The following is a 192,970-nucleotide window of genomic DNA, read 5'->3' as shown; positions in this document are numbered from 1 at the left end:
AATCACCTCATGATTTTTACCCGAGTTCACGTTATATAGCAGTGTTTATTATTTACATTCATCATTTACTTACTTTCCAATTTTACTTTTACTAAGGATGCTTGAAATTACTAGAAACACTAAAACAGCTACATATGATCATCAAGGAAGAAATCCTGTATTCTGCAGGATCCACCATAAAACAATACAAACCGGCTGAAATTATTTTCAGTGAAGGAGATCCGCCCAATTATTATTATCAGATAACCACGGGAGAGGTCAAGCTTAATAATCACAACGACGAAGGAAAGGAGATTATACAGACCCTACTTGAAGATGGGCAGAGCATCGGGGAATCCTTTCTTTTTATGGATAAACTTTATCCCATCAATGCCATTGCATTGACTCACTGTAAAGTTCTCAAACTTCCGAAAAATAACTTCTTCGAATTGCTTAAGGAATATCCGGAAATTTGTTTTGATATGAACAGACTGCTTTCCCAGAGACTTTACTTTAAAATCATCATGGCGCAGAACCTATGTTCACAAAGTCCTACGGCAAAGCTAAGGGTCCTGATGGATTACCTTAAAAGCTCTCAGGAAGAACAGGCACCCTATTCTTTTATGATTCCCCTTACACGTCAGCAGATGGCGAGCTTTACAGGATTGTGTGTAGAAACAGCTATTCGGACCATCAAAACAATGGAACGCAACAAGATTGTTAAAATAAAAGACCGCAAGATTCTATATTAATTTTTTTTTCGGACGGAGGCTCATGGTCTTTTTTTTGATGCAAATCTGAAAAAAAGATATGAAAACAATAAGCTGTATGAATATCGATCCTGATCTCCTGTATTCTTACGGAGGTGAAGATAAATATTATAAAAAAGGAGATATTATCTATAAGGAAGGAGACCATGCGCTTTATTATTATCAGATCGTAAAAGGGAAAATAAAGCAGAACAACTACAATGAGGAAGGAAAAGAATTCATCCAGAATATACTTGGAGACCAGCAGAGTTTTGGGGATCCGATGCTGTTCCTTGAAAAATTTTACGTGATGAATGCGGTTGCACTTACCGCAGTGGATCTGATCAGGGTTCCCAAAAAGAAGTTTATCGAACTTCTGAAAAAAAATCCGAAGCTTTCCCTGGAAATGAATGCCTGCCTTTCGCAGAGACTTTATTTTAAAGCCATTATGCTACAGAATCTGTCTTCTCCAAATCCTCTTTTAAGACTGCATGGGCTGCTTAACTATCTTAAAAGTTACCATGATGGAGATTGTGACCACTGTTTTCATGTGGAACTTACCAGACAGCAGATTGCAAATCTTACCGGTTTACGGGTAGAAACCGTAATCAGAACCCTTAAAAAAATGGAAAAGGAAGGGATTATTAAAATGGAAAACCGTAAAATTTTATATTAATTCCGGATAATTTCAGATTAACATGACTATAGTCATAAAAAAGTGAATTATTCTATTGTAAATTTGAGTAAATAATTCATCCATATTTCTTTAAGTTCCCGATTTCGGGGAACCGATATTTTAATCTCTAACCGAAAACCAAAACTCATTGCTGTCTAATACTAGTTACGGCCGGCAATACTTATCACTTAATATTAGCATAAAAAAAACAGTTATGAATACCAGAAATTCAGGAAATCGCAGCAGAAGAACAAATTCCGATTCTTCAAGCAATCTTGAGGAAATCTATCAGCTAGGCACGGGTATAATGATGCCCAGAATGATGAAGATTATGATGATGACTTCTCGGAATATGAAGATTATTTTGAGGACGAAGATTACGATGATGGGGATTATGACTACATGAATACGACGACGACTATGATGATGGAGAAGATGACGATTATGACGACGAAGACGATAACCGAGGCCGTGGCAGAGGAAGCAGCAGCAGCGGAAACCAGCAAAGGGACAGCCAGGGAAGATTTACTTCGGGAGGCAACAGAGGGGGCTTCCGTGGAGGATCAGGAAGAGGATCTAACTCCGGAAGGTCAGGTTTCGGTGGAGGAAGAGGAAGGTCCTCATCCTCAGGAAACGGAAACTCAGGAAGAGGTTTTGCATCGATGAGCCGGGAGCTTTTCTACAACAGCCAGTCGGCTTACGAAAAAATTCACCTGCAGAACGCATTGATTTTTGAACTTTCCAAAGTAACGATTCCGTCGATCCGGGAAATAATGGTTGGACAGCTGAACTTCATCAATAAGGAATTGGCTCAAAAAGTAGCCGCTAAAGTAGGAGTACAGGTAACGGAACTGGAATTTCCAAACCAAAGTCTTCCTGTGGACAGCAACTACCAGGATCTTCAGAGCGAAGAAAGAGAAGCCCACACCAAACTTTCCGCTGCCCTGAGTATGGATAATGCCATCAAAAGTACCATCAAAGGCAGAAAGATCGGCTTTATTATAGCAAACGGCGTAAATGCATTACATGTTCAGGACCTTAAAACCAAACTGGAAGGTGAAGATGCCGTTGTGGAAATCATCGGCCCGAGTATGGCCCAGGTTACGACCAACGACGGATCAATGGTTACCCCGAAGCATTCCCTGACCAGCATTGCCAGCGTTGCTTTTGATGCCCTCTACATCGCTGCAGGGGAAGATTCCGTAAAAGAGCTTCTGATGGCAGATAATAAGCCCCATGTACTGAATTTCATCAATGAAGCTTATAAGCACTGTAAAGCTATCTGTTTCGGGGAAGGATCGGAACCATTGTATATGAACAGCAATATAAGCTTGAAAAAGCATATAGACCCTGCGATTGTATCATGGGAAGATGAAACACCGGACAATAAATTTATCGATGCCATCGCACAGCACAGAGTCTGGTATCTTGAACTGGAAAGAAATACACAGGACTGATTAAACAACACATCTTACACCACTATAAATATTACATTATGAAAGCTGCAGTTATTCATTCACCCGGAGTTATCACGTGCGATACCGTAGATGATCCTATCATTAAAGATTCACATGACATTATCCTTAAAGTAACGTCCACGGCGATTTGCGGAAGCGACCTTCACCTTTTTTCAGGCGGGATCCCCCAGGCAAGGCCAATGGTTTTGGGCCATGAATTCATGGGTATCGTGGAGGAAGTAGGACAGCGGATTACCAATTTAAAAGTAGGGGACAGGGTTGTGGTACCCTTCCCGGTTTCCTGCGGAAGCTGCTTCTTTTGCCAGCATGACCTTCCTACTGCCTGCGAGCACAGCAATCCCGATCACTATGGTCCCGAAGGCGGAATATTAACCGAGAAAGGCGGTGCCTTATTCGGTTACAGTGATCTTTATGGCGGCTATGACGGCGGACAGGCCCAATATGTAAGGGTTCCCTATGCTCATGTAGGTCCGAGAAAAGTTCCCGATCACCTTACGGATGAACAGGTTTTATTCCTTACCGACATTTTCCCGACGGGTTATACCGAGTGTTATGGGGCGAGCTGAAAGGCGGGGAAACAGTTGCCATCTTCGGAGCGGGTCCGGTAGGATCCATGGCTGCTAAAAGTGCCATCCTTAAAAATGCTAAAAAAGTTATCGTTGTCGATACCCAGCAGTACAGGCTGGACCAGATCAAAAGGCTCACCGGTTGCGATACCATCTTATGGGAAGATGCGGACAGCGTGGTGGAACAGATCAGGGATATGACGGACGGACGCGGAGCAGATGTCTGCATCGAAGCCGTAGGTTTTGAACCTGACAGAAATTTGATCGACCGTGCCAAAGCAGTTCTGAATTTCGAAAAAGGCTCTGTTAAAGTCCTTGAAGCATGTATGAGTGCCGTAAGAAGGGGCGGGATTGTTCCGATTTTAGGAGTTTATCCGGTAAATTACGATAATTTCAAACTTGGACAGATTTTTGATAAAGGTATAACGATAAAAGCCGGACAGTGCAACGTCCATACCATTATCGATGAACTGATGGATTACGTACGGAACGGCAGAGTTACTTTAGACGATATTATCACCCATCATCTCTCATTGGAAGATGTTTCTAAAGGTTACGAAATTTTCGATAAAAAGATTGACGACTGCGTAAAAGTGGTCCTTGATCCTTGGAAATCTTCTACGCTCTAGAGATTAAATACACACAAACACATAAATATTAAGATTATGGAATTTCAAAAAAACCTCCTGGAATACATCAGCCAGTCGCTGATGACCACAGATGAAACGATTTCAGTGGTAGAAAGTGTTACATCAGGCTGCTTACAGTTAGCCTTTTCACAAATGCCCAATGCCTCCCTGTTTTACAAAGGAGGAATGACAACCTATACCCTGGCAGAAAAAGTAAGACTGCTGAATGTAGACCGTGAAGAAGCCGAAGAGTGCGACTGCGTTTCCGAAAATATTGCTGAAACCATGGCTTTGAATGCGGCCAGGCTTTTCGAATCCGACTGGTCTATTGCTACAACCGGTTATTGTACACCGATCAGAAATTCATCCTATAAGATCTTTGCCTATTTTTCTTTTTCTTACAAAGGGGAAATTGTACTGACAAAAAAACTGGAACTCCATCCTAAAACCCAGGCCCTCAATGCTCAGCTGTATTATACCGAATTCATTTTAGGATGTTTTAAAAGTGAGATCAATCAGCTTTTAATTTTAAAATAAAAAGAAATGAACCGGAAGAATCGGTATGCTTTGATCACAGGCGCTACCAGCGGAATCGGCTATGAACTGGCAAAACTGTTTGCCAAAGACGGCTATGATCTTGTTATGGTAGCAAGGAACCACGATGACCTTCGGGCCAAAGCCAATGAATTTAAAAGCTATGGCATCAATGTGATTACCATGGCTAAAAATCTCTTTACCCAGGAGGACGCCTATTCCCTGTATTCGGAATTGAAATTACACGGGATCAGCCCCGAGATTCTGGTGAATGATGCAGGGCAGGGAGTTTACGGAAAATTTCAGGATACTGATGTCCATCGCGAAGTGGATATTATCAACCTGAATATTGTGTCCGTTATCATTTTAACCAAGCTTTTTTTAAAAGACCGCTTACCTAAATGCTCAGGAAAGATTTTAAATCTGGCCTCCATTGCCAGCAAAGCACCCGGTCCCTGGCATTCGGTGTATCACGGTACAAAGGCATTTATTCTGTCCTGGTCCGAGGCCATCCGTGAAGAACTGAAAGATTCAGGAATTACGGTAACCGCGCTTTTACCTGGACCTACCGACACGGATTTCTTTAATAAAGCCGATATGAACGATAGTAAAATTCTTGAGGACAAAGACAACCTGATGTCTCCTGAAGAAGTTGCAATAGACGGCTACAAAGCCCTGATGAACGGCGATGATAAAGTAATATCCGGCTTAAAAAATAAACTTTCCGTAGCGATGACAAATATTGCGACCGACAGCATGGCGGCGCACAGGATGGGAGAAATGCAGAAGCCGGTAAACGAAAAGTGAAATTAAATGGGGAAATTGAAATTAGAACATAAATCCGTTCTCATTACAGGAGCGGACAGCGGAATAGGGAAGGCGGTAGCAGTGCTTTTTGCAGAAGAAGGAGCGAATATAGCCATTGTTTACCATTCCAATAAAGAAGATGCGGATAAAGTAAAAGCTGAAATAAAAGGACTCGGAAGAAAGTCCATCATCATTCAGGGAGATGTCAGTGACTATGAATTTTGCAGAAAGGCTGCAGAACAGGTCGTTTCGGAACTCGGAGGCATTGATATTCTTGTGAATAATGCCGTACGGTTTCCTTCCGAAAACATAGAAGATTTGGAAGAAGAGAACATCAGGAAAACTTTTGACTCCAATATTATTGGAATGATCCTGCTGACAAAGGTAGTTTTCCCTCATCTTAAAGGAGGAAGTGCCATCATCAATACCACTTCTGCAGCAGCCTATCAGGGACATCCGGAACTATTGGATTATTCCGCAACAAAAGGTGCCATTGTTTCCTTTACCCGTTCGCTGGCCCTGCAGGCAAAACCGAAGGGCATCCGTGTGAATGCGGTAGCACCCGGACCGGTAGCCACTCCGCTTACCGAAGAAACCTTCGGGGAAGAGAAAGAAGATTTAAGCAAGCCTCCTTTCGAAAGAAATGCCTCACCTGATGAAGTGGCCCACAGTTTCCTGTTTTTGGCCTGCCGGGATTCGGCACAGATGTCAGGGCAGGTACTGCATCCGAACGGCGGACTCATCGTGAGCGGATAAACTGATTAAAATCCTGATAACAGATTAAACTAAAATTTATGAAAACCAAAATCATCATGATTCTGGGAATGATTTTCCTATGGACTTTCACGTCATGCCGATTTGATCTTCTTTCGGATGAACCGGAAGATAAAAATAAAGGAGAAAACATCCAACAGCTCACATACCTTACGTTAGAAAATGATTCTCTATCTTAAGTAAATAATCCTGAGTATTTCAACAATCACTAATCATAAAACATTAACGCTATGTACAGAGACGGAGCGAGAAAAAGTATATGGCAGGAAGAAATCAAAAGATTTTCTTCGGAAGCCGGACTTCACCAGATGTTTGATGCAGCCATTGTGGGAGGAGGCATCACCGGTATTTCCACGGCCTTACAACTGCAGCAGTCCGGTAAGAAATGTATCCTGCTGGAAGCGGCGAACATCGGTTCCGGAACCACCGGCGGAACCACTGCCCATTTAAATGATTTTTTCGATACTACTTTTACCGAAGCCATTAATGATTTCGGTAAAGATAATGCCCAATTACTCGCTGAAGTAGGGCAGGAAGCCATCGGAATAATAGAAACAAATATTAAGAATTACAACATCGACAGCAATTTTGAACGAAAGAAAGCCTATCTCTTTGCCCTGGATGAAAAACAGGAAAAGCAACTTGAAGATATTGTGGACGGCGCGTCAAAGGTTGGACACGAAATGATGTATGTGGATGAAATCCCTTTTCTGATCCCTTTTCTGATCCCTTTCAAAAAGCAGTCTCCATTCCTGATCAGGCACAGTTTCATCCCGTAAAGTACATTAAAGCTTTATGCGAAGCGTTCATCAATACAGGCGGAATCATCCTTGAAGACTGCCTTGCTGAAAAACATGACGAACAGGATGATGTAATCATTTTAAAAACGTCAAAAGGTGAAATTAAAGCGCAGCATCTGATCTATGCGACACATATTCCTCCAGGGTTAAGTATTCTGCACACCACCAATGCCCCGTACAGAAGCTATGCGATGGCTTTCAGCCTGAAAGATGAGAATTACCCGAAAGACCTGGGCTATGATCTTATTGATCCGTATCATTATTACCGCGTTCAGGAAATAAATGGTGAAACTTTGCTCATTGCAGGCGGCGAAGACCATAAGACCGGGCACGAAGAAGATACCGGCAAATGTTTTTCAAGGCTTGAAAATTATGTACGGAAATACTTTGATGTGGAAACGGCTTATTACAGCTGGTCCAGCCAATATTACGAGCCAACGGACGGTTTCCCGTATATCGGAAAGCTTCCGGGCAGCAAAGGAAAAGTATATACTGCGACAGGGTTCAGAGGAAACGGGATGATCTTCGGAACCATCTCGTCCCGGATTATATCCGATTTAATTATAAACGAAAACAGTAAATATGAAAATATTTTCAATCCTTCACGGATAAAGCCCATTGCAGGATTCACCAGTTTTGTGGAAGAAAATGCGGTCGTTGCTTTTGATTTTATCAAAGACAAATTGTTTAAGGAAAAGATTACGTCTTTACATGAAATAAATGAAGGAGAAGCCAAAGTTGTGAAATACGAAGGTGATTCCTACGCTTTATACAAGGAGGCCACCGGAAAAGTACATCTGGTGAAAAGTACATGCCCGCATGCCAAATGTGAAGTCCGCTGGAACAGTGCAGAGCTCAGCTGGGATTGCCCTTGCCACGGTTCGAGGTTTAATATCAATGGGAAAATCCTTACGGGTCCTTCCGTTATGGCTCTCCAGAGAGTAGATCCCGAGGATTCTTAATCTTAAATTTTATGAATATTATAAAGAACAAGGTACCGTTTTTTATACCGTAATTGCGTACGCATTATTTACTTGAAGCTGATGATTAATTTTGGGCTTAATTCTTACTGACTGAATACCAAGTCCTACTTTCTCACCGTCGTATCGCTGGCTATGCTATCGATTTGGCTGCGTGAAAAAGGTTCCCCGGAATCAAAGCCGAGGATATGCCGCACACTGAAACACCTTAAGTTCCCTCGTTTTAAAAACATTAAAAAAACCATACAGCCTTGTGTGGTTTCTTTGTTTTATGAGCTTATAATACAGCAAGCCGATCAGTAACCTTTGTTTATTTTGCATGACAGACAAATTAAACCCTTAAGGATTAATAAATATTATGGACTGATTAAGATAAAGGGCAATATTTTATTTAGCAGTATTCTTAAAGCGAAGCCTAACTTGATATCTCTAAACACCTAATACAATACTAATGGTTTAAGTTTCAGGTAAAAGAATAAGACCGTAAAAAAAAATTACGGCCTTACATTATTTAATAGTTGATGTATTTGTCGGATCAGTTGATTTTTAAATTTTAGCGTTTCCCTCGACGCCGTCGGAATTATCGGTAGTATTACCGGTAACGGCTGCCGCTACAAAATTCAGCATGCTTACCAGTTTTCCGGCTTTGGTATCCCAATAGTAGGAATCTTTGGGTTGTACCCTGATAATAGACACATTAGGATCATCTTTCCCGTCTTCAAACCAGGCTTTGGCCATTGGCGACCACTTGTCTTCAATGGTAGACCGGTCTTTGTAAATGGTAGCATCTCCGAAAATGGAAAGATATTCGTAATCCCCGTTGTTCATGAAGAACAATTGTACTCTTTTATCGTCTTTTATTTCAAAGTTTTTATTGCTCGTATCGCCGCTGATGAACCATAAGTTCCCTTCATCATCCGTTTCCTGCAGGCTCATCGGTCGGGAATTGATAGGAAGGGTTTCAAGCTCCGTGCAGAACATACAGATTCTTGCACTTTCCGAAAGTTCTTTAATTTTTTTGATTGCGTCTGTGTTCGTAAGATTTTCTGTTGACATAATAAATATATTTTAAGTGATTGGTTTGATTAAACCTGAATTTAATTACTGTTACCATTCAAAAATCCGACCACAATGAAGAAGTCCGACGGAAAATACTTTACAGAAATAAAAAAAATCAGATGCTGATCTCGAAGCTTTGCGGTTTATCTCCGCTGATGATGCTTTTGTAATAAAGAGAAGGAGTTTTACCGGTGATTTCTTTAAAATAACGGTTGAAAGAAGATTTGGATTTGAATCCTGCTTCATAAGCGAAGGAAAGGAAATTGATGTTTTCATCCTTTTCAATGGCCTGTTCCAGCATATTTTTAAAATACTCAATGCGGTATTCGTTGATGTAGCGGTAAAAAGGTTTTTGCTTGTAGCCATTGAGCATTTCACTGATCTGATATTTGTTGATCTCCGTCTGTAGAGCAAGTTTATCAAGATTCAGGTCACAGTCTCTGTACAGTTGTTTCTGCCGCACCAGCCGGTCCATGTTTTGCCAGAGTCCGCTGAATTTTATTTCATAATCTATATAATTTAAAGCCGGCTCTTCTTTATCTATATCATTAATTCCAAGATTTTTATCGGAGGGGTTTTCAAATGGATCATTCATGCCTGTTTTCAGGTTCTTCCTAATGATTAAAAGGCAGATGATCAACAGCAGGAAATAAACAACTATTCTCGCTGAAATATTGATGACATGATATTTTTCCGGGTAAAAGTGAAGGAATGTTTTACCGATAACTACCGTGGATTCCATAAAAAGAATGCACCACGAGATCCGTACAATAACACCATATTCATTCCTGTTAAGAAGATCTGTTTTATACCGGTGCACAATAAGAAGGCTTTTCAGGGGATAATATAAATTAATGGCAAGCATTGAATATAAACTTAGATTGTTATACAGGCTTAGCAGGGTCTGGTCCGTACGGTTCAGAACGAAAAATACGCAGGAAACCGTTAAATAAGCAATCATTAAAATAAAAAGCGGAATAAAGGCATACCATTTTTTCGCTGCTGAAAAATCCTTCTGCGTCTTGCTCAGGGCATACAGATAGATTAGCGGACCGTAGGAAGCGGCGATGAAAGTATTCATTTCGTGCCTGATCCTTTCATCCGGAATAAAATTAAAGATGACAAACTTTATGGTAAGGTGAGCGGCAATGGCCAGAAGAAGGCACATAAAAAGATAGCTTGAAGATGATTTTTTATCCCTAACCTGCAAAAGCCACAGGGCTACCAATGCCTGAAAAGCGCCGATGATAACAATATATTGCATTCTTCCTTGAGGTTTGCACAAAATAAATACATAATCTATGATCCGGCAGATTAAATGCTGTTATGTTTTCATTAAAAATTCTACCGCCAGATTAATATTACGTTCATAAATAAATAACAAATAATTTAAATGAATTAAACCATTGAAATTCAAAATATTAATGGTATCAAACCAACGAGTGATACGTTTTGAAATGTAGTTTTTCCATACGGACGAACAAAAATTCCCAACGTCTCAAATTTGCAGAAAAAAAATTTATGAATCATTCTATCGGTTTTTCAGGATCACGGATCATGCAGGTTTCGGCCTTTTTTCTGATGTCATCTCTGGGAATCCTTCACGCACAGACCATCCGGGGAACGGTGGTCGGCAAAACAAACGGCGTGCTTCCGGGTGCCAATATTTCGATTGTAGACTCCGACGTAAAAGCGGTTTCATCATTAGACGGGGATTTCAGCATTCTTTCCCCAAAATTAGGCGAAGTAAACATCCGGGTAGAATACATCGGCTATGAAACCAAAATTTTTCCCGTTACGCTGAAAGAAGGAACCAATGATCTTGGCTATATTAGCATTACTCCCGAAGAGAATAAGAAAGATCGTACCCGAGACATTGAGAAGGTAGTTATTTCAAGACCGAATGCCTTAACCCAGGCAAAAGCTTATGAAATCAAGAAAAACAATAATGCCATCATGGAGGTTATTGCTGCCGATGCCATCGGAAAGCTTCCGGACAGAAATGCTGCGGAAGCCGTACAACGGGTACAGGGTGTTGCAGTAGCGAGGTATCACGGTGAGGCCGACCAGGCGACGGTACGGGGAACTCCTTTCGCCTGGACTTCGGCATTGTTCAACGGAAACCGTCTGCCCAGCTCCAATGTCCTCGGAAACCGCTCTTTTGTACTGGACGTCGTACCTTCGGAGCTGATTCAGTATGTGCAGGTCTCAAAAGCCGTAACGCCGGATATGGACGGTGACGCTATCGGAGGAAGCATTAATTTTATCACAAGAACCGCTCCTGCAAGGAAAACCCTGAGTGTGAGCGGAGCAGGAGGATACAATACGTTTTCCCATAATGGAACCTACAATGGTTCTATTGTTTACGGCGACCGGTTTTTTAAAAACAAATTAGGGATTATCCTTTCCGGAGCCATCTGGGACAGGCAGTGGGGAGCCGATTCGTTTGACGTGACCTATAATACGGCATCGGCGAATGAAGCGGAAAGGAAATCAATCGGTACTGTAATGATGAAACGGTATATGGGAACACGGAGAACCATCGGTTTAAACGGCGGGCTGGAATATAAATTTAACGCCGACCATAAAATATATTTCCGCGGAATGTTTAATAAATTTGATGACATCCGCCCGGTGTACGAATCCTATGTGGATTATAACAACAGCCGTTACCAGTACAACTTCAGGTATTCCCATTACCAGACGGAGTTATACGGGACGGAATTAGGCGGAGAACACAGTCTGTCGCCTAAACTGAATATCGACTGGATGCTGAGCGATTACCATGCAAAATATTTTTTGGATACTCCGCCGACTAATGACATAAAAGGGCTTCCGATCGCTACTTTCAGGCAGAAAATCAGCAGCGGATTCAATAATCTTTCCGGCAATAAAAAAAGATACTGGGGATTTGATTCGCCGGACGGGGTCGGGGGAGAATATCAGGATTACAGCTTCGATGTAAAAGACCCGGCAGAAGTGATGAACCCCAATAAGCTTTTGCTTTCCCAGCTCGTTATTGCCAAACTGGATAATAACGAACGCGACCGGATTGCCAGGGCAAATGTAAAATTTGATCTTAATGAAAGCATCATTTTAAAAGCCGGTGCAAAATACCGTACAAAAGATCGGAACAGTACCTACGGCTACAATGCCGTGTATCTTCCGGGAGCCGCTTTAGGAATTCCTAATTCGCCGCCGTTACTGGCTCTGTCACAGCTCTCGACCGGTGAACCAGCGAAAGGTGTTCCTTTCTTAAACGGAATGAACGGAAATTACGATTCTTATGTAATGAATCCGCCGACAAAAGACCAGCTTTTCCAGATGTTTTCTCCTAAATTTTTACAGCAGAACGGGTTTGGGGATTTTTCCAATGCTGAAACCAACGCAACCAGTGTGTATACCGGTGAAGAAAATGTTTTTGCGACCTATGCCATGGCAGAAATCAAAGCGGCTGAACAATTGAAAATTGTAGCCGGTTTCAGAAATGAGACCACAAGACTAACGTTGACCGGATCCAAAGCCACGAAAAGCGGAACGCCTGCCGCAACGGTTATCAGCCCGTCGGTGGTGGAAAGTAATTACAATGCCTTCCTTCCTATGCTCCATCTGAAATATAACCTTTCACCGAAAGCCAATCTGCGGTTTGCCTATACCAGATCATTCATCAGGCCGAATTTCGGAGATATGTCACCGGGATCCAGCATTGACAATACGACAAGCCCAAACAGGATTACCCGTGGAAACCCTGATCTGAAGCCTACTTTTAGCCATAACCTAGACCTCATGGGCGAATATTATTTCAGCAATATCGGGATCTTATCCGGAGGCGTCTTTTACAAAAAGATTTCCGATATCGTATTTCAGGATAGTTCTATTCTTAACTTAAACGGGACGGATTATATGGTTACCCAGGCCAAAAACCTGCAGGATTCCCATGTGCTCGGTTTTGAAGCAGGCATCAACAAACGCCTTGATTTTTTACCCGGTTTCTGGAAAGGTTTCGGGGTGGAATTCAATTATACTTTTATCAGCTCCGGGGTAAAGGTGCCGAGAACAGCTAACGGGATATCGTATTTCGATAAAACAACGCTTCCGAACCAGTCCAAAAACCTGTTCAACGCCATTCTGTATTATGAAGGCAATAGACTGATGGTCCGTCTGGCAGGAAATTACAGGGGAAAATCGGTAGAAACCATCAACCAGAACCTGGGGCCACAATACTACATCTGGTCAGACAAAAACTTTACGATTGACTTCTCAGCAAGTTATGATCTCAGCAAAAAAGTAAAATTATTTATCGAGTTAAACAACATCAGCAACGAAGGCCTTCGATTATACATGGGCGACAACAGGAAACGAGTTACTTCTGCCGAATGGTACGGAAGCAGGGGACAGATGGGAATCCGTTGGCAGATGTTCTAAAAATTTATATATGAAACAAATACTATTAACAGCAGCCGTTATGGCTATGGGAACTGTAGCAAATGCGCAGATTAAAGACAGCCTGCGAAGAGTCGTTAAAATGGAAGGTGCCTACAATTTCAGAGATGCGGGAGGCTACAAAACCAGCGATGGCAAAGAAGTCATTCCCGGCAAGGTTTTCAGGAGCGATGCCATTGACAAGCTTACCGACCGTGATCTGAAAACCTTTCAGGAGAAAAAGATCGCCGCCGTTATCGACCTGAGAGGAACCGAAGAAGCCAAAAAAGCCCCGGACAGGCTTCCGCCCGGCACAGATTACCTGCTTTGTCCGGCAGGAAGCAATAATCTGCCGACTGCACAGGATATGGTAAAGATGCTTAAAGACAAAAATTTTCTGTTCGATATGTATGGAGAAGGCGGGCTGCCTTATTTCGGCGAACGGTACAGGCCCCTTTTCGTTCAGTTACTGACCTTAAAGCCCGGTGAGGCCTTGCTGTTCCACTGTACCGGAGGAAGGGACAGAACAGGCATGGCTGCAGCCCTGTTCCTGAAAGTTCTGGGCGTGCCCCAGGATGTTATCGAAAGCGATTATCTGGCGTCCAACTTTTATCTGGCAAAAAATCCGATTATGAATTCTATGTATAAAGGATTGTCCGGAATGTCGGGCTTATCTGAAAACAGCATCAGACAACAGATGGAACTGCGACCGGAACTGATCCGGAATTTCTTTAATGCCATCAATCAAAAATATGGCAGTATAGAAAACTTTTTCCAGGTAGAAATGGGCATCGGACCGCGGGAAATTGCTATCCTGAAACAGAAATATCTGAAATAAAGAATTGTATGTGAATGGCCAATTGTCAATCCGCTACGCTTGTCAATTTTTAAATAGTTCAAAAATTCACTTGCAAAGCGAAATTCACCATTGGCTATTTCCCTTTCACTTCCACATCGGCAAATCTTTCATAAAACCAGAACAGCCCGAAAAGATAAACGCAGTGCAGCAGCTGTGCTTCAATGGCGGTCCAGTTTTCAATAGAGCAGCTGCCGGCAATAAGGATGCTCATTAATGCCAACGCCGAATACAGGGTATATTTTGTCTTAAAATTAATCAGCAATAGTAGACCTATGATGGCTTCCGCTACCGGCAGAACATAGCTGAAAGGAACGATCAGGCCTTCAGGAATAACCGATTTCTCCATCGTTTTCACCATCCAGCCGCTGAATTCGGGAAGCTTTGGCAAACGGACCAATCCATGGCCCAGAAGAGAAACTGCCACCGGCAGCCTAAGAAAAAAGAAAGCCGTTTTATAATCTTTCATTTTCATTATTTTAAGTGATAATGCTATAATTTGAACCATTAAGATTAATATACAAATTTAGAAGTATTAAGAAAGCTTTGCTTTTTGCAACATCTTCATAATCTTAATGGTTCAATTCTTTTTTGTAAACCCAACCTTTTACCCTGGCTCTTGTAAATACCGAATAATTCCGATCACATCATCCTTTCCATAACCTGCATTGCTGGCTGCCTGATAAGTCTGGATCAATGTTTCGGATAAGGGAAATTCCGCACCTGCATCTTTTGCCAGGCGAATATCTTTCAGCATCAGGTCGAGAGCAAAAGCGGGATCATAATTTTCGGTGATCAGAAGGGGAGTCTTCACTTTTGTAGCACCGCTTCCGCTGGCGCTTTCGTTGATGATATCCAGCATATCTTTACGATCAATGCCCAGCTTATCCGAAAATAGAATCGTTTCCGCCAATCCCTGATACAGGCAGGAAATAAAATAGTTCACGGAAAGTTTAGCAGCTATACCTTTCCCATTTTCGCCGAGGTGCCGGATCTCTTTTCCCATTTTTTCCAGATAGGGAAGGGCCCTGCTGATATCACGCTCGTTACCGCCGGCCATAATAATCAGCGTTCCTTCCGCTGCCGGCTTGGTGCTTCCGGCGACCGGGGCATCAATAAAAGAAGCTTCTTTGATAATCACGGCACCGGCAATTTTACTGCTGGCTTCGGGAGACACCGTACTCATATCCACAAACAGCTTTCCCGAAATATCGCGGCTCAGGATGTCTTCAAAAACCTCCCGTAAAGCTTCATCATGAGTAAGCATGGTAAATAGGATGTCGCTGTTTTCTACCACATCCGCAATAGAATCACAGACAATGGAACTCTCCCGGAAATCCTGTGCTTTTTCCGGCGTCCTGTTGTATACAGACAATTCAAATCCTGCTTTTTCAAGGTTTTTGGCCATTGGATGGCCCATATTTCCAAGGCCGATAAAGCCTAATCTTTCTTTATTCATTTTTCTCAGTTTGTCGTTTATGGTAAGTAACTAATAGCAATTAACTTCTTGCTGCTGGCTTTACATTCAGAATTTTAAAATTCAAAACGTATTATTAAATTATTTTAAGTACTTTTAAAACTGGTTTACCAGATCATTGATGGTGCTTATTTCTTCAGCCGTAAGATGAATATCGGCCGCACCGGCATTCTGAACTGCCTGTTCCGCATTTCTGGCTCCCGCAAGAGCAACGGTGATTCCCGGTCTTTCGATGGTCCACCTTAAAACCAATTGTCCAAGGCTTACATGGTGCTGTTCGGCGACAGGTTTTACTTTATCCAGCATTGCATTGGTTTTTTCGATAAAGTCCGGCTGGAAGTGTTTGTGACTTGCCCGATGGTCACCCTCCTGGAATTTGTATCCCGGGGTAATTTTACCTGTCAGCAGGCCTCTTTCAAGCGGACTGTAAGCCAGAATTGATTTATTGTTTTCAATACAGTAAGGAACTGTTTCCTCTTCAATCCCGCGGTTGACCATACTGAACGGAATTTGGTTAGAGACAATTTCAAGCGTTTTCTCAGCTTCTTCCATTTGCTGGGAATTGTAATTGCAGACCCCCGCAAAACGTACTTTCCCCTGTTCAATAAGCCTCGAAACCGCTTCAAAAGTTTCATCGATCGGGGTGGTGGAATCCGGCCAGTGAATCTGGTACAGGTCTATGTAATCCGTACGCAGCCTTTTCAGGCTTTGTTCGCATTCATAAATGATACTGTCTCTTCCGGAATATTTATAAACGTCAATATCCTGTCCGTCATTATTTTTACTGTGCATGGCAAAATCTCCTTTGGCAAGATCCCAGCGCATTCCGAATTTGGTTAAGATCTGAACTTTATCGCGGGAAATTCCTTTGATAGCTTCGCCAACAATTTCTTCACTGGTTCCCTGCCCATAGATCGGAGCAGTATCGATCGAAGTTACCCCTGCGTCATAAGAAGCCCTGATGGCTTCAACCGCATCGTTTCTGTCCGTGCTTCCCCACATCCATCCTCCTGCTGCCCAGGCGCCGAAAGTAATGGCTGAAACTTCAAGATTACTTTTGCCTAATTTTCTGTATAACATATTTTATAATTTTAATAATACCTGATAAAAGAATTTTACCCTCCTCGATACCGGTGATAAAACAGTCTTTTCATATCAAAAAAGCCACCAAATTACCCTTTTGTATTAAAAATCCGTAGGATTTTATTCATTACATATTTTTTAAACAGGAAATTCAGTAAGATTCTTTACATGTAATTTTTTTTAATTGACAAACTTACCGAAATTTGTACCTATGGAAAGAATGAAGGTAATCGATATCAACAGCTGGAAGAGGAAAGAACATTTTGAATTTTTTTCCGGCATGGCCAGTCCGTATTTTGGGTTTACCTCGGAAGTAGACTGTACAAAAGCCTATGATGAGGCCCAAGAAAAGGGACATTCTTTTTTTGCCATTTATCTTCACAAATCCATGATGGCTATTAATACAGTCGATGAGCTTAAGCTCAGAATTGTTGAAGGCCAGATCATCCAGTATGACGAAGTGCATGTCGGAAGTACCATCGGAAGGCCGGACGGCACTTTCGGGTTTTCATTTTTTCATTATTCTGAAGATTTTGAAGTTTTCAATGCAGGCTTACAGGAACAAATAAGAATGGTACAAGCCTCTACAGGCCTTTGCATACGCAATGAAACTTTACCGCTCAATCATGTCAGGCATACGACAATTCCATGGAATGCTTTCAGTGCAGTACTGCATCCTACCAATTTTGATCCGACAGAATCCATTCCTAAGATTACCTTCGGGAAATTCAGTATCAGACAAGGCAGGAAATTTATGCCGGTATCCATAGAAGCACATCATGGCCTGACAGACGGTCTTCATCTGGCAAAATATTTTGAAGAATTTCAGCGGTTGCTCAATATGTAGTTGCGCTCATCATCATCGCATATTAATTGAATTCAATTTTCATTGATTGGAAACTCACTCTACGAAATACAAAAACCTTCTAAGATCATTTCTCGTACATACTTTCAGCAGAAATACTACCACTTCAATACCATGAAATAGGTACTGTATATTACATAGATAAATGATTTTGAGTGCCATATTATAAGTTATTTATATTTTTTGAAATTCATTGATTATAATCATAAAAAATACACTCCAAAATCATCTAGATTTGTAAATAAGTAAGGCGTCTTATATATTAAGTCGTATAAAAATGAAAATATTGGCGTGGTATGTATGTGGTATTACGAGTACACGGATTTTTAATCATTTTTTCTTTCTTTGTCTTTGCCTAAAAGTAAAATTACAGATCCCGTAAGAAACATTTTTAGTTTTAAGCCAAAATTAAGAAAAAATACCCACCCGTATATTTTAAAGCAATACTGAACTAAATAATACTCCGGAAAAGAAAAAACGTAGCGGAGCAAAACGAAGAGCGATTAATACTGTAGCTTATCATAAAAGTAAGCAACAGCCAAGTAGAGATGAGAAAAATATGAAAAACGAAAAGACTGAATTTAATTTAGAAGATATTAACCAAAAGATTTTTGTGCAGGAAGAAATTTTAACATTAGCAAAAGAGAACTCACCGCGTCTGCTGAATAAATTAAGACTGGTGGATCCGGATTTTTTTAATAAATTATCAACAATTCAGCCTAATCTGAAAAATTCTGAATTGATATTTTGTATTTATCTGAAGCTTAATCTGACGACCAAGGAGATTGCAACCTATACGTACGTAACTCCGAAAGCAATTCAGAACCGTAAAAACAGGCTCCGCAAAAAACTGAGCATCGCTTCAAATTTAGATATTTATAAATGGTTTAATGAACTTTAAACCATTTTTTATTTAAATTAAATTTATCCTTTTCTTAACCTGAAGAGTAAGCAAGGAATGTCTTGTTTTAAATTAAATTAAGTAAGAGATGCGCGTTAATTTATTATGGGAAAAGCTACATTAAAATTCCAGGACAGCTTTTTCAAGATCGTGATACAGTAATACTTTCCAATGATTTTCTGCAGCATCTTTGGCCCAGCGTATCCTCAGTTCCATCGCTTTCCTGCCTTCGAAATCGCTCTTGTAGGCCAGATGATATTTCAGGTAAGATTCCTGTGGCAGATCGTCTGCACCGTAGAAAACGGTTTCATTACCTTCCCGGATCAGGAATGTTTGCATGAAAGGCGTATGGCCGCCTGCGACCTCAAAGGAAATTTCATCCGTGATGTTTCCGCTGTCTTCATCCATCAAGACAATGTTCTTGAGCTGTACCAGCTTTTCCAGCGTATCAAAATAAAAAGAATGGCTTCCCCTGTTTCCCATAGCAAAGGCCAGCTCCCTTCTTTGTATATAGATTTCCGCATTAGGAAAAGTAGCATAAAAGGTGTTTTCGATACGGGTAATCACCGTCTCAATATGGTCTTTGTGCAGATGGGAGAGCAATACTTTTGTCACTTGTTCCGGATAAATATCTTCCTTTTCGAGAATTTCAGAAATTACAATCTTTCCTTCATCATTTTTCCATCCGATCCCGGCATCCAGCAGGATAATATCATTTTCAGTAATGATCAAAAACGGTGTAACGGACATTTTTATTCCTTTTAACGCATCTTTATTTTCTTCCGCTAAAAGGGTAAAATCTTTCGTCTTGCTTACCGAAAAATTCCCTTCTTTCAGTGGTATGATTTTCATAGGACAAATTTCATCATAATTTGTATAGGGTAAAAGTTTTTCCGTCAATTCTCGTCATTGCTGAAAGCGATAAAATGAAACCGGATTTTCATCTTAAATAAGTATTTTTGCAATAGGTTTTTCAAAAATCTTTAAACGAAAACGTATGCAGTTGAATTCTTCCGGCGGTATCTCGCGTACTGTCATCTGGCTGATGTCTGTTATTTCCGGGCTTGTGGTGGCCAATATTTATTATAACCAGCCTTTACTGGGCCTTATTGCCAAAGAACTGCATGTTACGGAGAGTGCTGCCGGCAGAATTTCGGTACTTTCCCAGCTGGGATATGCCGCGGGCTTACTGCTGATCGTTCCTTTGGGTGATAAGCTTTTCCGTAAGAAATTAGTCCTTACCGATCTGCTTCTTGTTTTCGCAGCTTTGCTCTGGATGGCTTTCGGTACCGAACTTTGGATGCTGTACATTGCCAGTCTGCTGATCGGAGTTACTTCGGTTATTCCGCAGCTGTTTATTCCCATTGCAGCAGAGCTTTCTTCCGATAAAGAAAAATCGTCCAACATCGGAACGGTAATGTCAGGATTGCTGATGGGTATTCTCCTGTCGAGATTCATCGGTGGCATTGTGGGCGAATTGTGGGGCTGGAGAGCGATGTTCGGTATTGCTGCAGGACTAATGGTTTTGGTATGGTTTGCAGTCTATAAAATGCTTCCTGAACTGCCGCCCAATTTTAAGGGTAATTACGGAGAACTGATGAAATCGGTTTTTCACCTGGCTAAGACGCAGCAAGTACTGCGATTGGCATCCTTTCGCGGAGCAATGGCTTTCGGGTCGATGTGTGCATTGTTTACCACCCTTGTTTTTCACATGGAAAATCCTCCTTTCAATGCAGGTTCCTCCGTGGTCGGAAGCTTCGGACTGGCAGGTGCGGTCGGGGCGCTGGCAGCAGCAAAAGTGGGGAAACTTCAGCACTATTTCAGTCTCAACAGGATTATTTTCTTTGCCCTGCTTGTGGTTTTCGGAAGCTGGCTGTTCACTTATTTTGCAGGAGAAACCTATTGGGGGCTTATTGCCGGGGTTGTTTTAGTAGATCTCGGTGTGCAGTCTGCCCACATTATGAACCAGACCAATTATTTCAGCATTAAATCCAATGCCGTCAACAGGCTGAATACCGTGTATATGGTATCCTATTTTATCGGTGGGTCCCTGGGAACATGGACAGCCTCTATCGCATGGCAGTATGCAAAGTGGGGTGGAGTATGTTTTGTAGGTGCAGTCCTGGCCTTACTGGCACTTACCGCACACCTGATGTTCAGCAGAAGAAAACCGTTTAATTCATGATATGTGTTTTAATTATAAAAATCAATCTAAATAAAAAACAATGAAAATAGAAATCTGGTCGGACGTGATGTGTCCGTTTTGCTATATTGGAAAGAATAATTTTGAAAAAGCTCTGGAACAGCTTCCTTTTAAGGATGAAGTAGAAGTGGAGTGGAAAAGTTTTCAGCTGGATCCTTCGTTGAACCCGGAAGAAACAAAATCCACCGCTGATTATTTCAGGGAGAAAAAAGGTTTTCCTGAAGCACAGGCCCGGCAAATGATCAGCCAGGTACAGCAGATGGGTATCGGTGCCGGGATTAATTTTCATTTTGAAAAAGCTTTGATCACCAATACCTTCTCCGCTCACAAGATCCTGCATCTGGCGAAAAAATACAAAAAAACAAATGAAATGGAAGAAGCCCTTTTCATTGCACATTTCATCGAGGGAAAAAATGTCGGGGATCATAAGACATTGATCGATCTGGCTGAATCTTTGGGAATCGACAGCGAAGAAACCCGACAGGTACTCGATACCTCTACGTTCGATGATGAAATAAAACAGGATATCCAGGAAGCTAGGGCTAACGGCGTTTCAGGCGTTCCTTTCTTCATCCTGAACGGCAAATATTCTGTTTCCGGAGCCCAGCCGGCTGAACTTTTCACCAGTGCACTTCAGCAAACCTACGATGAAACAGTGGCACCTTTGAAAATTCAGGCAGACAATGGGGCTTCATGTGATGCAGACGGTTGTGAAATTTAACAACAGCAACGGAAGCAAAACCGTAAGCGTTTCTAAACATATGAGATTACTCTACAGGATTCGGTGATCCGCCTTTAGCCGAAATTTATTTTAGGATTCGGCTAAAGTTAAATTTCGAACAATATGCCTGACATCGGGCTGGAGCCCAACGCTATTGATGATTATAAAAATCTTAAATAGTAAAGCATTACAGCGAAAACAATCATCCGTTAAAATCCGTAGTTAAAAGAATTAAATAAAAAATAAATGATCAGAATACAAGAAGGACAGGAATTCCCTATTGAAGATACGCTTTTCGTATTTGCTTTGGACTCCGAAGCAGGAAAAGTTTTCAATAATAAAAACAAACTCATAACGGGCATCGGTAAAGTAAACGCCGCTATGGAACTGGCGAAAGAGATTTATCGCAAACGCCCGAAGCTTATCGTCAACCTGGGCTCTGCGGGCAGCCAAAGTTTCGATAAAGGCGATGTGGTCTGCTGTACAAAATTCATCCAGCGGGATATGGATGTGAGAGGTTTGGGTTTTAGTCTGTATGAAACACCATTATCCGGAATACCGCCTGTCCTGGAATACGGGCTTAAACATAATGGCCTTCCGGAAGGCATCTGCGGTAGTGGCGACAGTTTTGAAATGAACCATTCGGAAACGGTGTATAATATTGTTGACATGGAAGCCTATCCTTTGGCCCTGATCGCTATGAAAGAAAAAATCCCTTTTCTCTGTCTGAAATATATCTCCGACGATGCCGGCAGTGAAGCGGCAGATGACTGGGCGATTCAGGTTCACCTGGCATCAGAAGCTTTTAATAAAATTTTATTTTCCTAAACTTCAAAAATGACATCAATCCATATTATAAAAGCATCTGCTGACGAACTTCAGACAATACGGGATCTTGGAAGGCAGACCTTTTACGAAACCTTTGCCCCGCACAATACCGAAGAACAGATTCAGCAATATCTGGCAGAAAGTTTTGCTGAAGATAAGCTCAACCGGGAATTGAGTAATCCGGATTCCCAATTCTTTATTGCCTGGGAAGAAGAAAATCCGGTCGGTTATTTAAAAGTAAACACAGGAAAAGCACAGACCGAACTCCAGGATGATACTTCGCTTGAAATCGAAAGAATTTATGTTAAAAGTTCATATCACGGTAAGAAGATCGGGCAGCTGCTGTATGGCAAAGCCCTGGAAACAGCAGCTGAACTGAAGAAAGAATACCTCTGGCTAGGTGTTTGGGAAGAAAACCATAGAGCCGTAAGCTTTTATAAGAAAAACGGCTTTGAAGAATTCGGCAAACATATTTTCAGATTGGGTAGTCAGGAACAAACCGACCTGATGATGAAGAAAATACTACATTAACGTGAACTCGAAGTAGATACTGAGTTTACAGGCTGGAAGAAAGGAAGCTGGAGGCTGGAAGTCTATTCGGTCACCTTATCGATAACAGTCTCTTGTCTTTTTTATTTTAATAACTGGAAACAAATTAAATATCATCGAATTCACGTTATATTAATGGGTTAATCGGCTGGATGCGGGAAGTTTCTGAAAATTCGACACTGTTTTATTTATGTACAGTCGATTATTTAAATAAAGGATTCGGATTCAGTCTGGTGAATCAGAATTTCATCCGGATTTCTTACTTATATATCACATATAATCAAAAACGGCCTCGATGGATAACTAATCCATTCGGAAAGTAAGCGTGATAAACTTCCAGCATCCAGCTTCCTTCTTCCAGCCGTTATACCTTAAATTTCATAGATTTCAGCATCCGTAAAAACATAGAATCTTCCTTTTTTAGGGAGATTTTTTGTATCCAACCCGGTAAATTCACTGAAAGCAGGAAGCAAAAGCTGATTATCGGTTACGACAAAGCAGGGCAGCTTGATTTTTTTTACGGAGGAATGGATCACAAATCCCGGATGAATATGGCCTGTCACCTGGAATTTTTCCTGCTTCTTTTCAAAATCGTGGATGAATAAAAAGTCTCCGTTCTCAAAAGATTTTGATCTGAAATTTAAGCATAGTTTGGATTCCAGACTTTTTGAGATCCGGTCATGATTGCCTTCGATAAGGTAAAACTGCAGATCCGGATATTGGTTTCTCCAGCTACAGAATTCGTCGACATCCGAATTATCTCCCGCATGCAGCAGGTCACCGACCACAATAAATTTTTCAGGCTGGAAATATTCAATCAGGATTGAAAGCCGTTCCAGGTCGTTTTTCATCAAATGGCTCGTCAGTGCAATGCCGTTTTTCCTGAAATGAGCGGCTTTCCCGATATGCAGATCGGAAAGGACCAACGCTTTTTCTTTTTTCCAGAATAAAGCTCTTTGATTGGTTAAGGTAAACTGTTCGTTTTGAAGAGTTATATTTTTTGTTACGATTTTCATTTTTTAATTTTGCAAAGGTGAAAGGTGAATGGTCAATCCGCTTTGCTTGTCAATTTTTATAGTTTGAATATTCACTTGAAGAACATTCAATGGTGAATGGTGAATGGTCAATTCGCTACGCTTGTCAATTTTTTATAGTTTAAATATTCACTTGAAGAACATTCAAAGGTGAATAGTGAATGGTCAATCTGCTTTGCTTGTCCATTTTTAAATAGCTCCAAAAATTCACCAATCACCATTGACCTTTACGATAAGTGGGTTATTGAATAGTGAATTTAAGACGTTTGTTAATTTTACAATCATAATATTCACTTGCGAAGCAAAATTGACTTGCAAGGCAAAATTCACCATTGACCCTATCATTTCACTTTCTTTGCCTGCTGGATCAGCTTTTGTATCCTCGAATCCAGGTCTTCGCTGGAAAGCGTCTGCCGCAGGCTGTCTACTTTTATCGGGAAACTTAATGGAGTAAACGTATTGGCAAATTTCAGGATAATTTTTGACTTTTCAATCCTTTTGAAAGCTTCCACCAACCGCTGTTCCTGTAACTGTGCGTTGAAAACCTCGGTGTAGGCCTGTCGTACAAGGAAATGATTCGGGTCGTAATCTTCCAGCACTTTAAAGATCAGTCCGGCCGAACTCTGAAGCGATTTGTTGGAACGCTGCTGCCCGGGGAAGTTCTGGACCACCATTCCTGAGATCACGGCAATATCCCTGAATTTACGCCGGGCCATTTCCGCGGCGTTAATACTCGAAATCACGTCATTCATCAGATTGTCCCTTGTTAAAATACGTCCTAAATTATCCTCATTCAGCGGAATTTCCTTATCGCTGAACAGCTCAAAGCCGTAATCGTTCATCGCCATGGAAAAGGAAATCGGTGCCAGCTTGGAAATCCTGTAGGCAATTAAAGCCGCCATAACTTCATGCACAAGCCTTCCTTCAAAAGGATACATGAATAAATGATAGCCTTCCCGGTTTTTAATGAGCTCCACAAGGAATTCATTTTCCTCCGGAATGTGGGAACGTTCTTCCTGATTAGCCAATAACGGATGAAGGAATTTCAACTCCTTTTCAGAAGCCTTTGGATTGAGCGCACCGGATAATTTTTCTCTCAAAAACTGTCCGAGATTGGAGCTTAACGGCAATCTTCCGCCCAGATAACTAGGGGCAAAAGCCTTTCCTTTGGCAGCACGTACGAAAACCGTCATGTCTTTGATCATCGCAACTTCAAGCACGCGTCCGGCGAGGATAAATTTATCTTCTTTTTTTAATCTTGAAATAAAATATTCCTCAACCATCCCAATGTAACCGCCGGAAATAAATTTAACCTTCAGCATGGCATCGCTGACGATAACTCCCATGTTCATCCGGTGAAGCATGGCAATTTTACGGGAGGTTACTTTGTACAGTCCGTTTTCATCAATAACAATTTTATGGAATTCCTCATAGCTTTTGAGTGCTTTTCCGCCGATGGTCAGGAAGTCCAGCATTCCTTTCCATTCCTCTTCGGTCATTTCCTGGAAAGCATACGTTTCTTTAATTTGGGGATAAAGTTCATCCGGGAAAAATCCGTCTCCGACTGCCAGCGTCATCAGGAACTGGACCAGAACATCAAAACATAAAACCTGTGGTTCCCGCGGCTCTATAACGTTGTTCTTTACCGCTTCCTTTAAGGCGGAAACTTCGATCAGTTCTAAAGAGTGGGTAGGGACACAGTAAATTTTTGATGTTTCAAAAGGAGAGTGCCCGCTTCTTCCTGCCCGTTGCAGAAACCGTGCTACCCCTTTGGCTGAACCGATCTGGATCACCGTATCTACCGGCTTAAAATCAATTCCCAGATCAAGGGATGAGGTTGAAACTACTGCTTTTAATTTTCCGCTGCTGAGGTTTTCCTCAATCCAGATTCTCAGATGTGCATCGATCGAACTGTGGTGAATGGCAATCTGTCCGGCAAAATCCGGATAGGCATTCAACAACAATTGATACCACATTTCGCTTTGGCTCCTTGTGTTGGTAAAGACAATGGTGGAATTGGAATTCAGGATAATCGGAACCACCTTATCCGCTAATTTATGCCCGAGATGTCCCGCCCACGGAAGAATCTCCACTTCATCCGGGAAAACGGAGAGGATATCGATTTTCTTTTTTTCTTTGGCCGTAATTTTTGTTTTTTTGATGTTATAAGGGATCAGTACTTCCATGGCTTCGTCAAGATTCCCGATAGTGGCGGTGATTCCCCAGATTTTTATCTTTGGAACATAAGTCCGGAGCCGTGAAATGCCCAATTCGATCATTACGCCCCGTTTTGAACCCAATAATTCATGCCATTCATCAATCACAATGGTTTGTAAATTTGTGAAAAACCGCTGGTGATTTTTCTGACCCAATAAAAGATGTAAGCTTTCCGGAGTTGCCACCAGGATTTCCGGCATATTCTTGACCTGCTGCTGGCGGACTTTCGGATCGGTATCGCCGTTCCTTACACCCACGGCCCAATCGAGGCCGATCTCGTCAATGGCTTCCTGCATGGCTTTCGCAATATCTTTGGAAAGAGAGCGTAGCGGCGTGATCCAGATCATTTTCAACCCTTTTTTGTATTTGTCGGGATGATTCAGAAAGTCGGAAATCAAGGCCAGAAAAACGGAATAGGTTTTTCCGAAACCCGTCGGCGCCACTACCATTCCGCTGTATCCGTTCCCGAATTTCCACCAGGTTTCCGTCTGAAATTTAAAAGGCGAAATGCCTTTATCGCCCATCCAGTGATGAATGATTTGGTAACCGTCGGTATTTTCGAATGCTGTCAAATTTTTAAATAATATTTATGTTTAATGTAATGCCGTAGAAGCGGTAATCAACTGTTAAAATAATTTGAAATCAAAACTTATTAGTTTTCCTGGACCATCGTTATCATTTGCTGAACATGAACTGAAAATTTACGAACATGGTTTAGCCCTCGCTGTCTAAAATATTTCAAATATGATCAAACTCTTTGCGTTTTCCAGCGTTGAAAATTTTACTGTATCAGTTTTTTAATTTCCTCCAGGTCATCGATTTCTTCCACCGTTTTGTCTTTCCTCCATCTTAATATCCTGGGGAAGCGCAGAGCAACACCACTTTTATGCCGGTTGCTGAAACCAATGCCTTCAAAGGCGATTTCAAAAACCAGTTCAGGTTTTACGGTTCGCACAGGTCCGAATTTTTCGATTGCATTTTTATTGACGAATTTACTGACTTCCATAATTTCCTTATCGGTTAGCCCGGAATAAGCTTTAGCAATGGTTACCAGCTTATCTTCATTTTTTACGGCAAAAGTATAATCGGTGTAGTAGGCACTTCGCCTTCCGCTTCCTTTCTGTGCGTAAATCATTACGGCATCGATCGTCAGCGGATTGATTTTCCATTTCCACCAGTCGCCTTTTTTCCTGCCAGAATGGTAGAGCGAATTTTTCTGCTTCAGCATTAGGCCCTCACTGTTGATTTCCCTTGAAGCCTCACGAATTAAATCAAGTTCATTCCATTCATTAAATTCGATGACTTCAGAGATTTTAATATTTTCGGGAGTTTCGTTTAACAACAGCTCTTCCAGCATCGCCCGTCTTCCGGAGATCGGTTTTTCCCTTAAATCGTTACCTTCCAGTTCCAGAAGGTCGTAGGCAAAAACTTGTATCGGGATTTCGGATAACATTTTTTTTGTTAATGTTTTACGGTTAAGCCGTTTCTGCAATTCATTAAAGTTTAAAACCTTATCATCTTTCACAGCTAAGATCTCACCGTCGATCACAAAATTACCATTCATCTTTTCTACCGTTTCCTTCACTTCCGGAAACTGTTCGGTCACGAGTTCTTCACCTCTGGACCAGATGAATACTTCACCGTTTCTTTTGATGATCTGCCCGCGGATGCCGTCCCATTTGTATTCGATCAGCCATTCGTCCGGCTGTCCCAGGTCTTCCAGGTCTTTTTCCAAAGGATAGGCCAGGCAGAACGGATAAGGTTTTGAATTATCAGGATTCACATTCTCGGCGGCAATCAACTCCTGAAAAGAAACTTCATTCGGCAGCCATTTTCCCATCAGGCTGTGCATCAGAGCACTTGATTCCTGCTCAGAGAATTTCGTTAAGGCATTGATCAGCGTTTTATCTGAAACCCCGATCCTGAAGCTTCCGCCCAACAGCTTATTGAAGATCAGCCGTTCCGTGTAGTCGAGTCCGTTCCAGGAATTCAGGACGAAATCTTTTTTTTCAGCATCGCTCTTATCTTTCAGACCAACAATATCATCCATCCATTCAGACAGCGAACGCTCTATTTTTTCGGTAGGCGGAGGAAGGATCAGCGAAATGGTTTCTCCCAGGTCGCCAACGGAAGAATAGCTTTCCTGAAATAGCCAGAAAGGCAGCTGTGTAATGCCCAGTGCCCATTCTTTCATATAATTGCTGTTGACATTCCGCTTCGGCCGTTTCCCGGTAAACAGGGCTATGAACCACACTTTGTCATCATCAGGGGCACGCTCGAGGTAGTCAATAATCGCATCGATTTTAGCATTGGTTTTATTGGTACTCTCTAACGCATTGATCAGTTCGGCAAAATTCTTCATGGCTCCTGATTTTTAACGGTTTTTTTTTCCACTTCCTCTTCGTCATCATCACCGTAAAGTGTTTCCACCACATCAGACTGGATTCCGATTTCATTTAAATATTTAGAGAACACCTCGGTCTGTCCGTGGGTAACGTGTACAATCTCTGCTTCTGTGGCTTTGATGGCCTGCAGTAATCCTTTCCAGTCGGCATGATCACTCATGGCAAAACCGGCATCGGCACTTCGCCAGCGTCTTGCACCCCGGACCTGCATCCATCCGGAACAGATCGCTATCGCTGCATTGGGGATTTTTTTTATGACATTGGAATCCATCAGAGCAGGAGGAACAATCACGATTTCGTCCTGCACATGTTTTACACTTTCCCTGAAATCCGGGATTTCGTATTCGGGAAGTTTAATACCTACCGTTTCAAAAGCTTCGTTCAGTTTACCGATCGAGTAGTGGACGTGGATTTTTCCTATTCCTTCAACCGCTTTCATGATTCTCTGAGCTTTTCCCAAGGAATAGCCGATGAATACGGACGTTTTCTGATTTTCTTTATTTCGCAATACCCAATTTTGAAGCCTCTTATTAAGATCATCTACTTCCAGCCAGTTGTAAATGGGAAGTCCGAAGGTACTTTCTGTAACAAATTCATTGCATTTTACCAGCTCAAAAGGCGTGCTTAACCCATCATCTTGAACCTTATAATCTCCGGATACGACACTTACATAGCCTTTGTATTCCAGACGGATCTGTGCAGAACCGATGATATGCCCGGCAGGGTGAAAAGAAACCTTTACGCCGTTCATATTGATGACTTCGCCATATTCTACACTCTGGCATTCGATGTCTTCGCTGATTCTTTTGTATAAAATAGGTTTGGTAAAGTGATGGCAGAGGTACTTTTTCATTCCCCAGCGCGCATGATCGGCATGTCCGTGGGTGATGACTGCCAGATCAACCGGCCGCCAGGGATCGATATAAAATTTTCCCTGCGGGCAATAAATGCCTTTGTTTGTGAATTTGATTAGCTTCAAGGGTGTGTGTGATTTGAATTTTAGTATTCAAAAATCTAACCAATAATATTATAATTTGATACAAAAGATTGTAAAACTCTATTTGAATACGATCCATATTCCGCTTTTTATATGTTAAGCCGCTGAAAATATTAAATATTATCGAATTCATATTATTTAATTCTTTATGCAGCTGATTTTTAGCTGATCCTCAGATCATCGTTTTTACCATTTCCGATAAAATCTCTACGGATTTTTCCATCTCTTCCTTATTCAGGTTGCCAAAACCCAGCCGCATCGCGGAAAGATGCTTATTCTGATACAGGAGCGTTTTGGGAATAAACAGGTTGTTCCTGGCACAGTTTTTAGCCAGCTGCATAAGATTCACCGGAACCTGCCATTCCAGCCAGAGGGCCAGGCCGCCGGAAGGCTTTTCAAACCGCATAAAATCCCCCAGACTTTCCTGAAGCAGCAGTGAAAAATAATCCCTTCTTTCCTTATAGACTTTTAATGACTTCTTTAGGTAACGGTTGATTTCCCCTTCGGCAATCAGTTCCCCAAGTACATGTTCCATCAGGATGTCTCCCTGCCGGTCGATAATTCCGAGGTATTTTCGCATTTCGGCCATCAGGTTTTCAGGAGCGACAATAAATCCGGTACGGAATCCGGGAGCCAAAGATTTCCCGAAGGAGCCGATGTAAACCACCATACCGTTCGTGTCGGCACTGGCGAGCGGAAGAATCGGGCTTTTATCGTAATGAAATTCATAATCATAATCGTCTTCCAGGATGACAAACCCGAATTCCTCCGCCAGCTGTAAAAGCTCAAGCCGCCGCTGTGCATTCAAAGTAACGGTGGTAGGATAATGGTGATGCGGGGTAAGGTAAAGCATTCTTATTTTTTTTTGCCTGCAGACCTTCCTTACTTCTTCTACATTGATGCCTTCATGATCGATCGGTACCGACTCTATTTTTACACCTGCTTTCTGAAAGATCATATTGACGGAAAAGTAGCTGAGGGCGCCTACCAGAACCGTATCTCCTTCCGACAGAAGGATTCTGGAAACAATATAAATGCTCATTTCCGTGCTTCGGGTGATCAGCAGGTTGTTTTTGGAAATCGGAAGCCCTCTCGAAAGGTTTAAATATTTTGAAAGGTGCTGCTTGAAAAATTCGCTTCCGTCCTGATTGTACTGCCCGATCTTGTGGGCTTTTCTTTTTAGGATGGAACTGTAGATCCGGGAATACTGATCGACCTGCGTCAAACGGATATCGGGAATACCGTCGTTGAAAATGTATTCACAATGCGACTGCTCAAAAGGATTATCTAAAATATTGGTGGTTTTAAAAGAAAAACCGGTCTGTTTAGGATAATTTTCAAGATGTTGTTTCTCGAAAACTTTAATTTCCAGAGTCTGATCCTGGGTTTTTCCGATCACAAAAGTTCCTTTGTTGGGAAAGCTTTCTATCCAGCCCTGTTCAAGAAGTTCGTCATATACTGAAACAGCCGTATTGCGGTGAATATTTAAAATCATGCTCAGGCTGCGGGTTCCGGGAAGCTTGGTCCCGAAAGGTAAAAAACCACGCTGAATTGCATTGATCAACTGATTCGCTATTTGTAAATATATAGAAACCTCAGAATTTCTATCAATTTTAATAAAACTCTGGTAAGGAATTTCAACCGGACTATCCATAATCTTAAAACTGGCACCATACAACCATCCGGCAATATACTACTTTTGAACCAAAACAAAAATCAGAATGGAATTACATCTTCTTCTTGAAAAAATCGTACCGGATGATGTGGCGCATGCGAAATGGCTCAATACCCTTTCATTTATGGAAAATGCGGGTGCAAGGAAAATCTCTGCCTGTGAACATTCTTCGGAAGTCAGTTTGGTCCAGCTGAAACATGCTGCTGAAGAACACCGCCATGCTTATTATCTGAAAAAGCAGATCTTAAAAATAGATCCCGAGATCTGTAAAACCTATATCTGTAATGAACTGCTTGCTTCGACGGCAACGAGGCATTACCTTCATTCACTGGATATGAAAACCTGCCGTTACCTTCAGAAGCATTTCGGATTGTCCGGAGAAAAGCTGAAATATGCGGCCTACCTTTTCGTCACCTACGCTATTGAAGTGCGGGCGGATGAATTATATCCGGTTTATCAGGAGGTTTTAACAAAATATTCTTCCAAAATTATGGTCAAATCGATTATTCTGGAAGAGGAGGGCCACCTGGAAGAAATGGTTCATCAGCTGGACGGATTTTCAGAAGACTGGAAGATTCATGCTGAGATTATTCTTGATATGGAACAGGCACTTCATCAACAATGGATCATGGCCGTTTCGCAAGAGGTTATGCAGCCTGATTATGTTTAGCCATTCATACTTTCAGAGAGCTTTAGCAAAGAGGGAAGACAACGGATCATTAAGAGTCTTAAAATCTAAACAACAGGGGACCGATTTTTATTCCAACGACTATTTGGGTTTGTCCGGAAATAAAGATTTTCAGAAACTCCTGCTGAAAAGTATTACAGAAAATCCGGAACTGTTGACAGGCAGTACGGGATCACGGCTCATCAGCGGAAACAGCAATACCGTTACAGAAGCTGAAGAATTTATTGCGAAGGAACACGGATACGAATCGGCACTTCTTTTTCCGTCCGGTTACAATGCCAATCTCGCTCTGTTTTCTGCGCTGCCGACGCGTCATGATACGATTATTGTGGACGAACAGATTCACCGTTCGGTTCATGATGGCTGTAAAATGTCGAATGCTAAAAAACTGAAATTCAGACATAATGATTATGATAACCTGGAAGAGATTTTAAGAAGACAGACCGGAACCTGCTATATTGCGACAGAAAGCCTGTATTCGATGGATGGAGATATAGCTCCGATTAAAGAAATCACTGAGATAGCCGAAAAATATAATGCCGGATTAATTGTGGATGAAGCCCATGCTTTTGGGATATTCGGATATGGTTTGGTTGATCGCTTCCAACTGCAGGATCGTGTTTTGGCAACGGTCGTTACGTATGGAAAAGCTTTGGGAACTCAAGGAGCCGCAGTGCTGACAGATAACCTGATAAAATCTTATCTTGTAAATTTTGCGTCACCCTTTATCTATACGACTTCCGCCCATGATTTTTTGTGGATGAGCATCAGTAAAGGTTATCATTTCCTCAAAAGCAACAAGGAACTGTCAGATATTCTTCAATATAATATTCAAATATTCCGTGACGAGCAGCTGCAAAGTCCTTCTGCTAAGAACAGTCCGATCCAGGCTATTGTAATTCCTGACAACAAACGATTAAAAGCATTACATGATATTCTATCAAGCAACGGTTTCCTTACCTATGCGGTTTTCAGTCCTACCGTAAAAGAACACACGGAACGCCTGCGGATCTGCCTGCATAGTTTCAATACGGAAGAGGAAATTAAAATGCTGGCAGGAATCATTAAAGAATTTATGTAGAAATTAATATCTCATCTTTAAATAATTTAAAATCAAATGAATATAGATTATCTGGAAAATCCTGAGCAAAAAACACTCTTTATCACCGGAATCGGTACGGAGATCGGGAAAACCATTTGTTCTGCGGTACTCACAAAATATTTCCGGGCAGATTACTGGAAGCCGGCTCAATCCGGAGACCTGGATTTTTCCGATTCGATGAAGATAAAAATCTGGGCAGGTGAAAATACTGTTTGCCATCCGGAAACTTATCGCTTTGCACTGGCAGCTTCTCCTCACCAGTCGGCAAGAGAAGAGGGAATTACCATTGATTTAAATACAATCCACCTTCCCGAAACTGAAAACAATCTCATCATAGAAGGAGCCGGAGGACTGATGGTTCCCTTAAATGATAAAGAATATATCATTGATCTGATCGCCAAACTGAATATTCCGGCCGTTCTGGTCGTAAGGAATTACCTGGGCTGTATCAATCATACTTTGTTATCGATGATGGCTTTACAATCGAAAAATATCAGGCTTCGGTATATCATTCTCAACGGAAGTTTCCCAGTAGATACGGAAAGTATAATCTGCAAAAATATTCCGCCCGGAACCGAAATCATAAGAATTCCCGACCTGGAAGAAGTAACCGGGGAAAACATAGAAATTATAACAAAAACATTAAAAATTTATGACCGATAAAACTGCATTACGAACCGACTGGACTAAAGAAGAAGTTGAGAAGATCTATAACCTCCCGCTTTTGGAGCTGATCTACAAAGCCGCTACCGTTCACCGTAAATGGCATAATCCGGAAGAAATCCAGATGTCCACACTGCTTTCCATTAAAACAGGAGGCTGCCCGGAAGACTGCTCTTACTGTGGACAGGCCGCGCGTTATCATACCAACATTAAAGTTCAGGCTTTATTACCAACCGAACAGGTAATCGAACATGCCAAAAAAGCCAGAGAAAGCGGATCTTCCCGTTTCTGTATGGCCGCCGCCTGGAGGGAAGTCCGAAACAACCGGGATTTCGACCGGGTGATTGATATGGTGAAAGGTGTGAATGAGCTCGGCATGGAAGTCTGCTGTACATTAGGAATGCTGACGGAAGAACAGGCGGTACGGCTTCAGGAAGCGGGTTTATATGCCTATAATCACAACCTGGATACTTCAGAGCAGTATTATGAAGAGATTATTTCTACCCGGACTTTCGATAACCGGATCAACACGATCAATAACGTCCGGAAAGCCGGGATCACCGTTTGCTCGGGAGGAATTATCGGTTTGGGAGAGACGCACAACGACCGTATCTCCATGCTTTTAACCTTATCTACCATGCCGAAACATCCGGAATCCGTTCCGATCAATGCACTGGCAAGGGTGGCGGGAACACCGCTTGAAGACAATGAAAAAACAAATACCTGGGAAATGGTACGGATGATTGCCACCGCGAGGATCATTATGCCTTCTTCCATGGTCCGCCTTAGCGCAGGAAGGATTGAAATGACGGAATTTGAGCAGGGCTGGTGCTTTATGGCCGGTGCCAATTCCATTTTTACCGGGGAAAGGGAAACTCTTTTGGTCACCCCGAATCCGGGTGTTTCGGAAGACCTTCAGCTGCTGCAGACGTTGGGGTTGAAGCCTATGGGGCGGACAAAGGTGAATTGTGAATTGTAAATGGTCAAATTTTGAGGTTTATTTCAATGGTTGTTCTGTAATGAACTTTGGTTGGCTTAGCTGTAGCTACAATGTCAATAGTGAATGGTCAATTTTAGTAGATCGTTGAACAGTTGCAATTTTGAAGCGGCCAGAGTTATTCATTTATTATTTTAATTCAAACCTAACGATTTATCGTTTGGATTTTTAATTAAAAATTACAGATTAAACGGCTCTTAGAATTCACTATTCACAGTTGACCATTCATTTATTCTCGCTAAAGTTTATATCAAAAAACATTGTTGATACCATCAACTAAATTCACAATTGACCCATCATTTACCACGATCAAATCATTAAACTGATGTTCAAACTAACCCACAAATCTAAAACTATCCAACACATGAATCTCTCTCAACGTGACCGCGCCGTCAACTGGCATCCGTATACCCAGATGAAAACCGCCGAAGATGCCATTGCTATTGTAAAAGGAAAAGGAATTTACCTTTTTGATGATGCGGGAAAACAATACATCGATGCTGTGTCTTCCTGGTGGGTGACGCTTCACGGCCATGCGCATCCTTATATTGCCCAGAAGGTTTCCGAACAGCTTCACACCCTGGAACAGGTGATTTTTGCCGGTTTCACACATGAGCCGGCGGTACGGCTTTCCGAAAATCTTCTTAAGCTTTTGCCTGAGAACCAGAAGAAGGTTTTTTATTCTGATAACGGTTCGACCGCAGTGGAAGTGGCGCTGAAAATGTGCATCCAGTTTGCTTATAATATGGGTAAACAGAAAACAAAGATATTAGCTTTTAAACATGCTTATCACGGCGATACTTTCGGGGCGATGTCTGTAAGCGGCCGGAGTGCCTGGACACAGCCTTTCTGCGAAATGCTCTTTGAAGTTATTTTTATCGATCCGCCGACTTCTGAGAATATTAATGAATTAAAATCAATCATTCAGAAACATTCGGAAGAACTGGCCTGTTTTATTTATGAGCCTTTGGTCCAGGGAGCAGCGGGAATGCTGATGCATGCGTCGGAAGATTTATCGGAGCTGATGCGATTATGCAGGGCAAATGGCATTTTAATGATCCAGGATGAGGTATTTACCGGTTTCGGCAGAACGGGAAAACTGTTTGCAGCTGATTATCTGGAAGAACAACCGGACATTATGTGCTTTTCCAAAGGGCTGACCGGAGGAACCATGCCGATGGGAATCACAACCGCTTCCAACCGGATTTTTGAAGCTTTTCTTTCGGAGGACCGTTATAAAACCCTGTTCCACGGGCATTCTTTTACGGCAAATCCTTTGGCCTGTGCGGCTGCACTGGCGAGTATGGAACTTCTGCTGAAAAAGGAAACGTTGTGTGCTATTGATCTTATTTGTAAGAAACATCAAAGTTTTTCAGAAGAGCTGATGCAGCATCCGAAGGTTGAACACGTAAGACAAACCGGAACCATTCTGGCGTGGGAAATAAAAAATAACACCCGCACTTCTTATTTTAACGAAACCGGAAAAGCCGCTTACCGGAAATTTTTGGAAAGAGGAATCATCATGCGTCCTTTGGGGAACGTTCTATACCTGGTTCCGCCCTATTGCATCACTTCCGAAGAACTCGATGTTGTTTACCGCAATATCATGGAAGTTCTTGATGAATTGGAAGTCTTACAATCATAATAATTCTATTTTTGTAGGAAAATATACGATGATGATGCAAGTTTATACGGAAAGATTATTGCTGCGGGATATGACCATCGAAGATGCCCCGGCTATTTTTGACTACCGTTCTGATGCAGAAGCCAATACATTCCAGAGCTGGATTCCGACAAGCCTTAAAGAAGTGGAAAACTTTATACTGAGGAATCATAAAGAATTCAACCAGCCGGAAAGCTGGTACCAGATCCTGATCACCGATAAAGAAACGAAGGAAGTCATCGGCGATATCGGAATTCATTTTTTCGGAAACGAAAACCTGCAGGCTGAGCTTGCAATTACCTTGAACAAAAATTTCCAGGGAAAAGGTTTCGCTGCCGAAGCACTGAAAGGAATAATCAGTTTGTTGTTTACCGATTTCGAAAAGCATCGGATTATGGCATCCGTTGACCCTGACAATCTTGATTCCATCCGGCTGATGGAACGGGTAGGGCTCCGCAAAGAGGGTCATTTTGTGAAAAGCCTGTTCTGGAAGAACCGGTGGGTAGATGACGTCATTTATGCCGTTCTCCGCGAAGAATGGATGGAAAAATAAGGAAAACCGTTTCAGCTAAGGCGGGTTTTTTTAGACTGCATACCGTAAGCTTTTCCGATAACCTCATTGGTGAGTTAAACAATTTGCCTTCTTGGCGTATTTTTTGACGTCCGCAAACTAAACAACTACTATGTTATCTGTATTTCTCCAAGAATTCAGCTGGAAAGAACTGTTGATGGGCCAGGAAGAATGGCCTTTCATTCTTGAAATCGTTCTCCGTACCGTTATCATGTTCATTACCATTATCATCGGTCTCAGGGTATTAGGGAAAAGAGGAGTGAAGCAGCTCTCCATTTTCGAACTTGTCGTAATTATCGGTTTAGGCTCTGCAGCCGGAGACCCGATGTTCTATAAAGAAGTTGGTATTGTTTCATCTATCATTGTATTTGCAGTTATTATCATCCTGTATACAGTAATTACTTATTTAATTGCAAAAAATAAAAAATTTGAGGAAATGATTGAAGGCAAATGCATCTGCCTGATCGACGACGGTGAATTTTCCATTGAGAATTTTAAGAAAGAAAATCTTGGCAGCGATGAGTTTTTTGCAGAGCTTAGATTAAATGGTGTTTCCCACTTGGGCCAGGTTGAAAAAGCGATTGAAGAAAGTTCAGGGGAAATCAGCGTGTTTTTTTATGAAGATGAAAAAGTGAAATACGGACTCCCGACAATGCCGGGTTCTCTGGATGATCCATTGAACGAAATCCACAAAATGGGATATTATTCATGCACCTTCTGCGGACATACTGAAGAGAAGCAGAAAGGAGAGGCGGGATCATGTGGAAAGTGCGGAAAAAAGAAATGGGTACCGTCCAGTAATAAACGAAGAGTTACCTAAAATAAAAAAGGCTCCTACGAATAGGAGCCTAAAAAAACACAAATGATGAAAAAAAATTATTTCGATATACAAATATAATAAAAATATTAACATCACAAGAATAGATTGATATATATTTTTAAAATATTTTATCTGTTTTCACTATCCTGCATTCAGCCTTTGGGAAGTGGTAAAAAGCCCAAGGGCCAATAATGCTACAATACCCACTGTCAGTGCCTTTGCACCATCTTTTATTTTTGCGGAATTTCCGCTTCCTGCTGATTTCTTTTTGAAAAAATCAGACCAGAATTTCTTTGTTTTCATAGTATTTTTATATCAAAATTCAAACCATAACTCCATTTTTTTCAGAATGGATTGTGGTCCTGTTCATTAACTGGCTTTCGTTATAAAAAAATAAAATAAACTCGACGGTATGATCGGTTAATTAACACAATTTATTGATTCCTTATTTTTAGGCTTAGTAGATTGAAATCCAGTAACATTTACAATCTATCAAATAAAAAATCCCTTTCTGAATTCAGAAAGGGATAACAGCTAAAATTAAGGACTGATCAGACAATAAACAATCCTGCAATTGTCTGAGCATCACTACCACTTAAAATTTCGTCGTATGCTGCAGAACCTGCTGCTGCGCCAAACGAAGTACTTGTATTGAAACCGGCCTGGTTCACATTATCTTCTCCGGCATATACGGGATTGGTTGCGGAAGGCATATTACCTCCGTTAGCCAATTCGATCCAGCCTTTATTTGCTCTCATCCTCCTTACCTGTGAAGCATGTCTCGCCTCTACGGAGTGGATTTGTAAAGCAGCCTGCAATACGGTTTTATTAGACATCACATTTCCTGCCTGCCCTTTGTATGCTCTTACTCCAGTGTCTTCAAATGCCTGGGCAAGAATCAGAAACTGGCTGTAGCTCGTAAAAGGCGTAAAGTTTCCTTTTGCCGTAAAATCGAAAGTAGGCTTGGCTCCAGGCGTTGTTCCTAAAGAAGTAAGTGTATTTTTCAGGAATGTTACGTGGGCAGACTCATGTTTTGAGATTTGTGTGAAAACCGTTCTATCCGAACTTGGGATTAATCCTGCAGTGTTCAATCCTATTCTGTAATATTCATCTTCAAGATATTCCAGGACCAAAGCCAATTGTAAAGCATCAGTCAGTGTACTTTTCAAAAAAGTGGCATTTTTCTGATTGTTTACGGTTTCCGCCTTGGCAGGTGTACTCATTAATGCTCCGAGACCAAGCGGAAGTGCAGCCACCGCTGCTTTTTTACCGAATGATGAAATATTGGTTAGGGTTTCTAATCTTGAGGTTTCTGTTGTGAAAAATTTATCGTCAGAAAGCTTATCTAGTAATTTAAGAATGTTCATAATGTAATTTTTTGAAGTGAATAATTAACCGATTCCCTGTTCTTTCCAAGTGAAAGGTGTTTTGATAAATCCTCCTGCTACCGATACGATATCTTTCGGCTCTTTTGCAAGATCCAGCCCGTTGGCATCGATCACATCATCTCCTGAAAACGCTGCCGTTCCCGGATTAATAAGGTTTCTGATTGCTGAAGCATGTCTCGCTTCAACGGAAACGATTTTTCCTGCAATAACCAGATAATCGGCATTGGTGATGTATTTTCCGGCACCGTTATAAGCAGCAACTCCGGTATCTTCCAGGGCTTTAGCCGTTGCAAGAACAGAGTTTCTGTCGTTAAAGTTAACATTAGGATACTGGAACTCAAGTGTTGGCAGTACATTGGAAGTTGCTCCGCTGATGGCTGCTTTGAAGAAATCCCTGTGAATTACTTCGTGATGGTACAGGTCGGTAAAGATCTCTTTCTCGGCACTTGAAATCCCGGAGTAGAAATTGTTAACCACTTTAGTGTAAAAATCAGCTTCCAGCTGCTCCAATGCATAAGCGTAGTTCAGTACCCCTACGTCTCCTTTTCCAAGATCGAAAACATTTACGTCTACGAATTCGAATTCCTTGTCTTCACAACCGATTAAGGTAAGGCCGGCCATAGCAAGGCCTATACCGCTCAGCTTCAAAAAATTTCTTCTGCCTGTATCCAGGGTTGCTCCCTGGTTAGACACGTGGATCGTTTTTTTCATAATATTATTTTATTTAAGCGTTTATATTATTATAAGAGAGAAATAAAAACAGCATAAAAAATTTATGCTGTTTAAAAACTAAGAAACCATTACGGCATCAACACCGTATCTATTACATGAATAACACCATTGGACTGATTTACATCAGCAATCGTAACTCTTGCGTCATTTCCTTTCATATCTCTTACATAGAGATTTTTACCTTTTGCCCAGAAAGTCAAATCTTCACCTTCCACCGTTTTCATCATAGCTTTACCGTTCCCTGCCTTTACTTCAGCCCAGATCTGCTTTGCGCTGTATCTTCCCGGAAGAACATGATATGTTAAGATTTTAGTAAGCATTTCCTTATTTTCAGGCTTTACCAGATTATCAACAGTTCCTTTTGGTAATTTTGCAAAGGCCGCATCCGTTGGAGCAAATACCGTAAAGGGTCCTGCCCCCTGTAATGTTTCAACTAATCCTGCTGCCTTTACAGCCGCTACCAGTGTTTTATGATCTTTGGAGTTTACCGCATTTTGAATAATGTTTTTAGAAGGATACATCGGAGCACCACCTACCATTACCGTTTTTTCTTTCATTTGCTGAGCTGTTACCGTTCCGCTGAATGCGAAAGAGAGGATTACCATTCCTAAAGCTGTGATTTTTGATCTTGTGTTCATTTTTTTGATTTTTAAGTTCAATGTTGTATTTGACTGTGTTCTGATGTCATTTACGAGAGCGGTTTCATTTCAGATTTAAAAAAAATAAAAAAAAACACAAGTCGAATTCAAATAATTGATTATCAGACAATTATTTTTCACATTAGCATGAGGATTTATTTTCTTTATTAATATTTTTATATTAAATGGGCATTTTGTCTGAATTTTTTTTAAATGATTTTAGAATTTTTCAAAATATTGAACAATATGGCTTTAAAATTGTTTAATATCTGTTTTATTTTATTACATTTGAAAACAAAAATATCCACTATTAAAACAAACTATTCGGAAGAGCAGCTCATCGTTTTACTAAAAGATAGAAACGAAACCGGTTTTCATCATCTGTATGATAACTATTCCGGTGCGTTGTATGGGGTTATTCTCCGAATTGTTCAGTCCAGAGAATATACTGAAGAAATTATTCAGGATGTTTTCGTTAAAATCTGGAATTCTATTAGCCAATATGATGCGACCAAAGGCAGGTTTTATACCTGGATGATCAATATTGCACGGAACACAGCGATCGATTACTTAAAATCTAAGAGTTTTCAAAACGAATTAAAAAACCAATCGCTTCCCGATTTCGTATATGATTCTGCAGAACTTTCAACAACGAATGATTCATCTGATTTTATCGGATTTAGTAAAGTGTTGGAAAATCTGGAAACTGACAAGCAGGAACTTATCAATCTCGCGTATTATCAGGGTTATACTCAGCATGAGATATCCGAAAAACTGAAGATACCCCTGGGAACGGTAAAAACCAAGATGCGGAATGCGCTGATGAAATTAAAAGATTTGCTAAAAGATTATCAATAAATTGAATACTAAAGAGTACATATCATCCGGAATTATAGAATTCTATGTTCTAGGTCTTGCTTCTCCAGAAGAGGCTGGGATTTTGGAGTGTGTCATGAAGAACAATGCTGAAGTAAGAGCCGCTTTCGAGGAAGCACAGAAAACTTTGGAAGATCTCGCTACAGCAGAGGCTGTGACGCCTCCAACGGATTTGAAATCAAAAATCTGGAATACGATACAGCAGGAACAGGCTGCTGGAGAGAAACAAACTGTATTTGCCGTGGATATTCCTGCAGCAAAGCCACAGGAGGAAATCAGGATTCAGGGAAACAGCAACTGGAAAACTTACGCCGTTGCCGCTTCTGTTCTGTTCCTGATCAGCATTGCCGGAAATATTTTCTGGATGAATGAACAGGCCCGGACGAAAAAAGTAATTGCGGGAATGCAGGCTGAAAAAAAATCCCAGGATTTTGCCATGCAGAAAATAAATCAGAAGATGGAAATGGTAACCAATCCGGATATGAAAATGGTAATGCTGAAAGGTGTGGAAAAACACGCTGACTCTAATGCGATGGTATTTTGGGATACCAAAACCAAAGCGGTCTATCTGGATGCGGAAAAACTGCCGAAAGCTCCGGAAGGTATGCAGTACCAACTTTGGGCGATTGCCGATGGAAAACCGGTAGATGCAGGAATGTATACCGAAGAAAAAGATAGTAAGATTGCTCTTGCCAACATCCCGAAAGCACAGGCCTTTGCCATTACCCTGGAAAAGCAGGGCGGAAGTCCGGTTCCAACGATGGAAAATATGTATGTGATGGGAGAAATCTAATTTGAAATTATTATACCAAATATGAATACCGGCTTTTGAGCCGGTATTTTTTATTGAATGTGTTAAGTCTCTGGATATAAGAATTTTTTGAACTGCATTTAAAAGTTTGGTTTCACTGTAAGTGATAATAGGTGAATTTACGAAAGCTCAGATCATCGGAGAAGGTACCAGATTCCGACCCCGGCACCTGCATACACAGCAATCGTAATAATATCGGCAATGGGCTGCGAAAAACGCTTTTCGGCGATCCTCTCTGCATTGATCTGGTTCTTGTGGAATTTCAGAACCCCTTTTGGATTGTGAACAGGGTGGGCGATAAGACTATCTCTTTCCCAGCGGTCAACAATGATCTTATATGATCTACCGTCAACATCGATCTTAAAATTTTTATTAGGAGCCAGTTTCTGCTGAACATTTACCGGAACCGGCGGCTGGGCGTTCATATTCTGGGATTCAGAAGCCTGATTTTTCACTTTCCCGGCTGAATTATTTTTGGACTCTTGCTTATTATCAACAGCCGGATCAGCAGGTTTCTTAACCTGATAGGTATAACAGCTTATAAGAGAACATGATAAAATGATGAGATAAAAATTCTTTCGCATTGGCCAAATTTAAGAATTAAATATAATATTCGGCATTTTCTTTTAAATATTACCTCATAAATGATTTTAAAGATGAAATATTGAAAAAGGGAGTAATATAAAATTTGATAGCATTAAGTTTTCACCATTATCTTCTTTTCTGAAATATATCGGATTTACACTAATTATTTGTTTCTGAATTTCTGTAATCTACCTTTTTAACCAATATATTAATATGGATTTAAATGCCCAGAGCTTCAGTTCGCAGTCAAAAGTTTCAATTATTTCATCAAGAAAAATCCGCCCGGAAAAATTCTGGGCGGATTTTATATGTGATATTTTCTAAAAAATTATTCCGAGTACTCTTTCAGCAGCTGCCGGTAGCTCATCAGGATCGTCGATTTGGAAATAAACCCGATAAATACATTCTTAGAATCCACTACCGGAAGATGCCAGGCTCCGGTATCATCGAAAGACTGCAGGATTTCCAACGGCTGGTTTTCGGGGTGCACCACTGCAGGCGGCGTTTTCATTATCTGGCTTATATTTGCTGAGATTTCTGCGTTTGTAAACAGATATGGGCGGATATCATCCAATGTTAAAATTCCGCGCAACACCTTATCATTGTTTATTACGGCAAATATATTTTTATTCCCGTTTTTCACGAGTTCAAACAGTTCCGTAATTGGTGCGTTTTCGTTGATGGATTGGGAATAGCGGTCGATAAAATCTTCCGTTCTTAATGAAAACAATAAATTCTTGTCGTGCTTGTTGGTGAAAATTTTACCCTGATCGGCAAGTGATTTTAGTTCTGGGGAAATAGGGGAGAACCATTTGGCAATCAGGTATGATATAATCGAGACGATCATCAGAGGAATGAAAAGGTCGTATCCGAAGCTTGATTCGGCAATCAGGAAAATAGCTGTTAACGGGGCATACATCACACCACTCATCGCTCCGGCCATCCCAACGAGCACCAGATTGGTTACGGGAACATCCGTAAAACCGATCTGCTGGCAGACAATGGCAAATAAATACCCTACCGTTCCGCCGGCAAAAAGGGAAGGTGCGAAATTTCCGCCATTCCCGCCACTGAAAATGGTAAAGGAAGTGGCAAAAGCTTTTAACAATAGAACAAGGATCAGGAAAATAATGATGGTAAAATTTTTAATCTCAAAATACCTGAAGAAACTGTTCTCAATAATATAATGTGTATTGCCATTGGTAAAAGCTTTCACCGTATCGTAACCTTCTCCGAACAAAGGAGGAAAAAGCACACAAAGTAAAGAAAGAACGGCTCCTCCAAACATGGCTTTTCGTAGCCGTGACATTTTCAGTCCCTTAATAAAATGCTCCACTTTTTTCGATATGATCACAAAATATCGAGCATAAAGTCCGGTAACAATTCCCAGGATCAGGTAATACGGAACATTTTTATAATTGAATGCTTCTCTTGTATAAAACCTGAACAGTACATCTTCCTGAAGAAGAATCCTCGACAAAAGACTTCCGCAAACGGCTGCTACAACCAAAGGAATGAAATCTGTAAAAACCACGCCCGTAAGAAGAATTTCAAAGGCAAACATGATTCCGGCAATCGGTGCATTAAAGGCAGAAGCAATCCCTGCCGTAGCCCCGGCAGCGAGCAGTAAAGTGCGTTCTTTATAGCTTAGACGGTACGTTTGCGCAAAATTGGATCCGATGGCTGCACCCGTTACGGCAATCGGGCTTTCCAGTCCGGCAGAACCTCCTAATCCAACCGTAACAGCACTCTGCACGATCTGAGAATACATTTTTACAGAGGAAACAATACTTGAGTTCTGTGCTATTTCGTAAAGAATAGCCCCGATCCCTTTCCGGTCCTGCCCTTTAAATATCGTCAGGACAATCATCGTTGTAAGGACAATTCCCAGAAAGGGAAAAACTACATAGAAAAGAATCTGGTATTCAAAATGAACCTCAGTCGTTATAAAATGATGGATATTATGGACTAATGTCTTCAGTACAACTCCTGCCAGTCCGGCAGAACAACCCACCAGAATTCCGGAAAGGACGAGAAACTGGTTCCGGCTGAGCCTATTGTTCAGCCAGTGAAGGATAATTTCGTAACTGCGTGCTTTTTCAAGGCCGTACTTCTGAAAGTCTCTTTTAAACTTCAGAAAGCTCAGAAACTTTTTTTTATTATGAATATTCACTCTCGGGAAATTTAGCCGCAACCGAATTGCTGCGGTTCCGTAAATTTATGAAATATATCAGGAAATATAAAATTGTTCCTACTGTCCAGTGTCTTTTTTCGGCCGTAAAATGAGCCTTATCGAAGGATTATTGGTAATGAAAAGCCTTAACCAGTTGAAAGCCAGACGGGCTTTGCTCCTGAAAGTAATGAGTGGGATGATATGAATAAAAAGCCAAGTAAGCCAGGCAATAAATCCTTTATAGGAAAACTTCGGAAGATCGACTACCGCATTGAATTTTGAAATAATTGCCATGCTTCCTTTGTTGTTATAAGAAAAAGGAACCAGGACTTTATCATCTTCTAGTCTCTTCAGGTTTTTCCCCAGATTCACAGCATGCTGAATGGCTACCTGCGCCAGTTGCGGATGTCCTTTTGGGAAGTTTTTATCGGTAAACTGCAAGGCTATGTCTCCCAACGCATAAATATTTTTCGTGCCCTGTACCTTATTGTAAGCGTCCACAAGAATTCTTCTTCCTTTTCCCAAACTTTCTGCCGGAATTCCAGGTACTTCGCGCCCGATAACACCGGAAGTCCAAATCAGGGTTTCGGTTTCAATACTTCTTCCGTCGGCTAAGATTACTTGTTGATCTACGTAATCTTTTACGGCTACATTTAATATGATTTTTACTCCAAGTTTCGTCAATCTTTCGTGCGCTGCTTCCTGAGCGGTCTTACTCATGGGTGAAAGCAAAGCTGGAAGGGCATCGATCAGGTAAATATTGGAAAGGCTGAGCTTAATTTCAGGATACTCTTTTTCAGCGATATAGCTGCCCATTTCGGCAATCATCCCTGCAAGCTCCACCCCCGTCGGTCCCCCGCCGGCGATGACGATATTCTGTAATTTCTGGGCTTTTTTGATGTCTTTGTTCCGGGCAGCCTCTTCCAGTGTCAGCAGCATATAATTCCGCAGGTACAATGCTTCATCGATCGTTTTCATTGACAGGGAACATTTTTTAACGTTCTCCATTCCAAAATAATTGGTTTCCGTACCCAATGCCAAAACAAGATAATCATACTGAAGAATACCGTTGTCCGTTTCAATTGAATGATGTTCATGATCCACATTCACAAGGCTTCCCATGTGGAAATTTACATTTTTATATTTTGAAATCATTTTCCGGAAAGGATAGCTGATGTTGGATGCTTCGATAAATGAGGTCGCAACCTGATAGATCAGCGGCGGAAAAAAATGGTAATTATTCTTATCGACCAATGTAATTCTGAATCGTTTGTCATTCACCAGGGATTTTATCAGGTTGATGCCGGCAAAACCTCCGCCTACAATAACGATGTGCTTTTTCATATCAAATGATTTGTGGTGGTGCTGAACAAGCTTCAAGAATAACGCCAAAGGATGATGCTGGGTGCAATTATACAAATTAATTAAGCTTCCGGATATACAAAAAAAAGAATGAGCCACCGGTTCATCCTTTTTAATTTATCTACTGAAAAATTATGGATTTCTGCTTTTTGTTTTAATTAAGATCAGGATGGCAGAAGAACAGCTAAATGCACCGAAAATATAAACCGACTGATAACTGAGCCAGCCCGCTATTAATCCTGCTACAGGGCCGGCCAATCCTAAAGACAGATCAAAAAATGCGGAGTAAGCTCCCAAAGCGGTTCCTCGCATCTGAGGAGCTATTTTCCGGATCGCTAAAACTCCCAGGGCCGGAAAAACCAGAGAAAATCCAATACCCGTAAGTGCACAGCCCACAATAGCCATCCATCCGGAAACTGAAAATCCGATACACAATTGTCCAACAATTTCAATGATAAAGGAGACCAAAGCCACTTTATATCCTCCGAATTTATCTGGATACGATGAAAAAAGAAGGCGGGTAAGAATATAAAAACCTCCGAAACAGAAGAAGCCCAGAGAGGAGTGGTTCCAGCTTTTCTCTTCGAAAAGAAGTGCAATAAAAGAAGCAATACATGCAAACCCCATGGATGAAAACGCCAACGCCAGGCCCTGATCCGAAACTTTTCCGGTTATTTTATAAAAAGGAACCCGCACGAATGACGGATCTACCGGAACGGCCGGCAATGTAACGGTAGAAATCCAACTTACGCCAGCCAGAAAAATAATCACGCTGAACGATACCATGATCCCTGCCTGCGCGTTCATCCATAAGCTTAAAGGTGCGCCCAGTGCTATGCCTGCATACATGGCAATCCCGTTCCAGGTCATTACCTTTCCTGAATGCTGAAAACCCAGGAGGCTGATTCCCCAGGTAAGAGAACCCGTGACCAGCATACTTTCGGCAATCCCATGAATAATGCGTGCAATCAAAAGCAGCCCTAATGCAAGAAAAGTAATTTTAGCAGCAGAAACTGCAAGAATATACATCATCCCGGCCGCCAGAACGATAAAAACACCGTAGCGGTTACTGGTATTGGCGCCTGAAGTATCGGTGATCTTTCCTGCATACGCTCTTGTGAGTAAAGTAGAAAGCGACTGAAGGCCGATAACGGTACCTATTATAAAATTTCCGGATTTTAAATCATTTTTAATAAATCCGGGGAGTGAACCCAGCGCAATCCCCATTGTCAAGTACATTGCAAAAACCGAAAGTACAATCGGAACAAGAACCTGTACGGTAGTTCTTTGCTTTGTGATATCTCTGTGATCTGGTGTAAAAGATTTTGTATTTTTCATTGTCAACCGTTTTTACTTATTAAAAGTTTACGGTAACAAAAGTAGTTCTGCGAAAGGAACGTAACGATAGCGAATTAACTGTTATTATTAGACAAATAATGGTTTATGTTCCTAAATTGCGAAGCAGTATTTCCTGTACTTTTTTTAAAAAATCTGCAGAAATAGGCATAATCATCATAGCCCAGCCTGTACGCAATTTGTTTAACATCAAGGTCCGTATAGTATAAAAGACGTCGGGCTTCCAGGATAATTTCCTGTTGAATCCAATAGCTCGCAGTGAATCCTGTTATTTCTTTCACCTTTTCATTGAGGTATAACGGTGTAATGTGGAGCAGAAGAGCATATGCTTTTACTTGTTTCAGTTCTTTATAATGATTTTGCACCAAGCATTTAAATTCAATGACAGTTCTGTATTTTTGCCCGTTTACCGGGTTTTTAAATTCCTGGTCCGCAATTAAATTCCTGACAAATAAACCGAGCAGACCATCTGCAAACGAATGAATGATTAAATTCCTGAAAACTTCCGTCCGATCTTTCAGCACAGCTTCAAAAACAGATACGAACTGAAATATTTCATTGTCACGGTCAACAGAAACGGACTGGTAAGAGTGAAGACCTGCATTTAATATTTCCAGATATGGCTTTGCAATCAACGCCCTTTCGATAAATACAAACCAGCCTTCGGAATTTTCAAAATTCAGATACCTGTGAACCTGTCCTTCCGCAACATAGCTGATGGAAGCTCCGGATAGAATCATTTCCGTAAAGTCCAGTTCCCACACAAAAGTTCCTTTTTTCTGAATAATAAGCATGAAATGATCGTCACGATGTATGACCTGACCTTTTTGATTATGCTTATCAATGGCAGCAATCTCAATGCCGGCAGATCCGATTTCGTCTTTATGAAGAAGTATCTCTGTTTTTGCCATATTGTATTAAATTAGGGTAAAATTAAAAATTATAGTGGTTTTAAAAATAAAGTCTGCATAATATTTGTACCCTTCACAGCACCAAATCTTAAATAACAATATAATGAAATCAGACATTTTAACGGAAAAGCATCAGCTGGGTATAGGCGGAGTAGCGATCGGTACTGCTTTTGAAGCGCTTACAGACGGACAATCTTATGAAGTTTTACAGAAGGCATGGGATCTTGGAATCCGCTATTACGATACCTCGCCGTGGTATGGCCTCACAAAAAGTGAAAGACGGTTCGGGAATTTCCTGCACGGGCAAAACCGTGATGAATTTGTACTGTCGACAAAAGTAGGGCGGCTGTTTGTAGAAGTCCCGGAAGATGAAGTTCCTCCGACAATGTGGCAGGATCCTTTACCCTTCGATTTTGAACATAATTATACCGCAGATGCCATCAAAAGATCCATCGAAGAAAGCCTGGAAAGGACAAGACTAAGCCATATCGATATTGTATATGTACATGATCTTTCCGAAGATCAGGTTGGAGACAGGTATCCGTATTTCCTGAAACAGGCCAGGGCGGGAGCTTTTAAAGTCTTATCGGAACTGCGTGATCAGGGCGTAATCAAAGCCTGGGGAATGGGAGTCAATAAAATAGAACCGATTTTAGACTGCCTTGAATCTGCTGATCCTGATATCTGTCTTTCGGCCACACAGTATTCCATTCTGGAACATGAAGAAGCTGTAGACAGGCTGTTACCCGCCGTGAAGAAAGCCGGGGTAAAGCTGGTTTCCGGAGCCGGGTATAATTCAGGATTCATTAACGGAAGGCCACGGTATAATTATAAGGACGTAATCCCTAAAGGAATGAAGGAAAAGCGGGAAAAGATCGCTGAAATTGCCAAAAGATACGGGACAACCATTACCCATGCAGCCCTTCAGTTTGTATTGGCAGCTGATGAATTTGTATCAATTATCCCCGGAGCCAGCAAGCCGGAGCAGGTGGAAGATAATGTAAAGGCCTGGAAAGAAAATATCCCTTCAGACTTCTGGAAAGAACTTAAATCCGAAGGGTTGATTTATGAAAAAGCACAGGTTCCTAACTAAACATGAAAAACATATTTTTCTAAACCTCCCGGCCGGGAGGTTTTTGTGTTTAAAGATTTAAATTTAGAGTTAAAAAAAGCTTAAATTAAACTTAAATCCTGAAAGGCCTGTCATTACTGGATTTTTGAATAATTCCGACAGTAAAAGTAAAATAAATCGTATATCCAAATAAAGCTTTTTAATTTTTTTTTAAGAAACAGTTAAATATTTTGTTATGTAATGTTATCCGTATGTTAACGGGAAGAAATATACTTCTGAATAATTTTGCCATACAATTTTGAAGTATAAAAAAAATGAAAAAAATAATTTGTGCAGTCGCATTATTATCTTTCAGCCTGGCGTTTTCGCAGGAAACCAGCTCTAAAATTTTCGGAAGGTTAAAAGGAACCACTTCGGAAATGACCATCAAAATCACCCACGTTCCGACCAACAGCAGTTTTGAAACCAAGACCAATAAAAACGGTCAGTTCAGCTTAGATAACCTGCAGCCTGGCGGGCCTTATACCATTGAAGTTACCGATGGAGCAAAAGTAGTATATTCCAGCAATAATGTACAGCTTTCACTTGGAAATAACGACCTTCCGGTGGTAGAGCTTGGCAGCAAAGAGAAAATGATTGATGAAGTAAAGCTGACTTCCAAGAGAACAACGGCCGCCAAATTCGGCGTAGGAATCAGCCAGGCACAGATTTCAGGATTGCCAAATATCAACAGAGGAATTCAGGATGTTACGAAGCTCGTTCCCCAAAGTGCCAATAACTCCTTCAACGGAACAAATTTCCGTTATAATAACGTTACCATTGACGGTTCTATTAACAATGACGCGATTGGATTCAGCCCTTCTTTAGGCGGACAGACCGGAACTTCGGGAATGCCGGGAAGCAGCACGCGTTCCAATTCCATCAGTCTGGATGCCATTCAGGACGTGCAGGTCTATATCGCTCCTTATGATGTAAAATTAGGGAATTTCCTGGGCGGAAGCATCAATGCCGTTACCCGAAGCGGAAGCAATAATGTGGAAGGATCAATGTATTTCTATGGAAGAAACGCTTCAATTACCGGTAAAAACAGGGTAGGTGACAATTCCAGGATGCCGAATTCTTTCGGAGATTATATTTATGGCGGAAGAGTAGGACTCCCTGTGATCAAAGATAAACTTTTCCTGTTCACCAATATGGAATATACGAAAAGAACGGATCCTGTTTTCTATAACGCCGGCGACCAGGGATCACTGGTAAGCGGTACCGTAGCTCAGCAGATTTCAGACTTCGTGAGAAGTAAATACGGTTTCAATGCCGGAAGTTATGACCAGTACACCAACTTCTCCGAGAGCTCCAAACTTTTCAATAAACTAGACTGGAAAATTAATGATAAACATACTCTATCCATTAAAAACAATACGGTATTCTCACATGCCTCCAACCTGGAAAGGGACGGTGCGAATTTCCGTTTCTCCAGCATGGATTTCATTCAGAAAAATACATCTTCTACCACAACCCTCGAGCTTAAAAGCCGTTTCAATGACAGATTGAATAACAATTTGGTGCTGGGTTATTCATCGATCCACGATTACAGGGATCCGACTTCCCAAAATGCCATGTTCCCGCAGGTGGAAATCGCTTACAACGGCGGAACCATTCTTCTCGGAAACGACAGGGAAGCTACGGTGTTCAATATGAGGCAGAAAACATTTGAGATTACAGATAACCTGACCTATAAAACAGGGCATCACACATTCTTATTGGGAACCCATAACGAGCTGTACAACATCAATTACGGTTTTGTAAATGCACTTAACGGAAGGATTTCATATAAGAGTTTAAATGACTTTTACAACTCAAACCCGGCCAGGATAAGAGGGACGTATTCTTTAACAGGAGCAGACCGACAGGATTTATTTGACAATCCTTACGCACAGTATAAGGTAAATCTTCTGTCAGCTTATTTTCAGGACGAAATCAACTGGGGCAGGCTGAGACTGACACCAGGCGTGAGGGTAGATTATACGGATCTTCCGAACAAGCCGGTATTAAGCCCGAAAGTAACAGGTTCTCCTGCAGATCCTTATTACGGAAGCACGTACACCTATACTCCTCTGAGCCAGCTGACCAACAATTATCTTAACAAGCCGACCATTTCCCCAAGATTGGGCTTTAATCTAGACCTGACACAGGACCGCTCATTAATTATGAGAGGAGGATCGGGGATATTCGTAGGAAGAATTCCTTTTGCATGGCTGGGATATGCTTATTATAACGACGGGGTAGGATTCGGAAGCTACGACTATAATGCACCAACTGCTGCACAGCTGGCAGCCAACGGAGATCCTCTGGTAAGCGGAAATTTTCCGAAATGGCAGAATTCCTCCAAAGTACAGGTGGATTTAATCGATAACAATTTCAAAATGCCGCGTGTATGGAGAAGCTCACTGGCTTTCGACTATACCTTATCCGGATATAAATTTACCCTGGAAGGAATTTATACTAAAGTATTGTATGATCTGAAGTTCCAGCAGGTAAACAAGACGGATAACGTAACGTATTTCAGCTATGATACGAACCACGAGATGCCGATTTACACGACCAACATCAACAGTAATTTCTCCAACGCCTATATGCTTTCCAATACGAAAGAAGGATACCGTTACAACCTGACGGCCCAGCTTTCCAAAGCATATAATTTCGGATTGAATTTCTTCGTAGCTTATACCTATGGTGATGCCAAAGACATTACGAACGGAATCAGAAACTCTATGGAAAGCAACTGGCAGATGAACCAATCGTTAACCCCGAATGATCCGAAGCTTTCGACCTCCAATTTTGCCATCAAAAACAGAATCGTAGCGAACCTGGGATATTCCGTACCGCTTTCCCAGTCGAACAGGCTTTCAGCAAATGTGTATTTCAATGCACAATCCGGAAACCCTTTCTCATGGGGATTTGTAAACAGTACGATTGCCAACAGCGGGCAGGCGGCAGGTCTGGCATATATCTTTAAAGACGCTACCGAAGCAGCCAAGTATATCGCTCCGATAAAAGATGCTTCAGGAAATATCCTGGTTACGGCAGCACAGCAGGTTGCAGATTATGAAAAATTCATCAGCGGCAACGACTACCTGAACAGCAGAAGAGGGAAGTTTACCGAGAGAAACGGCGATTTCACTCCGTGGAATATCCAGGCGGACTTCAGGATCATGGACGAAATCCGATTGAGTGAGAAATCCAAAAACAGCCTGCAGATTTCATTCAGCATCATCAACCTGACGAATTTGCTGAACAAGGACTGGGGGAAAGTCTATTTCGTACCGAATACCTTTAATTCAACAGCAAGTGTAGGCTTAACGAAAGTAGGAAACGTTGCGGCAGGGCAGCCTTCTGCAGGAGATCCGGTATACAATTTCAAAACACCGGGATTGCCCTATACGATCGATCAGTTTGCTTCAAGATTCCAGGGACAGCTTGGCATCCGATATAATTTCTAATTTTCTTTTTCAGATAAATAGACTTACTAATTCTTTCTTGGAAGCCCGGAAAATTCCGGGCTTCCTTTTATCTTCACTGCATACATACATTTCTTTCGATTGGCTGGGAATAACTTTGCATACTTCTATTGAAATTCACAGCCATCTTTATAGTGGACTTATAGTAATTCACACAAAAAAGCAAACATCTTTCCCTTTACAACTAAGTATGTAGTTATATTTATTATATTTGCTGACTTTTATAACGAAAAATAAAAAAATAATAAGATGAAAAAGTTAATCACAACGTTTTCTTTAGCCGCAGGACTTTTCCTGACTTCCAATTTTGTAAGTGCACAACAGAAAATAGGACATGTAAATTCCGACGATGTTTTCAATAACCTTCCGGAAGCCAAAACGGCGGAAGCATCTTTGGATACCTTCACCAAAACCAAACAGGGAGATATCGAAAAGATGATCACTACTTATCAGACGAAGCTTAAAGCTGCTCAGGATAAGGAAAAAACCATCAGCGAAGCCAATAAGGAAACAGTAATTAAAGAATTAACAGCTGCACAGACCGAGCTTCAGACGTTAGGAAAAGATATTGAAGCGGCAAGAACGAAAGCTGCGCAGGACATCAGCAAAAAACAGACTGAATTATTTACTCCGATCCAGCAGAAGGTAGCTTCTACAATTTCCGTAGTAGCAAAAGAAAAAGGACTGGCTTATGTATTTGACGTAGCAAGTTCGCAGGGAAGCAATATCGCTTATATGGATGGAGGTGAAGACATTACTCCGGCAGTAAAAGCAAAACTTGGAGCAACTGCTGGTAAAAAGTAATTTTCTCCCACAGATTTACAGATTTTCTTTGATATACTGGAAATTGTCAGTCTGATGAGTATATATTTTAATTAACCACAGATCTGCGCATATTTTATGAGACTGCATCATGTAATACTCAATATTTAAGAGTTTCAACATCTTGCTTGTCTATCCCGTAGGAATCTAAACGTAGTATTAGAGAATCGCCCGAAAAGATTCCTTCATAACTTTTGGTGTGAAAATTATGAGATGATTCATAATAAAAAAGCTGGAAACGGAGTCTCCAGCTTTTTTATTCAATTTCTATCTTAATCTAATCCAGGGGCCTTCTGCCTGAAATAAGGTTATACAGCACAACAATGATGGCGATTACAAGCAAGATGTGTACTAAATATCCCGTATCCATTCCAGGTACGATGCCCAACATTCCTAAAAGCCACACGACTATACAGATAACTGCAACTAACCATAATATACTTCTCATAACTAAAAATTTTAAGTGATTTGATTTATGCTATACACATACTGTGCCTTTTTTTTAAAAATTCGTTAAAACATATACCATAAAACCAAAAAATCTTAAAATTTTTCATCAGTAAAAACATTATAAAAGCCCGAACCTGAGCAGTGCTTTTTCAATTCCGTCATCATCCACATCGCCCGTCACAAAATCGGCGATTTCTTTTACTGCATCATTTGCATTTCCCATAGCAACGCCTATTTTCACAAATTTCAGCATTGAAATATCATTCCCTCCGTCGCCGAAAGCCATGGTATCGGCCGTATCGATCCCGAAATGTTTACAGAAATTTTCGATGCCCAGCTGCTTGGTAATTCCTCCCGCATTTACATCCGCAAAAAGAGGAGTCCAGCGTGAAGAAATGCTGTTGGGCATGACGGTCTGCATAAATTCTTCTTCGGCTTCCGGACGCAGAAAAATATTGGCCTGCAGCACATTCTGCAAATCAATATTTTCTTGATCGTGAACAGGAGGAACCGGAAGATTGACGTGGGCATACATCCCGACCACTTCGGGCGTAGCATCATTTATTTCCACCTTATTTTCATACATTAAAGAATAGCTTAACGGTGAACCTTCGGAATAACGGACCAGGCTTTCAATATCTGCCGGATCGATCGCATATCTTGAAATCAACTTTTTGTCCGTGGTGATACAATACGCTCCGTTGAAGGTAATAAAACCATCGAATTCCAGGTGGCTGATATGATGTAGGGAATTAACGGATCTACCGGTCGCTACAATGACTTTAATTCCTTTTTCGCGGAGCTTTTTTAAGGCATTCTGTGTTGATTCCGGAATTTTCCCGGTTTTAAAACTGATCAGGGTTCCGTCGATATCAAAAAAGACCGCTTTAATCCGGTGAGGATTATTTTCGTGTGAAATAGTCATGAATTTAATTATTTTTTTAGATGAATAAATGTACAATATTCTTGTTCCTGATTTGGCGGTCAGCGCTTAATTTCTGGTTATATTTCTGTTAAATTAAATAGATCCCGATTAAAAAGTTGAAAAAAGAAAACTGCATTATAGAAGTTTTGGTTTCACAGTATTTCGGTACCACAAAAAGCAGTTTTCCGTTGTGAAGGTACGGTTCTTGCACCATTTCCGCACATCACAAAATATTTAATTATGAAAAATCAGGAAGAAATATCCGTCTTAAATGACCTGTTGCACATTACAAACGACCGGATCGAAGGTTTCGGAAAGGTGGAAGGCAAAGTCTGGGAAAATTATCCCGATGTAAAACCCGAATATGCCAAAATGAATTCCCTTACCAAAGTTATGAAGAATGAGCTTATCGACCTTATCGCAGAAAATGGCGGTGAAGCGGAAGACACCCCTTCGGTAGCCGGCGCCCTGCACAGAACCTGGATCGACATTAAAAATTCCTTTACCCTGGGAAATAGGGAAGAGTCTACCATAGGAAACGTCATCTTCGGTGAAAAAGCAGCGATTGATGCCTACCAGAATGCCATCGACAGTGGAAAATTAAGCGAGAAAAGCTTGCCGATTGTTTCCGAACATTTGAAACACATCAAAGATTCCTATCATCAGTTCAAAGGAATCAGCGATTATAAAGACTAATACTCGTACAGTCTGTCTTTCTTTAGGAACAACTTTTCAAATAGAATTGAAAAGTTGTTTGTATTTAATCAATTCAGCTTTCCGTTCATTTCCGTTAAAATGATGGGCTTTACGTAGGTCTTTCAAATTTTATTGAAAGTTTAAAAATGGGGAAGTAGAGTAGTATAACATCCTATCAGATGATAGCATTGCAGAAAGATAGGATATAAAGCCACAAATTCAGCAGAGAATTTGTGGCTTTATATTATGTTAAATAGGATTTCTCTTAAAAATCTTCCGGGAAAATTCCGGTCGCATATTGCCAGACTTCAACGATTTCGTTTAAAGGAATGTCGTACGGTTCATAAAACGTATTGTCAGAAGCTACGGTAAGCGAAGCTTTATTCTTAGATCTCAGTCGTTTATAGGTAATCCCGTCGTTCAGCGTAATAAAAACATACGTATTTCCGGATTTCAGATCGTTAAGGCCTTCCATATATTTTCCAATAATGAACGAACCGTCCTTAAAAGGCGGCATCGAATCGCCATCAGCCGGGAAAGCTCTGAATTTTCCGTTTTTCAGGAACGGCAGCGAAATCGTTTGCAGGCTTTCAATATAATCAGGATCGCTGTAACCCCGGAGATAACCCATGGTAGCTTTCTGGGGAACTATTTCAATGCTTTCATTTCCTTGCTGATCTACAACAACCGGCAGGACGATCCGGTTATCCGGAAGTTTCAGCATATCTTTCAGGGAATGTTTTTTTAAATCCACCGAAAGCAGAAGATCGACGCTCACATTAAATATTCTTGAAATCCGGATCAGCACATCCACAGGAGGCTTGGATTTACCGTTTTCGTAAGAACTGTACCGGGAAGAGGTAATCTGTATCTGTTGAGACAATTCGCGCTGGGTTTTCCCGAGAGTGCCACGCAAGAGTCGGATATTTTCTGAAAAAACTGACATGTAAAAAAGTTAGGAAGACAAAAGTACGAATGTTTTAGGGAGACACCAACTTTAAAACCGGAAAAAGCCAGCCGCTACAAGGAATTCAGCGGATCAGTAAAAGCTCAGGGATTCGTGAATCTGATTCTGAAAATATATTCAATTTAACATAATATAAATTATAGGACTTTTATAAAAACATGGAAACAGGGGGTTAACCAGCTAAAAATTATTATTTTCCATATATTTTAACTGACTTATTTAAATGCGATTCTAAGACGTTGAAATCCAGTAAGAACCGTAGCTATCTGACTCATATTAAGTCGCTGTAAAAGTCCTGAAATTCAGACTTGTTCTTCTGCCTGAATTTTATAAATTTAAGTCATAAAATATTTTAATGCTTAATAATTGAAGCTAATCAGGATGGACTAAATGAGAATCACAAAGTTTTTTAATAAATTTGACTTCGGCTGATTCAGTTAAATTTAGAAACCATGATTTTTAAATAAGTTTTGGTGATTAAAATCAATTTAAATTGAACTCGCAATACATAATCTTAATTTTCAATTCCAAAATTTTGTGCAAGCCATTGACTTGGCGTACTTTCAAAGAATTACATAATACACTTTTTCAGATCATTAAATCATGTAAATAACAGATAATCAATGAATAACACCAATCCTAAAGCAGATTTTTTCTTTAACAAAACCGGAAAATGGCAGTCCGATTTTGAAAAACTGAGAACCATCGCACTAAGTACCGAACTTCAAGAAGACGTAAAATGGGGCTGCCCCTGCTACACGTATGAAGGTAAGAATATCTTTTTAATCCATGGCTTCAAAAACTATTGTGCCCTACTCTTTTTTAAAGGTGCTTTACTGAAGGATCCTACGAATATCCTGGTTCAGCAGACGGAAAATGTACAGTCTGCCAGACAGATCCGTTTTACTGATGTGCAGCAGATCATTGATTTGGAAAATGTTATCCGTGATTATATATTCCAGGCTGTTGAATTGGAAGAATCCGGCTCCAAAGTGGAAATGAAACCTACGAAAGCCTTTGAAATACCTGAAGAATTCCGTCGGAAACTGGATACGGATTTCAAACTGAAATCTGCTTTTGAAGCCCTCACTCCAGGCCGGCAAAGAGCTTACCTGCTGTATTTTGCTTCAGCCAAACAATCCAAAACACGAGAATCAAGGATTGAAAAATACATTCCCGAAATCCTCGCTGGAAAAGGTATGAATGATTGAAATTCAAAATTTAGGGTTTATTTAAAACAATTTTCTATCCATATAAGAATACAATTGGTATTTTAGCATGATCGAAATTGATTAAATTATAAGGATATGAAAAAATTAATTGCGTTAAGTGCTTTATCCATGTTGCTGATGAACTGCAACAAAAAACCTGAAACTCCTGTGGCTGATCCGGTTTCTACCGATACTACCACAGCGACAGAGAAAGTTACCGATACATTAGGCCCGAAATCTTTCTGCTATATGGGCATTACCGGAAAAGACACCGTTTTTGTAAGTATCGACGACAATCTCGGCACCGTTACCGGAAAAATGGCCACTAAAAACAGCGAAAAAGACAGCAATAAAGGAGAACTAAGCGGTTTTAAATCCGGAGATACCCTGAAACTGACGTATACTTTTGCAGCAGAAGGCAAAAATGACAATAAAAACGACATTTATTTTATCCAGACCAAAGACGGACTGAGCGAAGGAATCGGCGAAAGAGATGCGGAAACCGGAACCAAATATGCCAACGAAAAAAAGATAAAATATTCCGGCGGCAGAATCCTGAAAACAGCGGACTGCAATAAGGTCGCCAATGCACTGAAATAATAATCTCAACATCGTTAATAAAAATGCAACCGGAAATGGTTGCATTTGTTCTATAGTTCAGTGTTGATGATTTCGATAAACTCATTCACCGGTTCGTCTCCCGTATTCCAGGAAGTGATAAGCCGGACCACTGAAAACCGGTCATTCATCTTTTTCCAGACATAAAAATCAAATTTTTGTGCTAATTTCTCAATCAGTTCATGACTTAGTATCGGGAAAATCTGGTTGGTGTAGGTATCTGATAAAAACTGCACTCCCCTTTCCTGCATCGCATTTTTCATCTTCATAGCCTGCCGGTTCGCGTGTCCTGCCAGATCAAAATACAGATCATTTTTCATGAGCTCCATAAACTGGATGCCTAAAAGTCTACCCTTCGCCAGCAAAGCACCTTTCTGCTTGATATTGAATGCAAAATCCTGCTGCAGTTCCTTATTATTGATAACGATGGCTTCCCCGATCAATGCCCCGTTTTTGGTTCCTCCCAAATAGAAAATATCCGTTAATTCCGCTACTTTTTCCAATGTGAGGTCACTGATTTCCGACGTCAGCCCATGCCCCAGCCTGGCTCCATCCATGAATAGGTAGAGATTATTCTCTTTACAGAATGTAGAGAGATCTTCCAGCTCTTTCAGTGTATAAACCGTACCCAATTCGGTGGAATTGGAAATATAGACCAGCTTCGGCATTACCTGGTGCGGGATGTTCCGGTGGCTTTCCAATACCTGGATAATATCTTCCGGAGTTAATTTTCCATCTTCTTTTTCAATGCTCAAAATTTTGTGGCCAGTGGCTTCTATCGCTCCGGTTTCATTATTCAGAATGTGTCCTGTAGATGCTGAAACTGCACATTGATAAGGTCTTAAAACTGAAGAAATAACAATGAGATTGGCCTGCGTTCCTCCCGAGACAAAGTAAATATCGGCATCCGGATTTCTCATCTTCTCCCTGATCAGGTCTTTTGCTTTTTTTGAATATTCATCTTCGCCGTAGCCCGCCTGCTGATTGAGATTGTGTTCTAAAAGTGCCTGTAAAATATCAGGATGGCAACCTTCCGAATAATCGTTTTTGAATGAAAATTTCATAAGGTAAAATTAAAAAAAGTTCATCGGAAAAGCCTCATTTATTCCCAATATTTTGTTAGATTTGTCGTGAATATCATCTAACATTTTGAGAACAACATTAACAGAAGAAAATTATCTGAAAGCTCTGTTTCACCTGGTGGATCATGAAGGAAAGGTTACGATTAACGAGCTGAGCAAATTTTTAAATGTAAAAATGCCGAGCGTTAACAACATGATGAAGAAATTCGCCGAGAAAAACTGGGTGATCTACGAAACCTATAAGCCCCTGAGGGTAACGGATAAAGGCCGCCGCGAAGCTGCGCTGGTCGTCAGGAAGCACCGTCTTACAGAAATGTTCCTCGTTAAAAAAATGAACTTCGGCTGGGAAAACGTTCATGAGATCGCTGAACAGCTGGAGCATGTGCACTCGGCTGTTTTCTTTGATAAAATGGATGAAATCCTAAACTATCCGAAATTTGACCCGCATGGTGAACCCATTCCCGATAAAGACGGAAATATTATTGCACAGGATTTACAGAAGTTGAGCAACTGCACCGCCGGAGAAACCGTTGTTTTTGCCTCCGTTACGCTTTCTGATGATTCTTTTTTAAATTATTTAACAGAACGGAATTTACTCCTGAACAAAAAAATAGGCATCCTCAAGATCGAAAGTTTCGACAAATCTTTTACCATTGAAGTAGACGGAAAACAGGAGATCCTGAGCCGTAAAGCCACGGATAAAATACTGGTGAAGAAGTAAGGTTTGGTCGTTGACGCATTTAGAGCCGTAAGATCATTTGTGAAATCTTCGGCAGATTTTCTTTACAGATTGCTAATACTATGTTGTGATCCCTACGGGATAGACAAACAAAGTGTTTAAAATTTTAATATATTGAGCATTACATTTGTGCAGTTTAATAAAATACGTGCAATCATCTGTGAAAATCCGTGCAGATCTGTGGTTAATAAAAGTATGCACTCACTAATTAGCCGGCTTCCAGCATACTAAAACAACCATCTGTAAAATCCATATCTGTTCTCAATCAACTTACTTTAAACTGCGTTCCAGTATTTCGGATACCCTCTCTATCTCCTCTATTGTATTGAAGTAATGGGGCGACAGCCGTACGATCCCGTTAATATTTTTATTGGTGAAATCAATCAGTGCAGAATTTTTGTAGGTTACTGAAAAGTAAACATTGTTCTCTTTCAAAACTTTTTGAATATTCTCCAGATCGCCATCCGGCCCGGAAAAAGTGACGATACTACTCAGGCGGTTGCCCAAGTCCCAAACATCAAAGCCGCTCTCCTTTAAATTAGTCCGTAGTTTTTGCGATAAGTTCCGGTTATATTTTTCTACCGGCTCCATTCCGACCTCATTTGCATATCTGATGGCGTGTTTTAAACCCAGCATGGATGCATACGAAATTTCCCAGTGTTCGAACCGTTTTGCCGTCGTGAACAATTTGTAATCATCATATTCGGTCCAGTTTGCTCCTCTCATGTCCAGCAGAAGGGGTGCATATTCCTGTTCCAGGATACGGTCTGAAACATACAGAAATCCTGTCCCTCTGGGCCCGCGCAGAAACTTTCTTCCGGTAGCCGTCAAGAAATCACAGCCGATTTTCTCGACATCAACCACCATCTGCCCGACCGACTGGCAGGCATCCACCAAGTATAAAATATCATGTTTCTTACAGATCTTTCCTACCGCTTCCACATTCTGGATCAGCCCGGAATTGGTAGGAATATGGGTTACGGCAAGGAGTTTAGGGTGATATATCTTGATCAGATGCTCCAAGTCTTCCAGATCCAGTTCACGATCCGGTAAATTTCTCATTCTCATCACCTTCACTCCTAGTTTTTTATGCAGGGAAATAAAGGTGATCTGATTGGAAATATAATCGTCTGCCGTCGTAATGATGACATCCCCTTCTTTAAAAACAATACTCGACAAAGCCTTGGCATATGCTTCGGTAGCGCTTGTGGCAAAGGCGATATTACCAGCCTTGGCATTAATCAGCTTTGCGGTTTCATCATAAAATTCTTCCAAAATATCAGCATTGACATTCGCTATATGATAACCTCCACTATATTCTTCCGATTTCAAGTAGTCGATCATAGCATCGGTGACTAGATCCGGCATTAAAGACGATCCCGCATTGTTGAGAAAAACTTTTCCGTCTCCCAGGCCGCGGGTATCCTTTCTTATTTTATTAATATCCATTGTCATTGTATTGAAATATAATGTTACGGATTTTTTATTTATTCCGGAAATGACCTTGTAATTTTAAGCTAAAATATTTTTACTGGAAAGCACGGAGACGTAAGATATAACGAAAAGAATTTGACGCTGTAAACTTTTCATACCGCTAATACTAACCCATGAAATTTTATTATTTCTGGTCAGTAAGCGGTTTATAATTTTATCAAAAATGAGATCCTAGTAGCTTATCCACGCACAGTATTCAAAATGTTTTGCGCATTAGTGCTTTCCAACAAAAAATCCCGGCAGTATACTCCGGGACTTATATGGATATCGATTTTCTGAATTAATCCAAAACACTCCAGCCTCTCTTCGGATTGTTATTGTTGGAAACTTCCTGTTCGTTGACAATAATATTTTCTTTTCGTTGGCCGATATAATCAAGTTCGCTTAATTTGGCAAAGATCGTTTCCAAGCTTTTCAGCATCTGCTGGATGTAGATAAAGGGTTCGCCACAATTATGATGGTCGTAATTCGTTTCGGCAACAATAGATAATTGGTTCAACAGCGTGTGAGGGGCAATTTCACTCCATTCCAGGCTATAGTTCAGCATCTCTTCCAGTTCGGCAGGAACCAGCACCTGTGTGGCATTGTACAGGCGGAGTGCCAGTTTTGCAAAGGATTCGATTAAAAACACCGGCGGCTGATACGGTGTAATATTCCTGAACTGAAAATACATATCGCCGAAAGTATCAATCATCGTATTACACAAAAACTTAACGTTCTGCGCCAAGGCCGTATTCTGGTTTTTATGCGAAGCTTTCTGAATGATTTTGAAAGCGTACTGCTGTAAATTACCGACGGATTTTGCAAAGATATTATAATAATCCAGCAACGCAGGATGGCTTTGAATAGAGGTACACGGGGGGATAAAATTGGAATCTACCTGCGCAATATTCCCTTTCAGATCTACCTTTCCGATAATCAGATAATTCCCTCCCGAATAATTGCTGTTCAGTGAAGTTACCGGCAGCAATTCGAGGTGATGGTTAGACTGTGTATTCGGGTGGCGCGGCGGGATTTCTTCCGGATCGATATCGCCAAATGGCACTTTGTCGAAAGGATTAACGGAGATCAGGATAAAATATTCACCGTCGGCCTGTTCCTCATTCATGGATTTCGCCAATGATTTTACACTCACTCTCCTGTCGTTCAGTTCGATCCTGTAGCCTGCCATGGTTACGGCGCTGCACCGTTTAATTACCAGCTGCACATCGTTGGTGGCCGTATTGTGGACATCGAAAATCGTACGGTCTGTAAATTCGTTTGAAATCGGCAGAAGTCCGTAATTATATGTTGTGATCCCTAATGAATTGGAATCTCTTATGGTATCAATTAAAAAATTATCCTGGTCATTAAGATGTCTCTGGGAAACTTTCATCCCGTCAACCCAATTGATGGCAAAATGCTTAATAGGCTGTATCATATTCAATATTTTTTAAACGGTATGTGATTGTGGTTTTCTGAATCCTTCCTCTTCATGCTGGATCACTCTTTTACAGATGACCACATCGTTTTCAGAAATGCTGTTCTCCGTAATGTCCTGATCGAAATCGATATATTTCCTGAAACTGAAAAAAGACTTTTTGGTATAGAAGATCCAATAATAGGCTTCTTTAGTTTCATCTGTAAGGTGGATCACCGAATTCGGATTTTTATGGTTGTAATCGTCCACAACCCGGTAGAACCAATCGCCGAAAGTAATGCCGGTCGGAAGGGTTTTGGCTTTTATCCTGAAGCGGTTGGCTTCCTCGAGGTTTTTGCTTAATTCCACATTAAGAACCATCAGCCGGTCGAAATCCGCCCCTTCAAAATCCGGGAGCTTCTGCTCCGGTGAATACCTCCATGTTTTATAGATATCCACAGGAATGCTGATCAGCTGTACGTAGCAGTAATGGAATACCAGTGGAACCATGAAAATGAAGATGCTGGTCGCCGCCATGATCGGATATCCTGTTCCTCTGCTCATCCAGTTGAAGATCAGGTAAAAAAGATAGCCTCCGAAACCGATGCAGGTTAAAGTAAGGATGGATTCAAACAAAAAACTCTTTGTGGTAGACGTAAAATGCTTTTTGAAATACCGGTCTGATAAATTGACATGAACGATTCCCAAAATAAGGTAAACGATCTGCGCAATGAGATACCAGTACGGGTTAAAAAGATTTCCTGTGAAGCCGAAGATCCCCGGTACAGCCAGGCACAGACTGCACAGCAGAAAATAAATAATAATGGTTTTAATTTTTATAGCAGGTCTATTTCTTCTGATGGCTCCTAAAACAGCCATCATGATCACTGCAAACAAAGGCATCATGATATACCTTAAAAAGATTCCTTTTACTGACGAAACTTCCATCTGTCTTTTCGAATTAATATTTTTTCTTGGTGAATGTAAATATAGTTAAAATTTTCACAGGAAAGTAGAGTATCCGAGCCGGTTTGTATTTCTTTCATCATCTTCCAGGGCAAAAGAATATTTTTTCTTCTCGGTAATGAATGCTTCTTCTATTTCAACGCTTACCGGAAGGAAATAATCATACATGGTTTTCAGCACTTCCCGGAAGGGGCTTCCGTCAATATATTTCTTCATTTCCTGATAGGGAATCGGCCCGATATTCACCACCCAGTTCCGCTGTCCGTCCATATGTCTTCCGCTCGGAATATAGGTTACACCAAGCCTTGAGTTTCCCAGCAGCATGGAATTGTCTTCCTCCTCGATCCTGTCGACCACATTCGGTGTGAAGGTAACTTTTACGGGAATCTGCAGGAAAGCGGTCATGCATCTTTCAAACCAGCTTTTATCGCCCCGGATCTGGTGAAAAAAAGGCAGGATGTAGATAAAGATATAGGCATTTTTTATATCAAGCTTATTGATGAGCGGCCATAATTCGCTCACGGTATCCAGCAACGCACCGGTATCGCTGGAAATATCGAAATCAAATTCTTTCAGCAACGCACTGATTTCCGTAAAAAAGATTTCCAGCTCAAAAGGTTTGAAAAATTTCCGGGCGTCCTCCTCTACTTTTTTCTGCCGGCGGATCTCCCGTACCACCGTATCGACATTTTTACGGGATGCACCCAGTGAAGGCGGATGAAAAAGCCCTTCCGGCAGGTAATCGTAAATACCCTCCCGGTAGGTTTCTATGGTGAAAACCTCTTCATCAAAACCCAGGTAATCGCTTGTAATGCTTTTGATATCCTTTAAATAAGCACGATCATTGATCCCGATACGGTCGATAAAGATATTGCTTACCGCCCTGTGGTATTTTAAAAGGTTTACTGCCACCGCCTCCGCCCTGAAGTCGGTTTGCAGCTTATTGTAATGCATCTCTACAATATTATTCTCATACATGGTACTTCCTGTGATTTTGGCTTGTAAAAATAATATATCTCAAATTATTGAAAAAATAATTTCCAATGAATTATCTCTTAAAAATACTAAATAATTGTGATTAAAAGAAGAAAAAGAAAAAATAAGGCTGAGGGTAAGATTGAGGGTGAAGATAAAAGATCAGTAATTCGCGCAACCCTTACCTTTACCTTTACCTTTATCTTAAATTAATATTTGATTAAATTTTTCCGCTCATTTCCCTCCTGTTGATGGCAGCCTTAAAATTAACCTTATCTTTGCCTTCTGAAAATGTTATTTACAATGAAAAGTATGTATTCTAAAATTCTGGTTCTTGCACTTATGTCCTCTTCGCTGTATTCTTATGCGTGGGGACTTACAGGGCACCGGATTATTGCAGAGATTGCAGAAAACCATCTTTCCGGAAAGGCAAGAAGAGAGATCAGAAAAATGATGGGGAGGGAACGTCTTGCGTATTGGGCCAACTGGCCGGATTTCATTAAATCCGATACCACTGGTGCATGGAAACAGGCTTCGGCATGGCATTATGTAAACATCGATCCGCAGACGGATTTCAAAGTGTTTGAAGAAAAACTGAAGGCACAGGCCGGCCCGAGCTTATATACTCAGGTGAAGACCCTGTCCAGCCAGATCAAAGATCCGAAAACTTCTGAAAAAGACCGGAAAATTGCATTGATCTTCCTGATCCATATTATGGGCGATCTGGCTCAGCCTCTGCACGTGGGAAGAGCGGAAGATCTGGGCGGAAACAAGATCAACGTGACCTATTTCGGGGAAAAGACCAATCTGCATTCGGTGTGGGACGGAAAGCTGGTGGACTCCCAGAAATACAGCTATACTGAATATGCCAATCTTCTGGACATTAAAACCAATGACGAAGTAAAACAGATCCAGACCGGAACGTTGGAAGACTGGCTGTACGATTCCCATAAAATCGCCAACAAAATCTATGCACAGACGCCGAATGATTCCAAACTGGCATACGACTATCAGTATAAATTCAACGATACGATGGAAAGACAGCTGCTGTACGGCGGTCTGAGACTGGCGAAATGGCTGAACGATCTTTTTTAAGGTGAATAGTTCAATGGTGAATTGTAAATTTACTGTTCGTTAAAAGATATTAGGCGGAGCTTCGGTTCCGCTTTTTTTGTGGTGAATAGTGAAAGGTCAATTTTTCATTTGTTAAGTTATATGAGGCAGGGCTTCGGTTCCACTTTTTTCATAGAAGGCAATGATGAATGGCAACTGTCAATCTGATCTTGTTTAATATAGATAAAGTTTTGATTACCGGTTTGTTACCGGTAATCAAAGGGAATTAAATTCCCCTCCTTTGGAGGGGTGGCGAAAATTCTGAAAGAATTTTTGACGGGGTGGTTTTAGAAGGATAAATTGCCGTGCAAGTAAATGTTGAATGCTCAATTTACCCTACACTCCATCGAGAATTACCATTCACCCGCAACGCCGAATTCACAATTGACTTTAAATTTTCCTATCTTAAAAATATCCAATTAGCCGGCTAAAGTAAGTAAAAGACCACTGCCCTAGCCCGGATAGAAGCGGCTACCCCACAGCGGGGTTGGACTGCGGCGGCGCGAGGAGTAATAGCGAATAGCCGGATCAAGCTCCTGAAAAAAGAATTCCTGCCGGCCTCTTTCCGCCTTGAAACCTTCGTTCTGTATCGTAAGAGCCATAATTTACGACTAATTTTTCAAAATCGGTTTAATTCAATAAAAAATTTCTGCAACTACTGTAACCTTTTTGATATTCGTGACGTATAATATAATAGAAACTCTTTTTGAGGATAAAATAGATGAGACAATTAAAAATCACTAAGCAGGTAACCAACAGGGAAACTGCTTCATTAGACAAGTATTTGCAGGAAATTGGTAAAGTGGAACTGATCACTGCGGACGAAGAGGTAGATTTGGCGCAGAGAATCCGTGCAGGCGACAGAGCAGCGCTGGAAAAATTAATTAAGGCCAACCTCCGTTTCGTAGTATCCGTATCCAAGCAGTACCAAAATCAGGGTCTTTCTTTACCCGATTTGATCAATGAGGGGAATTTAGGACTGATGAAGGCGGCAAAAAGGTATGATGAGACTAGAGGTTTCAAATTTATCTCTTACGCGGTATGGTGGATCCGTCAGTCGATTTTACAGGCTTTGGCTGAACAGTCGAGAATTGTAAGGTTGCCATTGAACAAAATCGGTTCCATCAATAAGATCAACAAAGCGTACGCGCACCTTGAGCAGGAAAACGAAAGACCACCTTCTCCGGAAGAATTGGCCGAAGTTCTCGATATGAGCGAAGAAGATATCAAAGAATCAATGAAAAATTCCGGAAGACACCTGTCCATGGACGCACCTTTGGTAGAAGGTGAAGATTCTAATCTTTACGACGTATTGCGTTCAGGAGAATCTCCAAGCCCGGATAAAGACCTGATGCTGGAATCCCTTCAGATCGAGATTGAAAGAGCATTGAATACGCTGACGCCAAGAGAAGCGGATTTGGTGAGACTGTATTTCGGACTGAACGGGAAACATCCGATGACGCTGGAAGAAATCGGTGAAACTTTCGACCTTACAAGAGAACGTGTCCGTCAGATCAAAGAAAAAGCGATCAAGAGATTGAAGCACAACACCAGAAGTAAGATTCTGAAATCTTATTTAGGGAAGTAATTTTTAACGAAATATACATACGCGGAGCTCGATTTTCAGGCTCCGTTTTTATTTTCATGGATGATGGTAATTTATTCCGACACATCAGGCACAAAGAGATTTTTATTGGCTTTCGTATATTTTAGAACACACAAGAAAAAAATCAAAAATGTCTAAAATTTGGTGCGTATTTTATACAGGTTAAATATCTTTGATTCTTTTCCGTTACATTTTTATTTATGGAAGGTTTCTACTTTTTTATCGGAGGATTTATCCTGATTTTTATTTTTGGAAATATTTTCATTTACTTTTTAAATAAAAATAAGCACAAACGTTTTTTCAATTTTATCAGAGATAGAAAATACGATATCATCAGAGACGTGGAAACTGAGATTGAAGCGTATTCAAAATTGGGAGCAAAAATAAGTTATCGAAAAGATGATGTTATTTTTCTGGATGATGAAATCTTTATTATTTCTTCCAATAAATCGATTATCCAACTTACCAAAAGCCAGGAAAACTTCCGGGGCATTTTCTATAAATATTCTTATGACTTAAAGCAAAAAGTAAAAGAAAGGCTTGAAATAAAAAATTCCAATGGCAGCATTAAAGTATATCTTAATCTCAAAAATACCGGTTTTGATTTAGAAAATTATCTAAAGAAACATATTTGACAACGGTTTGTTTTGGTTCCTTTTTCGACAACGTAAACTTAACAGATAATTAACCCGAACGAAATCCCGTTCATCAAATAATCCGATAGCTTCGCATCCAATTCAAAACACTGTAAATTATTAATTATGATTCAGAAAAAATTTCCTGGATTGATGCTTTTATGTGCCCTGACCGGCGTCGGATGCCAGAACAATGCCCTAACTCCACCGGAAGAAGAAGCAAAGACGGCATTCGTTATCTTTTGGTCAGCTGGTATGCTAAAGATGAAGCTGCATTCAAAGGGTCGCGCATTACCCTGATCGACATCAGTCCGAGTTCGAGCACTTATCTTACCTATCGTCATATTCTTCTGGTTCAGCCTGACATTCCGGCAAGCGTAACGGACTACTCACAGTATGCTTCGTACGCTCCCCTGAACGTACACGCCGGTGGAATGGCTTATTTTAAGGGTAAACTTTATATCAGCAGCACGAATTTGGGAGTCCGTGTATTTGATCTGAATAAGATTATTGAAGTAAGCACCGGAGACACAACCAATGACAAATGCGGTAAAGATTCCAACGGGAATTTGTTCGCTTTTAATTACAGGTATATTCTGCCTCAGACGGGATATCAGAAAATCAACAATGCCAATCCATTTTCCACGATCCAGGTTAATGATGAAGGAACCCAGTTCTGGACCGGACAATATTATTCCGGCAGCGCCGATGCTCTTCCATTGTGCCTAAGGTCTTCGGATTTCCCGTCGATGCAAACGGGATCCTTCAGAATAGCGGAATCGTATCCGTAGCACCGAAAAACAGCCTTTTTACCGAAAACCATGCCCACGGAATACAGGGCGTCTTCAGAAAAGGAAACCGGATCTGGCTTTCCTGTACCGGATCCCCGAGCAATTCTTACGGATCCAATGCAAGATTGGCCCGTTATACCGACGGTGCCGATGATACGGTGCGCTTCCGGTGGCCTTACGGAGCGGAATCGCTTTACCATGAATCCCAATATAATTACCTGTGGAGCCTTACCGAATTCGAGCCCAATGCAGGCGCACAAAACGGAGGACAAGTGAACCGATGTATATTTGCAGTTGATTTTTCTAAATATGAATAGAAAATCTGGGCATGAATTAATGCATACCGGAATGTATGTTGGAAAAAGGAAGCAGGAATTTTTGGCTATTCACATTATACCTTAAGTAAAAGAGATAGTTTATCTGAACTATCTCTTCTGTTTAATACTCAACAATAAACACTTTATCATCTGAAAAATATATCAATATAATTGCATGTTCCAGCTTATATTTATATTAAGAAATACATATTATTAACGCAAAGTTTTATGAGTATTCCGGATATTTATAAGGAAGCGAAGTAAGGCGGCAAAGCCGCTGATTAAGCGAATGCATCACGCGTATGCTTAATCAGATCAGCTTGCTGATCCTTCTTTGATTCCTTTCAGTATATATAAATAATAATAAACTTTGCGTTAAAGAGCGGGAAATAAACTAAATATTGGCTGCACTTATTTCTGTCTGTCTCATAAGAGTAAAGTGAAGTTAAAGTTCATTGATTTTAAACATTTAAAATTTTAGGCTATCTTCAACGCACAATAAGAAAGATGAGCAATACTCCACAAGAAAACAGAATAGCAAGAGATAAAAATATTCTGGTTGTTTTAAATAACCGTCAGGAAATCAATCAGGAAATTCAGTATCTGATCGATAATTTCTGCGGAACTGTAGCTGATGACTTCAGTGCGGGTTTTAAGGATAAAAAAATATACATCTGCGGGGATTTAAATAACCTTACTGAAAGCACTTATTTTCTGCATGTTATTAAAGAGTTGTCAGTAAATTACGAAAACATCCATGAAGATCAATACGAAATTCTAAATCTCGGAACGGTCCCTGTAATCATCAGCAATGCTGGCGTTTATTTCCGGAAACTTTTTCAGGAAGAGAATATTTTTGATAAAGTAAAATCCGAACATCAATTTCAGGAGCTTACAGAATCTGATAAAGAAGCAAAAGCTTTAAGGAAAGGCATCTATCTGAGTAAAGTAACTAAAAAATCTGGTGAAGAAACTCTACACTTTAATCTTCTCCGGTGTTCCAGTAATCTGACAGGCCCAACCGATAATTTCAGGGAAACAGACCATAAAATTATCGCTTTGCTAAATCAATGTGCAAAAGAAACTTTCGAATATAAGACCGATCTGAATCATGCTTTGGTGCAGATCTATGAAAATAAAAAGAAAACATCAGATACTGAAAAGGAATCTAAGGCCAGGATAAAAGCCCACTCCGACAAAACGAAAGATATGCCACAAGAAGGGCTGATCGCGTTCTGTACTTTTTATGACGATTCCAATTTCAGGCATTTGAAGCCATCGGAAACGGACCGTTTTGATGTTTGCTATAAGCAGACCAGTGCACTGACAAGACTTTATTTCAGACTTAAGAAAACCGTTGAAGACGAATCGCTGGCAAAAGAATTTACCGTGACTTTATATCCGGATTCAGTATTCATTATTCCGTTATCTACCAACAGGCTGTATACGCATGAGATACGTCCTTCTATTCTGGGAGTCGACCAGATTCCGATAAGAATGGGATATGTTGTACGCTGCTCTGATCTGGAAGCGGTTTATAAAGACAATCAGACTTACATTATAGAAAACGGTGAGTATATTAAGCTGGAAAAAATGATACCTGAAATGCAGGCAGAGCTGCGAAATTCATATTATGAGGAAAATATGACGGAAAATATGGTAGAATATAATAAAACGCATTTCAGCATGAATCTGGGCGATTATAAAAAACCTTTGTTGTAATGGATGCTTATGGTTTTTATAAAATAACACTGCCGGCAAAGCAAAATTTATTTGAAAGTCTGATGAACTCCGCTGACTTTGAAGAAATAGGAAAAGGCAGACTTGGAAATCATCTTGTAAAAGAAGATCACGGAGTTATAGCTGTTGTAAGGACAACGACACGATACAGTATTCCTGCGAATTTATTTTCGGATGTTCATTGTTCGGTTATTGCAGAAATCAACAAAATTATTTCAGCCACAGATACGGCATTGCCGGAGCAGAATTTTAACAATGCTTTGATCGAAGTATACGATCTCTCCTATTCCAAAATGGGATTTCACTCCGACCAGGCGCTCGATCTGGAAGACCATTCTTTTGTTGCTCTGTTTTCGTGTTATGAAAATCCCGACGTTCTACAGGAAAATCAGATAAGAAAACTGGTCATCAAAAACAAAATGACAGGAGAGGAATCTGAAATTATACTGGATCATCATTCTGCTGTTATATTTTCAGCAGAAACCAACAAAAAGTTCCAGCATAAAATTATCCTGGATTCAAAGCAGAACTCTAAAGATTATACCGAAAACCGATGGCTTGGGATCACCTTCAGAACTTCTAAGACTTTCATAACCTTTAAAGATAAGCAACCTTATTTTTCAACCGGGGAATTATTAACCTTAGCTGACGAAGAAGAAGAAAAAGAGTTTTTCCAGCTGCGCGGTCATGAAAACCGATCTTTGGATTTTACTTATCCTACATTGTTTTACACGATAAATCCTGCTGATCTTCTGATTCCTCAAAANAAGAAGAAGAAAAAGAGTTTTTCCAGCTGCGCGGTCATGAAAACCGATCTTTGGATTTTACTTATCCTACATTGTTTTACACGATAAATCCTGCTGATCTTCTGATTCCTCAAAACAAGAATAAACCATAGATACATACCATGAAAAAAACATTACTTACCACCACTCTACTTATCCTGTTATTTTCCTGCAATGAAAACAGGCCTGAAAATAAACCTTTGATTGAAAATGCGGTTGATAATACAGATTCATCTTTGAAAGGTTCATTTGAGAGCAGCCGGTACGATGACAATATGATCGATAAAATTTATTCTGAATTAATTAAAAATGATAAAAAATTATCTGCTCTTGACGAAAAAATTCTAAAAATCCATGAAGAGGAATCGAAAGTTATTCGTGAGTACGAAAATATTTTCATTAAATCGGAGGCTTATTACCGTGATGCCAAGAATCAGAGTAACAGCATTACGGATTCACTTCTAAAACATCAGATTAAAAATCAGCTTAAATTAAGTGCTGACAAATATGATATAAAAGTAAAAAACATGAAAGCTCTGATTTCCCGGATTTCCAAAAATACGGAGACAATAAATAATGTGTACATTGTATTTAAAATCCGCAAGACCCTTCCCGAAATCGAAAAATACCAGAATGCCCATCCTCTGAAAACCGATAATCTGGAGCATTTTATCGGGAAACAGGACCAATTGCTGAACGAGCTGAAAAACATAAAATAATGAACCCCATCTCAATCATCGGTGCCGGAATCGGAGGTTTAACCCTTGCGAATATCCTGAAACGACATAACCTGGATTTTAATCTCTACGAATCCGCCCAGGAAATAAAACCGGCAGGATCAGGAATTATGATGGCCATCAACGCCATGCAGATCTTTGATACTTTGGGATTAAAAGAGCAAATTGAAAGAGCCGGCAATAAAATCCATAGTGTTTCCGTGACCGATCAGCAACTTAAAAACATTTCCACTACAAACGTCCTTGCGCTTGAACAGAAATACAATTCCTGCAACGTCGCCATCCACCGGGCAGATCTGCAAAGAATCCTGGCAGAAAACATCGGTTTTGAAAGGATTAACCTGCAACATGCTCTGACAGAGATCAAGAAAGAAGAAAATTACCGGCTCCGTTTTGAAAACGGCAATGAAATCGAAAGCCGGATCGTTTTCGGCGCCGACGGGATCCATTCAAAAATCAGGACCCAGATATTGCAGACCGGTAAAATCCGGGATACCGGACAGATCTGCTGGCGCGGACTTGTTGAATTCGATCTGCCCGAAAAATATTATCAGGAAGCCTTAGAAGCGTGGGGAAAGGGAAAACGGTTCGGCTTTGTAAAGATGACGGGCCAAAAAATATACTGGTATGCCGTTATCAATAAAGGATTGCATAAGCGCTACCAGAGCATTGCCGAAAATTTTCACGGCTTTCATCCGATGATGATTGATATGATTAACGCCACCCTGCCGGAAAATATCATCATGAATACCCTTACCGACTTGTCTCCTATCCCGAAATGGTACGCGGACAACTTATGTCTTATCGGTGATGCTGCCCATGCCACAACCCCGAATTTGGGACAAGGGGCCTGCCAGTCGGTTGAAGATGCCTACATTATTGGAAAACTGCTGGAGCGTTCGGATGATTTCAACCGGATTTTTGAAGATTTTCAGAAAATCAGAAGAAAAAAAGTCGATTATGTGGTGGATACCAGCTGGAGAATCGGGCAATTCTCCCAATGGGAAAAAGCAACGGCTCTACGGAATTTCCTCATGCGAATGGTACCGGAATATTTCAACCGGAAACTGGTAGGGCGGGTTGTGGAACTGGAGATGTGATAGGTCTGAAGAAGGAAGCTGGGTGCTGGAAGTTCCTTTGTCAAAATTATGAACAATAGTATTATTATCAAATGAAACCGTTTGTCACTCTAAAAAAGATTTTATTTAAACATATATTCAATAATCATTTCAAAATAAGTCGAATACGAACAAACTTTCATTAGCTAAAATCCCTATCACTTTATTTATCTGATTATTTGTGAAAATCAACAATAACATTTGAATATCAATTTAAAAACCCGAAATTTGCAGGTATGAGCATTCAGGAAAATTATAACCGTATTAAAAGCCAGCTTCCTTCAGATGTCCAGCTGGTAGCCGTTTCAAAGACCCACCCGGTTTCCGCTATTCAGGAAGTTTATGACCTGGGACAAAAGGTTTTCGGGGAAAATAAAGTTCAGGAAGTAACGGAGAAGTACCCACTTCTTCCGAAAGACATCCAATGGCACCTCATCGGGCATCTTCAGACGAACAAGGTTAAATACATTGCCGGATTTATCGATACCATCCAGAGTGTGGATTCTGAAAAGCTGATCCGTGAAATTGATAAGGAAGCACGGAAAAACAACCGTACGATCAATATTCTGCTTCAGGTGAAAATAGCTGAGGAAGAAAGTAAATCCGGACTCGAAATCAGCGAAGCCAGAGATCTGTTTGAACAATATCTGAATGGAGAATATCAGAACATCAATATTACCGGATTAATGGGAATGGCAACGTTCACCGAAGACCAGGATCAGATAAAAAAGGAGTTTCTAGTCCTGAAAAAGCTTTTTGATGAATTTAATCAGCTGAAGAAGCTGGAAACCCTATCCATGGGCATGAGTGACGATTTCCCGATTGCCATTGCATGCGGTGCCAATTCCATTCGTGTAGGCTCGGCTATTTTCGGGAGAAGGGATTATTCCAGATAGTATATTAGGTACGGTTTTTGCTAATAATTCAATCTAAAAAATCTAAATTTGCAACTATGCAAAAAATCCTTATTGTAGAAGACGAAAAAGCCATCTCGGGAGTACTCCAAAGTATCCTTTCTGACGAACTTACCGAATATGAATTTGTAATTGCCGAAGACGGACTTGAAGGTTATAAGCAAATCGAAAAAGAAGATTTCGCACTGATCATTTCCGACATCAAAATGCCCAAGCTTTCCGGAACCGAACTTTTGAAACAGAGTTTAGCGTTAAAACCGGAATCCACTTTTATCATGATTTCAGGACACGCAGACATTGATTCTGCAGTTTCCTGCCTAAGAGAGGGCGCTTATGATTTCATATCCAAACCGATTGACATCAACCGACTGATTACCAGTGTGAAAAATGCTTTAGCCAAAGAAACGCTGAAGAAAGAAAACAAAAATCTTCAGACAGAAAATAAAACGCTGAAGAAAAAGGTAAATAAAAAGTACCAGATGATCGGTGAATCCGCAGGTTTAAAGAAAATCCAGGAGATGATCGAGAAAGTGGCGGTGTCCGATGCAAGGGTTTTGATCACCGGACCGAACGGTGCCGGGAAAGAGCTGGTTGCCCATGCGATCCACAACCAAAGCGACCGCGCAAGAGGCCCGATGGTAGAAGTAAACTGTGCTGCCATCCCTTCAGAGCTGATCGAGTCGGAACTGTTCGGACACGTAAAAGGTTCTTTTACAGGCGCTATTAAGGACAAGCAGGGAAAATTCGAGCAGGCCAACGGCGGTACGATTTTTCTTGATGAGATCGGAGATATGAGCTTGATTGCCCAGGCAAAAGTTTTGAGAGCACTTCAGGAAAGCAAAGTTTCTCCCGTGGGAAGCGATAAGGAAATAAAGGTTGACGTAAGGGTTCTTGCGGCAACCAACAAAAATATGCAAAAGGAAATAGAAGCCGGAAGATTCAGGGAAGACCTTTATCACAGACTTTCCGTAATCGAAATTTATGTACCTTCATTGGATGAAAGAAAGGAAGACATCAGATTGCTGGTTGAGCATTTCTCCGGAATGATTGCCGATGAGCACGGTACTGCAGTGAAAAAATTTGATGATAAAGCAATTGATGCGCTGAAGGCCCTGTCATGGACCGGAAACATTAGAGAATTAAGAAACGTTGTGGAACGATTGATTATTTTAGGAGGAAATACGGTTTCGGCCGAGGACGTTGCAAGCTTTGTAAGAAAATAATGTAATTATTACTTAAAATAAATGAAGAAATTGCAGTACCGTTTGATACTGCAATTTTTTTTGAATAAGCTATATTATGAATTAAACGATTATGAAATTTTTAGATAAAAACTATACCAAAGAATGCCTTACCCTGGCACTGCCCGTTATGATGACGCAGGTCGGACAGGTTTCGGTAAATCTTTTTGACAACATTATTGTAGGGAATTTATTAGGAGCGGATGCCTTGGCTTCCGTTTCATTAGGGAACGCAGTATTTTTCTCTATGTTTGTCCTGGCACTGGGCTTCTCTTTTGCCATTCCGCCACTCGTTTCACAGGCACACTCCCAGCATGACCATAAAACCATCAATTCGGTATTCAGCCATGGGTTTGTTATTAATATGACTGTAGGAATTTTACTGATGGGGATTTTGCTGTTGGGAATGCCGCTTTTGTATAAATCGGGACAGCCGGAAAAGATCATTCCGGATACCGTGGATTTCCTAACGATCATGGCGATCAGCATTGTCCCGTTTATGGCTTTCCAGACCCTGAGGGAAGTTTCTGAAGGGCTTTCTTACACCATCGGGGTAACGAAGGCAACAATCATTGCCAATGTCATTAACATCGTATTGAATTATGTCTTTATCAAAGGACTTTTCGGACTTCCTCCTATGGGTGTACAGGGTTCTGCGCTGGCGAGCCTTATTGCCCGTATATTTATGGTGGTATTTCTTTATTTTGTTCTGCTGCATGAAAAAAAGACCCGGCAGTACATTATGGACTTTTCATTAAAAATAGAGGTTTTCAGCAAAACTATGTTTGAGAAAATGATCCGGCTGGGATTTCCGACGGCATTGCAGATGTTCTTTGAAGTAACGGCTTTTGCCGGGGCCGCTTTCATCTGCGGACTGATCTCGGCACACGATATTGCTTCTCACCAAATCGCCCTGAGCATGGCTTCTTTTACTTTTAATTTATGCATCGGCTTCAGCGTTGCTTCTACCGTTATGATCGGAAGAAAAGTAGGTGAAGGAAATTTTGTGGAATTACGGAAAGTGGGTATCAACAATCTTAAAATTTCCTTTATCTTTATGTGCATCTGTGGGGTTATTTTTATTTTGGGTAGAAATATCCTGCCAACTTTCTTTACCAAAAAAGAGGAAATTGAAGTGATCGAACTCGCTGCCAAATTAATGATCATTGCCGCTTTGTTCCAATTATCAGATGGTATCCAGGTTACGGCTCTGGGAATGCTGAGAGGATTGCAGGATGTAAAGATCCCGTCCATCTACACCTTTATCGCGTATTGGATCATTACCATTCCATTGGGTTATTTACTTTGTTTCACCCTGAAAATGGGTGCTTTTGGAATGTGGATTGCCTTAGGGCTTGGACTAACGGTTTCTGCAGTGATGCTGGTCAAACGTTTTCTGAATCTGTCTGCAAAGAGAATTAAGCAAAACTTATAATAGAAAAGCGGTCCTTTCGGATCGTTTTATTTTTATATAACTTGTTTTTTTATTGATTCTATATGTATATTTGACAATACTATAAGTGATAAAAACTAATGACAGAAGAGCAAATTAAAGAAAAATTATCCGATGCTTTCATATCAGTAATAGCTAATTATAAAGGTTATAAATTACAAAAGCCAGATGATACAGGTGGTGTTGATTTTTCAGTGACATATGATAAAATACTAAGTAGAAACGGAAAGAAAAGATATATACAGTCTGGAGAATACATAGATTTACAATTAAAAGCCACACAAGAACATCGAATAATATTCGAAGAGAATACTTTAAAATATGATTTAGAAGCTAAAACATATAATGACTTAATTTTTAGATTCAATTATGGCAATGCTCCATTAATATTGATATTAGCAATATTACCTGATAATAATACTATGTGGGCACAAATTGGAGATTTTAATTTAATTATGAATCAAAGAGTTTATTATTTTTATCCAAATATTGATATGGAAGAAACTAATAATCAAACAACAATAAGAATTGAAATTCCGATCGCTAATAAAATTGATTTAGACTTTTTTCCTAATCGTTTTCAAGAACATTATAGATGATTACAAATACGAAAATAATAAATTATATATCTAATAGAGATTGGATATTTGTAAGTGAATCAGAAAAATTCTATTACTATGCTGCTCCAGAATTTTTAGGATTTGAAGAGCAATATTTATTACCTATTCCTAAAAAATCATCTACTGTAGATTACAATAATTTCTTAATTAAAACTATAAGTATTTTATCTGAAATTTATGACATCTCTGTTGATGAAATTGAAGTGATTATTGAAGAAGATAATGCTGTTTTTTCAATAAGAATATATGATGATTTAACAAATGATGGAAAAATAGGATTTAATAGATTTGAAGAATTAATTGATGGTATAAAGGACTTGTTAATTGATGCTGCAACGTTTGCAATCACTCCGAATATACTTACAAAAAATAAGCCCGCAGAAGCATTTAGATATTTAAATTATTGTAAATTTCTACAAACCGAAGTAGGAAGCTTTATAGCAAGAATAGAGCTACCATCAGATAAAATAATAAAGGAACAAGAATTATTTCAAGATGAAATTCGTGCTTATGATATAAATTCTAAACTAATTTCTATACTATCATATGTAAAAAGATCTGTATTTGATTCAGATCAAGAATTTAATGAAACATATTTAGAAGAAAATCAACATCGAATAAATCTTAATATATTAAAAGATATAGAAAAAATATATGAAAAAACTGAAAGTAGGAATATAGAGTTCAACTTTAGCAACATTTACGAATCCGTTAAAATATCAACTGAAAATATTTACAATGAAAAACTTATTAAACTTAGTAATCTAATTCAAAATATTGATGAATCTCTAAATGAGGAAAATCATGTAACAATAACAGGAAGAATTACAAACTTAAAATCTAACGATCCTGAAAGTAATTCAAATGAGATTTCGTTTAATTCTTTATTAGATGAAAAACCGATAAAGGTTAAAGCGAAATTAAGTAGAATACAATATCAGCAAGCAGTCGATGCGCATAAGGGTAAGAAAAATATTCAAATAACTGGAATTATAAGAAAAATGAAAACTCAATATAAATTTTTAGATATTTATAATTTTACTATTCAATAATATCATTAATTCTTAATCAATTCTTTTCCCCAAAATCACCAAAGTCCTCTCCACCCCATCCAGCACGGCGACATCCGGAAAGACACCCCAGTCTTCGAAACCGAAATGGCGGAACAGCTTCAGGCTGGGTTCATTATGCAGAAAGATAAATCCCAATAATGTTTTTACGTCAAACTTCGGCGCATTATCAATACAATATTGCAGGACTTTTTTTCCGTAGCCCTTTCCGCGGGAATTTTCAGCCATGTAAATGCTCAGCTCTACGGTTCCGTTATAAGCGGGCCTTCCGTAAAACGACGAAAAGCTCACCCATCCCAATACGGCACCCTGCTGATCTTCGATCATCCACAGCGGCCTTCGGTCAGGCGTATGTTCATGAAACCACCGGACCCTGCTTTCTACGGTAATATCTTCCGTATCGGCAGTGACCATTCTTGAGGGAATGGTGGAATTGTAAATCTCTACGATCTTCGGTAAATCTTCCGGCGTTGCATTCCTGAATTTCAGTTCTTCCATTGATGTCAGCATATTTCTGCAAAGATACGAGAAGATTTTTCTGCTGCCTATAACCCTACTATTCTTCTGAATTGTTTTCCTGCAGTTCTTTCAGTGCCCGGTTCAGGCTCCTTACCGTAATACCGAGATAAGCTGCCATATCTTCTTTAGAGATTTCCATTTCCCTGGACTTCACTTCCAGAAGCTGGGACAGCGTATGTTCTGTAGTATGAAGCTGCTGATAGGAAGCCCGGCTTGAGGTATTGACGATCCTTTCGGCGAAAACATCGAGCAGTAAATTATTCAGCGCCAGATCATTTTTAATAAGCGACTGAAAGTACGGGATCGACATGGAATAAACGATAACTTCCGTAATGGCCTCGATGCTGCAAAGGCACGGCACATTTTTAATGACTTCAATTTCACCGATGATCTCGCCTTTTCCGAGAAATTCAACAATATATTCCTTATCATTTTCTTCCACGAAATAGCATTTGGTAATACCGGTTTTAATCAACATGATCTTTGTGGAAATCTCATTCTGGGTCAGTATCTTATCTCCTTTTTCAAATGATTTCAATACAATATTGCCTTTATGATCCTGCCGGGTATACAGCTGCTCCAAATAATCTAAAAATATCTGATTGGTACGTAACATATCTCGGTTGGGACAAATGTCCTTTTCTGGTTTATTATTTATACTGAATTTTACCGGGGAAAAATACAAAAACTTAAGTAAATACAATATGAATAATTCGATAACAACAATAGCATTTGACGCCGACGATACCCTTTGGATCAACGAGCCGTATTTTCAGGAAGCGGAAAACAAATTCTGTGGATTGCTGGAAGACTACCTTCCACAACACTCCGTTGCCCAGGAACTTTTTAAGACGGAAATGCAGAACCTTCCTCTGTATGGATACGGGATCAAAGGATTTATGCTTTGCATGGTAGAAACGGTCTGCCATATTTCAAATTCAACCGCTTCTATGGAACTTATCAGCAAAACCATTGAAATCGGGCATGAACTGTTGATGAAACCGGTCGAACTTCTTGACGGAGTAGCGGAAACTTTAGAAAGCCTTAAAGGCATATACCGCCTGGTGGTGGCAACAAAAGGCGATCTGCTGGATCAGGAACGGAAATTAAAAAAATCCGGACTGCAGGATTATTTTCATCATATCGAAATCATGAGCGATAAAAAGGAAAGTGACTACCGGAAGTTATTGAAACACCTTGATTGTAAACCGGAACAGTTTCTCATGCTGGGAAACTCCATCAAATCGGACATCTTACCGGTACTGGAAATCGGTGGTTCTGCCGCCCATATTCCGTATCATGTTACATGGACCCACGAACAGCATGATTTTCAGATTGAGCATGAAAACTTTCTGGAATTTAAAAATATCAACGAAATTTTAAATTATTTGTGATCTGTTTTTGAGACCTTTTAGGTTTTAGTCCTACTCTGTTTCATTTTAAATAAGCTATTCTCGCGCAATCATTGATTCTTGTATAGATTCTTGCCGGAATAACAAAAGGTTCAGTCCGTTTACCATAATAAACAAAAACCCACTCAAAAGAGCGGGTTTCATTATTTATTTCTTCAGACATTTTTCCAGGAACTGATCCTGCTCCCAAAGCAGATGCAGGATGTTTTCTTTGGCGGCATATCCGTGAGCTTCTTTAGGAAGCAAAACCATCTTTACAGGAGCACCCAGGTTTTTCAATGCCTGGAAGTACCTTTCGGTTTGCAGGGTGAAAGTTCCGGGGTTGTTATCTGCATCGCCGTGAATCAGCAGCAAAGGCGTTTTCATTTTATCAGCATTCATGAATGGCGACATGGTGTTGTAAATTTCCGGTACATCCCAGTAATTTCTCTGCTCGCTCTGGAAACCGAATGGGGTCAGCGTCCGGTTATAGGCACCGCTCCGGGCAATTCCGCAGGCAAACAGCTTGGAGTGCGTCAACAGATTAGCCGTCATAAAAGCACCGTAAGAATGTCCTCCTACTGCCACTTTTTTGCGGTCAATATAACCCAGTTGATCCACCGCATTAATGGCTGCTTCCGCATTGGCTACCAGTTGCGGGATAAAGGTGTCGTTCGGTTCGGTTTTTCCTTCACCGATAATAGGGAATGCGGCATCATCAAGCACTGCATATCCTTTTGTTGTCCAGTATACGAAAGAGCCGTACGAAGGGAAAGTAAAATCATTCGGGTTCTGGTTGTTCTGTCCGGCCGTATTTTTATCTTTATATTCGGTCGGATATGCCCAGATCAGCAAAGGCAGCTTCTCCTTCTTAGCCTTACGGTCGTAGTTAGCAGGAAGGTAAAGCGTTCCCGTTAAAGTTACACCGTCGTTTCTTTTGTAAGTAATCACTTCTTTATAAACATCTTTAATGCTTTCAAACGGATTGGCAAAATTAGTTACAGCTTCTTCCTTATTTGATTTTATATTCTTTTTAAAATAATTCGGATACTGGCTGGAAGACTGCTGAATCGTTAATACTTCTCCTTTCGAAGGATTCAGGATATCAATGATCTCTTCCTTGGCATTTTTAAGATTGGAAGTATACAACCTCTTTTTCTTAAGGGTTTTCATATCTACTTCATCAAGAAACGGATGCTGACCGTCTTTTGTAAATCCCGCGCCGATAAGATAAGACTTCCCGCCTTTCATGTCTACTACCAATCTTCCGTATTGGTTTTTAATCGTGTTGAAATTTCCGGGATCGCTGTAAATATCCTGATAATTCCGGTCTTCGATCACTCTGGATTCTCCGTTGTTAAGATCTACCAGATATGCCTTTGTATTCCGGGTATCGTACCACCCTTCCGAAACAATAGCGTAATGGTCATTCGTCCAGCTTACATTTTCATACCGCTGTCTGGTTTTGAAAAAAGATTTTGGTGCATTCGTAAACGGAGCGTCCCAGGTAAATATTTCATCCCTGTACTCTGCCGGTCTGGATTGGTCGCCACCGTCCAGTGCTTCCGTATACACTAATGTTGCGGGCATATCACTTCTCCACCCCATATCCCGTTTTCCGGTACGTACCGAAGAGAAACCTTTTGGCATGACTTCATTCAGCGGAATCTCATTTACTGTTTTTACCGCATTTCCATTCATATCGTAGACCGTCGTAGTCATCGGGAACCTGCTCAGCGGGACAATGTAAGAGAACGGTTTTTTAATCGTTGTCGCCATCAGGTAATTGCCGTCCGGCGAAAAGCTTAATCCGGAATACAAATCATGGTCTTTCACTTTTTTAAGGTTTCCGTTAAGATCGACATTATAAACTTCCGAAGCCGTCAGGATTTCAAAATTCTTTTCATCCTGGGGATTTTTCAGCAGGTCCTGATACGTCCTGTTCTGCGAAACTTTCCCATCGGCGGTTGATACAATCGGGCCAGTCGGAAGGTCTTTGCTGGCATCGATTAAAGTTCCCCTGTCCTGAGGCAGCGTTTTAATGAGCAAATGCTGGGAATCTTTGTACCAAAGGTATGGACTTCCGAGATTGGCATTTAAATTATCCGAAGTAACTTTCTTTGCCGCAGCAGTTTCCAGATCAACGATCCACAATTCTACGCCTTTATTTGTGGTGTTGGTAAAGGCTAACTTCTTTTCGTCAGGAGAAAATGAAGTGTACGTAATTTTAGGGTTTGCCGGTAAATTCTTAACCTGTACTTCCGTTTTATCATTGATCTTCCTTACTTTCAGGTTATTGGAATACGTTGCCGTACTCGAAATGTTGGTAACCGGATTGATTCTTAATCCGCCCAGTTTCATTTCCTGCTGGCTCAGATCTTCCAGTGTTTTATACGTCGGACGATAGGTGAAAACGATCCAGTCTTTTTTACTGTTCATTAAAACGCCGGGAGGCCTTTCGTAATCTGCTAATTTCAAAATCTCCGCAGACGGTTTCTGGTAGGTAATACTTTCTTGTGCATCGTAAAAATTAAGGAATGCGAGAAGGCATATGGTTAGTTTTATCTTCATAATAATTTCGATTTCCACGAATTTAATAAATTTTATTCCGATGGCAAAAGGTTGTGGGTTTTGGATTTTAATCAGCGTTAAGATTAGATATTAAACGCTATCGACGCAAAAGAAAATTTTATTTAAAATAACATAGATTCTTCGTTCGCAAAGGCACTTCATTCAGCAAATGATAACAATGTATATTTATATTTTGCTTTTAAACTATTGTAAATTAGCAAAAAGAACAGATAAAAAAGTTTTTTATGCAACAAAAAGAGCGGTAAAATTTACCACTCTTTCTTTATAATTTATATTTAAATTGAATTACCAGTCGTTGGCTCTTTTTCTTTTTTCGATCATATGATCTACCGAGACTTTTCCGACACCAAATACCATCAGCAACATATAAACAGCAAGGTAAATCAGGCTCATTTCCTGTTTGGCAAAAGGATCCGCTGCATGGAATACAAATCCGGCAATAATCATGGTAAACATAAGAAACCCTAAAGCGATTCTTGAGAAAAGTCCCAGAATCAGAAAGATGGAACATACAAATTCAGCAAAGACCGTAAGCCCCAAAGATAACTGCGGCCCCATTCCCAGAAAATCGAAGAAGTCGCTTTTTCCGTCGATCAGCATCTGCAGCTTGGGAAATCCGTGGGAAAGCATTGCAAAACCGATAAATACCCTTACCACCAATAAAGCAATATCTTTTACCACCGAATCAGAATTTGTTGAGCTAATATAGTTCATTACAAAAGGATTTAGATTAAAGATAATAAAATCTTTTAATAGAACGGCTTTTAGACTCTTTTTAGTCTACCGGTATCCGAAATTTTTCAGGTCCCTGTCGTTTTTCCTCCAGTCTTTTTTTACTTTTACGAAAAGATTCAGGTGAATTTTCTTGTTGAAGAACTTTTCAAGATCCAGCCTCGACTCGGTTCCTACCTTTTTGATCGCTTCCCCTTTATGGCCGATAATGATCCCTTTCTGGGTATCTCTTTCCACATAAATAATGGAATCGATGAAAATAATCCCTTCTTTCTCCTTGAACTGCTCTGTCACCACTTCCACCGAATACGGAATTTCTTTTTCGTAGTTCAATAGAATTTTCTCACGGATGGCTTCATTCACAAAGAACCGCTCCGGCTTGTCGGTGTATTGGTCTTTATCGTAATACGGCGGATTTTCCGGCAGTAAAGATTTGATCTTCGGAAGAATGATATCGGTATTGAAAGCGTTCAGGGCAGAAATAGGAAGGATTTCCGCCTTCGGAATTCTTTCATGCCAGGTTTCCACCAGTTTTTCAAGGCCTTCCTGGTTAGTCTGGTCGACTTTATTTAATAATAATAAAACAGGTACCGGAATCTTGTTCAGTTTATCGATCAGGAATTCTGAAGGTTCAGCTTTATCAGTAACATCTACAATGAATAAAAAAACATCTGCATCCTGCAGGGAATCCTTCACGAAGTCCATCATTTTTTCCTGCAGCCCGTACTTAGGATCCAGTACGCCTGGCGTATCAGAGAATACGATCTGTAAATCTTCCTCATTATAAATTCCAAAAATCCGGTGTCGGGTGGTCTGAGCCTTTTGGGTAACAATAGCCAGCTTCTCTCCCATCAGTTGGTTCAACAAGGTAGATTTCCCGGCATTCGGTTTTCCGACTATATTTACAAATCCTGCTTTGTGCATAAAATAATATTAAGAAGTGCAAAGTTAATAAAACTAAACCGGTCTTTCGGCTAATCATAAAGATTTAAAACAAAAAGCCTTTTCCAAAATTGGAAAAAGCTCTGCATCATCTGGAATTCTGTTTAATTAAGAACAACGGCTCTTCATAAACTGCAGGCTTCCTGCAGCAAGCGCGTCAGCATCGTGTGGCGATTGCTGCCAAAGGGAAACCATCTGCTGCATTCCGGGAACGGAAGACGAAAAGTTCTCCAGCACCAGGTTTCCTTCAAAATCAATCTCCTTTAAGGCGGCGAACAACTGATCCCAGTTTACGGTGCCCTCTCCTAGCATGCCGCGGTGGGATTCTGTCATGTGAATGTGTTTAAGTTTTTTTCCGGCCAGAATAATCGGATCATAAAAATTATTTTCCTCAATATTCATGTGGAAAGTATCCAGATGAAGGAACAGGTTTTCTTTTCCTGTTTTTGCAATCAGATCCAAAACATTCTGTGCTGTGTTGCAGACATAGGTTTCGTAACGGTTAATCGGTTCTATTCCGATATTCACGCCCTTTTCTTTAGCATAATCTGCGATACAGCTCCAGACCTGCGTGATGATTTCCGCTTCATGTTCCGTTAAAGGGTTCCCTGAAAAAACACCAATTCCTCCGTGCAGGACACCGCCTAAAAAGTCAGTTTCCAGCTCGGAAGCTTGATCAACAGCCTGCTTGATCAGACTTTCAGCCGTTTCCGGATAAAATGCAATGTGGGCCTCTTTGGGAAGGTTCAGCGAGCAAACCACATCGAGCTGATTATTTTTAAGCTGCTGCTTCACTTCTTTGGCATTGAATTCCATGGAGGGCGGCAGCAGAATCTCAATAAGATCGAATCCTGTTTTTGCAGTTTTTTCGATGGCATATTTTCCGGCTTCGGGATTCCACACCGGAGTCATCCATGAAAGCAGAGATGCTCCAAATTTTATATTCATATGTAAATATTTATGTTAATTTTTTTTAGACCCCTGTCCAAATTTTCGTTCAGGAACGCTCCTTCATTTTTTAATGAAAATAAACTTGGTTCATTCTTCACTTTTAAAATAAACTTTTTCTGCAGATTTAATTTCAATGAATAAAAGTGAGCCTGCAAAAATTTGATTTTTAACGATAAATGTATCTTAATTACTTGATGTTAAAAATAAACGCCAGATTTAAACAGGTTTTTAAAACACCCACCATTCCGCTCTTACGCCCAGATAGGTTCCTAACCTTTTTGCTCCGGACTGCTGCAAGAACGGCGAATAAAGGCTGTTCATCGCCTGATCATTGTATCTTGAAACCTCGGCGATGAACCGGATGTGCGGCCTTGCCCAAACACTCCTTTCCGCTGTCGGAACTATAGTAGGAGCCAGTACGAATTTTACCATTGATGCCGGATCCTGATTTCCGTCTCTTCTTTGGGCATAATGCAATTCAGTAAGGATGTGGAACCAGTTGTTGAAATAGTAAGTGGCTCTTACGCCTGTATTAAATTCTGATTTCCGGTTGAAAATTTCCCTTTTGTAATAGTCCATGGCTTTATCATCGCTGGATGCACCGCCTTTGCTTTTCGTAAAAACGGCATATCCGTTTAAAGACCATCGGTCGGAAAGATTCAGTAAAATATGTTCAACCGCTGTTAAAGAGTAAGCTCCGTTATAGGTTCCTTTTACCTCGTCGGGAGCGCCATAGGTTCTCCAGGTCTGGGTATTTCCGCTGTCTCCGCCATTGGCAATCCCGGCTCCATAGCGGACCGATATCTGGTTAAAAGAACCCGGCAATCTTGTTTTCAGGGTAGAACTTAGCTTAGCTCCCAATACCCAGCCGTAATCGGCCGGATACTGCTCTACGGAATTTTTTCCGGATTTATCTACGGTATGAAATTCCGCCAGCAATTTTACCTTATGGTCATTGTTTTTAAATGGGATGATCTGTTCCAGTACGAATACTTCCCGCTGCCTGTAAATAAGACTCTTGCCTCCGCTGATGACATTGGTATAAGAATACGGAGTGGAATTGCTTGCCGCCGTATCGATGGCTGCCGGAAAAAACATGGAAAACCTCGTGTTCTTATGCCTTACGCCCCAGCCGGTTGCTGAATGGTCATCAAAATAAAAGTAATCGGCAATATGCACATCGTCGAAACGGAGCCAGCGTGATCCGGCCCAAACATCCCAGTCGCTGCCCATAATGTTCCGTGCTTCCACAAATGCTTCCGGCAAAGCAACAATCATCCCCTGGTTCGATTTGGTATCAACGTTTCCCAGAAAAGTACCACCCGAATAAAAGCTTAGCCTCGCCTGCATATCAATCTTTGTTTTTCTAGCACTGTCGCCCACCACCGGAGTGAAATGAAAAGCCGGCAGAAAATCCACATAATCTCCCTGATCCATTCTTCCGCCCAGCGATCCCTGGTTGTTAAGATTCAGCTGTCTGCCCGTACGGCCGTCTGCATTCGGGGAATATCCGGCTCCGATCCGGCCCGTGGTCCCAAAGGAAAATTTCTGGTTGGTAATTATGATCTGCCCGTATACCGTTCTACTGAATGTTAACAACAATAACAGACCGATTTTTAGTAAGTTATTTTTCATCATTGAAATTTCACTTTAAGGTTTTCGGCTTGTAAAACTTTACCGCAAACAGAATGATGATTACGTAGCAGATGATCGGCAACAGGTAAGCGTGGGCAACATCCGTTTCTGCAATTTTACCCATGATCGGTGTGAAAAATGCACCTCCGAACATCGCCATTACAAGAAAAGAAGAAGCCTGCTGCACCTTTCCGCCCAGTTTTTTTAACCCTAAACTAAAAATCGTAGGATACATCACACTGAGAAATAAATTAAGCAGAATCAGGCTGATAAACGAAACCCATCCGAAACTTTGTGAAATAATCAGGCAAAGCACAATATTACAGGCCGTGAAAATAGCAAGAACCTTGTTCGGAGCGATGTATCTCATCAGGAATGTCCCGATAAATCTTCCGATCATCATCATCGCCATGCTCAGGGAAAAATAGTAAGAAGCCTGTGTTTCCTGAAGATGCATTTTTTCTACCCCGTAATTGATGAAAAATGCCCAGGTACCGCCTTGCGCCGCAATGTTGAAAAACTGTGCGATCACGGCAAATATAAAATGTCTCTGCTTCCAGAGTGGAGCTCCTGCATTTACCCGGTCATGATAATGGTCTTCTCCGGTAGCATGCTCAAGGATTTCCGTTTCTTCAGCGTGCGGATCTTTCAGGTCCGGAACTTTGATAAAAGCAAAAATAACAACCAGTACAAGCACTACAATTCCGATCCATGTATACAGCGTTTTCACAGAATCCAGGGATTGGTCGCTACCGGTTCCGCTAAAGATAAAAAAACCGCCTAATAAAGGTCCTACAATCGCTCCCAATCCATTGAAAGACTGCGCAAAGTTTACTCTCTGGTCGCTTGTTCTTTCATCGCCAAGTGAAGCTACGAAAGGGTGTGCTACGGTTTCCAGGGTGGCCATTCCTAAGGCAAGAATGAAAAGTGCTACTCTGAAAAAATCAAAGGAAGCCCTATTGGCCGCCGGAACGAAGAGGAAACATCCTCCTGCAAACAGGGTAAGGCCTAATATAACACCCATTTTATACCCGAATTTTTTCATAAAAAGCCCTGCAGGGATTCCCATCAGCGCATACGCCCCGAATATGGAAAGCTGAACCAGTCCGGATTTTGATTTTGAGATATGCAGGACGTTCTGGAAATGCTTATTCAGGACATCGCCCATCGTAAGGGCAATGGCCCAGAAAAAAAACAGGGAAGTTACAAAAGCCAGTACGACAAGGTACTTCTTCTCGGTAAATTTTGCCGATTTCATAAGTATGTTTTTAGAAATTAAATTATAAATTGAATACTGATCATGCAGTTCCGGTAAGATACAGACTGATATACCCCTGCTTCTATACGGATGCAGGAAGAATAGAAACCTGAAAATTAAAATGTATGTCTTACGCGGAAACTACGCCATTTTTAAACTGTGTGCAGGACTCTGAACCGATCGAATTCGGCGTAGTCGTAATCCGGGCATGCTCCGTGTCTGGAAGTGATGAATGCTCCTAAGGTTATAGCCTGATTCATGATTTCTTCCGGGCTTTCCCCTTTGATCCTTTTTGAAATAAATCCTGAAAGAAAAGCATCCCCGCTTCCTACGGTATCCGCAATGGTAATGGGCACCGCCGAAAATCCGTAATTATGGTTTCCGACAAAATACCGCGCTCCCTTGCTTCCTTTGGTAAGGACGATTTCCTGAATATTGAAATGTTCCTGAATAAATGCCGCGCTTTCGTCTTCGCTTCTGTATTCTTCGCCGAAATAAGCCATGATCTCACGCATTTCCGCCTTATTCATTTTAACGATATCGGCTTTGTGTAAAAGGGTTTTAATCAATTCAACATCGATAAAGGGCGGCCTGAAATTAACGTCAAAAATTTTAAGCTTTGCATATTCCAGCAATTGAAAAAGGGTTTCTTTCGTTTTTTCGTTTCTTGCAGAAAGGCTTCCGAATACAAATGCATCCGCATTGGAAACCAATTCTTTGTGTTCGGGGAGCAGTTCGATGTAATCCCAAGCGACATCGTTGATAATCTCATACGTGGCTTCATTATGCTGGTCGATCTTCGCCAGTACGGTACTGGTTGGTTTCTCATCATCGATCTGGATGTACTTCGTGGTAATGCCCCAGCTTTTGATCTGATCTTCCAGTTTATGTCCCAGCTCGTCGTTCCCGATCCGGCTCAGCATCTTTACATCGGTACCCATCTTATGGATGTTGTACGCTGCATTGAACGGTGCTCCTCCGGCTCTTGAACCTTCGGGAAAGATATCCCAAAGCACTTCCCCGAAACACACGACATACGATTCTTTATTATTTATCATAAGGTTAAACGTTTAATTAAATATTTAAATTTTTTATTCTACAGAATTTCGTTCCATATATTTTGCCTGGAGCGTTATCCTTTCCCCATTGGGAGTGTAATGATTAATCTGCTGGTCTAAAAGCTTTACGGATTCCTTCGCCATATCGATCAATGGCTGCTGTACGAAACTGATATCGGTCGGAAAAAGATGATAAGCCTCCGTTTCGTCAAATGCAATGACCGATACTTCTACCGGAACACGGATATGGTGATCATTCAGGTAACGCAGTCCGGCAATGCCCAGCTTGTTGCTGGAAAAGTAGATGGCTGTTCTTTTTTTAAGATTAAGATTCTTCTTAAGCTTTTCATTTACTTCTGCCGTAATATTCTGAATGCCGATCAGTACTTTCTTCGTCGGAATTCCGGAATTTTTAACTCTTATTTCAAAGCCTTCCTGGCGGTCAAGCAGATGCGGAAGTTCGGTATCGTAGCCTACGTAAATAATTTCATCGAATTTCTTTTCTGTAAGCTGGTCACAAACATGCGCAGATATTTCAGCATTGTTGATCATCACTCCCGGAAGACTGATGTTTTTAAGATAACGGTCAATGGTAACCAGCGGATATTCTTCGGCAATCAGTTTATTGATGGCTTCATCCGAATCGACTACCGGGGCAACAATCATCCCGTCTACCTGATGCTCGGAAAACAGCTCTGTCAGCTTCCTGAATTTTTCAGGATTTTCATCACAGCTTCCGATCAGAAGGGTATAGCCTAACTTCATGGCTTCATCTTCGATGTTACGGGCAATATTGGAATAAAAATCATTGGAAATATCTGCCACAATAAGACCGATGAGCTTACTTTTGCTCATCTTTAAGCTTTTGGCAATTTTATTGGGGGTATAATTGATGGATTTTGCGACTTCCAGAATTTTATCTTTTGTAGCATCGCTGATCCGGCTTCCTTCTTTTTTGTTCAGGACATAGGATACGGTTGCCACGGAAACACCGGCAATTCTGGCTATGTCTTTAATGGAAGCTCTTTTCATACAGTTATTTTCAGGGACAAAAATATTTCATAAAAAACATACAAAACAATAGCCCTGTTTTTTTGGCTGGTATAAAAATTATTGTATTTTCGCACATTTTTTAATTAAGACGATAATATTATACATATTGTTAATTATCAGACATTTACATAAATATGATAATAGCGTTTTAATTTATTGTTAATTTAATATGAACTGACAACACACAATTAGGAGATATTTTGGTTAAACGTTTATGCTTAAATATTTTAATATTCTTTAAAATAAATTGAATATTGATTCTGATAATACTTTACAAAATGCCTGAAAACTATATTTTTGAATTATTGACAAATAAAATATGATCATCGACGAAATTCTTGACCGCATCTACCCTCTTCCCGATTCATCAAAAATGAGCTTAAAGGAATCAATCGAGGAAGTTTCTTTACCAAAGAATTTCTGCCTCATGGAGGCCGAAAAAGTTATTCCGTACATTTATTTTATAAAAAAGGGGATTGTCCGCGCCTACGCATCTACCGAAGACAAGGATATTACCTTCTGGTTCGGAAGTGAAGGGGAACCGGTGGTTTCCATGAAAAGTTATGTAGAGAATAATCCGGGCTACGAGAATATAGAATTGCTGGAACACTGCGAACTCTATAAACTGAAAACAGGGAGTCTCAGGACATTATTCAATAAAGATATCCATATTGCCAACTGGGGCCGGAAGTTTGCCGAACGGGAACTGGTAAAAACCGAGGAACTGATTATTTCCAGACAGTTCAGAACAGCTCTGGAACGCTATAAAGATCTTATGCTTCATAAGCCCGACCTTTTAAAGCGGGTCCAGCTGGGACATATTGCTTCTTATCTCGGAATTACACAGGTGAGCCTGAGCAGGATCCGGGCGGAGATGAAGGGATGATGAGTTTTGGAATATCGGGTATAAGAGTATGAGAATATTAGAGTATAAGAGTATAGTATGAGAGTATGAGAGTATTAGAAAGTAAAAGGTTTTTACGCTGATCTATGTCTTTTTTAACAATTGTAAAATTTTAATCTTTTTTAAATTCTGAACTTTGCCGAGAAATACCAGTAAAAATGAATTGGATCATCCTGGTTATTGCAGGTTTATTTGAAGTCGCTTTTGCGTCATGCCTAGGAAAGGTAAAAGAAACCAACGGAACTGCCATGTATTTGTGGTTTGCCGGATTTCTGATTTCTCTGACGGTGAGTATGCTGCTCCTGATTAAGGCTACACAGACTCTGCCGATCGGAACAGCCTATGCCGTATGGACGGGAATCGGCGCGGTAGGAACGGCACTGATGGGAGTTTTCTTCTTCAAAGACCCGGTAACTTTTTGGAGAATATTCTTCATTATTACACTGATCGGTTCGGTGATCGGGCTGAAAGCCGTTTCTCCACACTGAATAAAAACGGATACCTACCGTAATTACTTATTAATTTAATCTTGTTACATGCTTTACAGCAAAGCCATTTTCACCTGTTGGAAATGGCTTTTTGTATATTTAAAATCATATATTTGTGAAAAAATTAAAAACCCGTGAAAAAGTTATTATTCTTTTTATTTTCCGGCAGCATCGTGTCGGCTCAGAGTCCGGAACTGTTCAGCAACAGTTGGTACATTTCCAAAATGGTAATTAACGGTCAGACAACGGCCACTCCGCCAATGCAGGTGAACATAGGAACTTCTGTATTTAACAACTCAGGAACGGCATACGATTTCCAGTCCAGGTATTACAACTCAGCCGGTTCCATCATTACTTTTTCTCCTACATCAAACAGTTTTACGCGCCAGGGGGGCGGATGTACCCTTGCCATTTATAACGGTACCAATGCAGTAGCGGCTCAGGCCTATGATCAGCAGAATTGTGATTTTTATTTCAATTCCGGTACGGGCGCTGTTTTCAATTATCAAATCGTAACTTCCGGCACCCTGAAAACACTTATCATTACCCGTTCCTCTACCGGGGATCAGATTTTTTACAACAATTCAGGCTTTCTAGGAACCCGGGAAAACATTCTTAAAAAACCGCTTTCCATTTATCCGAACCCGGTAAAAGATATGTTGAATCTTGAAGGAGTACCTAAAAATTCTGCTGTGAAAATTTACGATCTTTCCGGAAGAAAAGTACTGGAAGCTTACAGTGAAGATACCAAGCTGAAAATAGACATCAGCCGTTTGAGCAAGGGAACCTATATGATCCATTCTGAAAATATCCCGGCACAAAAATTCATTAAAGAATAAACACTCCCAAATTTTATTAACGCATATTCTAAGATATTAAAATAAAAAGATGCCTTCCATCTGAAAGCATCTTTTTATTTTTTATAAATCAGCGGGAGGATCTCATTTTTCCTGAGTCCGTATTTCTTAATTTCTTCTTCGGAAAAGGTCTGCGAATAGAAGTTGACATCCGTTTCAAATCCCGCTTTTTTCAGACGGTCAAAATAGTCCATCCCATACCAGCGTACATGGTCGTACTGACCGAAATGTTTCTGACGTTCTTTAGGGTCTTTAATCGTAAAATCTTCATACGTTTCTTCCAGTGCATTTTTCATCGGAACCTGTACGATTCCCCAGCCTCCCGGTCTCAGGACCCTGTACAGCTCCCCCATGGCTTTGGCATCGTCTTCAATATGTTCCAGCACATGGTTACAGAATACAATATCAAAACTTTCATCAGCGAAAGGCAGGTTCAGAATATCCGCTTTTACATCGACAATCGGGGAATACAGATCGGCAGAGATATAATCCAGGTTCCTCATTCTTTTGAATTTTCTCAAAAATTCCTGTTCCGGGGCAATGTGTAAAACCTTATAATTCTTAATAAAAAACTCGGTTTCATTCTGGAGATACAGCCACATCTGACGGTGTCTTTCGAGGCTTAATGTTCCCGGAGATAGTGCATTTTCCCTTTGTGTCCCGTATCCGTAAGGAAGAAACTTCCGGTATGATTTCCCGTCGATCGGATCGATAAATTTATCACCTTTAAAAAACTGGTAAATCATAGGCCTCGCCCAGATGCTCATTTTGATCAGCAGCGGACGGGGAATTTTATTCAGTAAAAGTTTAGTGACTTTTTTCATTAAAAATCCAGTTGGAAAGCTTTTTCTTCGTCGCTTACGATGCCCAAGGCATCATAAATATACTGAAACGTTGAAAGCAGGACCGGTTTCCCGTTGATTACCGCCACATCATGCTCGAAGTGTGCTGAAGGCTGGTTATCAAGCGTAGTTACCGTCCAACCATCATTGTGGAACTTCACTTTTTCAGTTCCTAGGTTGATCATGGGCTCAATGGCGATTGTAAGACCGTCCTTGATGACCTTTCCACTTCCCTGTCTTCCGTAGTTCGGAACCTGTGGGTCTTCGTGCATCTGTCTGCCCACACCGTGGCCTACCAGTTCTTTTACAACCCCATATCCTTCTTTTTCGCAATGCGACTGAATAGCATATGAAATATCACCGATTCTTTTTCCTCTTACACACTGCTCAATTCCTTTATACAAGGATTCTTTGGCAACTTTCAGCAGTTTTTTGGTTTCAGGTTTTATTTCGCCGATCTCGAACGTATAGGCATGGTCTCCTACAAAACCGTTTAAAACAGCTCCACAATCAACAGAAAGTACATCCCCTTCTCTGATTTCTTCTTTATTCGGAAAACCGTGTACTACCTGTTCGTTAGGAGAGATGCAAAGCGAATACGGAAAACCTCCGTATCCCAAAAATGCAGGTTCGGCACCGTGATCTTTGATGAAATCGTGTGCCAGTTTATCCAAATACAAAGTGGTAATCCCCGGCTTTATTTCTTTCGCCAGCATTCCCAATGTCCTGGAAACCAGCTGAGCACTCTGCTTCATCAGACGCAATTCGTCTATTGTCTTTAACTGAATCATAAATAATGTAACAATTTATAAATCTAGCAGTGTAATAATAATGAATTAAAAAATGGATCATTCTTACACTGATACATTATCAGACTATCTTTTACCAGAATAATCCTTTTTTCTTTTCTTTTTTTAGTTTGGAATAGGCAAGAACTTCTTTTCCCTCTACCCTAAACTCTATTCTTTCCTGAATGATGTTATAGATTTCACCCCATCCCGGAAAACCTCCTAAATTCCGGTCATCAATGAACCAGTCTGCATCCAGCTTTCTCGATTGCGTTGCAGCATCAAAGACCTCACCTTCAAAGCTTGAATTAACAGCATAAAATTCGATCCCGTTCTTTCTGCAGAATTCTACTGCTTCATCCAGGGTTTTCCCATGCCTGTATGTCCATAAAATTAATCTGTACCCTTCGGCCTGAAGTCTTTTCAGTGTTTCAAAAGCAAAAATCTTCGGTTTGCCGATGGAAGGATATGCATCGTCAACGATGGTTCCGTCGAAGTCTACAGCAATTTTCTTGTTATTCATCATATCGAATATTTTGAGAGGCAAAGATACAAAAATAAAAGAGTGCTAAAATACTCAGCACTCTTAACTTTATTATTTAATTATATTTTAAACCTAGCTTTTCACCCAGTTGAACTGGAACTGCAGATCAGGAGTTGAAATCCTGTCGGTAATTTTCTGAAGTCTTGCCGGAAGTTTCATCAGGTATTCCTGTGCCTTTTCCGCTTTTTCGTTCAGGCCTTTCACATGCTCGATCTTCCATTCGTCAAGGAGTTCTTTCATGATATTGATGTAATCCTGCCCTGTATACACCATGCAACGCTGTGCCGCATCCGAGAAATGTCCCCAAAGCTCGCCTGCCTTTTGCCCTGATTGTCTCATCATGTGTGCAGGCATCACGATTTTCTTACGCATCATATCTTCAAAGGCAAGGATCATTTCGGAAGGATCGATCTCAAGAATTTTTGTTACAAAATGCTTATATGCTTTAGCGTGTCTTGCTTCGTCGGCAGCAATTACCCCACACATTTTGGCCAGCTTTCCGTTTCCGCACTGTTTGGCCAACGTACCTACCCTTCTGTGGGAGATGTTGGTAGCCGTTTCCTGAAAACTCGTATATATAAAGTTACGGTAAGGATCCATGCTTGTTCCTAAATCGAAACCATCATTGATCAGATACTGAGTGGTAATTTCCACTTCACGCATATTTACTCTTCCGCAAAGGTAAAGGTATTTGCTTAAAAGATCCCCGTGTCGGTTTTCTTCAGCTGTCCAAGCTCTTATCCAGTTGGCCCAGCCGATTTCTTTCTTTTCCTGATCTATCCCGTCTACGCCCATAAGCCATGATTCGTAAGAAGGCAAGGCTTCCTCCGTAATACAGTCACCTATAAGCGTTACGAAAAGGTCATAAGGCATTTCCCTCGCGAAAGTCTGAATTTCTTCTAAATCGTATTTGAAGCTCTCGCTGGAAGGATCCGGAAGATAATCGGAAGGCTGCCAGATTTTTTCAATTGGCGTTAAAAATTTATCCAGAAAAGAACCGACTTCCTTTTCCAAAATTCCCATTACTTCTTTTCTTACAAGCTGCTGATACATTTTTAGAATTTAGATTAAACCGCAAAGTTAAAGCTTTCTTTATTATTTAGGACATAATATTATGTTAATTCTTCTGATATTCGTCATAAAAAAATGCCGCTATTGGTTTAATAACGGCAGGTGTGGTATAATATTATTACATTTTAGCTTACTAAGATATCCCCGGTCATTATTTCAGGAATTTCCACCCCCATTACTTTAAGAATGGTAGGGGCCACATCCCCTAATTTTCCGGGCTTCAGGTTCCAGGTCTGGTCTTTGTCCATTACGATGAAAGGTACCAGATTGGTGGAATGCTGAGTATTCGGTGACCCGTCCGGGTTAATCATCACATCGGAATTTCCGTGGTCGGCAAGGATGAAAACGGCATATCCATGCTCATAAGCGGTTGTTGCTACTTTTTCAATACACTGATCTACCGTTTCCGCTGCTTTTACGGCTGCTTCAAAAACCCCTGTGTGACCAACCATATCGGTATTGGCGAAATTCAGACATACAAAATCAGCCGTTTCATTTTCCAGTTCCGGAACAATGGCATTTGTAATATCATAGGCAGACATTTCCGGCTTCAGGTCATATGTTGGAACGTCTTTCGGGCTTGGACATAGCAGTCTTTTTTCTCCGTTAAAAGGTTCTTCTCTTCCTCCTGAAAAGAAAAAAGTAACGTGAGGATATTTTTCCGTCTCAGCAATTCTGATCTGTGTTTTATGGTTCTTCTCAAGAACTTCACCCATGGTTTGATGCAAAACTTCTTCGTCAAAAACCACATGAACATTCTCAAAAGTTTTATCGTAATTCGTCAGAGTAACATAATACAAAGGCAATTTCCTCATGAAATATTCAGGATGATCGTGCTGGGTAAGCACTTCGGTGATTTCCCGGCCTCGGTCTGTACGGAAATTGAAGCAGATTACCACATCATGATCCGTGATTTTCGCTACCGGCACCACATTTCCCATAGCCGTGGAATCGATCATGATAATCGGCTTCATGAATTCGTCTGTAATGTTCTCATCATACGATTTCTGGATTTCCAACAATGCATTTGTGGTCTGTGCTCCAACGCCTTCCACCATGGCATCGTACGCAATTTTTACACGCTCCCATCTTTTGTCACGGTCCATGGCGTAATACCTTCCTACTACAGATGCGAGTTTACCCACCGTTTTTTCCATGTGTTCCTGAAGATCCTGGATAAATCCTTTTCCGGAGCGCGGATCGCAGTCGCGGCCATCCGTAAAGGCATGAACAAATACATTTTCGTGCAACCCATATTCATGAGCAGCAGTTAAAAGCCCCTTTAAATGGTTGATATGCGAATGTACCCCTCCATCGGAAACCAAGCCGATAAAATGCACGTTTTTATTTTCTTTTTTTGCATAAGCAAAAGCATCCTGAATACCTTTCTGCTGACCCAGCGACCCGTTTTCAACAGCCATATTCAGCTTCACCAGGTTTTGGTATACCACTCTTCCTGCTCCAAGGTTCATGTGTCCCACTTCGGAGTTGCCCATCTGTCCGGCGGGCAGTCCTACTGCCAGTCCGCTGGCTTCTAAGGTAGTGTGTGGAAAATTTTTAAGGCAGCTATCTATAAAAGGGGTGTTTGCTTTATCAATGGCTGAAACATTAGGATTTGTTCCCAGTCCCCATCCGTCAAGGATTGCTAATATTGCTTTTTTTGACATTTTGTATAAACTTTTGTATTACAAATTTATTTATTTTGAAATAAAACGAAGAAACTACGGACTTAAAATTTGTTTAAAATTACCGTATTTGAGGGATTTCATGAATTTTATCCTAAACCCGTAATATCATCCTGCTGTTTTGCTGAAGAATGATACCTTATACCGCAACCTGGTTTCTGGCATCAGTAATGCTGATGGTCTGAACAGCAGTTGATCTTGCTTTTTAATAGTAATGACGACTTTTTACTTTATTTGGCAAATGATAAAGAGGTTGTCCCAACTTCTGAAACAACCTCTTTTATACTATTTTACCAAAGGATTTTTATCCTCCGTAATTTTTTAAGTAATCTTCCTGAGAAGCTTTGATTACTATTTTCGCATGCTCTGCACCGTATACTTCCTGGATTCTGCATTTTGCAGGCTCATCCGGTAAGTTTTTATACGTCAGGAAATAGTGCATTAATCGTTTCACTTCTGCTTCAGGCAATTCTGAAATATCTCTGAAATGTCCAAAGGCATGATCCCCGATCATTACGGCAACAATTTTATCGTCCGCTTCCCCTCCGTCGATCATTTTAAACCCTCCGATCGGAATAGCCTCCATCAATAAGCCTCCTGCGTGGATATTGTGAGAACTTAGGACACAGATGTCAAGCGGGTCATGATCTCCCATGGTTACATCGGTTGCTCCTCTTTCAATGGCAAGATTCATTACCTCAGTATCGCAATACGTTCTTGGCACAAAGCCATATAATGCCGGGATGATATTGGAAAATTTCTGAGGGCGGTCTACCTTCAAAAATCCGGTTTCTTTATCTACTTCGTATTTAATAGTGTCTGAAGGAACGATCTCCACGAAAACATTTACAACATTCGGCGCATCTTCTCCTGCAGAAATTCCGTGCCATGGATGTGCTTTAAAATTTGGAATCATTATTTAAATTTTTATTTTTTTAGTTAAGCTATTATTATAATTTCTTTTCTTAAATCTTCTATGGTCATGGAAATATAATCTTCATTCTCCATATAATTCATCAGGAAAATGGTTTTGAATTCATCAAGATTGATGTTTCCGTTGCTTTCTTCGTATGTTTTATGAAGCAGGGCGATGATGGCATTTTTGGAATCGACTATATTTTTCCATAAGCTTTTCGTGATATACAGCTGTTGGGAAGCATTATAATCGAATTCTTCATTGATGGCTTTTTCGGTAAGGAAGATAAATTCGTGGGCAGCGAGGCCTTTATCGAATCGCTGGATCAGGTTGGAAGGCTTCAGTCTTTCCATGAAGAGCGTCATCCGTTCATACGACTGTGTTTTGTTTTCTGAATTTGATTTTACAGAAAGAAGCCTGATTTCCTGCTCTTTAAGTTTAATGTAGGTGAATACAAATTGCCTAAGCAAAACCAAAAAAGGAATTGCAATGATCAATGTAAAAGCATACGGTAAATATCCTGAAAAACTAGCCATAATTTGAGGAAGCAAAATTACTAATTATTTGCATATTTTCTTATTATTTTCAAAATTTAATTAGCCGAAGTTTTTTTCTCATGTAAATTATGAAAACCAAGAAATACATCGGTAAACCCATTGTCTTTAGAATTCAAAAAGTGCGGGTCGCTGCGTTACTTCATGATAGCAAATGCTGTTCTCATCAAAATAATGATATACCAGGCTTTTCCTGGTTCTCGATTTATCCGGATGTGGCTCTCCGCCATGAAGAATGTTGGCATGCCAGATCAGCAGATCACCTTTTCTTGCCCGGAAGATTTCTTTTTTTAATCCCAATTCCTTTACCTTTTCTTCCAGAAATTCTTCGTAGGCTTTGTAGCTTTTCTTACCGATTTTGAGCGCATCACCTTCATTATCGTAATCGGAATTCAGAAAATAGGGTAATTTATGGCTTTCCGGAATATAGTGCAGGGCCCCGTTATTTTCATCAATGTCTTCCAGTGCGATCCATACCCCAAGAAGTCCGCCCAAAGGATAAGTCGTCATGTGAATACTGTCGGAATGGGTTTTCTGCTGGCTGCCATTGATGAAATTGATGCTTTGAAAGAGTTTTGCCTGGCCGTCCATGAGTATGGAAAGAAACTCCAGCAGGTCTTTATTGTTTCCGGTATTTTTAATGATTTCCGAATGGTGAATGGCGAACATCAGCTTGCCGCCGTAACGAAATTTAATCGTTCCTTCCGCCATCAGCTTATCGATCTCATCATTGATTTGATCGGCTGTCTCACTGCTTAGGTAATTTTTTAAAATCAGATATCCCTGGTCATCAAAGCGTTCCACACTGCCCTGATTTTCTGCAGAAAGGCTCTTATAAAAATTTGTTTTTTTAAGCCGCTGATAATCCAATTTCCTTTCATTTGAAGGAAGCTGGGCAAAATCTTTACTGGAAATACTGGAAAAATAACTTTTACGAATTCCGTATTTTTTATACAAAGGGATATTATGCTTAAGCTTCCTTTTGTTGAAAAAGTTGTACACAATATACGGAAGCTTATAATTTCTGATCTGTTTAAACATGGATTGTTACAAAAAAACAGGATAAATTTACGAATAATATATAGAATGAATCTGAATAATCAGTATGATCAGATAAATCTTTTCAGAAATTTATTTTCGATGAAGTTGTAATCTCGAAGATCCGCTCCGAAACTTTTAAAAAAGACTTCAATACCGCGGATATTACTGCCCATAAAATTAAACGACTGGTACCCGACATATTGCTGGAGAATCCTATCGATGAGAAAAGAAGATCCGTTTTCATGTTTGAAGTTTTCATTATTCACAAGTCCCAGAAGGGAAAGCTGCTTTTGATCTGCGATCAGTAATGCCAGGTTGATCAATATATTTCCCGAAAAAGCACCGCAGAGTTTCAGGCTATTGTTCTCTGCAAGGAAAATGAGATAATTTTTCAGCTGCTGCCACTCTGCTTCTTTTGCCAGCCCTTTGAAATTGTTTTTAATAAATTCCAACGAATCAGCATTTAAATCAATTTCATTGTACAAAAGATGCTGCGCCATTTTTACGGTGGATTTCCGGCCCTTAAAATATTTTTTCCGTCTAAGGATGGCATAGTCGGAAACGGGGATGATGTAGTTTTTACGTTTTTCCAGATCGTCATCAAACCGGTTCCTGTCATTGAAAGAATATAGAAAAACCTTGTATTTCTTTTTCAGGAAATTCAAAAATGCTCCGTTTATTCCTGGATCATCCGTTTTAGAAAAAATCCCCAGCTGCTGACAAAAAAGCGGCATATGGACAAAATCAATTCCCATTTTTCTCTTGATATGGATTGGCATTACCGCCTGATAATCATCTTTTACCAGAATATGCCAGTTTCCGGAAAGCTGGTCCAGCACTTCTTTTCGGGCATACCCGTTTTTCTGTTCTGAATTTTCCAGACAATGGGTATATTTATCGAAATCGATCTCATTATATTTCAATCTTCTAATCATAATAATCCGTCGTCTGAGAAACTAAAATATGAGTCTTGGGTAATTATAAGGTGGTCCAGCAGCTGAATATTCAGTACTTTTCCGGCTTCCTTGATCTTTTGGGTAATATCGATGTCTTCTTTACTTGGTTTTAAGTTTCCCGAAGGATGATTATGGGCTACGATAATTCCTGTCGAAAAGTGATCTAAAGCAGTTTTAAATAAAATCCTCACATCTACAATCGATTGGGTAATTCCGCCTTCGGTTAGCTTGGTAATGTGAATGATCTTATTCCTTTGATTGAGAAAAACGGCCCAAAATTCTTCTGTCCTAAGATCCGACATTTGATTTTTGAAAATCAGGTACGCATCATTGCTGTTAGAAATAATTTTTAGATCCGAAATTTCCTGCCTAGCCCTTCTTCTTCCAATTTCCAATGCTGTTGCTATAGAAATTGCCTTTACTTTCCCGATTCCTTTAAATTTCATGATATCCCGAATCGAAAGCAGACTCAGTTGATGCCAGTTATTGCCGGCCGAAGCCAGTATACTCTGGCTCAGCTCTACCGCAGTTTCGTCTTTATTGCCACTTCCTATTATAATGGCCAGCAGTTCCGCGTCCGAAAGTGAATTGATCCCTTTCAGTAAAAATTTTTCCCTGGGTCTGTCATCTTCAGCTAAAAATTTTATGGACATACAATTAAATTTTTGGATAAAGTTTTAATAAAATGCGTATAAAAGGATGGTTTTTTCGGAGCGGTCTATATATTTTGCAGTTTCATCAAATGCCTTCTTTGAAAGCATCGGACATCCGAAACTCAGGCATGACGGATGAACAGATTCCTTATCCGGGATACAGTAATACGAATGAAGAACAATCGCTCTTGATCTGGCATTGCTGTTGGTTTCATCCAGCCCTTCCAGACGATAAGCCTTTCCGAATTTTCCGGAATAACTTTCTTTTATTTCATATTTTCCTAATGACGACTGATGTGAACCGTCGATGTTGCTGAACTTTAACAAGGGTGAATTTTTAGTGACCGAACCATCACCGTGAGCGACAATCGCTTTCTGTAGTATTTTATTGTTTTTCAGGTCGTATAGAAAATATCTGTATTTTCCGGAATGGATCCTGAAATTGATAAACACCGCCAGATCCTGATTGTAATTTTTACCTTTAATGAAATTTTTAATTTCAGAAATTCTTGATTTTGGTACATCAATGCCGGAATCCAAACCCTGAGATTCAAATTTGGAGCATGAAATAAAGAATAAAAGAAAAAAAAGAAAGGGTTTCATCATTTGTGCTGTCTTTACTCGATAATCAATCCGTCTTTCATTACCAGTTTACGGTCAGTAATTTCAGCGAGATTGGGGTTATGCGTTACGATTACAAACGTCTGGTTGTATTTGTCCCTGAGGTCGAAAAACAGCCGGTGGAGATCGTCTGCATTCCTGGAATCCAGGTTCCCTGTCGGCTCGTCAGCAAAAATAATTTTAGGTGAATTAATTAAAGCCCTGGCCACTGCTACCCTCTGCGCCTCTCCTCCCGAAAGCTGGTTGGGTTTATGATGGAGCCTCTGGGCGATTTTAAGGTCTTCAAATAATGAGTAAGCTTTTTCAACCGCTTCCTTTTCATTCGCTCCTGCGATCTTAGTCGGAAGCAAAACGTTTTCCAGCGCGGTAAATTCCGGAAGCAGTTGATGAAACTGAAATACGAAACCGATGTTCTGGTTTCTGAATTTAGAAAGCTGCTTATCATTCATATTAATAAAGGATTCTCCCGCAATGGAAATTTCCGTATCGAATTTTCCGGAGGTAGTAGGCTGGTCCAGAGTTCCAAGAATCTGGAGAAGCGTGGATTTTCCCGCTCCGGATTCCCCGACAATGGATACAACTTCCCCTGTTTTGATCTGGATATCTACCCCTTTCAGTACTTCTAAATTCCCATAGAATTTATGGACATTTCTCGCTTTAATCATGATTCAAAAATAGTGAATTGATTTAAATCTGAAAAGCAATCCACCGGTATTTTCAAGGATTATATTTCAGCAGTGCACGAATGTTTCCCGATCCTGTTTGCCAGCCAGCTTACATAGAACAGCTGGAAACTATGGTAAATCATCACCGGCAGCAGAAACAGCACTTTCTGATCTTCAGGAATTCCAAGGACCATCACAAAGAGGCTTCCGTGAACCAATGATTTTTTCGATCCGCAAAATGTTGTCGTAATGACATCTTCTCTTTTGAAGTGTAATTTTTTAGAGATCAGTTTTAAAATTTCGTACACTGAAAAAAACAGTCCGATAACGCTGGCGGCAATAATGAAAAAAACCGTTGGCGGAACCGATGCAAAAACATTCTGTACAAAAGCTTCCGAGAAACTTTCATATACGATCAGCAGGATAATAAGCTTGTCGAATTCTGCAATGACTTTGCTGTATCTGGCTACCAAATTTTTTAAAACAGGATTTAAAAGCAATCCTAAAATAATCGGCAACAGTACTTTCAGCAATAGCTGCTGAATAATCTCGGAATTGTCAACATTTCCCTGATCCGGCTGAATAAAAAAGCTCATAAGCAAAGGCGTCATAACGATACCGATGATTCCTGAGATCGAGGCATTGAAAATTGCGGAGGTCACATTTCCTTTTGCAATGGAAACCATAACCACCGACGAAGATACTGTGGAAGGAAGGCTGGCCAGAAAAAACAGGGAAAGCCAGGTAATGAAATAGGCCGAATCTTTTACAAATACGTAAAAAGGGATAACCAGTAAAGGAAAAATGACAAACGTTCCCAGCTGTACCAGCAGATGAAGCTTCCAGTTGGAAATATCTTTTACGATTTCTTTAATATTCAGCTTTAATCCGTACAGCAGGAAGATTGCCGCAATTCCCCAGTCGATAAAAGCGGAAAGGTTAAAGTATTGATTGTATTCGTCACGAAAAGGGGTTGCCCGGCCGGCAATTACCATCGTAATCAGCAGAAGCAAAAAGATATTCTGCTTATCCATTTTCAATTTTATCATCTTCATTATTTAAAGGTAAGGAGGAATTGCCGGTCAAGCATTATGATCTGATGAAAATCAGGTTTATTAGTAAAAACAAAGAAGCTGTCATAAAAAGTTAGGCAGTCTGTTTTATTAAACTTCTTTTCAGGTTTCTTTTCATACAGCATAACGCGTGAATCATCATTTAATTTGCTCCGGAGAAGCGACATCTGTGTAGACCTATATCAGCATTTTGTAATACCAGAACTCCAGGAGGAATTCTATCTTACCATAGTACACCTATAGCGTGCTTGCGATATCCTTTTATTTCTTCTACACAGATATTGCTCCTCCGGCAGCATAAAAATTACCTGTTTGTTTTTGTCACAAAAAAAGACTGCCCAAACTTTTTGGACAGCCTATTTTTATTGGTTTAAACATTAATTAGAAATTACAGTAACAAAGTTAACGGGCTTTCCAAATATGTTTTTAAAGTCTGTAAGAACTGAGCTCCCGTAGCACCGTCTACCACTCTGTGGTCACAGGCTAAGGAAAGCTTCATAATGTTTCCAACCACGATCTGTCCGTTTTTCACCACCGGCTTTTCAATGATGGCACCTACGGAAAGGATCGCAGCATTTGGCTGGTTGATGATGCTGGTAAAGGTTTCGATACCGAACATTCCCAGGTTGGAAATAGAGAATGTAGAGCCTTCCATTTCGTTTGCTTTAAGACCTTTGTTTTTCGCTCTTCCGGCCATATCTTTCACCGCAGCTGAAATCTGCGTGTAGTTCATCTGGTCGGTATTTTTAAGCACAGGAACGACCAGTCCGTCAGGAATAGCAACGGCTACCCCAATATTGATATTCCCTCTGTGGATGATCTTGTCACCGGCCCAGCTTGAATTCACCTGCGGGTGCTTTCTCAATGCTACTGCCGTTGCCTTGATGATCATATCGTTGAAAGAAATTTTGGTATCTGGTAAAGAGTTGATTTCTTTTCTGGCTTCAATCGCTTTATCCATATTGATCTCTACCATCAGATAGTAGTGAGGTGCAGAGAACTTACTTTCTGAAAGACGTTTGGCAATCACATTTCTTACCTGTGAATTCTGAGTCTCCGTATCTTCTCCCTGAACGAAGCTTAAGGCAACCTGTGCTGCAGCAGGACTTGCCGCCGGAGCTGAAGCTGCCGGTTTTGCAGAAGGCTGATAATTTTCAATATCTTTTTTTACGATTCTGCCGTTTTCGCCTGAACCCTGGATGCTGTTGATATCTACACCTTTATCCTGAGCCATTTTCTTGGCCAGTGGAGAGATTGCAACCCTGTCCGAAGAGGAAGCTTCAGTAGCCGGAGCCGCTTTTTTGTCTTCTTTTTTAGATTCGGTCTTTTGTTCTGCCGGTTTTTCGGATGATGATGCAGCTGCTTTCGGAGCACCTACCGCGGAAACATCGGTGCCTTCAGGTCCGATAATCGCCAATACGGAATCAACCGGAGCAGCACCGCCTTCTTCAACGCCCTGCTTTAATAATACCCCATTGAATTCGGATTCAAAATCCTGAACGGCTTTATCGGTTTCGATTTCTGCAAGCAGATCACCTTCTTTTACGGTATCACCTACATTTTTGTGCCATTTCGCTACTTTCCCTTCCGTCATCGTGTCGGAAAGACGTGGCATGGTAATCACCTCCACTCCCGCAGGAACTTCAGCATCTGTTTGCTCTATGCTCGTTACGTTGTTTTCAGTTTTATGGTCTTCGTCTGTTTTCTTTTCTTCAGAGCTGGTAGATTGAGGAGCATCACCGCCGGTTAATCCGGAAATATCTTCGCCTTCGTTCCCGATAATGGCCAATACAGAATCCACTGCAGCAGCACTGCCCTCTTCAACCCCTACATAAAGAAGGGTCCCTTCTACTTCAGATTCAAAATCCTGAACGGCTTTATCGGTTTCAATTTCCGCTAAAATATCACCTTCCTTTACTTTATCTCCTACTTTTTTATGCCATTTAGCCACTTTTCCCTCCGTCATTGTATCGGAAAGACGTGGCATTGTAATTACTTCTGCCATAATTTATTTTAATTTGAAAATTTGGTAATTTGTTAATTTGAAAATTAAAAAAGGATGTATAGATCTCATTTTCAAATTTTCAGATTCCCAAATTGACTCATTATTTTTTTAGTTTTCTAATTTGTCTAAAAACGGATAGTCTTCCTGAGCGTACACATACTCATAGATCTTCTCCGGATCCGGATATGGGGAGTTTTCCATGAACTCGATGCACTCTTCCACAAAATCCCTTGATTTGTTATCCATTGCTTCCAGTTCCTCTTCAGTGGCCCAGCTGTTCGCAAGAATTCTCTGCTTGATCAGCTCGATCGGGTCATCATTTTTATGGATGGCCACTTCTTCCTTAGATCTGTACGGCTCAGCATCGGACATGGAATGTCCTCTGTAACGGTATGTTCTGGCTTCAATGAAAGTAGGTCCGTCCCCTCTTCTTGCTCTTTCGATCGCTTCGTAAGCAGCTTCAGCCACTTTTTCAGGATCCATGGCATCTACAGCAAGACAAGGCATTTCATATCCCAATCCCAGTTTATAGATGTCTTCGTGGTTGGCTGTTCTTTTTACGGAAGTTCCCATTGCGTACTGGTTATTTTCCACTACGAAAACTACAGGAAGTTTCCAGTTCATTGCCATGTTAAACGTTTCATGTAATGAACCCTGTCTTGCAGCACCATCTCCGAAGAAGCAGATATTTACTGCTTTCCTGTCGAAATATTTATCGGCAAAGGCAATCCCGGCTCCCAAAGGAATCTGTCCTCCTACGATACCGTGACCTCCGTAAAATCTGTGCTCCTTACTGAAAATGTGCATAGATCCACCCATACCTCCTGACGTCCCTGTAGCTTTGCCACAAAGTTCGGCCATGATTCTTTTCGGATCTACTCCCATCGCCATAGGATGGATGTGGCATCTGTAAGCGGTGATCATACTGTCTTTGGTTAAATCCATGGCATGCGTAAAACCGGCAGGAATAGCCTCCTGACCGTTATACAAGTGTAAAAAACCTCTGATTTTTTGTTTTAGATAAAGAGAACGGCATTTGTCTTCAAACCTTCTCCACATTGTCATATCTTCATACCACTTCAGGTATACCTCTTTAGAAAATTCTTTCATGTGTTAGCCTTTGCTTAATTATAATGAAATAGTCGAGCAAAATTATAAAAAAAACTTTGTTTTTATTGTATACCTACCCATTGTTTTTTTAGTTATAATATTATATTTACATTGTCAAACTTAAATATGGAAGAAAAACAGTCTTCGTTACTATATAAAACGTCAAAAATAATATCCGATTTTTTCAATCCTTTACTGTCTTTATTTATATTTTTCATCTACCTGAGTTTTATGAAATATTCCCTGAGAAACTCAATTATGTACTTCTTACCCATACTTTTGATTATCATTGCTCCGGTAATGGCCTGGCTGGTATGGAACGTAAAAACAGGCAGATACACAAATATGGATGTCTCCAACAGGGTACAGCGAAAAAGCCTTTATATCTTCATCGCCACCTGTGTTGTTTTTTATATTGCCTTCAATTATGTTAAGAACGGATATGTGGATCTGGTGATGCTTTTTATACTGATCCTGCTTTTTGCTCTGCAGATCAGTAATTTTTATATTAAAAGTTCGATGCACACGGCTTTCAATATATTCGTAGCCGCTTTGTTTTTCGCCTTGAACCATACGATGGGAATTGTATGGCTGGCCATTGCCATCCTGGTAGGCGTAACCCGGATTATCCTGAAAAGACATAACCCAAAGGAGGTATTGATGGGTGCCGGAATTGCTTTTACGGTATCTTTTCTCTACCTTTATTGCAATATTCAGTTTCAACATTAAGCATTCAATATGAAAATCAACCACCTTACTTCTGCGGAAGAAAACTTAATGAGGCTGTTCTGGAAGATGGAATCCTTTTACCTGAAGGACGTTATGGAACAGCATCCCGAGCCTAAACCGCACCAGAATACCGTTTCTACCTACCTGAAAATATTAGTTGAAAAAGGATATCTTGCCACCGAAAAAGAAGGAAGAATCTTCAAATACAACGTCGTTTTGCCTATGGAAGAATACCGGAAATTTCTTCTGAATGAGCTGGTGCATCATTTTTTCCATGATTCAGGAAAGGAAATTGTAAGTTTCCTGCTGCATGAACAATTCATATCCAAGGAAGACCTTCAGGAATTTAACCCGGTTGTCGAAATCAGGCCTTTGAAAGTCATTGAAGAGTTTGAATACGCAGATGAGATCCTGAATCCTAAAAAGGACAAAAAGAAAACAAAGGATAAAGACAACAAAAAGAAGAAAAAAAAGAAGGAGAAATAGAATAGCTTAATGTGAAGTCAAAAACAGACAGGAGGAATACAGCTGGATACCGGAAGTTTTCACCATTAAGATCTATTGGTCTCTACTTGTTATATTAAACTAAAAAATAAATGCCTGTCCGTAAAAGACAGGCATTATTCTTTGGTTGGAATCTCCGGAATCAATGATCCGGGAAGCCATTAAAAAAGCGGCTCTGAAGAGCCGCTCATATTTTTTACCAACGTTTTCCACCGCCGTTTCCGCCACGGTCACCGCCGCCGTAGCCACCGCTACCGCCGCTTCTGTTTCCGCCGCCGTAGCCACCGCCACCTCTGTTGTTACCTCCGTAACCACCACCACCGGTTCTTCCACCAGCGTTGTTACCGAAAGTTCTTCTTGGCTTTTCTTCTCTTGGCTTAGCTTCTGAAACATTAAGGGTTTTTCCGTTGAATTCCTTTTCATTAAGTGCTTCAATAGCTTGTTGTCCTTCAGCGTCCTCCATTTCGACAAATCCGAAACCTCTTGAACGTCCGGTTTCTTTATCTGTAATGATTTTTACAGAAGAAACCTCTCCAAATTCTGAAAATAGATCCTGCAACTCATAATCTTTAGTTGCGTAGTTGATGTTTGAAACAAAAATGTTCATCTTGATTAAAAAAATTAAATAAGTTAAAAATGATTTGGTTTATAAAAGAAAAACAACATAAAGAATGAACAAATATTGATTCCAGATATAATACAGGTGCAAGATACGATTATTAATTTCATAACAAAGCTTTTTTTGAAATTATTTTAATAAAATTTTCAATTAAAATATTATTTTGTTAAAAAGTATTAATTCATCGTCAAATATTTATGAATAATTATTAAAAATAGTGGTATCTTTAAATTTCAAATAAAAAAGTAAGCTTCAACCATTGCAGTTTTCATTGATATAAAAAGAAAATCCTGATATCTTGCACTTCCAGATGCCGTATATTCTATAGAATGATTAATTTTAAATTACGGATTAATTTATTAAGCCTGAAAAATCTTCTATGATTAAGGATAAAATCATGTTCTTCAAATCAGTACCTGATTTTTGATTAAGCAGATTTTTAACGCTAAATTTGCACCATAAATTTTAATTATGAACTATCATACCAGAAAATGGGTAAAACCGGAAGACCTTAACCCCAATCAATCCCTTTTCGGAGGCAGGCTGCTGCAATGGATCGATGAAGAGGCAGCTTTGTACGCCGTTATCCAACTTGAAAATAAAAAAGTCGTTACCAAATTCATTTCGGAGATCAATTTTGTAAGTTCTGCGAAACAGGGTGATATTATTGAGATCGGTATTGAAGTTTCCGCGTTCGGTTCCACTTCCCTCACCCTGTGTTGCGAGGTACGGAACAAAATGACCCATCAGACCATCATTACCGTAGACAGGATCGTAATGGTAAATCTGGACGAAGAAGGAAATCCTGCTCCTCATGGTAAGACAAAGGTTGAATTTGTAAAAGACCGGTTGAGCAATCAGAACCCATTATGAAAATATTCATCAAAAATATGGTTTGCGGCAGATGCACAGCTGCTGTACAGACCATTTTTAATGAAGCGGATATTTCCCTGAAATCCATTATGCTGGGAGAGGTGGAAACCGAGTTCGAAGTATCGGATGAAAGCCTTCGGATGATCGAGAAAAAGCTTTTACAAACAGGCTTTGAAAGAATTAAAGACCTATCGCGTCAGCAGACCGAAAAAATAAAGAATCTGATTATTACCGAAATCAGCGGACTTGATATTTCCGAAAACTTCCTGCTGTCCGAATTTTTAAGTTTGGCCTTGCATAAAGATTACAGTGCGTTGTCCAAAACATTTTCACAGAATGAAAATATTACCCTCGAACAGTTTTTTATCCTTCAGAAAATCGAAAAAGTAAAAGAACTGCTGCTGTACAACGAAGTCACCTTAACGGAGATTGCCGGAAAACTGGGCTACAAAAGCGTACAACATCTGTCTTCCCAATTCAGGAACATTACCGGTTTTACGCCCACTGAATTCAAAAAACTAAAAGTGCACAACCGGAAACCGCTGGATGGGGTTTAATGAGTTATGGTGTTTGAGGGTTGAAGAGTATGAGAGTATTAGTGTTTGAGGGTATAAAAAGTCTTAAGGATTTTCATAATACGCGAAATTTGTGAAGATTCTATTAAGCTGTAGAATTGTAAAAATTAAGGATTCTCAACCTTTATCCAACTCTGATATACTCTGCCTGTACAACCCTCCAACTCTCAGACTCAAAAAAACACCGAATTCTACACATATTATCCTTAAATTTATAACAGTCTTCCGGAAGTATCCCGGAAATTTGTACCATAAATAAGAAGGATCATGAAAAAGATATATACCATTACCGGAATGAGCTGCTCCGGCTGCCAGAAAAAGATTTCTGAAAAACTGAACAGTATGGAAGGCGTAGAAGCCGACATCAATCCGGAAACCCATACGGCAACCATTACCTCCGATCATGAGCAGGATCTCAATATTCTAAATAAAGCACTTGAAGAAGCAGGAAATTACAAGCTTGAAGACCCGGATCATCCCCAAAAGGAATTTATAAAACCCCAGGACCGTATTTCACCGTCTTCCGTGTATTACTGCCCGATGGAATGTGAAGGCGACAAGGTTTATTTCCAGCAGGGAAAAAAATGTCCGGTCTGCAATATGTACCTGGTTCCGATTGAGGAAAAACACGCTAAAGATCCGAATTTCAAACCGGCATATTCCAAAACACACCTTCCCGAAAATTTTAAGGATCATGTCGGAGACTATTATTGTCCGATGTTCTGTGAAGGAGATAAAGTGTATCAGGAAAAAGGCGATTGCCCGGTCTGCCACATGCATTTGGAAGAAATAACGGAAGAGCTGGTCAGCAGTTCCGGAATGCATACCCATCAGCATTCTCGCTATCACCACCAACCTCATCAGGAAACGCCAAAGGTAACCGATGAAATGGCAGGAAAGTACTATTGTCCGATGTACTGCGAAGGAGATAAAGTTTATGACAGCAATGTCGGATGCCCGGTCTGCGGCATGGACCTGGTAAAGTACCCGGAGAAGAGAGCGGCCCAATACACTTGCCCGATGCATCCGGAAATCATCCGGAACGAACCCGGCGACTGCCCCATCTGCGGGATGGATCTGGTAAGAATGCCGGATAAAGAAGAGGATGGACACGACGAAACCTACACCATCCTGAAAAGAAAGCTGATGATTTCACTGGCTTTTACCATTCCGGTGTTTATCCTTTCCATGGGCGGAATGATAATCGACTTCCCGTTTTCCCATCATATTCAGGGATTTATCGAACTGCTCCTTTCGCTGCCCGTGATCTTTTATTCCGGATGGTTCCTGATGAAGAGAGGCTTTGCTTCATTTAAAACCCGGAATTTAAACATGTTCAGCCTTATTGTACTGGGGGTCTCGGCAGCATTTATTTTCAGCATTGCAGCATTGCTGTTTCCGGATATAATCCCTCATGAAATCCGCGGACACAATCATGAAATTCCTCTATATTTTGAGGCGGTATGTGTGATTTTAACCCTGGTAATTTTAGGCCAGCTGATGGAAGCGGCCGCCCATAAAAAAACAGGCAATGCCATCCGTGAACTGATGAACCTCTCCCCTGACGAAGCCAACCTAATTGTTGAAGGACAGGAGAAAAAAGTGCTGCTTTCTCAGATTAAAAAAGGTGATCTCTTAAGGGTAAAACCCGGTGAAAAAATTCCGGTGGACGGAAAAATCGCGGAAGGAAATTCGGTGGTCGATGAAAGTATGATTACGGGCGAACCGGTTCCTGTTGAAAAAAAGGTTGATGATCAGGTAACATCCGGAACTATCAACGGAAACCAGACCTTCGTCATGAAAGCGGAAAAAGTAGGTGACGAAACCCTTCTGTCCCAGATCATCAAGATGGTGAATGAAGCCAGCCGCAGCAAAGCCCCGATCCAGAAGCTGACGGATAAAGTATCTAAAATTTTTGTTCCGACCGTAATTGGTATTGCTGTTCTTACCTTTGTTTTATGGCAGTTCTTCGGTCCGGAAGGCCAGCGAACTCTATTTGCATTCGTCAATGCCGTTGCCGTTCTGATTGTTGCCTGCCCATGCGCACTGGGTCTTGCCACACCGATGTCTCTGATGGTAGGAATCGGAAAAGGTGCCAAAAACGGGATTTTGATTAAAAATGCCGAAGCCCTTGAACACATGAATAAGGTAAATGTCCTGATTACTGATAAAACAGGAACATTGACGAAAGGAAAACCATCGGTTGAACATATTAAAGCCTTCAACAATAATCAGGATCAAATTATAAAACTGGCCTACTCCCTGAATCGGAATTCGGAACACCCTCTCTCAAATGCCGTTATTCAGAAAGCAAAAGACCAAAATATTTCCGCTGAGCAAGTACAGGATTTTGAGAATATTTCCGGAAAGGGCGTGAAAGGAAATTACAATGGAAAAATAATTTATCTTGGAAACGAAAGCCTGCTGACGTCGCACCGGATTCAGATCCCGGAAAGCCTGAAACAGGAAGCCATTGAAATACAGTCGAAGGCCCATACGATTTCTTATGTGGCACAGGATCAGGAAGTGCTCGGTTTTATCAGCTTTAACGATAAAATCAAGGAGAGTTCCAAAAGAGCGGTTCACCAGTTGATGGCCGAAGGTGTTGATGTCATTATGATGACGGGCGATAACGAACACACTGCCAAAGCCGTGGCCGACACATTGGGAATCAAACATTTCAAAGCCAACTGCCTGCCGGAAGATAAATTAAATGAAGTAAAAAAACTGCAGCAGCAAGGTAAAATAGTGGCGATGACAGGCGACGGAATCAATGATGCTCCTGCCCTGGCCCAGGCCAACATCGGAATTGCAATGGGAACCGGGACGGATGCCGCGATCGAGAGTGCTGAAATCACATTGCTGAAAGGAGATATCCTCGGCGTAGCCAAAGCGAAACTGCTGAGTGAGAAACTGCTGAAAAACATAAAGGAAAATCTGTTCTTTGCCTTTATCTACAATATGTTGGGCGTACCGGTTGCGGCAGGATTATTGTATCCTTTTTTCGGAATTCTATTGTCACCGATGATTGCCGCTGCAGCCATGAGCTTCAGTTCTTTATCGGTCATCTTAAATTCCTTAAGGCTGAATTCGGTTAATTTAAATATAAAATCGGTTGAATAAGCTTTTTAAGTTTTACTAATCCTAAGTTTTAACACATACGTCACATTAGATTTTAGATTTTCCTGTATGGTAGGATATTTCAGAACACAGAAGAAAAAAATCATAGATTTTTTTTGCCTTTATACAAATATTTTACTTGCTATTCGAGAGGGATTTTAACACGCAGGAATATTAATCATCATCTGTGAAAATCCGTGAAATTTTTGGGAGAATTTAAACGAGCTTAAACCATCAAACATTAAAATTATGGAAAAAGAAAATCTTTATATCGGCTGTTCGGGGTTTTATAATAATGACTGGAAGGGTTCTCTGTATCCTGAGGATGCCAAAAGCAAAGACTTTCTGATCCTATATTCCCAGGCATTCAATTGTGTGGAAATTAATTCTACGTTTTACCGGAAACCGACGGCAAAAACCTTACAGAAATGGGCAAATGAAACGCCGGAAGATTTCAGGTTCTTTATTAAAATTCCTAAAACGATTTCCCATGAAAAACGGTTGGAGAACTGCCGGGAGGAAATCTCTGAATTTTGCCAACACATTCAAATTCATTTAAAAGACAAGCTCTCAGGATTTCTCTATCAGTTTCCGCCATCATTTAAAAACATCCCTGAAAGTATCGATTTGATTCTGAACAATTTGGATTTCAGTCAGGTTAACGTCATTGAATTTCGTCATGAATCCTGGTGGCAGGATGAAATTTTTAACCTGTTGAAAGAAAAGCGTGTGAGTTTTTCCGGTGTCAGTTTTCCGGGAAATCTGCCGGAAGATGTCATTGTCAGTCATGCTGACATTCTGTACTACAGGCTTCATGGAAAACCTGTTCTTTACAAGTCGGAATACAGCGAAGAATTTATTAAAAATCTGGCTGAAAAAATCCGGAATTTCCAACATAAATCATTTATCTTTTTTAATAATACCTGGGGAACAGCCGCTATTAAAAATTCTATCTATTTAAAGGAACTGCTGGAAAAATAATATCCTGAAAATAAATTATTAAAATCATCTTAAAAAGTGTAATTTAAGAGCTAATCGGCATATTTTTTGTTAAGAAATATTTGGAAAAATTAACAATTTTTAACAACAAAAATTCCATTAAACTTTATGACAAAAACTTTTGCGGAAAAGTCTCTAAAAAAGACTTTTCTAGGGATGTTTGCATTGATGAGTGCAACTTCAATTTTATTCAACAGCTGTAATCAAAAAAAAGACAAAACAGAATCGTTAAAACCGATTCCCGAAGACCATCCCGTCGCAAAAATTGTCCCCAAACTTGATAATAAAAAAACTTCGACTGACAAAAGGGTCATCTATCTTACATTCGATGACGGACCCAACCGGGGAACGGAGAATCTCCTTAGAATTTTACATAAAAGAAACGTATGTGACACCGCATTTTTGGTTGGCAAGCACGTGTATGGAAGCAAGAAGCAACAGCAGGATCTGGAACTCCTGAGAAAAGATCAGCTTATCGAACTGGCCAATCACAGCTTTACGCATGCCCACAACCGGTATACCGATTTTTATAAGAATCCTGCAGCCGTAGTTCATGATTTTGACACTGCAAAAGACAGCTTACGCCTGTACGACCGGATCGCCAGGACTCCGGGAAGAAACATCTGGAGACTGAATAACATTACGGTAACCGATCTGAAAAGTTCAAAAGATGCTGCGGACCAACTGAAACAGGCCGGATATAAGGTAGTTGGCTGGGACCTGGAATGGAAACCAAACAACACAATGGCCTTGAAGGGAAAACATGAAGAGATGCTGAAAAAAGTTGACAGTATTTTCTTCAACGATCTTGAAAAAACATCAAGACATTTGGTTTTTCTGACCCATGATCAGTATTTAACGGATAGTGATTCCGTAAACGAACTGGATCTTTTTATTGAAAAGCTTCAGAAAAGTAACCGGTTTGTATTCAGGAAAATATCGGAGTATCCGAAGATCAATGAGGTGCTGAATTAAATGCTTTCAGCCGGGAAATTTAAACACTAAAACAAATAAAAATAGCTGTCCGAACATTTTCGGACAGCTGTTTTTTTGCTGGACAAAACCTATGAGGTTTGGATGACCTATCAATACATCAATGTAATTCCGGCTCCCCAGCCCATTTCGTTATCATAATTCCCGGATATCGAAACCCATTTTTGTACGATATAACGCAGCCCTGTTGAAAATTCCCCGTCTGAATTCACCAAGAAATTTCCTCTCAACCTCCGTGAAATAGGAATATCTTCCCTCTGGAATTCCAGCAGGACTTTCCCATTTTGATCAATGCTTGCATCAGCGGTAATCAGCATTGGCAATACATATTGCATTCCGACGATCACAGCACCTTTTGTTTTGGAAGCCTTCTGCTGCCCAAACCACGTTTTCCGGCCGTGATAATCCATGTCCATTGATTCCGCCATCTGCCGACCCATAATTTCATGGTTGTTTTGGATTCTAAAACCTGCATATGGCAGCGCCCACTGGAACTTTCCTAAAAATCTTCCCGCCTTAAAATTTCCGTCAAAATGACTGAAATCCCAGTTGGAATGAAACTCATTCAGGTTAACCCATCTCGGCCCGAACATCGTCATGGTTTCCGTATGGATTTTATTGGAATTTAGATCCAGCATGGCCATGGAGCTGATCATCCGGTTGTCTTTCATAAAGCTTTTCCAGGCCAGTTTTCTGTTCGGCAATTCCGGATTGGGCTTTGAATTTTCATAACTGAAAACCCTTCCCATTCCGGCCATCATGTGGTAAAGGATATGGCAGTGGAAGAACCAGTCGCCGTCCTGGTTGGCAGCAAATTCGATCGTATCGGTTTCCATCGGCATAATATCCACTACATTTTTCAACGGAGAATATTCCCCTTTGGCATTAATCAGCCTGAAATCATGGCCGTGAAGGTGCATCGGATGGCGCATCATCGAATTGTTATACATCGTAATCCTCAGGATCTCCCCCTTTCTTAACAGAATTTTGTCGGTCTCCGTCACCGTTTTATTATCGAGCGTCCATAGATAATGGTTCATATTTCCTTCCAGCCGGAATTTCAGCTCACGAACGTTTTCCGAAGGCAGGATGGTTTTTTCAGGAGACTTCAGCATATTGTAGGAAAGTCTTTTAATCGATTTCTCCTCAGACATATTCATTTCTGAGTGATTGGAATGGCCTCCATCAGCAGTTTCCTTTTCCTGAATGCCCATCATTTCGTTCATGTGCTTCATGGTCATCTTCCGCTGGTTTTCAGGAAGCTCGGGATACATCACCTCATTCATGTCCATCATCTGGTTGCTCATTGTCATGTTCATCGGCTTCATATTTCCGCTGATGCCCATCATACCGTTCATCATTTTCATCCCTTCAAAAAGCATCAGTCTCGGCAGATCGGGAGCAGCTACTTTTTCGCCTGAACCCAGCCAGAGCGAAGCATGTCCGATCCGGTCTTCCGAAGTAGCTCGGAATTCAAAACTCTTATTTTCGGGAATCGTGACTTCAATATCATAGGTTTCAGAAACCCCGACCATCAGGCGGTCTACTTCCACAGGAACAACTTCATTTCCGTCGTTGGCTATTACTTTTATTTTCCCTCCTCCAAAATTCAGCCAGAAATAAGTAGAAGAACCTCCGTTAGCTATTCTTAACCGCACTTTATCCCCTGCTTTCAGGTCATCATAGACTGAGCTGGGCTGACCATTGATAAGAAATTTGTCATAATAGACATCACTCACGTCCATGGCTTCCATCCTTTTCCATTCGTTCAGCAGCTTTGTTCCGAGATTTCCGGACTTAATAGCTTCCCCATAACTCTGTACCGCATTTTTTTTAATAGCGTACCAATCCGTATTGGCCATGTGAAGACGTCTGGCAATCTGTTTCGGGTTATCATTGGTCCATTCTCCAAGCAATACCGGAATTTCACGGGTATATTGTATCTGCGGATTTCCTTCTCTCTTACGGAAAACAAGGATTCCGTTCATCCCGATCTGTTCCTGAAGGCTTTCGTGGGAATGGTACCAGTAGGTTCCGTTCTGGGAAACTTTGAATCTGTAAAGGTGGGCCTCACCGGGTTTTACCGGTTTCGTCGTGAGATAAGGGACACCGTCGAATTCATTCGGTAAAATAACTCCGTGCCAGTGAAAGCCTGTATTTTCCTTCAGCATATTGTGAAGGTAAATTTCAGCGGTATCTCCCTCAGTAAAGTATAAAGTCGGTGCCTGAAGTTTTCCGTTTACCGCAATCGCTCTGCGGTCTTTCCCTGTAAAATTAACGATCGTATCTTTTACATATAAATCATATCGAACCGTTTTTCCGCCAAAGCTCACTTTTCCGTTTGCAGAATTCTTTTTTAAAATGTTATTTCGAGGCTCAGGCTGAAGTTCTTTATGATCTTCGTTTTCTACCAGATCCATTCCGCATTTGGGACATTTACCCGGCCTACCGGAAACAACTTCAGGATGCATCGGACAGGTATACTCTTTCCCATTTTGAAATTCAGACTTCTGTTTCTGACCTGATACCAGTACTCCTGAATTCTGAACGTTCTCTTTAGATTTAACCGTATTCTTAGGGAGATTTCCTTTTTTGTCCGGCTTTTTAGCCGTATTTCTTTTGACTTCCGTTGTTTTTATTTCCGTTTTACGAACCGTTTTGGTTTCTGGTTTTAACACTACTGTCTTTTTAACCAGCGCCATTCCGCATTTCGGGCAGTCTCCCGGCTTTGAAGAGACGATTTCGGGATGCATCGGACAGGTAAAATAGATTTTTGAAGTTTGTGAAAAACTGAAAACAGAGCATAAGAACAACAGAAACAGGATGAATTTTTTCATAGTATTCTGTAATGTATTTAACTGCAAAAGCAGCAATAGATCATTTTATCTCATCAGATTGAATAACAAATAATAAAGCATAAAAATAAATCTCAGCTTTTAGGATTCAGTTATTTCGATACTCTTATAAAATTTTGCGAATGCAGTTAAATGAGTTAAAAAATATTTGTAAAGCCTGAGTAAACACGGCCTAAAATTTAAATCTTTTGCTGTTTAAAAACATAAAAGGCTCAGTAACATCTTTTACCCTCAACAGCAAAAACCCCTTTAGCTCAGGCTTTACAACTTATTCATTTTAAATAAAATACATTCTTATTTAATAGTAGATTTCACATTCCCGCAGGTAAGCATAGATTTGCCATAATATGGATTGGCAATTTTCGATTCGTCGCTCAGCCAGCTTCCGTCTGCCATCGGGCAATACTGAACGTAAACCGGATTTTCGGAAAGTTTGAATTCTTTGGCCAAAGAAATCATGTTCTCGGAAAGATTCATAAAAGTTTCCCGTTGGATATTGATGCTTCTGGCTTCTGAAATGGCAGTGGCATCTTTCCTGAGGGCATCCAGGTTTCCTTCCGAAACTTTTTTATAATCGATAGCTGAAGCGGTTTTAATAAATTCGGTGGCTGCCTTTGAAGTTATATCGGCATTATCCGAAGCCAAAGCTGACTTTATAGCGATGTAATTTTGGTAAAGTTTGGAAACCTGTACATCTTTTTTGGACTGTGCTGAAATGGAAAGGATTGAAAATAAAGAGAATACTGCAGTGATGATATACTTTTTCATTGTTTAAATTTTAGGATTAATTTTTTTAATTAAATATTTTTAGACCGCATGATGCGACAAACCGTGTCGTATTTAATAATAACATTAAACGACTGACGGATTCTAAATCCTAAAATGACAATGGGTAATAAAAATGGGAACCGGCCGTATTTCAGGCGGTGCGTTGATTCGTATCTGAAAAAATTTGGTAGCGGAAAAGGATGGGTCTGCCACTACAAACTCGTGCCGTGAAACATCATGGATCTGTTTTAAAAAATCAACTTTGAGAAAATCCGACTTTTGAGAATCATCAACTTTTACAACTTTGATTTCGGTTTTACAGCAGTCTTTCTTTGTTTTTACACCGCATTTGCTGCATACATCTTCTGCATTACGGCTTACGGATACCAATTCATTCATACAATAATGAACGCTGAACACCGCTCCGGACGAAAATCCGAAGTAGAAAACAGAGAACAGTATGGCAAGAATCTTTTTCATAAAAACAAAGTTAAAGATTATCCATGGTATGTATGTTATAAGATTCCGTATTATTGTTATAAAATCCGGAAAAAAATAAACTCCCGGTCGTCGGGAGTCTATTTTGGTATTGTTAATTTGAAATAGATTTTGAAAAACTTTGTCAAAGTTGAAATCTCTTTTTATTTAATTCTGAATTCAAGCTTTACATTGAAGAAACGGCCTGTCAGACGAACCGGAACCGGATACATCAGGTTGGTGTTGGCATCGGTGATCCATTGGTTCGCTACCGTATTTCTGATATTAAAAGCGTTAAAAACCTGTACACCCAGGGTCAGCTCATCAAAATTTCCCCAGAATCCGTAAGCATTATTTTTTTCTTTCGGCTCTATAAATGCGTAAGAAAGCCCTAAATCCACCCTTTTGTAAGAAGGCAGCGTTTTCTGGTAGGAATAGCCTGCTAAATAATCGATCTTCCGGTTCTCATCCAGGACAATCGGCGATCCGGTAGGCAATCCCATTGCATAAACCAAGGTTAGGTTTACCCGCATTTTAGGGAATTTCGGCATATAATCCTGGTAGAACATAGCGAAACGGAGTCTTTGGTCGGTAGGTCTCGGGATATCTCCTCTTCCGTCGATATTTTCATACACCCTGGCATAACTGGCCGACAACCAGGAATCGACACCGGGAACAAATTCCCCGAACAGGCGTGTATCGATCCCATAAGCAGATCCGGATGCATTGTTTTTGCCTGAGTAGCGGATCCTTACGTTATCCATAAAGTATGGAATCAGGTCGTCCATTTTTTTATAATACAATTCCGTAGTCAGCTTGAAAGGCCTGTCGTACATCTGGAATTCGTAATCGTTTGCCAAAATTGCCTGAATGGAACGCTGGGATTTGATATTCGGGTTGAAATTTCCGTCAAGGTCTTTAATTTCCTTGTAAAACGGAGCCTGGTAATAGATTCCTCCCGAAAGCCTGAAGAGCATATCGGTATCCCAATCCGGCTTAATAGCAAACTGAGCTCTCGGAGAGAAAATGGTTTCGTTATTGAAGCTCCAGTGTGCTACCCTAGCGCCCGCATTTAAGAAAACTTTATTGCTTCCCCAGAAAAATTTCTGTGAGTATTGTGCATATGCAGACATTCTTGTCGGCTCTATATTATTTTTGCCTGAAATGCTGTAATACAGCTGCAGATCCGGTGGGTTTCGGGGATCCAAAAGTGCAGAAATAGGCGTGCTGTATCCTGCGGAATCTACCAGCTTCCACTCATTGGTAAGGTCTTTTAGGTTTTCTTTTTCATATTTGAACCCTACTTCGATATCCGTATTCACATTGGGTGAAAAGCGGGCTCTGGCCTGTGTTCCGTAGGTTTTTACAAACAGGTCGTTTCGGGCATGTTCGATCTGGCCACCCGTGTCATAAGAAGTCACCGGTGCTCCCGTAACCGGATCGAAGGTCTGCAAAACGTAAGCCGACGCAATAGAATAATATTCTCTTTCCCGGTTCTGATAGGCAAATGCATCCAAGGTAAACCTCCATTTATCCGAAGGCTTGAAATTCAGGGAGAATGTTCCCATCATATTCTTGTACTTATCGTCTTCACGGCCGCCATAATTCACGGTCAGGTTAATTGGCTGCTGTAAGGAGCCGAAATCGATGCTTCTCGCTTTCGGAATCATTTCGTAGTCGTTCTTGGAATAATACCCGATGAATGACATGGTAAGTTTCGGGTTGAAATGATAATTAAGATACGTCTGGAAATCCATGTATTTCGGATTGAAATCGGTATCTTCATTCAAAGTATTCAGAACAAGATTGGTATTGCGGTACCTTCCTGAAAACAAGGCGGTAAATTTCCGGTTTCCTTCACCGTCTTTCCCTGCCGCAAAGCCGGTGGTCAGCCTTCCGCCGATTAAGCTTCCTTCCCCTGCAACTTCAAACTTTTCCGGTTCGCGGTAATAGATGTTCAGTGCCGAAGACATTTTATCGCCGTATCTCGGTTCAAAACCTCCTGCTGAGAAGTTTACGGTAGAGACCATATCCGGATTGATGATACTGAGTCCTTCCTGCTGGGAATTCCGGATCAGGAAAGGCCTGTAGATTTCTATATCGTTGATGTATATCAGGTTTTCATCATAGTTTCCTCCACGAACCATATATTGTGAGGACAGCTCCGTATTGGAGTTTACGGAAGGTAAGGTTTTCAGAATTCCTTCGATCCCTCCGGAGATACTGGCCACATTCCTTGCATCTTTCGCCGAAATTTTTACAGCGGTCATATCGTTGGTGCTTCCCGTCACTTTTTTCTGGAAAACAACTTCTTCGATGCTCGCGGTTTTCATCGTATCCTTCTTTTTACGTACTTGGGAGAATACTAATGCAGGAACCAGAAGGCTCAGTGGTAAAACTAGTTTTTTCAAAAGAAATGCTTTAAAATTTCAAACGTGAATATATAAATTTTATTTTAACTTATTTAAACTTTCTTTAACATTTGCAGACATGATTTCTGGTTGTATTCCATATATTTTAAAGATAACCAGGCGCAGGCGAATTTATACCAATGTTAAAAAAACAGATAAGTGTTTATCTGAAAAAGTGAATAGCTATAAAATGGCTTCCCTTACTCTGGTTAATTTCTGTAAAAGATCTTCCAGCAGATCCAGTCGCAGCATATTGGCCCCGTCGGATAAAGCCGTTTCCGGTGTCGGATGGGTTTCGATGAAAATTCCGTCTGCTCCTACAGCGATTCCTGCTTTGGCTACGGTTTCGATAAGGTCCGGTCTTCCGCCGGTAACGCCTGAACTTTGGTTCGGCTGCTGTAAAGAATGGGTAACATCCAGAATAACAGGTGCATAATTTCTCATTGTCGGAATTCCTCTGTAATCCACAATCAGATCCGTATATCCGAAGGAATTTCCTCTTTCGATGATGGCTACTCTCGGGTTATCGGAATCCGTAATTTTCTGAACCGCAAATTTCATCGATTCCGGGGATAGGAACTGCCCTTTTTTCAGGGAAACGCATTTTCCGGTTTTGGCTGCGGCTACCAAAAGATCCGTCTGCCGAACCAGGAACGCCGGAATCTGAAGTACGTCTACGTATTGGGCTGCCAGCGCAGCGTGTTCGTTTTCGTGGATATCGGTTGTTGTCGGGATGTTAAAAGTCTCTCCTACCTTTTTAAGGATCTCCAGCGATTTCTCTTCGCCGATGGTCGTAAACGAATCTACCCGGCTACGATTGGCTTTTTTAAAGCTTCCTTTGAAAATATACGGAATATTGTATTTGTTGGTGAGTTCCACCACTTTTTCTGCAATTTTCAGCGCCATGTCTTCACCTTCAATGATGCAAGGCCCGGCAATAAGAAAAAAGTTTTTTGAATCTTTGTGGTGGATGTTATTTAAATACTGAATCATTTTATGGTAATTAAAAGTTCAGTAAAAATACTGAGAAAGTTCGGAAATGCGAAATTATTTACCAACCATCTTCTTAGCACCGCAGATCTGGCAGATGACGCAGATTTATTTTGTTTTTGAAAGATTCTGAACTTATTTACCGTAAATTCAAAGTAGAAACAGTTCACCATGCTGGAAGTAATAAAACTGGAGACTGAAAGTTTATTCTGCCGACATATTCTTTATCAGATGATCTTGTTGGTATGCTGTTAAGAGAAAATTACATTAAATTTCGCGGTCACATTTCCGATTTTTACTTTAAATTAAAGAGAAAAAATTGAATACCATCAAATTCATATTATTTAATTCAATTATAAAAATTTTGAATTTTCATTTATCAAGCTAAAGTTTCTCTAAGAATACTTAAACACACTCTGCATTAAGGCGATATAAAATACTGTAAATAAAAAAAATAGCAGAAAAAAAACAAACTGATAAAGGTAATATTTTCTGATCCGGAATATTTTAATTAAAAGTAAATGAACCAGGAATAATATTATAAAATATCCTGTAATGATGCCGGTCCCTTCTATCAGCATTGTATTGTTATCAGCATAAACACAGGAAAAAACCAGAGAAAATAATAAAACAATTCCAAAACCTATTAAAAACCTTTTCCGAAGATTCGTATTTTCATTATATACGAAGAAATAAAAGTTAGACAATGCAAAAATTACAGCTAAAAGTTTGATGAATTCCATCAGAATTTCTTTACAATCTTCTCTAAAGTATTCACATTCCGGCTGGTAAACTGGTCTTTCAGATTTTTTCTTCCTAAAATTTTCCCAAATGCCGAATCCAGCGTATTTCCTTTCGGAACTTTCCAGTAAAAAATATCATCTACAATTTCAGCGGTTTCATTTTCTGCTTTTGAGGCATTTTCAAACGCGTTCATCAGGATCTTCTCAATTCCTATGTTTCCTACAAAAATATAGATATGCTGGTCTTCGCTTTTTTCAAAAGGATTATTGTGGAGCGCATTTTGTATTTCCTCCTGCGATTTGACGAACAGAAATGCTTCATACGAAAAATGTTCAGACATCGCTTTTTCCAGAATTGTTTTTAATTCATCTGCTTTCTGATCGGACGAAAAAATAATATTCCCTGAAGCCAATACCGAAGACACCTCTTCCATCCCGGCCTCTTTAAAAACCCCGCAGACTTCCGCCATCTTCATGTTGGTTCCTTTTACATTGACGCCACGGAGAAAAGCACAGTATTTCATGGTTTGGGTGTATGAGGGCGTTAGAGTCATGGTGTTGTAGTGTTGAGGAGTTTATTCTACTATTTAGATTAATCGACTCTTTCGTACAGGTTGTAGTCTGTTCCGGAAGGTTTGAGGATGTAGATCTTTTCCAGAATTTTGTTATCGCTTTTCAGATGGTCTTTCACACGGAATTCTTTGATCAGCTTATAATGAACTTTGATGTACGTCCCATTTTTGGAAGCGAATAAATCATCGTAGGAAAGCAGGTATTTGGGTTTTCTGTTTTTTACGGTATTGATCCAGAAATTCGGTTTGTCCTTTTTGATTTCTTCCTGTACTTTTTTGTCGACCAGTCCAACTTCATCAATGGTTTTTAATCCTGAAAAATACGGCACATAACCGGCTGGTTCCAGAAAGATCCACTGGTTTTTATCTTTTTCATACTGATTCAGAAATAAGCCAATGGTTCTCCGGTAATTCCATTCACCATTCCCTGTAGCAATGGAATGTACGGTCTGGAAAGCCAGCATCGGAATAATATAAATTACAATCAGTAAAGAAAGCCACCGTTTCTTTTTCTCTTTCTGTTCCAGGACAAAAATTACAACAGGCACAAACAGCAATACCTGCGGAACCCAATAATACCAGTCGAAAAGGCTTTTCTGCGAAAGGAATACCAGCTGCTTCACCCATCCGAAAATAAAGATGACCCAGAGAAAAACATTTCTTTTATTGCGTTGCCTGATCAGGTAAATGAAACACAACAGTTCAAAAATCAGGATGATAATCGTTAATGGATTAAAATCACCCGGGAGTTTCAGCATCCCCCAGAAATTCCCAAAATTCAGTCTGAAGTATTCCAGGTTTTGGTCAAATGTAAAATCTTTGCTGTAAGCCAGTTTTTTTGCCACAATGGTGTTATTGACGATCTCTCCAAAATACAGCCAATTGAACGCCAATGTAACAGCAATGCCCACAATACATCCCAATACGTAAAACCATTTTATTTTCTTCGTCCAGAAGATATTCACCAAAAAAACGATGCCCAGAAAGATCACCGTATCGATCCTGGTAAAAAGGATCAGGATCGGAAAAATAATCTGTGCCCATCTTTTACTTTGATAAAAGCCATAATACAGCAAAGCCATTTCCAGAAAAAAAAGAATGCCGTATTCCATCCCCAGAATGGAAATTTTAATAGCCGGCGGTAAAATTCCTATTAAAAAAATAAAGATCGCTTTGTCCCATGCGTTCTTTAACAATAGGTGTGAAAGAAACAGGCTTCCGATGGTGAAAAGTACAGAATTAAAAACAAGCAGCGGAACAATGAAGTTTTCTTTGCCGAAAATTAAATTGAAAAGATAAGAAACAAAAACATAAAGATGCGTTGTGGATGCCGAGATTTTTACCGGCCCATTAAACCCGATCACACCGTAGTCCATTAGATTCTGGGCAACCCTCCAGGTAATAAAGGCATCTTCCTGAATATAATTCGTTAATAAAAACAACAGTTTAAACGCAACTGTAAAGATTACAGCATACCGTGGGATTTTGCTATTTTTTGTTTCTGACATTGTGCTTCGTTAATCCGGCAAATATAATCTTAAAATTCATCAAATCCCAACACAAAAAAAACGGAACCGAAGTTCCGTTTTTAATATTAAGGCTAAGTTCAAAATTTTAAACTTATTGTGTTGCTTTGATAATTGAATTGGTAATCTGTGTTTCCTTTTCTTTCGAATAGGTGGAATCAAAAGGCTCCATCACATCGAATAAATACTGGTAAAACGGCGTTATCTTCTGTACCTGCTCCGATTCCTTCATGGCTTTTTCCTTGCCCATTTCTTTAAGATTTTCAATAAAGGTATTGAATTTCTTATCGATCGGTTCAATGGATTTTACCAGGTAATCATAGGCTTTGTCTTTTTTCCCGATTCTGGTATAACCGTCGGTAACGGCTGAAATCACCAGAGAATATTCCATCGGCTTGGTCCTGATCTGTCTTCTCAAATAGTTCTGATCGGCTCTGCTCAGGCTCATATAATAATCATACTCGTCAAAGATTCCTTTTTTAAGCACTTCTGCCAGCTGCAGACCTTTTTTCTCCTGGCCGGAAACAATGTATCCGTATACCATAGAGCTTAAAGAACGCGGATCGTTATATTTCTGAGCCGGGATTTCTTTGGAAGCCAGATCAAGCAATTCCGCAGCTTTTCCTTTTTCTCCCATCGTTGCCAAAGCGGCAGCTGCCCTGCTTGCGGACGAACGGTAACTCATGATGTTGGATGTTGCCGTTTCATCGAAATGGCTGTTAAGATCCTTGAAATTCCCCCATCTGAAGTTTTTCACTACATTATACAGGGAGTTTGCGTCTACCCTTCCCATATCTCCGTTCTGTGTCTGTGGCGTGTGGATCGGCACCAAACGGTAGCTGAAACCGTCGAACTGCAGATATTCATCCAGATAGAAAATATTTTCGCTGTCATAGATTCCTCCGGAAGAGAAACTGATCGGTCTTTTCCAGTCGAAGTTGGCAAGCACATCCAGCATGATCAGGTTATTTTTATACAAGGTATTTCCTTTGTAGGTAATCATGATCTGGTTTACCGTATCCGGAAGATCCGCAGCCTTTATGATTCCAGATTTTACGGCGTTTTCTTTATTTACCGGAAGGATGAATTTATTTACCGGTAGAATATTGTATTTCTCATATTTCTCTTCACCGAAATACATTTTTAACAACTCGTTTTTAGCCGGAGAAGAATACTTCAGGAAGCTGATGGCCTGCTTCATCGTCATGGAATCCTGCGTCAGGAACTTTCTGAATTCCGCAAATTCCGTCGGTGGCGCACCCTGCTCTTTCAGCATAGAGAATAATCCTTCCCAATCCGATTTCTTCATCATATAGATCTGGTCGTTGACGCCGTCCCTGTAATCATCGTGAGTCAGTACACCCGGAACCGGTGCAGCGTTGTAGGTTCTTCTTTTAATCTGATCGATATTCCAAGGAGTTGAAGCCAGGGTAAAGTTTACCACTTTTACGTCATCTCTGAACTGTTCCGTTTCCTGGATCGCCCAAACCGGGTAGGTATCGTTATCTCCGTACACAAAAAGAATATCTTCTTTCGGCAGTGATTTCAAAACGGAATATCCGTAATCATAAGAAGTATATCGGTTGTGTCTGTTGTGGACATTATAGTTCTGGAAACCCATCATAAAAGGAACCCCCAGAAGAACCACGCCTGCAACCAGATTGGCCGCATTCGATTTGATTTTAGATTGCAAGAACCAAAGGATGGCTCCCGCTCCCAATCCGATCCAGATGGCAAACACATAGAACGAGCCTACCATCGCATAATCTCTTTCTCTCGGTTCGAAAGGTTTTACCCCGGTATAGAAAATGATCCCGACACTCATCAACACAAAGATCGACAGCATCGCGTAGAATCTCCCGAAGTCTCTGTTCAGCTGGAAAAAGAATCCGATCAGCCCTAAAATTAGCGGTAAAAAGAAGAATTTAACGGTACTTTCATTTTTAAATTTTGAAGGCATCTTGTCCTGATTCCCCCATAATGCGTTATCGATAAAAGGAATCCCTGAGATCCAGTTTCCTTTTGTGCTTTCCATATTTCCTTCAAGGTCGTTCTGACGGCCCACGAAGTTCCACATCAGGTAACGTATAAAATAATATCCGTTCTGGAAGGTAATGAAATAATCAAGGTTCTGCGCCAGGGAAGGCTTCTGAACGTTGATCAGGTTATAAGGTCTTACTTTCAGATAATCTGCCGCAGTAATCGATCCGTCTTCGTATTTTTTTCTTAATTCATCAAAAATCTGTTTCGCTTCCGGGCTGTTCGCTACATCTTCGTTACCATAATTAAAGGTAAAATCCGGTGCTCCATACATGGAAATGTAGTTGGCCATCACATCTTTGTCCTCATTGAACATTCTTGGCATAAATCCTACATGGGCTTTATTAAAGACATAATTGAAACGGTCTCCCGTTTTTCTGTACGTTCCGGTCTTTTCGTCTTTCTCGTAGATTTCTCCGGTTTTGGTTGTTTTGAAGCTTCCGTCTTCGTTTTTCTCGATTCCGTTTGCATCGAGGAAAGCGGTATAGTTCTGTCCGTAAATCGTAGGCCAGTCACCATACTGCTCCCTGTTGTAATAATCCAGCATTCCGATGGCGTTGTCCGGATCGTTAAGGTTCATCGGCGGATTGGCATTTGCCCTTATCGGAATTACCATCCAGCATGAAAAACCTATCATCATAAAAACTATGGATAAAGCAATGGTCTGGAATACATTTTTTTTCATCTTTCTTGTATAGGAAATCAGAAAATAACAGATTCCTACCATCAGGATAAACCCAACTATGGTTCCTGAATGGAACGGCAACGATAATCCGTTCACAAAGAAAATCTCAAGCTTCCCGAACATCGTCATGATGAAAGGGAAAATCCCTTTAAAGACAATAGCGAGAATAAGCAGGGTTATAGCATTTGCCCAAAGAAAATTCTTCCAGGTGAATTTATAGCTTCTTGCATAATACACAAGACATACCGCAGGAATCGCCAGCATACACATCATGTGAACGCCTACGGAAAGTCCCAGAATAAAGAATATCAAAATGATCCAGCGCTCGTTCCCCGGCACCTGGTATTCGTTTTCCCATTTGGTGATGAGCCAGACCAGAAGAGCAATAAACATCGACGCCATCGAATATACTTCCCCTTCTACCGCAGAGAACCAGAACGTATCTGAAAATGTAAAGCATAGAGCGCCTACAATACCTGCAAAAAGAATAGAAATTTCCTGATGTTTTGTAATTTCCTCAAAGTCCTTGTTCAGAAGCCTTCTTACAAAATGCGTGATCGTCCAGAACAGAAACAGGATTGTAAATGCACTGAACAGGGCAGACATCGCGTTGATCACGATCGAATAGTTTTCGCCTTTTCCTAAAGCAAAAATGGCTGCCACGGCACCCACAATCTGGAATAATGCCGCTCCGGGAGCGTGCGTTACTTCGAGTTTTACTGCTGAGGAAATGTACTCGCCGCAATCCCAGAAACTGAAATTCGGTTCTATGGTGGACAAGTACGTAATGAATGCAATAGCGAAAACCACCCATCCGAGAACGGTGTTCCATTGCCTAAAAGTCCAATTTTTCATATTATTAAATCAATTACGCGAAAATAAGGCTTTTATATGATTTTATGGGGTTTTTAACAAAATTTAAAGATTTTGGCTCACTTTTTGAAAAGTTTCATCGTTGGATATACATATAAAATAAATTTTGCGTATTTTTAGATTTCAAAAATCAAACAAAAGTTTAGAAATTGAATTTATTTTTTTGTATTTTTGCCGACAGATTTTTATTGAAAAATAACGACAAATAATGAGTAATGTTTACGATAATATACTTGGCCTAATAGGAAATACTCCTATGGTGAAGCTTAACACTGTGACGAAAGATATTCCTGCAACCGTTTATGCCAAGTTAGAATCATATAATCCTGGACATTCCACTAAAGACAGAATCGCACTTCATATTATAGAAAACGCTGAGAGAAAAGGTTTATTAAAAGAAGATTCCATCGTTGTGGAAACTACTTCCGGAAATACAGGATTCTCTATTGCCATGGTCTGCATTATCAAAGGATATAAATGCATACTGGCCGTAAGTGATAAGACAAAACCTGAAAAAATTGCTTATCTTAAAGCATTGGGAGCTACCGTATACATCTGTCCGGCGAATGTTCCGGCGAATGATCCGAGATCCTATTATGAAGTAGCCAAAAGAATTGCTGCGGAAACCCCGAATTCCATTTACATCAACCAGTACTTCAATGAGCTGAATATTGATGCCCATTACCAGACCACGGGTCCTGAAATCTGGGAACAGACGCAGGGCAAGATTACCCATCTTTTTGCCTGTACGGGAACCGGCGGTACTTTGTCAGGTTCAGCAAAATTCTTAAAAGAAAAAAATCCTTTTATAAAAATCATCGGTGTGGACGCTGACGGATCGATCCTGAAAAGCTATCACGAAACCGGGGAGATCCATAAAGAAGACGTTCATCCTTACCAGATTGAAGGAATGGGAAAAAATTTAATTCCTTCCGCTCTTCTGTTCGACAAGGTGGATGAATTTGTGAGAGTGAATGATGAAATGTCGGCCTACAGAACCCGGGAAATTGCCTTGAAAGAAGCAATCATGGGAGGTTATACCACCGGAGCGGTAACCCAGGCACTGATGCAGTATTCCCAGTCTCATAAATTTTCCGAAAATGATCTGGTGGTTTTAATTTATCCTGATCACGGTTCAAGGTACATCACCAAAGTGTACAGTGATAAATGGATGGCAGAACAGGGTTTTATTAATAACTGTGTTCACAATTACGATGAAGTTTTCAAAACCGAATTCATCAAATAAGGAGCGAATAAATTTATACAAACCAAGCCTTTTTGTAACCACAAAAGGCTTTTTTACTTAAAATATTAATAAAATGTTGGATATTTTTGACAGAATAAAAGAAAATCCAGGACCTCTTGGACAGTTTGCAGATTATGGCGAAGGCTATTTCATTTTCCCCAGATTAGAAGGACCGATCGGCCCGAGGATGCAGTTCCAGGGTAAAGAAGTTATCTTCTGGAGTGCTAATGATTATCTGGGAATGTGTAATCACCCCGAAGTGCTGGAAGCCGACGCAAAGGCAGCTGCAGAATTCGGAATGTTCTATCCGATGGGCGCAAGAGCGATGTCCGGAGAAACGGAACAGCACCTTCAACTGGAAAGAGAACTGGCTGATTTTGTTCAGAAGGAATCCGCCTATTTATTGAATTTCGGTTACCAGGGAATGGTTTCTACGATCGATGCTTTGGTAGGAAGAAATGATGTAATTGTTTATGATGTTGATTCTCATGCCTGTATTGTTGACGGGGTGAGACTTCACGCCGGAAAAAGATTTACATACAGACATAACGATATTGCCAGCCTTGAAAAAAACCTTGAAAGAGCAACCAAAGTAGCTGAGGAGACAGGAGGCGGTATTCTTGTTATCACGGAAGGAGTATTCGGAATGAGAGGCCAGCAGGGAAAATTAAAAGAAATCTGTGACCTGAAATCCAAGTTCAAATTCAGATTACTGGTAGATGACGCGCATGGATTCGGTACCCTTGGTAAAACAGGAGCCGGAGCCGGTGAAGAACAGGGCTGCCAGGACCAGATCGATGTTTATTTCTCTACTTTCGCCAAATCAATGGCGGGTTTTGGAGCTTTCATCGCAGGAGATAAAGAAATCATCAGATACCTGAAATTCAATTTAAGATCCCAGATCTTCGCAAAATCACTGACGATGCCAATGGTAATCGGTGGCCTGAAAAGACTTGAACTGTTGAGAACAAGACCGGAAATAAAAGCCAAGCTTTGGGAAAACACCTACAAATTACAGAACGGACTTAAAGAGAGAGGTTTTAATATTGGGGATACCAATACCTGTGTAACTCCTGTGATGATGCAGGGAACACCTGTAGAAGCAACACTTCTGGTGAAAGATTTAAGAGAAAATTACAGAATCTTCACTTCAGTAGTGGTATATCCGGTTATTCCAAAAGGGATGATCCTGTTAAGACTAATTCCTACCGCTTCACACACGGATGCGGAAATCAATCAAACCCTGGCTGCTTTTGAAGCGATCCATGACAAATTGGTAAGCGGACACTACAAAGAGCAGGAACAGAAATTACTGGAAGAACAGGGCTTAAGCTTTAAAGCGATTTAAAATAATATCATGAAAACCACTGGAGCATCTCAGTGGTTTTTTTTCATTTAAAATTAATTCACCAATGCCATTATTAATTTCGGGAATTCATAAATTAAGAGTTGCATATATTATAAAAATTAAATTATTTGAAATAACTTTGCAAAAAATTTCTGTTGAAAGATCTGCTTCTTATCACCCCACCCTTTACCCAACTTAATACGCCTTATCCTGCCACGGCTTACATCAAAGGTTTTCTGAATACCAAAAATATTTCGAGTCATCAGACGGATTTGGGGATTGAGGTTATTCTCGCTTTATTTTCAAAAGAAGGGCTTCGTAAAGTTTTTGATAAGGATATCGATCTTCCGAATGTTTCGGAAAATGCCCAACGGATCTTTACTTTAAAGAACGAGTATATCAAAACCATCGACCAGGTCATCCGTTTTCTTCAGGGAAAAACACCGACCCTGGCCCGGCAGATCTGCTCGATGAATTTTCTTCCCGAAGCCTCCCGTTTTAATCAGCTGGACGATATGGAGTTCGCTTTCGGAAATATGGGGCTTCAGGACAAGGCTAAACATCTGGCCACCCTGTACCTGGAAGACCTCTCCGACTACATTGTCGAAAATGCAGATCCTGATTTCGGATTCAGCCGTTACGCTGAACGGTTAGGAAAAAGTGCCAACTCATTTGATGAGCTGTACGCAAAAATACTTGGAGACCTTACTTTTATCGATTACTTTACTTTGGAAATCCTTCGGGAAAAACTGCAAACCGTGCAACCCAAGCTGGTCTGTTTTTCAATACCGTTTCCAGGAAATCTGTATGCAGCTTTCCGTTGTGCCAAGTATATCAAAGAAAATTATCCGGACATCAAGACAGCAATGGGCGGCGGTTTTCCAAATACTGAATTACGGGAAATAAAAGACCCAAGGGTATTTGACTTTTTTGATTTTATCACCCTTGATGACGGAGAACTTCCCCTGGAACTGCTTTGTGAAAATATCTCCCGTACCGGACAAAATGAAATTGAAGCAACGCAGTTCAAAAGAACTTTTTTGATGGAGAATGGGGCCGTAGTTTATAAAAACAATTCGGCACGGCACGATTATAAGCAGGCGGATATCGGAACGCCCGACTACAGCGATCTGAAACTGGACCAATATATTTCGGTGATCGAAATTGCCAATTCTATGCACAGCCTCTGGAGTGACGGAAGATGGAACAAGCTGACGATGGCGCATGGCTGCTATTGGGGGAAATGTACCTTTTGCGATATTTCTCTGGATTATATAAAAATCTACGAACCAATTTCCGCAAGGATTCTGGTCGACCGAATGGAAGAACTGATTGAGTCTACAGGAGAAACGGGATTCCATTTTGTAGATGAAGCCGCACCGCCTGCGCTGATGCGGGAAGTCGCCCTTGAAATTTTACGGAGAAATCTTGTCGTTACGTGGTGGACGAACATCCGTTTTGAAAAGAGCTTCACGAAAGATCTCTGCTTTCTTTTAAAACTTTCGGGTTGCGTTGCCGTTTCAGGAGGACTCGAAGTGGCAAGCGACCGTCTGCTAAAATTAATAGACAAAGGAATTTCCGTGGAGCAGGTTGCCAAAGTTACCCGTAATTTTACGGAAGCCGGAATTATGATCCATGCGTATCTCATGTACGGCTACCCTACCCAGACCATCCAGGAAACCGTGGACTCCCTGGAAATGGTGCGGCAGCTTTTCGAGATGGGAATTTTACAAAGCGCCTTTTGGCATCAGTTTGCCATGACCGCGCATTCGCCTGTCGGGCTGAATCCTGAAGCGTTTGGTGTTACGCCTTTGAAGCAGGAGATTTTATTTGCCAACAACGATATCGATTTCACCGACAAAACCGGGATTGATCACGGCAAGTTCAGTTTCGGACTGAAGAAGTCTCTCTTCAATTATATGCATGGAATTAATTTTGAACTTCCGCTTCAGGAATGGTTTGATTTTAAAATTCCGAGAACGACCATTCACCCTGACTACATTCACGACTGTCTTTTGGAAGAAGATGATTTTAAATTTAAAGGAAACTCGAAAATCATCTTTTTAACGCAAAACGTAATCGCTGAGAATCGCATAAAAACAAAAAAGAAGTCCGTTTACCCGTACACGAAAATTACAGCGCACCTAAAAACCAATATTGTCAGCGTAGAACTGGAGCAGGAACAGGCGCAATGGCTGTTGCATACCTTTAAAGAAAATGCCATTGAAAATCAGAAAAAACCTATGCTTCAGCAACTTAAAGACAACTTTGAAGAAAAACTGGAAGATTTTGAACTGTTCTGGTTTTCCAGGCCGATGCAGCAACTGAAGGAAAACGGAGTGATTTTGAGTTTGTAAGTTTTTGGTCTTTTTCTTCTGGATTTTTAAAAATTTGTAATACGGCAAGGTTAACGGAAAGATTTGTATCTAGATTCCTGTGGAATGACAAACTCGACGTTTATTTCTTTTTTACATCCCTATTTGTCATTCCGCAGAAATCCAAACATAGTATTAGAGATTAGCATGAAGGAGGCGAGATTCCTACGTAATAACAATTCGACGTTTGTTTTTTTTAAAGTAAAACAATCATTTACTTCTGCACCCCATCTTTCGTCACCTCTCCTACAATTACCTTTTCCTGGATTTTGATAAAGTTCGGGTCCATAATGGCCATTCGTTCGGCAATGGCTTTATAGGTTGGAAATTTCAGGATAGACGCACGCCCGGATATTTCGCGATACAGTGTAAAGGTCTTTCCTCCTGCCGATTTCAGCTGCTTCGTGGTGGTAATGTATTTTCCGATATATTTGCTATTGGCATCGTAGATCTCGATATCGACGAATGTTTTATCGGTAACCGTATCATCCGCTCCAAAACTTACCGGAAGATTCGTAAAGTAGCCAACGGGTTTCCCATTGCTCAAAATTTCCCCGACATTATTTACCGTAATATTTAATTTATCAATTTTGGTCCTGGTAGTATAAGCCTCTTTGGTCTTTGTGTCAAGCTTTCTCTTAGGAGAATTTTTAAAAAGTTCATCCAGATTTTTAATGTTAATGCCTCGTTCATCAATGATTTTCAGGCTTTTGACTGAGGTATAAGCCGCCGACTTTTCTTCACCCGAAAATGCGGATGGCGAGGTATAATCCATTTCCAGTGTTTTGTCCTGGTTGTAAACCCTTTTGAGTTTGATGTAGCTGTCGCGGACCGAATCCACGATGCTTTTATCCTCGAATTCAATGGTGTAAATCGGTGTCTCCTTAAGGTCCATAAAGGTATAAATGCTTCCTTTGTTCGAAATTTTTGCCACGGGAATTCCTTCAAGATGTACAATTCCTCTTTTGATTTTAACGGTCTGCGCCTGGAAAAAGATGCCGAAAACTGTAAATAAAATGATTAAACCTCTTATCATAAAACCGAATTCTTACCACATAAAAAAAAGTGTAACAAAGTTACACTTTCTTGAAAATATATTTAGCTTTTCATTTAATTATTCACAAAGGATAATTCCTTTATTATGATTAAATTCTACAACACCGCTTTTGATGGGATAAGAAAAAACCGAATCTTTTTCATTTTCTTTGGTAAAATATTTTGCATAAGCTTCGTCGATCGATTTGGCATACAAATTTACTTTACCACCAACCAAAGAAGAAACAATTCCTGCGTGGTTCTGCATGATGTGGAATTCACCATTTTTCCCCGGCAGCAATACTGAGTCTACTTCTCCTTCAAAAACTACGTATTCTGGTGTTAAAATTTTTATATTCATTTTAATTGCTTTTGGCTTTTGGCTAATAGCTATTGGCTATCAGCAATGAGCATTATTATGCGTTATCAGCTAACATTTTTTGTCCGGCTTCGATCGCTTCCTCAATGGTTCCTTTCAGGTTGAAAGCAGCCTCCGGTAAGTGATCCAATTCACCGTCGATGATCATGTTGAAACCTTTGATGGTGTCTTTGATGTCTACCAAAGATCCCGGGATCCCTGTAAACTGTTCTGCTACGTGGAAAGGCTGAGATAAGAATCTCTGAACTTTTCTTGCACGGTAAACTACGGATTTATCTTCTTCGGAAAGTTCTTCCATACCAAGGATGGCGATGATATCCTGAAGTGCTTTGTATCTCTGAAGGATCTCTTTTACTCTCTGTGCACAGTTGTAGTGCTCTTCACCAATGATTTCCGGAGCAAGGATTCTTGAAGTGGAAGCCAAAGGATCTACCGCAGGGTAAATACCCAATGAAGCGATCTTTCTATCCAATACCGTTGTTGCATCCAGGTGGGCAAATGTTGTTGCCGGAGCCGGGTCAGTTAAGTCATCCGCAGGTACGTAAACCGCCTGTACGGAAGTAATGGAACCGTTTTTTGTAGAAGTAATTCTTTCCTGCATCGCTCCCATCTCAGAAGCAAGGGTCGGCTGGTAACCTACCGCAGATGGCATACGCCCAAGAAGTGCAGATACCTCAGAACCTGCCTGTGTAAAACGGAAGATGTTGTCTACGAAGAAAAGTACGTCTCTACCCTGTCCGCTTTCTCCACCGTCTCTGTAGTACTCAGCCAAAGTAAGACCTGAAAGGGCTACTCTCGCTCTTGCACCTGGTGGCTCGTTCATCTGTCCGAAAACGAATGCGGCTTTAGAATCTTTCATAGCTTCTACATCTACTTTGGAAAGATCCCAACCTCCGTTTTCCATAGAGTGCATGAAATCGTCACCATACTTGATGATTCCTGATTCAAGCATTTCTCTCAAAAGGTCATTTCCTTCTCTCGTTCTTTCCCCTACACCGGCGAAAACCGAAAGACCTCCGTGTCCTTTTGCAATATTGTTGATCAACTCCTGGATCAATACTGTTTTACCTACACCGGCACCACCGAACAATCCGATCTTACCTCCTTTTGCATAAGGCTCAACCAAGTCGATTACTTTAATCCCTGTAAATAAAACTTCTGCAGAAGTTGAAAGCTGATCAAATTTCGGAGCCGGTCTGTGAATAGGAAGACCACCCTCCTTAGATATATTTTGAAGTCCGTCGATAGCATCACCAACTACGTTGAAAAGTCTTCCGTTTACCGCCTCACCGATTGGCATTACGATAGGATTACCATATCCTATTACGTCCTGTCCTCTTTTAAGACCGTCGGTAGCATCCATTGCGATACATCTTACCGTATCTTCTCCAATATGCTGTTCTACCTCCAAAACTACTTTTTCACCGTTTTCTTTTGTAATTTCCAACGCGTCATAGATTGCCGGAACTGCTTCCACATCACTGAAAACAACGTCGATTACCGGACCGATAATTTGAGAAATTTTACCTTTAATTTGGTTTGCCATTGCTAAATTTTTTCTTGGTGCAAATATAATGATTCTTCATTAACCCGCAATTGGTAAAAAACAGATTTTTATCATACTTTTCAAGCAATGTAACGATACAGCAATTTACCAATATAACAATGGATGCTGTTAAAATTATTGATACACTGTTATATTGATAGATTGTTACATTATATCTATATTTGCAGTCAAAATTTTTCCGGTTTGAAAGTTTTCAGGAATTTTAGCGAATACACTTCTCAAAAGCCCTTGGCATTATCTCTGGGCATGTTCGATGGCGTCCATCTTGGCCATAAAAGTATTATCGATGAATTGATAAGGGTAGGTAGAGAGAATCACCTGGAAACCGCAGTGCTCACGTTCTGGCCGCATCCGAGGTTTGTTTTTAACCCGTCCGAAAACCTGAAGCTGCTGAATACCCTGGAGGAAAAAACGTTTTTAATGGAAAAATACAACATTGAAAACCTGTTCCTGAAAGAATTTGATGAGGAATTCAGAAATCTGACCGGCGAAGAATTTGTACGGCAGATCCTGGTGGAGAAGTTGCACGTAAAATACCTGATTATCGGCTACGATCATTCTTTCGGGAAAAACAAAAGTGGGAATTTCGAATTGTTGCAAAAACTTTCAGAAGAACTTGATTTTGAAGTGGAACAGATGGAAGCGATCAACATCCATGAAAACAACATCAGCTCTACCAAAATCCGGAAAGCCCTTCTGGATGGAAATATCCGGGAAGCCAATGAAATGCTGGGATATTCCTACTCTGTCTCCGGAACGGTAGTGCATGGAAAGAAAATCGGGCGCACCATCGGTTATCCGACAGCCAACATCGAAACCGACTGTATTAAGCTTTTACCAAAAAAAGGCGCTTATATTGTTGAAGTTTTCGTAAAAGATCAACATTACAAAGGCATGCTGAGCGTCGGCACTAATCCTACAGTTAACGGGGAAAAGTTAACCGTTGAAGTATATATTCTTGATTTTAACGACGACATTTACAACGAAAAAATCACTGTGAAATTCCGTGATTTCCTTCATGACGAGATTAAGTTTGAAGGAATCGAAAAGTTGATTGAGAGATTGGATGAAGATAAAAGACTGACGGAGAATTTTATTTTTTAGTTTTCTAATTCAAGCGGATTTACGTATTTCTCATTTTCTTCTCTTCTTTTTTCTCTTTCCCTTATCATTTCTCGTCCTTTTATAATTGTGGTTCCATAGCTTGCCATTATACCGGATGCATTAGCATCAGCACTTCTTTTTGCTTGTTTCAATTTCGATTGTGTTGTTTCGATAGCTTTGGTATATCTGCTTTTCCTAATATTTACTAATTTCTTTTTTAAATTAGAATCAGATACAGATTTTACCAATTCAAAATCAAAGTCTCCCTTATCATCAGTTATTTTTACAATTAATCCCGGTAACCCGCTAAATTTCATAGGACCGTAAGGAAAAGGAATTTCGGGAGAGTACCATGCAATCCAATTCCTGCCTTTAAAAGTGACTTCTGCTTTTTTACACTTCAAGGTATTAATTACTTTTGTTTCATCTATAAGTTTCCAATTCTTTATTACAGGTTCTTTATAGGTAAGTAAAGACATTCCAGCGTAGTCAAAATATTGTATATTTTCATCCGATTGTAAAATAGTAAAATTAAAATTTGTTTTTGGAATCACTACACCTTCTTTGTAACCAAGGGTTATACTTCCATCAGAATTTGTTTTTGACGTTCCAGAATTTGTCATTACAGAATCACCTTTTAACGATATGGTATTTGCAAAAAAAGCACGATTATCACTTATTTGTAATGAGAAAAATTCTTCGTGTCTGTTATTAGTTCGTGTGTCGAATTTAGCTTTTAATAGATAGGTAAACATACCACGCAAAGAATCCTGTTTGTATGATTGAGCGTAAGATAAAATACTACAAAATAATATTAATATGTGAAATAGTTTTTTTTTGTAAAGCATAGAGGTTTTGTTATTATAAAATCGCACTTATAGAATAACATTACCCTATAAGTGCTGAAGTTTACATTAATTAATAGCTAAATGAGAACTATCATCACCTGAATAAGTAGGTGTCTTACAATTAATTGCTTCAACTCTATCACGCCATTCAGAGGCTTGTTGAGGAGTCCAATCCTGAGTAGTTATAGCAGTTATACCACAGGAAGTTTCTGCAATCCAAACTTGACCTGCTGTTACTGTTTGAAGTTCATTTCGAGATAATTTTTTTAAATTTTTCATTGTAATAAAATTTTTGATTAAAAATAAATTTGTGTTTAAAATTTTTTGCGCAATCAATTTTAACACTTCTAAGTAAAATAAAAAATGTGGTACACACAATAGGTTTAATCACTTTTTACTGAGAAATTTATTATGTTAAATAACTATAATTCAAATAATTATAAATAATTATAAGATTAAAATTAATTACCAGAAGCTGATTTTTTATGAAAAATCTATTTTTAAGAATTTTCAATTTCCTCTTTCGCTTTTTTTGTCAGTGATTTGAAAATTAAATCATACGACTGATCAATCATCTTACAAATCAAATCTCTTTTTAGACCATCAAGTGAAACGGAATTCCAGTGGGTTTTGTTCATGTGATAAGCACCCGTAATCTGCGGATGTTGCTCACGGAGCTCGCTGCTCCATTCCGGATCCGTTTTTACAGAGATCTGCAACGGCTGCCGCTCCAGCGACATCAGCAGAAACATTTTTGTTCCCACCTTCATTACCAGTGTTTCATTATCGAAAGGAAAGCTTTCGGTTACTCCTTTTTTGGCAAGGCAATAGTCTAAGATTTCGTTGGCATCCATATTTTATAGTATGAGTAGTAAATAATGAATAATAGAAAATAAAAAATTTGTAAGATGGAATATTTTTTACTTCAGGTCAAATTTAGTAAATTTAAGAAAGAAACATCATCACTTTAAATTTCAATTATTATGAAAGCTTTAGTTATCGGCGCTACGGGTGCCACAGGAAAAGATTTGGTCAATCTGTTGCTTCAGGATCAGGATTTCGATGAAATTAAAGTTTTTGTAAGAAAACCGATTGACATTCAGAATGATAAACTAAAAGTCCATGTGGTAGATTTTGAAAAGCCGGAAGAATGGAAAAATGAAATAAAGGGCGATGTTGCTTTTTCCTGCCTGGGAACGACTCTAAAGGCAGCCGGAAGCAAGGAAGCCCAACGGAAAGTCGATTTCGACTACCAGTATGAATTTGCAAAAGCGGCCAAAGAAAATAACGTGGAGGATTACATCCTGGTTTCTTCATACGGCGCCAATCCAAAATCCAAAATTTTTTATTCCCGGATGAAAGGCGAGCTGGAGGACGCAGTGAAAAAGCTACATTTTACTAAAATTACCATCTTTAAACCGGGTATGCTGGAAAGAAAAGATTCAGACCGTCCGGGAGAAGTGTTGGGAAGCAGAATCATTAAGTTTGCCAACCGGCTAGGATTGCTGGAAAGCCAGAAACCTTTACCGACCAACGTTCTTGCCAAAGCCATGATTAATTCTTCTAAAATAAAAAGCAACGGCTATTCGAGCATCAAGCTAGGGAATATTTTCTGTTTTGCGGAAAAGAGCAATGATTAAAAGTCAATGGTGAATTGTGAACAGGATAAGATTATCAATTAAACGCTGCTCTTTAATGAACAGCGTTTAAACAGATAAATTTAACTGAATTCGGAATTCAGCTTTTTTCTGATTTCCTCGGCAATCACCTTATCCTTTACCTTTTCATACGTTTTTTGTGCTTTTTTGATCAGCTTTTCGTCGTTTTTATTTTTTCCTACTTTAATTAATGCGAGTGCATACAGGGAAAGATAGCCATCGTCTTTTTTATAGGTAGAATAAGCATCTTCAAGATAAGGTAGGGCTATTTCATAGTTTTCCTTCAAGGTATAGAGCATCCCATACATATAAACGACATCATCTTTTACTTTGCCAGAAACTTTATACAACTCTTCTGCGCGTTTTAAATTTTTTAATCCTTCTTCATAATCTCCTATAATAACAGATGTATTTCCGATCCCGTAATAGCCTTCAGGATTTTCCGGAAAGTATTTCACCATCTCCTCATATTTTTTCCGGGCTTCATCCACTTTTCCGAATCTCATAAACTGTATCGCGAGATTCTGCTTAAAGATCGGTGCGTTATTCTGAGCCAGGCTATCGGCAATATAGTATGCAGCCAATGCTTCTTTATGCATATCCTGCAATCTTAAAAAATATCCGGCCATAAAATAGGCATCGCAGTATTTTGGATCTTCACTGGCTACTTTCAGCAACAAATTAGTGATTCCACCGTAATATTTTGGATAATTCAATGCTAAGAAAGCAGTTTCAAAGCTTTTTTTAGAACTGGCATTTTGTGGTGTGCAATAATTTGTTTTTCCTAAGAAATACGAATCCTGAGAAAATCCCTTGACGGAAAGGAGCAAAATTAAAATGATTACTAGTTTTTTCATGGTTTAAAAATTAAAAAAAGTGGATAAAAATCCACTTTATAACGATATTCTTTACTATTTATTTCAGATACTTCGTAATGGCTTCATCTGTAGGTTTGGTAGTGCTTACGAAAGAATCAACCAGCTTTCCGTTCTCGTCAATTAAGAATTTGGTAAAGTTCCAGAGGATGGTTGTGTTCTTCACCCCGTTCAGCTCTTTCTCGGTTAAGTATTTAAAGATCGGAGCCGTATCGCTGCCTTTTACGGAAACTTTGGCCGCCATCGGGAAAGTTACCCCATAATTTTTCTGACAGAAAGCGCCGATTTCTTTATTGCTGCCCGGTTCCTGGCCGCCGAAATTGTTCGCAGGGAAACCTACTACAACCAATTTGTCTTTGTATTCTTCCGACACTTTTTCAAGATCGGCATACTGAGGTGTAAATCCGCATTCCGAAGCGGTATTCACGATAAGGATTTTCTTTCCTTTAAAATCGGCAAAGTTGATCTGCTTCCCTTCTTCCAGGGCGTCAACTTTAAAATCATATATTGATTTTCCCATAAGTTCATTCGTTTTGGCTTTAGATACATCACTTTTCTTCTGGGCACAGCTGTTGAAAAAAGCAACCACCGAAAGAAACATTAAAAACAATTTTTTCATAATTTAAATTTAATTCTTTTTTTGATTAAAATTTGAAAGTATTGGCAGGAAATACTTTATTGATATCGATCCTGTTGATCAGCATCACGTAATCACCGTCTTTTTTGGCACTTGAAGACTCAATCCTGAATGGCATAGATAAATTCCCGACTTTTTTAAAATCTGAATACAGCAAGGTTTCATCCTTTTTTACTTCTTTCAAAAGCATGTAGTTTTTAGTATCGAAATAATAAACGTTTTTATTAACATTTTTCGTCAGTTCCACCTTATGGCAGTAAATGTTTCCTATTTTTTCCTTTCCCAGGTATTTTGCCTCAAACCCTTTATTTTCCCAGTCGATAAAATCATTGTCGAAACTTTCCGGAACATATTCTGCATATTCCTGAACTTTGTTGGTTGCGTAATTCATCGCATAACCTTTAGATCCGTCATAGCCTTCAATGGCCGTATCTTTTCCGCCGATGGTAATCACGGTTTTGGTAAGATTCGGGCGTTGCTGGTAGATTTTGATCGGGTATTCGTCTTTCACACCCAGAATTACTTTTCCCTGAAGCAGTACGGAATTCAGCAGTTTCCAATTGGTGAGTCCTCCGGACAGTTCGATATTTTTATCAATAATTTCCTTTGCCGTCTGAGCCAGACATAATTGGGAGCATACCAGAATAAATGCTAACAGTAATTTCTTCATGAATACTTTTTATAAATTCAAATATAAGGCTTTTTTAATTTGAAAAAAGGAGACGCATATCACATTTCAGAATTATCTATCGGCAAATCTTCAGATCAGCTTTCTCGCTTTTTCAAGATCTTCCGGAGTATCGATGCCCACGCCGACAAAATTGGTTTCTATCATCTTGATTTTCATGCCGTATTCCAGGTAACGGATGCATTCTATTTTCTCGGAAATTTCCAAAGGCTTCATTTCCAGTTTCGAAAATTGGATCAGCGCATGTTTCCTGAAAGCGTAGACGCCGATGTGTTTAAAATAATCGACCGCATAAGAAATCTCCCGGTGAAACGGAATAGCGGAACGGCTGAAGTATAATGCAAAGCCATTGTTATCGGTAATTACTTTTACATTGTTCGGGTTTTCGATCTCTTCTTTTTCATGAAGCTTTATTTTTAAGGAAGCCAGGGAAATCTCCTGGTTATCGTCGTTCCTGAAAACTTCGATGAGTTGCTTCAAAGGCTCCAATTTTAAAAACGGTTCATCTCCCTGCACATTGATCACAATGTCGCAATCAATGGGCTGTACGGCTTCTGCAATGCGGTCACTCCCCGTCTCATGTTGCCCCGTCATTACTGCTTTTCCGCCATGGTTTACGATTTCATCAAAAATAATTTCCGAATCCGTAGCAACAAAAACTTCATCAAACAAACCGGTTTCCACGACATTCCGATAAGTCGTCGTGATGACGGTCTTTTCTCCTAACATTTGCATCAGTTTGGCCGGAAAACGGCTGGCTTCGTAACGTGCGGGTATTACTGCAATTATTTTCATATGAAAGTATTTTATTGATATTTTATTTTATGTAATGGGATAAAAAGATAATTCCATAGATCCAAGAAATAAACAAAAATGTATAAAGAAATCCGAAAGCAACGCTTTTGACCAGGTTTCCTTTACAGTATCTGGAGTTTTTAAATACCAGCCGTAAAGCCCGAAAAAAAATCCAATAGAGCATGGCTGTAAATAATAAGATCACCACCCAGAAAACAACACCTAAAAAGTAGAGGAGGAAAACCAGAACAATTGAAAAGAAAATCCATAAAATAACAGAAAGAATCAATTCTCCGCAACCGGCTTCTCCTCCAAAACTTATATCGGGTAGATCGAAACTATCAATTTTTGGCCTCTTTTCACTGTATTTTACTATTTTTTCCCGGTTTATAATATGACCTACATTATCTTTTAGTTTCAAACCAAAATAGAGTCCTAAGCTAATAAACAGAAATAATACTGTTGCTAAAATGGATGTTGATAATATGGAATTCTGAAATAGAGACCGGTGAGAACCTGCTCCTGAAATCCAGACACTTAAAATAACAAGAACAACAATTACTACTGTAGAATAGCTCAAAAACCGGGTTTCAAGGAAATATCTTTGTGGAATCTTCATATTCTTCCGGAATAGCAATTTAAAAAGATAACAGTGTAACAATTGATCAACTGCTACACTGTTATAATGGGTATATTTTACTTATTATTTTAAAGCGTTCAACGCATTTTCCAGCTTCGGCATCATGGCAGAAATCTCCTCAGTAGCCAATCCTCCAACAGAAGCCCTGAACCATGGCTCAGATTTCTCTTCCCCGAATGCAGAGAAAGGAACCAAAGCAACTCCTGCTTCATTGATCAGATAAAACACCAGATCAGAAGAGTTTTCGATCACCGTTCCGTCCGACTTGGCTTTACCGATATAATCCAATTTAATGGTCAGGTAAAGTGCTCCCATCGGCTCAATACTGTCAACGGAAAGACCTTTTCCTTTCAGATCCTGAATACCTCCGTGAAGAACTTTTAAGCTTGATTCCAGCTTTCCTTTGAAGTCTTCAACAAAAGCATTCACTTCTTCCGGGTTTTCGTAATATTTTGCTGTCGCTTCCTGTTCAGGTTTTGGTGCCCAGGCTCCAACGTGTGTCAACAGCGCTTTCATTTTATCAAGAATATGAGACGGACCGAATCCCCAGCCTACACGCACTCCCGTTGCGGCAAGGCACTTGGAAATACCATCGATGTATACCGTATATTCCTTCATTTCAGGGAACAGGGAAACAGGATCTACGTGCTCCGCCCCAAAGGTAAGGTTGGAGTAGATCTGATCGTACATCAGGTACAACGGTTTTTCGTCGTCACTTCTATTTTTGTTTTCTTCCAGGATCAGTTCGCAGATTTCCGAAAGCTGTTCTCTTGTAAACATGGTTCCCGTAGGATTCAGCGGTGAACAAAGCGCTACCAGAACCGCTCCGGACAAATGAGGTCTGAGATCGTCAGCCGTCGGAAGAAAATTATTTTCAGGAGTTGTTTTTACCTCGATTGCATCAGCAGAAGTAAGGTAAGCGTAGTGGTTGTTGTTCCATGAAGGAATCGGATATACCACTTTATCCCCTTCATCTACGATGGTCTTATATACCGCATAAATCAACGGCCTTGAACCCGCCGTGATCAGGATATCATTTGGGGAATAGTCCAGATTCCATCTTGTTTTTAGATCTTTGGAAACTTCTTTTCTTAAAGATAAAAGTCCGTTCGCAGGCGGATAATTTGTCAGGTTATTCTGATAGGCTTTCTGAATTTCCTCCTTCAGCTGGGCAGGAATCGGATAAATATTGGAATTCAGATCTCCAATCGTAAGATTGGCAATCTCCGCTCCTTTTGCCTTTAGATCATTTACTTCATTACCAATTTTTACAATTTCAGAACCGATCAGGTTCGCCGCTAATTTTGAAACTTTCACTTTTACTTTTATTTATTGTTACTTTATTAATGTTATAAGTTATTAATTATGAGTTATAAGTTTTTCTTACTTGTAATAATTATACTTCTTATTATTTTTAAAATCTCTGTCGCCGGATTTATAAGTTCGTCGAATTCCTCTTTCGATATGTAATCAGTAGCATACAATAGCTCAATCCAATAAATGGTTTCATCACATTACTTCTGAGAAATCGACAGTTTATGAATAAAAACAGGCTTGCTCTGAGCATTTAAAGCCTCCCGAACATTAGCTCCAACAGAAGTGCCGGATCTTAAAAGCTGTCTTGACAGAACATATTCCTTATTTTTTATACTGAATTGCCTGTAAAATTTAACAATACTTACAGCAAACTCGAAACTCTTTATTTTAATAATACTATTACTCATCATTCAAAATTTATAACTTATAATTTATTATTATGTCAACTGCAGGTCATTTTTCACCCGGTTTATTTTCTCTTCCAATGATTTCTGCTGGTCTCTGAAATCGGCTGCAGAAGCAAGATCCTCTTTTACAGAAATATAGAACTTGATCTTCGGCTCTGTTCCGGAAGGTCTTACGCAGACTTTTGTTCCGTCCTCGGTATAATAAATCAATACATTGGATTTCGGAATATCGTTCATTACCTGTTTTTCGTTCCTGGAAACGATAAAATTGGTCTGCTCCTTGAAATCCTTTACCTCTGCCACCGGCGATCCTGCCAGTTGCTTCGGAGGGTTTTCACGGAAATCCTTCATCATGTTCTGGATTTCTTCTGCCCCGTCTCTGCCTTTTCGTACCAGGTTCACAAGGCCTTCGTAATACATTCCGGTTTCCTGGTAAATTTCGATCAGGTAATCGTACATGGTTCTTCCGTTGGCTTTGCACCATGCTGCGATTTCACAGGCAAGAACAATACTTCCGCACGAATCTTTATCACGGACAAAATCTCCGGTCATGAATCCGAAGCTCTCTTCCCCGCCGCAGATGAACTTTTCCTGTCCTTCCACATCGCGGATCATCTTTCCGATCCATTTAAATCCGGTTAATCCTACCTTACACTGTACCCCGAATTTCTGGGCAATGTCAAAGAAAATATCGGACGTCACAATCGTAGAGCCGATGAATTCCTTTCCGGTAATCCGGCCCTGTTTTCTCCATTCGTTCAGAATGTAATAAGTCAGAATGGTGTTGGTCTGGTTTCCGTTCAGCAATTCAATTTCACCGTCCAGGTTTCTTACGGCAATTCCCAAACGGTCCCCGTCCGGATCAGTTCCGATGACGATATCGGCATTGGTAATTTTAGCAAGATCCATGGCCATTTCAAGGGCAGCCGGTTCTTCAGGATTCGGAGAATCAACGGTCGGGAAATTCCCGCTCGGGATCATCTGCTCCTTTACCAGATCAATTTTCTTGAAACCTGCTTTTTCCAACGCTTTAGGAACGGTCGTATAGGTCGTTCCGTGGATGGAAGTGAAAACGATATTTAAATTTTCTTTTCCTACATTCTGATAGGTCGAATTTTCGATGCAGGCGTCGATGTACACATCATCCTGCTCCTCTCCGATCCATTCGATCAGATCATCGTTACCGTTGAATTTTATTTTATCGAACTGTACGGAAAGCACTTCGGCAATAATAGCTTCATCATGCGGCGGAACGATCTGTGCACCGTCATTCCAGTACACTTTATACCCGTTGTATTCCGGCGGGTTATGGGAAGCCGTCAGAACGATTCCTCCGTGACAGTGTTTGTCTCTTACCGTAAAAGAAAGTTCGGGCGTGGGACGGTGGTCTTTAAAAAGCAGTACTTTAATTCCGTTTGCCGTTAAAACATCAGCTACCAATTTTCCAAATTCTTTTGAATTGTTTCTGACGTCGTAAGCAATGGCCACTTTAATTTTTTCACCCGGAAACTGCTTTAGCATATAGTTTGCAAGTCCCTGTGTAGCCTGGCCTAACGTGTATTTATTTAAACGGTTGGTTCCTACGCCCATGATTCCTCTCATTCCTCCGGTTCCGAATTCCAGCGGTCTGTAAAAAGAGTCTTCCAGATCCGGCGAATTGCCGTCAATTAATAATTGTACCGCACTTCTTGTTTCTTCATCAAATGATTCGTGCAACCAAAGTTTTGCTTTTTCTAATGTTGTCATATTTGTATTTTGTAGTTCCTAAAGCTGGAAGATGGAAGATGGATGCAGGAAGTCTTCCAGCTTCAAAACCATTTCCAGCCTGTTATTATCCTTTTATTTGATTTCTAAATGCTATAATTTGGTTCATAAGATTATAGCTTTGATTATAAAAATTACTAAAATCTTCTTCTGTAATATATTTTCTGTTCTTGGCTTTGTATAAACACGTTACTACTTCGGCTAAAGAACGGATCGAATATCCCAGAAATTTTCTGAATTCCGAATTTGACTGCAGAATACTTCCTTCAGAAATATTCAAGGCAATCGAATCAGAAGCTCTTCTTATCTGTGAAACCAGATTAAACAGTTCCTCCTTAGGAAAATCTTTGGAAACCTTGAAAATTCCCTCTCCGAATTCCATAGATTTCTGCCATATAATCAGTTTCTCAAACTTAAAACTCATGAGCAATTTTTTTCGATATGTTTGTGTTTTAAATAAATGCAGAGTACTGACCGACTTCCAGCTTCCAGCATCCCTCATCCAGCTTTTATTCCAATTTCTTATTCTCCACCCTGGTATCTTTATCGATCTTGAACGCCCGGATCGGATCATTATAATAAATAAATTTTGCGGTATTCTGAACGTGCCCTTTCAGGGAATCTTTGACATTCACTTCTGCATAATTTCCGTTTTTGGAATTGATCTTCAGGTCTTCGATTTTCCAGTAAGGGGCGATCAGGCTTGCCGTATCGGCGATTTTGATCACCGCGTCTTTGGTCTGGCCCAAAAAGTTGGCCCTGCTGCGGTTCAGCATTTCCACTTCTGCCCTTCTTGTATTTACCGAACCCATAAAAGTAGCGAAATTCTTTAAATTAAGCCTAAAATTATCGGTCTTAATTTCACTTGAAATGTTCATCTCTACCGAGTCGGAAATGGATACCTTTTCCAGATTGTATTTGGAGTAAATCGTGACATTATAAAAATCCACGCCTTTCGTTCCGCGTTTTTCTTTGATGGTTAACGTCTTATCATCCACTTCAACATCCAGGTTATCCGCGATATTCGGGTAGGTTTCTATTTCCACGAAGTTCTTATTTCCTCTTGCATAAAACACCCGGAACTTTCCTTCCAGATCGAGGTTTACAAATTCGGGAACATCCACGTCTTTCCGCTCGATGTTTCCTTTCGGAGAAATTTTTCCGCAGGAAACCAGAGCAAGAATGGCAACGACATAAAAAATATTCTTCATATCAGATTACTTCATCAATATTGTAATTCTTGTGCTCACGATTCGTCCGGATGATCATTTCCCCTAAGAATCCGGCTACGAAAAGCAGGGTTCCCATAATCATCATGGTCATAGCGATGAAGAACCATGGATTGTTGGTAATCAGGTGCCCGTAGATTCCCCTGGCCACATCGATCAGCTTGGAAATGCCCAGCCAGAGTGCCGAAAGAAAACCGACAATAAACATCAGGGTTCCCACGGCTCCGAAGAAATGCATCGGCCTTCCTCCGAAACGGCTGACAAACCAAAGGGTTACCAGATCCAGGAAGCCCCGGATGAATCTTTCGGTCCCGAATTTAGATGTTCCGTAAGGACGCGCCTGGTGCTGAACCTCTTTCTCCGTAATCCTTCTGAATCCTGCATTGGCGGCCAGAACCGGGATGTACCGGTGCATATCACCATAGACGTCAATCGATTTTACGACCTGTCGTTTATAGGCTTTTAATCCGCAGTTGAAATCGTGAAGGTATACGCCTGAAACCTTTCTCGCCGCTGCATTGAACAGCTTGGAAGGCACATTTTTCGTCATCACATTATCGAAACGTTTCTTTTTCCAGCCGGAAACGATGTCGTAATTTTCATTGATGACCATCGCATAGAGTTCCGGTATTTCTTCCGGAAAATCCTGTAAATCAGCATCCATTGTGATAATTACATCACCATTGGTGCGTTCAAAAGCGGCATGAAGCGCCTGGGATTTCCCGTAATTCTTGGAAAATTTAATCCCGTGGATCTGAGGATGCTGAACTTTAAGGTTTTCTATAATGCTCCACGACAAATCCGTGCTTCCGTCATCTACAAACCAGATTTCGTAGGACAGCGCGTTTGACCGGCAAACGTTATCAATCCTGGAAAAAAGCTCCTCCAGCGATGCCTCTTCATTCAGTAACGGAATAACTATTGATAAATTCATTTAATTTTAATAAAAAATTATTCTTGATTCTGCTCTTCCTGATAGATTGTTTTTGTTCTGAAAAACGCTCCGAAAAACAATGACAAAACTACGTAAAATATAAGTATTGCCGCAAAATATCCTGAAAAATGACTTACTGTAAGCATATCTTTTCCTTTAACGGCATCCGGAGAGAAACTCGGAAGCCTTTCTTTGTACTTCTGATCCAGCTCATCAATGTCTTTCTGATGTTTTAAGATTTTTCTTGCCGACTGATATTCCTTATCCATTTCAGATTTCTGGCGGGTCACGTACTGATAATTCAGTAGCTTTTTGGCATCGGTATCTACAAAATTTAAAAATAAATAAATACTGAAAACGGATAGAATTCCTCCTATAAACATCGGGACAAATGACCTTTTAAAGGCATCTTTAAAGCTTACCACCCGATGGCTGCTCCAGTAGGATTTTACCGACCAGAATGCGGTTCCTGCATAAATAATAGGTAAAACGAAAGCATTGGCTTTCAGTGAAATATCAAAATAGTTAACTCCTGAGAAGAAGTAATACACCACGAAAAAAACGATCATCGTAGCGCCAAACAGTAAAATTCCTAATGTGGAAGTGCTTTTCGTCATATCTAAATTTTTAGAAAATTTCTGAAAAATTATCAGGCTGAATTTCAGCAAACTACCTTTAACAGCCAGTTTTTTCAGTTAATTTTCTTTAATAATGTTTTGAGTTTTGTAAAATATTCCTACCTTTGCCACGGCAAGTCCTAAACAACCAGCTCCTGAGAATCCTCCAGGGTGGGAACGCAGCAAAGGTAATTGGTCGTAGCGGTGTGATTTAGGTAGCTTGCCATTTTTTTTGGTTTTAAGTGAAGAGAGGTAATTTGAGAATTATCTTTTTTTGTTTTTAAACCCTTCAGCATTTCTATTTTCAAATTACCTTTCAACATTTATTTAAAATTCGAACTCCTCACCCAGTTTTGGTAAAACAAGTTCTACGTTTTTATCTGCAAAATGCTTCATGGCACTTTCATGGTTGATTTCTATGGCAGGAAACGTATCAAAGTGGCATCCGATTACCTTTGGAGTCTTTAATAATTCGGCTGCTGCAAAAGCAGCTTTCCTAGGGCACATTGTATAGTGGCTTCCTACCGGTAGAATGGAAAGGTCTAAATTACCATATAACCTCGGAAACAGCTCCATATCGGCCATTACTCCGGTATCTCCTGCCATATACAGGTTTCTGCCTTCAGGAAGCCTGAAAATGTATCCAACGGGAACGCCGCCATAGCTTCCGTCCGGGAACGAGCTGGTGTGATGCGCCGGAACCATGGAAATTTTAAGATCATCGATCTTTGCCGATCCTCCCAGGTTCACATCGTCCGTATTTTTTGCATTTTTAAAATATCCGCAGATCTCCGGCACAGCAATGAGGGTTGCTTCAGGATGATGCTGCAGCACTTCTTCCACATCGGCGATGTGGTCTCCATGGGCGTGTGTCAGTAAAATATAATCGATTTTCTGGGCCGCGATATCAAATCCGGATTCGGCTTTTTTATAATTGTAAAAAGGATCGGATAAGATTGTTTTGTCTTTATAGGTGAACAAAAAACAGTTTTGTCCTAAGTATTGTATTTTCATTTAATTGATTTTAAAATTTATGGAGTTATAACTTGTTCAATTTTTACCGGCATCCCGATATTGTAATAATAAATCAGATACAAACAGTACGTGATGATAAGACACTGAAAGACAAGAATAAAAATATTGGATTTCATCTTTTGTCTTACGATCAGATAAGAAACAATCAGATCAACCGTTAGAATTATTCCTAAAATAACAGGCGTTACTGCAATTTCTGACAACAAAAGCCCTTCAAACAGCAGTTCTTTTATTAAAATGAGGAAAAATCCTGCAGAAACAATTACCGACAGATAAGAAGCCATTTTATCGATTTTATTTCTCATTTCCAGCTTTATGGTTTATACCTAATGGAAAAGATTAAGTCCGGCTGCCGTAAGCACAGCGATCATCAACGTAATCATTCCCACCTGCTTTAAAAAGGGGTCAAGCTCACGGGGATTCTTTACCGTCATAATATTTCTTCTGATCCGCATTAAAGGAAGCATTAGGATCATGACAATAAACACGTAGTAATTCTGCGTCTGGAAAAATCCATTTACGCCTAAGAACATCAGAATGAAAATCAAAGGAAGGTTGAGCAGCACCATTTCGTAAATCATCGCTTTTTTAAAGCCGATGCGAAGGGCAAAACTGTTTTTCCCGGATAATTTGTCGCTTTCAATATCCCGCATGTTATTCAGGTTGAGTACCGCCATGCTCATCATACCAATGGCCGCTCCAGGCAATAATACGTCCCAACTGAACGATTTGGTAAACAGGAAATAGCTTCCGCAAACGGAAACCAATCCGAAAAAGACAAATACGAAGATATCTCCCAACCCCATGTAACCGTAAGGTTTTTTACCTACCGTATAGCCGATGGCTGCAAGAATACAGGCGATACCAAGACCAATGAAGATATAAAATTCCTTCATATAATCCGGCACAAACGCCAGATATAAAAGCGCAACGGTGGCTACAAAAGACAATACGGAAAATAAGATCACCGCATTTTTCATCTGTCTGGCTGTAATTCTCCCCGATGCTACGGCTCTGGCTTCCGCTTCGGTTGCTCTTTTGGTATCCGTTCCTTTGATTCCGTCGCCATAATCGTTGGCATAGTTGGAAAGTACCTGGTAAAGTAAAGTCACCACCAAGGCGAGTGCAAAGATCCTCCAGTCCCAGGTTCCGCCTTCATTGTAAAGTCTCCACCGGGCAATAAAAGATCCCATGATAATTCCGCTTAAGGAAAGCGGCAATGTTCTAAGCCTTGCGGCCTTTATCCAATCCGTCATAGTTTTATGAGTAATGGGCAATAAGTAACCAGTAATAAAAATTGCTGATTACCTATTACTTAGATTTTACGATATCCACTGATTTTCTCCGAAGTCCGGCTTTCTTTTTTCCAGGAATGCATTTCTTCCTTCTTTGGCTTCTTCAGTCATGTATGCAAGCCGCGTCGCTTCACCGGCAAAAACCTGCTGGCCTACCATACCGTCATCTGTAAGGTTCATGGCAAATTTAAGCATCCTAATGGATGTCGGCGATTTGGCCAGAATTTCCTGGGCCCACTCGTAAGCGGTATCTTCCAGTTCGGCGTGAGGAACCACTTTATTTACCATTCCCATTTCGAGAGCTTCCTGAGCAGAATAGTTCCTCCCTAAAAAGAAAATCTCGCGGGCTTTTTTCTGTCCGACCATTTTCGCCAGGTAAGCAGAACCGTAACCACCATCGAAACTGGTTACATCGGCATCCGTCTGCTTAAAGATAGCATGCTCTTTACTGGCTAAGGTTAAATCACAAACCACATGAAGCGAGTGTCCTCCGCCTACAGCCCATCCCGGTACTACCGCGATCACAACTTTCGGCATAAAACGGATCAGTCGCTGAACTTCAAGAATATTTAAACGGTGCCTTCCGTCCTCTCCTACATACCCCTGGTGCCCTCTTGCCTTTTGATCTCCCCCGCTACAAAATGCCCAGCCTCCGTCCTTAGGACTTGGTCCCTCTCCGGAAAGCAGAACCACCCCGATGGAAGGATCTTCATACGCATCGTAAAAAGCATCATATAATTCGGAAGTTGTTTTGGGCCTGAAAGCGTTACGGATTTCCGGTCTGTTGAAAGCGATTCTCGCTACCCCATTACATTTTTTGTATGTAATATCCTCGTATTCTTTGGCGGTTTTCCACTCGATCATTTTTATAATAATTTTCCCCAAAGATACGGAATTGGAAAGAATTTTAACATGGATTTCAGGGGATTCCTCCGGAAAATTTCCGGTTCTTTCATGCCGGATCATCAGGGGGGGGCCGAATGAAGGACTGAGCAGGTTCAGCTTCAAATGATTGCTGAGAAAGTTTTCGGATATAAAATTAGAGATGGAATTTGTCTTGCAATGAAATTCCGGATTTTGAACACGGAGCCCACGGAGTTTTTTTTGAATGCGAAACGTTTTTAAGTCTCACAAAGCCGTTTCACTCACAAGAGATCACAAATATAGATGAGTAAGGAGGAATTTAAGCCTAAGAACTTTTTAACGCTATAGACGCGAAGAATAGTTGATACACGAACTGCAGATTTTCCGGTCGCAAAAGCTGAACTACGTTCGTAAACTTTCAGTTTATATTCAGCAAATGACAGCTGTGGATATTATCCCATTCCGAATCCTGCATTCTGCATGTTTTTATTTTTAATTTGAAATTTTGAACACGGAGAGCACAGCTTTTTTTGAATGCAAAACGTTTTTAAGTCTCACAGAGCCGTTTCACTTATAAGAGACCACAAAGGTTTATGATTATTGATGAAAAATATAAATTTATTGTACGCAACTTTGAACGTAGAGGATACCAAGTTTTTTATTACTGAACATTGTAAGTTTCACAAAGCTAGTTCGACAGGCTCGGCATAAACTTTTTCACTTATAAAAGACCGCAAAATTTATAAAATCATATAGGCTTCAAATTGATCAAAATACTTTAATTCAATTTTTATAAGCTGAACTTTAGACTTTGAATCTTAAACTTTAAATAAAAAACCGGAACATTGCTGCTCCGGTTCTTAAGATATATTTTTGGGTATTCAAAAATTATTTAGCTGGCTGCTTTGCCTGAAGTTCAGCTTCCTTAGCTTTCATTTCATTGAATTTAGCCGTATTCCTTGTGGTGTTATACATATCTTTCAATGTCTGAATGGCATTGATGTCATTCGGCATAGCCTGATACCATTTTTCGGCATAAGGGATCGCTTTGCTGAACCTTTCCTTTCTGGCTTCAATTAATTTGGTAGCATCGTCCGGCTTGGTTTTTCTTAAAGCATTGATCTCAGTTACCGCTTTTTCATCATCACCGATGGCAGTGTACACGAGGTTTTGGTAAGCGTTTGCAAAATCAGGCTTCAAATCGATGGCTTTCTGGAAAGAAGTCATTGCTTCGCTTGCCGTCGCCGGATTTTTTGACTGAAGCACACCTAAGTTATACCAATTGGTAGCATCATTAGGATTTTTAGCCAACTGCTCCTTCAGGTTCTGCATGAATTTATCGGTATTACCTGATGCATACAGCGCACTCCCTTGGTATTCTTTCAACTTACTACTGTTAGGGAATTTTGCCAATCCTTTCTCAATGATGGCTAAAGCTTCATCATTCTTTTTAGCATTCAGCAATAAGGTTGATAAGGTTTCGTATAAATCCTGCTCAACACTTGGAGATTGCTCGGTTTTAAAATCCGTATAATCTTTTGATGAAGTTTTCTTTAACAGTTCCCAAGTATTTTTATCATAACTGGCTACCTGTCCGGTTTTGTTATCTTTTGCGGTATAAGTGGTTTCAACACCGGTATATCCGGAATTGATCAAATCGGTATATATTTTGGTCGCCTGAGGAATGTCATTTGCCAGTGCGTAATTCAATCCTGCATAGTACATATATACTTTATTGTCCTGCCCGCTTGTTTTCAGGAGGTTATAAACATCCATAAACTTAGGTGCTGCCACTGCATAGTTTTTAGCATTGTATGCATCCATTGCAGCTTTATTGGCTTCCTGCAGCTTAGCGTTAACATCATCTTTCTGTCCGAAAACAAAGGCAGATGCTACGAAAGCGATACCTAAAATCAGCTTTTTCATAATCACTATTTTATATTAATTGATATTTTATTTATTCTTCTTCAGAATCCGGACCATCTGTCTGCGCATCGGCGTTCTGTTGATCTTCCGGTGCTTCAGCATTATCATCAGGGAAAAGTTCTGCAACTGCCGATACTCCTTCATCATTCGTAACTTCAGCTCCTTCGTCTTCGGTAATTTCCTCTTCAACATCCTTATCCATTTCTACTTTTGCAATGGCTGCAATTTCGTCATTTTTCTTAAGATTGATAAGTCGTACGCCCTGTGTATTTCTACCCATTACCCTCATTTCATCCATATTCATACGGATAGCAACGCCGGATTTATTGATGATCATCAATCCGTCCTCGTCGGTTACGTTCTGGATAGCGATCAGGTTTCCGGTCTTTTCGGTAATGTTTAGGGTGATTACCCCTTTTCCGCCTCTGTTGGTTTCCCTGTAATCCAGTACGGCGGTTCTCTTACCGTATCCTTTCTCAGATACTACAAGGACGGTTTCAGTTTCCAGATCATTCACAACAATCATTCCGATTACCTCGTCGTTTTCATCCATGCTGATTCCACGGACCCCGATAGATCCTCTTCCTACTTCCCTTACTTTTTCTTCAGGGAAACGGATACATTTACCGTTTTTGGTCGCAATCATGATCTGAGATGTTCCGTTGGTAAGGTAAGCCCCTAACAATTGGTCGTTGTCCCTGATTTCGATAGCATTTACCCCATTTACCCTTGGTCTGGAATAGGCTTCCAGCGATGTTTTCTTGATCGTACCGTTTTTGGTTACCATCACAACGCTCATCTGGTTTACATATTCGGAATCTTTCAGGTTATTGGTTCTGATGTATGCTTTGATTTTATCGTCCGGTTCGATGTTAATTAAGTTCTGCACGGCTCTTCCTTTTGCCGTTTTGGAACCTTCCGGAATTTCAAATACCCTCAGCCAGTAACATCTTCCTTTTTCGGTAAAGAACAGCATATACTGGTGGTTGGTAGCTGAAACGATGTACTCCAGGAAGTCGGCATCCCGTGTGGTGGCCGCTTTATTTCCTACACCACCCCTGCTCTGGATTTTATATTCGGAAAGTGAAGTTCTTTTGATATATCCGGCATGGGATATCGTAAGCACTACGGATTCGTTCGGGATGATGTCTTCGATAGACATTTCACCGCCTGAATAATCGATTTCCGTTCTTCTTTCGTCGCCATATTTTTCTTTTACTTCGATTAATTCATCCTTGATGATCTGGAATCTTCTCGGTTCGTTGGCCAGGATATCTTCCAAATCAGCAATTTCTTTCATGATCGAATCGTATTCATCACGGATCTTATCCAGCTCCATTCCGGTAAGACGGGCCAGACGGAGATCAAGGATAGCCTGCGCCTGAAGCTCGGAGAGTTCAAATGCCTCAATAAGTCCTTCTTTCGCAGCCTGCGGATTGGAAGAGTGACGAATAATGGAGATGGCTTTGTCCAAAGCATCCTGGGATCCGATCACTTTCATGAATCCTTCCAGGATGTGTGCTCTTTCTTTTGCTTTTCTGAGCTCGAACTGTGTTCTTCGTACGATTACTTCATGCCTGTGCTCCACGAAATGGTGGATGATATCTTTCAGGTTCAGTTGTTCCGGTCTTCCGTGAACCAACGCAATGTTATTTACACTGAAAGAAGTCTGAAGTGCCGTATATTTATATAATAAGTTCAGGACTACATTTGGGATCGCATCATTTTTCAATTCGTAAACGATACGAAGCCCGCTTCTGTCCGATTCATCCCTGATTTCGTAAATTCCCGGAATTTTTTCTTCTTTAACAAGCTCTGCCGTTCTGGCGATCATTTCCGCTTTGTTTACCTGGTAAGGAATTTCATTTACGATGATGGCATTCCTGTTTCCGATTTCTTCGAAAGCAACCTTGGCCCTCAACACGACTCTTCCTCTTCCGGTATGGAAAGCATCCCTTACTCCGTCGTAACCGTAAATGATTCCGCCGGTAGGGAAATCCGGAGCAATGATGTGCTGCATCAGCTCATCGATGGTAATTTCTTTATTGTCGATATAAGCGCAGATGGCATCCACCGATTCCGAAAGGTTGTGCGGCGCCATGTTCGTGGCCATTCCTACAGCAATACCGGAGGTTCCGTTTACCAGCAGGTTAGGGATTTTGGAAGGCAAAACCGTTGGCTCCTGTAAACTGTCGTCGAAGTTATTCTGGAAATCTACCGTTTCCTTGTCTAGATCGGAAAGGATATCATCGGAAATCTTTTTCAGTCTTGCTTCGGTATAACGCATGGCTGCAGGCGGGTCACCATCCATGGAACCGAAATTTCCCTGCCCGTCTACCTGAGGGTAACGGAGGCTCCAGTCCTGAGCCATCCTTACCATCGCATCATATACAGAGGAGTCTCCGTGCGGGTGATACTTACCCAAAACGTCTCCAACAATTCTCGCAGATTTTAAGTATTTTCTATTAGAAAAAACCCCTAATCCATACATACCGTAAAGCACTCTTCTATGAACGGGTTTCAGGCCGTCTCTTACATCGGGTAGCGCTCTTGAAACGATAACCGACATCGAATAATCGATATAAGACGACTTCATTTCATCAACAATGTTGATAGGAATCAGTCTTTCTCCTTCTTTTTGCATAAACAAATTTATTATAATGATATTCAGACCCTTAAAAGTACGTCTGAAAATTATTTATTTCCCTTTTTTAATAACGGGCTAATTTACGAAAATTTTGTCGATTTTTGCGGTAAAATTTATCCAAAGAATCTTAAAAATTCATAAAAATATGAGCGTATTAAGCATAACTTTTCACTGTACGAAAAACCGTCTGGAAGAATGGCAAAATTACATGGATGAAACCCTGGTTTTGATGACGGAAAACCTGATGGATGTCAGCCAGTATATCCTTTCAGAGGTACACAGCGACTATATTGAGGAAGGTAAGAATTACAACCTTCTTCTTATTTTTGAAAATGATGAACTTCGCGAAGATTTTATTAAAAGCGAAATGGAGAATATTGCAGAAAGGGTCGAACTGAAATTCGGTCAGGAAGTCATGATCTTTAATACTTTCCTGAACCCGAAGAAGATGAAATTGTAAATAAGCCTGAGATTGAAACAAAGGTTATAAAACTATTAAAAAATTCCCGGAGCAAAAAGTTCCGGGAATTTTCATTCGTTATGATTTCTTATTCATCGATTTTCTGTCAAAAATAAGATCTGTCTGGGCACTGTCGAAATTTTTGTCCATCATCCCATGGGGTCTTCTTGGAGGTTCCGGCGGTCTCGGCGGTCTTGGTGGCGGATGACAGGCACTGGTTGCATACGCCAAAACAAAGGCTCCGAAAATTTTAAGTAAAGATTTCATATCATTTTATTTTTTGATTCGGTATATAGTAATCAATGGCAATGCCAATGTTATTTTTTAAGGCAAATCCAATAAAAAAATCACTGAATCTTCGTCAGCGCTAATGATGTCTCTATCGATGTCTTACAACCACCACAGGTCTGTTGTAATAAACCCGGTGAGGCCTTGAGTAGCAAAGGTGTCTTACAGGCCTGTAATAGTGCCTTTTATAATAATGTCCGGGTGGCCTGCGGTATTTCACTTTCTTGTAATGTGGCCTGTGCGGTCTATGGTAATGATGTTTTTTCGGTCCGTGGCCACGACCATAGCCCCACTGGACCGGCGCAGCCTGGGAATACGCCAGGGAAAAAACAAAAACAAGTAATCCTAAAAATTTAGTAAGCACCTTCATAATATATTATTTTCAAATTACAAGATGAAATGCAGCAATAGCGATGCCGATAAAATTTTACGGATAAATTTTTCACATTTTTTAAGGAATTTTATTACTTTTTTGAATTTATAATACAGCTTGGTGTTTATTATTATTCATCAGCTTCTTTTTCAAAAGGATTCCTGATTTTTACTAAAAGGCACTAATCTTTCAAAATAAAAACGATCAATTGCCCATATTCCATAATTTCAAGAATATTTATTTTATGGATCTCATACTGTGCAGAATTTTACTTACTTTTGGCTTCAAGTAATTTTCCGTTTGTAACTTCACAATTTTAAATCATTTAACCTAGTTTTACCATGAAAAAATTATTTTTTTGCCTGAGTGTTTTTCTTTTTCTTTTCAGCTGTACGAAAAAAGATGCCGGACCTAATGTAACAGGCGCGGATGCCGAAATAAGTAAAGTGCTGGAAAAGTTTTATGAGGCTTATGGTAAATCAAGTGAAACCCTTTACAGCAAACCTATTGCAGAAGATGTATTCACTCCGGAAATCAAAAATGAAATTGAGGAAATCATCAGTGCTTCAAGAAAAGATATGGAACGTATCAGGAAAAGTGCACATCCGGAAGATAAACCTCTCATTTTGGAAGGATCGGTTTTTACCAGCCTTTATGAGGGATATACCCAATATAAAATCAATTCCATAAAGATTAGAGATTTAAAGCCGGAAGTAAAGATTGCCGACGTAACTGTAGGATTTGAAAACGCTTCCGTTTCACCGAAAATACAATGGTCTGAAAACGTACATCTGGTCAATTCCCCTGGCAACACATGGAGAATCGACAACATCACTTTTGATAAGATAGCACAGGTGAAAGATCTGAAGACAAGACTGAATGATCTTCGTGCAGAATTTAAATAGGATAAGTAAGAATATATGGGCTGGAAGTGGGATTCAGTATACCGAAGTTTTTTCTTTCAAAAACAACCGCTGATTATATTATCTCCGTAAAATTTTTTATTTAAATAAATATACCATCAAAATTATATAGAACAAGGCTGCCACCATCAGGCAGCCTTTGCAATTATAGGCATTGAACAATCGGAAATTCGCTGTAAATAAACAAAGCCACACAGAATCTGCATGGCTTTGTACAAAAATTTATGAATGTTTTTTATCTGTTGTCAATTTCTACCGTTACAGGCATTACATAAGTATATGCAACCAGATTATTATCGTTAAGTTTACTGCGGTCTACTTTATAATCAAGTTCGCTTAAAACCATTTCAATCTCTTTGCTTACGCTTTTGCAATCGCCACTGGAATGTACATTTACAATTTTTCCCTTTTTAGATATATCAAACTTAACAATAGAGTTCACTATCCCCTGCTTATAATCGGTATTGGTAAAATCGAAGTTATCCATCAAACGGGTTCTGATATCATTAAAAGTATCGCTTTTACTAAGCTGAATTTCCTGAATGGTATTATCGGTATTGGTTTGCGCTTTTGCTGTATTCATCATTGTCATACATCCGAAAGCAAATAAGGAAACGATATATATCTGAATTTTATTTTTCATAAGTCTTTGGTTTTAAATATTATATTACCGTTATTTTTTATTTCTTAACCAAATTTATTAAAAATATTAATACTAAATTCATATTCGGTTAACATTCAGTTAACATTAAAATTTAAATACTTGATTTCCAATATGATAATTTTTAAAATAAGTACAAAATTTAATATTGGAAGTGTTATATTACAGTGAATAGACTAGAAAAACCTATTTTTTAACTAAGAACGCTTTACCTTTATATATTACTAAATACCAGAAAATAAAAACGCATAGAACGGAGAACAGAATATTTTCGATCTTAAAAAAGCCAAAAACATTCATTAAAATCAGTCGATTAACTGAGTAAGACAGCAAAATCTGAAGCGTTACAAGCAAAATCAGCAGCATTGATCTTTTCAGCCTATTTTTTAAATAATTAAAAATTGATGCCCCTATTAACGAAAAAAGCAGGAAATAAATAATCCACCAGAATGAAACTCTAAAAACCCCAAAGCCAAAAGAACCTTCAGCATCTCTATGAAAATAGGTGAGATCATCAAATCCTGAATTTACATTGTAGATCATAAATAAATATTCTTTGACTGCTAAAAGTAAATTGAGAAGCAAGAGAAAGATGAAATTAGAGATGATGAGTTTTTTCATAGCTGGTTAGTTTAGATGTATGAAAATAAAAAAAGAATCTGCTTTCACAAATTCTTTTCTATAACTAAGTTCGTATTTTAAAGTCCTTCGATAATTCTTTTATTTTCCAGTTCATCAATGATGAATCTTGCATCACTCTCACTAATATATTTCATCTCATACAGCCAATGAATTCTGCTTATCTGTGTATGAACAGGAATCAGATTATCTACCTTGTAATATTCTTTCAGGAAAAATTGTTTTTTACTTTCTTTTATATTTGATATAAAACGATCTACTTCGCTCATTTCTTTTTTTGTATAAGAAAAAATCAGTGGTTTGGAAGCCGTAATACTTTTAGCATTCTCCTTTCTGAATTCGTTATTACATAGTGCCGTAACAATAAGAGAAGGAAACAATGCGGCTATAAATACAATCATGCCCATCTTTTGAGACAGCTGGTATCCTTCATTGATCACAATAGTTAATAATATCGAATTAAAAAGCATTGAAATAACGATTCCGATCAAAACAGGATCTTTCTTTTTCCTAAACACAGCTTCATCAAATTGAATATCAGGAAAATAAACTTTATATTCATTTATTTCTTTTGTAAAATTATTTTTGACAAAAACCCCATCCTCCTGAATTTCAAAATATTTTGAATTCCGTCCGTCCTTTTGTGTTAATGTTTCCATCTTTAAATATTACTCAAGCTCCCGCTTCAAAAACTTCCCGGTCAGGCTTTTCTTCGATTTCACGATTTCCTCGGGTGTTCCCTGGGCGACGATCTGGCCGCCATGTTTTCCGCCTTCGGGACCGACATCAATGATGTGGTCGGCCAGTTTGATCACATCCATATTATGCTCAATAATAATGAAGGAATTTCCTAATTCTACCAATTGATTAATAGCGTCCATCAGGATTTTCACGTCTTCGAAATGAAGCCCGGTGGTTGGTTCATCCAGAATATATAAGGTATTTCCAGTCTGTCTTTTGGCCAGTTCGGTCGCCAGCTTGATCCGTTGGGCTTCCCCTCCGGACAGCGTGGTAGACTGCTGCCCCATGGTAATATAACCTAACCCGACATCCTGCAAAGTTTTAACCCTTGAAAAGATCTTCGGAATCGGCTGGAAAAATTCCACCGCTTCATCAATCGTCATATCTAAAACATCGGAAATCGATTTTCCTTTGTAGCGGACTTCCAGGGTTTCCCGGTTAAAACGTTTTCCGTTGCAGGTTTCGCAATGTACATAAACATCCGGTAAAAAGTTCATTTCAATGACTTTCAGACCACCGCCCTGACAGGTTTCGCATCTTCCGCCTTTCACATTGAATGAGAATCTTCCCGGCTTGTACCCACGGATCTTAGATTCCGGCAGTTCTGCAAAAAGGTTCCGGATGTCCGTAAACATCCCGGTATAGGTAGCAGGATTGGAACGTGGTGTTCTTCCGATAGGCGTCTGGTCGACATCCACGATTTTATCGATGTGTTCAAGACCTTCGATTTTTTTATATGGCAGAGGTTCCTGCACCGCTCTGTAAAAATGCTTGTTGAGGATCGGATACAATGTTCCGTTGATCAGGGAGGATTTACCACTTCCTGAAATACCGGAAACCACTACCAGTTTCCCTAAAGGGATATCCAGGGTTACGTTTTTCAGGTTATTTCCCGTCGCTCCCTTCAGAATGATATGTTTTCCGTTTCCTTTGCGTCTTTCCGCAGGAACTTCGATCTTTCTTTTTCCGTTAATGTACTGAGCGGTGATGGTATCGGCTTTTAACAGATCTTTCGGTTTGCCTTGCCACAAAATCTCCCCACCGAATTTTCCGGCTCTCGGACCGACATCCAGCACCTCATCAGCTTCCAGGATCATGTCTTTGTCGTGTTCCACCACCAGGACAGAATTCCCGATGTCGCGGAGGTTTTTTAATGAATTGATCAACCGCTCGTTGTCCCTCTGGTGAAGGCCAATACTCGGTTCGTCCAGAATATACAAAACGTTCACCAACTGCGATCCGATTTGCGTAGCCAGACGAATCCTTTGGGACTCCCCTCCTGAAAGCGTCCTGGAACTCCGGCTCAGGCTCAGGTAATCCAACCCGACATCCAGCAGAAATTGGAGCCTGGTTTCGATTTCCTTTAAAATTTCATAAGCGATAATGGCATTTTTCTCTGAGAATTTATCTTTAATGTCAGCTAACCATTCTTTAAGATCAATCAGACTTAAAGCGTTGACCTCAGCTATATTCTTTCCGTCAATCTTAAAACTTAAACTTGAAGGCTGAAGACGGGTACCTTTACATTCCGGGCAGGTTTCTTCGGTTGTAAAATGCCTTTCCAGCAATATCGCTTCGTAGGATTCCCTTTCCTCGATAATTTCTTCCATGAAAGGAATGAGGCCGTCGAAACTGATCTTGATTTTTTTGGTAATTCCTGCGTATTTCAGGTCTTTATTAAATTCCTTATGGCAACCATTATAGATATAGTCCAGTGCTTCTTCCGGAACATCTTTCATCGGCGTAGCCATGCTCAGCCCAAAGATCTCCAGGATATTTTTAATTTGAGCAATAATCCATTTATTGGATTTCAGATCTTCCAGCGGCAATAAACCTCCCTGATTGATCGAAAGTTTCGGATTGTCTACAAAATAATCCGTATTGATCTTTTTGATTGTTCCTAATCCTTTACAGCTCGGGCAGCTTCCTTTCGGAGAATTGAACGAAAACGTATTCGGTTCCGGCAGAGCTAATGAATGCCCGGTTTCGGCGTCCATTAGGTTTTTGGAAAAATATTCAATCTCCGTGCTTCCGAGTTTCTGGATCCCGATCAGGCCTTCCCCCATTTCCATGGCCGTACGCAGCGATTTTTCCATCCTGGCTTCGGAAGCCGATTCGCCGATGATCCAACGGTCGATCACGATATCGATATCGTGGGTTTTATAACGGTCAAGTTTCAGATCATATTCAATATCCTGCAGTTCGCCGTCGATTCTTGCCTGTCCGTACCCTTTCTTGGCCATCTGTACGAAAAGTTCATGGTAATGCCCTTTTCTGGCTCTTACTACCGGAGCCATGAGCATGATCTTTTCGCCTTTGTAATTTTCTTTAATGGTTTGCAGGATCTGATCTTCCGTATAACTTACCAGTTTTTTTCCGGTCGTTTGTGAATAGGCATCGGATACCCTTGCAAACAAAAGACGAAGGAAATCGTAAAGTTCCGTAACGGTTCCTACCGTTGAACGCGGGTTTTTATTGGTGGTTTTCTGCTCGATGGCAATTACCGGAGACAGTCCTTCGATCTTATCGACATCGGGACGTTCCAGCCCGCCAAGAAACTGTCTTGCATAGGCAGAAAAGGTTTCAATGTAACGGCGCTGGCCTTCTGCAAAAATAGTGTCGAAAGCCAGAGATGATTTTCCGCTTCCGGAAAGTCCGGTGATGACGACCAATTCATTGCGTGGTATCTTGACGTTGATGTTTTTAAGGTTGTGTTCACGGGCTCCGTAAACTTCAATATATTCTGTTGATTTACTCATAATTTGGAGTGATTTTACCAGAAAATCACGATGTGCAAAATTACGGAATTTTATGGAATTTCCGATGTTAAAAAGTGTTAGGAATTTCTCTTGAAGTAAAGAGAGCGATCCTGTACTATCTAAATCTCAAAACCACATTGCACAACGATTACCGGCAAATATGTTACGCCAGTTTTATGCCATAAAAATGAAAACCATCAAGAAGCATTGAAAGTTGTTGTTCTAAGTTAAAATAATCTTTATGCTCAACGCAGGCCCACCTCAACCTTTGGAATTTTCCCACGAAATCTTATTGGTTTAAAAAAAGATCAATTAAAATCCAGATCTTCATTGGTAACTTTAACCCGGTATTCGATTCCGTCGATGGCTTTTGAGACAATCTGGTTCCTGAGAACATTGGCCATATTTTCCCAGTATGCCCTTCCGTAGAAAGAATAGTTCTGCGGAACGATCTCCACGTCTACAGTCCGGATGAAACCTTCTTTCGGTTTGTTGCTGATCATGGTGCCACGGGTAACCCTTACCTCTTTCAGCTCATCTTTTAAAACCATCCTGCAGTAGTTTTTCACATCTTCCAGGGAAATGATTTTATCTCTGGTTGTCAAAGCATATTTATAGGCCTGAATACTGTCGGTTCCTTTTTGCTCTTCCGCGCCGCCGATACTTTCCGTAAGCAATACCAATGTCTGGGATTTCAACTGATTGGAAAGCTCCGTTCCCGGGCGAAGATGATTGGCAAGGGTGGCATGGGTAATCCAAAATGCCGCGTACGTATGATCTGTTTTATCTACGGGCTCCATGATAACGTAATTCAATTCCTGTTTTGCGTTCCTTTTAGCATTGTTGACCTTCTGCACCATCGATTTCATCTTGTCGGACATTTCACTGAGGACACCTTTTACATTATCCCTGTTCAAAAGTGAAAATGCTGCGATTTCATCCCTCGTAAGTTCCAGCACATTCGCGATCATATCCACCGCATTCCGGTTGGTGAATCGTTCCATTCCTCCTTTTCTCACAGTGTACAGCCCTTTTCTAAGATCATCATTTGGAGTAAAAGGAATTTCAGTGTATCGTCGCCCTTCCCCATCCTGCACCTCGTCCACATAAAGGAAGTGTTCGCCTTCATCCGTAACCAGCGGAATATTATTGCCCATAATGTCCAGGCTGTATTCCGTTTTTTTCCATCCCCGGTTGTAAATGGGAAAAGCATTCAGCACAAAAGAAAAGTTATCTAAAATCTCTGCTGAGAACTGGGGCGGAAACTCCAGGGTCAGCCACAGGTACTTTTTTCCATCGATGTACTTTGTGATCTCCTCTTTATAATCAACAAAATCAAGATTATCCGGAAGCTTTCCCGGCTTGGAAAACAAGGATGCTGAAATACCGGAGATCTCGATAAATTTATGATGGTAAATGCTTTTAACGTCTTCAATGATTTTATTCTGAATGGATTGTTCCCGGAACATCTGCTCATAGCCGTCGGGCTGGGTGCTTTTGTAATAGGTCAGCCCTTCTTTTACAAATAAAGGATTTCCATTGCTTGACACCGCGATGTAGGGCAAAAGGTTGTAAGTAAAATCGAGATGTTCAAAAGCGGGATTCGAGCAGTATACGCTTACATTTTTAGGAAAGGTTTCGTGGGTATATTTTGAAACATCGATTCCAATGGTGACTTTCCTGTAATCTTCCGGCCTTCCCTGAAACCTGGCGATCGGGATCTTATTGAGACGGTCGTCTATTCCATAACAGGTATTCCCGACAAACATAATGGAAGTCTGTGCCTTATTGATACGCACGTTTCCGATGGGTGTAAACGGGATATTGATCTGTTTATCGGATTCCGATTTTATAGTAGAGGTCATCTGCTTTTTGAAAAAGAATTCGGTATGGTCCAGCAGCATCTCCGAAGATTCATATGGCTGCGTAAAAGCAATGGCATGAGACGGGATCGGATGGGTATAAATGGATGGTGTCAGCAGCTTGGCCAGCTTTTCGAGGATCCTGGCATTTACGGTCTGTATCTCGTTATTGGCTTTAAAAATTTCCGTGCTGAAGGCATCGATCAGTAATTTCACAAACGGGTCCAGCGACTGCGGGCTTTTCAGTCCCCAGACTTTGGTGGCATTCTGAAGCATTCTCGCTTTTACCGATTCTTTGGAATATATATTCTGGTCTAAATTCATAAATGGTGTGATTGTGGTGTAAAGAATTAATCGATCGACATCGGGCTCAGGAAAAGTTCCGTGGAAAAACTGAACCGTTCCCCGGAATGTTCCATTTTTGCGTTGATGGCAATTTTTACTTTCTTCTTGATTTCAGTGTGTTCTTTGGTATCGTAGCTGTGTTCTACTATCTGAATATGGGCATCGATCTGCGGCTGTACGATGCGGGGTTCGTATTCCTGGATCTGCCTTTTTAAGCTTTTAATGAAAACCGCTTCCCATACGGCGCTGGTAATCCCGTTATCGAACTCAAGGTTCCAGACGTCGTTTCCGTAATTTTCATCATATCTGTTTTCACCTTTTTTGGTGGTGATCAGCAGCATAATGTTATGGGCAATGCTTTCACCCATATCGCAGGTATCAATGCTTCCCCCTTCCGTCATGAGTGCTGCCGGAACAAAAGGCATTCTGTAATTTGGTGTATCCATGATATCAACTTCTTTGTTTTTCCTTTATCATTCAATTACCTGAAAAGGAAATACCAATTTAATCATTTTTCGTGAGAAAAGGAATGGCGGAAAGGAAAATTTCTTGGGGCAATGGTGAATTCTGCTGCGCAGGTTAATGGTCAATGGTGAATTTTGCTTTGCATATGAATGGTGAATTTTTATTGTGGGAAAAATTGACAAGTAAAGCAGGGTGACTATTTGTCATTTGTGATCCTGTCAATACGTTAATGATTAATGGTCAATAGTCAATGGTTAAAAATTGTTTTCGGTCATCCTAAAATTCACGAGCGAAGCGGATTGACTATTCACCATTCACTCTAAAGACCACCCCGTCAAAAATTCCTGTGGAATTTTTGACACCCCTCCGATTTCGGAGGGGAATTTCGGTTAAGGTATTTAATTATTGGTTTGATGATTGTTGGTGATGCGCGAGGATGCAAGAGAATAAGATTGTCATGCTACTGAAAGATGCCAGGAATTTGGCTGTCAAATCTTTATACCGCTAATACTTATCTTAAATTTTATTTTTTTAAATCAGCAGAACTCAATTTTATCGGAGATAAAATCTTTGCGTATTTCTATTCAATTTATTTTAGAAATGTTTTGCGCCCTAACGCTTTCCAACATTAATCAAAAAAGCTGCCCGGATCCGGACAGCTTTGAAATTATTGCGCTTTATTCGTTTTATTGATGAAGTAATAGACCGGCAGTCCCAGCAGAACCATCAGGAAGCCGGGCCAGGTATATTGCTGTTTGTAGATCAACAGTAAAATACAGAATCCTGTTCCGATCAAAAGGTAAATCATCGGGGTAACAGGATACAGCCATGTTTTATACGGCCTTTCCAGATTCGGCTGTTTGATTCTTAAATAAATAACCCCGAAAACCGTAATCATGTAAAATAAAACAATCACGAAAGAAATCATGTCCAACAGGTTTCCGTACTGTCCGCTCAGGCAGAGGAGCGAAGCCCAGACGCCCTGCATCCAGAGCGCATTGGCAGGAACTGCATTTTTGTTGTTCTGCTCAGCCTGTTTAAAGAACATTCCGTCTTTGGCCATCGTTTGGAACACCCGCGCTCCGGCAAGGATCAGCCCGTTATTACAGCCGAATGTGGAAACCATGACCAGAACCGCAATAATGGCTGTTCCTGCACTTCCGAAGATAAAGTGTGAAGCGGCTACCGCTACCCTGTCGTTTTCGGCAAATGCGATGGAATCCCGGTCCAGTGCATTCAGGTACACATAATTGACGGCAATATATAAAATCATTACGGCTGAAGTTCCGTAGATCATCGATTTTACGACATTTTTCTTTGGATTTTCTATTTCTCCTGATACGAAAGTCACGCTTTCCCAAGCCACAGAGCTGAATACGGAACCGACCATTGCAGCGGCAATACCGCCCAGCAGAGTCATTCCGCCGATGGGTTCCCAACCCTCTTTAAGGAAATTTCCCAACGGGTCTTTTTTAAGGTTGCTGAAAGACTCAAATCCGAAACTGAAATTTTCCGCAAGGTGGGAAAAATCGACCAAAATAAATCCGGCGGCAATAAGTCCCAGCAAAGCCGCAATTTTTGAACCCGTAAAAACATTCTGTAACAGTTTTCCGCTTTCAACACCTCTTGTGTTTATATAAGTGAGTAAAATAATAACGGCAATGGCCAGAATCTGAATCCAGGTAATCATGAATTCCCCGCTCTGGAAAATCGGGGCTGCGTTATTTAAAGAAGGAACCAGATAAGCGGTGAACTTCCCGAAGGCCATGGCTACGGCAGCAATGGTTCCTGTCTGGATCACAGTGAAGAGTCCCCAGCCATAAAGAAAACCCATTCTCCTTCCGAAGATCTCTTTGAGATAGGTATATTGCCCGCCTGCTTTGGGATATAGGGCTGAAAGTTCACCATAGCTGATGGCTGCTGCGACCGTCATCACTCCCGTGATTACCCACACGGCGATCATCCAGAGTCCTGAACCGAGGTTCCGCATCATGTCTGCGGACACAATAAAAATCCCGCTTCCGATCATAGAACCCATCACCAGCATAATGGCATCCCAAAGTTTTAGTTTTTTCTGCATATGTAATTATAGGTTCCAAATATAAATAATTATAGGATTGCTTTTCTGTTTTGTTGCAAAATAGGTTAAAAGACGAAGGTTGGGTGCCAGAAGTTTTTCCTGTCAGGGCAAAGAAAATTAATATCATTTAAATTTGCATGCTAAAAGTCAGATAACTCCAAGTCTGTTTATAGCTTCAATATTAACGTGGGTTCGATGTAAAAGTATAATATCAATCGAAATAACTAATGTTATCCTGAGCCAGTTGAAAGGAACTCTTTACTATATGATATCTGATAATACGGCTTTAACCTAAACCTATCATAATTTTTGGCTAAAGCCGTTTTTGCGTGTGCGTTAATAAAGCGGACTAAAGTCCGCTCCTATTGATAAATATAATAGTTTAAATATCAAATTTTTAATCCTTTATTATATCGAAATCCCACTAACACTGAAGAATTAATAAGTATCCTCTCATTACTTTAATTTAAATCATGTATTGATTTTTTATTTTTTTTCAGCTCAATAAACTGAATTTCTTACTATTATGAATAAGATTTTTTATTTGGATAAACCATTAAGCAAGAGTCTGTAAAAAATTATCGAATAAATAGTAAACAACTCTTATCATTAATTTTTGCATTTTGAGATTCGGAATTTATTAGTACTTTTGGAAAAATATTAAAAATGAAATTCAAAGCGATATTATTTGCGATAGCCGTAAGTGCTTCATCATTAGCTTTTGCACAGGAAACACAAAAATTCGGTCCGCCTGCAGGGAATGCCGTGGTAGGTGACGTTTACGGAGGCGGTGTTGCTTCCAATACCGAATCCAAAGCGATCTCCGTTGATAAGCTTAGCAAGAAACTTAAAAAAGAAAATAAAAAAGTAGAGAATGTTGCGGTAAAAGGAAAAGTAACGGATGTCTGCGATAAAAAAGGATGCTGGCTGACGTTACAGACGGACGATAATTCCCAGTTCTTTGTAAAAATGAAGGATTACGGATTTTTCGTTCCAACCGCTTTGAAAGGTAAGACTGTTGTAATGGACGGAACTGCCGAAAGAAAAGTAACATCCGTAGAGGAACAGAAACACTATGCTGAGGACGCTAAAAAACCAAAGGCGGAAATCGATGCCATCACAAGCCCGAAGGAAGAAATCAGGTTTGTTGCGAACGGAATTAAGGTCGTGAACTAAGAATCAAAAAGAATTAACTTGCATAAAACAAAAGCGGAACCTGAGTTGGCTCCGCTTTTTTACTTAATCTTCAATAGTGAAATCTACTTTAGCATCCAGCTTCGGATATTTGTTCGGACAGACAAATGTCTTTCCTGTACAATCGATTTCCTTCCAGCCTTTTTTATGCTTCACGTCTCCTACTTCAACCACAAAAGGGACAAAAGAAATTTCATCCTTGCCTTCCTCAAAAATTTCCCTGTACTGAACCGCTATATCGAGAATACATTCGTGTCCGGTATTCAGTTTTACATTCCGGTAAATAATATCGTAGTGCGTTTCCCTGTTTTCAGGAATTTCCAAATACGATTCCCAACCTTTGGTTCCGGAATTTGATTCTGAAATTGCTTTTAATGCATAATACAGAGCGACCGTGTAATATTTCCGGGTTTCTTTTCTCGTGTAATCATTTACAAAGTGTCCGCCTTCAAATAATATGGTCGGCATTCCGGCTTTAATAAAATTATCGCCTGTCGAGGTCGGATAAAATTCATCGGAATATCTTCCGATCTGATTCGGGATTAATGCTTTTAAATGATGGTATACTTCCGCAATTACAGCCATACATTTCTTCCGGTTTTCAGTTATCGTTCTTTCAACGTTTTCAGAAGGTGCCAGAAAGGACAAGGTTGCCGGATGGATTCCGTCTGTAGTAAAAATAGTTCTTTGCTCATGAAGATTCAGGGCATAATCATATTTTTCAGAGGCTACGATATTTTTCAGATATTTAATTTCGGTACTGGCTTCGTTATGGAAGTCACGGTTGAGATCTATTTCAGCAGCATTAAGCCGGGTCCATTTTTCGGAACCGTCAGGATTCAGCATAAAAATAAAATCAAGTGTGATCTTACCGAATAGATCTTCTCTCAATTCCGGAGCCTTATTGAGTGTCGTTAGCAAGTCAAGCATCGCATGCGTTGCGTTCGACTCATTACCGTGCATTTGTGACCAGGCAAGCACATGGATACTTCCGGTTCCGATCGTCACTTTATAAATAGGTTTTTCTAAATACGACTTTCCGATCTCCTGAATATAATCGCTGAGATTTGCCTGCAGATAAGAAAATAATTTTTCAGGAGAAATATACCGATTAGGAAAATTTGTATTCGGAAGATAGATCTGTTCAAAATTCATTATAGGCTAGTTTACAATAGTCAAATTTACTTAAATTTTATGATAAAAATATAATTTACATTTGTGATTTAATTAAACAATACATACTGTCAAAATGTCTGTTGATAAAATTGTGAATTGATTAAAATTTAATATCTAATATTTAATTGAATGAAATTCAAAAACTTAAAGACTTTATCTAGATCAGTTATTAAATATTACTTTAAGTCTGTAAATTAGTGTTTATAAAGAAATATGGAGAAATTATTTAAATAATTCCAATGTGGAAAACTGCTTGTTTACTTTTGTATACAAATGTAAATTCATGTAATCTATATTCAATTTTTCTATAACCGTTTACAGATTTTAAAAAGTTTAAAAATGTAAAGTTGCTTATTTGTATACAGAGATCCAACGGTCATATAATTTATACAAAAAGAGGCCCAAATGATGTTTGAAAGTTACTTTTAATCTACTTTTACAATCGTAAATAGCATATATATGCATTATAAGAAGGTTTATTTATCTCTTCTATCACTATTATATCAAAGTTCCGAATCAGCAGTTTAAACCGCAGCAAAATTACCATGATTCTGTAGACTTAGGGGTTTATTTATAAAGAACTTATCCATAAGTTATCGACGATCTATATGATTTAACTGCTTATTTTTGAAATGTATTATTGGTAGACTAATGTAAATTACTGAACAAAAAATTAAATTATTTCATAAAACACTGATTATTAGAAGTATTTATATGTTTACAAATGTATTTATGAGTGATTTACATTTGTATTTAATAGCAATTTGCATTTGTAATTTTATTTATTTACATTTGTAACATCATATTAATCCGAATGTATGAACTTAAATGAGAGAATTTCAAAAGTAATAGAGTATTCCAGGCTTACTCCTTCTGAATTTGCAGATGAGATCGATGTTCAGCGATCTTCTATTTCGCATATTACATCAGGCAGGAACAAGCCGTCTCTTGAGTTTATTATAAAAATAAAATCACGATTCCCGGAGATTCTATGGGACTGGCTCGTCACCGGTGAAGGGGAAATGCTGAAACCGGATCTACCGGAAGAAAAAGCAGCAATCGAACCTGAGAAAAATATCGGATCCGATCAACCGAAGCCTACTTCTCTCCCCGACCTTTTCACCATGATGAATAAGGATGAAAATTTCGGGGCCGAAGAACCTGTAATTACGGAAGCGGAAACGGGTCAACGAGAATCGCATCTACTGCATCAGACTACAGCTCAGGAAAAAATAACGGATTCTCAGCCATTAGGGAAATCCAATGATCAGATTATAAATCAAGTTATTGAAAGTCAACAAAGTAAAATAAAACGTATTGTCATTTTTTACGATAACGGAAAATTTGAAAGTTTTGAGCCATAAAAATACCTGATCATTAAAATATGATCAGGTCAAAAAATATTTGAAGAAGAAAACTACAGCTTGTGCTTTAAGTTTTATGGTATCCACGGAGCCGTTTATTTATCTAAAGTTAAACTTAAAGCGCCCGTTTAATAATTTCGTTTTACTGTTGTCTATCAAATATATAAATTTAAAATTAATTTTTCAATAAAACGTTTATTATTTTAACATATCATTAAAACAATTATCATATGAATTGATTATTATAAAATTTAAGTGAATTATAAAATTTAAAAGCCCCACAAATACTTGCAGGGCTTTATTTCATGTAGGTAATTACTCCTATCTGTTGCTTTTTCTGCGTTTCAGCTCTTTCTCAATAAGCCCCAGTTCGCGTCCGGTCTGTCCTGCTACTGAGGTGTTTTCCTGAGCTCTTCTGGTAAGATAAGGCACAACATCTTTCACTGGCCCGTATGGAAGGTATTTTGCCGCATTATAGCCTTTATCGGAAAGGTAAAATGTAATATTGTCGCTCATCCCGTAAAGCTGTCCGAAATAGATATGAGGATTACCGTTCTCAAGGCCTTTGGCTTTCATTTTGTCCATCACCAGTTCGGAAGAAATTTCATTATGCGTTCCGAAAAATGCGGATACTTTATCCAGGTTATTCATCACAAAATCGATTCCAGCATTGTAATTTCTGTCGGATGCTTCCTTGTTAGGCTGGATCGGATCCGGATAGCCTTTTTCCGCTGCCCGTGATCTTTCCTTTTCCATATAAGCACCACGAACAATTTTATAACCTATAAAATAGCCCTTTTCCTTTGCCCTCTGCAGATGAGCTTCCATGTATTCCAGCCTACCGGTTCTGTACATCTGGATGGTATTCCAAACAATCGGTTTTTCACGATTATATTTTTCCATCATTTCTTCACAAAGATGATCCGCTGCATCCTGCATCCAGGTTTCTTCAGCATCTATCATTACTTTTTTGTCATGCTGATGGCAAAGGCTGCATACCTCATCAAATCTTTTAACCACCCTTTCCCATTCTTCTTTCTGGCTTGAAGTCAGTTCCGTTTTCTTACCGACCGCCTCATACAGATCGATCCTTCCGAAAGCAGTAGGTTTGAATACGATAAAAGGAATCGCCGGATTGCCTACGGAGAATTTTACAATATCCTTGATCTCTTTGCATACCGCATCAAAAGTGGCCTCATCTTCTTTTCCTTCAATGGAATAATCAAAGATACTGCCCACGCCTCTTTTGAAAAGCTGCTTTACCACTTTCATACTTTCCTCACGGGTTTCACCGCCGCAGAATTGTTCAAACAACGTGTTTTTCACGATTCCCGTAACGAAAGGAAAATTATTATGAACGGTAAAGTTGAGAACGGAGGTTCCGACTTTTGTAAGGGAAGGCTGTTCAATCATCTTGAACATCCAATACGCTTTTCTTAACTGTGCATCAGATTTGTCTGCAAATGCGACTTTGGTATCGTTAAAAATGGGCATTACTTGTATATAAATTTAGATTCTGCAAAGGTACTAAAAGGATAAGGGATTAGGAAGAAATTTTTCTACAATTTACCTTCCAGTCCGTTCAGAAGCATGGCAATAATTCCCATAAAAACCCAGATCCTTAAAATATTTAGGGTAATAAAGTTGCTTTTCGTGGTATGTTTCAATAAAAGGTATACGCAAAGAATAAAAACAAAGAGGCCGGCTGTAAAATAATAGGCCATAAACCCTGAAATCCCAGTCCTTAGGATCAGTTTCATTGATACGGCCATGGTAATGATTAGCAGCGATACAATAATGATCTTGGTATTTTTACTTTTGAAATAATTGGGAATGGTAATATACCCGAAGGCTTTATCTACGCTTTTTGTCAACGTATCCTTTACGATATCGATACACAGCAGGATCAGAAATAAAAATACAGCCATCAGCAGCACCTTTTTTGAAAAAGTCTCGTAATACACCATCATCCCGAAAAACGGATACAGGGTAAGGCTGACAAAAGTGATATTATTGATAATCAGCATCCTGCTCAGCTTATGACTGTAAAACCACATAAAAAACTGGTAAATGATAAAAAACAGGAAAACCCGATGCGAAATCATCCAGGCTACGCCCAAAGAAAACACACTTAAAACCAGATAAACATATAAAAAATATTTCTGCTTGATAAAGCTCTGAAGCCTGGTGCGGAAGGGTTTTACGATATGGTCCTTTTCAAAATCATAAAACTGGTTGATAATGCCCCCTGCCAGAATGGTAAGTACCGTGCAGAAAATAATACCGTGCACTTTAAAGTCGAATACGAATTTCCTGAAATTTTCGTCCTGGTTGAAAAGGAAAAATGTGGAAACATATAGGGCAAGGGTAAGCAGAAGAGCAACAAAAAAGCGAGCTCCCAGAAGAAAGCCCACGAATTGTGAAAATCTGTAAAATAAAGATTTCGGAATATTGGATTTCTGTTGGAAGGTTTCTTTTTCAGAATTCATTCACAACGTTTTTTAGAATCGGTAAATCACTTCTTTATGGAAGCCGTCAAGCATTTTTTCCGCTTTATCGTAATCTTTGGTGAAACCTAAAATATAACCGCCGCCGCCGCTACCGCACAGCTTTAAATAATATGCATTTGAGTCGAGCCCTTTCTTCCAGACATTGAATAAACTTTCCGGAATCATCGGACGGAAATGTTCATATGCCCAATGGGAAAGCTTTTTAAGATTTCTGAAAAACGGATTCATATCTTTTTTCAAAAATGCATCAATACAGGCATTGTTATAGCGGATAAATTCTTCCTTAAGAGTTTTGCGGAATCCTTCGGTTTTCATTTTTTCAAAGAAAATCTGAACCATTGGCCCCGTTTCGCCCGTCATTCCTGAGTCAATTAAAAATATTGCCCCTTTTCCTGCTTCGCTGGCGGGTATTGATACGCGGTCTACACTTTCTTTACTTTCGATCAGAATCGGAAGGTTCATATAACAGATCAGTGGATCTATCCCGGAACTTTTACCATGAAAATAACTCTCCATTAATCCAAAAACCTTTCTGAGGTTTTTAAGTTCATCTTTTGAAATATTTTCGGGATCATGTTTTGATATGGAATATCTTTCAAAAATCGCTGCTACCAAAGCACCTGAGCTTCCTACACCATATCCCTGCGGAATATTGCTGTCGAAAAATAATCCTGCAGCAATTTCATCCTTAAACTTTGATACGTTTAACTCAAATGTTTCGGGAAGCTCCAGATTCTGCAGGTATTCTGCGTATTTTATAAGATGCTGATTGGACTTTTTTTCAAATTCCGAATCCAGTGATGAGAACTTCAGGGTACCTTTATAAAAACTATAAGGCAATGTCAAACCTTGGGAATCTTCTATGATTCCGTATTCTCCGAACAAAAGAATTTTTGCGTAAAATAGTGGGTTTGTCATTTATGTAAAATAATTTTTTTGCAAATTTAGAACTATTCTTCTGAATACAAGCAAATCCTGAGCCGAATTCTAACAAATTTTAACAGCGAAAACCATTTAAAATTTTAATGAAATCATAAACAGCTGTTTTCTATTATAAATTTACTAAAAAAGCCTGACATAATCAGGCTTTTACTATTAAATGTATAATGATTACTGTTTAATCAGCTTTTTAGTTGCTTTCTGTTTTTCGGTTTCAACCGTTACCACATAATTACCGGTCTGCATAGAGGAAATATTTACCTCCACCCTGCTTCCTTTCAGAGCAGATTCTGATTTGATAAGCCTTCCCGCTTCATCGTAAATTCTGAATGATTTCAGGGCTTCTTTTGAGGAAATGGTAATGCTGTTTTTTGCCGGATTCGGATAAATGTTCACGGAATTATCTTTTGTGCTTACATCTTCTATAGCCAGTACTGCACAAGAGAAATTGGCTTTCCAGCCGAGATCATTTTCTGCCGGGTCAGAAACAAAGCGAACGGTAATAGCTCCTGAAGGGTGTGTTGAAGTGAATGTTCCCGGCAAGGTCGTTCCGGTTAATCCATTTCCATTAGGGAACATCGGTGAACTTGTGGACGGACCGTTGTAGATGTACATAAAATCATATCCCTGCTCCAAAGCAAATTCCGTAAAGCCCATGGTTAAACTTCCCGAGCTTGGATAGAATGTTTTTACAATGGCCTGGTTATCACCGTAATTCCCTATTGTTCCGCCCGTATCGGTGAACGATGCGCCACCGCACCAATCGGCATCAGTTAAAAACAGCTGTGTTCTCTGGTATCCTGCCGAACAGTCGGTCCCGATGGATAAAAGATAATAGGTGGCTGGCTGAAGGTTTGACAGGCTTAGTGACTGCGTCGATGTAGTTCCGCTGCTCACGGGTGTCCCATCAAATTTCGTCAATTTATATTTCCATGAAGTGGCTGTGGCATCCGTAAAGGTGGCATTGGCTGAAATCTGGGTAATATTGGAAACCGATAATCCTGTAACGGTAGTCGCACAGGCAGTCGTACAGTTTTTGCCAAGACAGGCTTTGGATTCCACGGTATTGCGGATTAAAGTGGCCGGCTGCGGCCCGAAGCCATTGGCGAAATTAATTCCTACACCTGAAACGAGGTGACAGTAGCTCATAATAGTTCCTTTTACCGAAGAAGAAGGAATCGGCCCGACCGGACAGTTCCCTTCCGGATAACCGGCCTGTGTACCGCATCCGTCGATGGCGGTGGAGTTCCCGTTCCAGGCGCAGGCATGGGTATGAGGAGAACCTAAGCTATGCCCCATCTCATGGGTCATGGCCTGGATGGTCCAAGAGTATACCGGAACATTATTGTATGTTTGGGAAGCTCCCGAATAAGCATGTCTGCTGTTGGTACAGAGCGAATTGACGTAAGCCACACTCGTCGTAGAAGGCTGGTTTACCAAATGTGCGAGATCACCGTTGAATACCTGCCTGTTGGTTCTGAAGCTTGATAAGTTAGCATTCGGTGTTCCCGTATACGGATCGGGAGTCGTCCAGATATAGATTTCGTTCAGTGCAATTCTAATATCGTCATTATTGTAAAGTGTGGAAATATTATTGTGAATTGCCGTCAGCCAATTCGTTGTCGTAGTAACATTGGAACCGTTGTTTACATAAGGGGTATTACAGATTTCATAGTAAATTCTTACACAGTTCTGGGTCAGAAGTTTTCCTGCATTATTTTTTGCCGCCGGATCGAAAGAAATTTTCTGCTTCTTATTTTCTGCCAGTTCATCCACTCCGCATACGAAAGGATTAAGGCCCGTCAGCTTTGCATCGGAATAGCTTACAAAATCCTCGGAATTCTTAACTTTTCCTACCACGATATTTCCCAGCTCCGGTGTGGAAGCGACTCCTACCACATCATTATCAAAGAAACTGAATGCCGCCACTGATTGGTTTTCGCCCTTCACAATTCCCTGATAATAGGCTCCGGGTATATAGTTTACTATTTCGCCTTTGCTGGTCGCTACTTTAAAATCGCTGGTGAAAATCTGATTTTTATAAAGCTCCATCGTGATCTGCTTTCCATCGAAAGGAAAGGAAATTTCCACGTATTCGGGCTTTTCGTAAACCAGTCTTTTCAATTGTTTCAGGTCGATATGCAACACGGAAATATCAGTGGCCGCCCTTTTGTATTCAGCTAATTTTTCTGAATTTTTATTTGGGCTGAATAAATCATATTTTTCAAAATTTTTCTTCTGGGCGTGGAATTCCGAAATATTCTGCGCCACGCGCCTTGCAGCTTGGGAAAACCCCCAGACAACAAATTGCAGCATGCAGAGCACTAGAAACTTTTTTATCATTTTTTCATTACATTTTAAAATTCACAAATTAAGCAAAAAAAATCTAAATCAAATAATAAATCATTATACTTTTCACGAATTAAAAAACAAAACAACAATAAAGAAACTCAATTCACTTAAAAACTGATAAAATGAGTTCAATATGAACGCGGGATAGAAATAAGATTAAAGGGCAGAAAGGTAGACTGGAAGCAGAGAATTTTCCTCAATAAAACAAATAATGTAGAATTCATTTTTAATTTATGAAACAGGAATAAAAAAAAGACGCCGGATCGGCGTCTTGGAATTTTATAATTGGCTTTATTTTTTATTCTTCTCTATTCAGTTTATTGAGTTTTAAAAAACGGATCAGAATTAATCCAACAAAGAAAAACAATGCCATGGAGAATGCTGCAAACCTCATCCCTGAAGCTGAAGGAAGCACGATGTCGATCTTCGCAAAAATTCCCCGTAAAGCATCGTATTTGTCAATGAACAAGGCAAAAACAAAGGTTCCGACAATAATGGCAATTTTTTCAAGTACATCATAAAAGCTGAAAAATGTGGTGTTTTCCATAGAGTTTTCCGGTAAAAGCTTGGAATACGTGGATCTGGACATCGCCTGAAGTCCTCCCATTACCAATCCGACTACGGCTGCTACGCCATAAAACTGATATTCGACCGTCGGGTTTTCCTTATTAAGGAAAAACGCCCAGATACAGGCTACAATCCAGAGAATAATGGCAATGGTAATCACGTTTTTGTTTCCTATTTTTCGGGACAGTCTGGAAAAAATAACCGCTCCGATGATCGCCTCGATCTGAATCACCAACAGCGTTCCGATGAGTTTGTCCTGGGGAAGATTGATCTCACTTTTCCCGAATAAGGTTGCCATCAGGAAAATGGTCTGCATTCCCACACTATAAAAGAAAAAGCTTGACAGGAAATATTTCAGGTTGCGGTCTTTGAAAAGGCCTTTTCCTGCTTTAAACAGTTCGTGAAAGCTTTCTTTGGCGATATCTTTATAAAAGCTTAGGTTGTCTTTCAAAACTTCAAAAAAGCCTCCCTGCTCTTCATGTTTTTTAAATATATTTTTGTAGTTCAGCAATACGAGGTCTTTCGGAAGCTTTTCCTTAACATCCCCAAACTGCGGCAAATGCTTGAAGGTATATTGGGAAAACCCAAACCACCAGGCTCCCGTAAGCAGGAAGCTGATTCTTGTAAACAGCAATTGTTTTTCCGGGCTACCTTTACCTACTACCTGGATCAGTACCAGACAGATAATCACAAGAACCACGGAGCCAATGTATCCGTACACATAACCTTTGGCCGAAAGTGCATCCTGCTTGTCCCTTGTCGCAATATCCGGCAAGAAAGAGTTATAAAACACGAGACTTCCCCAGAATCCGACACTTGCCGTGATGCTGAAAAGCAATCCCAAAAATACATTATGCATTCCCGTAAACATTGCCAATCCCATACAGGAAGTCGCTCCCAGATAACAGAAAAACTGCAGAAAGGATTTTTTATTTCCTATCGTATCTGCCAGCGAAGATAAAAAAGGCGACAATAAAACGACGATGAAGAAAGAGATCGTGAGGGAATATCCGTAGACCGCATCCGGCTGATATTCTTTCCCGAAGATCCTGATCATGTGCCGTACAGGAACATCGATCCACGATTTCGTTTCTTCCACATATTCTTTCTTTTCATACGCGGTGGTAAGAATTGAATAATAGATTGGGAAAATGGTAGAGGTGATTACCAGAGAATACACCGAATTGGCCCAGTCATAAACGGCCCATGCCTTCATGATCTTAGGGTTGTTCTTTATGTTTTGAGTTTGTAGATTGTCAGTTTCAGACATTTCAAATAATTATTAATAAACACAAAAATAGGAAAACGATCGTATATTCGGCGGTTTTTATTTTGTTTCGGAAAAATTTTATTATTCCGTTAAAATTCGGGGTTTGTCAAGTGAGGATTTTAATTTTTTAGGAAGCCGGAGACTGACAGTTTTTGAGATTATTGTGTTTTTTTAAACACATTAGGCACATCAGCATTTAGGATATAAGTGCTGAAAATATTTTAGAACTCATAAGATTGAAAATCAAAGATTTTCTGCGAGGCAGAATTTATATTACTCATTTTGGTGGTTACCTGATGAGAGGTTATGATGGTAGGTAATTGATGTTCTTGTTACACCGGGTTTCACCCGGTGCAATGGTTGTTGTGCCCCTGCGGGGCTTCGAGATTCACTCTTACCATTTATCCAGCCTGTTTGTCATCCTGTTAAAATCTAAAAAAAAATCAGCGCAAACATCTGTGAAAATCTGAACAAGCCTGAGATTTATAAAAATTTTACTCCAAACGTTCCAATCAGCTCTGCCGCCTAGCCCCGATTGCAGTGGAAATCCTTTTTTGCAAAAAAAGATTGCAACGGAAAGCGGGAAATAGCTCCAAAAAAATTGCTTTATTAAAAAACAAAATCCGGGAGTTCACACTTCCGGATTTTGAATCTATGATAATTAAATTACTGCATGTTTTCGATGACCATCGCAGAAGCGCCTCCGCCTCCGTTACAGATCGCAGCGGCACCGTATTTTCCGTTGTTCTGTTTCAGAACGTTGATCAAAGTAACAAGAATTCTGGACCCTGAACTTCCCAGCGGGTGGCCAATGGCTACTGCACCTCCGTTGACATTGACTTTAGAAGCATCAAGACCTAAAATTTTGTTATTGGCCAGGCCTACTACTGAAAAAGCCTCGTTGAACTCGAAGAAATCGATGTCTGAAACTTCCAGACCTGCTTTTTTCAGCGCAATCGGCAATGCTTTTGCAGGAGCTGTCGTAAAGTCTTCCGGAGCCTGGGCTGCGTCGGCATAAGAAACGATTTTTGCCAATGGTTTAAGACCCAGTTCTTCCATTTTCTCTTTGGAAACCAGAATCAGTGCAGATGCTCCGTCATTTAGAGTAGAAGCATTGGCTGCTGTCACGGTTCCTTCTTCCTTTTTGAAAACGGTAGGAAGGGTTGGAATTCTGTCGAAGTTTACGGTTTTGTATTCTTCGTCTTCGGCAAAAACGATTGGCTCCCCTTTTCTCTGAGGGATTTCTACCGGCACCACCTCATCGGCGAATTTGCCTTCGCTCCAGGCTTTTGCCGCTCTTTTATAGGATTCGATGGCGAAATTATCCTGCTCTTCTCTTGAAATGCTGTAATCTGTTGCACATTTTTCGGCACAAACGCCCATGTGCACTTTGTTGTATACATCGGTAAGTCCGTCCAGCACCATTCCGTCCTGCATTTTTACATCGCCTAATTTGGCAGCATTTCTGGCGTTGTAATAGTGAGGCACTGAAGACATATTTTCCATACCTCCGGCCACGATAACATCCGCATCTCCTGCCTTAATCGCCTGTGCTGCCATAGAAACGGCTTTCATTCCCGAAGCGCAGACTTTATTTACTGTTGTGGAAGGAGTCTCATTTGAAAGTCCTGCTCCTAAGGCCACCTGGCGTGCAGGAGCCTGTCCTTCCCCTGCCTGTAAAACGTTCCCCATGTAGATTTCCTGAACCAGTTTCGGATCAAGGCCAATTTTGTCCAATGCTCCTTTTACGGCAACAGCCCCAAGCTTTGTGGCCGGTACGGTTGATAAGCTTCCCATAAAACTTCCCATCGGAGTTCTTACTGCGGAGACGATGAATACTTCTTTCATTTTATAATTCTATTTTTATATTAATTATGACCGATTTACGGCTACAGTTATTTATGATCTGCTTTATTGCTCTTCGTAAAAATGATTATGAATGCACTCAAGAATTCCACAATCCAGCCCCATCTCAGCTTTACGATCCCCGCCAGCTTATCCTGCCATGACTTGAAAGGCATAAAACTGAAATACTGAGAAGCCTGAAATTTCACAGCAAATAAAGTGAAAAGGAAAAGAAGTACTAAAAGAAGAGCAGAAATCCTTGTCATTTTTACACTGTTGTTCACGATCCCGAAAAGTGTTGCAGCGCAGAGCAGCCAACACATGACGGCTAACGAATGATCGAGCTTCCAGTAGTTCCAGTTTCCGATAACGGGGACATGAACCAACGGCAGGAAACTTCCTACAATCACCAATAATAATCCTAATATCTGAATGTTTTTCATATTTCTTAAACTGCCAAAATACAAAAAAAAACACACTCCAAAAAGTGTGTTTTTATAAGATGTACATTAACATTAAAAATTGATATATAACAGCTCTAATCCTATCTGAAAGCCGTATTTGTTATTAATTTTTGCGAGATCGTTAAAATTCGGTGTAAAATCCTTTTTTATGTAAATATTTATCGGACCGTAGCCTACTGCCAATTTCCCCCCGAAAATAAACCGTTCTGCCGCTTCCTGAACATTTTCCCTGTACTTCACCCGGTTGTTGTCCTCATTTTTAAAAATAACATAGTTCTGTGTAAGAAAACGTACTCCGCCATAAATGCCTGCTGTTAGCCTGAGGTTAGTTCGTGAATTATCCAGCATCTTTTCATTATTTTCAATGGTATATTTGGGATTTAAGACCCAAACTATATCCGCCGGAACTACGAAGTAATGATTTCTAAGATACGATTTCTTTAGGGTGCCTGTTGTAAGGTCATTAAAATCGGCCAAGTAAATCTCATTCAGGTCCTGTACAAAGACATTTGGTTTTTCAGGGTTGAAAGTGTCCTGGCGATAACCTAATCCGAGACGATAGAAAACAGGAGATACCAGAGATCCGATCTGTCTTGTCATTCTTATATCCATTTGTGATGAAAGCGAACTTCTTATCCCTGATTCATTATTTCCGATATCCAATGATGAAGAGGATTTTGTAAGGTTGATAAAACCGTATCCTATATTGAAATCAAAGGTTTTCAGAAGCTCTTTTTTCGTTTTTTTAATGCCGGTATTTAAAACGAGAACTGCATTATTCTGCGCCAATAACTGCAGCGACTGCTTTTTTGGATCTCCCATCACGGCATCTTTCACCATTTCCCGGGTAGCTGTTTCCAGTTGATCTTTCTCTGCCGTTACTTTTCCGTTGATAATTTCTTCATATCGTTCCGCGATTTCCGTCTTTTTCTCACGTTTTTCATCAGCTGTTATTTTGTTGTCTAGGTAAGACCTTTCCAGATCATCGAGCTCTTTATTCATCTTGGACTTTTCGGAGAAAACGATGCTGTCGACTTTTTGAGAATATACTTTCAGCTTAGGATTTATTTCCTGGGAAAAAGCGTAAGAGAAAGCCAGCAGAGCAGTCATCAATGCAAACTTGGTTTTCATATATTTTTTCTTTTATTTTTAGACATTATATGGTTGCTGTTAGTGGTATCTGAACAGTTATTTTATTTAAAAAGGATGATTATTTTGGATCACTGTACACGGTAACCCCAAGAACCGTAACGTTATCAACTTTCTGAAAAACTTTCCCGATATTGAATACTCCGAATCTGCGTTCTTCTATTCTTAAATTTTCCCGGCTCTTATCGAATTCCCTACCCAAAAGCAGTTCATTTGCACTGACGTAGGTCGTTTTTACATTCTTTGTTTCCGCCAGAACCGGAAGATTGTTAATTGCATTTTCAGTTTTTAAGGCCTCGGCAGGAATAGTAAGTGATGGTTTTATCGCAATCGGCAGCACTTCAGCTTCCTGAATTTCCGGACTTTTATTTTTAATTTCTTTTATATTGCCTGATTTTGGATTGTCGACAATTTTTTCGGTTTTACTTTCCGGGATTACTTCGGCAATTGAACGGTCCGATTGGTCATTGATTTCAGGATGTGAGTGAGGAACCGCTTTTTCCGCTTCTTTTTTCGCAATATGATTAACTTTATTAAAATCAAAATTCTTTTTATAATTAAAATACGATATTGTTCCGATGGATATGAACAGCAAAACTACAGCGGCATATTTCCACCATTGGAAAGATGCTTTCGGCTTAATTTCAGTCTTTTCATCCAGTTTTTGGTCCAGACTGTCCCATAAGCCTGCCGATGGCTGAATTTCCATCTCTTCATAGCCGGCTTTCAGTTTATTTAGCATATTGTTTTTCATCTTTCTTTCGTTTTAAAAAATCGGTGATCCATTTTTTAGATTTGCTCAGCTGGCTTTTGCTGGTGCCTTCGGAAATATTTAATATGTCCGCAATTTCATGATGCTTTTTTTCTTCAAAGACGTACAGGTTAAATACGAGCCTGTAACCATCCGGCATTGATGCAAAGATTTCTTCCATGTTTATTTCTTCCATTTCATTATTCCACTCATCATCGGCACTTTCCAAACCATTGATTTCTATATCGGAATACAGAATATTCTTGTTTTTCCTGATAAAGTTTATGGAATTGTTTACCACAATTTTTCTCAGCCAGAACGGGAAGCTTCTCCAATCCCTGCAATCCCTGATCTTTGAGAAGCAGTTAAAAAAGGAATCCATCAGAATATCTTCGGCATCATGAAGGTTATTTACATAAGAATTTGCGATGGCCAGCATTTTTGCCGAATACATATCGTAAAGGGCTTTCTGCGCCTTCCGATCATGCTTTTCTGCCAATTTAAAATTCTGTTCAAGGTTCTTCATGTATCTGTTTCTGTATATAAGACGGAAAATTTTCCAAAGGGTTGCCTGAAAATAAAAAAAAATTGCACTTAAAAAAAAGTGCAATTTAGTATTTTAATAATCAGCTAGATAAAATTAATGTTTTACTTCTGAAATTTCGTTAGGATTGTGTTTGTGTTTAAATAATATGGCAAACAAAACCGCCAGAATCAAGGCATAAGCGGCAAAGGAAAGCCAGATATTATGCCAGTCTTTTACCATAACTACTGAGGATAGCGATCCGTCCGGATTCACCACCGCATTGAAACTTTTCTTTAAAATTTCCAGGAATGTAGGATTATCCGGTGTCGTTTCCAGATAGACTGACAACGAAGAAACGTTCGTAAATTTATGCGTGAAAAATTTATCGATCGCCCATCCCGCAGCATAGCTTCCGAATACAGCTCCAAACCCGTTGGTCATCATCATGAACAGCCCCTGCGCTGAAGAGCGGATTTTCTTATCTGTTGTGGTTTCCACGAAAAGAGATCCTGAGATATTAAAGAAATCAAATGCCATCCCGTAAACGATACAGGAAAGAATAATCAGTCCCAATCCGAATCCTTCGGGAACTCCATACGCAAAGAAACCAAATCTGAGCACCCAGGCAATCATCGACATCAGCATTACTTTTTTAATCCCAAATTTTTTCAGGAAAAACGGAATCGCCAAAATGAATAAGGTTTCCGAGACCTGAGAGATAGACATAATGATGGTAGACCGCTGTACCACAAATGAATCAGCATATTTCGGAAAATGTTCAAATTCACTTAGAAAGACGTCTCCATACGCATTGGTAAGCTGCAATGCTGCTCCCAATAACATAGAAAATAAAAAGAACAGTGCCGTTTTGTAATCTTTAAATAGTTTGAAAGCATCAAGCCCCAATTGTCTTGACAGAGGTGCATCTTTATCGATTAATTTCTGAGGAGGGCATTTCGGTAAGGTTAATGCATAAATTCCAAGGAAAACCGCTACGCCTCCTGCGATATAAAATTGCCCTTCCGTTGCTTTATTACCGGTAAGGTTGGTAATCCACATGGCAACGATAAATCCGATGGTTCCCCAGACCCGGATCGGCGGAAAGTCTTTTACAACATCCAGATCGCTGTTTTTAAGGATCGTGTAGGAAATTGAATTGGCCAGGGCAATGGTCGGCATATAGAAACACATCGCAACAAGCATTACTGAAAAAAATGAGCCGGGATCTGCAGAATGCGGCAAAACGAAAAGGACGATGCCGTAAAGAATATGTAACACCGCAAAAATCCTCTCGGCATTCACCCAACGATCGGCGATGATTCCGGTAATGGTCGGCATAAAGATAGAGGCTATCCCCATAGTTCCGAAAACAGCGCCAAACTGCGCTCCGTCCCAATGTTTTGTGCCAAACCAGAAATTAGCCATCGTTATCAGCCAAGCTCCCCAAACGAAGAACTGCAGGAAGCTGAGGATGGTCAAACGTAATTTTAAATTCATTGTATAGTTGTAATATCTCTTTTAGTCGATTTTCTTTTTCCTGCGTTTGATCTCTTCCTGAATTTCCAGTGCGGTGTCGTAATCTTCTTCTTTTACGGCCTCGTCCAGAAGTTTCTGAAGCTCTTCCATGGAAACAGATTTTAAGTTATCTTCTTCCTGTACGGTTTCCGAAAAATGTTCCTCTTCTTTAGAAACGTCTTCAAGTTCCAGAAGGATTCCGGCTTCGTTCAGCACCTGCTGGGTGGTAAAGATCGGCGCATCAAAACGGACGGCCATGGCTACGGCATCGGAAGTCCTAGCATCCAGGATCATTTCTTCTTCGGTAGTTTTGTTTTTAAAGTTAATGTTTGAGAAGAAAACCCCGTCTACAATCTGATAAATGATCACCGAAAGGAGTTCGTAATTGGCAGAAACGATAAATTTTGTAAACAGGTCATGCGTAAGAGGGCGAGGCGGATGAATGTCTTTTTCCAGACCCAGAGAGATGGATTGTGCCTCGAAATTCCCTATAACAACAGGTAATTTTATATGTGTTTCTTCATGTTCCAATAATAATGCGTACGCCCCGGATTGTGTCTGGCTGTACGATATTCCGCGAATAATTAACTGTTTATAATCCATAGCTACAAATATAGATTAATTTTTCAAAGTTTTTTTTACTTTTTAGACAAAAATAAAAGCCCGGAATGGGCTTTTATGGGTGAATTATTATGATTGGTAAATGGTGAATTTTATTTTATAAGTCAGTTTTGCCCTGCAAGTAAATTTTTCCATTTAAATAATACCAAAATTGACAAGCAAAGCGAATTGACCATTCACCATTAACCTTTCTTATCCTTTAAGCGCTTTAATTTTCTCCGTTAATGCAGGGATGATCTGGAAAGAGTCTCCTACAACTCCGTAATCGGCTGATTTGAAGAATGGCGCTTCCGGATCGCTGTTAATCACCACAATGGTTTTAGAAGAGTTAACACCCGCAAGATGCTGAATAGCTCCGGAAATTCCCACCGCGATGTAAAGATTCGGTGCAATAGCTTTCCCCGTCTGTCCAACGTGCTCCGTATGAGGTCTCCATCCGATATCGGAAACCGGTTTTGAACAGGCCGTTGCTGCTCCCAAAACACTGGCCAGATCTTCGATCATTCCCCAATTTTCAGGACCTTTCATTCCTCTTCCCGCAGAAACTACGATTTCCGCTTCTTTAAGATCCAGTTTTCCTGAGCTTTGCTCGTGGGAAATTACTTTGGTATCTTCATTGGCAACCGACAGGTTTTTTACTTCTTCAGAACCTGAAACGGCATTTTCCTTAACACCGAAAGCATTCTGAGAAACCGTAACGATTACTCCGCTGCCTTCTGCTTTAGCGTGCATGAAACCTTTTCCGGAGAAAGCTTTTCTTTTTACCTGAAACGGTGAAAGGCTTTCCGGGGCTTCCAATGCATTGGTGATTAAAGAATATCCGTTCATTACCGCCAGCATCGGTGCAACAGACGATGCATCCGTTGTATGAGGGAAAACTATGATATTTCCGTTAGCCACTTCACTTACGGCCTGCGCATAAGCCTTAGCGGAGAAATTTTTAAGACCTTCGTCTTTAATGTTGATCACATTTGATGCTCCATATTTATATAACAAATCTGAAGAATCGGTAGGGTTTACAGAGACTGCCGTTACGGTATCACCAGCCTGGTCTGCTACTGCTTTAGCATAAGAAACCGCTTCAAAAGCCGCTTTTTTGTAAACTCCGTTTATATTTTCTGCGTATACGAATACTGCCATTTTAATTGTTGTTTAAAGTTTAAGGTTTAATGTTCAAAGATTTGAGATTCTTCCGTTTGATATTTTAGTGTTAAAATCTGAAAATGCGAATCCAGCCTCTTGAATCTTTTTACTTTTTACTTGGCTCTTTAGATTACTTTTGCTTCTTCGTGAAGTAATCTTACCAATTCATCCAGGTTATCTGGAGAAACCATTTTCACCGCTGCTCTCGGCGGCACGCTGTCATAGGATACCCCCTGAACTTTTACTTCAGAAGAAGCCGGTTCTACCACCTGCAAAGGTTTTGTTCTTGCCGACATAATTCCTCTCATATTCGGAATGATCAGGTCTTTTTCATCAACCAATCCTTTCTGTCCTGCGATTACGGCCGGTAATTTAACGGAGATTGTCTCTTTTCCGCCTTCGATTTCCCTTACGGCAGTCGCTTCGCTTCCGTTTACATCCAATCCTACGGATGCATTTACGAACGGCTGGTTTAACAGCTGGGCAACCATTCCCGGAACGGACCCGCCATTGTAATCGATGGATTCTTTACCGCAAAGGATCAGATCATATCCTCCGTTCTGTGCTACGGCAGCAATTTCCTTCGCTGTGGAAAAGCTGTCTTTGGGATCCAGGTTTACTCTTACCGCATCATTTGCCCCGATAGCCAGTGCTTTTCTGATTACAGGCTCCGTTACCGCATCTCCTACGTTAATTACCGTTACAGTAGCACCCTGAGACTCCTGCAATTTAATAGCTTTCGTCAGTGCAAATTCATCAAGCGGGTTGATTACCCACTGGATCCCGTTTTTGTCGAATGCAGACTTATCTGCTGTAAAGTTGATCTTGGAAGTAGTATCCGGAACACTACTGATGCAAACTAATATTTTCATACGTTGTTTAATTTTTATTTGCCTTATGTCGCCTTAAGGTTCCATACGTGCTTTATTATTCTCTTTGGTATAAAAGTTAATGGTTTTATACCGGGATTTTTATTAAATTATGTTTTGCTAATATAAATAAAATATATATTATGCATGCATAATACTTATTAATTTATTATTCAGCGCATTAGATGTTTTCAGTTGGCTGGTTTGGTTGCCCTAAACTCAATCTTGCTCGGCAAAACCCGCGGATTCATTTTTAAAATATCCAGTACCAGATTCCCCATATCTTCCGGCTGAATTTTCCATGCATCCTTTTCCGAAGGAACATTTCCATTGAAATTCGTGGCTACGGAACCCGGCATGATCACTGTAGACTTGATGTTGTATTTCCGCAGATCAATCATCGCTGCTTGGGTAAAGCCTACGACCCCGAATTTTGAGGCGTTGTATCCGGCTCCGTTTTCAAAGAAATTCGCTCCTGCCAGACTTGCAATCGTGATGTAATAGCCTTCCGTCTTTTTCAATTCTTCTACTGAAGCTTTCAGGGTGTAGAAAACACCGGTCAGATTGGTCTCGATCATATCATTCCATTCTTCGGCGGAAAGCTGGTCTACCGGCTTAAATACCCCTAATCCGGCATTGGCAATCACAAAATCCAGTTTTCCGAATTTTTCTTTGATACCTTTCACCGCTTCCTCTTCGCTTTCAAGACTTTTAACATCGGAAACAATCCCCAGAACGTTTCCGGAATATTGTTTCAACTCCTGTTCAGCTTTTTCCACATCTTCCTTTTTTCTTCCCGAAAATGCAACGGATACTCCGTTTTCCAGCAATATTTTAGCGATCCCGAAACCGATTCCTTTGGTCCCGCCCGTGATATAAGCTACTTTATTTTCTAACATTCTATTTTGGATTTAGTTCCTAAAAATAACGTGAACTCGGGTAAAAATCATGAGGTGATT

182 protein-coding genes, 1 other RNA gene and 1 pseudogene are annotated in these 192,970 nt (G+C 40.1%); 73 read left to right on the top strand and 111 right to left on the bottom strand.

Annotated elements, in window-relative coordinates:
* Positions 1–134: 134 nt before the first annotated feature.
* The 14 genes from ACED20_RS10780 to ACED20_RS10715 all read left to right on the top strand — a co-directional run bounded on the left by ACED20_RS10780 (position 135) and on the right by ACED20_RS10715 (position 8,275).
* On the top strand, positions 135–731 hold the full coding sequence (locus ACED20_RS10780; protein WP_378104535.1) for a Crp/Fnr family transcriptional regulator: 597 nt from the start codon (positions 135–137) through the stop codon (positions 729–731).
* A 58-nt stretch (positions 732–789) separates the two neighbouring features.
* Positions 790–1,404, top strand: coding sequence for a Crp/Fnr family transcriptional regulator (locus ACED20_RS10775; RefSeq protein WP_294220908.1), 615 nt, complete (start codon positions 790–792; stop codon positions 1,402–1,404).
* 214 nt (positions 1,405–1,618) lie between these two features.
* Positions 1,619–1,810, top strand: a complete 192-nt coding sequence (locus ACED20_RS10770; RefSeq protein ID WP_294263160.1) for a hypothetical protein — start codon at positions 1,619–1,621, stop codon at positions 1,808–1,810.
* On the top strand, positions 1,807–2,070 hold the full coding sequence (locus tag ACED20_RS10765) for a hypothetical protein (RefSeq protein WP_294234546.1): 264 nt from the start codon (positions 1,807–1,809) through the stop codon (positions 2,068–2,070). The genes ACED20_RS10770 and ACED20_RS10765 overlap by 4 nt, the downstream gene beginning before the upstream one ends.
* Positions 2,067–2,861, top strand: a complete 795-nt coding sequence (locus tag ACED20_RS10760) for a catalase-related domain-containing protein (protein WP_378104532.1) — start codon at positions 2,067–2,069, stop codon at positions 2,859–2,861. The genes ACED20_RS10765 and ACED20_RS10760 overlap by 4 nt, the downstream gene beginning before the upstream one ends.
* A gap of 38 nt (positions 2,862–2,899) precedes the next feature.
* Entirely contained in the window at positions 2,900–3,448 is a 549-nt protein-coding gene (locus tag ACED20_RS10755; RefSeq protein ID WP_378104530.1) for an alcohol dehydrogenase catalytic domain-containing protein, read from the top strand.
* Positions 3,430–4,077 (top strand): zinc-binding dehydrogenase, encoded by a 648-nt coding sequence (locus tag ACED20_RS10750; RefSeq protein ID WP_378104528.1) that lies wholly within the window; start codon positions 3,430–3,432, stop codon positions 4,075–4,077. The genes ACED20_RS10755 and ACED20_RS10750 overlap by 19 nt, the downstream gene beginning before the upstream one ends.
* A gap of 36 nt (positions 4,078–4,113) precedes the next feature.
* Positions 4,114–4,614, top strand: coding sequence for a CinA family protein (locus tag ACED20_RS10745; RefSeq protein WP_294200951.1), 501 nt, complete (start codon positions 4,114–4,116; stop codon positions 4,612–4,614).
* A gap of 6 nt (positions 4,615–4,620) precedes the next feature.
* Positions 4,621–5,418, top strand: a complete 798-nt coding sequence (locus ACED20_RS10740; protein WP_378104526.1) for an SDR family NAD(P)-dependent oxidoreductase — start codon at positions 4,621–4,623, stop codon at positions 5,416–5,418.
* 6 nt (positions 5,419–5,424) lie between these two features.
* Positions 5,425–6,174 (top strand): SDR family oxidoreductase, encoded by a 750-nt coding sequence (locus tag ACED20_RS10735; protein WP_378104524.1) that lies wholly within the window; start codon positions 5,425–5,427, stop codon positions 6,172–6,174.
* Between the two features lie 38 nt (positions 6,175–6,212).
* On the top strand, positions 6,213–6,371 hold the full coding sequence (locus ACED20_RS10730) for a hypothetical protein (protein ID WP_378104521.1): 159 nt from the start codon (positions 6,213–6,215) through the stop codon (positions 6,369–6,371).
* 51 nt (positions 6,372–6,422) lie between these two features.
* Positions 6,423–6,971 (top strand): FAD-dependent oxidoreductase, encoded by a 549-nt coding sequence (locus ACED20_RS10725; RefSeq protein WP_378104518.1) that lies wholly within the window; start codon positions 6,423–6,425, stop codon positions 6,969–6,971.
* Positions 6,941–7,954: an FAD-dependent oxidoreductase gene (locus ACED20_RS10720; RefSeq protein ID WP_378104541.1), complete on the top strand. Its 1,014-nt coding sequence runs from the start codon at positions 6,941–6,943 to the stop codon at positions 7,952–7,954. The genes ACED20_RS10725 and ACED20_RS10720 overlap by 31 nt, the downstream gene beginning before the upstream one ends.
* A 153-nt stretch (positions 7,955–8,107) precedes the next feature.
* Complete coding sequence (locus tag ACED20_RS10715) at positions 8,108–8,275, top strand: hypothetical protein (protein WP_365990008.1); 168 nt, start codon at positions 8,108–8,110, stop codon at positions 8,273–8,275.
* Between the two features lie 243 nt (positions 8,276–8,518).
* On the opposite strand, the gene ACED20_RS10710 is transcribed toward ACED20_RS10715, so the two are convergent.
* Positions 8,519–9,028, bottom strand: a complete 510-nt coding sequence (locus ACED20_RS10710; RefSeq protein WP_294200946.1) for a pyridoxamine 5'-phosphate oxidase family protein — start codon at positions 9,026–9,028, stop codon at positions 8,519–8,521.
* A gap of 118 nt (positions 9,029–9,146) precedes the next feature.
* Positions 9,147–10,295 carry a helix-turn-helix domain-containing protein gene (locus ACED20_RS10705; protein ID WP_378104515.1) on the bottom strand — a complete coding sequence of 383 codons (1,149 nt, stop codon included), beginning with the start codon at positions 10,293–10,295 and terminating at the stop codon, positions 9,147–9,149.
* Positions 10,296–10,552: 257 nt separating this feature from the next.
* On the opposite strand from ACED20_RS10705, the gene ACED20_RS10700 reads away from it, so the two are divergent.
* Positions 10,553–13,456, top strand: a complete 2,904-nt coding sequence (locus tag ACED20_RS10700; protein ID WP_378104512.1) for a TonB-dependent receptor — start codon at positions 10,553–10,555, stop codon at positions 13,454–13,456.
* A gap of 10 nt (positions 13,457–13,466) precedes the next feature.
* Complete coding sequence (locus tag ACED20_RS10695; protein ID WP_294233073.1) at positions 13,467–14,291, top strand: tyrosine-protein phosphatase; 825 nt, start codon at positions 13,467–13,469, stop codon at positions 14,289–14,291.
* Positions 14,292–14,385: 94 nt separating this feature from the next.
* On the opposite strand, the gene ACED20_RS10690 is transcribed toward ACED20_RS10695, so the two are convergent.
* The 3 genes from ACED20_RS10690 to ACED20_RS10680 all read right to left on the bottom strand — a co-directional run bounded on the left by ACED20_RS10690 (position 14,386) and on the right by ACED20_RS10680 (position 16,866).
* The gene (locus ACED20_RS10690; protein WP_294200942.1) at positions 14,386–14,778 is read right to left on the bottom strand and encodes a MauE/DoxX family redox-associated membrane protein; all 393 of its coding nucleotides are present in this window, start codon (positions 14,776–14,778) and stop codon (positions 14,386–14,388) included.
* Between the two features lie 138 nt (positions 14,779–14,916).
* Complete coding sequence (locus tag ACED20_RS10685; RefSeq protein ID WP_294241659.1) at positions 14,917–15,777, bottom strand: NAD(P)-dependent oxidoreductase; 861 nt, start codon at positions 15,775–15,777, stop codon at positions 14,917–14,919.
* Positions 15,778–15,882: 105 nt separating this feature from the next.
* Positions 15,883–16,866 (bottom strand): aldo/keto reductase, encoded by a 984-nt coding sequence (locus ACED20_RS10680; RefSeq protein WP_378104509.1) that lies wholly within the window; start codon positions 16,864–16,866, stop codon positions 15,883–15,885.
* Between the two features lie 214 nt (positions 16,867–17,080).
* Between ACED20_RS10680 and ACED20_RS10675 the strand changes: the two genes are divergently transcribed.
* Both ACED20_RS10675 and ACED20_RS10670 read left to right on the top strand, forming a co-directional pair.
* Positions 17,081–17,716, top strand: a complete 636-nt coding sequence (locus ACED20_RS10675) for a CatA-like O-acetyltransferase (RefSeq protein ID WP_378104506.1) — start codon at positions 17,081–17,083, stop codon at positions 17,714–17,716.
* Positions 17,717–18,293: 577 nt separating this feature from the next.
* Complete coding sequence (locus ACED20_RS10670; protein WP_378104504.1) at positions 18,294–18,635, top strand: helix-turn-helix transcriptional regulator; 342 nt, start codon at positions 18,294–18,296, stop codon at positions 18,633–18,635.
* A 120-nt stretch (positions 18,636–18,755) separates the two neighbouring features.
* On the opposite strand, the gene ACED20_RS10665 is transcribed toward ACED20_RS10670, so the two are convergent.
* The gene (locus tag ACED20_RS10665) at positions 18,756–19,487 is read right to left on the bottom strand and encodes an MBL fold metallo-hydrolase (RefSeq protein ID WP_378104502.1); all 732 of its coding nucleotides are present in this window, start codon (positions 19,485–19,487) and stop codon (positions 18,756–18,758) included.
* A 145-nt stretch (positions 19,488–19,632) separates the two neighbouring features.
* Here ACED20_RS10665 and ACED20_RS10660 point away from each other — a divergent pair, with 145 nt between their 5' ends.
* The 4 genes from ACED20_RS10660 (at position 19,633) to ACED20_RS10645 (ending at position 22,918) form a co-directional block, all read left to right on the top strand.
* Entirely contained in the window at positions 19,633–20,820 is a 1,188-nt protein-coding gene (locus ACED20_RS10660; protein WP_294220186.1) for an MFS transporter, read from the top strand.
* Positions 20,821–20,860: 40 nt separating this feature from the next.
* Complete coding sequence (locus tag ACED20_RS10655) at positions 20,861–21,559, top strand: DsbA family oxidoreductase (protein ID WP_294312807.1); 699 nt, start codon at positions 20,861–20,863, stop codon at positions 21,557–21,559.
* A gap of 246 nt (positions 21,560–21,805) precedes the next feature.
* Positions 21,806–22,387, top strand: a complete 582-nt coding sequence (locus ACED20_RS10650; RefSeq protein ID WP_294200935.1) for a nucleosidase — start codon at positions 21,806–21,808, stop codon at positions 22,385–22,387.
* Positions 22,388–22,396: 9 nt separating this feature from the next.
* A complete protein-coding gene (locus ACED20_RS10645) occupies positions 22,397–22,918 on the top strand; it encodes a GNAT family N-acetyltransferase (protein ID WP_294308500.1) in 522 nt (173 codons plus the stop codon).
* A gap of 389 nt (positions 22,919–23,307) precedes the next feature.
* Here ACED20_RS10645 and pdeM read toward each other — a convergent pair whose 3' ends face one another.
* From pdeM to ACED20_RS10620, 5 genes are all read right to left on the bottom strand, one after another.
* Entirely contained in the window at positions 23,308–23,952 is a 645-nt protein-coding gene (gene pdeM / locus ACED20_RS10640; protein ID WP_294200933.1) for a ligase-associated DNA damage response endonuclease PdeM, read from the bottom strand.
* 359 nt (positions 23,953–24,311) lie between these two features.
* Entirely contained in the window at positions 24,312–26,759 is a 2,448-nt protein-coding gene (locus ACED20_RS10635; RefSeq protein WP_378104499.1) for a ligase-associated DNA damage response DEXH box helicase, read from the bottom strand.
* A gap of 209 nt (positions 26,760–26,968) precedes the next feature.
* Positions 26,969–28,549, bottom strand: a complete 1,581-nt coding sequence (locus ACED20_RS10630) for an ATP-dependent DNA ligase (RefSeq protein WP_294317936.1) — start codon at positions 28,547–28,549, stop codon at positions 26,969–26,971.
* Positions 28,546–29,571 (bottom strand): ligase-associated DNA damage response exonuclease, encoded by a 1,026-nt coding sequence (locus tag ACED20_RS10625; protein WP_294312324.1) that lies wholly within the window; start codon positions 29,569–29,571, stop codon positions 28,546–28,548. Before ACED20_RS10625 ends, ACED20_RS10630 begins: the two co-directional genes overlap by 4 nt.
* Before the next feature lie 190 nt (positions 29,572–29,761).
* Positions 29,762–31,243, bottom strand: a complete 1,482-nt coding sequence (locus ACED20_RS10620; RefSeq protein ID WP_294317933.1) for a PLP-dependent aminotransferase family protein — start codon at positions 31,241–31,243, stop codon at positions 29,762–29,764.
* A 67-nt stretch (positions 31,244–31,310) separates the two neighbouring features.
* Here ACED20_RS10620 and ACED20_RS10615 point away from each other — a divergent pair, with 67 nt between their 5' ends.
* The 7 genes from ACED20_RS10615 (at position 31,311) to ACED20_RS10585 (ending at position 37,768) form a co-directional block, all read left to right on the top strand.
* Positions 31,311–31,934, top strand: coding sequence for a hypothetical protein (locus tag ACED20_RS10615; RefSeq protein ID WP_294223862.1), 624 nt, complete (start codon positions 31,311–31,313; stop codon positions 31,932–31,934).
* Positions 31,927–33,033 (top strand): pyridoxal phosphate-dependent aminotransferase family protein, encoded by a 1,107-nt coding sequence (locus tag ACED20_RS10610; RefSeq protein WP_294230052.1) that lies wholly within the window; start codon positions 31,927–31,929, stop codon positions 33,031–33,033. The genes ACED20_RS10615 and ACED20_RS10610 overlap by 8 nt, the downstream gene beginning before the upstream one ends.
* 36 nt (positions 33,034–33,069) lie before the next feature.
* Entirely contained in the window at positions 33,070–33,717 is a 648-nt protein-coding gene (gene bioD, locus ACED20_RS10605; RefSeq protein WP_378104493.1) for a dethiobiotin synthase, read from the top strand.
* Positions 33,707–34,696 carry a biotin synthase BioB gene (bioB, locus tag ACED20_RS10600; protein ID WP_294200925.1) on the top strand — a complete coding sequence of 330 codons (990 nt, stop codon included), beginning with the start codon at positions 33,707–33,709 and terminating at the stop codon, positions 34,694–34,696. Before bioD ends, bioB begins: the two co-directional genes overlap by 11 nt.
* A 382-nt stretch (positions 34,697–35,078) precedes the next feature.
* Positions 35,079–36,359 carry an adenosylmethionine--8-amino-7-oxononanoate transaminase gene (gene bioA / locus ACED20_RS10595; protein WP_378104490.1) on the top strand — a complete coding sequence of 427 codons (1,281 nt, stop codon included), beginning with the start codon at positions 35,079–35,081 and terminating at the stop codon, positions 36,357–36,359.
* Positions 36,334–36,930 carry a GNAT family protein gene (locus ACED20_RS10590; RefSeq protein WP_345765684.1) on the top strand — a complete coding sequence of 199 codons (597 nt, stop codon included), beginning with the start codon at positions 36,334–36,336 and terminating at the stop codon, positions 36,928–36,930. The genes bioA and ACED20_RS10590 overlap by 26 nt, the downstream gene beginning before the upstream one ends.
* A 130-nt stretch (positions 36,931–37,060) precedes the next feature.
* Positions 37,061–37,768, top strand: a complete 708-nt coding sequence (locus tag ACED20_RS10585) for a DUF421 domain-containing protein (protein WP_294322471.1) — start codon at positions 37,061–37,063, stop codon at positions 37,766–37,768.
* Positions 37,769–37,909: 141 nt separating this feature from the next.
* On the opposite strand, the gene ACED20_RS10580 is transcribed toward ACED20_RS10585, so the two are convergent.
* From ACED20_RS10580 to ACED20_RS10565, 4 genes are all read right to left on the bottom strand, one after another.
* Positions 37,910–38,071, bottom strand: a complete 162-nt coding sequence (locus ACED20_RS10580; protein ID WP_294200921.1) for a hypothetical protein — start codon at positions 38,069–38,071, stop codon at positions 37,910–37,912.
* A 248-nt stretch (positions 38,072–38,319) separates the two neighbouring features.
* Positions 38,320–39,135: a ferritin-like domain-containing protein gene (locus ACED20_RS10575; protein ID WP_294200920.1), complete on the bottom strand. Its 816-nt coding sequence runs from the start codon at positions 39,133–39,135 to the stop codon at positions 38,320–38,322.
* Positions 39,136–39,159: 24 nt separating this feature from the next.
* The gene (locus ACED20_RS10570; RefSeq protein ID WP_345765685.1) at positions 39,160–39,867 is read right to left on the bottom strand and encodes a ferritin-like domain-containing protein; all 708 of its coding nucleotides are present in this window, start codon (positions 39,865–39,867) and stop codon (positions 39,160–39,162) included.
* 89 nt (positions 39,868–39,956) lie between these two features.
* Entirely contained in the window at positions 39,957–40,526 is a 570-nt protein-coding gene (locus tag ACED20_RS10565) for a fasciclin domain-containing protein (protein ID WP_294223896.1), read from the bottom strand.
* A 288-nt stretch (positions 40,527–40,814) separates the two neighbouring features.
* Between ACED20_RS10565 and ACED20_RS10560 the strand changes: the two genes are divergently transcribed.
* The gene (locus tag ACED20_RS10560) at positions 40,815–41,384 is read left to right on the top strand and encodes an RNA polymerase sigma factor (RefSeq protein WP_294230474.1); all 570 of its coding nucleotides are present in this window, start codon (positions 40,815–40,817) and stop codon (positions 41,382–41,384) included.
* A 1-nt stretch (position 41,385) separates the two neighbouring features.
* Positions 41,386–42,195: an anti-sigma factor domain-containing protein gene (locus ACED20_RS10555; RefSeq protein WP_378104484.1), complete on the top strand. Its 810-nt coding sequence runs from the start codon at positions 41,386–41,388 to the stop codon at positions 42,193–42,195.
* 152 nt (positions 42,196–42,347) lie between these two features.
* On the opposite strand, the gene ACED20_RS10550 is transcribed toward ACED20_RS10555, so the two are convergent.
* The 5 genes from ACED20_RS10550 to ACED20_RS10530 all read right to left on the bottom strand — a co-directional run bounded on the left by ACED20_RS10550 (position 42,348) and on the right by ACED20_RS10530 (position 48,600).
* Entirely contained in the window at positions 42,348–42,797 is a 450-nt protein-coding gene (locus ACED20_RS10550) for a hypothetical protein (RefSeq protein ID WP_294241646.1), read from the bottom strand.
* A 329-nt stretch (positions 42,798–43,126) separates the two neighbouring features.
* Positions 43,127–44,971: a chloride channel protein gene (locus ACED20_RS10545; RefSeq protein WP_378104481.1), complete on the bottom strand. Its 1,845-nt coding sequence runs from the start codon at positions 44,969–44,971 to the stop codon at positions 43,127–43,129.
* Positions 44,972–45,049: 78 nt separating this feature from the next.
* Positions 45,050–46,315, bottom strand: coding sequence for an NAD(P)/FAD-dependent oxidoreductase (locus ACED20_RS10540; RefSeq protein WP_294241648.1), 1,266 nt, complete (start codon positions 46,313–46,315; stop codon positions 45,050–45,052).
* A 150-nt stretch (positions 46,316–46,465) separates the two neighbouring features.
* Positions 46,466–47,671: an MFS transporter gene (locus ACED20_RS10535; protein WP_294230483.1), complete on the bottom strand. Its 1,206-nt coding sequence runs from the start codon at positions 47,669–47,671 to the stop codon at positions 46,466–46,468.
* 74 nt (positions 47,672–47,745) lie between these two features.
* Positions 47,746–48,600, bottom strand: a complete 855-nt coding sequence (locus ACED20_RS10530; RefSeq protein WP_345765693.1) for a helix-turn-helix domain-containing protein — start codon at positions 48,598–48,600, stop codon at positions 47,746–47,748.
* 103 nt (positions 48,601–48,703) lie between these two features.
* Here ACED20_RS10530 and ACED20_RS10525 point away from each other — a divergent pair, with 103 nt between their 5' ends.
* The 3 genes from ACED20_RS10525 (at position 48,704) to ACED20_RS10515 (ending at position 53,994) form a co-directional block, all read left to right on the top strand.
* Entirely contained in the window at positions 48,704–49,693 is a 990-nt protein-coding gene (locus tag ACED20_RS10525) for an aldo/keto reductase (protein WP_294203473.1), read from the top strand.
* Positions 49,694–49,986: 293 nt separating this feature from the next.
* Positions 49,987–53,172, top strand: coding sequence for a TonB-dependent receptor (locus ACED20_RS10520; RefSeq protein ID WP_294241653.1), 3,186 nt, complete (start codon positions 49,987–49,989; stop codon positions 53,170–53,172).
* Between the two features lie 267 nt (positions 53,173–53,439).
* Positions 53,440–53,994 (top strand): OmpH family outer membrane protein, encoded by a 555-nt coding sequence (locus ACED20_RS10515; RefSeq protein WP_294203476.1) that lies wholly within the window; start codon positions 53,440–53,442, stop codon positions 53,992–53,994.
* Between the two features lie 295 nt (positions 53,995–54,289).
* On the opposite strand, the gene ACED20_RS10510 is transcribed toward ACED20_RS10515, so the two are convergent.
* Together ACED20_RS10510 and ACED20_RS10505 are read right to left on the bottom strand one after the other, a co-directional pair.
* The gene (locus ACED20_RS10510; RefSeq protein WP_123851693.1) at positions 54,290–54,460 is read right to left on the bottom strand and encodes a lmo0937 family membrane protein; all 171 of its coding nucleotides are present in this window, start codon (positions 54,458–54,460) and stop codon (positions 54,290–54,292) included.
* A gap of 120 nt (positions 54,461–54,580) precedes the next feature.
* Positions 54,581–55,387 (bottom strand): Cof-type HAD-IIB family hydrolase, encoded by an 807-nt coding sequence (locus ACED20_RS10505; protein ID WP_294203484.1) that lies wholly within the window; start codon positions 55,385–55,387, stop codon positions 54,581–54,583.
* A gap of 240 nt (positions 55,388–55,627) precedes the next feature.
* On the opposite strand from ACED20_RS10505, the gene ACED20_RS10500 reads away from it, so the two are divergent.
* On the top strand, positions 55,628–56,083 hold the full coding sequence (locus tag ACED20_RS10500; protein ID WP_294230498.1) for a PA2169 family four-helix-bundle protein: 456 nt from the start codon (positions 55,628–55,630) through the stop codon (positions 56,081–56,083).
* Between the two features lie 265 nt (positions 56,084–56,348).
* Here the strand turns inward: ACED20_RS10500 and ACED20_RS10495 are convergent, their stop codons facing one another.
* Entirely contained in the window at positions 56,349–57,029 is a 681-nt protein-coding gene (locus tag ACED20_RS10495) for a LexA family transcriptional regulator (protein WP_294230501.1), read from the bottom strand.
* Between the two features lie 644 nt (positions 57,030–57,673).
* Between ACED20_RS10495 and ACED20_RS10490 the strand changes: the two genes are divergently transcribed.
* Both ACED20_RS10490 and ACED20_RS10485 read left to right on the top strand, forming a co-directional pair.
* Entirely contained in the window at positions 57,674–58,261 is a 588-nt protein-coding gene (locus ACED20_RS10490) for a YdeI family protein (RefSeq protein WP_294203489.1), read from the top strand.
* A 96-nt stretch (positions 58,262–58,357) separates the two neighbouring features.
* Entirely contained in the window at positions 58,358–58,861 is a 504-nt protein-coding gene (locus ACED20_RS10485; RefSeq protein WP_294238596.1) for a hypothetical protein, read from the top strand.
* A 50-nt stretch (positions 58,862–58,911) separates the two neighbouring features.
* Here the strand turns inward: ACED20_RS10485 and ACED20_RS10480 are convergent, their stop codons facing one another.
* A complete protein-coding gene (locus ACED20_RS10480; protein WP_294312294.1) occupies positions 58,912–59,943 on the bottom strand; it encodes a low specificity L-threonine aldolase in 1,032 nt (343 codons plus the stop codon).
* An 85-nt stretch (positions 59,944–60,028) separates the two neighbouring features.
* On the opposite strand from ACED20_RS10480, the gene ACED20_RS10475 reads away from it, so the two are divergent.
* Positions 60,029–60,682 (top strand): metal-dependent transcriptional regulator, encoded by a 654-nt coding sequence (locus ACED20_RS10475; RefSeq protein WP_294225483.1) that lies wholly within the window; start codon positions 60,029–60,031, stop codon positions 60,680–60,682.
* 288 nt (positions 60,683–60,970) lie between these two features.
* Here the strand turns inward: ACED20_RS10475 and ACED20_RS10470 are convergent, their stop codons facing one another.
* The 4 genes from ACED20_RS10470 to ACED20_RS10455 all read right to left on the bottom strand — a co-directional run bounded on the left by ACED20_RS10470 (position 60,971) and on the right by ACED20_RS10455 (position 65,537).
* A complete protein-coding gene (locus ACED20_RS10470; RefSeq protein WP_378104471.1) occupies positions 60,971–62,149 on the bottom strand; it encodes an aminotransferase class V-fold PLP-dependent enzyme in 1,179 nt (392 codons plus the stop codon).
* A gap of 325 nt (positions 62,150–62,474) precedes the next feature.
* Entirely contained in the window at positions 62,475–63,614 is a 1,140-nt protein-coding gene (locus tag ACED20_RS10465; RefSeq protein ID WP_294238589.1) for a hypothetical protein, read from the bottom strand.
* A gap of 12 nt (positions 63,615–63,626) precedes the next feature.
* Positions 63,627–64,541 carry a TssN family type VI secretion system protein gene (locus ACED20_RS10460; RefSeq protein ID WP_294226297.1) on the bottom strand — a complete coding sequence of 305 codons (915 nt, stop codon included), beginning with the start codon at positions 64,539–64,541 and terminating at the stop codon, positions 63,627–63,629.
* Positions 64,542–64,595: 54 nt separating this feature from the next.
* On the bottom strand, positions 64,596–65,537 hold the full coding sequence (locus ACED20_RS10455) for a type VI secretion system baseplate subunit TssG (protein ID WP_294238584.1): 942 nt from the start codon (positions 65,535–65,537) through the stop codon (positions 64,596–64,598).
* 309 nt (positions 65,538–65,846) lie between these two features.
* On the opposite strand from ACED20_RS10455, the gene ACED20_RS10450 reads away from it, so the two are divergent.
* From ACED20_RS10450 to ACED20_RS10385, 14 genes are all read left to right on the top strand, one after another.
* Positions 65,847–66,629, top strand: coding sequence for a S1/P1 nuclease (locus ACED20_RS10450; protein WP_378104467.1), 783 nt, complete (start codon positions 65,847–65,849; stop codon positions 66,627–66,629).
* A 739-nt stretch (positions 66,630–67,368) separates the two neighbouring features.
* The gene (locus ACED20_RS10445; protein ID WP_027385416.1) at positions 67,369–68,235 is read left to right on the top strand and encodes an RNA polymerase sigma factor RpoD/SigA; all 867 of its coding nucleotides are present in this window, start codon (positions 67,369–67,371) and stop codon (positions 68,233–68,235) included.
* Between the two features lie 218 nt (positions 68,236–68,453).
* Complete coding sequence (locus ACED20_RS10440) at positions 68,454–68,888, top strand: hypothetical protein (RefSeq protein ID WP_295223101.1); 435 nt, start codon at positions 68,454–68,456, stop codon at positions 68,886–68,888.
* Positions 68,889–69,070: 182 nt separating this feature from the next.
* Complete coding sequence (locus ACED20_RS10435; RefSeq protein ID WP_378104462.1) at positions 69,071–69,679, top strand: hypothetical protein; 609 nt, start codon at positions 69,071–69,073, stop codon at positions 69,677–69,679.
* Positions 69,610–69,996, top strand: coding sequence for a hypothetical protein (locus ACED20_RS10430; RefSeq protein ID WP_378104459.1), 387 nt, complete (start codon positions 69,610–69,612; stop codon positions 69,994–69,996). The genes ACED20_RS10435 and ACED20_RS10430 overlap by 70 nt, the downstream gene beginning before the upstream one ends.
* A gap of 507 nt (positions 69,997–70,503) precedes the next feature.
* The gene (locus ACED20_RS10425; RefSeq protein WP_378104457.1) at positions 70,504–71,718 is read left to right on the top strand and encodes a hypothetical protein; all 1,215 of its coding nucleotides are present in this window, start codon (positions 70,504–70,506) and stop codon (positions 71,716–71,718) included.
* Between the two features lie 62 nt (positions 71,719–71,780).
* Positions 71,781–72,590 (top strand): alpha-ketoglutarate-dependent dioxygenase AlkB, encoded by an 810-nt coding sequence (locus tag ACED20_RS10420; RefSeq protein WP_378104454.1) that lies wholly within the window; start codon positions 71,781–71,783, stop codon positions 72,588–72,590.
* A 53-nt stretch (positions 72,591–72,643) separates the two neighbouring features.
* Positions 72,644–73,240 carry a hypothetical protein gene (locus ACED20_RS10415; protein WP_294201267.1) on the top strand — a complete coding sequence of 199 codons (597 nt, stop codon included), beginning with the start codon at positions 72,644–72,646 and terminating at the stop codon, positions 73,238–73,240.
* On the top strand, positions 73,240–74,358 hold the full coding sequence (locus tag ACED20_RS10410) for an FAD-dependent monooxygenase (RefSeq protein WP_378104452.1): 1,119 nt from the start codon (positions 73,240–73,242) through the stop codon (positions 74,356–74,358). Before ACED20_RS10415 ends, ACED20_RS10410 begins: the two co-directional genes overlap by 1 nt.
* Before the next feature lie 254 nt (positions 74,359–74,612).
* Positions 74,613–75,272, top strand: coding sequence for a YggS family pyridoxal phosphate-dependent enzyme (locus ACED20_RS10405; RefSeq protein ID WP_294201263.1), 660 nt, complete (start codon positions 74,613–74,615; stop codon positions 75,270–75,272).
* A 56-nt stretch (positions 75,273–75,328) separates the two neighbouring features.
* Positions 75,329–76,513, top strand: coding sequence for a sigma-54 dependent transcriptional regulator (locus tag ACED20_RS10400; protein ID WP_294201261.1), 1,185 nt, complete (start codon positions 75,329–75,331; stop codon positions 76,511–76,513).
* A 91-nt stretch (positions 76,514–76,604) separates the two neighbouring features.
* The gene (locus ACED20_RS10395) at positions 76,605–77,966 is read left to right on the top strand and encodes an MATE family efflux transporter (RefSeq protein WP_378104449.1); all 1,362 of its coding nucleotides are present in this window, start codon (positions 76,605–76,607) and stop codon (positions 77,964–77,966) included.
* 98 nt (positions 77,967–78,064) lie between these two features.
* Positions 78,065–78,583, top strand: coding sequence for a DUF4365 domain-containing protein (locus tag ACED20_RS10390; protein ID WP_294238551.1), 519 nt, complete (start codon positions 78,065–78,067; stop codon positions 78,581–78,583).
* Positions 78,580–79,656, top strand: a complete 1,077-nt coding sequence (locus ACED20_RS10385) for a hypothetical protein (RefSeq protein ID WP_294238549.1) — start codon at positions 78,580–78,582, stop codon at positions 79,654–79,656. Before ACED20_RS10390 ends, ACED20_RS10385 begins: the two co-directional genes overlap by 4 nt.
* A gap of 12 nt (positions 79,657–79,668) precedes the next feature.
* Here the strand turns inward: ACED20_RS10385 and ACED20_RS10380 are convergent, their stop codons facing one another.
* Both ACED20_RS10380 and ACED20_RS10375 read right to left on the bottom strand, forming a co-directional pair.
* Positions 79,669–80,184, bottom strand: coding sequence for a GNAT family N-acetyltransferase (locus tag ACED20_RS10380; RefSeq protein ID WP_378104446.1), 516 nt, complete (start codon positions 80,182–80,184; stop codon positions 79,669–79,671).
* A gap of 46 nt (positions 80,185–80,230) precedes the next feature.
* Positions 80,231–80,809, bottom strand: coding sequence for a Crp/Fnr family transcriptional regulator (locus tag ACED20_RS10375; RefSeq protein ID WP_294238542.1), 579 nt, complete (start codon positions 80,807–80,809; stop codon positions 80,231–80,233).
* An 88-nt stretch (positions 80,810–80,897) separates the two neighbouring features.
* Here ACED20_RS10375 and ACED20_RS10370 point away from each other — a divergent pair, with 88 nt between their 5' ends.
* A complete protein-coding gene (locus ACED20_RS10370) occupies positions 80,898–81,587 on the top strand; it encodes an HAD family hydrolase (RefSeq protein WP_378104444.1) in 690 nt (229 codons plus the stop codon).
* Between the two features lie 165 nt (positions 81,588–81,752).
* On the opposite strand, the gene ACED20_RS10365 is transcribed toward ACED20_RS10370, so the two are convergent.
* From ACED20_RS10365 to ACED20_RS10330, 8 genes are all read right to left on the bottom strand, one after another.
* Positions 81,753–84,155, bottom strand: coding sequence for a S9 family peptidase (locus ACED20_RS10365; RefSeq protein WP_294238536.1), 2,403 nt, complete (start codon positions 84,153–84,155; stop codon positions 81,753–81,755).
* A 306-nt stretch (positions 84,156–84,461) separates the two neighbouring features.
* Positions 84,462–84,890, bottom strand: coding sequence for a DoxX family protein (locus ACED20_RS10360; RefSeq protein ID WP_345765714.1), 429 nt, complete (start codon positions 84,888–84,890; stop codon positions 84,462–84,464).
* A 66-nt stretch (positions 84,891–84,956) separates the two neighbouring features.
* A complete protein-coding gene (era, locus tag ACED20_RS10355; protein ID WP_294200278.1) occupies positions 84,957–85,832 on the bottom strand; it encodes a GTPase Era in 876 nt (291 codons plus the stop codon).
* Between the two features lie 126 nt (positions 85,833–85,958).
* A complete protein-coding gene (locus tag ACED20_RS10350; protein WP_294294836.1) occupies positions 85,959–86,798 on the bottom strand; it encodes a sugar phosphate isomerase/epimerase in 840 nt (279 codons plus the stop codon).
* 231 nt (positions 86,799–87,029) lie between these two features.
* Positions 87,030–88,439, bottom strand: a complete 1,410-nt coding sequence (locus tag ACED20_RS10345) for a carbohydrate porin (RefSeq protein WP_294238525.1) — start codon at positions 88,437–88,439, stop codon at positions 87,030–87,032.
* 7 nt (positions 88,440–88,446) lie between these two features.
* Positions 88,447–89,694 (bottom strand): L-fucose:H+ symporter permease, encoded by a 1,248-nt coding sequence (gene fucP / locus ACED20_RS10340; protein WP_294201641.1) that lies wholly within the window; start codon positions 89,692–89,694, stop codon positions 88,447–88,449.
* Positions 89,695–89,846: 152 nt separating this feature from the next.
* Positions 89,847–90,752 carry a carbohydrate kinase gene (locus ACED20_RS10335; RefSeq protein WP_294201643.1) on the bottom strand — a complete coding sequence of 302 codons (906 nt, stop codon included), beginning with the start codon at positions 90,750–90,752 and terminating at the stop codon, positions 89,847–89,849.
* A 33-nt stretch (positions 90,753–90,785) separates the two neighbouring features.
* Positions 90,786–91,784, bottom strand: coding sequence for a LacI family DNA-binding transcriptional regulator (locus tag ACED20_RS10330; protein WP_294231125.1), 999 nt, complete (start codon positions 91,782–91,784; stop codon positions 90,786–90,788).
* A gap of 340 nt (positions 91,785–92,124) precedes the next feature.
* On the opposite strand from ACED20_RS10330, the gene ACED20_RS10325 reads away from it, so the two are divergent.
* The 3 genes from ACED20_RS10325 to ACED20_RS10315 all read left to right on the top strand — a co-directional run bounded on the left by ACED20_RS10325 (position 92,125) and on the right by ACED20_RS10315 (position 94,036).
* A complete protein-coding gene (locus tag ACED20_RS10325) occupies positions 92,125–92,691 on the top strand; it encodes a Crp/Fnr family transcriptional regulator (RefSeq protein WP_378104439.1) in 567 nt (188 codons plus the stop codon).
* Positions 92,692–92,867: 176 nt separating this feature from the next.
* The gene (locus ACED20_RS10320) at positions 92,868–93,197 is read left to right on the top strand and encodes a DMT family transporter (protein WP_378104436.1); all 330 of its coding nucleotides are present in this window, start codon (positions 92,868–92,870) and stop codon (positions 93,195–93,197) included.
* Positions 93,198–93,331: 134 nt separating this feature from the next.
* A complete protein-coding gene (locus ACED20_RS10315; protein WP_294201648.1) occupies positions 93,332–94,036 on the top strand; it encodes a T9SS type A sorting domain-containing protein in 705 nt (234 codons plus the stop codon).
* A 74-nt stretch (positions 94,037–94,110) separates the two neighbouring features.
* On the opposite strand, the gene ACED20_RS10310 is transcribed toward ACED20_RS10315, so the two are convergent.
* The 15 genes from ACED20_RS10310 to pdhA all read right to left on the bottom strand — a co-directional run bounded on the left by ACED20_RS10310 (position 94,111) and on the right by pdhA (position 108,578).
* Complete coding sequence (locus ACED20_RS10310) at positions 94,111–94,878, bottom strand: class I SAM-dependent methyltransferase (RefSeq protein ID WP_294220607.1); 768 nt, start codon at positions 94,876–94,878, stop codon at positions 94,111–94,113.
* The gene (gene map / locus ACED20_RS10305; RefSeq protein ID WP_294220603.1) at positions 94,878–95,687 is read right to left on the bottom strand and encodes a type I methionyl aminopeptidase; all 810 of its coding nucleotides are present in this window, start codon (positions 95,685–95,687) and stop codon (positions 94,878–94,880) included. Before map ends, ACED20_RS10310 begins: the two co-directional genes overlap by 1 nt.
* A 91-nt stretch (positions 95,688–95,778) precedes the next feature.
* Positions 95,779–96,210: a BT0820 family HAD-type phosphatase gene (locus tag ACED20_RS10300; RefSeq protein ID WP_294201652.1), complete on the bottom strand. Its 432-nt coding sequence runs from the start codon at positions 96,208–96,210 to the stop codon at positions 95,779–95,781.
* A 90-nt stretch (positions 96,211–96,300) separates the two neighbouring features.
* Positions 96,301–97,281 (bottom strand): acyl-ACP desaturase, encoded by a 981-nt coding sequence (locus tag ACED20_RS10295; protein WP_294294827.1) that lies wholly within the window; start codon positions 97,279–97,281, stop codon positions 96,301–96,303.
* 143 nt (positions 97,282–97,424) lie between these two features.
* Positions 97,425–98,966, bottom strand: a complete 1,542-nt coding sequence (gene gpmI / locus ACED20_RS10290; protein ID WP_294238519.1) for a 2,3-bisphosphoglycerate-independent phosphoglycerate mutase — start codon at positions 98,964–98,966, stop codon at positions 97,425–97,427.
* A 322-nt stretch (positions 98,967–99,288) separates the two neighbouring features.
* Complete coding sequence (locus ACED20_RS10285) at positions 99,289–99,900, bottom strand: inorganic pyrophosphatase (protein WP_294220595.1); 612 nt, start codon at positions 99,898–99,900, stop codon at positions 99,289–99,291.
* A 23-nt stretch (positions 99,901–99,923) separates the two neighbouring features.
* Positions 99,924–100,436 (bottom strand): hypothetical protein, encoded by a 513-nt coding sequence (locus ACED20_RS10280; protein ID WP_294231009.1) that lies wholly within the window; start codon positions 100,434–100,436, stop codon positions 99,924–99,926.
* 126 nt (positions 100,437–100,562) lie between these two features.
* Positions 100,563–101,495: a phytanoyl-CoA dioxygenase family protein gene (locus ACED20_RS10275; protein WP_378104429.1), complete on the bottom strand. Its 933-nt coding sequence runs from the start codon at positions 101,493–101,495 to the stop codon at positions 100,563–100,565.
* 68 nt (positions 101,496–101,563) lie between these two features.
* Positions 101,564–102,430 carry a hypothetical protein gene (locus tag ACED20_RS10270; RefSeq protein WP_378104427.1) on the bottom strand — a complete coding sequence of 289 codons (867 nt, stop codon included), beginning with the start codon at positions 102,428–102,430 and terminating at the stop codon, positions 101,564–101,566.
* Positions 102,427–103,104: a DNA repair protein RadC gene (radC, locus tag ACED20_RS10265; RefSeq protein ID WP_294199155.1), complete on the bottom strand. Its 678-nt coding sequence runs from the start codon at positions 103,102–103,104 to the stop codon at positions 102,427–102,429. The genes ACED20_RS10270 and radC overlap by 4 nt, the downstream gene beginning before the upstream one ends.
* 24 nt (positions 103,105–103,128) lie before the next feature.
* On the bottom strand, positions 103,129–103,644 hold the full coding sequence (locus tag ACED20_RS10260) for a murein L,D-transpeptidase catalytic domain-containing protein (protein WP_378104425.1): 516 nt from the start codon (positions 103,642–103,644) through the stop codon (positions 103,129–103,131).
* A gap of 77 nt (positions 103,645–103,721) precedes the next feature.
* Positions 103,722–104,390 (bottom strand): ABC transporter ATP-binding protein, encoded by a 669-nt coding sequence (locus ACED20_RS10255; RefSeq protein WP_294199153.1) that lies wholly within the window; start codon positions 104,388–104,390, stop codon positions 103,722–103,724.
* A gap of 59 nt (positions 104,391–104,449) precedes the next feature.
* Positions 104,450–105,439, bottom strand: coding sequence for a bile acid:sodium symporter (locus tag ACED20_RS10250; protein WP_294199152.1), 990 nt, complete (start codon positions 105,437–105,439; stop codon positions 104,450–104,452).
* Between the two features lie 412 nt (positions 105,440–105,851).
* Positions 105,852–107,468, bottom strand: a complete 1,617-nt coding sequence (locus ACED20_RS10245) for a pyruvate dehydrogenase complex dihydrolipoamide acetyltransferase (RefSeq protein WP_294199151.1) — start codon at positions 107,466–107,468, stop codon at positions 105,852–105,854.
* Positions 107,469–107,576: 108 nt separating this feature from the next.
* The gene (gene pdhA / locus ACED20_RS10240; protein ID WP_294263270.1) at positions 107,577–108,578 is read right to left on the bottom strand and encodes a pyruvate dehydrogenase (acetyl-transferring) E1 component subunit alpha; all 1,002 of its coding nucleotides are present in this window, start codon (positions 108,576–108,578) and stop codon (positions 107,577–107,579) included.
* Between the two features lie 126 nt (positions 108,579–108,704).
* On the opposite strand from pdhA, the gene ACED20_RS10235 reads away from it, so the two are divergent.
* Both ACED20_RS10235 and ACED20_RS10230 read left to right on the top strand, forming a co-directional pair.
* A complete protein-coding gene (locus tag ACED20_RS10235; RefSeq protein ID WP_294199149.1) occupies positions 108,705–109,307 on the top strand; it encodes a phosphatase PAP2 family protein in 603 nt (200 codons plus the stop codon).
* A gap of 9 nt (positions 109,308–109,316) precedes the next feature.
* Positions 109,317–109,793: a BlaI/MecI/CopY family transcriptional regulator gene (locus ACED20_RS10230; protein ID WP_294199148.1), complete on the top strand. Its 477-nt coding sequence runs from the start codon at positions 109,317–109,319 to the stop codon at positions 109,791–109,793.
* A gap of 214 nt (positions 109,794–110,007) precedes the next feature.
* Here ACED20_RS10230 and ACED20_RS10225 read toward each other — a convergent pair whose 3' ends face one another.
* Complete coding sequence (locus ACED20_RS10225) at positions 110,008–110,418, bottom strand: RNA-binding protein (protein ID WP_294199147.1); 411 nt, start codon at positions 110,416–110,418, stop codon at positions 110,008–110,010.
* Positions 110,419–110,901: 483 nt separating this feature from the next.
* Here ACED20_RS10225 and ACED20_RS10220 point away from each other — a divergent pair, with 483 nt between their 5' ends.
* The 5 genes from ACED20_RS10220 (at position 110,902) to ACED20_RS10200 (ending at position 116,972) form a co-directional block, all read left to right on the top strand.
* A complete protein-coding gene (locus ACED20_RS10220) occupies positions 110,902–111,303 on the top strand; it encodes an acyl-CoA thioesterase (RefSeq protein WP_294199146.1) in 402 nt (133 codons plus the stop codon).
* Positions 111,300–111,860, top strand: a complete 561-nt coding sequence (locus ACED20_RS10215; protein WP_294199145.1) for an AraC family transcriptional regulator — start codon at positions 111,300–111,302, stop codon at positions 111,858–111,860. The genes ACED20_RS10220 and ACED20_RS10215 overlap by 4 nt, the downstream gene beginning before the upstream one ends.
* A gap of 285 nt (positions 111,861–112,145) precedes the next feature.
* On the top strand, positions 112,146–115,001 hold the full coding sequence (locus tag ACED20_RS10210; RefSeq protein ID WP_378104420.1) for a heavy metal translocating P-type ATPase: 2,856 nt from the start codon (positions 112,146–112,148) through the stop codon (positions 114,999–115,001).
* A gap of 246 nt (positions 115,002–115,247) precedes the next feature.
* On the top strand, positions 115,248–115,979 hold the full coding sequence (locus ACED20_RS10205; protein WP_378104418.1) for a DUF72 domain-containing protein: 732 nt from the start codon (positions 115,248–115,250) through the stop codon (positions 115,977–115,979).
* A gap of 126 nt (positions 115,980–116,105) precedes the next feature.
* Positions 116,106–116,972 carry a polysaccharide deacetylase family protein gene (locus ACED20_RS10200; RefSeq protein ID WP_378104416.1) on the top strand — a complete coding sequence of 289 codons (867 nt, stop codon included), beginning with the start codon at positions 116,106–116,108 and terminating at the stop codon, positions 116,970–116,972.
* A 110-nt stretch (positions 116,973–117,082) separates the two neighbouring features.
* Here ACED20_RS10200 and ACED20_RS10195 read toward each other — a convergent pair whose 3' ends face one another.
* From ACED20_RS10195 to ACED20_RS10160, 8 genes are all read right to left on the bottom strand, one after another.
* Complete coding sequence (locus ACED20_RS10195) at positions 117,083–119,827, bottom strand: multicopper oxidase domain-containing protein (RefSeq protein WP_378104414.1); 2,745 nt, start codon at positions 119,825–119,827, stop codon at positions 117,083–117,085.
* A 312-nt stretch (positions 119,828–120,139) separates the two neighbouring features.
* The gene (locus tag ACED20_RS10190) at positions 120,140–120,613 is read right to left on the bottom strand and encodes a DUF3347 domain-containing protein (protein ID WP_378104412.1); all 474 of its coding nucleotides are present in this window, start codon (positions 120,611–120,613) and stop codon (positions 120,140–120,142) included.
* A 102-nt stretch (positions 120,614–120,715) separates the two neighbouring features.
* Positions 120,716–121,093, bottom strand: coding sequence for a hypothetical protein (locus ACED20_RS10185; protein ID WP_294291730.1), 378 nt, complete (start codon positions 121,091–121,093; stop codon positions 120,716–120,718).
* A 161-nt stretch (positions 121,094–121,254) separates the two neighbouring features.
* A complete protein-coding gene (locus ACED20_RS10180) occupies positions 121,255–123,501 on the bottom strand; it encodes a TonB-dependent siderophore receptor (RefSeq protein ID WP_294221313.1) in 2,247 nt (748 codons plus the stop codon).
* 183 nt (positions 123,502–123,684) lie between these two features.
* On the bottom strand, positions 123,685–124,494 hold the full coding sequence (gene kdsA, locus ACED20_RS10175; RefSeq protein WP_294198917.1) for a 3-deoxy-8-phosphooctulonate synthase: 810 nt from the start codon (positions 124,492–124,494) through the stop codon (positions 123,685–123,687).
* 739 nt (positions 124,495–125,233) lie between these two features.
* Complete coding sequence (locus tag ACED20_RS10170; protein WP_294198918.1) at positions 125,234–125,758, bottom strand: DUF1697 domain-containing protein; 525 nt, start codon at positions 125,756–125,758, stop codon at positions 125,234–125,236.
* A 68-nt stretch (positions 125,759–125,826) separates the two neighbouring features.
* The gene (locus ACED20_RS10165; protein WP_378104409.1) at positions 125,827–127,314 is read right to left on the bottom strand and encodes a hypothetical protein; all 1,488 of its coding nucleotides are present in this window, start codon (positions 127,312–127,314) and stop codon (positions 125,827–125,829) included.
* 112 nt (positions 127,315–127,426) lie between these two features.
* A complete protein-coding gene (locus ACED20_RS10160) occupies positions 127,427–130,912 on the bottom strand; it encodes a DUF2723 domain-containing protein (RefSeq protein ID WP_294263278.1) in 3,486 nt (1,161 codons plus the stop codon).
* A gap of 226 nt (positions 130,913–131,138) precedes the next feature.
* On the opposite strand from ACED20_RS10160, the gene ACED20_RS10155 reads away from it, so the two are divergent.
* The 3 genes from ACED20_RS10155 (at position 131,139) to ACED20_RS10145 (ending at position 135,881) form a co-directional block, all read left to right on the top strand.
* Positions 131,139–132,176, top strand: coding sequence for a PLP-dependent cysteine synthase family protein (locus tag ACED20_RS10155; RefSeq protein ID WP_294263279.1), 1,038 nt, complete (start codon positions 131,139–131,141; stop codon positions 132,174–132,176).
* A gap of 76 nt (positions 132,177–132,252) precedes the next feature.
* A complete protein-coding gene (locus tag ACED20_RS10150; RefSeq protein ID WP_378104539.1) occupies positions 132,253–133,524 on the top strand; it encodes an aminotransferase class I/II-fold pyridoxal phosphate-dependent enzyme in 1,272 nt (423 codons plus the stop codon).
* A gap of 155 nt (positions 133,525–133,679) precedes the next feature.
* Entirely contained in the window at positions 133,680–135,881 is a 2,202-nt protein-coding gene (locus tag ACED20_RS10145) for a B12-binding domain-containing radical SAM protein (RefSeq protein ID WP_378104407.1), read from the top strand.
* A 232-nt stretch (positions 135,882–136,113) separates the two neighbouring features.
* Here the strand turns inward: ACED20_RS10145 and ACED20_RS10140 are convergent, their stop codons facing one another.
* From ACED20_RS10140 to atpD, 3 genes are all read right to left on the bottom strand, one after another.
* Positions 136,114–136,935 (bottom strand): hypothetical protein, encoded by an 822-nt coding sequence (locus tag ACED20_RS10140; RefSeq protein WP_294228980.1) that lies wholly within the window; start codon positions 136,933–136,935, stop codon positions 136,114–136,116.
* A 78-nt stretch (positions 136,936–137,013) separates the two neighbouring features.
* Entirely contained in the window at positions 137,014–137,295 is a 282-nt protein-coding gene (locus ACED20_RS10135; protein WP_294199263.1) for a F0F1 ATP synthase subunit epsilon, read from the bottom strand.
* Positions 137,296–137,350: 55 nt separating this feature from the next.
* Positions 137,351–138,859 carry a F0F1 ATP synthase subunit beta gene (gene atpD / locus ACED20_RS10130; protein WP_149245661.1) on the bottom strand — a complete coding sequence of 503 codons (1,509 nt, stop codon included), beginning with the start codon at positions 138,857–138,859 and terminating at the stop codon, positions 137,351–137,353.
* 204 nt (positions 138,860–139,063) lie between these two features.
* Between atpD and ACED20_RS10125 the strand changes: the two genes are divergently transcribed.
* On the top strand, positions 139,064–139,984 hold the full coding sequence (locus ACED20_RS10125; protein WP_294333896.1) for a bifunctional riboflavin kinase/FAD synthetase: 921 nt from the start codon (positions 139,064–139,066) through the stop codon (positions 139,982–139,984).
* On the opposite strand, the gene ACED20_RS10120 is transcribed toward ACED20_RS10125, so the two are convergent.
* The 3 genes from ACED20_RS10120 to ACED20_RS10110 all read right to left on the bottom strand — a co-directional run bounded on the left by ACED20_RS10120 (position 139,981) and on the right by ACED20_RS10110 (position 141,686).
* Positions 139,981–140,832 (bottom strand): GLPGLI family protein, encoded by an 852-nt coding sequence (locus tag ACED20_RS10120; RefSeq protein ID WP_294199261.1) that lies wholly within the window; start codon positions 140,830–140,832, stop codon positions 139,981–139,983. The two genes, ACED20_RS10125 and ACED20_RS10120, sit on opposite strands and share 4 nt — an antisense overlap.
* A 66-nt stretch (positions 140,833–140,898) precedes the next feature.
* On the bottom strand, positions 140,899–141,111 hold the full coding sequence (locus tag ACED20_RS10115) for a hypothetical protein (RefSeq protein ID WP_294199260.1): 213 nt from the start codon (positions 141,109–141,111) through the stop codon (positions 140,899–140,901).
* 221 nt (positions 141,112–141,332) lie between these two features.
* The gene (locus tag ACED20_RS10110) at positions 141,333–141,686 is read right to left on the bottom strand and encodes an MmcQ/YjbR family DNA-binding protein (protein WP_294226283.1); all 354 of its coding nucleotides are present in this window, start codon (positions 141,684–141,686) and stop codon (positions 141,333–141,335) included.
* 129 nt (positions 141,687–141,815) lie between these two features.
* Between ACED20_RS10110 and ACED20_RS10105 the strand changes: the two genes are divergently transcribed.
* Positions 141,816–142,472, top strand: a complete 657-nt coding sequence (locus tag ACED20_RS10105; protein ID WP_345765738.1) for an NAD(P)H-binding protein — start codon at positions 141,816–141,818, stop codon at positions 142,470–142,472.
* 80 nt (positions 142,473–142,552) lie between these two features.
* Here the strand turns inward: ACED20_RS10105 and ACED20_RS10100 are convergent, their stop codons facing one another.
* The 12 genes and pseudogenes from ACED20_RS10100 to ACED20_RS10045 all read right to left on the bottom strand — a co-directional run bounded on the left by ACED20_RS10100 (position 142,553) and on the right by ACED20_RS10045 (position 152,393).
* Positions 142,553–143,347 carry a tetratricopeptide repeat protein gene (locus ACED20_RS10100; protein ID WP_378104402.1) on the bottom strand — a complete coding sequence of 265 codons (795 nt, stop codon included), beginning with the start codon at positions 143,345–143,347 and terminating at the stop codon, positions 142,553–142,555.
* A gap of 58 nt (positions 143,348–143,405) precedes the next feature.
* Positions 143,406–143,984 (bottom strand): glutathione peroxidase, encoded by a 579-nt coding sequence (locus tag ACED20_RS10095; protein ID WP_294226274.1) that lies wholly within the window; start codon positions 143,982–143,984, stop codon positions 143,406–143,408.
* A 25-nt stretch (positions 143,985–144,009) separates the two neighbouring features.
* A complete protein-coding gene (locus ACED20_RS10090) occupies positions 144,010–144,672 on the bottom strand; it encodes a histidine kinase (protein WP_294201200.1) in 663 nt (220 codons plus the stop codon).
* Between the two features lie 90 nt (positions 144,673–144,762).
* Positions 144,763–145,485, bottom strand: a complete 723-nt coding sequence (gene kdsB, locus ACED20_RS10085; protein WP_378104399.1) for a 3-deoxy-manno-octulosonate cytidylyltransferase — start codon at positions 145,483–145,485, stop codon at positions 144,763–144,765.
* Positions 145,486–145,507: 22 nt separating this feature from the next.
* The gene (locus ACED20_RS10080; RefSeq protein WP_294263296.1) at positions 145,508–146,065 is read right to left on the bottom strand and encodes a hypothetical protein; all 558 of its coding nucleotides are present in this window, start codon (positions 146,063–146,065) and stop codon (positions 145,508–145,510) included.
* 123 nt (positions 146,066–146,188) lie between these two features.
* Positions 146,189–147,442 (bottom strand): pyridoxal phosphate-dependent aminotransferase, encoded by a 1,254-nt coding sequence (locus tag ACED20_RS10075; RefSeq protein ID WP_378104397.1) that lies wholly within the window; start codon positions 147,440–147,442, stop codon positions 146,189–146,191.
* A 53-nt stretch (positions 147,443–147,495) separates the two neighbouring features.
* Positions 147,496–147,849, bottom strand: a pseudogene (locus ACED20_RS10070) (four helix bundle protein).
* Positions 147,850–147,879: 30 nt separating this feature from the next.
* Entirely contained in the window at positions 147,880–149,595 is a 1,716-nt protein-coding gene (locus ACED20_RS10065; protein ID WP_378104395.1) for a phospho-sugar mutase, read from the bottom strand.
* An 85-nt stretch (positions 149,596–149,680) separates the two neighbouring features.
* On the bottom strand, positions 149,681–150,037 hold the full coding sequence (locus ACED20_RS10060; RefSeq protein ID WP_294198086.1) for a four helix bundle protein: 357 nt from the start codon (positions 150,035–150,037) through the stop codon (positions 149,681–149,683).
* 85 nt (positions 150,038–150,122) lie between these two features.
* Positions 150,123–150,824 carry a GIN domain-containing protein gene (locus ACED20_RS10055; RefSeq protein ID WP_294239757.1) on the bottom strand — a complete coding sequence of 234 codons (702 nt, stop codon included), beginning with the start codon at positions 150,822–150,824 and terminating at the stop codon, positions 150,123–150,125.
* A 1-nt stretch (position 150,825) separates the two neighbouring features.
* Positions 150,826–151,776 (bottom strand): glycosyltransferase family 2 protein, encoded by a 951-nt coding sequence (locus tag ACED20_RS10050; protein WP_294239759.1) that lies wholly within the window; start codon positions 151,774–151,776, stop codon positions 150,826–150,828.
* A gap of 17 nt (positions 151,777–151,793) precedes the next feature.
* Positions 151,794–152,393 carry a DUF4199 domain-containing protein gene (locus ACED20_RS10045; protein WP_295212357.1) on the bottom strand — a complete coding sequence of 200 codons (600 nt, stop codon included), beginning with the start codon at positions 152,391–152,393 and terminating at the stop codon, positions 151,794–151,796.
* A gap of 131 nt (positions 152,394–152,524) precedes the next feature.
* On the opposite strand from ACED20_RS10045, the gene ffs reads away from it, so the two are divergent.
* An RNA gene (ffs, locus tag ACED20_RS10040) (signal recognition particle sRNA small type) lies at positions 152,525–152,622 on the top strand.
* Between the two features lie 98 nt (positions 152,623–152,720).
* Here the strand turns inward: ffs and ACED20_RS10035 are convergent.
* The 6 genes from ACED20_RS10035 to gyrA all read right to left on the bottom strand — a co-directional run bounded on the left by ACED20_RS10035 (position 152,721) and on the right by gyrA (position 160,157).
* Positions 152,721–153,407, bottom strand: a complete 687-nt coding sequence (locus ACED20_RS10035; protein ID WP_294239764.1) for a metal-dependent hydrolase — start codon at positions 153,405–153,407, stop codon at positions 152,721–152,723.
* Positions 153,408–153,424: 17 nt separating this feature from the next.
* Entirely contained in the window at positions 153,425–153,733 is a 309-nt protein-coding gene (locus ACED20_RS10030; protein ID WP_294312233.1) for a hypothetical protein, read from the bottom strand.
* Between the two features lie 21 nt (positions 153,734–153,754).
* Positions 153,755–154,684 (bottom strand): 1,4-dihydroxy-2-naphthoate octaprenyltransferase, encoded by a 930-nt coding sequence (menA, locus tag ACED20_RS10025; protein WP_294312232.1) that lies wholly within the window; start codon positions 154,682–154,684, stop codon positions 153,755–153,757.
* A 66-nt stretch (positions 154,685–154,750) separates the two neighbouring features.
* Positions 154,751–155,587, bottom strand: a complete 837-nt coding sequence (locus ACED20_RS10020) for a 1,4-dihydroxy-2-naphthoyl-CoA synthase (RefSeq protein WP_294201360.1) — start codon at positions 155,585–155,587, stop codon at positions 154,751–154,753.
* Positions 155,588–156,475: 888 nt separating this feature from the next.
* Positions 156,476–157,513, bottom strand: a complete 1,038-nt coding sequence (locus ACED20_RS10015) for a tetratricopeptide repeat protein (RefSeq protein WP_378104390.1) — start codon at positions 157,511–157,513, stop codon at positions 156,476–156,478.
* 31 nt (positions 157,514–157,544) lie between these two features.
* Positions 157,545–160,157 carry a DNA gyrase subunit A gene (gene gyrA / locus ACED20_RS10010; RefSeq protein WP_294230229.1) on the bottom strand — a complete coding sequence of 871 codons (2,613 nt, stop codon included), beginning with the start codon at positions 160,155–160,157 and terminating at the stop codon, positions 157,545–157,547.
* A 148-nt stretch (positions 160,158–160,305) separates the two neighbouring features.
* On the opposite strand from gyrA, the gene ACED20_RS10005 reads away from it, so the two are divergent.
* Complete coding sequence (locus tag ACED20_RS10005; protein WP_294201352.1) at positions 160,306–160,620, top strand: DUF4286 family protein; 315 nt, start codon at positions 160,306–160,308, stop codon at positions 160,618–160,620.
* 78 nt (positions 160,621–160,698) lie between these two features.
* Here the strand turns inward: ACED20_RS10005 and ACED20_RS10000 are convergent, their stop codons facing one another.
* Complete coding sequence (locus ACED20_RS10000) at positions 160,699–160,887, bottom strand: hypothetical protein (RefSeq protein WP_294230236.1); 189 nt, start codon at positions 160,885–160,887, stop codon at positions 160,699–160,701.
* Positions 160,888–160,999: 112 nt separating this feature from the next.
* Positions 161,000–161,278 carry a hypothetical protein gene (locus ACED20_RS09995; protein ID WP_378104388.1) on the bottom strand — a complete coding sequence of 93 codons (279 nt, stop codon included), beginning with the start codon at positions 161,276–161,278 and terminating at the stop codon, positions 161,000–161,002.
* A gap of 344 nt (positions 161,279–161,622) precedes the next feature.
* Here ACED20_RS09995 and ACED20_RS09990 point away from each other — a divergent pair, with 344 nt between their 5' ends.
* A complete protein-coding gene (locus tag ACED20_RS09990) occupies positions 161,623–162,186 on the top strand; it encodes a hypothetical protein (RefSeq protein ID WP_294309000.1) in 564 nt (187 codons plus the stop codon).
* Between the two features lie 253 nt (positions 162,187–162,439).
* On the opposite strand, the gene ACED20_RS09985 is transcribed toward ACED20_RS09990, so the two are convergent.
* From ACED20_RS09985 to ACED20_RS09955, 7 genes are all read right to left on the bottom strand, one after another.
* Positions 162,440–162,847, bottom strand: coding sequence for a hypothetical protein (locus ACED20_RS09985; protein ID WP_378104386.1), 408 nt, complete (start codon positions 162,845–162,847; stop codon positions 162,440–162,442).
* Between the two features lie 204 nt (positions 162,848–163,051).
* Entirely contained in the window at positions 163,052–163,486 is a 435-nt protein-coding gene (locus ACED20_RS09980) for a hypothetical protein (RefSeq protein WP_294238158.1), read from the bottom strand.
* A 77-nt stretch (positions 163,487–163,563) separates the two neighbouring features.
* Positions 163,564–164,163, bottom strand: coding sequence for a hypothetical protein (locus tag ACED20_RS09975; RefSeq protein ID WP_294201346.1), 600 nt, complete (start codon positions 164,161–164,163; stop codon positions 163,564–163,566).
* 9 nt (positions 164,164–164,172) lie between these two features.
* Positions 164,173–167,004, bottom strand: coding sequence for an excinuclease ABC subunit UvrA (uvrA, locus tag ACED20_RS09970; RefSeq protein ID WP_378104382.1), 2,832 nt, complete (start codon positions 167,002–167,004; stop codon positions 164,173–164,175).
* A gap of 308 nt (positions 167,005–167,312) precedes the next feature.
* Positions 167,313–169,190, bottom strand: a complete 1,878-nt coding sequence (locus ACED20_RS09965) for a type VI secretion system baseplate subunit TssF (RefSeq protein WP_378104379.1) — start codon at positions 169,188–169,190, stop codon at positions 167,313–167,315.
* Positions 169,191–169,216: 26 nt separating this feature from the next.
* Complete coding sequence (locus ACED20_RS09960; RefSeq protein ID WP_294201342.1) at positions 169,217–169,657, bottom strand: GPW/gp25 family protein; 441 nt, start codon at positions 169,655–169,657, stop codon at positions 169,217–169,219.
* A 686-nt stretch (positions 169,658–170,343) separates the two neighbouring features.
* Positions 170,344–171,756, bottom strand: coding sequence for an APC family permease (locus ACED20_RS09955; protein WP_378104377.1), 1,413 nt, complete (start codon positions 171,754–171,756; stop codon positions 170,344–170,346).
* A gap of 666 nt (positions 171,757–172,422) precedes the next feature.
* Between ACED20_RS09955 and ACED20_RS09950 the strand changes: the two genes are divergently transcribed.
* Positions 172,423–172,932 (top strand): DUF4920 domain-containing protein, encoded by a 510-nt coding sequence (locus ACED20_RS09950; protein ID WP_294222168.1) that lies wholly within the window; start codon positions 172,423–172,425, stop codon positions 172,930–172,932.
* A gap of 63 nt (positions 172,933–172,995) precedes the next feature.
* Here ACED20_RS09950 and ACED20_RS09945 read toward each other — a convergent pair whose 3' ends face one another.
* Positions 172,996–174,105 carry a M14 family zinc carboxypeptidase gene (locus tag ACED20_RS09945; RefSeq protein WP_378104375.1) on the bottom strand — a complete coding sequence of 370 codons (1,110 nt, stop codon included), beginning with the start codon at positions 174,103–174,105 and terminating at the stop codon, positions 172,996–172,998.
* Positions 174,106–174,944: 839 nt separating this feature from the next.
* On the opposite strand from ACED20_RS09945, the gene ACED20_RS09940 reads away from it, so the two are divergent.
* Entirely contained in the window at positions 174,945–175,490 is a 546-nt protein-coding gene (locus ACED20_RS09940) for a helix-turn-helix transcriptional regulator (RefSeq protein WP_345765748.1), read from the top strand.
* A 321-nt stretch (positions 175,491–175,811) separates the two neighbouring features.
* On the opposite strand, the gene ACED20_RS09935 is transcribed toward ACED20_RS09940, so the two are convergent.
* The 15 genes from ACED20_RS09935 to ACED20_RS09865 form a co-directional block, all read right to left on the bottom strand.
* The gene (locus ACED20_RS09935) at positions 175,812–176,984 is read right to left on the bottom strand and encodes a proline dehydrogenase family protein (protein ID WP_294238171.1); all 1,173 of its coding nucleotides are present in this window, start codon (positions 176,982–176,984) and stop codon (positions 175,812–175,814) included.
* 65 nt (positions 176,985–177,049) lie between these two features.
* A complete protein-coding gene (locus ACED20_RS09930; RefSeq protein ID WP_345765749.1) occupies positions 177,050–177,979 on the bottom strand; it encodes a UbiA family prenyltransferase in 930 nt (309 codons plus the stop codon).
* Positions 177,980–177,991: 12 nt separating this feature from the next.
* The gene (locus ACED20_RS09925; RefSeq protein WP_294222048.1) at positions 177,992–178,918 is read right to left on the bottom strand and encodes a mevalonate kinase; all 927 of its coding nucleotides are present in this window, start codon (positions 178,916–178,918) and stop codon (positions 177,992–177,994) included.
* 192 nt (positions 178,919–179,110) lie between these two features.
* On the bottom strand, positions 179,111–181,255 hold the full coding sequence (locus ACED20_RS09920) for a T9SS type A sorting domain-containing protein (RefSeq protein ID WP_378104371.1): 2,145 nt from the start codon (positions 181,253–181,255) through the stop codon (positions 179,111–179,113).
* A 334-nt stretch (positions 181,256–181,589) separates the two neighbouring features.
* Positions 181,590–183,128 carry an MFS transporter gene (locus ACED20_RS09915; RefSeq protein WP_294198690.1) on the bottom strand — a complete coding sequence of 513 codons (1,539 nt, stop codon included), beginning with the start codon at positions 183,126–183,128 and terminating at the stop codon, positions 181,590–181,592.
* A 666-nt stretch (positions 183,129–183,794) separates the two neighbouring features.
* Positions 183,795–184,976: an acetyl-CoA C-acyltransferase gene (locus tag ACED20_RS09910; RefSeq protein ID WP_294238185.1), complete on the bottom strand. Its 1,182-nt coding sequence runs from the start codon at positions 184,974–184,976 to the stop codon at positions 183,795–183,797.
* 47 nt (positions 184,977–185,023) lie between these two features.
* Positions 185,024–185,416: a hypothetical protein gene (locus tag ACED20_RS09905; RefSeq protein ID WP_294238189.1), complete on the bottom strand. Its 393-nt coding sequence runs from the start codon at positions 185,414–185,416 to the stop codon at positions 185,024–185,026.
* Between the two features lie 72 nt (positions 185,417–185,488).
* Positions 185,489–186,568, bottom strand: coding sequence for a hypothetical protein (locus ACED20_RS09900; protein WP_294222035.1), 1,080 nt, complete (start codon positions 186,566–186,568; stop codon positions 185,489–185,491).
* A gap of 79 nt (positions 186,569–186,647) precedes the next feature.
* Positions 186,648–187,340 carry a hypothetical protein gene (locus ACED20_RS09895; RefSeq protein WP_378104368.1) on the bottom strand — a complete coding sequence of 231 codons (693 nt, stop codon included), beginning with the start codon at positions 187,338–187,340 and terminating at the stop codon, positions 186,648–186,650.
* Positions 187,318–187,863 (bottom strand): RNA polymerase sigma factor, encoded by a 546-nt coding sequence (locus tag ACED20_RS09890; RefSeq protein ID WP_378104366.1) that lies wholly within the window; start codon positions 187,861–187,863, stop codon positions 187,318–187,320. The genes ACED20_RS09895 and ACED20_RS09890 overlap by 23 nt, the downstream gene beginning before the upstream one ends.
* Before the next feature lie 114 nt (positions 187,864–187,977).
* Positions 187,978–189,360, bottom strand: coding sequence for a nucleoside permease (locus ACED20_RS09885; protein ID WP_345765756.1), 1,383 nt, complete (start codon positions 189,358–189,360; stop codon positions 187,978–187,980).
* A 21-nt stretch (positions 189,361–189,381) separates the two neighbouring features.
* On the bottom strand, positions 189,382–189,981 hold the full coding sequence (locus ACED20_RS09880; RefSeq protein WP_294198704.1) for a bifunctional nuclease family protein: 600 nt from the start codon (positions 189,979–189,981) through the stop codon (positions 189,382–189,384).
* 210 nt (positions 189,982–190,191) lie between these two features.
* Positions 190,192–191,139 (bottom strand): electron transfer flavoprotein subunit alpha/FixB family protein, encoded by a 948-nt coding sequence (locus ACED20_RS09875; protein ID WP_294198705.1) that lies wholly within the window; start codon positions 191,137–191,139, stop codon positions 190,192–190,194.
* A 128-nt stretch (positions 191,140–191,267) separates the two neighbouring features.
* Entirely contained in the window at positions 191,268–192,014 is a 747-nt protein-coding gene (locus ACED20_RS09870) for an electron transfer flavoprotein subunit beta/FixA family protein (RefSeq protein WP_294231723.1), read from the bottom strand.
* Between the two features lie 188 nt (positions 192,015–192,202).
* Positions 192,203–192,910, bottom strand: coding sequence for an SDR family oxidoreductase (locus ACED20_RS09865; RefSeq protein ID WP_345765758.1), 708 nt, complete (start codon positions 192,908–192,910; stop codon positions 192,203–192,205).
* Positions 192,911–192,970: the final 60 nt, after the last annotated feature.

The organism is Chryseobacterium sp. sg2396, from assembly GCF_042610505.1.
Taxonomy (GTDB): domain Bacteria; phylum Bacteroidota; class Bacteroidia; order Flavobacteriales; family Weeksellaceae; genus Chryseobacterium.
The sequence above is the reverse complement of the archived record's forward strand: the minus strand, read 5'-3'. Positions and strand labels throughout refer to the sequence as shown.

Excerpts from the sequence above, each read along its gene's own strand:
- ACED20_RS09980 (WP_294238158.1), bottom strand. The coding sequence starts at position 163,486 with ATGAAAAAACTCATCATCTCTAATTTCATCTTTCTCTTGCTTCTCAAT.
- ACED20_RS10415 (WP_294201267.1), top strand. The coding sequence starts at position 72,644 with ATGAAAAAAACATTACTTACCACCACTCTACTTATCCTGTTATTTTCC.
- ACED20_RS10205 (WP_378104418.1), top strand. The coding sequence starts at position 115,248 with ATGGAAAAAGAAAATCTTTATATCGGCTGTTCGGGGTTTTATAATAAT.
- ACED20_RS10550 (WP_294241646.1), bottom strand. The coding sequence starts at position 42,797 with ATGCGAAAGAATTTTTATCTCATCATTTTATCATGTTCTCTTATAAGC.
- map (WP_294220603.1), bottom strand. The coding sequence starts at position 95,687 with ATGATTCAGTTAAAGACAATAGACGAATTGCGTCTGATGAAGCAGAGT.
- ACED20_RS10660 (WP_294220186.1), top strand. The coding sequence starts at position 19,633 with ATGCAGTTGAATTCTTCCGGCGGTATCTCGCGTACTGTCATCTGGCTG.
- ACED20_RS09975 (WP_294201346.1), bottom strand. The coding sequence starts at position 164,163 with ATGGAAACATTAACACAAAAGGACGGACGGAATTCAAAATATTTTGAA.
- ACED20_RS10140 (WP_294228980.1), bottom strand. The coding sequence starts at position 136,935 with ATGATAAGAGGTTTAATCATTTTATTTACAGTTTTCGGCATCTTTTTC.
- ACED20_RS10610 (WP_294230052.1), top strand. The coding sequence starts at position 31,927 with ATGTTTAGCCATTCATACTTTCAGAGAGCTTTAGCAAAGAGGGAAGAC.
- ACED20_RS09880 (WP_294198704.1), bottom strand. The coding sequence starts at position 189,981 with ATGGATTATAAACAGTTAATTATTCGCGGAATATCGTACAGCCAGACA.
- ACED20_RS10195 (WP_378104414.1), bottom strand. The coding sequence starts at position 119,827 with ATGAAAAAATTCATCCTGTTTCTGTTGTTCTTATGCTCTGTTTTCAGT.
- ACED20_RS10500 (WP_294230498.1), top strand. The coding sequence starts at position 55,628 with ATGAAAAATCAGGAAGAAATATCCGTCTTAAATGACCTGTTGCACATT.
- ACED20_RS09870 (WP_294231723.1), bottom strand. The coding sequence starts at position 192,014 with ATGAAAATATTAGTTTGCATCAGTAGTGTTCCGGATACTACTTCCAAG.
- ACED20_RS10680 (WP_378104509.1), bottom strand. The coding sequence starts at position 16,866 with ATGTTATACAGAAAATTAGGCAAAAGTAATCTTGAAGTTTCAGCCATT.
- ACED20_RS10725 (WP_378104518.1), top strand. The coding sequence starts at position 6,423 with ATGTACAGAGACGGAGCGAGAAAAAGTATATGGCAGGAAGAAATCAAA.
- ACED20_RS10520 (WP_294241653.1), top strand. The coding sequence starts at position 49,987 with ATGAAAAAAATAATTTGTGCAGTCGCATTATTATCTTTCAGCCTGGCG.
- ACED20_RS10160 (WP_294263278.1), bottom strand. The coding sequence starts at position 130,912 with ATGAAAAATTGGACTTTTAGGCAATGGAACACCGTTCTCGGATGGGTG.
- bioB (WP_294200925.1), top strand. The coding sequence starts at position 33,707 with ATGACCGATAAAACTGCATTACGAACCGACTGGACTAAAGAAGAAGTT.
- ACED20_RS10275 (WP_378104429.1), bottom strand. The coding sequence starts at position 101,495 with ATGTTTAAACAGATCAGAAATTATAAGCTTCCGTATATTGTGTACAAC.
- ACED20_RS10170 (WP_294198918.1), bottom strand. The coding sequence starts at position 125,758 with ATGAAATACTGTGCTTTTCTCCGTGGCGTCAATGTAAAAGGAACCAAC.
- ACED20_RS10185 (WP_294291730.1), bottom strand. The coding sequence starts at position 121,093 with ATGAAAAAGATTCTTGCCATACTGTTCTCTGTTTTCTACTTCGGATTT.
- ACED20_RS10000 (WP_294230236.1), bottom strand. The coding sequence starts at position 160,887 with ATGAAATCTTTACTTAAAATTTTCGGAGCCTTTGTTTTGGCGTATGCA.
- kdsA (WP_294198917.1), bottom strand. The coding sequence starts at position 124,494 with ATGATTCAGTATTTAAATAACATCCACCACAAAGATTCAAAAAACTTT.
- ACED20_RS10515 (WP_294203476.1), top strand. The coding sequence starts at position 53,440 with ATGAAAAAGTTAATCACAACGTTTTCTTTAGCCGCAGGACTTTTCCTG.
- ACED20_RS10765 (WP_294234546.1), top strand. The coding sequence starts at position 1,807 with ATGAATACGACGACGACTATGATGATGGAGAAGATGACGATTATGACG.
- ACED20_RS10095 (WP_294226274.1), bottom strand. The coding sequence starts at position 143,984 with ATGAAAAAATTGTTTTTAATGTTTCTTTCGGTGGTTGCTTTTTTCAAC.
- ACED20_RS10280 (WP_294231009.1), bottom strand. The coding sequence starts at position 100,436 with ATGGCTAGTTTTTCAGGATATTTACCGTATGCTTTTACATTGATCATT.
- ACED20_RS10190 (WP_378104412.1), bottom strand. The coding sequence starts at position 120,613 with ATGAAAAAGTATATCATCACTGCAGTATTCTCTTTATTTTCAATCCTT.
- ACED20_RS09875 (WP_294198705.1), bottom strand. The coding sequence starts at position 191,139 with ATGGCAGTATTCGTATACGCAGAAAATATAAACGGAGTTTACAAAAAA.
- ACED20_RS10700 (WP_378104512.1), top strand. The coding sequence starts at position 10,553 with ATGAATCATTCTATCGGTTTTTCAGGATCACGGATCATGCAGGTTTCG.
- ACED20_RS10675 (WP_378104506.1), top strand. The coding sequence starts at position 17,081 with ATGGAAAGAATGAAGGTAATCGATATCAACAGCTGGAAGAGGAAAGAA.
- ACED20_RS09930 (WP_345765749.1), bottom strand. The coding sequence starts at position 177,979 with ATGAATTCTGAAAAAGAAACCTTCCAACAGAAATCCAATATTCCGAAA.
- ACED20_RS10435 (WP_378104462.1), top strand. The coding sequence starts at position 69,071 with ATGCCAGAACAATGCCCTAACTCCACCGGAAGAAGAAGCAAAGACGGC.
- ACED20_RS09920 (WP_378104371.1), bottom strand. The coding sequence starts at position 181,255 with ATGCTGCAATTTGTTGTCTGGGGGTTTTCCCAAGCTGCAAGGCGCGTG.
- ACED20_RS10450 (WP_378104467.1), top strand. The coding sequence starts at position 65,847 with ATGTATTCTAAAATTCTGGTTCTTGCACTTATGTCCTCTTCGCTGTAT.
- ACED20_RS10365 (WP_294238536.1), bottom strand. The coding sequence starts at position 84,155 with ATGAAGATAAAACTAACCATATGCCTTCTCGCATTCCTTAATTTTTAC.
- ACED20_RS10230 (WP_294199148.1), top strand. The coding sequence starts at position 109,317 with ATGAAAATCAACCACCTTACTTCTGCGGAAGAAAACTTAATGAGGCTG.
- ACED20_RS10530 (WP_345765693.1), bottom strand. The coding sequence starts at position 48,600 with ATGGCAAAAACAGAGATACTTCTTCATAAAGACGAAATCGGATCTGCC.
- ACED20_RS09955 (WP_378104377.1), bottom strand. The coding sequence starts at position 171,756 with ATGCAGAAAAAACTAAAACTTTGGGATGCCATTATGCTGGTGATGGGT.
- ACED20_RS09940 (WP_345765748.1), top strand. The coding sequence starts at position 174,945 with ATGAACTTAAATGAGAGAATTTCAAAAGTAATAGAGTATTCCAGGCTT.
- ACED20_RS10255 (WP_294199153.1), bottom strand. The coding sequence starts at position 104,390 with ATGATTAAAGCGAGAAATGTCCATAAATTCTATGGGAATTTAGAAGTA.
- ACED20_RS09885 (WP_345765756.1), bottom strand. The coding sequence starts at position 189,360 with ATGAATTTAAAATTACGTTTGACCATCCTCAGCTTCCTGCAGTTCTTC.
- ACED20_RS10410 (WP_378104452.1), top strand. The coding sequence starts at position 73,240 with ATGAACCCCATCTCAATCATCGGTGCCGGAATCGGAGGTTTAACCCTT.
- ACED20_RS10155 (WP_294263279.1), top strand. The coding sequence starts at position 131,139 with ATGAGTAATGTTTACGATAATATACTTGGCCTAATAGGAAATACTCCT.
- fucP (WP_294201641.1), bottom strand. The coding sequence starts at position 89,694 with ATGAAATCGGCAAAATTTACCGAGAAGAAGTACCTTGTCGTACTGGCT.
- ACED20_RS09990 (WP_294309000.1), top strand. The coding sequence starts at position 161,623 with ATGAAAAAATTATTTTTTTGCCTGAGTGTTTTTCTTTTTCTTTTCAGC.
- ACED20_RS10580 (WP_294200921.1), bottom strand. The coding sequence starts at position 38,071 with ATGAAAACAAAGAAATTCTGGTCTGATTTTTTCAAAAAGAAATCAGCA.
- ACED20_RS09905 (WP_294238189.1), bottom strand. The coding sequence starts at position 185,416 with ATGAAAAACATTCAGATATTAGGATTATTATTGGTGATTGTAGGAAGT.
- ACED20_RS10525 (WP_294203473.1), top strand. The coding sequence starts at position 48,704 with ATGAAATCAGACATTTTAACGGAAAAGCATCAGCTGGGTATAGGCGGA.
- ACED20_RS10270 (WP_378104427.1), bottom strand. The coding sequence starts at position 102,430 with ATGATTAGAAGATTGAAATATAATGAGATCGATTTCGATAAATATACC.
- ACED20_RS10215 (WP_294199145.1), top strand. The coding sequence starts at position 111,300 with ATGAAAATATTCATCAAAAATATGGTTTGCGGCAGATGCACAGCTGCT.
- ACED20_RS10650 (WP_294200935.1), top strand. The coding sequence starts at position 21,806 with ATGATCAGAATACAAGAAGGACAGGAATTCCCTATTGAAGATACGCTT.
- ACED20_RS10770 (WP_294263160.1), top strand. The coding sequence starts at position 1,619 with ATGAATACCAGAAATTCAGGAAATCGCAGCAGAAGAACAAATTCCGAT.
- ACED20_RS10370 (WP_378104444.1), top strand. The coding sequence starts at position 80,898 with ATGAATAATTCGATAACAACAATAGCATTTGACGCCGACGATACCCTT.
- ACED20_RS10455 (WP_294238584.1), bottom strand. The coding sequence starts at position 65,537 with ATGTATGAGAATAATATTGTAGAGATGCATTACAATAAGCTGCAAACC.
- ACED20_RS09960 (WP_294201342.1), bottom strand. The coding sequence starts at position 169,657 with ATGGATACACCAAATTACAGAATGCCTTTTGTTCCGGCAGCACTCATG.
- ACED20_RS10695 (WP_294233073.1), top strand. The coding sequence starts at position 13,467 with ATGAAACAAATACTATTAACAGCAGCCGTTATGGCTATGGGAACTGTA.
- ACED20_RS10425 (WP_378104457.1), top strand. The coding sequence starts at position 70,504 with ATGAGCAATACTCCACAAGAAAACAGAATAGCAAGAGATAAAAATATT.
- ACED20_RS10540 (WP_294241648.1), bottom strand. The coding sequence starts at position 46,315 with ATGAAAAAGCACATCGTTATTGTAGGCGGAGGTTTTGCCGGCATCAAC.
- ACED20_RS10735 (WP_378104524.1), top strand. The coding sequence starts at position 5,425 with ATGGGGAAATTGAAATTAGAACATAAATCCGTTCTCATTACAGGAGCG.
- ACED20_RS10360 (WP_345765714.1), bottom strand. The coding sequence starts at position 84,890 with ATGAACTATATTAGCTCAACAAATTCTGATTCGGTGGTAAAAGATATT.
- ACED20_RS10760 (WP_378104532.1), top strand. The coding sequence starts at position 2,067 with ATGAGCCGGGAGCTTTTCTACAACAGCCAGTCGGCTTACGAAAAAATT.
- ACED20_RS10710 (WP_294200946.1), bottom strand. The coding sequence starts at position 9,028 with ATGTCAACAGAAAATCTTACGAACACAGACGCAATCAAAAAAATTAAA.
- ACED20_RS10030 (WP_294312233.1), bottom strand. The coding sequence starts at position 153,733 with ATGAGAAATAAAATCGATAAAATGGCTTCTTATCTGTCGGTAATTGTT.
- ACED20_RS09895 (WP_378104368.1), bottom strand. The coding sequence starts at position 187,340 with ATGAAAAACAATATGCTAAATAAACTGAAAGCCGGCTATGAAGAGATG.
- ACED20_RS10300 (WP_294201652.1), bottom strand. The coding sequence starts at position 96,210 with ATGATGAATAACAAGAAAATTGCTGTAGACTTCGACGGAACCATCGTT.
- ACED20_RS10135 (WP_294199263.1), bottom strand. The coding sequence starts at position 137,295 with ATGAATATAAAAATTTTAACACCAGAATACGTAGTTTTTGAAGGAGAA.
- menA (WP_294312232.1), bottom strand. The coding sequence starts at position 154,684 with ATGACGGATTGGATAAAGGCCGCAAGGCTTAGAACATTGCCGCTTTCC.
- ACED20_RS10470 (WP_378104471.1), bottom strand. The coding sequence starts at position 62,149 with ATGGATATTAATAAAATAAGAAAGGATACCCGCGGCCTGGGAGACGGA.
- ACED20_RS10485 (WP_294238596.1), top strand. The coding sequence starts at position 58,358 with ATGAAAAAATTAATTGCGTTAAGTGCTTTATCCATGTTGCTGATGAAC.
- ACED20_RS10200 (WP_378104416.1), top strand. The coding sequence starts at position 116,106 with ATGACAAAAACTTTTGCGGAAAAGTCTCTAAAAAAGACTTTTCTAGGG.
- ACED20_RS10670 (WP_378104504.1), top strand. The coding sequence starts at position 18,294 with ATGAAAAACGAAAAGACTGAATTTAATTTAGAAGATATTAACCAAAAG.
- ACED20_RS10775 (WP_294220908.1), top strand. The coding sequence starts at position 790 with ATGAAAACAATAAGCTGTATGAATATCGATCCTGATCTCCTGTATTCT.
- ACED20_RS10495 (WP_294230501.1), bottom strand. The coding sequence starts at position 57,029 with ATGTCAGTTTTTTCAGAAAATATCCGACTCTTGCGTGGCACTCTCGGG.
- ACED20_RS10055 (WP_294239757.1), bottom strand. The coding sequence starts at position 150,824 with ATGAAGAATATTTTTTATGTCGTTGCCATTCTTGCTCTGGTTTCCTGC.
- gyrA (WP_294230229.1), bottom strand. The coding sequence starts at position 160,157 with ATGCAAAAAGAAGGAGAAAGACTGATTCCTATCAACATTGTTGATGAA.
- ACED20_RS10400 (WP_294201261.1), top strand. The coding sequence starts at position 75,329 with ATGCAAAAAATCCTTATTGTAGAAGACGAAAAAGCCATCTCGGGAGTA.
- ACED20_RS10225 (WP_294199147.1), bottom strand. The coding sequence starts at position 110,418 with ATGAACATTTTTGTTTCAAACATCAACTACGCAACTAAAGATTATGAG.
- radC (WP_294199155.1), bottom strand. The coding sequence starts at position 103,104 with ATGTCCATAAAATTTTTAGCTGAAGATGACAGACCCAGGGAAAAATTT.
- ACED20_RS10115 (WP_294199260.1), bottom strand. The coding sequence starts at position 141,111 with ATGAAAAATTTAAAAAAATTATCTCGAAATGAACTTCAAACAGTAACA.
- ACED20_RS09915 (WP_294198690.1), bottom strand. The coding sequence starts at position 183,128 with ATGTCTGAAACTGACAATCTACAAACTCAAAACATAAAGAACAACCCT.
- ACED20_RS10245 (WP_294199151.1), bottom strand. The coding sequence starts at position 107,468 with ATGGCAGAAGTAATTACAATGCCACGTCTTTCCGATACAATGACGGAG.
- ACED20_RS10780 (WP_378104535.1), top strand. The coding sequence starts at position 135 with ATGATCATCAAGGAAGAAATCCTGTATTCTGCAGGATCCACCATAAAA.
- ACED20_RS10715 (WP_365990008.1), top strand. The coding sequence starts at position 8,108 with ATGCTATCGATTTGGCTGCGTGAAAAAGGTTCCCCGGAATCAAAGCCG.
- gpmI (WP_294238519.1), bottom strand. The coding sequence starts at position 98,966 with ATGTCAAAAAAAGCAATATTAGCAATCCTTGACGGATGGGGACTGGGA.
- ACED20_RS10490 (WP_294203489.1), top strand. The coding sequence starts at position 57,674 with ATGAATAACACCAATCCTAAAGCAGATTTTTTCTTTAACAAAACCGGA.
- ACED20_RS09925 (WP_294222048.1), bottom strand. The coding sequence starts at position 178,918 with ATGACAAACCCACTATTTTACGCAAAAATTCTTTTGTTCGGAGAATAC.
- ACED20_RS10090 (WP_294201200.1), bottom strand. The coding sequence starts at position 144,672 with ATGAAGAAATTACTGTTAGCATTTATTCTGGTATGCTCCCAATTATGT.
- ACED20_RS10035 (WP_294239764.1), bottom strand. The coding sequence starts at position 153,407 with ATGAAAATACAATACTTAGGACAAAACTGTTTTTTGTTCACCTATAAA.
- ACED20_RS10655 (WP_294312807.1), top strand. The coding sequence starts at position 20,861 with ATGAAAATAGAAATCTGGTCGGACGTGATGTGTCCGTTTTGCTATATT.
- ACED20_RS10385 (WP_294238549.1), top strand. The coding sequence starts at position 78,580 with ATGATTACAAATACGAAAATAATAAATTATATATCTAATAGAGATTGG.
- ACED20_RS10350 (WP_294294836.1), bottom strand. The coding sequence starts at position 86,798 with ATGAATATAAAATTTGGAGCATCTCTGCTTTCATGGATGACTCCGGTG.
- ACED20_RS10065 (WP_378104395.1), bottom strand. The coding sequence starts at position 149,595 with ATGACAACATTAGAAAAAGCAAAACTTTGGTTGCACGAATCATTTGAT.
- ACED20_RS10310 (WP_294220607.1), bottom strand. The coding sequence starts at position 94,878 with ATGAAAAAAGTCACTAAACTTTTACTGAATAAAATTCCCCGTCCGCTG.
- ACED20_RS10575 (WP_294200920.1), bottom strand. The coding sequence starts at position 39,135 with ATGAACATTCTTAAATTACTAGATAAGCTTTCTGACGATAAATTTTTC.
- ACED20_RS09910 (WP_294238185.1), bottom strand. The coding sequence starts at position 184,976 with ATGAAAGAAGTATTCATCGTCTCCGCAGTAAGAACTCCGATGGGAAGT.
- ACED20_RS10020 (WP_294201360.1), bottom strand. The coding sequence starts at position 155,587 with ATGATCGAGTGGAAAACCGCCAAAGAATACGAGGATATTACATACAAA.
- ACED20_RS10505 (WP_294203484.1), bottom strand. The coding sequence starts at position 55,387 with ATGACTATTTCACACGAAAATAATCCTCACCGGATTAAAGCGGTCTTT.
- ACED20_RS10705 (WP_378104515.1), bottom strand. The coding sequence starts at position 10,295 with ATGCAATATATTGTTATCATCGGCGCTTTTCAGGCATTGGTAGCCCTG.
- ACED20_RS10295 (WP_294294827.1), bottom strand. The coding sequence starts at position 97,281 with ATGTATCAGCAGCTTGTAAGAAAAGAAGTAATGGGAATTTTGGAAAAG.
- ACED20_RS10380 (WP_378104446.1), bottom strand. The coding sequence starts at position 80,184 with ATGCTGACATCAATGGAAGAACTGAAATTCAGGAATGCAACGCCGGAA.
- atpD (WP_149245661.1), bottom strand. The coding sequence starts at position 138,859 with ATGGCAAACCAAATTAAAGGTAAAATTTCTCAAATTATCGGTCCGGTA.
- ACED20_RS10330 (WP_294231125.1), bottom strand. The coding sequence starts at position 91,784 with ATGAAAAGAGCTTCCATTAAAGACATAGCCAGAATTGCCGGTGTTTCC.
- ACED20_RS10120 (WP_294199261.1), bottom strand. The coding sequence starts at position 140,832 with ATGCTTTACAAAAAAAAACTATTTCACATATTAATATTATTTTGTAGT.
- ACED20_RS10390 (WP_294238551.1), top strand. The coding sequence starts at position 78,065 with ATGACAGAAGAGCAAATTAAAGAAAAATTATCCGATGCTTTCATATCA.
- bioA (WP_378104490.1), top strand. The coding sequence starts at position 35,079 with ATGAATCTCTCTCAACGTGACCGCGCCGTCAACTGGCATCCGTATACC.
- ACED20_RS10630 (WP_294317936.1), bottom strand. The coding sequence starts at position 28,549 with ATGAAGAATTTTGCCGAACTGATCAATGCGTTAGAGAGTACCAATAAA.
- ACED20_RS10335 (WP_294201643.1), bottom strand. The coding sequence starts at position 90,752 with ATGATAAATAATAAAGAATCGTATGTCGTGTGTTTCGGGGAAGTGCTT.
- ACED20_RS10445 (WP_027385416.1), top strand. The coding sequence starts at position 67,369 with ATGAGACAATTAAAAATCACTAAGCAGGTAACCAACAGGGAAACTGCT.
- ACED20_RS10535 (WP_294230483.1), bottom strand. The coding sequence starts at position 47,671 with ATGAAAAATACAAAATCTTTTACACCAGATCACAGAGATATCACAAAG.
- ACED20_RS10325 (WP_378104439.1), top strand. The coding sequence starts at position 92,125 with ATGATCATCGACGAAATTCTTGACCGCATCTACCCTCTTCCCGATTCA.
- ACED20_RS10220 (WP_294199146.1), top strand. The coding sequence starts at position 110,902 with ATGAACTATCATACCAGAAAATGGGTAAAACCGGAAGACCTTAACCCC.
- ACED20_RS10460 (WP_294226297.1), bottom strand. The coding sequence starts at position 64,541 with ATGGAAGTTTCGTCAGTAAAAGGAATCTTTTTAAGGTATATCATGATG.
- era (WP_294200278.1), bottom strand. The coding sequence starts at position 85,832 with ATGCACAAAGCAGGATTTGTAAATATAGTCGGAAAACCGAATGCCGGG.
- ACED20_RS10615 (WP_294223862.1), top strand. The coding sequence starts at position 31,311 with ATGGAATTACATCTTCTTCTTGAAAAAATCGTACCGGATGATGTGGCG.
- ACED20_RS10690 (WP_294200942.1), bottom strand. The coding sequence starts at position 14,778 with ATGAAAGATTATAAAACGGCTTTCTTTTTTCTTAGGCTGCCGGTGGCA.
- ACED20_RS10665 (WP_378104502.1), bottom strand. The coding sequence starts at position 19,487 with ATGAAAATCATACCACTGAAAGAAGGGAATTTTTCGGTAAGCAAGACG.
- ACED20_RS10585 (WP_294322471.1), top strand. The coding sequence starts at position 37,061 with ATGTTATCTGTATTTCTCCAAGAATTCAGCTGGAAAGAACTGTTGATG.
- ACED20_RS10015 (WP_378104390.1), bottom strand. The coding sequence starts at position 157,513 with ATGAAAAAGCTGATTTTAGGTATCGCTTTCGTAGCATCTGCCTTTGTT.
- ACED20_RS10620 (WP_294317933.1), bottom strand. The coding sequence starts at position 31,243 with ATGGATAGTCCGGTTGAAATTCCTTACCAGAGTTTTATTAAAATTGAT.
- ACED20_RS09890 (WP_378104366.1), bottom strand. The coding sequence starts at position 187,863 with ATGAAGAACCTTGAACAGAATTTTAAATTGGCAGAAAAGCATGATCGG.
- ACED20_RS09935 (WP_294238171.1), bottom strand. The coding sequence starts at position 176,984 with ATGCCCATTTTTAACGATACCAAAGTCGCATTTGCAGACAAATCTGAT.
- ACED20_RS10590 (WP_345765684.1), top strand. The coding sequence starts at position 36,334 with ATGAATTGGAAGTCTTACAATCATAATAATTCTATTTTTGTAGGAAAA.
- ACED20_RS10235 (WP_294199149.1), top strand. The coding sequence starts at position 108,705 with ATGGAAGAAAAACAGTCTTCGTTACTATATAAAACGTCAAAAATAATA.
- ACED20_RS09900 (WP_294222035.1), bottom strand. The coding sequence starts at position 186,568 with ATGAAAACCAAGTTTGCATTGATGACTGCTCTGCTGGCTTTCTCTTAC.
- ACED20_RS10250 (WP_294199152.1), bottom strand. The coding sequence starts at position 105,439 with ATGATAAAATTGAAAATGGATAAGCAGAATATCTTTTTGCTTCTGCTG.
- ACED20_RS09995 (WP_378104388.1), bottom strand. The coding sequence starts at position 161,278 with ATGAAGGTGCTTACTAAATTTTTAGGATTACTTGTTTTTGTTTTTTCC.
- ACED20_RS10565 (WP_294223896.1), bottom strand. The coding sequence starts at position 40,526 with ATGAACACAAGATCAAAAATCACAGCTTTAGGAATGGTAATCCTCTCT.
- ACED20_RS10395 (WP_378104449.1), top strand. The coding sequence starts at position 76,605 with ATGAAATTTTTAGATAAAAACTATACCAAAGAATGCCTTACCCTGGCA.
- ACED20_RS10060 (WP_294198086.1), bottom strand. The coding sequence starts at position 150,037 with ATGAGTTTTAAGTTTGAGAAACTGATTATATGGCAGAAATCTATGGAA.
- ACED20_RS10645 (WP_294308500.1), top strand. The coding sequence starts at position 22,397 with ATGACATCAATCCATATTATAAAAGCATCTGCTGACGAACTTCAGACA.
- pdeM (WP_294200933.1), bottom strand. The coding sequence starts at position 23,952 with ATGAAAATCGTAACAAAAAATATAACTCTTCAAAACGAACAGTTTACC.
- ACED20_RS10110 (WP_294226283.1), bottom strand. The coding sequence starts at position 141,686 with ATGGATGCCAACGAAATCTTAGACTATTGCCTTGCCAAAAAAGGAGTA.
- ACED20_RS09865 (WP_345765758.1), bottom strand. The coding sequence starts at position 192,910 with ATGTTAGAAAATAAAGTAGCTTATATCACGGGCGGGACCAAAGGAATC.
- ACED20_RS10465 (WP_294238589.1), bottom strand. The coding sequence starts at position 63,614 with ATGATACAGCCTATTAAGCATTTTGCCATCAATTGGGTTGACGGGATG.
- ACED20_RS10730 (WP_378104521.1), top strand. The coding sequence starts at position 6,213 with ATGAAAACCAAAATCATCATGATTCTGGGAATGATTTTCCTATGGACT.
- ACED20_RS10005 (WP_294201352.1), top strand. The coding sequence starts at position 160,306 with ATGAGCGTATTAAGCATAACTTTTCACTGTACGAAAAACCGTCTGGAA.
- ACED20_RS09985 (WP_378104386.1), bottom strand. The coding sequence starts at position 162,847 with ATGAAAAATAAAATTCAGATATATATCGTTTCCTTATTTGCTTTCGGA.
- ACED20_RS10285 (WP_294220595.1), bottom strand. The coding sequence starts at position 99,900 with ATGATTCCAAATTTTAAAGCACATCCATGGCACGGAATTTCTGCAGGA.
- ACED20_RS10320 (WP_378104436.1), top strand. The coding sequence starts at position 92,868 with ATGAATTGGATCATCCTGGTTATTGCAGGTTTATTTGAAGTCGCTTTT.
- ACED20_RS10045 (WP_295212357.1), bottom strand. The coding sequence starts at position 152,393 with ATGACGAAAAGCACTTCCACATTAGGAATTTTACTGTTTGGCGCTACG.
- ACED20_RS09950 (WP_294222168.1), top strand. The coding sequence starts at position 172,423 with ATGAAATTCAAAGCGATATTATTTGCGATAGCCGTAAGTGCTTCATCA.
- ACED20_RS10165 (WP_378104409.1), bottom strand. The coding sequence starts at position 127,314 with ATGTCAGAAACAAAAAATAGCAAAATCCCACGGTATGCTGTAATCTTT.
- ACED20_RS10745 (WP_294200951.1), top strand. The coding sequence starts at position 4,114 with ATGGAATTTCAAAAAAACCTCCTGGAATACATCAGCCAGTCGCTGATG.
- pdhA (WP_294263270.1), bottom strand. The coding sequence starts at position 108,578 with ATGAAAGAATTTTCTAAAGAGGTATACCTGAAGTGGTATGAAGATATG.
- ACED20_RS10375 (WP_294238542.1), bottom strand. The coding sequence starts at position 80,809 with ATGTTACGTACCAATCAGATATTTTTAGATTATTTGGAGCAGCTGTAT.
- ACED20_RS10440 (WP_295223101.1), top strand. The coding sequence starts at position 68,454 with ATGGAAGGTTTCTACTTTTTTATCGGAGGATTTATCCTGATTTTTATT.
- ACED20_RS10570 (WP_345765685.1), bottom strand. The coding sequence starts at position 39,867 with ATGAAAAAAACGATCCACGTGTCTAACCAGGGAGCAACCCTGGATACA.
- ACED20_RS09945 (WP_378104375.1), bottom strand. The coding sequence starts at position 174,105 with ATGAATTTTGAACAGATCTATCTTCCGAATACAAATTTTCCTAATCGG.
- bioD (WP_378104493.1), top strand. The coding sequence starts at position 33,070 with ATGAATATAGATTATCTGGAAAATCCTGAGCAAAAAACACTCTTTATC.
- ACED20_RS10740 (WP_378104526.1), top strand. The coding sequence starts at position 4,621 with ATGAACCGGAAGAATCGGTATGCTTTGATCACAGGCGCTACCAGCGGA.
- ACED20_RS10480 (WP_294312294.1), bottom strand. The coding sequence starts at position 59,943 with ATGAAATTTTCATTCAAAAACGATTATTCGGAAGGTTGCCATCCTGAT.
- ACED20_RS10100 (WP_378104402.1), bottom strand. The coding sequence starts at position 143,347 with ATGAAAAAACTAGTAATCATTTTAATTTTGCTCCTTTCCGTCAAGGGA.
- ACED20_RS10210 (WP_378104420.1), top strand. The coding sequence starts at position 112,146 with ATGAAAAAGATATATACCATTACCGGAATGAGCTGCTCCGGCTGCCAG.
- ACED20_RS10345 (WP_294238525.1), bottom strand. The coding sequence starts at position 88,439 with ATGATGAAAAATAACTTACTAAAAATCGGTCTGTTATTGTTGTTAACA.
- kdsB (WP_378104399.1), bottom strand. The coding sequence starts at position 145,485 with ATGAAAATAATTGCAGTAATACCCGCACGTTACGAAGCCAGCCGTTTT.
- ACED20_RS09965 (WP_378104379.1), bottom strand. The coding sequence starts at position 169,190 with ATGAATTTAGACCAGAATATATATTCCAAAGAATCGGTAAAAGCGAGA.
- ACED20_RS10755 (WP_378104530.1), top strand. The coding sequence starts at position 2,900 with ATGAAAGCTGCAGTTATTCATTCACCCGGAGTTATCACGTGCGATACC.
- ACED20_RS10405 (WP_294201263.1), top strand. The coding sequence starts at position 74,613 with ATGAGCATTCAGGAAAATTATAACCGTATTAAAAGCCAGCTTCCTTCA.
- ACED20_RS10105 (WP_345765738.1), top strand. The coding sequence starts at position 141,816 with ATGAAAGCTTTAGTTATCGGCGCTACGGGTGCCACAGGAAAAGATTTG.
- ACED20_RS10050 (WP_294239759.1), bottom strand. The coding sequence starts at position 151,776 with ATGAATTTATCAATAGTTATTCCGTTACTGAATGAAGAGGCATCGCTG.
- ACED20_RS10510 (WP_123851693.1), bottom strand. The coding sequence starts at position 54,460 with ATGAGAAGTATATTATGGTTAGTTGCAGTTATCTGTATAGTCGTGTGG.
- uvrA (WP_378104382.1), bottom strand. The coding sequence starts at position 167,004 with ATGAGTAAATCAACAGAATATATTGAAGTTTACGGAGCCCGTGAACAC.